Annotated in this window: 114 protein-coding genes, 1 tRNA gene and 1 pseudogene (1 of these 116 running past the window's edge); 53 read left to right on the top strand and 63 right to left on the bottom strand. The window is 44.2% G+C overall.

All coding sequences use genetic code 11. The annotated features are described in order from the left end of the window. Positions 1-157 precede the first annotated feature (157 nt). Complete coding sequence (locus F0P94_RS09690) at positions 158-844, top strand: HAD family hydrolase (RefSeq protein ID WP_150903683.1); 687 nt, start codon at positions 158-160, stop codon at positions 842-844. Positions 845-1,146: 302 nt separating this feature from the next. Here F0P94_RS09690 and F0P94_RS09685 read toward each other — a convergent pair. The 3 genes from F0P94_RS09685 to F0P94_RS09675 all read right to left on the bottom strand — a co-directional run bounded on the left by F0P94_RS09685 (position 1,147) and on the right by F0P94_RS09675 (position 3,551). Then, a protein-coding gene (locus F0P94_RS09685) for an IS5 family transposase (protein ID WP_225307177.1) occupies positions 1,147-1,924 on the bottom strand; the annotation gives its coding sequence in 2 pieces (ribosomal slippage) (positions 1,147-1,588 and positions 1,587-1,924; 780 coding nt in all). A gap of 274 nt (positions 1,925-2,198) precedes the next feature. Then, positions 2,199-3,233 carry a PRC and DUF2382 domain-containing protein gene (locus tag F0P94_RS09680; RefSeq protein WP_262714329.1) on the bottom strand — a complete coding sequence of 345 codons (1,035 nt, stop codon included), beginning with the start codon at positions 3,231-3,233 and terminating at the stop codon, positions 2,199-2,201. A gap of 129 nt (positions 3,234-3,362) precedes the next feature. Further along, on the bottom strand, positions 3,363-3,551 hold the full coding sequence (locus F0P94_RS09675; protein ID WP_150903681.1) for a hypothetical protein: 189 nt from the start codon (positions 3,549-3,551) through the stop codon (positions 3,363-3,365). Between the two features lie 180 nt (positions 3,552-3,731). On the opposite strand from F0P94_RS09675, the gene F0P94_RS09670 reads away from it, so the two are divergent. Together F0P94_RS09670 and F0P94_RS09665 are read left to right on the top strand one after the other, a co-directional pair. Beyond that, entirely contained in the window at positions 3,732-4,172 is a 441-nt protein-coding gene (locus tag F0P94_RS09670) for a YsnF/AvaK domain-containing protein (protein WP_150903680.1), read from the top strand. Positions 4,173-4,521: 349 nt separating this feature from the next. Then, positions 4,522-5,487 (top strand): YsnF/AvaK domain-containing protein, encoded by a 966-nt coding sequence (locus F0P94_RS09665; protein WP_225307176.1) that lies wholly within the window; start codon positions 4,522-4,524, stop codon positions 5,485-5,487. Between the two features lie 154 nt (positions 5,488-5,641). Here F0P94_RS09665 and F0P94_RS09660 read toward each other — a convergent pair whose 3' ends face one another. From F0P94_RS09660 to F0P94_RS09615, 10 genes are all read right to left on the bottom strand, one after another. Continuing rightward, on the bottom strand, positions 5,642-6,967 hold the full coding sequence (locus tag F0P94_RS09660; RefSeq protein ID WP_150903679.1) for an NAD(P)/FAD-dependent oxidoreductase: 1,326 nt from the start codon (positions 6,965-6,967) through the stop codon (positions 5,642-5,644). Positions 6,968-7,076: 109 nt separating this feature from the next. After that, positions 7,077-7,667 (bottom strand): TetR/AcrR family transcriptional regulator, encoded by a 591-nt coding sequence (locus F0P94_RS09655; protein WP_150903678.1) that lies wholly within the window; start codon positions 7,665-7,667, stop codon positions 7,077-7,079. A 261-nt stretch (positions 7,668-7,928) separates the two neighbouring features. After that, positions 7,929-11,102 (bottom strand): efflux RND transporter permease subunit, encoded by a 3,174-nt coding sequence (locus F0P94_RS09650; RefSeq protein ID WP_150903677.1) that lies wholly within the window; start codon positions 11,100-11,102, stop codon positions 7,929-7,931. Positions 11,103-11,255: 153 nt separating this feature from the next. Next, a complete protein-coding gene (locus F0P94_RS09645; protein WP_150903676.1) occupies positions 11,256-12,308 on the bottom strand; it encodes an efflux RND transporter periplasmic adaptor subunit in 1,053 nt (350 codons plus the stop codon). A 46-nt stretch (positions 12,309-12,354) separates the two neighbouring features. Further along, entirely contained in the window at positions 12,355-13,707 is a 1,353-nt protein-coding gene (locus F0P94_RS09640; RefSeq protein ID WP_225307175.1) for a TolC family protein, read from the bottom strand. Positions 13,708-13,803: 96 nt separating this feature from the next. Continuing rightward, positions 13,804-14,268: a GbsR/MarR family transcriptional regulator gene (locus F0P94_RS09635; protein WP_150903674.1), complete on the bottom strand. Its 465-nt coding sequence runs from the start codon at positions 14,266-14,268 to the stop codon at positions 13,804-13,806. Positions 14,269-14,405: 137 nt separating this feature from the next. Next, positions 14,406-14,654, bottom strand: a complete 249-nt coding sequence (locus F0P94_RS09630) for a phosphopantetheine-binding protein (RefSeq protein ID WP_150903673.1) — start codon at positions 14,652-14,654, stop codon at positions 14,406-14,408. A gap of 162 nt (positions 14,655-14,816) precedes the next feature. Then, complete coding sequence (locus tag F0P94_RS09625) at positions 14,817-15,209, bottom strand: hypothetical protein (RefSeq protein ID WP_150903672.1); 393 nt, start codon at positions 15,207-15,209, stop codon at positions 14,817-14,819. 391 nt (positions 15,210-15,600) lie between these two features. Then, positions 15,601-16,752 carry a DEAD/DEAH box helicase gene (locus F0P94_RS09620; RefSeq protein WP_150903671.1) on the bottom strand — a complete coding sequence of 384 codons (1,152 nt, stop codon included), beginning with the start codon at positions 16,750-16,752 and terminating at the stop codon, positions 15,601-15,603. Between the two features lie 94 nt (positions 16,753-16,846). After that, positions 16,847-17,182, bottom strand: a complete 336-nt coding sequence (locus F0P94_RS09615; protein WP_150903670.1) for a hypothetical protein — start codon at positions 17,180-17,182, stop codon at positions 16,847-16,849. 403 nt (positions 17,183-17,585) lie between these two features. Between F0P94_RS09615 and F0P94_RS09610 the strand changes: the two genes are divergently transcribed. Beyond that, positions 17,586-18,893 (top strand): O-antigen ligase family protein, encoded by a 1,308-nt coding sequence (locus tag F0P94_RS09610; RefSeq protein ID WP_191906992.1) that lies wholly within the window; start codon positions 17,586-17,588, stop codon positions 18,891-18,893. A 506-nt stretch (positions 18,894-19,399) separates the two neighbouring features. Here the strand turns inward: F0P94_RS09610 and F0P94_RS09605 are convergent. From F0P94_RS09605 to F0P94_RS09565, 9 genes are all read right to left on the bottom strand, one after another. Continuing rightward, positions 19,400-20,134 (bottom strand): ABC transporter ATP-binding protein, encoded by a 735-nt coding sequence (locus F0P94_RS09605; RefSeq protein ID WP_150903668.1) that lies wholly within the window; start codon positions 20,132-20,134, stop codon positions 19,400-19,402. A gap of 6 nt (positions 20,135-20,140) precedes the next feature. Then, a complete protein-coding gene (locus tag F0P94_RS09600) occupies positions 20,141-20,938 on the bottom strand; it encodes an ABC transporter permease (protein ID WP_150903667.1) in 798 nt (265 codons plus the stop codon). 6 nt (positions 20,939-20,944) lie between these two features. Continuing rightward, positions 20,945-23,110: a glycosyltransferase gene (locus tag F0P94_RS09595; RefSeq protein ID WP_150903666.1), complete on the bottom strand. Its 2,166-nt coding sequence runs from the start codon at positions 23,108-23,110 to the stop codon at positions 20,945-20,947. Positions 23,111-23,120: 10 nt separating this feature from the next. Beyond that, the gene (locus F0P94_RS09590; RefSeq protein WP_150903665.1) at positions 23,121-25,487 is read right to left on the bottom strand and encodes a glycosyltransferase; all 2,367 of its coding nucleotides are present in this window, start codon (positions 25,485-25,487) and stop codon (positions 23,121-23,123) included. 43 nt (positions 25,488-25,530) lie between these two features. Beyond that, the gene (locus F0P94_RS09585; RefSeq protein ID WP_150903664.1) at positions 25,531-26,472 is read right to left on the bottom strand and encodes a glycosyltransferase; all 942 of its coding nucleotides are present in this window, start codon (positions 26,470-26,472) and stop codon (positions 25,531-25,533) included. 6 nt (positions 26,473-26,478) lie between these two features. Further along, the gene (locus tag F0P94_RS09580; RefSeq protein WP_150903663.1) at positions 26,479-26,874 is read right to left on the bottom strand and encodes a hypothetical protein; all 396 of its coding nucleotides are present in this window, start codon (positions 26,872-26,874) and stop codon (positions 26,479-26,481) included. Between the two features lie 7 nt (positions 26,875-26,881). After that, positions 26,882-28,006: a glycosyltransferase gene (locus F0P94_RS09575; protein ID WP_150903662.1), complete on the bottom strand. Its 1,125-nt coding sequence runs from the start codon at positions 28,004-28,006 to the stop codon at positions 26,882-26,884. Between the two features lie 254 nt (positions 28,007-28,260). Further along, positions 28,261-29,106, bottom strand: coding sequence for a glycosyltransferase (locus tag F0P94_RS09570; RefSeq protein WP_150903661.1), 846 nt, complete (start codon positions 29,104-29,106; stop codon positions 28,261-28,263). Positions 29,107-29,567: 461 nt separating this feature from the next. Next, entirely contained in the window at positions 29,568-30,245 is a 678-nt protein-coding gene (locus F0P94_RS09565; RefSeq protein WP_150903660.1) for a YceI family protein, read from the bottom strand. Positions 30,246-30,626: 381 nt separating this feature from the next. Between F0P94_RS09565 and F0P94_RS09560 the strand changes: the two genes are divergently transcribed. After that, complete coding sequence (locus tag F0P94_RS09560; RefSeq protein WP_150903659.1) at positions 30,627-30,845, top strand: hypothetical protein; 219 nt, start codon at positions 30,627-30,629, stop codon at positions 30,843-30,845. 217 nt (positions 30,846-31,062) lie between these two features. Beyond that, entirely contained in the window at positions 31,063-33,201 is a 2,139-nt protein-coding gene (locus tag F0P94_RS09555; RefSeq protein ID WP_150903658.1) for a T9SS type A sorting domain-containing protein, read from the top strand. A gap of 276 nt (positions 33,202-33,477) precedes the next feature. Here the strand turns inward: F0P94_RS09555 and F0P94_RS09550 are convergent, their stop codons facing one another. Next, positions 33,478-35,886 (bottom strand): glycoside hydrolase family 65 protein, encoded by a 2,409-nt coding sequence (locus F0P94_RS09550; RefSeq protein WP_150903657.1) that lies wholly within the window; start codon positions 35,884-35,886, stop codon positions 33,478-33,480. A 46-nt stretch (positions 35,887-35,932) separates the two neighbouring features. Beyond that, a complete protein-coding gene (locus F0P94_RS09545; protein ID WP_191906991.1) occupies positions 35,933-36,697 on the bottom strand; it encodes a beta-phosphoglucomutase family hydrolase in 765 nt (254 codons plus the stop codon). Between the two features lie 181 nt (positions 36,698-36,878). Between F0P94_RS09545 and F0P94_RS09540 the strand changes: the two genes are divergently transcribed. After that, on the top strand, positions 36,879-37,463 hold the full coding sequence (locus F0P94_RS09540; protein ID WP_150903656.1) for an LOG family protein: 585 nt from the start codon (positions 36,879-36,881) through the stop codon (positions 37,461-37,463). 152 nt (positions 37,464-37,615) lie between these two features. Here the strand turns inward: F0P94_RS09540 and F0P94_RS09535 are convergent, their stop codons facing one another. The 6 genes from F0P94_RS09535 to F0P94_RS09510 all read right to left on the bottom strand — a co-directional run bounded on the left by F0P94_RS09535 (position 37,616) and on the right by F0P94_RS09510 (position 52,845). Further along, positions 37,616-40,846 (bottom strand): InlB B-repeat-containing protein, encoded by a 3,231-nt coding sequence (locus F0P94_RS09535; protein ID WP_150903655.1) that lies wholly within the window; start codon positions 40,844-40,846, stop codon positions 37,616-37,618. 883 nt (positions 40,847-41,729) lie between these two features. Next, on the bottom strand, positions 41,730-42,758 hold the full coding sequence (locus F0P94_RS09530) for a synaptic vesicle VAT-1 family membrane protein (RefSeq protein ID WP_150903654.1): 1,029 nt from the start codon (positions 42,756-42,758) through the stop codon (positions 41,730-41,732). Between the two features lie 404 nt (positions 42,759-43,162). Continuing rightward, on the bottom strand, positions 43,163-50,179 hold the full coding sequence (locus F0P94_RS09525) for a T9SS type A sorting domain-containing protein (RefSeq protein ID WP_191906990.1): 7,017 nt from the start codon (positions 50,177-50,179) through the stop codon (positions 43,163-43,165). Between the two features lie 322 nt (positions 50,180-50,501). Further along, positions 50,502-51,662, bottom strand: coding sequence for an ABC transporter substrate-binding protein (locus F0P94_RS09520; RefSeq protein ID WP_150903652.1), 1,161 nt, complete (start codon positions 51,660-51,662; stop codon positions 50,502-50,504). A gap of 59 nt (positions 51,663-51,721) precedes the next feature. After that, entirely contained in the window at positions 51,722-52,267 is a 546-nt protein-coding gene (locus tag F0P94_RS09515; protein ID WP_150903651.1) for a phage tail protein, read from the bottom strand. Positions 52,268-52,299: 32 nt separating this feature from the next. Next, positions 52,300-52,845 carry a phage tail protein gene (locus F0P94_RS09510; RefSeq protein WP_150903650.1) on the bottom strand — a complete coding sequence of 182 codons (546 nt, stop codon included), beginning with the start codon at positions 52,843-52,845 and terminating at the stop codon, positions 52,300-52,302. A 720-nt stretch (positions 52,846-53,565) separates the two neighbouring features. Here F0P94_RS09510 and F0P94_RS09505 point away from each other — a divergent pair. Beyond that, on the top strand, positions 53,566-54,297 hold the full coding sequence (locus F0P94_RS09505; protein WP_150903649.1) for an aspartyl/asparaginyl beta-hydroxylase domain-containing protein: 732 nt from the start codon (positions 53,566-53,568) through the stop codon (positions 54,295-54,297). A 52-nt stretch (positions 54,298-54,349) separates the two neighbouring features. Here F0P94_RS09505 and F0P94_RS09500 read toward each other — a convergent pair whose 3' ends face one another. The 3 genes from F0P94_RS09500 to F0P94_RS09490 all read right to left on the bottom strand — a co-directional run bounded on the left by F0P94_RS09500 (position 54,350) and on the right by F0P94_RS09490 (position 59,517). Further along, the gene (locus F0P94_RS09500) at positions 54,350-55,336 is read right to left on the bottom strand and encodes a sulfotransferase family protein (RefSeq protein WP_150903648.1); all 987 of its coding nucleotides are present in this window, start codon (positions 55,334-55,336) and stop codon (positions 54,350-54,352) included. 372 nt (positions 55,337-55,708) lie between these two features. Beyond that, positions 55,709-56,950, bottom strand: coding sequence for a DUF3999 domain-containing protein (locus tag F0P94_RS09495; RefSeq protein WP_150903647.1), 1,242 nt, complete (start codon positions 56,948-56,950; stop codon positions 55,709-55,711). Further along, positions 56,947-59,517: a DUF2339 domain-containing protein gene (locus F0P94_RS09490; protein WP_150903646.1), complete on the bottom strand. Its 2,571-nt coding sequence runs from the start codon at positions 59,515-59,517 to the stop codon at positions 56,947-56,949. Before F0P94_RS09490 ends, F0P94_RS09495 begins: the two co-directional genes overlap by 4 nt. An 894-nt stretch (positions 59,518-60,411) precedes the next feature. Here F0P94_RS09490 and F0P94_RS09485 point away from each other — a divergent pair. Both F0P94_RS09485 and rlmH read left to right on the top strand, forming a co-directional pair. After that, complete coding sequence (locus F0P94_RS09485; RefSeq protein ID WP_150903645.1) at positions 60,412-62,640, top strand: M3 family metallopeptidase; 2,229 nt, start codon at positions 60,412-60,414, stop codon at positions 62,638-62,640. A gap of 170 nt (positions 62,641-62,810) precedes the next feature. Next, the gene (rlmH, locus tag F0P94_RS09480) at positions 62,811-63,284 is read left to right on the top strand and encodes a 23S rRNA (pseudouridine(1915)-N(3))-methyltransferase RlmH (RefSeq protein ID WP_150903644.1); all 474 of its coding nucleotides are present in this window, start codon (positions 62,811-62,813) and stop codon (positions 63,282-63,284) included. 369 nt (positions 63,285-63,653) lie between these two features. Here rlmH and phoU read toward each other — a convergent pair whose 3' ends face one another. From phoU to F0P94_RS09450, 6 genes are all read right to left on the bottom strand, one after another. Then, entirely contained in the window at positions 63,654-64,373 is a 720-nt protein-coding gene (phoU, locus tag F0P94_RS09475; RefSeq protein WP_150903643.1) for a phosphate signaling complex protein PhoU, read from the bottom strand. Positions 64,374-64,568: 195 nt separating this feature from the next. Further along, the gene (pstB, locus tag F0P94_RS09470) at positions 64,569-65,321 is read right to left on the bottom strand and encodes a phosphate ABC transporter ATP-binding protein PstB (protein WP_150903642.1); all 753 of its coding nucleotides are present in this window, start codon (positions 65,319-65,321) and stop codon (positions 64,569-64,571) included. Positions 65,322-65,351: 30 nt separating this feature from the next. Then, entirely contained in the window at positions 65,352-66,236 is an 885-nt protein-coding gene (gene pstA, locus F0P94_RS09465) for a phosphate ABC transporter permease PstA (RefSeq protein ID WP_150903641.1), read from the bottom strand. A gap of 3 nt (positions 66,237-66,239) precedes the next feature. Next, positions 66,240-67,445 carry a phosphate ABC transporter permease subunit PstC gene (pstC, locus tag F0P94_RS09460; RefSeq protein WP_225307174.1) on the bottom strand — a complete coding sequence of 402 codons (1,206 nt, stop codon included), beginning with the start codon at positions 67,443-67,445 and terminating at the stop codon, positions 66,240-66,242. Positions 67,446-67,469: 24 nt separating this feature from the next. Next, positions 67,470-68,357, bottom strand: coding sequence for a phosphate ABC transporter substrate-binding protein (locus tag F0P94_RS09455; protein ID WP_150903640.1), 888 nt, complete (start codon positions 68,355-68,357; stop codon positions 67,470-67,472). A 60-nt stretch (positions 68,358-68,417) separates the two neighbouring features. Beyond that, on the bottom strand, positions 68,418-69,686 hold the full coding sequence (locus F0P94_RS09450; protein WP_150903639.1) for a porin: 1,269 nt from the start codon (positions 69,684-69,686) through the stop codon (positions 68,418-68,420). Between the two features lie 507 nt (positions 69,687-70,193). Here F0P94_RS09450 and F0P94_RS09445 point away from each other — a divergent pair. Then, complete coding sequence (locus F0P94_RS09445) at positions 70,194-70,796, top strand: NAD(P)-dependent oxidoreductase (RefSeq protein ID WP_150903638.1); 603 nt, start codon at positions 70,194-70,196, stop codon at positions 70,794-70,796. 286 nt (positions 70,797-71,082) lie between these two features. Here F0P94_RS09445 and F0P94_RS09440 read toward each other — a convergent pair whose 3' ends face one another. The 3 genes and pseudogenes from F0P94_RS09440 to F0P94_RS09430 all read right to left on the bottom strand — a co-directional run bounded on the left by F0P94_RS09440 (position 71,083) and on the right by F0P94_RS09430 (position 76,923). Beyond that, the gene (locus tag F0P94_RS09440) at positions 71,083-72,471 is read right to left on the bottom strand and encodes an efflux transporter outer membrane subunit (RefSeq protein WP_150903637.1); all 1,389 of its coding nucleotides are present in this window, start codon (positions 72,469-72,471) and stop codon (positions 71,083-71,085) included. Between the two features lie 42 nt (positions 72,472-72,513). Then, positions 72,514-75,687: pseudogene (locus F0P94_RS09435) on the bottom strand (efflux RND transporter permease subunit). Between the two features lie 69 nt (positions 75,688-75,756). Continuing rightward, positions 75,757-76,923: an efflux RND transporter periplasmic adaptor subunit gene (locus F0P94_RS09430; RefSeq protein ID WP_150903636.1), complete on the bottom strand. Its 1,167-nt coding sequence runs from the start codon at positions 76,921-76,923 to the stop codon at positions 75,757-75,759. 491 nt (positions 76,924-77,414) lie between these two features. Between F0P94_RS09430 and F0P94_RS09425 the strand changes: the two genes are divergently transcribed. The 10 genes from F0P94_RS09425 to F0P94_RS09380 all read left to right on the top strand — a co-directional run bounded on the left by F0P94_RS09425 (position 77,415) and on the right by F0P94_RS09380 (position 93,077). Beyond that, positions 77,415-78,758, top strand: coding sequence for a hypothetical protein (locus F0P94_RS09425; protein WP_150903635.1), 1,344 nt, complete (start codon positions 77,415-77,417; stop codon positions 78,756-78,758). Continuing rightward, positions 78,751-79,158, top strand: a complete 408-nt coding sequence (locus F0P94_RS09420; protein ID WP_150903634.1) for a hypothetical protein — start codon at positions 78,751-78,753, stop codon at positions 79,156-79,158. The genes F0P94_RS09425 and F0P94_RS09420 overlap by 8 nt, the downstream gene beginning before the upstream one ends. Before the next feature lie 4 nt (positions 79,159-79,162). Continuing rightward, positions 79,163-80,623, top strand: a complete 1,461-nt coding sequence (locus F0P94_RS09415; RefSeq protein ID WP_150903633.1) for a hypothetical protein — start codon at positions 79,163-79,165, stop codon at positions 80,621-80,623. Positions 80,624-81,029: 406 nt separating this feature from the next. Next, positions 81,030-84,482, top strand: coding sequence for an acetate and sugar kinases/Hsc70/actin family protein (locus F0P94_RS09410; RefSeq protein ID WP_150903632.1), 3,453 nt, complete (start codon positions 81,030-81,032; stop codon positions 84,480-84,482). A 455-nt stretch (positions 84,483-84,937) separates the two neighbouring features. Continuing rightward, positions 84,938-86,257: a hypothetical protein gene (locus F0P94_RS09405; protein ID WP_150903631.1), complete on the top strand. Its 1,320-nt coding sequence runs from the start codon at positions 84,938-84,940 to the stop codon at positions 86,255-86,257. Position 86,258: 1 nt separating this feature from the next. After that, positions 86,259-88,055: a hypothetical protein gene (locus F0P94_RS09400; protein WP_150903630.1), complete on the top strand. Its 1,797-nt coding sequence runs from the start codon at positions 86,259-86,261 to the stop codon at positions 88,053-88,055. Continuing rightward, complete coding sequence (locus F0P94_RS09395; RefSeq protein WP_150903629.1) at positions 88,039-88,794, top strand: hypothetical protein; 756 nt, start codon at positions 88,039-88,041, stop codon at positions 88,792-88,794. The genes F0P94_RS09400 and F0P94_RS09395 overlap by 17 nt, the downstream gene beginning before the upstream one ends. A gap of 321 nt (positions 88,795-89,115) precedes the next feature. Continuing rightward, the gene (locus tag F0P94_RS09390; RefSeq protein WP_150903628.1) at positions 89,116-90,771 is read left to right on the top strand and encodes a WG repeat-containing protein; all 1,656 of its coding nucleotides are present in this window, start codon (positions 89,116-89,118) and stop codon (positions 90,769-90,771) included. A gap of 145 nt (positions 90,772-90,916) precedes the next feature. Beyond that, positions 90,917-91,666 (top strand): energy transducer TonB, encoded by a 750-nt coding sequence (locus F0P94_RS09385; RefSeq protein ID WP_191906989.1) that lies wholly within the window; start codon positions 90,917-90,919, stop codon positions 91,664-91,666. A gap of 118 nt (positions 91,667-91,784) precedes the next feature. Further along, the gene (locus F0P94_RS09380; RefSeq protein ID WP_150903626.1) at positions 91,785-93,077 is read left to right on the top strand and encodes a WG repeat-containing protein; all 1,293 of its coding nucleotides are present in this window, start codon (positions 91,785-91,787) and stop codon (positions 93,075-93,077) included. 16 nt (positions 93,078-93,093) lie between these two features. Here F0P94_RS09380 and F0P94_RS09375 read toward each other — a convergent pair whose 3' ends face one another. Continuing rightward, positions 93,094-93,288 carry a hypothetical protein gene (locus F0P94_RS09375; RefSeq protein WP_150903625.1) on the bottom strand — a complete coding sequence of 65 codons (195 nt, stop codon included), beginning with the start codon at positions 93,286-93,288 and terminating at the stop codon, positions 93,094-93,096. A 203-nt stretch (positions 93,289-93,491) separates the two neighbouring features. On the opposite strand from F0P94_RS09375, the gene F0P94_RS09370 reads away from it, so the two are divergent. Beyond that, positions 93,492-95,846 carry a T9SS type A sorting domain-containing protein gene (locus F0P94_RS09370; protein WP_150903624.1) on the top strand — a complete coding sequence of 785 codons (2,355 nt, stop codon included), beginning with the start codon at positions 93,492-93,494 and terminating at the stop codon, positions 95,844-95,846. Between the two features lie 94 nt (positions 95,847-95,940). On the opposite strand, the gene F0P94_RS09365 is transcribed toward F0P94_RS09370, so the two are convergent. The 3 genes from F0P94_RS09365 to F0P94_RS09355 all read right to left on the bottom strand — a co-directional run bounded on the left by F0P94_RS09365 (position 95,941) and on the right by F0P94_RS09355 (position 98,000). Beyond that, a complete protein-coding gene (locus F0P94_RS09365; RefSeq protein WP_225307180.1) occupies positions 95,941-96,240 on the bottom strand; it encodes a type I restriction enzyme endonuclease domain-containing protein in 300 nt (99 codons plus the stop codon). Positions 96,241-96,661: 421 nt separating this feature from the next. Next, positions 96,662-97,381 (bottom strand): hypothetical protein, encoded by a 720-nt coding sequence (locus F0P94_RS09360; RefSeq protein WP_150903622.1) that lies wholly within the window; start codon positions 97,379-97,381, stop codon positions 96,662-96,664. Next, complete coding sequence (locus F0P94_RS09355) at positions 97,362-98,000, bottom strand: RNA polymerase sigma factor (protein WP_150903621.1); 639 nt, start codon at positions 97,998-98,000, stop codon at positions 97,362-97,364. The genes F0P94_RS09360 and F0P94_RS09355 overlap by 20 nt, the downstream gene beginning before the upstream one ends. Before the next feature lie 140 nt (positions 98,001-98,140). Here F0P94_RS09355 and F0P94_RS09350 point away from each other — a divergent pair, with 140 nt between their 5' ends. The 3 genes from F0P94_RS09350 to F0P94_RS09340 are packed head-to-tail and all read left to right on the top strand — an operon-like array spanning position 98,141 to position 101,104. Beyond that, positions 98,141-99,058: a putative metal-binding protein gene (locus F0P94_RS09350; protein ID WP_150903620.1), complete on the top strand. Its 918-nt coding sequence runs from the start codon at positions 98,141-98,143 to the stop codon at positions 99,056-99,058. A gap of 13 nt (positions 99,059-99,071) precedes the next feature. Continuing rightward, positions 99,072-99,566, top strand: coding sequence for a Mov34/MPN/PAD-1 family protein (locus F0P94_RS09345; protein ID WP_191906988.1), 495 nt, complete (start codon positions 99,072-99,074; stop codon positions 99,564-99,566). Further along, positions 99,566-101,104: an E2 ligase fold family C protein gene (locus F0P94_RS09340; protein ID WP_150903618.1), complete on the top strand. Its 1,539-nt coding sequence runs from the start codon at positions 99,566-99,568 to the stop codon at positions 101,102-101,104. The genes F0P94_RS09345 and F0P94_RS09340 overlap by 1 nt, the downstream gene beginning before the upstream one ends. 300 nt (positions 101,105-101,404) lie before the next feature. On the opposite strand, the gene F0P94_RS09335 is transcribed toward F0P94_RS09340, so the two are convergent. Then, positions 101,405-103,027: a T9SS type A sorting domain-containing protein gene (locus F0P94_RS09335; RefSeq protein ID WP_150903617.1), complete on the bottom strand. Its 1,623-nt coding sequence runs from the start codon at positions 103,025-103,027 to the stop codon at positions 101,405-101,407. A gap of 786 nt (positions 103,028-103,813) precedes the next feature. On the opposite strand from F0P94_RS09335, the gene F0P94_RS09330 reads away from it, so the two are divergent. From F0P94_RS09330 to F0P94_RS09320, 3 genes are read left to right on the top strand one after another with little or no spacing between them, the layout of a single operon-like run. Further along, on the top strand, positions 103,814-106,018 hold the full coding sequence (locus F0P94_RS09330) for a ferritin-like domain-containing protein (RefSeq protein WP_150903616.1): 2,205 nt from the start codon (positions 103,814-103,816) through the stop codon (positions 106,016-106,018). Positions 106,019-106,021: 3 nt separating this feature from the next. Then, on the top strand, positions 106,022-106,948 hold the full coding sequence (gene bufB, locus F0P94_RS09325) for an MNIO family bufferin maturase (RefSeq protein WP_150903615.1): 927 nt from the start codon (positions 106,022-106,024) through the stop codon (positions 106,946-106,948). Continuing rightward, positions 106,941-107,783 (top strand): HvfC/BufC N-terminal domain-containing protein, encoded by an 843-nt coding sequence (locus tag F0P94_RS09320; RefSeq protein ID WP_150903614.1) that lies wholly within the window; start codon positions 106,941-106,943, stop codon positions 107,781-107,783. The genes bufB and F0P94_RS09320 overlap by 8 nt, the downstream gene beginning before the upstream one ends. Before the next feature lie 160 nt (positions 107,784-107,943). Here the strand turns inward: F0P94_RS09320 and F0P94_RS09315 are convergent, their stop codons facing one another. The 3 genes from F0P94_RS09315 to F0P94_RS09305 form a co-directional block, all read right to left on the bottom strand. Beyond that, positions 107,944-109,911: a hypothetical protein gene (locus F0P94_RS09315; protein ID WP_150903613.1), complete on the bottom strand. Its 1,968-nt coding sequence runs from the start codon at positions 109,909-109,911 to the stop codon at positions 107,944-107,946. Between the two features lie 72 nt (positions 109,912-109,983). Further along, positions 109,984-117,705 (bottom strand): hypothetical protein, encoded by a 7,722-nt coding sequence (locus F0P94_RS09310; RefSeq protein WP_150903612.1) that lies wholly within the window; start codon positions 117,703-117,705, stop codon positions 109,984-109,986. A 116-nt stretch (positions 117,706-117,821) separates the two neighbouring features. Next, positions 117,822-120,920 (bottom strand): hypothetical protein, encoded by a 3,099-nt coding sequence (locus F0P94_RS09305; protein ID WP_150903611.1) that lies wholly within the window; start codon positions 120,918-120,920, stop codon positions 117,822-117,824. A gap of 487 nt (positions 120,921-121,407) precedes the next feature. Between F0P94_RS09305 and F0P94_RS09300 the strand changes: the two genes are divergently transcribed. Continuing rightward, positions 121,408-122,880, top strand: a complete 1,473-nt coding sequence (locus F0P94_RS09300; protein ID WP_150903610.1) for a T9SS type A sorting domain-containing protein — start codon at positions 121,408-121,410, stop codon at positions 122,878-122,880. 82 nt (positions 122,881-122,962) lie between these two features. Here F0P94_RS09300 and F0P94_RS09295 read toward each other — a convergent pair whose 3' ends face one another. Together F0P94_RS09295 and F0P94_RS09290 are read right to left on the bottom strand one after the other, a co-directional pair. Continuing rightward, the gene (locus F0P94_RS09295; protein ID WP_150903609.1) at positions 122,963-125,239 is read right to left on the bottom strand and encodes a DUF6603 domain-containing protein; all 2,277 of its coding nucleotides are present in this window, start codon (positions 125,237-125,239) and stop codon (positions 122,963-122,965) included. A gap of 1,359 nt (positions 125,240-126,598) precedes the next feature. Continuing rightward, complete coding sequence (locus F0P94_RS09290) at positions 126,599-129,061, bottom strand: metallophosphoesterase family protein (protein ID WP_150903608.1); 2,463 nt, start codon at positions 129,059-129,061, stop codon at positions 126,599-126,601. Positions 129,062-129,208: 147 nt separating this feature from the next. On the opposite strand from F0P94_RS09290, the gene F0P94_RS09285 reads away from it, so the two are divergent. After that, positions 129,209-131,068, top strand: coding sequence for a WG repeat-containing protein (locus F0P94_RS09285; protein ID WP_150903607.1), 1,860 nt, complete (start codon positions 129,209-129,211; stop codon positions 131,066-131,068). 167 nt (positions 131,069-131,235) lie between these two features. Here the strand turns inward: F0P94_RS09285 and F0P94_RS09280 are convergent, their stop codons facing one another. The 7 genes from F0P94_RS09280 to F0P94_RS09250 form a co-directional block, all read right to left on the bottom strand. Continuing rightward, positions 131,236-135,246: a DUF6603 domain-containing protein gene (locus F0P94_RS09280; RefSeq protein ID WP_150903606.1), complete on the bottom strand. Its 4,011-nt coding sequence runs from the start codon at positions 135,244-135,246 to the stop codon at positions 131,236-131,238. Between the two features lie 145 nt (positions 135,247-135,391). Further along, a complete protein-coding gene (locus F0P94_RS09275; RefSeq protein WP_150903605.1) occupies positions 135,392-135,952 on the bottom strand; it encodes a hypothetical protein in 561 nt (186 codons plus the stop codon). Position 135,953: 1 nt separating this feature from the next. Next, a complete protein-coding gene (locus F0P94_RS09270; RefSeq protein ID WP_150903604.1) occupies positions 135,954-139,385 on the bottom strand; it encodes a C15 family peptidase in 3,432 nt (1,143 codons plus the stop codon). A 1,035-nt stretch (positions 139,386-140,420) separates the two neighbouring features. Then, positions 140,421-141,572: an SIR2 family protein gene (locus F0P94_RS09265; protein WP_191906987.1), complete on the bottom strand. Its 1,152-nt coding sequence runs from the start codon at positions 141,570-141,572 to the stop codon at positions 140,421-140,423. 1 nt (position 141,573) lies between these two features. Then, entirely contained in the window at positions 141,574-141,951 is a 378-nt protein-coding gene (locus F0P94_RS09260; RefSeq protein ID WP_150903602.1) for a hypothetical protein, read from the bottom strand. A 4-nt stretch (positions 141,952-141,955) separates the two neighbouring features. Next, positions 141,956-143,281: an alpha/beta hydrolase family protein gene (locus tag F0P94_RS09255; protein ID WP_150903601.1), complete on the bottom strand. Its 1,326-nt coding sequence runs from the start codon at positions 143,279-143,281 to the stop codon at positions 141,956-141,958. 10 nt (positions 143,282-143,291) lie between these two features. After that, on the bottom strand, positions 143,292-144,950 hold the full coding sequence (locus F0P94_RS09250; RefSeq protein WP_150903600.1) for a S8 family peptidase: 1,659 nt from the start codon (positions 144,948-144,950) through the stop codon (positions 143,292-143,294). Between the two features lie 886 nt (positions 144,951-145,836). On the opposite strand from F0P94_RS09250, the gene F0P94_RS09245 reads away from it, so the two are divergent. From F0P94_RS09245 to F0P94_RS09150, 21 genes are all read left to right on the top strand, one after another. Beyond that, positions 145,837-146,331, top strand: a complete 495-nt coding sequence (locus F0P94_RS09245; protein WP_150903599.1) for a hypothetical protein — start codon at positions 145,837-145,839, stop codon at positions 146,329-146,331. 120 nt (positions 146,332-146,451) lie between these two features. Beyond that, complete coding sequence (locus tag F0P94_RS19665) at positions 146,452-147,105, top strand: hypothetical protein (protein ID WP_191906986.1); 654 nt, start codon at positions 146,452-146,454, stop codon at positions 147,103-147,105. Continuing rightward, positions 147,078-147,902 (top strand): sensor histidine kinase, encoded by an 825-nt coding sequence (locus F0P94_RS09240; protein ID WP_150903598.1) that lies wholly within the window; start codon positions 147,078-147,080, stop codon positions 147,900-147,902. The genes F0P94_RS19665 and F0P94_RS09240 overlap by 28 nt, the downstream gene beginning before the upstream one ends. Next, entirely contained in the window at positions 147,874-148,533 is a 660-nt protein-coding gene (locus F0P94_RS09235) for a response regulator transcription factor (protein ID WP_150903597.1), read from the top strand. Before F0P94_RS09240 ends, F0P94_RS09235 begins: the two co-directional genes overlap by 29 nt. 259 nt (positions 148,534-148,792) lie before the next feature. Continuing rightward, a complete protein-coding gene (locus tag F0P94_RS09230) occupies positions 148,793-149,131 on the top strand; it encodes a hypothetical protein (RefSeq protein WP_150903596.1) in 339 nt (112 codons plus the stop codon). An 80-nt stretch (positions 149,132-149,211) separates the two neighbouring features. After that, positions 149,212-149,634 carry a hypothetical protein gene (locus F0P94_RS09225; protein WP_150903595.1) on the top strand — a complete coding sequence of 141 codons (423 nt, stop codon included), beginning with the start codon at positions 149,212-149,214 and terminating at the stop codon, positions 149,632-149,634. Between the two features lie 36 nt (positions 149,635-149,670). Next, positions 149,671-150,903 (top strand): hypothetical protein, encoded by a 1,233-nt coding sequence (locus F0P94_RS09220; RefSeq protein WP_150903594.1) that lies wholly within the window; start codon positions 149,671-149,673, stop codon positions 150,901-150,903. 737 nt (positions 150,904-151,640) lie between these two features. Then, entirely contained in the window at positions 151,641-152,984 is a 1,344-nt protein-coding gene (locus tag F0P94_RS09215) for an SIR2 family protein (protein ID WP_150903593.1), read from the top strand. Continuing rightward, positions 152,962-155,067, top strand: coding sequence for an ATP-binding protein (locus F0P94_RS09210; protein WP_150903592.1), 2,106 nt, complete (start codon positions 152,962-152,964; stop codon positions 155,065-155,067). The genes F0P94_RS09215 and F0P94_RS09210 overlap by 23 nt, the downstream gene beginning before the upstream one ends. Positions 155,068-155,123: 56 nt before the next feature. Beyond that, positions 155,124-157,085, top strand: coding sequence for an AAA family ATPase (locus tag F0P94_RS09205; protein WP_150903591.1), 1,962 nt, complete (start codon positions 155,124-155,126; stop codon positions 157,083-157,085). After that, complete coding sequence (locus F0P94_RS09200) at positions 157,085-158,131, top strand: 5-methylcytosine restriction system specificity protein McrC (RefSeq protein WP_150903590.1); 1,047 nt, start codon at positions 157,085-157,087, stop codon at positions 158,129-158,131. Before F0P94_RS09205 ends, F0P94_RS09200 begins: the two co-directional genes overlap by 1 nt. A 1,577-nt stretch (positions 158,132-159,708) precedes the next feature. Then, positions 159,709-160,272, top strand: a complete 564-nt coding sequence (locus F0P94_RS09195; RefSeq protein WP_150903589.1) for a helix-turn-helix domain-containing protein — start codon at positions 159,709-159,711, stop codon at positions 160,270-160,272. 672 nt (positions 160,273-160,944) lie between these two features. Beyond that, the gene (locus F0P94_RS09190) at positions 160,945-161,892 is read left to right on the top strand and encodes a hypothetical protein (RefSeq protein WP_150903588.1); all 948 of its coding nucleotides are present in this window, start codon (positions 160,945-160,947) and stop codon (positions 161,890-161,892) included. Between the two features lie 352 nt (positions 161,893-162,244). After that, complete coding sequence (locus F0P94_RS09185) at positions 162,245-163,870, top strand: recombinase family protein (RefSeq protein WP_150903587.1); 1,626 nt, start codon at positions 162,245-162,247, stop codon at positions 163,868-163,870. A 101-nt stretch (positions 163,871-163,971) separates the two neighbouring features. Next, positions 163,972-165,186 (top strand): site-specific integrase, encoded by a 1,215-nt coding sequence (locus F0P94_RS09180; RefSeq protein ID WP_150903586.1) that lies wholly within the window; start codon positions 163,972-163,974, stop codon positions 165,184-165,186. Positions 165,187-165,358: 172 nt separating this feature from the next. After that, positions 165,359-166,825 (top strand): hypothetical protein, encoded by a 1,467-nt coding sequence (locus F0P94_RS09175; RefSeq protein ID WP_150903585.1) that lies wholly within the window; start codon positions 165,359-165,361, stop codon positions 166,823-166,825. A 608-nt stretch (positions 166,826-167,433) separates the two neighbouring features. After that, positions 167,434-168,075 (top strand): recombinase family protein, encoded by a 642-nt coding sequence (locus F0P94_RS09170; RefSeq protein ID WP_150903584.1) that lies wholly within the window; start codon positions 167,434-167,436, stop codon positions 168,073-168,075. 78 nt (positions 168,076-168,153) lie between these two features. Further along, positions 168,154-168,648, top strand: a complete 495-nt coding sequence (locus F0P94_RS09165) for a hypothetical protein (protein ID WP_150903583.1) — start codon at positions 168,154-168,156, stop codon at positions 168,646-168,648. 82 nt (positions 168,649-168,730) lie between these two features. After that, a complete protein-coding gene (locus F0P94_RS09160) occupies positions 168,731-169,048 on the top strand; it encodes a hypothetical protein (RefSeq protein ID WP_150903582.1) in 318 nt (105 codons plus the stop codon). A gap of 84 nt (positions 169,049-169,132) precedes the next feature. Continuing rightward, positions 169,133-169,339, top strand: a complete 207-nt coding sequence (locus tag F0P94_RS09155) for a hypothetical protein (protein ID WP_150903581.1) — start codon at positions 169,133-169,135, stop codon at positions 169,337-169,339. After that, positions 169,339-169,551 (top strand): hypothetical protein, encoded by a 213-nt coding sequence (locus F0P94_RS09150; protein ID WP_150903580.1) that lies wholly within the window; start codon positions 169,339-169,341, stop codon positions 169,549-169,551. The genes F0P94_RS09155 and F0P94_RS09150 overlap by 1 nt, the downstream gene beginning before the upstream one ends. A 427-nt stretch (positions 169,552-169,978) precedes the next feature. Here the strand turns inward: F0P94_RS09150 and F0P94_RS09145 are convergent, their stop codons facing one another. After that, positions 169,979-170,263, bottom strand: a complete 285-nt coding sequence (locus tag F0P94_RS09145) for a helix-turn-helix domain-containing protein (RefSeq protein ID WP_150903579.1) — start codon at positions 170,261-170,263, stop codon at positions 169,979-169,981. Positions 170,264-170,634: 371 nt separating this feature from the next. Next, positions 170,635-170,708 (bottom strand) — tRNA-Ile (locus F0P94_RS09140). An 88-nt stretch (positions 170,709-170,796) separates the two neighbouring features. On the opposite strand from F0P94_RS09140, the gene F0P94_RS09135 reads away from it, so the two are divergent. Continuing rightward, a complete protein-coding gene (locus F0P94_RS09135) occupies positions 170,797-171,426 on the top strand; it encodes an HAD family hydrolase (RefSeq protein WP_150903578.1) in 630 nt (209 codons plus the stop codon). Continuing rightward, positions 171,416-172,555 carry a site-2 protease family protein gene (locus F0P94_RS09130; protein WP_150903577.1) on the top strand — a complete coding sequence of 380 codons (1,140 nt, stop codon included), beginning with the start codon at positions 171,416-171,418 and terminating at the stop codon, positions 172,553-172,555. Before F0P94_RS09135 ends, F0P94_RS09130 begins: the two co-directional genes overlap by 11 nt. Before the next feature lie 647 nt (positions 172,556-173,202). On the opposite strand, the gene F0P94_RS09125 is transcribed toward F0P94_RS09130, so the two are convergent. Further along, positions 173,203-173,496, bottom strand: coding sequence for a rhodanese-like domain-containing protein (locus F0P94_RS09125; protein ID WP_150903576.1), 294 nt, complete (start codon positions 173,494-173,496; stop codon positions 173,203-173,205). Positions 173,497-173,499: 3 nt separating this feature from the next. Continuing rightward, positions 173,500-173,549: the end of a T9SS type A sorting domain-containing protein gene (locus F0P94_RS09120; protein WP_150903575.1), read on the bottom strand. It continues 1,693 nt past the right edge of the window; only the last 50 of its 1,743 coding nucleotides appear in the window; the start codon falls outside the window, past its right edge; its stop codon occupies positions 173,500-173,502.

Raw genomic sequence — 173,549 nt, 5'->3', positions numbered from 1 at the left:
TTCATGGCCGTCTGCTTTAGCTGACGGATCCGTCAGCTAAAGCAGACGGCCATGAATAAGATACTGGCGTTTCAGATTTACTAGCAGGAAATTCAACTTCTTTCTACATTTGGCCTCCTGAACCTGCTTCAAAACAAAGCAGTCTTAAACCACCCGCATGAACATAAAAGTTATTGCCTTCGATGCAGATGATACCCTTTGGGTAAATGAACCTTTCTTCCGGGAAACCGAGCTTGATTTTTGCCGGATGCTGGAAGCGTACCTGCCCGAACATGCCACTTTAAGGGAGTTGCTGAAAATAGAAATTGCCAACATGCCCCTTTATGGTTATGGAATAAAGGGCTTTATGCTTTCCATGATCGAAACCGCCCTGACCGTTACCGACAAAACCATTGACCTGACGGCGATAGAGAAGATAATTGCATTGGGTAAAGAAATGCTGGAAAAACCGGTGGAATTGCTGGAAGGCGTAGAAGAAGTGGTATCGGCCCTGAAAGGAAAGTACCGGCTGGTAATGGCAACCAAAGGCGACCTGCTCGACCAAGAACGGAAACTAAAAAAATCGGGTCTGGAGCAGCACTTTCACCACATCGAGATCATGTCCGATAAAAAAGAAAGCGACTACCTGAAACTGATCAGACATCTCGATATCCAACCGGAGGAATTCCTGATGATTGGCAATTCGCTGAAGTCGGATATTCTGCCGGTGCTTAATATTGGCGGCAAAGCCATTCATGTGCCGTTCCATACCACCTGGGTGCACGAAATGGTAGAAAGCAATATCGAACATCCGGATTTTAAGGAATGCGCCAGTTTGAAAGAGATTTTACCGGTGCTGCTTTAAGTAAAAAGACGTAGAAACTAAAATCGCAATAGTTGTATGTCGAAAAGCTGCTCCTTAAATGTATTTATCTACAGCCTTCATTGCCATGGAACCGTCAGCTAAAGCAGACGGCAATGAATAGGCACAATGAAGTTTCATTTATCAGCTAAGTTTTCATATTTAACTAATAATTAGCATGTAAAAGCAGAAGCAGTTATTCCAAAAGCAAACTAAAAAATACACCTGTCATCCTGAGCGACAGCGAAGGACCTCGTTGACTCTGAGCACCTAAGCCAGATTTAACGTTTTTACTAGAAGCTATCTCATAAATGGAAGAATGCTTTTAAAAGGATGATTATGGAAGCCAAAAGGACAAATGCCAGGAAGTTGTTTTCCTTGTATTCATACCTGACTACGGTTCTGCGATAGTTAAATAGCCAGGCAAAGAATCGTTCGATCTTCCATCTTCTTTTATATCTTCTGAGCTTTCTTCCATCCTGGGTTTTCTTGCTTTTGCGGTTGCTTCTATGCGGAGCAATCAACTCAATTCCTTTTTCTTTTAGTTTCTCATCCAGCGGGTCTGAATCATAGGCTTTGTCGCCAATGAGTTTCTCTGGCAGTTGTTCAACAAAGCGCTCATCCAGCACTTTCTCTACCAGCCCTACTTCGTGAGGCGAGGCGGAGTGGATTGAGACAGATAAAACAAGACCACTAGCGTCTGTGATTGCCATGATCTTGGTGCCTTTACCTTTCTTAGTCTTTCCAACAAGAGCCCCCTTTTTTAGCCATGCAGAAAGTGCCGTCTATAAAACATTCACTTAAGTCTACATCGCCTCTCTCGTGCAGGTCTTTGGCTAAACCGGCAATTATCTGCTGTAATACGCCTGCTTTCTGCCACTGCTGAAACCTGCGGTGACAGGTCTGGTAAGGTGGAAACCGTTCCGGCAAGTCCTTCCAGGGAGCGCCTGTTCTGAGTATCCACAAGATCCCTTCCAAAACAGGCCGGGTATCGCGCCAAGGGCGACCTTTTCCAACTGCTCTTACCTGCGGGATAGGTATCAAATCCTTTACCTTTTCCCACTGTTTATCTGTCAATTCCATACCTCTTTTACGAGGTAAATTCATTTATGAGATAGCTTCTAGTAGCCGACGGGTTGTTTCGCTATCGCTCAACATGACACCCATTTTGAGATAGCTTCTAACCATTCTACAGTTTCCAGTGACAAAGCTCTATTTGCCTTGCAGGCAAGGTCAGTTACAAACTTACCCAATGGTTTCCCACAAGTTACACTCCGCTAAACTTGCGCGATGAACCGATTTGTTCCCGTGATAAATGCATAAAAAAAGAGGCAGCTTTACGGAGCTGCCTCTTTTTTTATTTTATTTTCCGCAATGGATCATTTGGGTCTAAGCGGGGCTGATTGGGATCTTTGTTCGGGTCCTTATTGGGATCGATGTTCGGATTCTGGTTCGGGTTTGGCATCTGGCCCGGGTTCCGGTTTGGCGGCATATTCGGGTTGCGGGCGCCGGTTGGCGGTACGTTCGGATTCGTTCCGGTGGTAGGTGGCACATTCCGGTTCAGGTTGGGGTCCGGGTTCAGCTTGTCCACTTTTAATTCGGTACCTCGTACGGTGCCGTGGATCTTTTCTTCCCGTTCTTCCACTTCCTTGCTCATGCGGACCTCTTCTACTACGCGGGCTTCTTTACCCACTACCGGAATCTCAGCCCGTTCTCTGATGTCGACCTCCCCTTCCTTGAACGCATTTATGTCTGCTTCGGTAACGGGGCGGTCTACCGGGCGGCGTTCTACTTTTACGTGTTCCTGCCGGAGGGTAACGTCTTTTTCTACCGGTTTTTCTACGATGCGGGTTCTTAAACGCGCGCCACCGGTTTCCACTTCTTTCTTACCTACTTTCATCTGCTCCTCAATTATGGGAATAGATTTTCCAGTAGCAGGCCGGTTGCGGTAGGCTCTTTCTTCGTCGAAGCGTTCCTGGTCGTAAAAGCCGCTTCCGGAGCCGGTGGGCTTGTTGCCCATATCTTTAAAGGCTGCTACTACTTCGGATTCGGTAGTGCGGTCCAGGCGGTCTTTGTCGAAGCGCGGTAAGGCCCGTAAATGATCGGCGGTAACGCCCGGCAGAATTACGTCGTCATCTTTGGCGTCCAGCTCTACCAGCCCGATAGGTACCAGCACATTTCTTGGTTCCAGGTCCAGCACGTTGCCTTCCAGATCCATTACAATGTAGCGTACTTTGAAGGTTTCGGCGTCGAAGATTAAGTCATCTACTTCCCCGATCTTGCGGCCGTCCTGGTCTTTAATGGTCCAGCCTTTAATGTTGGGTTCGTTTTCGGCAATTTCAAAATTGCTGCCGCTCAAGGTTTGCAGGCGGTTTTCCTGATTTTCATTCATGATTGTTAAAAAAAAATGCGGTTTAGGGTTCGGCACGAAGCCGGCTAAAAATTCGATGGGCATTCAGGCAGATTCCTGAACTGATGGGTGAATTGCAGCAAAAACTTTAAAACAAATTCGGGTTCAGCTTTAACTGTAAAAACTTTCCGGAGCAGGAATGATGAAGGCGGTGGTGGCCCCGGTCGTGTTGTTCATATGTCTGTTATTTCCACTGTTGTCGCGGAGCAGAAAGTACAGGATCCCGATAACTACGAGAGCCAGTAAAAGCCAGATCCACCATGGTCTGCTGTGGCGGCGTTGTACGTTTAATTCGGCCATAATTGCTTGGTTTTTAAGGTGAAAAACAAATTTGTGGTTTGATTGTCTACGACCTCATTCGCCTTATGTTTTATATATAAATCATTTTTTATATAGCCAAATAATTATAAATCAAGACCTTACAACCATCCAAAAAGCAAGCCGTAGATATTCAAGTGTAACACAGGTCAATTAAATATCATGGAAAACAACAATCCGCCTTACAATGAACCGCCAAAGCAAGCTGCCTCCATTCCTGTGATAGAAGAACAGCTGAAAGTTGAAAAAGAGGTGGTAGAAACCGGCAAGCTCCGGCTCATAAAAAAAGTGCACGAAGAAGAGCAAGAGGTGGATATACCGCTGGTGCAGGAAAATATAACCGTAGAACACGTGGCCGTGGATCAATACGTAGACAACCCGCCACCCGTGCGCCAGGAAGGCGACACAACCATTTACCCGGTGCTGCAGGAAGTGCTGGTAAAAAAGCTGCTGCTGGTAGAAGAAGTACGCGTTACCCGGCACCGCACCGAAACGCCCGCCCCGCAACACGTAACCTTACGAAAAGAAGAAGTACAGGTATCGCGCGATAACGAGATCCGGATCGAGCCTTCCGAAGGCACGGAACCGGAAACAACAACATAGCCGGTAAGCATTTCTTTAAGTAACCTATCGCGTTCCAGGCAAATTCCTAGACGGAAACCGAATCAAAAGCCCAAACGAATGCTTTTCTCTTGATTGCCGGTATATAGTTGGCGAGGCCCTTTGATCCAGAATTTTAGCATTTCACTTGAGCAGCAACTAAAGTTGCCTTGCAGGCAAGATCGGTTAAAAACGGACCAAATCTTTACTCACAAGTTACGGCTTCGCCTAAGCTTACGCGATGACCAATGAAACCGGGTACAACCCCCAAGCCTTGGTTTAAGGCGCAAATATCCTATCAATTTTTCACCTACAATAAACCCAATTTTTCACTTTAACTTATTTCAGCAATATGACACACACAGTAATTGGTATCTTCGACAACAAAGCCAAAGCTCAGGAAGCAATGCAGGAGCTAATAAATCGTGGTTTTAACGAAGAAAATATCGACCTATCAACCAGCAACAACAACAATCAGAATTTTAAAAACAACAATGCAGGTGCAGGCGATTCGGTAAGTCGATTCTTCAGTTCCTTATTCGGCAAAGGCGAAGAAGCCACCAGATACACCAACGTAGCCCGCCGTTCTTCGGTGGTTACCGTTCATGCCAGTTCAGCCGTAGAAGCCCAGAACGCTGCCCGGATCATGGACCAGTTCGGCAGCGTGGACGTTGCAGCACGCGCCAGTCAGCTCCAGGGTGGCACGGCCGATAAAGGTGCGGCCACAGGCACTATTCCGGTAATAGAAGAACAAATGAATGTGGGCAAAAGAGTCGTAGAAACCGGCGGCGCCCGCCTGCGGAGCCGCATCATTGAAAAACCGGTGGAAGCCAGTATCCGGTTGCGCGAAGAGCACATCCGGGTAGAACGGAACCCGGTTAACCGGCCGGCCACCGAAGCTGATTTTGCCAATTTTAAAGAAGGCGATTTCGAAATGACCGAACGCGCCGAAGTACCGGTAGTAGGGAAAGAAAGCCGGGTGGTGGAAGAGATCCGGATGAGCAAAGAAGTGGAAGAAAGAGATGAAAAGATCCGCGGCACGGTTAAAAGCACCGAAGTAAAAGTAGACAAGCTGAACCGGAACCCCAATATGAACCGGAATGCATCCCCTACTTCCGGTACAAACCGGAATAACCCGAATAATCCGAATGTGCCGCCAACTGGTGGCCGGAACCCGAACATGCCGCCGAACCAGAATCCGAATCGGAATCCCAATCAGAACCCTAACCAAAACCCAAATCAGAACCCCAATATCGATCCGACGAAGGATCCGAACAGAGATCCGAATATGCCGCGTAACCCAGGCCGCAACCGCTGAAATAAAGGGTAGTGGTTTGAAATAAAAAAGGTGCCCCGGATTGGGCGCCTTTTGCTTGTATTTGCCGGCAGATTGCCGGTAGATTCTTAAGTAAACCTCTCCGGCCGGTTATTAAACCATGCAATCAAAAACCAGAGCTTTAGTAATATACTATTTACGAGGCCTTAAGCAGTTCTTCCAGGTGCAACACCTTTTCGGTTTTTTCCGGTTTCGGGATATCGATTTTCTCCGGCCGGATGATCATGCGCATGGCCTGGTCTTTGGTGAAATACGCGATCATCCAGTTATAGAGCGTTTTTACGCGGTTAGGAACCGTGATCAACGAAACCAGGTGCACGAAAAGCCACATAATCCAGGCAATGAACCCGTTAAAATGCAGTTTTGGTTTCGGCAGGTCCGCTACCGCTTTTTTACGGCCGATAATGGCCATCGAGCCTTTGTCGTGGTAAGCAAAGGGTTTCAGCGGTTTGTTTTGCTGTGCGGCTTGCAGGTTCTGCGCCAGCAGTTTCCCTTGCTGAATGGCAACCTGCGCCACTTGGGGGTGCCCGTTCGGGAAGTTCTGATCCGTAGTTTGCAAAGCAATATCGCCAATGGCAAAAATATTCGCGGTATTATTTACCTTATTTACTTCGTTTACCACCAGGCGTTTGCCGCGCCCGTAACTTTCCGTCGGGAAGCCTTCAATAGCTTTACCGGTTACGCCGGCCGCCCAGATCAGGATCTTGGTTTCGATCGTTTCGCCGTCGGCAAAGGTCACGATGTCATTCTGGTAGTCGGTTACCTGCTTGTTCAGTTTCACCTCTACGCCGAGTTCTACCAGGGAATCATAGGTGTATTTCTGGGAAGCTTGGCTCATGGGTGCCAGCACTGTCGGCGCGCCGTCTACCAGGTAAATCTTGCTGTCGATGCCGGTTAATTCGGGGTAATCTTTCTGACCGATATTCTTCCGCATTTCGGCCAGCATCCCGGCAACTTCCACCCCGGTAGGGCCGCCGCCGGCTACCACGATGGTAGTAAGCTTGCGCTTCTCAGCTTCGTTAGTAGCAAGGGTGGCTTCCTCGGTTTTTTGCAGCATGAAATTCCGAAGGTTAATCGCATCGTTCACCGTTTTCATCGGCTTCGCGTTTTTCCGGATATTCTCGATACCGAAGTAATTGGTCTCGGTTCCGGTTGCAATTATCAGGTAATCGTAAGGCAGTTCGCCGTTGCTTAAAACCACTTTATTTTCTTCCGGAACCACCTGCATTAACTCGCCTAAACGGAAGTTCAGGTTCGGCTTGCCCTGCAGCAATTTCCGGAACGGGTAACTGATATTCGAAACTTCCAGGAAACCGGTAGCTACCTGGTAAAGCAGCGGCGGGAAAAAATTATAGTTGTTTTTATCTACCAGCGTTACCTGAAAATCCGGCTGATCGGTTAAGTTTTTTGCCAGGTTTACGCCCGCAAAACCACCTCCAATAATTACGATCTTCTTCTTCATATTTTTCGCTTTAAAGCCTGCCATTTACGGGACACTTTTCCCGAAACGGCAGGCTATATTTTCATCCATTCCCTATCAAAAACTGCGCCTTAAATCTGCGTTTTCCGGGTCAGTTTTCTTCGGAAGCGCTTTGTAAAAAACGCTTACCTTCCGAAGTTACAATACCCCGCAAAAACAGTTTAAAAACCTGCATCCGCACTTCCTGCTGATTAAATTGACTGACAGGAAACACATCCTGATCAACTACTACCGAAAACGAAGCGATGCACAGGTTAGCAACAATTTCGGGGTCGATATCATTCCGGTACAGCCCTTTTTCAATGCCGTTTTGCAGGTTTTTAATGAAATAAGGCCGCAATTCTTCCGCCAAATACCGGTCAAGTTTCTGGTGGGCCTGAAAATGGTATTTTTTCAGGTCGTAAAAGAAAGCAACGTTTATTCCCACTACTTTTTCGTTGTGTAACCTTAACGTTTTAACCAAGGCTTCCACGCTGTTTTCCGGGGAGTTTTCCGACGAGGTGCGCACCTGCTGCAGAAACTCATTCAAGGCGGCTTCTACCAGCTTATCTTTATTTTCGAACCACTGGTAAATTGTTTTTTTCGAAGCTGCCAGTTCCTGTGCCACCGTGTCCATGGAAATGCTTTTTATGCCAAAACGGCGGTACAGGTCGAAGGCGGTTTGTAAGATCTTATTTTTCATTATTATTTTTTTCTCCCCTGCTTTTCCTTCAATTTATGACGACGAAATTTGGTAATGTGTAATCCGCAATATCGTGGGGACAGGTCAAGCCCTGTCCGTACACTTTGGAAATTGATTTGGAAATCACGCATGTGAATTCATTGATTGAAAATCATGGCAATCACAAAAATCACATGAATCATAGTTCAGACAAAAGTGGCAGATCTCTATCAGAAACCTGCCACTTTAGGGTCATTCATCATCAAAAAGCAAAGCTTATTCTTAGTGCACGTGGGCCAGGTTTTTCTCGCCCTGAACGGCTGTTTCGTGCTCCAGTTCTTCCAGAGATTTTTCTTCCAGCTCGATCTTCGTCTGCTTATCCAGGCCGAACTTGGCCAGGATACGGTCGAAGATGTAGTAAATGATTGGTACTACAATTAAGGTCAGGAACATAGAGGAAGTAAGACCACCGATAAGCGCCCAGGCCAGACCGTTCTTGGAAGCGGCCACGGCACCACCGGCCAATGCGATCGGCAACATACCGATCACCATCGCCAACGTCGTCATCAGGATCGGACGGAAACGGATGCGGATGGCTTCTACCAGCGCGTCTTTCACCGGCACACCTTCGGCTTTCAAACTGTTCGTGAAGTCCACCACCATAATTGCGTTCTTCGCAACCAGACCGATCATCATGATAATACCCAGGATCGAGAAGATACTCAGCGTTTCTGCAGCCAAAGCCAGCGCTAATAAGGCTCCGATAATGGCGAGAGGAATGGAGAACAGTACTACGAACGGATACACGTAAGAATCGTAAAGCGCCACCATGATCAGGTACATGAAAATGATGGAAGAAAGCAAGGCAATTCCCAACGTACCAAAACCTTCAGACTGGTTTTTCAGGTTACCTTCGTAGCTCACGGTTACGCCTTTCGGTACGTTTACTTTCGCCATGCGTTCCTGGATTTCGGCACCTACTGTACCAGTCGGACGGCCTACTACCTGCGAGTTCACGTTCACGGAAGTTACCCGGTTCGTACGCTCCAGTTTAGATGGTCCGGAAGACTGTTTGATGTCGGCAAACTGGCCTAAGCGCACCACCTGGCCCTGGTTATTCACGAAGGAAAGGTTGGCAATGTCGGTTACGTTCTTGCGGTCGAATTCATCGAGGCGGATGTTGATGTCGTAGTTGTTGTTGCCGTCGCGGTATTCGGCATCGGTGTTGCCGCTGAAGGCCACCTGCATGCCCGCTCCTACGCCTTCCAGGGTCAACCCTAAGCTGGCCATTTTGGTACGGTCTACTTTCACTTCAATTTCCGGGTTACCGCCTTCTACGGAAGTTTCCACGTCGGAAGCACCCTGCACCTGCACGACTTCGTGCATTACCTTTTGCGAGAAATTCAATAGCGTATCGAGGTTCGGACCGGAAAGCAGGATCTGGATCGGGGCTTGGGAGCTACCCACCATCCCTACCGGCACCGGGGTAATTTTCACGCCCGGGATCAGTTCTTCCACTTCGGCTTTCACCATACGGCTGAATTTATCAGTGCTGAAATCACGTTGGCGCACATCTACCAGTGCCACGAAAATTTCCGATTCATATGCGGCGCCCTGCCCCTGCTGCGAAGCAGAAGTTGCACCAACGGTGGTAAATACGCGGGTAATTTCCGGATATTTCTGAAGGTAGTTTTCTACTTTGGCAGTAGCCTGGTTGGTTTGTTCTACCGTAGCGTTTTTCGGCAGTTCCAGCTGGAAGTTAACTTCCCCTCTGTCGCCGGCGCCAATGAATTCGCTACCGATGAAACCGGCCGGCACCAAAGCAACAGCACCTACAAAAGCCGCAACAGTTAACCCCAGCACAATCAGTTTATGACCAAATGCCCAGCGCAACGCCGCCGTAAAACCATCGATGATATTGTCGAGCATCCGCTCAAAACCGAGGATAAAACGGCCAAAAATATTCTTGTCAGAAACATGCTCTAACTTCGAGAAACGGCTGGCTAATAGGGGAATCAGGGTAAAGGCCACGAACAGGGAAATCATGGTTGCCACTGCCACTACCACGGCAAACTGACGGAGAATATCCGAAACCAGACCGGTAGAAAGCGCAAGCGGTACGAATACTACTACAATTACCAGGGTAATGGAAGTTACCGTAGCCGAAATCTCGCGGATACCATCGTAAGCGGCCTGCGCCGGTTTCTTGCCCATTTCCATGTGGCGGTAAATATTCTCGATCACCACAATGGCGTCATCCACCAGAATACCTACCACGAGCGAGATCGCCATTAAGCTCATCAGGTTAAGCGAATACCCGAACAGGTACATGGCAATAAAGGTAGCTACCAGAGAGGCCGGGATGGAGATCATTACAATTACCGCGTTCCGGAGCGAGTGAAGGAACAACAGCATTACTACCGCAACAAGAATTACCGCAATCAATAAATCGTGCATTACCGAGTCGGCGGCTTCCAGGGTAAAGATGGAAGTATCGTTGGCAATGTTGAATTTCAGGCCGATATCGGCGTAGGTTTTTTCGAGTTGCGCCAGCGTGGCTTTGGTTTGCTCACTTACTTCCACGGCGTTCGCATCACTCTGTTTCTGGATGGTAATACCCACGGAAGGTTTGGAATTAATGCGGCTCAAAACGTCGGTATCTTTCTGCGAATCCTGTACTTCGGCCAGGTCGCCTAATCGTACGGTCCCTTTGGCATCGTCGCGAATTACCAGAGCTCTTAACTGATCCAGGGAAACGAATTTACCCGCTAAACGGATCTGGGTCTGGCCTTCGGCGTCCTTAATTTCACCGGTCGGGAAGTCTAAGTTGGAGCTGCGGATGGTCTGCATTACCTGCAGAATGGAAATGCCGTAAGCTTCCAGTTTGTTCGCATCGATGTTCACTTTCACTTCGCGTTCCTGGCCACCCAAAACCTTGATCTGGGCCACGCCTTGCGCGCGCGAAAGCTGCGGTTTAATTTGCTTGTCGATCAGGTCGTAAAATTCGGTAGCGGGCAGGTTGGCCGTTGCACCCATTTTCATGATCGGCAGGTCGTCGAAGTCAAATTTACCCAAGGAAGGTGCATCGGCATCGTCGGGTAAACGGGAAAGAATGGCGTTCACTTTCCGTTGTGCATCCTGTAAACTCAGGTCCACGTCGGTACCCTGGTTCAGCTCAATCACGATAATGGAAAAGCTTTCCTGGGAAGTACTTTTTATGTTTTTTACGTTCTCTAAAGAAGAGATCGCATCTTCAATTTCTTTGGTTACCGAGTTCTCCACTTCCGAAGGCGAAGCGCCCGGATACAGGGTGGAAATGGTTAGTACCGGCGGCGAGAACTTCGGCAGTAACTCGTAGTTGAGGCTGTTGTAACTTACAATCCCCAGCAAGGTGAGCACCGTAAATACCACCACTACAATGGTAGACCGTTGTATTGATATTTTGGTTATGTTCATTTCGTTTAAGTCTTATTTTTGACCTTCTTGTTTTTGTCTCTTCGGGAGGAGGCAGAGGAAGAAAGTGAGAGTTACCTGATCTTTATCCGGACCCGGTAAGGCCGATCTTCTCCTGCCCCTCCAAAGAGAACTTTTACTTTGGGAAACGCGGGCTTAAATGGCCTGTACTTTGGCGCCATTTACCAGGTTGATCTGGCCGCTGCGTACTACTTTCTCGCCGGCATTTACGCCTTCCACAATTTCTACCTGGTCCTGCGTTACCGTTCCGGCTTTCACTTTTTTCAGTTTGGCAATACCGTTTTCAACCACGTAAACCGAAGGGTCCTGAATACCGCCAACAATGGATTCGCGCGGTAATAATAAGGCGTCGCGCTGTTCTGCGATCTGGAAAGAAGCAGTACCGTACATACCGGCGCGCAAGCTGTTCTTTTCCGGATTCTTCACTTCAACTTCCACGTCGTATTTCAGGGCGTTTGTGGCCTGGGCAGCTATGGCAGTTACCGTACCTTCGTAGGTTTGTGCGGCATTTACGTCAGCTTTTACGTTTACTTTGTCGCCTTTATCGATCAATAGAACCTGGCTTTCATCTACCTGAATTTTCAGTTTCAGCTTGTCTACGTTCACAATGTCGTACAGCTTGGTTCCCATGCTCAGAAACGAACCTACTTCGATGTAGATCTCGTTGATCTCACCGCTGATCGGGGCCGTGATGCGGGTTTTATTTACGCGCTGACGGGCAGCTACCAATTGGGCTTCGGTTACTTTCACATTTAAGCGGGCTTCTTCCAGCTGGCGTTTGGTAATGGCTTCGCCGGCTGCCAGGTTCTCAAAACGACCTAAGTCACGTTTGGCTTTTTCGAAGTTGGCTTGCGCGGTGGCCAGGTCGGCAGACATGGTATTGGCTTCTACCTGCACCAGTACTTCGCCGGCGCGTACTTTATCGCCTTTTCGTTTCAAAACTTTCTGTACCTGACCTGAAGTTTCGGATAATAAAGTCAGAGAATTCATGGGAGCGAAATTGCCCTGGGCGGTAAAAGACTTGTCGATCTTGCCTACTTTCGGTTCGGTAAGCTGTACGGAAATAGCCTGGCTTTTAATCTGGGAAACAGCAGCCTTGGCAGCCAGTTTCTCTTTGTTGCTCGTTAGTTTATAAGCAGTAGCTCCGGCTATAAGAAGCGCAAGGAGAATATAAATCAGCTTTTTCATTTTAAGGTGTATGCGTTACTTTTTTTGCGTTTTTATTACCGTTTTATTATTGGATCAGGGATTTCAGTTCGCCTTTGGCCTGCAGGTAGGTTAACTGGGCCAACTGGTATTTCAGGCGTTCGTTATTCAGGTTGGTCTGGGCTTCGCGCAGGCTAACTTCGGTATCTAACAGGTCGGTAAGCGGCGAAAGGCCTTCTTTGTAAAGCTCGTTGGTGTTGCGGTACACTTCCTGGGCCAGGGTAACGTTTCGCTCCTGGGCCTGCACGGCATTTAAGCTGCTTTGCATCTGGGTGGCCGCATTCTTGAGAGACATGTTGGTAGCGTTGGTAACCTGGCGGATATCCTGCTCTGTTTTTTCCACTTCAATTTTGGCCTGTTTAATCTGGTGGCGGCGCTGGAAACCATCAAAGATCGGCACATTCAATTGCAGACCTATGGCTACCGTGTTGAACCAGGGCTGCTTGGTGTCCAGGAAGTTGAACTCGTTGCGTTGCGCGGAAGAACCCACGTTTCCGAAACCCGAAAGCGAAGGATAGTAACGCGCCTGAATATTCTTCACGTTCAGACTCTGTAACTGCCGTTGCTTGTTCAGTAACTGGTAATCGGAGCGGTTATAAAGTACGTTGCTGGCATCGTCCTGCGCCAGTACCGGTACATTCAGGTTTGGTGCGGTTTCCGAGATGGCAACTTCCTGATCTACCGGCATGCCCATAAAGAATTTCAGCGCATTCAGCTGCTGGTCGTAAGCGGCCTGCAGGGTCTGGCGGGTATTTTCCAGGTTGGTTTTGTTTACCGTTACCCGGTTCAGCTGCACTTTGGTGGCAATGTCGTTGCGGTACTGCAGGTTTACAATTTTTTCGAGCTGCTCGAGCCGCTTGAAGTTGGCATCTATGGTGTTGAACTGCTCTCTGGTTTGCAGCAATTGCATATAAGCCGAACTCACGTTGTAAATCACTTCTTCCTCGCTCATCTGGGTACGAAGGCGGTAAAGATCCTTGGTGGTTTTGGCTGCTTCCAGACCTACAAAAAACGATTTATTGAAAAGAAGCTGCTGGAGGGAAACGCCGGCCGAAGCTACGTACTTGGTACCGAACTGCACCGGGATCAGGGTACCAGGCTGTCCGGCTAATTCGCCGGGAAGAAGCTGAGTTGGCAGCGCCGGGTTCATGGTAAGCGTTCCCGTACCGTTTAGCTGCGGCAAACCTGAGCCTTTTACTTCTTTAACCTTATACTCGGCGCTTTTTTCGTCGAGGTAAGCTTTTTTTACCGCTTCGTTATTTTCCAGCGCGTACTTTACCGATTCCTGCAAGGTAAGCGGCGCGGGGGCATTCTGGCTTTGGGCAAAGGCCGGGCTAAACAGGGATAGCACTACACCCAAGGCTAAAAATCTCTTTTTCACAGATGTTATATTAATTGTTTATATCTAACTATTTTGTTTATATCACAGTACACAGTTCTGAAATAAAAGAACCAATCAGGCAAAAGGAAAGTGCAATCAGCTTTCTCTCGATTTTTTCCATTTTTCCATCAGCAGCGGCAATTCCTGGTTAATGAAAATTAAAAAGTCTTTCAGTTCGGCCAGGCTTTTGTTAAATTCCGGGGTTTCGCTGGTGCGAATGGCCAGGACTTCCATAATAAGCTGGCTGAAGTTGGTAAGGCTTTCCATTTCCTTGGTAAACCCGTCTTTCCAGTTCGAAATCTTCAGCCGGAAATAGCGCTTCCGGTCGCCGGAAACGGTGGTGTATTCCATGCGGTCGGTCTGCATAAGCAGGTTCAGGGCATTACTGGTTGCACTTTTACTGATGTGCAGGGCCTCCCCAATCTCTTCGAAAGTAAGTTCCGGTTTATCGGAAACGTACAGCAAGCCGATGATGCGGGCAGCTGCCGGCTGCATGCCATGCTTTTCGTTCGCGATCCCGATCTTCTGAATAAGTTGTTTTTGTTTTTCGGTCAATACCATTTCAATTCCTTTCTGGAGGCTTAACGCTGCAAATATAGCATTTAGTTTCTTTAGTTCTTAATTTAGAGAACTAAATTTTTCATATCCTTAAAAGGCTATACCGGGGCGTTCTAAAAGTAGGGAATTTATTATTGGAATTAACTTGCCTGCCGCAAGCCGGGAGAACTGATGAACTGCACGAAATCGCCGAGGTTGCGCAAAGGCAGTTCATCCGGGATCACGACGTTGAATTTGCGCTCTACCTCCAGAATGATATCTACCAGGTCGAGCTCGTCGAAGCCTAAATTACTAAAATCGGTGTGGTTCAGTTTACTTACTCTCACTCCTTTTTTAGCGCTTATCAGGAAGGCAAGTTCCCTTCTGATAGCAAGTGTGTTGGTTAACATTTAAAAAGTAATTTATTGTGTTTGCGTAAAAGCGCTGCAAAGCTAGCTAAGTTCTTTTAGTTCTGCAAAGAAAGAACCAATATTTTTACTTACCAGTCTTTATGCGATTGCCTTAACCATTCCGGCAGAAATACCGCATTTCCCCGGACGCACAATTTATACCTATAACCGGCGGAAGGTAACCTGCCCCATGGCATCCTTTTCGTAAGTTGCCACAACATTTTGCTGAAACTCAGTTGGAAAATTTTCATCTCCCGGAAAAACTTCCTTGGGGAAAGGTTTATTCTGCCGGAAGAAGTAAACTTTGGTATTCCCGTATTTGGTATGCGGCATGTAATTTCCGTAGGCTTCCATTTCTGCAATTTCCGCATCGGCTACAGTTACGGCATAAACCCGGATCACCGGCCCGGTATTGTTTTCGTTCCGGTAAAAAGCCGTTTCTTCAAAGCCGCCCTTCAGGTCGTCCACACCCGGTTGGCTGAAAGCATCCCAGACAAACCAGACCAGCAGGAAAGCCACGGCAACGGATAAGATTAATTTAACTTGTTTGGTCATAGGAAAAAACAGTAGGCTTGAAGAAATAAAAGACGGTTCGGGGTTAAAACGAAGACCAAGGGCTTTTATTCTAAGAAATGCCGTTAACTGAAGTCAACGGCAATGGAAACAGCATATCCAAGGCTTCAGCGTTAGACTTATGAGCTGCCCAACCCTTGGTATAGTTTGTAAGTACACCCAAAGTATTAATGGCCTCCGGTTAATTATTTGACCACTTGTAATATTAAAATGTAGGTTTAACCTACACTTAGATTCAGGGTTATTAGGTTAAGACTTCCTTGTAAATTCATTAGCTATCCATTGCCGTTGACTTCAGTCAACGGAACTTTTAAGGCATACTTTTCCGGCATTGGCTGACTTACCTAAGTTTATTACCTTGTACCAATTACCCTTAGCAGCCCTGCAAATTTACCTCGTCGCTTTCGCGGATCTCTACCGGCTTGCCCATTTTCTTTTGAATGATCTTGAAATGATGTTCGTCTTCGGGGGTGATCAGGGAAATGGCTTCGCCGGAAGCTCCTGCCCGACCCGTGCGGCCAATGCGGTGTACGTAATCTTTCGGGGAACGCGGCAGGTCGTAGTTGATTACAAAAGGCAGAAACTGCACATCTATGCCCCGCGAAGCCAGATCGGTGGCTACCAGTACGGGAACCTGGCCGGCTTTGAAGCGACGTAAGGCTTCTATCCGGGCGCCCTGGCTTTTATCGCTGTGCATGGCCATGGCTTCGATGCCGTTCTTTCGCAGTTTTACCACCAGGTTATCGGCATTGCGGGTACTCGATACGAATACCAGCACCTGCTGCATGTTTTCGTGTTTGATAAGGTAGCGAAGGAAAGGCCCTTTGCGTTCGGCGGTTACCCGGTAGGCCAGCTGGTTTATTTGCTCCAGGTTATCACTTTCTTCCTGCACTTCGCCGGCATTTATAACCACCGGTTCCCGAAGCACTTTTTCGCGGATCCCGTTAATATCGTCTGCCAGGGTGGCGGAAAATAGCAGGGTCTGTCGCCGGGTTGGAAGCAGGGCCAGAATGCGGTCCATTTCTTCTTCAAAACCCAGGTTCAGCATTTTATCGGCTTCGTCCAGCACCAATACATCCAAATCATCGAGTTTCAGCGCATTGTTGTCTACCAGATCCAGCAGACGGCCCGGCGTGGCAACCAGGATCTCCGTCCCGCTCATGTTCATCATTTGCGGGTTTATGCTTACGCCGCCAAATACGGCCAGCGTTTTTACCGGCCTGGTCAAATAGGTACTGAAGCTCCGGAAAACGTTGGCGATTTGCAGCGCAAGCTCGCGGGTAGGCACCAGCACCAGCGCTTTAATGTAGCGGTTCCGGGCCTGCTGTTTTAACTGAAATTGCTGCAGGATAGGCAACGCAAAACCGGCGGTTTTTCCGGAACCTGTGCGGGCAATACCCATTACATCTTTCCCGGCCAGAATTGCCGGAATAACCTGCTCCTGAATGGGGAAAGGCTGCTGGTAGCCTTGTTCTTTAATTGATTTCAGTAAAGGGGCGGCTAAACCAAGGGATGAAAAGGGCATCGGATTAAAACAGGTAAGGATTCGAAAGGTAATTTAAGGCGTAAAGATACACTTAATTTAACTTCACCGGCATTCCCATTCCGAGGGCCGGTTTTCAGGTATGCTTATCTACATTCTTGCCCAGATCTTCTACAAGGCGCATAAAGTTCTCGGTCCGGGAATCGTGGTACGTGCCGTACGCATCGGAAAGGGTTCCTTTTAAGCCGGTAGCCGTTTCAATTACGTACAGTATGGCCATATCATCCGGGTGGGTGTCGTGCTCGAAGCGGTAGAAATCCACGATCTTTACCTGGTCGGGGCTGAAGGAAGCGGTCCGGTCGAGGGTGCAAAGAACGCCTTCTTCCATTACCATAAAGTCTTCGGTATAACCCTCCTTCTTTACTTTTTCGATTATATTGACCATGGAGGTCATTCTTTCTCTTTCCTGCATTTTATCGGGTTTTTTTTCTTCTGAGGTTTTTACGCTGGATATTCTGAAAAGGCTTATCTCGACAAGAAAATCTTGAAAAGCTAAACCCAGCACAGGTAAAACCAGATTTCTTATTGGAAAAATTCTTCTGGCTTCTTTCTTGTAACCGGAAAGAATAAAAACGGCTCTCTGGTCCTGCCACTCCTAATTCCCTCCTACCGGATAGCTTCATTTGTTAGTTTTATAGTCTTTTACCTTACCATTTATTATTAACTCAGAAGGGTTTACTATCCGGACTGAAACGCTTTCCTTAGCTACCCCTGGACAAGTCTTAGAATTTGCAAACAACTTCTAAAATCAAACTGCTACCTTTGTAGAGGACAAACCAGGATTGTGCGGATTTCGGATGCCTGTAAAAAATGCTATGCCTGTAAAAGAAAAAATCCTTCTTGCTTTAATTTCCCTTTTCTTTCTGACCTTATTTTTCTCGGAGCTCACCACCATAAACGTGATTATTACCGGGGCGCTTACAGTATTCTGTTTTACCTGGAACACCTTCAGGGAAAAAGTGCAGCTGCTGAAAACCCGAAAATTCATTTCTGTCATGCTGCTTTTTTTCAGCTGGGAGGTAATAAGCGTGTTGCTCTCCGATAATACCGGCCGGGGTCTGCATTATTTAAAACTGCATTTACCGCTCCTGCTTTTGCCCCTAAGCGTTGGATCAATTGCGTTGAGGCCGTTACTAAAGGAAAGGATATTGCTCAGTTTTGCCGTAATTACGAGCATTGTTTGTCTGCTGTGCCTGCTTTTTAATATTTACGAATTCAGCATTCAGCCCCGCTCCGATATTTTTTACAACGACAACCTGGTGCAGTTACTGGGCCGCCAATCGATCTACATTGCCCTTACGGTAAATTTTGCCATCTTTATTTTTGCTTATTTTATCGTGTTCCGGAAGGTTTCTTACAAACCTATTATGGTGCTGGCCATTGCTTTTTTGTACCTGTTCAGCTATCTGCTTGCCAGCCGCATTAACCTGGCCGTTTTACTAACCGCCACCTTCGGCTTCAGTTTCTATTACATTTTCAGCCGGAAAAAACTGCTGGAAGGAATGGCCCTGGTAATGGGTTTGCTCATTGGCAGTTTCCTGATCGCAAAGTTCTTCCCCAACACTTTAAACCGTTACAAAGAGCTTGGTTACAGCCAGTTTCAGTTCGAAAATCAGGGGGCAGAAAGTCATTTTAACGTGCAGATCGATTCCACGCAATGGAACGGCGCCAATTTCCGGCTGGCCGCCTGGACCTGCGGCTGGGAAATTTTTACCGCAAACCCGCTTACCGGAGTGCACTTGGGCGACAAGGAAGCGCATCTGCTAAAGAAATACCAGGAAAAGAATTTTCATTTCGCCATTAAAACCGACAAGAATGTACACAGCACTTACCTGGATATCCTTTTCAGCTTAGGCTTAACAGGATTGTTACTTTTCGTTACCGGCTGGCTTCTGATGCCCCTGGCATTTGCCCTGAAACAGCAGGATTACTTAACTGCCCTTATGCTACTTTCTTTTGGTATCGCACTGGTTACCGAAGTGTACCTCAGCCGCACTTTCGGGGCTATGGCTTTGGGCTTTTTTGTACCGTTTCTATTATCCGGCTCTGGAAAGCACATTGGGCCACAAATGAGGCCAGACCGGGTTATTCAAAAGGAACCTGGCGTGGAACAAATTGCTTAGAAGTTTTCTTTTAAATAATAATGTCATGTTGAGCACAAGTGAGCACGGAAGTGCGAAACTGGCGAGCGTGGCTCTGAAACAAATCGTCGTGAAGAAGCAAAACTGTTATTTCTGGCTTTTCTGCTGATAGTCACCAAGGTCCTTCGCTGCCGCTCCCCGAGATGCCCCGGGACAGGCACCATGACAGGTGTATTTTAGGAGAAAGCTTAGTGCATTTCCAATTTAATTTTTAGAAGGTGGGATTACAAATCCCACAGCTCGGTTAAGACGGGATTACAAATCCCGTCAAGCAAATTCTAATAATTAATTTGGTCGAGCACTAGCATTTCAAATTGGCAAAGGATAGAATTTTATATTGGAAACCTATTTCTGATTTCCTGAGCACTTTATCCTTTCCCCGGTAAGGCAGCCTAAACACTGTGAAATTGTGTTGGCGGAACTCATAAAAAAAGGGGCTGCCTCGACTTTTGAGACAGCCCCTTTTTATGGGTCATTTTTTTTCCGGTTTACTGGTTATCGGCCAGGTACATATCAATTGCCGTGCCGGTGTCGCCGAAATATTTCAGTTCTCCTTTTTTCATGTAAGCGGCCCGGTGGCAATACTGCCGGATCGTTTCCATGGAGTGGCTTACCAGAATTACCGTGCGCCCTTCGATCCAGGAACTTTCAAAAACCTTTACCGCCTTTTCCTGAAACTTGGCATCCCCTACGGCAAAGATCTCGTCCAGGAACATGACGTCGGCGCCCGCATTTACGGCAATCGAAAAACCAAGGCGTGCCACCATGCCCGAAGAAAAGAATTTGATTTTGGTATCGATGAATTCTTCCAGTTCGGCGAACGAAACGATCTTATCGAACAGGGCATCTACTTCTTTTATCTTCAAACCTAAAACAGAACCGGAAACGTAAATATTTTCGCGTGCGGTAAGCTCGTGGCTCATGCCCACGCCCAGGTTCATGAGCATGGTAGAACCTTTAATGTTTACGTACCCGCTATCGGTGGGGTAAACACCGGCCAGCAGTTTCACCAGGGTCGATTTTCCGGAACCGTTCCGGCCCAGCAAACCAATGCACTCGCCCTTTTTAATTTCCAGCGAAAGGCTTTTCAGGGCCGGGACTTCGCGGCTGCGCGGCGGGTTAAACAAGTTGAATAAGCGGTGCTTTACCGTATTATGACTGTCTTCCGAAATATGAAACGTTTTGCTGATATTCCGGGCTTTAATTGCTATCTCCTTTTCCATCGTTAATTAAAGTTTTTCCGCAGCTTTCGCTCCTAATTTGTTCAACATAATAAGCCCTAAAAACAAAACAAAAAAGGCGTACCCAAAATCGAAGATGAAAAGCTCCATGTTTGGAAGCTGCTGGTACATGAGCACATTACGGGCGTTTATAATAATGCCGGCTACCGGGTTTATGTATTCGAAATTTGGCAGCGCTTCGGTGAATAAAGAAAATTTGTAAAAGATCGGAGATAAAAAGAATAAGCCTGAAGTGAATACCTGCCAGATCTGGGTAATATCTTTCGCAAAAATATAAATGCTTGAAAGGATAAACGATAAGCCCAGCGATAAGATAAACAGGTTTATAAAGATGGGAATGATCCAGAGATTTAAAGCGCTTAAGCCGTAAGAATCTGCCTCTACGAAGTTAAAGAACAGGATGAACATTACAAGGTTAAAAAAGAACCCGATGGAATTGCTCAGCAGCGTGGAGATGTAGATCTCCAGCTTGTTCATGTTGCTGTATTCGTACAGGTATTTTTTGGTCTGTAAGATCTGGATGGTTCCGGCAGTGCTTTCCAGAAAGAAATTCCATAAAATTAAACCAACAAAAAGGTAAGAGGCAAAAGCTTCGAGATCGGTTTTTAAGATCGTTTTGAACACGATGTAATAAATGGCCACATCCATGAGTGGCTTTAAGAGCGCCCACAGCAAGCCTAAGTTGTTTTCGTAATACCGAAGCTTAAATTCGATCTTTGCAAGCAGCCACAAGCGTTCGAGTTTGTTAGAATAAAAAGCTTTGGGTAAGGTAATCTGGTTAATCATGTATGCTTAATTAATTTTTTTATAGATTTTATAGGCAACGGACCGCAACAGCTTATTGCGCTTTATCCGGGAAACGATCCGCTCTTTCATGGCGTTTGGCAAAGCCGATAAGATCCCTGAAGGTGGCTCAATCGTTGGGTTGTCGAGGTCCAGCCCGCTGCCGTTGCTGTTATACAAGTGGGTAAGTTCTACCGCATACTGTTTGTAGAAATCTGCGTGCTTTTCGGTTATGTATTTGTGCAAATACAATTTTTTGACTTTCGTAAAAGCCCTGGCCATGGAGTTTTTCCGCACCCGGTAATTGTACAGCACCTCCGGCAACACCACCCCGCCTAAGCCATTCGCTACCATCCCAATTACGCTGTCCCAATCTTCCATGCCGTAAATCAATTCCGGATCGTTTTGGCCTTTGCTCAGGAACGAGGCAGTTTTATATACCAAAGCGCTACTGTTTACCATATTATGAAAAAGCAGATAAGGCGGCTCCGGAGTTAAAGCCGGCCAGATGGCATTTGCTCCTTCGAAGTAGTTAACCCAGCAACCTACAAAATGCACATTTTCATAACGGTTTAACACGTTAATGGCTTTGCTGTAATAGCTTGGTTCTACGGTATCGTCCGCATCGAGAAAAGCCATAAAACCGCCTTTGGCTCTGGAAGCGCCATAGTTGCGGGTTAGCGATAAGCCTTCATTCTTTTTCCTGAAAACCGTAACCGGATATTTTTCTTCTATTGCGGCAAGTTTATCGATGCTGCTTTGTTCCGTACTGCCATCGTCAACGATCAGCACTTCTTTCGGTTCGTATTCCGATGCCAGCACCGACCGTACACAATCCTCTATGTAAGCCCCCATATTGTAAAAGGGAATCACTACCGACAGCATTTCATTTTCCGCCTGAGCAACCGGCACAGAGAAAGGTTTTACTTTGATCGGTTCGACGAACGGGAAAATGGCCTTCTTTTTTTTATCAGCCAGAAACCCTTCAATGAGTTTCATCTTCTGCGGATAAATAGCTTCCGGGTGATAATTTTTGCGGATCGTCTGACTAGCCCGGGCACCGATTTGCTTTACTTCCTCCGAAGAAAGGTTAAGAATTTCGGATAGCTTCTTTTTAAAATCTCCGGGAATATTATGGTCGAACAGGAAGCCGTCCTCTCCGTTGGTGATCACTTCACTTTGACCGCCTTGTTTCGATGCCAGCACCACCTTTCCCAGGCTCATGGCTTCGAGCACCGTATATGGCAAATTATCTACCAGGCTCGGCACCAATACCACGTGCGCTTTTTTAAGAAAATCCTTAGCATTTGCGGGTGGCATTTCTCCGTGCAGTTTCAACAAACCTGCTTCCAGATACTTCTTATATTTTTGGGCTACCAGATCACCCATGGTTACTCCTTCCGGGTGAAACATAAGCTGGGTACCGCCTACAATATGCAAAGGATGCTTAAAACCTTCCTTCCATAATTCATCGAAATACTGAAGTAGTTTGAGTGTACCTTTAAGGGCTGCCAGTTTCCCGAAACAAACAATCCTAAATCCCTCAAATTCAGGAATTTTTTCTAATTGTAAGGCCGGCGACTCGATTGGGTTAGGCAGGTAAAATTCATTCACCCCTTCCCAATGCATCCGTTTGCTGGTTTCAGCCATAATGTACCGGCTCGGCGCTACCAGAATATCCGCTGCCCGGATGCTGAACTTCTCCATCTGGGCGATCCAGTAAACCGGAAATTTATAAACCGGCACGTGGTTATATTCCAGGTACAAAAATTCAGGGGCGTGGCAGGTGATCAGGATGGTAAGATCCTTGAATTCGGGGTAGCCCAGGAGTTTAAAATGCTGCAGGTAATAAGCAATTCCGGTATATTCCTGGGCTTCTATTACATCGGGCTGGCCCTCTTTTAATATGTACTGCTTTACGATTTCAGCAAATTCGTAGCTCAGGGCGGCATTGTACCCGAAGAATTCATTTGCTTTGGTTTGTCGCGGCAAAAACCGGATTACCCGCACGCCATTAACCAGCGTTTCCGCAACGTGCTGCACGGTATAATCCTGCACAAATACGGTAACCTCATGCCCCTGCTTTTGGAACATTTCAGCCGTGTATTTGCAGTAGGTACTTATACCGCCGCCATAGAACGGAGGAAATTCAGTTGTTAAAAGCCAGTACTTCATTCTAATTTGGTTACTTCTTAATCAGGGATTTGAATGAACGTTTGCCTTGAAATGCTTTAATTAAATGACCCACCCGTTTGTACCAGATCGGTAGAACTTCGTATTCCTTATGATACCAGGACTTTAGTTCATCATAATTCTTATTAAGGTTTGAAACCAGCTCTCTGGCGCTTAGCTCCTCCACTAATAAAACAGGTTCATTATTAACAGGCTCCGGTGCTCCCCCGTTTGTTTCGTAATTTTCCAGTAATTGTTCCTTGTATTTTAAGGTGCGGTCGTACCAGCCAATGGCAATCTCCAGATCCTCAATCCTTTTGCGGTATTCCTGAATATCGGTGGCTGGTTTTAAAGTCGGGTTGTCGTAAAGGTAAGATGGTCCGTTTGCCTGCAATAAGTTGTAGGTTTGGTAGGCAAACTTCTCCAGCAGTTTTTTATGCTTAGCCGATAGCGTTCTATAAGAATACAGGCGGTTGAACTTATTAAACCCTCTGGCCATGGAAGCCGCATGGATCCGGTAGTAATACAATGGTTCCGGAATTATCACGCCGCGGCAACCATGCTCCATTAAAGATAAATTAGCATCGTAGTCTTCCATGCCATACTCAAAGGCATGGTCATTCAGCCCAAAATTCAGATAATCCATTTTCCGGCAAAGGAAACCGGCGTTAACCATGTTGGCAAGGAGCAGATAAGGAGGTTCCGGATTCTGTGCCGGCCAAATGCCCTGGCTGCTGTCGAAATACTGCACCCAGCTCGAAACAAAACTTAAGTTCGCGTATTGCTTTAGTATTTTAATGCTCCTGGAATAGAATTCCGGATGTAATTTATCATCAGCATCCAAAAAGGCAATAAACTCGCCGGCCGCATTACGGACACCAGTATTCCGGGCCTCTGCCAGACCCATGTTTTTCTGATTTATAACCGTAAAACCATAGCGTTTTTGCAACTCATCTAAAACTGTAATACTTTCTTCATCGTCACTGCCATCATTTACTACAATAACCTCCTTGTTCAGATAAGCCGTTTCATAAATATTCTGAATGGTTTCGGCAATATAATCTCCGGTATTGTAATAAGGCACAACTATAGAAAGCTTACCTTGCTCTACCTTACCTTTCTGCCAGTATTCACTTTTGGGCAACTCGTACACAAATGGGAAATACGGGGTTTGTCGGGTTTCGGAATACGCTTTTAGAACGCTGTTTTTATGGGCATAAACTGCATCGTAATTACAAAGTGAGGCAATTCTCCGGTTTGCTTCCTGGCCCATTTCAAAGGAAGTTTCCTTCGTTAGCGCTGTAGCTTCCAGAAATTTCACTTTAAAGCTTTCGTAATTTCCACACTGGTAAACAAAGCCCGATTTTCCGTCTTCTACCATTTCCCGCTGGCCGCCGCCGTCGGAAATTAAAAGTACGTTTTTCGTAAGCATGCTCTCAACTACCGCATATGGGAAATTGTCTACAATGCTAGGCACAATAATAAGGGAAGCTTTGGCAAGGCGCAGATCCAGTTCTTCTAAGTTCAGTTTCCCTTCAAATGTAAATAAGCCTTTCTTATAATACTGCTGGAATTTCTTGATCAGAAACTCCTTCATCATGGTTTGCTTTGGCTCGAAATAGTGATCGTCGCCGATAAAACTGATTTTCTTTTCGCAGCCTTCGTCCCATAAATTCCGCATGAAAGAGAGCAACTGAAGTCCGCCTTTCTGGAAAGTTAGCTTACCAAAGAAAACAATATCTTCCCGGCCGAAAGTCTTGGCACCCGCCTTATCGATCAGGTTCTTGTACGGGTTGCGGACAACGTGATACTTTTTATGAATACCATTTAAATCGTCGGCTACATTATCTAACAAGTACTGGCTGGGCGATAATAAAATATCTGCGGCCTGCATCGTCCATTTTTCCATTTCGCCGGTCCAGTAATCCGGCAACATAAATACGGGCGCCTGGTTGCATTTCAGGTAGAAAAACGAAGGAGCATGCGCCGTTAAAACGATGGGGATTTGCTGCAGGCTTTCTTCACCAAGCTTCTTTTTTAAAATAAGGTAATACCCAATACCATGATAATCCTGGGTTTCAATATAATCCGGTTTGCCTGCTTTTTCTATTTCGCTCAGCACACAATCGGCAAACTGAAAACTTAGTGCCGCGGTATACCCCAGATAGTTAAAATATTCCTTATTGCCGGGCTTGAACCGAATTACATTTATTCCTTCGTAAGTTGTCTGTTGCAGCTCGTTCTCTATGCCGTTGTCAGGGACAAATACCGTTACCTGGTGCCCTTTTTCAACCAACATTAAACCGGTATGCAAATTATAAGTACTGATACCTCCTCCATGAAATGGCGGGAATTCAGTAGTTATGATCCAATATTTCATTCGTAATACTTTCTTAAAATTGCTTTTCCCTTAATATTCAGGCTTACCTGTTTGAACCATTTAGTTTAGAAGCTGCCTGATCGGTGACAAAAATTTTCTGGTTCAATTCGTTTAATTGGCGCTGATAAATACTTTCTTTTTCCTCCACCTTCTTTTTGAGATTCTTCAGTCTGGTTTTTAGCTTTTCATTCAGCGCTTCCTGCCGCTTAACTTTTTCCTGTTCCACCTGAAGGTTTCCTTTTAACCAGTTATTTTCTATTTTCAGGTCTTCTATGTATGTAACCAGATCCTGCGACCAGCTTTGCAACTCGTCAATAGCAGCCAGCATGGTTTCCCGGCTCAACCAGGTACGGGCCCACATATGCACACCAACGGTTTCCGGGGAACAATATTCCAGATATTTATTCCGGGCGTAGACCCGGGCAAAAGGCAAGGGAAAAAAAACAGTTGAATTATAAAGCCTTACCTCATTTAACATCTGGTCGCCGTATTTCTCTAAACCATAAAACTCCTGAAGTACTTTGGTTGCTAAATGGGGGGACGATAGGTGGGCTTCCTCGTCTCCGGTAAAGGTTTGTTCCAGCTCTTGTAAACATTTACCTACAAAAGCGCCCTCGGCAACGCTTCCGGAAACAGCATTGTTCACAAAAAAAGCAGGTTCTTTTTCTGAACCGGATTCAAAGCTTAAAAAGCAGGTATTATCCAGAAAAGAATCAAGCGGTTTAAGCAATTTCATATCGGTGTCTAAATAAATTCCGCCGTATTGCTGCAAAACCTTTAACCGCGCATAATTACTACAATTAGCCCAGTTACCTAATGCAATAGCATTTTGAAGATAAGCTGAATCTGCGGCGATGTTTTCTTCATCCCACCGCATAATTTCCCAACCGGGATGCAACTGTTTCCATTCAGCAATGTAACCGGCATATTCCTCGGGTATTTCCTTCCCGCCAAACCAACAATAATGAATAATTTTAGGGATCATGTTACCTTAATGGCCTTTTCCAAAAATTTTCTCTTTCAGCGTACCTAGTAAACTCCGGCTTTCATAAGTGCGTTTATACCACTCAATTTCCTGCTGCTTGCGGCTCAGGTCATCGAGCAGTTTGGTATTAAGCTGCCGGTGGCCTTCGTTATTATGTTTCAGGTTTTCTATTTCGGTGTGAAGCTCAGAGATCTGTAAGGCTTTCTGCCGGAAAGAAGCCTGCAGGCGCTTAATTTCCTTATCCTTTGCTTCAAGTTGCAATTGCTTATCGGTCAGTTCTTTTTCGAAGCGATAGGATAAGTGCTGCAACGATTCATTAATAGCGGCCAGGTAATGGGCAGAGGTTTGCTCATCCGGAATAGCCGCAGGGTTGCGGGTAACAGTAAGTTTGTTCAGAAGCATGGGGGAATTATTTTACTGATTTGCGCGGGGCATCTATTTCACCGGCCGGAATATTCCGGTACAATTGCTGGTAGCTCTTGAAGTTGCGGTGCATGTCGAACTCGGTGCTGCAGATATCCTGCCCGTGCTGCCCCATAACGTCGATCATTTCCCGGTTATTGTAGTAGGTCAGCAGTTTTACAATGGCATCGGCTTCGGAAGAAAAGATATCGCCGTTCATGCCGTTTTTTACCACATCGGCATTACCAACGCAGTTGCTGAGCAGTACAGGTTTCCGGAGCGATAATGCTTCCAACACCCCGAAGGAAAGTCCCTCATACATAGAGGTGGAAATATAAATATCGGCCTGGGCTACCAGATCGCTTACCTCCTGGGAATTTAACCAGCCGGTTACGCTAATATTTTCAGCAGTCAGTTTATCGCGCTGGTGGCCATCGCCGGCCCAGATAAACTCAAACTGGTTTAAGCCGGAAAAATAAGCTGCAATCTCGTTAAACAATGCCGGGTTTTTCTGCTCCTCTATCCGACCGCTGGTAATAATGCAGAATTTATCGTTTTTGGTTTTCGGCTTTTTTACAGACGCTAAGGCTTTCAGGGAAATGCCGTTATTGATAAAAGATGCCTGTATTCCTAACTTCTGGTATTCCTGTAATTCGGATGCGGAACAGCAAACCACTTTTCCGCCAATGCCATTCCCGAATTTTTCGATCTGCTTATAAAGAAAATTGAACAGGAAATTCTTACCGGAAAGAAAAGGCGCGCCGTTAGGGGTATAGATCACGTTTTTAATTCCTGCCAGCCGGCAGGCCATCCGACCCAAAAAACCGCTTTTGGAAGAATGCAGATGCACGGCATCTACCAGGTTCTTCCGCTTCAGGCGGCGTAAAACTTTGTGCAGTTCGCTTAATGCCAGGAGATCTTTGAAGGGATTAATGGAACGCTGAGCAGATTTCCAGCGTAAAAACCGGACATTTCCTTTGGGAAAAGTACGCTTCACTTCTTTAGCAGACATCACGTGTTCTCTCTCCCCGTGAATAATAATATGAAGGTCCTCCGGCATTGTTTCTGTAAGCGATTTTACAAAAAGTGCAACTCCGGCGGCAAAAGGCTCTACTACGTGTACTATTTTCATTTAAATAATTCTTGACCAAAACCCATTAGGCGAGAGAAATAATGGGCATTGGCTTTGCAAAGATAATAATGTTTTTAATATTGTTTAAATTATGTTCTGACAAGGCTTCTATTTTCTTAATAAAAATAATACCGTTAAATGTTAGTTATAAATCATTATTCATCCCCTAACATGCAGCATAATCGCCTTTATAAACGCTCTGCCATTAGCAGTATTTGACAATTCATTTTCCCTGCAGGATTATATTCTCCGGCTCAGGAAAGAGACCGTTTTTTATTCGGTTTCAATTTCAGCAATAACTTATAGGGCATTAACTTTAGCATAACCAATTTTAACTGCCCCGCTCCTTTCAGGAGCCGGTTTTCCCCAAAGTCCTCAATCACCTTACTTCTTCCGCTTAACTGCGCCTGGCGGTTCTTTATGGAAATGCCCTGCGGATTTATTTCACAGGTTACTAAAAAGTCCTCTAACACGGCCGTTTGGGTATGCCGGAGCATTTGCCAGAAGAACGCGTAATCTTCCACGTGCGGGTAAGCGGTTGGGTAATAGCCAACTATTTTCAGTAAGGCGCTACGGAACATGACCGTAGGATGAATGAAAACATTTCGAAAATACATTTCCTTTTTAATTTCCGGGTGCCCTGAAGGAGTAGTGTAGGAATACTGAAAACCGGTTTGCGGTTCCCTGAAAAAACACCAGCTACCAACCAAACCCGTTTCCGGATTTTTTTCCAGATAACTTACCTGTTTATAAAACCTGTCCGGTTGGGCCAGATCGCCGCAATCTAACCGGGCAATGTATTTTACCCTTAAATTATCCTCGATCCACTGCAAGCCCGTATTCAAAGCATAAGTAATTCCATAGTTCTTTTCCAACAGGACTGTAAAAACCGGGAAACCGTTGCCTGACCCTGAAAATAAATTTTCGACCTGTACCGGAACATCGCTGCCATCGTCCACCACCAGCACGCAAAACTGCCCGGCATGGTAGGTTATGCTTTGCAACGTTTGCACCAGGCCTGGTATATTGTTGTAGCAGGGAATCAATACACAAAAATCGAACGTGCTGCTTTCCGGGTTTTTCCTGCTTTCTGACTTCAATGCTTACTCTTTTGAACTAACCGTATTCTTGAACCCGCAAGTTACCATTATAAAATCGGGGTAACAAAGGTTTAAAATCACACGTGGTTTTAGTTTGCTTTTCCAAAAGAATTGTTAATAAGAGCTGCCAAGTAAAAGGACGTTGGTATCTGGATATTAGTATCAAGACCAAAAAACTTGTAAAGAACTACGATTCGGAAATTTACATAACCGGGCTCCTTTCAAACATGGCAGCAATTTTAATCCTGCTACTTAAGTTAAAATTTACAAAAAGCTTAAGTTTTCATTTCCGGGATCCAGCCCATTTTAAATACTGACGTTAGTTTAAAATATACCTACGTAAAAGCAAAAAGCCACCTGATTAGGTGGCTTTTTACATGGTGTCCATAAGCGCTTAAGGCAGTTTTTTAACCAAAACAATAGCGTTTTTGCAGGAAGAACTGTTATAGCTTAAGCACAGATCATTGTTTTTTGGCATGCAGGTCGAGCTCGATGTTCACGGTTTCGGAAATGAACTGATCGCCCAGCGTTTTATCGTTGCCGTAATTCATCTGCCATTGGCGGCGGTCAATATCAAAATCGGCTTTTGCTTTCATGGTATTGTCATCCAGTTCAATGCGGGCCGGGAAGGTAACATTCTTGGTTTCGTTTTTCAGGGTCAGGTTGCCGCTTACGTTAAAGTTGGCCCCTTCTACCAGCGAGGTATCTTTATCGTTAGGTTTATACGGTTCCACTTTGGTGATCTCGAACTTGGCGGTTGCAAATTTATCGGCATCAAAGAAATCGCCGCTCATTAAGTGCGGGTGCAGCTTTTTATCGAACATCTCCCCTTTATCTTCCAGGTTCATCGATTTAATATTGATCACAAAAGTGCCACCGGTAATATGATTATTCGCAACGGCTACGGTGCCCGAAGATAGCTTGAATTTGCCGGGGTGGTTCTTCCCGACGCCGTGCCCGATAAAACGCACCGTTGAGGCGGCGGTATCTACCACAAAGGTTTGCCCGGTAGCTTTTTCAGCTTCCTGCTTTTCGGTAATAGTTGCTTTATCGCCTTTGGGCGTCTGGTCGCAGGCAACCAGGGTACAGGCGGCGGCAAGGCCTAATAAAACAGATTTGAACGAGTAAGCATGTTTCATGATTCAGTTCTTTTTTTTAAGAGGCAAGCCTCGGTTCGATTTAAAAACTTAAACTATTCAGACTCAGACATAAAAAATAAATTCTGTCCGAATAAATGCGTAATACGCTATATTCTGATTTATGTTTATTGGGTATGCTTCCAATTCCAGTTTCGTAAAAAGCCTTTGGTTTCTGTCGAAAAGCGCCCTACCGGGATTCAGGCGGGCATTCTTTTAAATTTTATCTCCCGGGAGTTGCCTGCATCAGAACATGGATTTTGAGTAAGAGAAAGAAAATTCAGAGTTAAAAAAATTAAATTCACGCCTATTCGAACAACCTAATTTGCTAATTTATAGTATCTTACCATTCGGCATAATATTAACTTAAAAACAGGAAACCGAATGAAAACACAAAAAAGTTTTTATGATTTTAACCTGAACAGCGTGGAGGAGCGGCTGGAGCGAAGTCACCTCTTTCCGAAGCTGACCGGGTTTTACCTCGCTTTGCAGGAAGAATTAAGCGAAGCAGAATACCAGGCCTTCTATAATTCGGAAAAGGAAAGCCTGCGCCAGTTTACCATGCAACCCAAACTTAGTGAACCCACATGTGCAGAAGCCTAGCATTCAGAATACCAATATGAAAAGGTAAGCCCGCAACGGTTTACCTTTTTTTTGTGCCCGTCCTACCGTTTTGGGTTTAACCTGCTTTCCGGTTCAGGGTCTGAAATTTCCGCTTCAGCAGCAAGTTTTCCAGCCCGGTAACATTCTACTTTTTTACCCGACCGCAGTCTGGTAGCTTTCGTTCGAATTTGAACTTATTACAACAAAACCCAAACCTATGAGAAAAAACTATTTCGCTGTTAAAGCAATGGCGGCAGCCACCATGCTTGCAGCAACCTTCTTTCCCGGAGCCGCGAAAGCCCAGTGGCAGAAAACTTCCGGCCCCGGCGCCAACATGGTGGCCGATTTGGTACCGCACCGGAACGCTTTATTTCTGGGCACCCAGGGCGGCATTTACAAAAGCAACAACCAGGGTGCTGTCTGGGAGTTCGCCAGTCAGGGAATTCCGCACCGGGGCCTTTACTCGCTCCTTTCTACCTCTCAAGCCCTGGTAAGCGGGTCGTACAACGGTATTTTCCGGAGCACAGATGGCGGCCAGACCTGGGTACAGCCCATTACCGGCATGTCTACCATAAATGAGCTTACCCAGAACAGCACTACGCTTTTTGCCGCAACCGATATGGATGGCATAAAGCTGAGCAATGACCAGGGCGCCACCTGGACCCGGGTAGGCCATGGAGTGGTCGGCAACCTGATCACCACTATTGCTACCCACGGAAGTTATGTTTTTGCCGATGGCAACAATACCCTGCTCCGATCCGCCGACAATGGGCAAACCTGGACCGCGCACCTGCTCACCAGCCTTGGCCTGCCGAATCAATCGAACGTGAATTCCTTAAGCTCGGTAGGCAACCAGTTATTTGCCGGCATGAACAACCAGGGGCTATTTGTAAGCAACAATAATGGTAGTTCCTTTGTGGCTGCTAATTCCGGCCTGCCTGCTCCGGGCCTGTTCTCGGTAGAGCACGTGATCCAGCACGGTCAGGTATTACTGGCCGGGCTTATGGGCCACTCCCAACCGGTTTATGTAAGTACCAATGGCGGCCAGTCGTGGGCGGTTTCCAGCACCGGCATGCGGCACGGCGACGGCGTAAGGAAATTTTATTCCGATGGCACGGACCTGTATGCCTCTACGGCCCGCGGGCTTTATAAAAGTACGGACAGCGGCGCTACCTGGAACTTACAAAACCAAGGCATAACCAATGGTTTTGTAGACGCCCTGGTAGCCAACAGCGCCTTTATTTTTGCCGGCCTGGCAGACCGGGGCACCGGCGGCACGCAAAACCTGTACCGCAGCCCGGATAACGGCCAAACCTGGGAAGCCATTAACAACGGCGTGGCAACTATACAGGTAAAAGCCATACTGGCTACCGACCAGTTAGTACTGGTAGGTGGCAATAACCGCACCCTGTACCGCAGCACCAACAACGGCCAAAGCTGGGCCAACGTAAGCCTTACCAATTCCATAAATTCTGATGCGGCAGCTTTTACCCAGATCGGCAATAATTTGTTCCTGATCAGCGAAAACAATGCGATCTTTAAAAGCAGCGACCTGGGCCAAACCTGGGTACAGGCCTCTGGCTCATCGGTAAATCCTTTGGGGCGCGCCATTTATTCGGATGGGAACAATATTTATGCAGCAGCCGGCACCTATACTTACCAGAGCAGCGATCAGGGCAACACCTGGAGCAGCACCGGCAGCATTTCCGCCAGCACCCATGGCACAAGTTTCTACACCTTAGGCAATTATGTGTACTTAGGCACCCGGAACAACGGTATGTACCGGCGGTTAAAAACTGCCACCTCCTGGACCGCAATCAACAACGGCATTCCGCAACCCACCTGGATCACCAGCATCACCGGTTATGGCGACAGCCTGTTTGCCTCCACCGATTATTCCTCTTCCAGCTACCAGGCCACCATTTACTTAAGCACCGATAGCGGCGCAACCTGGAACCAGTTCAACCAGGGCCTGCCAACTAATATTGGTTTGCGCAGCTTACTGGTACGCAACAACCACCTTTTTGCCGGAACCGGCAGCCTTTACAACAACGACGGCCGCTCAGTATGGTACCGGGCTCTGAACAGCAATATTACGGGCCTGAATGAGGTTCTTCAGCAGGAAACCGCTTCCATTTATCCGAACCCTAACCATGGCAATTTCCGGATAAAAAACCTGAAGACCGGTAGCAGCATTTCCGTTACAGATGTTCAAGGCAAAACTGTTTACCAGACCCGTGAAATTTCCGGCGGAACAGAAACCCGGATAGACCTCCCACATCTTAAGTCCGGCTTATACTTTGTGATTATCCATTCTAAGGGCGGCATACAAAAGCAAAAGTTACTGATCCAGTAGTTTTTGAGAATCAGGATGTTTAATGATAGCTATTGAACGTCTTAAAAAAAAGAGGAACCTGCTATTAACTGGCAGGCTCCTCTTTTTTATGTAACCGTAGTGAAGTTATGCAACAGCAGTAAAGTTCCAGGGCAGTGCGAAAAAAGTAATAGGTCTCCCTTTTTCATTTGAATCCCTGGCGTTTTCCTTCTACACGCAGCATTACCCCAAATTTCATTTCCCTGCACCATGGTAACGGCCCTTTCCTCATCAGGCACCTACCCTATTCTCTACAATTCAGCTTTGCTTCAAAGGAAACTCATGCACCTCGCCGGCTTTGAAGCGGGTTACGGTTCCCCGGATATTGATCGCAATTTCATCGGTCCATTCCTTGTCGGCGGCAAGCACCAGCTTTTCCTGGGTAATGCGGAGCGAAAACCAGTGTTCCCGGTATTTGAGCCGGAGCTCCATGTAATAGATCTTATCGGGAAGTACCGGGTTCAGCAGCAGTTCATCGTTATAAATTACCAGGCCGGTAAAACAGCGCTGTACCAGATCTACCGAACCCGCCATGGCACCCAGGTGAATTCCTTCCGGCGTGGTGCCCCCCTGAATATCCTCTACATCGCTTAAAAGCGCGGTCTGGAAATCGCCCCAACTTCTTTTCCGGTCCGAACGGGCCAGTACCCAGGCATGTACAATAGTACTCAGGGTTGAACCATGACTCGTGCGGGGTTCGTAATAGGCAATGTTCTCGGCAATGCATTCCGGCGTGAACCGGTAGCCCAGCATGCTGAATAATTCGATCAGTTTTTCGGTGGAGAAAAGGTAGAACAGCATAAGCACATCGGCTTGCTTGCTGGCCTTGTACCGGTTCACATCGTCGCCTTCGCTTTCCAGGATCCGGTCCAGGCGCAACATGTCGTCTTCCGTTTTCCGGTATTTATTCCAGTCCAGCTCCTGCAGTTTTTCGTAGCCTTCGAACTGGCTGATTACGGGTCCAACGGGATCCAGGAACGGAATAAACATCAACTTGCAGATATCCCGCCAGCGCTGTACTTCGGGTTCGGAAATATGCAGCTTGGCGTACAATTCCTCTATGCGCTCGTAGTGGATCAGGTCGGGCAACTTCAGGGCAAATTGCAACACCCAAACGGCCATCAGGTTGGTATAGGCGTTATTGTTCAGCCCGGTGGAATCTGTGCCGGGGTATTGGGTATGATATTCGTCGGGGCCGACTACGCCTTTTATTTCGAAACGCTGTTTTTCTTCGCTCCAGGTGGTAAGGCTCGACCAGAAAAGGGCAATTTCAAAGACAATTTCAGCCCCGTACCAGCTCAGAAAAGTTACGTTGTTGGTGGTTTGGTAATATTGCCATACGTTATAAGCAACTGCCGCATTTATATGTCTTTGCCGGAACGTATTATCCGGGATCCACCGGCCTGATTTTGGGTTCATGTGAATGATCTGGCTTTCTTCCCGGCCGTTGCTGCCGCTTTGCCACGGGAACATGGCTCCCCGGTAGCCGGCTTCCCGGGCTGCCAGCCGGGCTTCAGGCAAACGGCGGTAGCGGTACATGAGCAGGTCGCGGGTTAATTCCGGGATCCGAAAGTTCAGAAAGGAAAAGATGAAAAGTTCGTCCCAGAAAATGTGGCCCCGGTACGCTTCCCCGTGCCAGCCTCGCGCCGGCAAACCCACATCCATCCCCGCTGAATGCACGGAAACCGTTTGCAGCAGGTGAAAAATATGCAGCCGCAAAACCTGCTGGGTGCGTTCAGTGCTCGAAACAATTACATCGCACCGCTTCCATAGCAGGCCCCATACCCGGCTGTGTTCTTCCAGCAGCTCCGAAAAACCGGCTGCCCGTTCCACGCTGTTTTTTGCTTCCAGCGCGGGTTCCGAAATAGCCAAATCGCGGGAGGTGTAAACCGCCACCACTTTCTCTACCCGGATCGATTGTTGCTTTTCGCAATTTACAATGGCATGCTGGGCAATAAAGCCTTTTCGTTTCTTATAGACATATTCCGAACAATCGGTAGGTAAGGAACCTGAGATCCGGGTGCGGGCAGCCATGGCCATGCGCACCCGCGACTGGTTTGTTTCCGCCACCAGGTAAATAAAATTATGGTTTTCGGCCTCGCCGGTTTCGGTAATATTTAAATGACAATTACTTAACTGCCGGTACCTTGCCACCCCCAGGTTGCAGATATTGCCATCCAGCGCAGAACGGATCTCGATGGGGCCGGACCAGTTTTCGGGGGTGAGTTCCCAAAGCATGGCAGCCAGGTGAGGCTGGTCCATGCTAACGAAGCGGCGGCTGGTTAAGGAGGTTTCCCGGTTGCTTTTATCGCGGAACCGGAGCTGGCGGGTGAGTACGCCGGTTTTCAAATCTACTTCCTGTTTAAAATACACCACGGTTACTTCCGAGAGGCCGAACCATTTTTCCTTCGGATGCCGGAACGTAAGGGGAAGCCAGTTGGGCCAGTTTACCAGGTCTTCGTTTTCGATGGTGCGGCCGGCAATATCCGATTTCAGACGGTTGTAGCCGCCAGCCAAATACGTGCCCGGGTAGTTTATGCCATCGGCAGAACTTTCTTCGGCGGCTCCGCGCGTAGCAAAGTAACCATTTCCCAGCGTGCAGAGCGTTTCCCGGAGGGCCTGTTCTTCCGGCACCCAATTTTCATAACTGAACTTCCAATCTTCCATTTGCTGAAAACCTGCTTAAAAACCGATTGTTTAACTTTAAATATTATCAGAAACCCGTTAGTACTAGATCTGCTCCATTCCGGAGTAAAGCTTCGGTTTCTGCTTCCTGTTTCCGGTTAACACCCACCACTAAACCAAAACCGCCGGCCCGGGCGGCTTTCACCCCTAAGCGGGCATCTTCGAAAACAGCTGTTTCTTCGGGCATTACCCCTAATTGCCGGGCTGCTTCCAGAAATACGTCGGGCGCGGGTTTGCCTGGCAGGTGCAGTTCTTCAGCAACTATCCCGTCTACCCGCACCCGGAACAGATCTTCGATTCCGGCTGCCTGCAATATTGTCTGGCAATTTTTACTGGCCGAAATAATGGCTATCTGGTAACCTGCTGCCCGCTTTTGCTTTATCCAGGTGAGGGTATCGGAAAACACTTCTACTTTCTGTTTTATCAACTCCTGGAAATACTGGTTTTTCCGGTTGCCCAAGCCCCATACTGTTTCGGTTTCCGGGCTGTCTTCGGGGCTTCCTTCCGGTAACGAAATACCCCGCGTTTTCAGGAAATTACGAATGCCGTCGAGGCGCGGAATGCCGTCGATGTATTGCGGGTAATCGGTTTCTATCCGGAAGGGCGCTGTACTTTTTCCGGTCTTTTCCCTACGGTTTTGCAGAAAATCGTCGAAGAGTTTTTTCCATGCTTGGGCGTGCAGGGTAGCCGTTTGCGTGACCACACCATCCATATCGAAGATCAAGGCCCGGATCTTCTTTTCCTTTAGGAGGGAATCAAGCGAATCGGCAGCATCCAGGATTTTCCGGAACATATTGGTTTACAGAAGGTTTCTTTCTTTTACTTTTATATAGCTTTCCGGTTTATCAAAACTTCTTAAAAATTGTTAATTACGGTAAGAATTCCGGTTAAATGTTTTTAGGTTTGAACCTTACAAATAAGGCTTCAAAGCAAGGCTGGAGCATTTAAAAACGATAGTAAATTCAATAAAAAATATGAGCAGGAATATCGGCGTTTTTTGCGGGGCCAGAACCGGTCTGGATCCGGTTTACACCCAGGCCGCCACCAGTTTAGGAAGCCTGATGGCCCGACAGGGAATTGGTTTGGTTTATGGTGGTGGAAATGTGGGCTTGATGGGGGTAATAGCTGACGCCGTTTTAGCCGGCAACGGTACGGCGGTTGGCGTAATTCCGCAAAGCCTCTTAGACCTCGAAGTGGGGCATTCGGGCTTAACGGAACTGCACATCGTACAAACCATGCACGAGCGCAAAGCATTGATGGCGACCCGCTCCGATGCCTTCGTGGCCATGCCCGGAGGCTTTGGAACGTTCGATGAAATCTGTGAGATTATTACCTGGAACCAGCTGGCAATTATCCGCAAGCCGGTGGCCTTTCTGAATGTGAACGGCTATTACGACAAGTTCATGGAAATGATCGACCATTGCGTTAGCGAAGGGTTCATTAGCAAAGATCACAGAAATAACCTGATCGTGGAATCTGAACCGGAAATAATGCTGAATAGGATTCTGAGCCGGCCCGATTTCAGCGCCAATTCCGAAGTGGACCTGGAAAGGATCTGAAGCTTCGGCATAAAGTTTCCTGCAGTAGGCGCCGGATAAAAGTTTTTAAAGCAAGAACCGGGATCGAGAAACTCAACCCCGGTTCTTTCAGCAAACAACCACAACAAACCAATTTCTTTTTGATATTTTTTTTTAAAGTGAACGGTGCGGCTTTATTCCCGCGTTACCCTGACTACTTGCTGCTGGCTTCCCTGTTGCAAGCGCAACAAATACACTCCGGAGGCAAGGTAATTGATTATTTCAGCCGGCAGGATATAGTTATCAACTGCAGGTTCCAGCCGGCGCTGATACAGCACTTTTCCGGCAATGTCCAGCATGGTTAAAACAGCGGGCTCAGAAATTTTACTGTTTATTTTCACCTTCAGTTCATTGCGGAACGGGTTGGGATAAGCGGCAACCAAGGGTTCGACCGACGCCTGTTCCGGCAACGTTTTTCCCTCTTCCGCCGAAGATATAATTGCCTGGTCGATCACCGAAAAGTTAATGGTTAAGGGAGCGCCTATATTTCCGGTTCCATTCCCAGCCGAATAAGGGGTTGCGGTTAAGGAATAGTTTCCCATAGAAGGCGTCCAGGCATAGTAATTCCCGTTCCGGTCGTCGCCGAATACGGCATAGGGTGCATAGGAATCGGTGAAGTTTTTGGTCTGGGTACCGCTTAACACCATTACCACACTGCCCGTTGTAGCCGGTACCGTTACTGCCTGAATATTCAGTTTACGGGTAGGCAATTTCGCCAGGTTCAGCACGGCCCCGGCGCTTAAGGGCTGAATTACCTGTTCGGTAGAAGCATTTATGAGGTTAAAACCAGTTACGGCCAGTACCGGAGTAAACGTTGCGGTTATGCTTTTGCTGCTGGTCATGGTAAGGGACAAGGGATTGGAGGTACTGGTGACTGAACCACTCCAGCCGCTGAATTTATACCCATTAACCGGGGTAGCCGTTAACGAAACCACCGTTCCACCTGTATACGTGTTCTGGCTTGGGCTTTTTATTACCGAACCGCTTCCGACTACAGTAATGAAAAGATCGTAAGAAACCAGCTTCGGATCGTCTACCACTTTAAATGTAATGGTTTGAGCTGTACCTGCCTGGCCGCCGGCATTACTGCCGGAATAAGGCGTGGCGGTTAAGGTGTAATTCCCGAGCGTTGGCGTCCAGGAATAATAATTTCCGCGTTTATCATCGCCGAATACCGAATAAGGTTTGTAGGAATCGGTGCTGGTTTTGGTTTGGGCGCCGCTTAAAACCATCTTCACGCTACCCACCGTAGTCGGACTGGTTTCCACCTGGATGTTCAGTTTCCGGCTGGGCAAAGTGGCCAGGTTCAACGTTTCCCCGGAGGTTATTTGCCGGATCACTTTTTCGGTGGTAGCGTCTATTAAATTAAATTTAGTAACCGTAGGAATTGGGGTAAAGGTAGCCGTTATGTTCTTGTTGCTGTTCATTACCAGGGTTAAGGGGTTTGTCGAGCCTGAAGCATCGCCGCTCCAGCCGCTGAAGCGGTAGCCAGTTGCACCAGTAGCAGTTAAAGTAACATTCGTACCGTTCAAGTAACTTACCTGGCTGGGCGAACGGGTTACCGAACCATTTCCTACAACCGTAATATTCAAATTATACTGGGTAGCATTAGGGGCCACTAAAACCGTTACCATAGCGGAAGTCGATACCGCATTCAGGTTATCGATCGCTTTGGCTGTAAGGTTATAGGTGCCGCTGGCAACTCCGGACCAGGCAAAAGTATAAGGTGCCGACAGGTCTTCACCCAGTTTGGTTGCTCCGTTGTAGAATTCCACTTTACTTATGGTACCGTCCGGGTCGGAAGCGGCGGCTTCCAGAGTAATGGTTGCGGGCGCTATAAAAGTGGCAGAAGAAACCGGTGAAGTAAGACTTACAACCGGCGCCTGGTTAGACAAGGAACCGGAAATGAAATAAGCGCCTAAGGACCCGTAATCGGAATTTGCTCCCATGGCTCCCAGCGCTCCATCGATGTAAAGGTAATAAGTACCGGCAGGAAAAGTACCGCTTAGCGTAGCTTCCATGGTAGAGGGATCAGCGGAAGCAACAACTGCGTTGGCTGCATTTCTTAAAGTGAGCGCCACGTCCAGGTTGGGATATAGCGGGTCCGGATTTACAGTAACAGAGATGGGGGCGCCGGTTAAATTAAAAGAAAAAACATCTACGTCGGTTTGAGTAGCGATAATGCCTTTATTGGCGGTGGCGCTGATCGTACCACTACTTCCCAAAATTAAGGGAGTGGCCGTACCGGCGGCATCGCCATGATCGTCGGGCCGGTAACTGAACCCGTTCATGGTGGTAAGCAGGTTGAGATCGTCTTCGGTCCGGTTGGCATTCAGGTATTCGCCTTTGCTCCATTGAACCAATGAGCGGTAATAACCTACCCCCATAATGGGTGCCCAGTCCGGGTGGCCGTAATAGTATTCTTCAGCCGGGGTGGTGGTACCGTCGTGCAGTAGATGCATGGTATGGCCAATTTCGTGAGTTCCGGCCTCGCCGGCAAATTTAGAGGTGGTATTGAATATCCAGCAGGGCGTTTCGCCGGAAGAAGTGTTGCCCCAGATAAAAGATCCTACGTAGGCTACCCCTCCGGCATTCGGGAAAAAGTAATTGGTAGGCGAAAAAATGGCCCTTACCCGTCGGTTAGCCGGGGCGTTGTTGAAAACCGCTTCGCTCGTGGTAACGTTCAGGTTAAAAGGCCGGAAGTCTTCGCTGATCATCTTCCAGACTTCCTGGATCTCGGTATTCGACAGGTTGGCCGGCGCAGCTACAATGGGATTTCCACTATTGAAATGATCGTTCCAAAGGGTGCCGGAAACGGTCTGGCCGTCGAAATCGAGGAGTACTACTGCACCGGCTCCCGGTAAACTTTCCAGCATCGGAACAGACGCAACAGGTTTGGTACCTAATTTAGAGGCTGATGTGCTCTTTTGAGCCGCTTCCTGGAAATTCACGCACAATTTCTTATCGATGTTTTCTTCTGCCAGGTAAACCAGGCCATTGATGGAAGAATAAGCGTAGTATTTCCGGGAATTGCGGAGAATAATGGATCCTGATACCTCATTGCCGGCAATTTCCAGGTAAAAACCACTGTTTGGCTCGCCCTCAACTTTTCCAAAGTATTTTTCCCGGCCGGCTTCTGTTTTTCCTGAAGTCAGGTTCAGGATCAGGGGTTTCCGGCCGTTAACCTGATGGCGGATCTGGAGATCGGCTACCCGGGAATTCATCTCCTTGTCCAGCATTTTCTCCCGGAAAGTAGCGGCTACTTCAGCAGCGCTGCCTACAAACGTGGAATGCTGCGCCTGAACCAGCCATGGAAAACTTAAAAAGGGAATAAATGCAAGTAAAAATCTGTAAACTAACTTCATAATGCAGCCAGGTTTAATTCTTAAAAAAATTAAAACACAGAACCTGCTTCCCTGAAATAACCCGGCAAAACAATCAGCCTGCCTGCAATTTAAATCCAATCAGAAGCACACAAATGACTTTAAAAAGCAAGCAACCAAGCGATAAATCCTAATTACAGGTATTCCTCCTTCTAAAGCGCCTGTTCATTTCATCTGGAAAATTCTTTGTTTTATTCAATTAATCTATTTAACCCGACAAATTTTTAGTAGTTGTATTTTTTTGGTTAATTAGATAATTTAAATGACAAAAGATTATAAACTATAAGGATAGCTCCGCCCTTAATAGAAGAATATGATGGGTATGAAACAGGTACTTACGTACAGGAAAGGAACTGCCGGACCACGGCTCTTCCTGAAGCCGGCAATCATAATTAAAGAACAATGAGGCAAAACACAACCAGCTGATTATCAGAAAAAAGACAGGCTTTTAAACTGCAGTTCGCAAGCAGAATTGCCTGAACTGTGAATTACAAAATAAAGTGCCAGGCAGAATTTTCAGCCCAAAAAGAATGAAATCAACTTACTATCCGAAAGGCGGCTGCTCCGGGACAGTAATCCAGGCCATTTTAGGAGCGTACCTGGGGTTTATGGTAAGCGCGTGTTTAAAATTCATCTTTTGCGCTGCAAATTTCCATTACCGGAACCTGAGTTCGTCTTTTTCTCGCACCGTAGCGCTGCTATGCTGCTCCAAAAAGCCTTCCTCAGAACCCGGTACTGAAAACTTCCGCTTGCAAAAATAAAATTTAAACATGCTCTAAGTCCGGGAGTAATGGTTACCCAGATTAGTAAATTATTTTATACAAGTTCAGGAAACAATAAGTAAAGGAAGAAGACCTTAAAATTCCTATTCACTTAGTTTTACCACCACTTTGCCTACTGTTTTACCCTGCTGAAACAAACGAATAGCCGGTTGCATTTCTTCAAAGGGGAATACGTGCCCAATGTGCGGGGACTTTAACGCAAGGGCCTGCAACTCAAGCAGAAAACGGAGCATCCTATCGGTTTCTTCGTAGAGGTAGATCAGGTTAAATCCCAGAAGCGACTTATTCTCGGTTGGTAACCGCAAGGGATCAATCTTTGGACGGTTCAGGTACTTCCAGATCAGCTTAAAGTAATTGGGCCGGGAACCATGACTCGTAAAACTGGCATTGCCGTACACCACCATCCGGCCGGTAGGCGCCAGTAATTTCCAACCTTCTGCTAAAACTTTGCCGCCTATGCATTCCAGGATCAGCTGCAAGGGCCGGTTCCCCAGCGCGGTTTTTAGTTTTTCCGGAAAGTCTTTGTCCCGTACGATCACCTTATCGTAGGCTTCTTCCTCCTGCAGAAATTTCACTTTATCTTCCCTGCCGACCGTACCAATGGTGTATGCCCCGAATTTCTTACAGATCCGGTTAGCCAGAATACCCACCCCACCAGCCGCGCTGTGAATAAGGACGGTCATGTCTTTGTGCAGATTTCCCAGCTCTTTCAGGGCATAGTAAGCCGTAAGGCCCTGCACCAGAAAACCAGCACCTTCTTCAAAGCTCCAGTTTTCCGGCAGCGGCACTACGTAACGTTCGTTTATATTGAGGTGAGAAACATAGCCGCCAAATCGGGTTACTCCCATCACTTTGTCTCCGGTTTTCCAGGTATGCACGTTCTCCCCTACTGCTATAATTTCACCGGAAAATTCCAGCCCCGGAATAAATGATCCTTTGGGAGTAGCGCTGTAAAGGCCCTGCATGGCAAAAATATCAGCAAAGTTGAGACCTACTGCTTTTACTTTCACACATACCTCATTTGCCTGGGGCTGGATCAGCATTTCCGTTACCAATTCCAAATTTCGGATGGAACCGGCTTTGGGCATCCGGTACATCTGGCGTTGCAGCATATTTTTTTTATTTCTTAAAATTGGTTGAGGGATTTTGTGTTGAAGGGTTTAAAATTAAAATTTCCGGAATCAAATCCCTGACTATAACCATTCTTACTTTTCAGGTGCCAAACTATAGCATTTTCCTGGCTTTGCCTAAGTTTTAAGCGACAAGCCTTCATCCGATAGGTTCAGATTTTTCTAAAGCATTTTACCTTACCACAATTGATATACTATTTACAAGGCGGCCAGTATATTTTTGAGGTTATCCGAAGCTTTTTATCGGGCAACGAACCTGATTGAAACCTGCCTCAGAATCTTAATTCTTTCACCTGGTTCCCTGGTCTGATCAGCACATCCTTTCTTCATAAAAAAAGCCGCCCCATTTATCCGGGGCGGCTTTTTTACGCTTAAACGATAACGTTTTATTCTACTACCACTTTCCGGGTAATCACCTGCTGATCGGCTTTGATCTGAAGCAGATAAATTCCTTTAGCGGCTTTCAGTTCTACTGCTTCTGAGATAGTACCATTGCTGGCTTTCACCTGTTTCTGCATTACCACCTTACCTGCAATATCAGTAATGGTCATTTCAGCGGAAGAAGCTTTCAGGCCGGAGAGCTGCAGCTGGAACTTGCCTTGGCTCGGGTTTGGATAGAGTTTCACTTCCATACCTTTTGTTGCATCGGCAACTCCGCTTACTCTTGCACCTACATGCAGTACAAACCTGGTAGCGGTGCTTCCGCCCGCATGCGAGAAAGAAACAACTGAAGTTGGGGTAAGTGTCTGCATGGTATTAAGCTGCTTGTCTTCTAATTGTACCTGGAACTGGTTCAACAGCTGTTCTACTTTGAGCTGGTACGTTCCGGCTGCTCCTTCTACAACTAATGGAATCTGTTGCGGAGCTGCTGAATAACCCAAACCATTGATAGAAAGCTGGGAAGCACCGGCTAAGGTATACACCCGTACCGCTCCCATCGGCAAAGAATAAGCATCAAAGCTATTGTCCATACCGGTAGTTGCCCCCTGCTCTAAGTACAAATATGCTTCATCCTGCTGCTGGCCTTTGCTGGCTGAAAGTTGCAGCAAAGGACGGGTTTCAGTACTTCTGTAGAAAGAAGGGTTCTGGTACGTAGTTAAGCGGGCAGCATTGCTGAAGCTGAAAGAAGAAACAGCTGCAGTAGTTCGTACAAAAAAGGCCTGCATGGCCGGAATTACTCCTCCGGTCAGTGATCCTACTCCGTTCACGTATGCAGCATAAGAGCCGTTGTAAGCCGAAGAGGAACGGAAGGCATATACGGCATCCATCATGCCTGAAGGAATAGTAATGTTGTCCCAGTCGATTGGAGCAGGATAAGGATTACCCAGTAAATGCCACCCTGATTCTGTTGTTGCTCCTCTGCCCAGACCTGTAACCGTTACCGTGCCGTTGCTGAGCGTACCGGTAAAGTCTACTGTCTGGGAAGCAGGAATGTTTACTGAGTAGCCTTTGCCTGGCGTTAAAGCTGAAGACAAAGCGGCCGGAGATTCCCAGCCGAAGCCGAAGTCCATGGTAGCAGCGCTGTCGTTGGTTAAGCGGCTCTGGTTATACTGGAACACGGTTGGGAAAGGACGAACCGTTCCTGGTTTAGCAGCTGTATTATAGGCCGGGTTCACTACCGGTGTAAAGCCTGCAGTAGCAAAGTCACTTACCGTAGTAGCAGTCACCGGAGAAGCAAAGTGGCGGTAACCTGCTGCTGCATTCAGGGCAGGGTTGATGTAACGCTGCACTTTAGCGGTGCCGTTTACTACGCCGCCAGCATTTACTACCATGGCTGTACCTGAAGCATTTGAAAGCAAAGTGAAAGTATTGCCATTCGTGTTCAGGTTACCATTCAGCGTAAGCACCCGCTGAACAGAAACAGGACCGGCTAAACTGGCACCGGCAGCACTGATGGTAAGGTCATGGAAAGCAGAAGGGTTCGCTCCTCCAATCACCTGCACGACTGAACCGGAGAAAATAGCGGAGCCGCCCGTAGCAGTGAAGCTGCCGTTGTTCGTGAAGTCTTCTTTTACCTCAAGCGTGCCGCCGTTAACCGTTAAGCTTGCTCCCGAAGCAATTGTCAGGTCTTTGGCCAGAGAAGTGCCGGAAGAGATAACCGGGTAGCGGGAAACTCCGGATGGAATTACCACATCGCTCGTTGAAGCAGGAACGCTGTTGCTGCTCCAGTTAGAAGCCGTGTTCCAATCGGTGGAAGTAGTACCTGTCCAGGAAATCGGGCCGGTAGGTGTCATTTGGGTAACATTTACCGTGTAGGTTTTGATACTTCCGTTCTGAGCAGTCACTTCCACGGTAATTAAATTACTGCCTGATGCTAAAGTTATGCTCCGTCCGCTTCCGCTGGTTGCTGCGGTATTATTTATTTTAAGCGTCGCAGCAGGGTCAGCAATAGTTGCAGTGAGTACAACGGAGGTAGTGGAACTGTTAACCGAAGCGGTATAAGAAGTCGTATTTGCTGCAAAAACCGGATTCAGGGTTCCTGAACTCAGCGTCAGGTTGGCCAGATTTGCGTTGGAAGAAGGTGCAGGCTGCGTGACAGTAGCCATTACCGTTCCGGTACAGCCATTATCGTCGGTAATAGTTACAGTATATGTTCCCGCAATTAATCCTGTTCTGTCCTGCGTTGTAATACCGCCACCCCAGTTATAGGTGTAAGGTGCAGTACCGCCGGAAGGCGTTAAATTAATAGCTCCGTTGCTGCCGCCGAAGCTGCTTACGTTCGTAACTACCGTAGTTCCGGAAACAGGTGCACTCGGCTGGTTAACCGAAGCCGTTACAGTACCGGTACAACCATTCGCATCGGTAATTACAACGGTATAAGTTCCGGCTGATAAACCCGTTCTGTCCTGCGTTGTAATACCGCCGCTCCAGTTGTAAGTATATGGCGCCGTACCGCCTGATGGCGTTAGATCAATGGTTCCATTGGAGCCACCAAAGCAGCTTACATGCGATACTACTGTACTTCCGCCTATTGCCGTGGCTGGTTGGCCAACAGCAGCAGAAATACTAGCGGTGCAACCGTTAAGATCAGTAATTACAACCGTATAAGTACCAGCGGCTAGACCGGTTCTGTCTTCGGTGGTAATGCCATTACCCCAGTTAAATGTATATGGAGCCGTGCCGCCGTTAGGGGTTAAATTAATCGCGCCATTAGTTCCGCCGTTACACGCCACGTTGGTTACAACCGTAGTACCGGAAACCGGCGAAGCTGGCTGGCCAACCGTAGTCGTTACGGTACTGGTGCAACTATTGGCATCCGTAATAGTTACCGAATAAGTACCGGCAACTAATCCAGTGCGGTCTTCAGTAGTTCTTCCATCGTTCCATAAAAATGTATATGAACCAGTACCACCGGTTGGAGTAAGATTGATGGCACCGGTATTACCGCCGTTACACGCTACATTGGTTATAACCGTGGTTCCGGATACCGGGGATGCTGGTTGTCCGACTGTAGCCGTTACCGTGCCGGTACATCCATTCGCATCTGTAATGGTTACGGAATAATTACCAGCCAAAAGGCCTGTGCGATCTTCGGTAGTAACGCCTCCGCCCCAATTAAAGGTGTAAGGCCCTGAACCGCCAGAAGGCGTTAGATTTATGGAACCATTGGAACCTCCAAAGCAGGAAACATTGGTAACAACTGTGGAGCCGGCAATTGCAGCAGGCTGACCGATCGTTAAACTCCTGGTTATAGTGCAGCCCCTGGCATCCGTAATGGTTACCGTATAGGTACCAGCCGTCAGTCCGGAAGCAGTTGCTGCCGTCCCTCCTGCAGGAGACCAGGAATAACTATAGGGTGCCGTACCGCCGTTTGCAGATACGGAAGCCGTACCGGTCGCACTGCCGTTGCAGGTAGCATTTGTACCGGTAACATTTGCGGCCAAAACAGAGGCAGGCTCCGTAATGGTAACCGTATTCGTGGAACGGCATCCTTTCGCATCGGTTGAGGTTACCGTATACGTTCCGGGAGCCAGATTGGAGATCGTAGCGGTGGTAGCACCATTGCTCCACAAATAAGTATACGGGGCAGTGCCGCCGGAAGCAGAAACAGTTGCCGTACCATTGGCAGCACCATGGCAGGTTACATTTGCAGCATTAATGGTAAGGGTTGCTGCCGGGTTAACCGTAACGGTTACCGGTTTACGCGGGCCTTCGCAAGTTGGCAACATATAAGAGAGAGAACCATTCCAGGTACGCGGAGAATATACGGTACTGAAAGGATACATATTTCCGGTACCGGTAGTGATGGTCAGGTTACCATCGGTAAAGGTATTATCCCCATTGGTATAGCTTATATTGGTTCCGTCTGTAGTAGTTATGTAAAAAGCGTATTGCTGACCTTGTTGTAAGGCCAGTTCGGGAACCGGCACAAAAATTTGTGATCCGGCGTTCACTACACTGGTAGTTGCATGCAGGGTCCAGGCGGAGGCATTATTCTGAAATCCACTGTAAGTGCCTGTTTTATAATAGAATCTTAAAGGAATGGTACTGCCCACACTTGTCGGGGTAATGGTAAAGCCATTAATAGTCAGGCTCTTGTGGGCAGCTACCTGAAACATTACCCCATTCTGATTATTACCACCGGTATTAATGGTACTCAGCGATTTCGTTTGTGTTTTTACTCCCTGTAAATAATAAGTGGTGGTGTTCGTTAAAACCGGCGTAGTAAAAGAAGCGCCGGTTTTCAATAAAGTGCCGCCTGAAGCCGCATTATACCAGTTATAGACATCTGCCCCGCTGGCTGTAAGTGTTGCGGTATCTCCGGCACAAATGGTTGCGCCGGCGGCAGTAGCAACTACTTCTGTTACCGTAGTACTAACGGTAGAAGAACAGCCTGCACCGCTAATGGTAACCGAATAAGTTCCGGGGGTTGTAACGTTAATACTTTGTGTGGTTGCACCGGTAGACCACAAATAAGTACTTCCGGTGGCCGGCGTGGCCGCAAGGTTTACCGGGCTTCCTCCGCAAATAGTGGTAAGGCCAGAAATGGTAGGTTTTACCCGGGCAAAAGTAATCTCTCCGTAAGAATTGCCGCCGCCTTCGGTAACCCTGAATTCAACCTGGCTCGTAGGCGACAAGTAACCCTGCCAAACGTTGGTGTGCGAATCGCAGCAGCCAATATGTTGCCAAACCATACTACCGTTAATTAACAATTCAGCATGGTCGTCGTGGGCCGGAATACTGATGATATAATAGCCACAGGTAAAACCGGTACGCTTCGCGCTCCAGGAATGATTATCTGCCGCTACGACACAGCCCTGGTATCCGGGCGCATCGGAAGGGGAAGTAAGAGTATTCCAAATTGGCACGGTATTCATGTTCAGGGTAGTATCGGTATAGAAACCAGCGTAATTCTGAGACCATGAAGCACCGGTATTGGCCCCCCCCCCGGCATTCCAGGCGTACACATTCCAGGTTCCGTTTCCAAATACAGCAGGATTACCGGGAGCAGCAGGTGCAGTTACCGTTGCCGTAGCTTGTTTTGTACAGTTATTCGCATCGATTACTGTAACGGTATAGGTACCGGGAGCTAAATTGCTGGCCGTTGCCCCGGTGCCTCCTGAAGGCGCCCAGCTATAGGTGTAAGGGCTTGTACCCCCGGATGCCGTTACGGTAGCCGAACCATTGGCAGCGCTGCTGCAGGTTGCATCCGTAGCCGTGGTAGTGGCAGTTATCCCACTAGGCTGATTTACGAAGTAACTTTGGGTGGATGTACAACCGTTAACATCGGTAATTACAACTGAATAATTTCCGGCAGTTAAGCCTGTTCTATCCTGGGTGGTTATTCCGCCCGCCCAGTAATAAGTATAGGGAGCAGTGCCGCCACTTGGTGTAAGATCTATAGTACCGTTAGATCCGCCATTACACGACACATTGGTTACAACTCCTACACCAGACACCGGAGAGGCTGGTTGGTTGACCGTAGCAGTAATCGTACCAGTACAGCTATTCGCATCTGTAATGGTTACGGTATAAGTGCCGGCAGTTAAGTTGGAGCGGTCTTCCGTAGTAATGCCACCACCCCAGTTATAAGTGTACGGTGATGTGCCACCGGTTGGCGTTAAGTTTATAGCGCCGGTGTTTCCGCCATTGCAGGAAACATTAGTAACTACGGTTGTTCCGGAAACGGGAGCAGCAGGTTGGGTGATATTGAAAGTGCGGGTAGCAGTACAGCCAATATCATCGGTTATGGTAACGGTATAGGTTCCGGCCGATAAACCAGTTGCAGTTGAGCTTGTTCCTCCCCTTGGCGACCAGGAATACGTATAGGGCGTTATACCTCCGGAAACCGAAACGGCGGCAGCGCCATTACTTCCCCCATTACAACTCACATTTACGTAGGCTGAAGACACAACAATATTAGAAACCGTTAACGTAGCCGTATTCGAAGTGGCTGCAGGTGCGGTGGCACCGGAAACTACCACCCGGTACTGGTATCCGTTCATAGCGCCGGTTACAGCAGTAATAGTAAGGGTTGAAGAGGTAGCACCGCTGTAAACGCCAGCATTTGCTACGTTTGTAAAGCCTGAGCCGGTATTTACCTGCCATTGATAAGAAGTGGCATTGGTGGCCGTTACCGAAAAGGTAGCATTCCCGCCCGCGCACCGAGTTCTGTTGCCAGGATGTCCCGTAATGGCCGGTGCAGGTGGGGCAGTCTGAAAATCAGGAACGGAAGAGCTATTAAGAGCTACGGAAGTGTTACTCACCGTCCAGTTGGCTGGATTATTTACCGCTGCTTTGTATTGGGAAATGGAAAGCCCGGAAGTTGACCCGGAATATCTCCCCCCCTGAACCGCGGCAGACCCGCCGGTAAATGCAATATTATAGCTAGTTAAATCAGATGGCAGGTAAGAAGTCTGGGAACCGGAAGATCCGGAAGTAAGCCAGCCGTTTGGCCAGGAAAGGGCATATAGTACCGTTCCGCTAAAAGTAGCCGGACTTGTGTTAGTTGGGGAAAAGCCCGTGGAGCTTAAGGTTTGATCGGCAGGATTAGCGGTTTGATAAGCAGTAAGCTGGTCTCCGATATTGGTAAGTGCCATAGAAGAGGTTGTGCCTCCCCCGTTATTGAATACCGAAACAGTACCCATGCTCGCATAATAGCCGCCGTTCAGGTAAACCGGTTCAATAATGATAACTGTGCCGGCAGCAATGGTGCTGCCCGAGGTATTTACCCACATGGCAACCTGCTCTAAATTCCGGCTATTACCTGCCTGGGTAGCAGATGCTCCGGAATTCCAGCCATTATCGGTGAAACGGATAACGGTATTGGGAGCCAGCGATACCCAGGGAACAAAGGCGATCTGATCGGTGGTGTTGGAGTTCCAGCCGACAATGGAAATATCGCCGGTTGCCAGGGTAGTCTGTGCCTTTACCTGGTAACCGAAACCGAGCAGCCAAAGCATTGCCACTACAAGCAAGCGCCTCCAACTCCTTTCTGATAATTTGGGTGAGTAGAGTTTCATCATATATTTTTTGGGTTTAAAGGATAAATGAATTTATTTTAAATCTTTAGTTTGGAGAAAGCCTGAACCTTATTCAATTAATTAAAACAAAACAAGCTACCAGGTACTTTCTTGGTTTTCAGGTTCTTCCCGCACCGTTATAGGCGTACTTTTGGCAAAGGTGATTTAAATATGAACTGCCCTGCTAAATCCGGAATGAGAAAACCAAAGAGTCCGAAGAAGCAAGCGCTAAATTAATAAATTGATGTTACAACATCACAAGTTACAAACATAAATAAGTATTGGTCCAGCGGGAGAAGGTAGACTCCGGCAGGTCTGCCAGAAATTCTTGCCATTCCTGCCCTATATTTTCCACTTCGCCCAGCACCTCCAGCTTACAGGTATTGGTTTGGCTGGCTGCAACCACCTTTGCCCGGTACATAGGGCTGATAAAATAATGCGATTCCGGATGCGGAGTTAGGGGGCCACGGGGCGAGTTAAAGGTTAACCGGCTTAATTTTTCTAAAGCTTCCGGCTGCCAGTTGCCGGCATCGCCGTTAATTTCTGTCACACGCGAACAGAACTGGCCGGCTTCCCAACCCAACAGGGAAAAGATATTGCCTTTCTTGCCGGCCTGCTGCATGGTTTCCAGAAACAGCTTGTTTTCGGGCAGGTCGAGTTCTTCTGACCAAACCGTGCAGCCTTCTATATTTTCGAACAAAAACGGTTGGGTAGCCAGCCAGCTTTCTTCGAGTAAAAAGGGCGAAACGAATAATCTGGTTTTCTGATGGGCTTCCAGGGCGGCAAATTCCTTCAGGAAAATACCGCCGGCCTCGGCGCTAAACTGAGCCAGAACGGAAAAAGGTTGCTGCTGCTCAATAGCCTGCCTGATTAGTTGGGGATTATAGTTTTCGAACCGGAAAGGAATAACGTCGTTGTAGCAAACCGACCCGCCACTTTTTTCCAGCCCCCGGACAAAGGCGTAGCAGCCCAGGTAACCGCCTTCATAAAAGGAAGTGGCAAAAATACTTTTCGGGTTATTATTGCCGGCTGCCATTTTTCCGCTGATGCGGCTGCCGAGCGCTGCCTGCAGGGAAAGCGTAAAACGATTGGCAGCAGCCTGGCTCTCTACCGGAACGTTGCCACCGGGGTCCAGTACGAGCAGCAGGCAACCTGAATTATTGACCAGCGAATCGAGCTTAACGGCGGCAAAATGGTCGAGAAATGCGATCAGCAGTTGTACTTCTTCCTGCAGCACCAGTTTTTCGGCTTTGGCATACACTTCATCTTCGACCCCGCCAAAACCTACATTTTCCATTATCACTTTTGCATTGCCCAAACCGAACTGTTTAAGCCCCGCTTTTATTCCGGTAAAAATATCGGCAGAAATGGTGGGGTAAAGGGTTGACCGGCAAAGCAATACGCCTATTTTTATTTCATGCATAGCTGTAAAAACAAAACAGGCTTACTTTAAAAAGTAAGCCTGTACACTTGTAAAAAAAATTAATTCCGGGAAGGATATACGCCCTCCGTACAAATTACATAGTTCATTCCCAAGTATGGGTTTCGGATCGGCAAAGGTTGGCTTCCCCCGGCCACGCCAATAGTAACCTTCGCCGGAAAAGCGCCGCCGACCTGACCGGAGCCGGGCGTATCGGTATAGATCTGGGAATTGGAGATAGCCATGAAGGTGCCTTCCGGGGTTTCGGTGTTGGCGCTATCGGCATTTACCGGCGGCTGAACCGAAACCTGAGCCGGGTGGGTATGCATTGGCATCTGAGAAGGCAGAATGGTTACGTATTCGGTACCAGCCATCTCGCCAAGTTGAATTAAATGCATGCCCGGCCCCTGCCCGGTGCCCACCGGAATGCGTCCCCGAAGGTCAGGCAAACCAAACGTATTTACCCCATCTCCGCCGTATACAGTACCCAGCAAAGAAAACAGCGCCATGTTGCTGTTTATACTAATGATTTGTCCCTGGCAAAAGGCAAATCCCCGGGGTGCGAAATTCCCGGCAAACATTTTAATTATTGCTAAATATTCATCCATGGTATTCTTATCTTATTTAATTCCGGGAAGTATTAATTGCGGGAAGGATAAAGCCCCATGGTGCAGATAATGTAGTTCATACCCAGGTAAGGGTTGCGGATCGGCAAAGGTTGGCTTCCCCCCGCTATTCCGATGGTAGCCTGTGCCGGAAATGAGCCTCCTACTTGTCCCTGACCAGGAGTATCGGTGTAGATCTGCGAATTGGAGATGGCCATGTAAGTGCCTTCCGGGGTTTCGGTGTTGGCGCTGTCGGCATTTACCGGTGGCGCTACCGATACCTGGGCCGGGTGGTTATGAGCCGGCATCTGGGCCTGGGTAATGGTTACGTATTCGGCGCCATTCACCTCGCCCAGGATAACGTTGTGAATTCCGGCTCCCTGTCCGGTGCCTACGGGTATGCGGCCGCGGAGATCGGGTAAACCGAAGGTGGTGGTGCCGTTGCCGCCGTAGACAGTGCCCAGTAAAGAATACAAGGCAGAATTGGAGGAAATGTTTAAAAGCTGCCCCTGGCATAACATATACCCGCGCGGGGCAAAATTGCCGGCAAAAATTTTGATCATGGCTAAGTACTCATCCATCGTTTTTTGATTTTTTAAAGGGTTTAAAACGGTTATTTAAGTTATAAAAGGTGACTCCGAACAGAAGGCTTAATTCAGAGCCGGAATATTCTAAATTGTTATCCCAACTCCTGAAATTTAATCCCGGAATAACACGCACAACGTACCTAACCCTTCAAAAACCTATAATACGCTTATATTTAAAGCGATAAACCCTCAGCATACAGGACGCATTTTCATACGAATGTGTTATTTGCAAGCAATATAGTAATGCATTTATATAGAAAACAAATAATTTTCTAAGTTTTATAATAAAATTACCACGTACCTAACCAGAAACCTTCCCTGGTTGCAGCAGAAGTCGTTTCTAATTTTTTATTCCAGTTCTTTGAATATTTTCGTAATCCATTGCGCTGTAATTCTTATTATTGATTCCGCAACAAGCCAGTTTTGCCAATTAAGCGGAGCGGAAAGAATCCGGTTTATTTTTAATTCAGAGCATGTTTAAATTTCATTTTTGCAAGCGAAAATTTTCAGTACCGGGTTCTGAAGAAGGCTTTTTGGAGCAGCATAGCAGGGCTATGGTGCTCCAAAAAGACGAACGCAGGTTCCGGTAATGGAAATTTGCAGCGCAAAGGATGAATTTTAAACTTGCTCCCAGAATGCCCGGACTTTTATCGCCTGAAAGCCTAATATTTTACCTGAAATTTATTCTGAAAGTAAATCTTAAACAGCACCCTTATGATCCGTTTTGCCCGACTGCCCCTAACTGCCAATATCCGGGAGATACAAAAAGAAGTGAATTTGCTTTTAAACAACCAGTGGCTACCGCATTACAACCGCCACGATTACGAAGGCAGCTGGGACGTATTAGTGCTCCGGGGGCTGAACGGAAACAGCCAGCAAGCCTTTGCCGACCAGGTACAACATGGGGATTTTGCCAATACGGAAATACTGGCCCAGTGCCCGGAGATAGAACGATTCCTGAACTCCCTGGCTTGCGAAAAAAGATCGGTCCGGTTGCTGAATCTGAAAAGTGGGGCGGTTATAAAAGAACATCGCGACCTGGAACTGGCTTTCGAGAATGGGGAAGCGCGGTTGCACATTCCGGTTTTTACCAACCCGAAGGTAGCGTTTTACCTCGACAACCATTTGCTGAAAATGCAGGAAGGCGAATGCTGGTACATAAATGCCAACCTCCCCCACCGGCTAAGCAATAAAGGCCAGACAGACCGGATTCACCTGGTAATAGATTGCGAAGTAAACGACTGGCTCCGGTCTGTTTTTCAGCATTCAGAAAGCGCGGCAAACATGGTTTCGGAAAAAGAACTTTGGGATCGGGAAAAAGAACTGAAACGGCAAACGATCCAGAACCTCCGCCTGCAAAATACTGAAGCTACTCTTACCCTGGCAGCTACTCTGGAACAGGAATTCCGGGAAAAAGAACTGGCATTTTCAGATCCTTTGGCATAAGCTCTTCGTTACCGGAAAACGATATGATTCAGGGGTAAAAAGTCCTTGAAACTTAAAGATTCGGCACATGCTCTTTCCGGACCAAGGCCGTTCTATCAGACAGCGATTCGTAAAGCAGATTGGCTTGAAGTAAATATGGCGGAAGGTTTTCCTCCGGTTGAACTTCCCCAAAAGGTTTATCGGGAAATTTAGAATGAAACGTGCTCCGGGCAATGGCTTGCTCCCGTATTTCCGGGGAAAGCTCCAAGTTCAGATAATTGCTTAACTCATGGAACATGGCGGAAGCACCGCTTGCATAATCCAGGAAAAGCCCGCTTTGCCCCGCTTCCGCTAACTGGTTCAGCACTTCGAAATAACGCTCCAGCACCCGCCCCGTGTAAACATCCAGATCGGTAAATACTTCATTTTCCGGAAAGCCAAAAAGCTGCGGCTCGATCACGCCCGGTGCAGCCTGCATGCCCCGATGTTTCCGGTGCGAGCGCAAAACTTCCAGCGGCCGGCGGTAAAGAAAAACTTTCGGCACTTCCGGATAAAGCTGCTGAATGAGATCGTAGAAAAACAGGTGCCAGCTATCGAGCTTGATAAAAAGCTTATGTTCGGTACCGGTCCGGCGCTGCCCCATCAGCCGGATGGCTGCCTGAAACGCTTCCGAAAGCAGTGCCGGGGCTATTTTCGTTTTATAAGGCAAACGTAGCAGATCGTCGAAAAAAGGCACTTCGGCCAGCACTATGTGCGAAGGTTCCTGGTCCAGCATTTGCGCCAGCAAGGTTGAGCCGCACCGTGACACGTGAAAAATGAAGGCAGATGGCTCTACCGCGTTTATCGTTTCTGCCGCTTCGATCATAAATTCCAGCGAGGTCTGCATTGTAAACCCTTTGGAATTATATTCCAGGCTCAGGCATTTGCTGATGGTTTCGTCGAAGAAAGGTTCGGAAAACCGTTTATCCCCTACGTAAAGCCAGTTTACCAGAACTTCCTGCTCCTGAAATTTGAGTTTATAGGGTATCCATTTGGTTAAAAAAGTTGACTGGTCAGTCATGGTTTATTTTCGTTTTAAGGCAGGCGTATTTAGCAATATTATTACTCCAAACTGCGGTTAAATTATAAATCCACACAAGGAAAGTCTGTATAAAAATTAATAAGTACCGTGACTGAATTCATTTAAACTACTACGATTGTCATTTTGTAAGGAATCATGCGTTCGAAGTTTAGAATCCACAAGATTCTTCCAGAATGACAGAAAAGAAATGGAAATAATAGGGTAACCTAAATTTGTCCACTTAACTTACTTAAATAAAAATTGAAATTACTTTTCGGCTTATTTTAAATGAAGACTCCCGATTAATACCCGATTCATAATTGAATTTCTGAAAAGATGTCACCTATAAGCTTAGTATTAATCCGGCGGTTTTCACTTCTCCTTAACTTCCTGCAACATCCGGAAAGTCATGTATCCTAAAAAACCGATCACCAGAATCAATGCTACCCAGATCAATCGCTTATCTCTGAAAAAAGCAGGGCTTTCTGTTTCCGCTTCTGCTGCGGCAGCCCCGGAAAAGAATTCCGGTTTTCGTACCTGCACAAGCGTTAGATTTTCAGGAATACCAGACCGGAAATATTGCAGGTCGTAGGAAGGCGCCGCTTGATAGGAACTGCCAAAACGCAGCTCATAGGCCCGCTTTTCTTTCAGTTCGGCTACCAGGTAAACATTCCGGACAAAGGCTTTCACTTCCCTGATCTTCAGGGGCGGATTATCGGCATTTTCAATTTTCAGGAACAGATCTCCGGCATGCAGATCCGGCCAATCGAGCACGTTTTTACTATCGGAGCGCAGCTGAAACGTTTTGATCGGAACCAGTTGCTCCTGTCTCCGGCCCCGGCGATCAACCGAATTTTGCTTTTCAAAAACAGTAGCATTCCGGAAGAAAAAAGCCGGGGAATCGATGGTAAAAGCCAGCCGGTTCAGCAGGATTTGGTTTGCAGCTGAGATCCGGATGTAAGTGCGTTTCACTTCGCTGCTGTCGCGGATCGTAATTTTCAGGTTTTCCAGTTCAGTGTAATTGCCTTCCGCCGATTCGAAATCGTAGTAACCGGCTGCCAGAATATTCAGCGGCGCGCTTAAAGAATCGTTTATCTGAAGGCGGTAAAATCCGTAATCGCTCAGCGGAAATTCCAGCGATTTTACCTCCGACGTTTGCTCCGTACCGCCTACCGATTGTAAAACAAAATTATCTTCCAGCGCATACCAGGTTTTTCCATCGTTGCTGCCGCTCAGGTCGGCTTGTTTCACCACGTTGGTGTTCTTTATAACCAGGCTGATGTTGCTGATGGCATTCTGGTCGGGGTTGCGCAAAACCAGCGTAGTTTTCTTCCCGGCAAACGATTTCTCAACCACCGGATATTCGCGAAAATAGCGGCGGGTCTGTACCGGTTCTTCGCGCTCCAGCAGATAAGGCACTTCCCGGTTTTTCCAATCGTAAATCCTTATGGCCTGCAGGTTGCCATTCATGCCGGCTAATACCTCCGCAGAAAGCTGCACCCGGTAAAACCCGGTTGCCGGCGCCGGTTCCAGTTTGGCTTTAAAATCGGTTCCCTGCGCAAGAGCAAACCGTAGGGAAAACAGCAAAAAAACTACGCCTGAAATTCGCTTCATGCAGCCCCCTCCGTTTCCCCGGTTTTATCGTCTTTCAGGATCAGGGTTTTTATCTTCTGGTACATAAAGGAAACCACCAGCAGCACCACGCCCAGGAAAATAAAGGCCGCAATTTTACCGCCTTCGGAAATCCCCCGGATATCGTACAGAAACAACTTTGCCAACGTAAAGGCAAACAGCGAAAGCGAGAAAATGCGCAGCTGCTGGTTTTTCCGGGCCAGGCCGATGAACATAAATACGAACGCACAGATCCCCCATAAGATCGGAAACCCTACTTTGCTTGTTTGCCGGACCAGGGAATGCCATCTTTCTGCCAGCTCGTTTGCTACAGTTGGAAGGTTTATCTGCCCTACTCCGGCCTCCGGCATCTTCAGCCACAGCACGTGAAAAAGCAATTCGGAACTGGCCATAAAAACCACCAGTACGCTAAAACTCCAGGCCAGGAATTTCGCCGAACTCGGCCAGACCGTTTCCAGCAGCGGCTTCTGGCGGTAACCCAAAATCATGATACCAATGGTGAGCAACAGGTTCAGATAATGGAAAGGGAAACCGGCAAAACCCGGCTCCTGGTACAGCAACCGCGCCCGGAGCAACTGGTAAACATAGGTATTGTAAACCGAAACGTACAGGATTATTCCCAACGCCCCGAAGGCCAGCGCCCAGGAAGTGAGCTTAAGAGCATTCTTCCATTCGGCATACACCAACAGCCCCAGCATGAAGGCCAGGTTGTACGTACCCAGAATCAGGCTCCGGCTAAAGCCAGAACTCACAAAAACTTTGAGTTGATACTGCAACTCCAGCAACAAAGAAATATAGGTTACCAGGGCCAGGGAAATGAAAAGAAAACGCTGGTAATACGTTAAATTAAATTCGTAACGGCCCAGCACTAACGGAGAGGTCTCGTGCCGGAGCAAGCGGGAAGTGACCCAGAGGCTGATGCCGGCAAGCAGGCTGGTAATAAAACCTTTGTTCAGCAAGATCCGGAGCGATGTGCCCGGCGCATAAGCCATGTAAACATTATTCCAGTCCATCAGCAGGCTGATGAGCATGAGGCCGGTTACCACAAACGAGCCGGTATAAATTATTTTCAGGCCGGAACGCTGCGCCAGCCACAGCAACAACACCGCCTCCAGCGCCCAGAACATGGTAATGTAATTTCCTTCGAGCTGCACCGGCACCGCCAGGCTTATGAACGTAATTACCAGCCCGATGAGCAGGTAGATCAGGTTGCGGTCGGTGTGGCCGCGGCGGAAAAAGTAAAAGGCAAATCCAAAATTAAAGAGCCCGATTGCCACGGTAAAAATTCCCTGGTAAAGCCCCTGCTGCACGTTGGCCAGCAGGCCCATGCCGGCGGCGTAATAGAAAAAGGTATTGCTGAGCAGAATGCTGAAATCTACCGGGGCAAAACGGGTACGTTCCTTCAGGTTATAAATGATATTCATCAGGAAAAAGACCAGGTAGAAAAGCGAGGCAAAAAGCAGGGCTCCCAGATAAGGCGCATGGGTTGCATTGAAAACCTTCGTAGAAAGCCAGCCGCCAAACAACAGTACGGTAAAAGCATAGGAAATCCAGTTCAGCAGTTTCCAGCCTTTCAGGTACGCCAGCGCCAGCATGCCCACATTCAGCACCAGGATATAGGTAAAGAGCACCTGGTAATTTCCTTCGCCGGTACTTACCATAAACGGCGTTACAAAGCCGCCCAGCAAAGCCAGCACCGCCAGTTCTATCCGGTTATAGGAAACAGAAAGCAGCACCGAAAACCCGGTAATCACCACCATCACCAGAAAGGCAGCCGTCTGGCTCAGTAAGTGGTATTCGTGGAAAGCAATGGCAATGGTAAAATACAGCACCGCAAGGCCGCCGCCTACCAGCACCGAACTGAAGGCCGTAAAAGTCTTCCGCAGGTAATGGGCAACCCCAATGAGCAAACCGCCCGCTAAAATTCCGATGCAAACCCGCCCGATCTCGTTGATCCAGTCTTTATCGATGGCAAATTTCACGAAGTACCCGATGCCCAGTACCAGAATGGCAATCCCGATTTTATTGATCAGGTTCTCGCCAATGAATTTCTCCAGGTCGGGATTGTTCTGCCGGAAGCGTTCCATAATGGTAAGTTCCGGCTCCTCCGGTGTAACGGGCTCAGCAGGCGGCCCAAAACTTCCGGCACCGGCCGGCGGCGAAAACGCCATTGCCGGGGCAGCAGGCACTCGTTCTTCCACCATTGGTTTTTCCGGCGCTAGAGGTACCGTTTTTTCAGGTTCCGGGGCTTTAAAGGCTGCTATCCGGCGCGCTTCTTCCAACGGACTTTCAGGCCGAACCGGCGCCGGCGGAATTGGGGCAGTCTGGTCTTTTGGAGCAGCTGCCGGCCGGACTTCCGGAGCAACAGGTGGCGGAGCCTGGGGTCTGGTTTTCAGATTTTCAGAAACCTTTTCCAGTTCCTCCCGGATGCGCTGCAGTTCCCGGTTTTGCGCATCGAAACGAAAATGGATTTCCTGGATCTTCCCCGAAAGTGCATTTACGATCATGTACGCCGCAACCACAATTGCTATAATAAATAGAAACGCCATTTAAACGGATTTGTGGGTAAAATTTAGGCGAAGGAATAAAGTTGGAATATAACAAAAAGATTTGAATAGAGCGCTTGGAAGCTGCGATGCAAACGTAAGGCCGGTTTGTTTTTTTCTGACGGATGCTTCCTTTGAGAAGAAGACCATTCTTTAAACTGCCCGCTTTTTCATTATTGCTAGTACTCGACCAAATTAATTATTAGAATTTGCTTGACGGGGAATTTGCTTGACGGGATTTGTAATCCCGTCTTAACCGAGCCGTGGGATTTGTAATCCCACTTTCTAAAAAGTAAATAGGTCATGCACTAGTTCAGATTTTCGAACCCGGACCGATTCATGCTCTGAAGCGTAAATTTGTTTGAACATAATTTTAGGAATTGAATGGATAGACAGGATTTTTATTTCCGAAAAGGATTACTTCGAATTAGGGAATGGAGCGAACCGTATTCAAATAAGAAAAAGATTGCGATTGCAGCCTTTTGAAAGTTTTCAAAACCTAACCTTCACTTATGGCAGCAACTATGGTTGCACTTCTAAATTCCTTTCTCACATTCCACAGTAGCACCGCAATTAGACCTTTAGCAAAACACCTTGCCCATCATAAAAATCACACAAATCTTATAAATCATAGTTCAGACAATCCGCCTTGCTTAACGGCAGTTACTAACTCCCGTGAGTCCCGGCATTAACATAAAGTTTTCGGAAGAATAATTTCAGCAGGAATTCACTTGGAATAGCTCCTACCCTTAAACTTCCAACAAAGCATTTAACATTTCTTATACCATTATTCAGCGGCTTTAAAAACCACACTTTGCAAGAATTCCCCGATTTAAGCGTTAACTTAGGCGGACAAAAACCTAAACTTTCATAACAAACAGTCCGAAGAAACAAACTATGCGAAAACCGTTTTCTTATTTTGGCGTGCTGCCTGCAGCTACTGCGTTTACCCTCTTAACGTTTACCAACTGCGTAAATACCACCAAAACCACCACCTCTTCTGCTACTTCTCAGCCAGCAAATACCAGTCAGCCGGCGGTTGCTCTTAACCCTTTGCTCGTTTCCTGGACCGGCCCTTACGGTGGAGTACCGCCTTTCGACAAAATAAAAATCGCTGATTTTAAACCGGCCATTGATGCGGCCATGGCCGATAACCTGGCTGAAATAGATAAAATTACCGCTAATCCGGCTGCTCCGGATTTTGAGAATACCATTGCTGCTTTAGAGCGTACCGGTCAGGCGCTGGAACGGGTGCTTACCATTTACGGCATCTGGAGCTCGAACATGAACAATCTTGAATTCCAGGCGGTGGAACGTGAAATGGCCCCGAAACTGGCTGCCTTTTCCGATCAGATAAACCAGAACGAGAAACTTTTCAAGCGCATTGAAACGGTATATAATTCGCCGGAAAAAGGCAAGCTTACCCCGGAACAGCAACGTCTGACCTGGAAACAATATACCGGTTTCGTACGCTCCGGCGCGAAACTGGACGCTACCGCAAAAAACCGGCTTTCGGCTATTAACCAGCAACTGGCAGGCCTTTATACCAATTTTGGACAGAACCTGCTGGCCGATGAGATGAACGAAATTCTTGTGCTGGAAAAAGAAAGCGAACTGACCGGCTTGCCGCAGTCCCTGAAGGATGCTGCTGCCAACGCGGCAGCGGCAAAGAAGATGCCCGGCAAATGGGTGATTACCAACACGCGTTCTTCGGTAGATCCGTTCCTGACTTATTCCGATAACCGCGCCCTCCGCGAGAAAGCCTGGCGCATGTTCGTGAACCGCGGCGACAACGGCGGCGAGCACGACAACAATGCCCTTATCACGGAAATTCTGCAGCTTCGGGCGGAACGCGCCAAACTTTTAGGCTACGAAACCCACGCCCATTGGCGCTTGGAAAATACCATGGCCAAAACTCCGCAACGCGCCGTGGAACTGATGGAAGCGGTTTGGAAACCAGCTACGGCCCGCGTAAAAGAAGAAGTAGCCGATATGCAGGCCCTGGCCAGAAAAGAAGGTCAGAAAATTACCATCGAGCCTTGGGATTACCGGTATTATGCCGAGAAAGTGCGCAAGGCTAAATACGACCTCGATCAGAACGAAGTAAAGCAATATCTCCAGCTCGATAAGCTCCGTGAAGGCATGTTCTGGGTAGCCGGCGAATTGTTCAACTTCAACTTTACCCCGATCAACAACGTGCCGGTATTCCACCCGGATGTGCAGGTGTGGGAAGTGAAAGATAAAACCAACGGCAAACACATTGGCCTGTGGTACTTCGATGCCTATGCCCGCGAAGGCAAACGTTCCGGTGCCTGGATGAACGCTTACCGCGACCAGCAGCGCATGAACGGCGAGATCACCACCATCGTATCGAACAACTCTAACTTCGTGAAGGGTAACCCCGGCGAGCCGGTACTCATTTCCTGGGACGATGCCTCTACCCTTTTTCACGAATTCGGGCACGCGCTACACGGGCTTGCTTCCAACGTAACCTATCCGTCGCTGGCCGGAACGTCAGTAGTGCGTGATTACGTAGAGTTTCCTTCGCAACTGCTGGAACACTGGCTTTCCACGCCTGAAGTCCTGAACCGCTTCGCGCTGCATTACCAGACTGGTCAGCCAATTCCGAAAACGCTGGTAGATCGTATTGAAAAGGCGAGCATCTTTAACGAAGGCTTTGAAACGACCGAATATCTGGCCAGCGCTCTGATCGATATGAAACTGCACCTGGCCGGCGATCAGAAAATCGATCCGGATAAATTCGAGCGCGAAACCCTGGCCGCCTTGGGCATGCCGAAAGAGATCGTGATGCGTCACCGCACCCCGCAATTCGCTCACGTGTTTTCCGGCGACGGCTACTCAGCCGGCTATTACAGTTACCTGTGGTCCGATGTGCTGACTGCCGATGCTTTCGGTGCCTTTACTGAGGGTACAGGACCATACGACAAAACCGTAGCTGCTAACCTGAACCGCCACATTTTCTCGGTAGGAAATACCGTAGATCCGGCCGAAGGTTACCGCGCTTTCCGTGGCCGCGACCCGAAAGTGGAAGCCCTGATGCAGAAGCGTGGCTTTGCCGGAAATGCTGCTAAACCGAAGACTAAAGCCCCGGCGAAAAAGAAGTAAGAACTAAAGACGGAGTACCTTTAAGGTTTCTTCTGAATTCAATTTAAAACAAAAGAGCCCCGTGAATGCGGGGCTTTTTTGTTGAATAGCAAACTTGAATAGAGCATTCTGACAGGCTAATTGATTTTGCTTATTTTTGCCCCTGAATTTGCGTAGTGTACCCAACCCTAATGAAAATAAAACTGATTGCAATTGGCAAGACCGATGAAAAGTACCTGGATGAAGGCATTGAAAAATACCTGAAACGGCTGAAGCATTACACTCCTTTCGAGCTGATCGTAATTCCGGATATAAAGCAGGGCGGGAAATTTACGCCTGAAAAACTAAAGGAAGAGGAAGGCAAACTTATTCTGCAGAAAGTGCAGGAAGGCGACCAACTGGTGCTGCTCGACGAAAAAGGAAAGAACTTTTCTTCTCAGGAATTTGCCGTTTTTTTGCAGAAGAAACTGAACACCGTAAACAGTAACCTGATCTTCGTAATCGGTGGGCCTTTCGGTTTTTCGCCGGCGGTTTATCAGCGTGCCAACGAGCAGATTTCCCTTTCCCGCCTTACGTTCTCGCACCAGATGGTACGGCTCTTTTTCACCGAACAGTTATACCGGGGCTTTACCATTCTCCGCGGTGAAAAATACCACCACGATTAAGCCGAACTTCCGTTGACTGAAGTCAACGGCAATGGATAAGCTGAATTGACAGGTAACCTTGACGTATTACCACGACATCTTATCATTTCCAAGTTGTTCCCAAACACGAAGCCTGCTTCCTGATTATCTTATACCAATTCGTGCGTACCGGATTCCATTAGATAAAAATTTTGGCGGATTATAGCGCAAACGTCCGCTTGTGCTTGCTTAATTACCTGGTCTGCTATAATTAAAGCACAAGTAGAGAGCACAAGCGGACGCTTGCGCTATTACAAATAATGGAAGTTGCTAAATAGAATCTTGTATTTTCTCTATTGCCGTTGACTTCTGTCAACGGATTTTCGGTTTTAAGCGGGCTTATGATCTCAATTAACTGCCAGCTTCCGGCTCATCCCCCTGCAGATTCGACTTACTACGCTTGACCTTCCAGGGTTTGGATTTATGTTTCAGCACTTTGGCATCTATATAGAAAACAATTTCTTCCGCAATATTAGTAACGTGGTCCCCGATGCGTTCCAGCTTCCGGATAATGCCGGCTACCTTTAAGCTCTGGTCAATATTGTCGCCGTGGCTTTGAATGTAGGAAATGATAATTTTATCGGTGTTGCGGTGAATTTTGTTCAGGGCTTTGTCGTGCCGCATTACCATTTTGGCCAGCTGGGTATCTTCCGTGAGGAACGCTTTTTTCACGTCCGCAAGCATCAGTAAAGCGCCATCGTACATTTCCAGTACCCGGCTCATATCCATCAGGTTTTCCTCGAATGGCATGTCCGATTCAATGATCAGGCTCGAGATGCCTTCGGCTGTATCGCCGATGCGTTCAAGGTTAGCGTTGATCTTCAGAATTGCCAGGATCAGGCGTAGATCTACGGCCAGCGGGTTGAATAAAGCCAGCATGTTTTCGCACATCTGGTCAATTTTCAAATCGTACTTATTTACTTTTTTGCCGCGTTTAATTACCGTTTCGGCCAGACCTTTATCGCCGTTTATCAAAGCCTCCCGGCCGCACCGTACCTGGTATTCCACCAGTTCCCACATTTCGGCAACTCTGGATTTGATCCGGGCTATCTCGTTATCTAAATGATTCATCTTTTCAATGCTTTTGCAATTATCTGTTCCTATTTTCAGCTTACTTTTTCACTACTAAAACCTACCTTTTTTTTCGGATGAAAGCAAGTTGAAGGAGGCCGGCAAAAAGATCGGCTTGTCAGAAACCCTGCCATCGTGCCTTCCTTCAGACCTATTTACATTACGAAGCGGTACGGTTTTAACCTGAAAAAGTGCTTACCCGAAACGGCCCGTTACGTAGTTCTGGGTGCGGGTATCTTTCGGGCTCGTAAAGATATTTTTAGTTTTGCCGTACTCCACCAGTTCGCCCATGTAAAAGAAAGCCGTATTGTCGCTCACGCGGCCGGCCTGCTGCATGTTGTGCGTTACAATAATGATGGTGTAATTTTCTTTCAGCTGGTAGATCAGTTCTTCGATCTTGGCCGTTGAGATCGGGTCGAGTGCGGAAGCGGGTTCGTCCATGAGCAACACGGAAGGTTCTATGGCCAAGGCGCGGGCAATGCAAAGGCGCTGTTGTTGTCCGCCGGAAAGTTCAAACGCCGATTTCTTCAGTTTGTCTTTTACTTCATCCCACAAGGCAGCCTGCTTCAGCGAGGTTTCCACCCGTTCGGCGATCAGGTTCTTGTCTTTGGTGCCGTTCACGCGCAAGCCGTAGGCTACGTTTTCAAAAATAGATTTCGGGAACGGATTCGGCTTCTGAAAAACCATCCCCACGTGCGTGCGAAGGTCGTCTACCAGAATGCTTTTCTGGTAAATATCCACGCCGTCTACCAGCACCTCGCCATCTATGCGCACGTTGTCGATCAGGTCGTTCATGCGGTTGAAGCAGCGGAGATACGTGGATTTTCCGCAACCGGATGGGCCGATAAAAGCGGTTACTTCGTTTTTCTTCATGCCCATGGTAATACCTTTCAGCGCATGAAAATCGCCGTAATATAAATGCAGGTCTTTCGATTCTAAACTATACATACTGAACGCTCAGTTCTAATAATAAGGGCATTAATTCATTTTTACTTTCCGGCCGAAATAGCGGCGTAGCCAGTTGGCCAGTAAGTTCACCAGCAGCACGATCAGGATCAGGATAAACGCCGTGCCGTAGGCCATGGCGCGCGATGCTTCGATGTTGGTACCGCTGGTGGAAATTACGTAAAGGTGGTACGGCAGAGCCATTACCTGGTCGAAAATACTGGTCGGCAGTTTCGGCAGAAAATAGGCAGCTACGGTAAACAGGATCGGCGCGGTTTCGCCGGAAACGCGGCCTACGGAAAGAATAATTCCGGTAATAATGTTGGGCAGGGCAATGGGCAAAATTACTTTCCAGATGGTTTGCCACTTGGAAGCGCCCAGGGCCAGGCTCCCGATCCGGAAACTGTCATCAATTGCTTTCAGGGCTTCTTCGGTGGTACGGATCACTACCGGCAAGGCCAGTAAACCCAGCGTTAAGGAACCCGCCAGAATGGAATCTCCGAAGCCGAATTTATTTACGAACAGGGCCATCCCGAACAAACCGAACACGATGGAAGGCACGCCCGCCAGGTTGTTGGTCATTAGTTTAATAAAGCGTTTCAGCCAGCCGTCTTTGGCATATTCGTTAATGTAAATTCCGGAAAGAATTCCGATCGGGCAGGCAAAAAGCAAGCTTCCCACCACCAGCCAGAGCGTACCCACAATGGCCGGAAAGATGCCGCCTTTGGTCATGCCTTCACGCGGCATTTCCGTCAGGAATTCCCAGCTGATAACCGAGATGCCGTTGATGATGATAAAGCCCAGGATCACGACCAGAATGGCAACCACCAGAAAGCTGAGCAACCGGAAACTATTAAAGGCGAAGGCCTGCCAGAACCGTTTGGATTTATTTAAATTCGGATTGCTGGTAAAACTCATAACTTAACGGTTTGCTTTCTTTTTGGCAGACACCATATCTACCGAAACGTTGATGATCAAAGTCATTAGGAACAGGATGCAGCCCAGGGCAAAAAGCGCCTGAAAATGGATACCGCCCTGGGGCGCTTCCCCTAGTTCGGCCGCAATGGTAGCCGGAATGGTACGCACCGGTTCCAGGAACGTGTGCGGAATAACCGAAGCATTACCCGTAACCATCAGCACCGCCATGGTTTCGCCAATAGCCCGGCCAATACCCAGAATCGCTGCCGTAGAAATACCCGAAATGGAATACGGAATAACCACTTTGTAAATGGTTTGCCACTTGGTAGCTCCTAAAGCCAGGCTGGCTTCTTTCATGGCGCGCGGCGTGGTGCGCATGGCATCGTCGGTAACCGAAATAATGGTTGGCAGGGCCATAATTCCCAGGATAATACTTCCGGCCAAAGCCGTTTCGCCCACCGGCAAACCAAAAACTTTCTGAATAAGCGGTACCAGTACTACCAGGCCAAAGAAACCATAAACCACCGAAGGAATACCGGCCAGCAACTCAATTACCGGCTTCAGGGTATTGCGCACTTTATTGTCGGCAATTTCGGCGGTGTAAATAGCAGCGGCAAGGCCCAAAGGCAAAGCAATTAAAATGGCCCCGAAGCTTACCCACAGGGTTCCCAGGATCAGGGGCAGCACGCCCATTTGCACCGCCGGCTGAATGGTTGGGTACCATTCTTTCCCGCCCAGGAAACTACCCAGCGTAATATTCTCCAGTTCAATTGGGTGGCCTTGGAAATTCTTGCTCAGATACTGTTCCGGAAAGTAAGCGATGATCTCCGGTTGTTTGCTTACCAGTTCGCTTAAGCGCTGAGGTAAATACTCAAAATTAGCGCCTAGTTGTTCTTCCGGATAATAATCGGTAATGTCTTCCAGGCGGAAAATTTTGATCGGTTGGTTCTTGCCGCCTACTTCTTTCCAGTTTGTAATATTCTGGTCGTAGATCTCTTTTATTTGCTTGGCAGAAAGCTCCTTTACCGGATTCTGGTTATTCACCACGATCACGCCGCCCTCGCTTACCGGATGCTGGGAGAAAAGTCCCAGACCTTCCTTGAACAGGAACACGACAATAAGCAACACCGTAAGGCTGGTAACTGCGCCGCTCAGGGCCAGGATACCTTCTATCAGGCGTTCACCGAAATTATGGAAGTAGCGTTTCAAAACGGTAGGTAAAAAGTTTGAAAGTTATTTTACGGGAACGTAACCGGTTTCCTGTACAATTTTCTGGCCTTCTTCCGACATAATATAGTCAATGAAAGGCTTCACTTTGCTTTCGGAAGTAGCATCGTAAAAGAAAAATAAAGGCCGGGAAATTGGATACGATTTGTCTTTGGCAGCCTCTACGCTTGGCGCTACATACGTCTTTCCCTGGTCATAAGACACTTTCAAAGGTTTTACTTCCGGGGTATCGTAAGCCAAACCTACGTAGCCGATAGCACCTTTGGTTTGCCCTACCGATTGCACGATAGATCCGGTGGCTGGCATCATCAGGATATTACCGGCATAGTTTTTCTTGTTAAGCACGTGCTCTTTGAAGAACTCATACGTTCCGGAGCTGGTTTCGCGGGAATAAGGCACGATCTTCTCATTGTCGCCGCCCACATCTTTCCAGTTCGTGATCTTGCCGGTGAAGATACCTTCCAGTTGCTCGCGGGTAAGCTGGCTTACTTTGTTGTTCGGGTTTACGATCACGGAAAGCGCATCGTAAGCGATCAGGGCTTCTTTAATGTCTTTTTTAGCTGCCTGGAATTTCAGTTTCTCTTCGGTTTTCAGGGTACGGGAAGCCATGGCCAGATCGGTAGTTCCTTCTTCCAGGGCGGAAAGGCCAACCCCGGTGCCGCCACCTACAATGGTAATGGCGGCATCCTTATGCTTCTGCATGTATTTTTCGGCTTCCTGCTGGGCCAGCGGTAAAACCGTGTCGCTGCCTTTGGCGGTAAGGGTTACGGAAGCTTCGGAAGTGGTGCCACCGGCTTCGGTATTTTCTTTCTTACCCTCGTTGCCGCCGCAAGCGCCCAGAAGGACAGTTGCCAGAAACAAACCAACTACCTGTACTTTTTTCAGATTTTTCATATCGTTTTATTCAGTTTTGGATACTGTTTTATATTCAGTTTTAGATTTTTGTATTCGTTTTTAGTAATTGAACTGGGCCTGGATCCGGAGGAAATTTCCTTCCTGGTGGTTATTCAGGTTCCGGCCGTCGCGGTTGGTGCGGTCGGAAATGGTATACTGCGTAGTAAGCTCGAAGGCAGGGATCGGCTGCCATTCCACCCCGAATTCGGCTTCCCGCACCTTGCTGGCCCGGGCGTCGAGTTCGGCTTTTTTGCCGCCTTCGTAATACTGCACCTTAACAAACGGAATAAGCAACTGTTTTTTAAAGCTCAGGTTGTACATGGCCATGGCATAACCGCCTTTCAGCGAATGCATTTCAATGGTTTTACTTTCCGGATCGAACTGCGGGCCTTTGCCCACGTTGTATTCGGCCTGAAAGCCAAATGGTTGCGGATATAAAATAAAGCTGGCGGCTGCCCTACGGTCTTCGAAGTTGCCTCCTTTAATGGCGGTGCTGCTTAACTGGTCGGAAGTAACGGTGTAAAGGCCGGTATACCCCTGAATGCCGGGCTCTATTATCTGGCCGTTCGGAAAAGCGATGGGGTAAGAAAGGCGGGCTACGGTATGTAAATTATCGTTGGCTTCGTTTTTATTCGTGGTCTGCCCGTTGTAAATTCCCAAACCGAAAACGCCATAATCGCCGCTGCCCTTAAGCGTCCGGTTCGCTAGTTCACTAAAGCGTTTGCGGATCTTTTCCGGCGCCCAGTAAAACAGAACGCCCAGGTCACGCTCGTTCGGTACACCGCTGTTCAGGGCCTCGTTGCGATCCAAGGTCAGGCGGTTCTGGCTCGACTGCAATGATTCGAAGCCGAAAGGTATTTTGCTCTGGCCAATCCGGAAACGGAATTCCTTCTGCTCATCCAGGGAAAGATCGAAGTACGCATCGCGAAGCTGGGCGAAATTAATGGTAGAACTACCGGCCGGGGTAGAAGCCAGATCCGGCTGAATATACATATACACCCGTTCGTGGACCTGTCCGCTGAAAACCAGCCTTGCCCGACGGATAATAAAACCGCCGTTATCGCCGATCGATTTATCGTTATCGGTTTTCAGGCTGGAATTGGTTTCGAGTAAGCGGTTGTATCTAACCTGGGTGTAGCCTCTGAGCGAGATCTTGTCGTACCAGTGCGATTTTGTTTCCGGAACCGGTTTGGCATTATCGGCGCTCGGTATTGCCTGCAGCGAATCTTTTGCCGCCGGGCTTATCTGCGCCAGGGCTGTTCCGGAAATAAGTAAACCGGCGCTGAGCACGGCAGTTCGCAAAGTGGTTAATAAGGCAGTCTTTTCCATAGTACATGCGGGTGAAACATGCGGTTTCTTTATTGCTTTGTTTTCAGTTAAACTGCTTTCGGTTAGTCAGGCCAAAAGCAGAAAGGAAGAATTCTCTTAATTAGGTTATATATAATCCTGGTTTTATTTCTAACCTAATTTCTATACACAAAGTACGGGCTAAAAAGAGAGAGGGCGATTACCGGTAAATTATCTTATTGTTAAGTTAATGTTAACAGACCTACAACTAACTAATTAACAAATAAATAGAAAGCAACAAGCCTAATAAGGCTGCTCTAAACCATTCAATTCTCCGCCAATTCCCTGTAAATTTCAGAATAAAACTGCCAACCATCATCCCATTTCACGAGGCCCTCTTCCAAAGGAAAAATATAAAATCGCCTGCCCATCCGGCAATTGAGGGGTTTAAGCCAACCCTCTGAAAATTATTTAGCATTTTAGGGCTATTTTGCCGCTTCGCCGTATAAAATTGAAGCCAGCTTACTTACAGGTTTAGATCCGTGTATCATGAAGTTAATTGTATTTGGGGCGTCGGGGCGAACCGGGCAGGAAATTGTGCAACAGGCGCTTGCCGGGCAGCATACCGTAACGGCCTTTGTCCGGAATACGGGTTCTTTTAATTTGAAGCACGAGCGATTAAACGTGGTACAGGGAGATATTACGGCTTATCAGGAAGTTGAAAATGCTATAGCCGGCCACGATGCGGTGCTATCTGCCTTAGGCCCCCGCACGTTGAAGACGCGCATTCCTGCCCTGGTAAGCGGAATTAAAAACATTGTAAGCGCTATGGAAAGCACGGGAGTACGCCGCCTGGTTTATGAATCAGCCCTGGGCGTGGGTGATAGCGAAGCAGATCAGAACCTGGTTTTCCGGTATTTTATTTTGCCCGTATTATTAGCCCGCGACTATTCCGACCATGCGGCCAACGAAAAAACCATCCGCTCGAGTAACCTCGACTGGGTAATTGTAAGGCCCGCCCGTCTGGTGGACGGTCCGCAGACGGGTAAATATGAAGTCGGTTTGAAGTTGTCTGCCACTTTCCCCTTCGGGAAAGTAACCCGGGCCGATGTAGCTGAATTCATGCTCCGCCAATTAACCGATAACGCCTGACTCAGGAAAACGCCGGGTATTCTTGGTTTCAGGAGCTTTTAATTTTTTCCCAGAAAAGGGCCCAGGTAAAAACTCCTGGACTGAAGAATGCCGGAGCATTAAATTTACATGAGAAGATCGGTTTAACTGGACCTAAGGCCCACGCGCTTAAAAGCCCGGTCTTGAATTGCCTGAATTAAGCAATTGCGTTATAGGTAAGTGAGAAAATTTACTTTAAACTAAATTTGTCCACTTATTTATTTTATCGAAGCTACAGTCCTTCCCAGTTAACTAAGGGTTAACAAACTTATTTCCAACCGCCACCTAAGGAACGATATAACTCCACAACTGACTGCAAACGCTGTAACCGATCGTTTACTCCCTGCAATTCAGCCTGAAGCAGGCTTTGGCGGGCGGTAATTAATTCATTATAGTTCGCAAAGCCATATTGCAGAAGTTCCTGGGTATATGCCACCGATTTTTGCAAGGCATCCATTTGAAAGGTGCGTACCTGTATTTTATCGAGCGCCGCTTGGTGTAAAGACAAAGCATCCGATACTTCCCTTCCTGCAATAAGCAACGCATTCCGGAAGTTCAGAAGAGCTTCCTGCTGCTGCGCCCGCGCTACTTCCAAACGGGTCCGGTTCAGGCGCTGGTTAAAAATTGGCTGGGTTAGCCCTGCCCCGATACTGGCCGCAATAAAACCCGGGTTAAACAATTCGCCAAATGCCAAGGTGCTCCACCCTGCCGAACCGGTAATGGTAAGGGCTGGATAAAAGCTGGCACGCGCAACGTTGGTCAGTTCAAATAAATAGCGGTAATTCAGTTCTGCCTGTTGCACATCGGGCCGGTTGGCCAGAAACTGCGCCGGAATTCCCGTTTGTAAAAGCTCAACTATTTGTTGCTCCTCTAAACTTCGGCGAACAATTGGTCCCGGGGACCGCGCCAGCAGAATACTCAGCGCATTTTCTGTTTCCCGGATCCTTTGTTTCAGATCCGGAATCGTTACTTCGGCCGCATAGCGCTGGGCTTCACTCTGCACCACGGCAGCTTCGGTTACCCGGGCAGCTTCTTTCAAAGCACGCATGGTTTGCACGGTGGTATCCCAGTTTACTACCGTTAGTTCGGTTATAATTAACTGCTGATCGAGGGCCGTAAGCAAGTAGTAATAATTGGCAATATTGGCCACTAAACCGGTTTGAACAGCTCGTGCACCGGCTTCTGTTTGTAATAAATTGGCCAGGTTTGCTCTCCGGTTGCTGCGCAAACGCCCCCATACATCTAGTTCCCAAGCGGAGGCCAAACCTATTTGATACTGGGTGATATTCCCGCGTTGACCAAAATCCAGTGCCTGGGATGGTCGGGACCTTGTAAGGCTGGTATTTGCATTTAAGGTAGGCAAGAACGCTGCCCGGCTTTGCCGGTAAGAAGCCTCGGCTTGCTGGATCCGGGTATATGCTACCTGCAGGTCCAGGTTCCTGCTTATTCCTTCTTCAATCAGGCTTTGTAAAACCGGATCGGTAAACAGTTCTCGCCACGGCAAGCTGGCCAGCGTGGTGGTATCAGTGGTAATTACATCGCGGTATAGGTTAGCGGCAGCCAGACCGGGGCTTTTATAGGGTTTGGCTATTTTACAGGCAGCGGCCATTCCGGCAAGGAAAACAAAAAGCAGGAACTGTATTATTTTTCTGTTCATATGCTCTCGATAAAAACGTGTAAGCGGCGCAACCATTCGTAATCAGGCAGGCTTTTCAGGAGCTGGGCCATTGTCCGGGTTTAAGTTCTCAGTCAGGGGCTGTTCCGGCTTACCACTTATGCGTTCCTGCAGGGCCTGAAAAATCACATACAAAACAGGTATTACAAACACCCCGATCAAGGTACCGATGAGCATGCCCCCTACGGCCCCTGTACCAATGGAGCGGTTTCCGGTGGCGCCTGCCCCAGTAGAGAGCATGAGGGGCACTAAACCCAGAATAAAGGCGAAGGAGGTCATTAAAATTGGCCGCAGGCGGGCTTCGGAACCTTCAATGGCTGCCTGTACCAGGGCCATGCCGTTCCGCCTTCGCTCCACGGCAAACTCCACGATCAGAATGGCGTTCTTGGCCAGCAACCCGATAAGCATGATGAGGGTGATCTGTAAATAAATATTATTGGTAACCCCGAAGAGGCTGGCAAAGATGAAGGCCCCCGCCAAACCGATTGGCAGAGAAAACAATACGGCGAAGGGCAACAGGTAACTTTCGTACTGCGCACTCAGCAGCAGGTAAACAAATACAATTACCAGCACGAAAATAAATAACGTTTGCGCACCGGCAGCGATCTCTTCCCGCGTCATGCCCGAAAATTCGTAACCATACCCCACCGGTAGAGCCTCTGCTGCCACGGCTTCTATGGCGGCTATGGCATCGCCGGAGCTGTAACCCGCATTTGGCGACCCGGTAACGCCTATGGAGGTAAATAGATTGAACCGGGAAATGGATTGCGGCCCGTAGACCCTGGTTAGCATAATAAATTCGTTGATTGGCGCCATAGCGCCATTAGCATTTCTTACAAAAATATTATTCAACCCTTCGGGATTGGCCCGGAAGGCGGGTTCTGCTTGGTACATTACCCGGTACTATTTGCCGAACTGGTTGAAGTTAGAAGCATATACTCCGCCGTAATAGCCCTGCAGCGTGCTCAGAATATCGTTCACCGACAAACCCGCTACTTTGGCCTTAGCCACATTTACTTCAACCTGGTATTGCGGGAAATTTACGTTAAAGGGCGTGGAAGCAAACTGGATTTCGGGGCGTTGATTTAAAGCAGCCAGAAAGTCGTTGCCTACTTTGGAAAAGATAGCAATATCGCGGCCGCTTTTATCCTGCAATTCAAACGAAAAGCCGCCGGAAGTACCAAACCCGGAAATAGTGGGCGGGGCAAAAAAGATAATCCTGGCATCGCGGATACCGGAGGTCCTGGCAAATAACTTCCCGATCAGCGATTCTACGTCCTGCCCTTTCCCGGTCCGCTGATCCCAAGGCTTCAGCCGCATAATCACCATGCCGTAATTACTGCCATTGCCGCTGATCATGCCCTGACCGGTAACTTTCAGAATATTCTCTATTTCGGGTATGGTACGGGCAATAGCTTCTACCTGGGCGGCAATTTTCTGGGTGCGTTCGGCAGAAGCGGCCGGCGGCAAGGCAATGTCGGCCATTATTGCTCCCATATCCTCGCTGGGCACAAAAGCCGAAGGAGTAGTTCGCAACAGTAAAAAGAATATGCCGGAGAATAGCGCCAATATAAGCCAGGCGATCCATCTCCGCCCGATCAGAAAAGCAACCGCATCCGTGTATTTACGGGTAGCCTTGCTGAAGTTCCGGTTGAACCAGCCGTAAAAGCGCTGCAACAGGTTCCTCTTTTTAGGTTCAGCTGTGTGAGTTTTCAGAAATAAAGCACACAAGGCCGGGCTCAGCGTTAAGGCATTTACGGCCGAAAGGATAATGGCAATAGCCAGCGTTAAGCCAAATTGCTTGTAAAAAACGCCCGCTGATCCCTGAATAAAACTTACCGGTACAAATACCGCCGCCATTACCAGGGTAATGGAAATAATGGCGCCGGTAATTTCGCCCATAGCATCTTTGGTGGCCTTTAAAGCGGAAGTATAGCCCTGGTCGAGCTTGGCATGCACGGCTTCTACCACCACAATGGCATCGTCTACTACAATGCCAATGGCCAGTACCAGGGCAAACAAGGTAAGCAGGTTAATGGTAAAGCCGAATAACAGGAGAAAGAAAAAGGTACCTACAATTGCTACCGGAACAGCAATGGCCGGGATGAGCGTAGAACGGAAATCCTGCAGAAAAATAAAAACGACCAGGAACACAAGTAAAAAAGCTTCGATCAGCGTATTGATCACCTTGCTGATAGAGGCATCCAGAAAATCGTTGGCATTTACCAGCGTAACGTATTTTATGCCCTTCGGAAACGATCTGGCGGCTTCATTCAGCACCTGCAAACTGCCTTCTATTACTTCTTTGGCGTTCGAGCCGGCTGTTTGGCTGATGGCCACGCCCACCGAAGGGTGCCCATTGGTAGTAGACGTGCTGGCATAACTCATGGCGCCGAGCTCAATACGGGCAATATCTTTCAGCCGCAACACCTGGCCTTCCGGCGTAGCCTTTATCACTACGTCTTCAAATTCGCTGGCATCTTTCAGGCGGCCGGTATATTTTATTACGTACTGGAACGATTGCCCGCCCTGTTCCCCGAATTGCCCCGGGGCGGCTTCGATATTCTGTTCGGCCAGGGCGGCACTGATATCTGAGGGAACCAGCCCATAGGTGGCCATTACGTCGGGGCGCAGCCAGATCCGCATCGAATAATCCATCCGGCCGAAGGCGGTGGCCTCGCCAACCCCGGTAACCCTCTTAATTTATGGCACCAGGTTTATTTCGGCATAATTCTGCAGGAAGGTCTGGTCGAAGGCCGGGTTATCGCTGTAAAGAGAGAAAATGATGAGATTACTGCTTTGGCTTTTGGCCGTGGTTACGCCCGAACGGATTACTTCCAGGGGTAGCAAGGCAGTTGCCCGGGCTACCCGGTTCTGAACGTTTACCGAAGCCAGATCCGGGTTAATGCCTAACGCAAAATTAATTACAATACGGGCAGTTCCGTCGTTGCGAGCTGAAGAGGTCATGTATGTCATGCCTTCCACCCCGTTTATCTGTTCTTCCAGCGGCACTACCACGCTGTTGAGCACTACATCGGCATTAGCCCCCTGATAAGAAGCCGTTACAACCACGGTTGGCGGGGCAATTTCAGGATATTGGGAAATGGGCAATGCCAGCAACCCCAGCACGCCCAGGATAACGATCAAAACAGAGATGACCGTAGATAGTACCGGTTGATCTATAAAGCGGTTGAACATAATTCCCAGTTAAAAGAAAGTACTATACAACTGTACTAACAACTTATTCTCAGGCTACCGGTTCTGAAATCACTTCAGAAGTTCGCGAAAAACGCTGTCGGCATTTGCTGCTTTGGGCTTAATAGCTGCGCCTTCGCGTAGGCTTGCCACCCCTTCCAGCACAACCCGGTCGCCTGGCGCCAGCCCTTTTTCCACCACAAAAAAATGCCCTTCGTCATTTTCCACCACGGTTACTTCCCTGCTATTTACGGTAGCATTATCTTCCAGCAGGTAAACAAATTTCTTACCCTGAATTTCGTAGGTTGATTTTTGCGGGATTACGATGGCCGAATCTACGGTAGTAGGAATCCGCACCACACCGCTTCCGCCGCTACGGATCAGGTTGCCAGGATTAGAAAAAATAGCCCTCACCCTTAACGAGCCGGTTTCGGAATTAATGGAGCCGCTGGTTGTTTCTATCTTTCCTTTTTCGGGGTAAACAACGCCATTGGCCAGAATTAAAGAAACGGGGGGCAAAGTTGCCAGCCTTTCCTGGGTGGTGGCGCCCCTGGTGTTCTTGGAAAAAGCCAGGGCCTGTTTTTCATTTACCGAAAAGTAAGCGAAAATATTACCGATATTAGACACCGTGGTTAATGGCTTTGTGGTATTACGGCCTACCAGACTTCCGATCTTATAAGGAATGCTGCCCACAATACCGTTTACCGGGCTGGTAACCGAAGTATAGCTCAGGTTGGTGCGGGCGTTGGCTAAGGTAGCGTTGGCCTGGGCCAGGGCCGCCTGTTTAGATTGCAGGGTAAATTCTGCGGCCTCTAACTCGTATTTGCTGATGATGTTCTTTTCTACCAGAGGCTGCACTTTATTAACTTCCATCCGGGCGGCGTTCACTTCGGCTTTGGCAATTTTGATATTTGCTTCCGCGGTCCGGACTTCCTGCTCGTATTGGGGAGCATTTATTTTAAAAAGCAACTGCCCCTTTTTTACGGAAGCGCCTTCATCTACGAGTATACCGCCCAGATACCCATCAATCATGGGCCTGATCTCGATGTCCTGTTGCCCTTCTATGGTGGCCGGAAAATCGCTGTTTAAGGTAACCGTACGCGGTGAAAGGGTGAGTACCAGGTAAGCTTTTACCGCGTCGGCAGACGGGGCATCCTTTTTTTTGTCTCCCTTACAAGACACCAGTAAAAGCAGCCCTACCAGTAAAAAAGCCGAAAAATCCTGAAATACCGTGCGCATGGTGAAAGAGCCAAATAAACAATTGTATATATTTAAGATTTTACTGCAATCATCCTGAAAGGTTATCTTACCGGTTTGCCTGCAATTAGTTGGCAATACAGTAATTACAATTGCAGAAGGCACTTAAAGGAATTTTAATTTAGTGAGGCGCTTGGGGGCTCAGCTTTTCTTTTTCCAATCCGTGAAATAACCGGAAGGGAAGTGTTAAATGCTACAGCAATGGTACTTCATAATTGGGTCTTTAAACGTCGCAGCACGTTCTGCTGCTTAAGCCTGAGCAATAAGTTGCCGGACTTTCCGGTTAAAGGCCGGTTAAAGGTTTATCCTTGCTTTTAAACCAGAAAAAGAAAATCAAATTTGATCCGAAATATCTTAAATCATCGGATTCCTTCGTTTACTACTTACAGCGTTTCAGAACCTTACATTTTAATGTAACTCTTAACCTCATTATTAAGTAGGAAGCCAATTACCTTATCACTCTCCGAACATACATGCGAAGAACTTCCCGATTGTTTTTCCCGCTCCTCCTCGTTTTTCTGATGCTGCAGGTTTCCTGCTTTTCCCGCAAAGACCGCCAGGCCGAAACTGATGCAACTGAACCAACCCAAACGGTATTTTCCGGCACCGAAAAAGGACCAGCTGCTAAACCCGCGCAACCAACCGAAAAGCAAATCACCAGCATCCCGAAAGTGAACCTATTCCTGGAAGTTTCGGGCGGCATGGTCGGTTTTATGCCGAAAGGCGGGGCGGGTTCCGATGCTACGAATTTTCAGAAAAAAGTAGCGGGCCTGCTCACGGAAGTGAATTATTCCAAAGCGATCCAAAGCAAAGATTTCTATTTCATAAGAGAAAAAAACGGTACCTCCCAGCTGCAGAAAAGCACTTATCCCGAAGTACTGAAAACGGTAAGCGCCGGCATCCAAAACCCGGCTTTGGGCACCGAACTACCGGAAATGCTGGAGCAGATCCTGAAAGAATCCGGTAAAAGCAAAGCCGTTTCCGTGATCATTTCCGACTTCGTTTACGGCCCCGCCGACAAAAGCAAATTCAACATTATTCCGCAATTAATTCGTGGCGCTTTAAACGAAGCGCAGGATAAAAACCTGGTAGTTTCCGTATTCGGTGATCAATCCAATTTCACCGGTTCTTTTCACCCGGCCGTAAAGCAACCGGTTGCCAAACGCCAGCTGACCAACGTAAAAATGCCATACTACGTGTGGGTGATCGGCCCGCAGGAAGAAGTGATTCTATTCAACCAGAAAGTATTTAAAAACCACCCGCAGCAGCAGGCGCACTTCGGTTTCAATTATTCTGAACCTGCTTATGTAGCCTTAACCAAATTGAAGCCTTCCGGAAACGTGTATTGCTCCGAACGAAAACCAACCGAAGGCTGCAAATCGGTAACCATTGGTCCTCAGAAAGATACGCCCGTTGAATTTGAAGTCGGCGTAAATCTGAACGCATTTCCCGAGCCCATACAAAATGCTGAATTTTTGAAAAAGAATTTGGAACTAAATGGTAAAGGATTTTCTGGCACAATTATTTCGGTAAAGAAAGCAGATGCAAAAGACCCGGCCCAGGAAAAATATTCGCACCTGATCCGCGTCCGCATCACCCAGGTTACGGCCAAATCCGGACAGCTCACTTTCACGCTCCCGGAAAAGCCCGCCGACTGGGTTAACCAATGGACCACGCAGAACGACAATAACCCTGCTGCCCAGCCGGGAAAAACGTTCAGGCTGAATGAGGTGCTGGCCGGTGTGCAAAGCCTTTATTCGGAGCAACGCAACGTATTCTCTTTCTCTCTCAACTTCATAAAAAACGCAAATGATTAAGTTCTTTTCCGGCCTCTACGAAGGATTGCTCGGCAGTCCGCAGCCCCCGCAGGAAACGCTGGTGTACCGCGACGTTATTTTCCCGAACGCCGGCATTTTCATGCTGCTTTGTTCCCTGATCATGGTGGTGGTTTACTACTACGTACTGAACCGCGCGCTGAATACCGGCTTCTACCGCACTTCCCACTGGGTAATCGTGCTGGTTTTAAATGCCGTAGTAGTTGGTTTAATGACCGCCTTTTACGCCAACCGCGAAGGCGTGGAAGCGCACTCTTACATTTCCTGGCTGGCCATGCTGAATGCGTTTTACAGCGTACTGGCTTACCTCATTTTCTCTTTACTGCTGAAAGGCAAATCAACATTCGCTTATACTACGCCGGTAAAATGGCCTAACAAATAACCTTATGGCAAAGCTGTTTATATTTGGAATCGGGGGCACCGGCTCCCGCGTAATTCGCGCCTTTACCATGCTCATGGCCGCGGGCGTAAAAATTCAGAATTGCGACAAGATCGTTCCCATCATCATCGACCCGGATTCACAGAACGGCGACATGAACCGAACCGTGGAATTGCTCAAAACCTACAAGCGCATTCACAACCATTTGGGCTCTCGTCCGGAAGGTTTTTTCCACCAGGATATTTCTACGTTAGCGAGTGTAGCCGGAAGAACAGACGGCAACATTCCGGATAGTTTCGTGTACAACTTCAGCGGCAAAAACAAAAGCTTCCGCGAGTTCATCAACTACACCCAACTGTCTGTTGACAGCAAAGCGTTGGTAGATCTTTTGTTCACCGATGAAAACCTGAGCAACAGTCTCGACGTGGGTTTCCGCGGCAGCCCGAACGTTGGTAGCGTAGTGCTGAACGACATCATGAACTCGGACCTTATCCGCTACTTTGCCACCAATTTCCAGCAAGGCGACCGCGTATTTTTCATCAGTTCAATTTTCGGCGGCACCGGCGCTGCCGGCTTCCCGCTGCTGCTTAAAAACTTCCGCGACCCGAATTCCGGTCTGCCAAATTCCGGTTACCTGAACCACGCCTTAATGGGCGCCATCACGGTACTGCCGTATTTTTCCCTGGAACAACCCGCCACCGACGGCAACCCGGAAGCGCAGGATTTCATCGATTCCAACACCTTCATTACCAAAACTAAAGCCGCGCTTTCGTACTACCAGAATAATTTACAGTCGCTGAATGCGCTCTATTATATTGGCGATACCCCGGAAAAGCCGCTGGAAAACCATCCCGGCCGGGCCGCGCAGCAAAACGAAGCACATTTAATCGAACTGCTCAGCGCCCTGGCCATTGTCGATTTCATGGATTACTCCCCGGACCAGCTGCAGGGCGAAATGCACTTCCATGAATACGGCCTGAAAGAAGATGCCAAAAACATCCACTTCAGCCATTTAGGAACTGAAAGCAAAGACAAGATTGCCAGAGACCTGATCCGTTTCAACTACTTCGACCAGTACTTCACCGAGCACGCGCCGCAGGATACTGATGCGCCTTATTTCAAAGCCACAAACCTGGGCAGCGCCATGCGCAACGAAGCGGTTTTCAAAGAACTGCAGCAGTTTTTACGCTCGCCGCAATACGGTTTCCACGCCTGGCTCAAAGAGCTGCGCCAGAACAAACGCACCTTCGAAGCCATCAACCCCGAAGAAAAAGATTTCAACCGCATGGTAGCCGACAAAACCATCGAAAGCAGCTTCTTCGATAGTGGCCTGAAACCGAAAACCATTTTAAAAGAAATCGGCAACCTGAACATCAAGGAAACAGAACCTGACACTTTCAAGCGGGTCATTAAGATCTTCGAAGGTGCCACCAAAAATATGGTAGAGGAAAAGCTCAAATACCAGTAACGGTTTGTAGATGAGTTGTTGGTGAAAACACCAACAACGGCAAGAACTATGGAACAAAAAAGCCGGTCATTCCGAGCGAAGCCGAGGAAACTTATACATACTTCTATGACAAGTAAGCGTAGCAAGATTTGTCTAACTGTTTAATTTTAAATTTCTGGCTTCATAAGTTCCCTCAACTTCGTTCGGGATGACGCAATAAATTGACTTTTGCTTCAGAGGATTTCAAAATCCAGAAAGAACAAAAAATGCTACCATTCTCAGCCGAAAAAGTCTGAAAAACCAATAAACAGAAAGCAGCCCTAAAAAACGGTATGCTTTTAATACAAAAAACTAAAAACCACCCACAAGTAACTCAAGTCCTCCCCTGAATTAGGGGAGGATTTAGGTGGGGTAAAAAAACAACGTTATGCCAAAAGTACTTCGTCTTCATCAGTTAGGGTTAAACGTGGAAGGCTGGCAGCAAACCAACCAGCTTACCAGCACCGAAATTAAAGATATTCCGGACGGCGCCGGCGCCAAAGCGACCAAGCTCAGCACCTCCATTCCCACGCCGTTTGCGCGCATGCACCTTTTCGAAACCGCTTTCGATTTTGTAGCGCGCGAAAAAGGTTTGCAGCCCAATACCGTGTACCATAAAATGGTATCGCAGTTCTGGGATCTGTGGGAATTGCTTTTCAACCACGACTTGTACATGCAGGCCGACCAGCGCATTCTGGTGCGCCGCTGGAACAAGGAAAAGGAAATTGCGCAGATGCAGGCGAACCAGGGAAGCAAACTTCTCGGCGATACGCTGCAACTTTTTGCCGCTTCCGATAACCGTTTCCGCGACTTCTCCGACCTGTACTTTTTCTACCTCGAAAACACCAACGCGCAGGGCGAAAAACAGCAGCAGCTCTTAGGCGGAACTTCACCGTTTACCCTGCTTTTTGTGTCGCCAAACGTACGGGCGCTGAACATTGAAAGGCTGCAAAGCAAAGGCAAATATTTCGATAATCAGTTCGTGCCGCTGGAAGAACGTGACACCGCTTTCCGCGATTTTGTGTACGAATTATTCACCGCGTTTTCCGATTTCCCGGTGCGTTACCCGGCCGTTTACCACGTGCTGGAGCAAAGCCGCCTGAACATGATTGCGATGAACGGCGGCAGCACCCGAGAAGCCGTGCTGAACAAATACGGCAGCCTGCGCGACCAGGAAGGAAACCCGGTTAGCGCCGGACATTTCCCTTTCCTGATCCAGGGAAAACAAACTTCCGACACCATCGACAGCGACCTGTTCATTCGTCCGAGCCGCCAGATCTCCGAGCGTTTGCCAATTGTGCTCAAACCGAAACTGAAGCTGGTTGGCCAAACCAAATACCTGAACAAATTCCTGTGGGAAGACAAAACCGGCGACGAAGTGCCGTATGCCGATGCGCGGGTGTTAGACGAAAGAACCCTGCCCGGAAAAAGCGTCCGTTACCCATACCTTACCATCAACGATTTTCTGGAAGAAACGCTTATTGAACTGCCCTACGAAGTTAACCAGGAACGATTCTTTTGCGGCAACGTAACCTACCAGCCCGGCGCGGAGAAAAACTTCTCGTATCTACTGCCGGTTACCAGCACCTATTTCCAGTATTTCACCGAAAAAGATCTGGCTGACCAACTGACGTTTTTCATCGACATCAACCACGTAAAAGTGAGTCTGAAAATTCCGGTTTCCAACGGCACGCTTATCGAGTTCGAACGGAAATATTACACTTCACCGCAGAACCCGAAAGATGCCAACGGGAAAGAAATTCCGGAAAAAGGCAAGATCGAAAAAGCGGAGATCGGCATCGGTATTTTCCCGTTCTACAAGCTCACCGACCAGCCGCAATACAACGATTTCTACAAAGTAATGCTGATCGACGAAGAGCTGCAGCCGGGTATGCTCACGAAGCAATATCACCTGAAATTCTTTGTAGATAACCAGGCGTTAACGGCGGAAGGCGGCAGCATGCGCGCTACCGTAACCGAGCGTTCCGTGAAAAGCGAGCAAAGTGTAGGTAGCAAATATTACGAAGTGGAAGGTACGCATTTCGATTTCGCGGAAGTTACCTGCCCGGGCAAATTCAACGGCAAAGGTTTGTTTGTACCCCGCTACCAGGAAATTCACCGTGGCACGAAAAGTTTCACGTTTGCCGTCGATTTTGGTACCACCAACACCTACATTGCCTACACCGATTCTCCGAACCAGGAACCGAAACCGTTCTCGATTTCGGCCAAAGACCTGCAACTCGTAATGCTGAACAAGCCAAGTTCCGAACCGGGCCTGACCGATTACCAGCGTTACGTACAAAAAGGTTTCGGCAAATTAACGTCCGCCGAAACCCTGACCAAACGCGAATTCCTGCCGGCCATTATGAACGACGGCGGCTCGCCTTACCAATTCCCGACCCGCACCGCCACCTGCGAATCGCCGGGATTCGTGAACCAGCCGACGTCCATTTTCGGCAACATCAACATCGGCTTCACCATGAACACCGATGCCGATGCCTACGAACATTACCACACCGATCTGAAGTGGTCGGAAACCTTGCACGCTGCCGGTCAAAGAAGAATTCACGCATACTTCCGCGAGTTGATGTTGCTTTTGAAAAACAAGGCGGCACTGAACGGCGGAGTTATTGAGAACACGAAAGTAGTTTGGTTTGCGCCGCTGAGTTTTAATTCCTTCTCCCGCAACCTGTTCCAGAACGAATGGGACGAAGCGTATCAGAAAGTTTTCAAAACCAACCGGGGTACCATTTGCATTACCGAATCGGTGGCGCCGTATTACTACCTCATGCAGAAAGGAACCGTGGTGCCAAGCCGCGAAGAAGGCCTGGTGAACATCGACATAGGCGGTGGTACCACCGACGTGCTGCTGTATGCCAACCAGCGGCCGGCCTACAGCTTCTCGTACCGCTTTGCCGGCGACGACCTCTGGGGCGACGGTTTTGCGATGGTGCGCGGCGGCAAAGACAACGGCCTGATGCAATACGGCCGCGACCAGATCATGAACATGCCGCTTTCCGGTAACCAGTACGAGTTTATGAAATACCTGCAAAGCGCCCTGAACAACAACAGTTTCGGCTCTTCGGATGTGGTAAGTTTGATGTTCAATTACGACGACGTGTTCAGCTACAGCAAAATGCTGCAGCAGGCCCGCCCGATGCGCTTAATGTTCTATTTACACTACGGCGCCATCATTTACCAGCTGGCGCAAACCATAAAAGCATCCGGCCTGAACGTGCCGCGCTACATTTGTTTCTCCGGCCGCGGAAGCTTGTACATCAAGATCCTGGCTGCCGGCGCAAACCTTTCCGGCATCGAAAAACTGACCAAAGCAATTCTGCAGAAAGTTACCGGACAGGAAGCGCCGGGCAATTTCAAAATTGTGCTGGTAGATCATCCGAAGCAAACTACGGCTAACGGCGGTGTGCTTTCCGTAAACGACGAAAGCTCCGCTAACCAACCGGACATTCCGATCATCACCCCGCTTGGCACAACAGATGACAGCGCCAACCTGAAGGGCATCAAAAAAGGCACGCTAACCTCAGAAATCAAGAACCATGTGCTGGAAAACGTGAAAGCCTGCATCGAACTGCTGCTGCTTGACGACGACATTGCTCCAATGATGAAAGACCTCGGCATCGAGTTCGACGCCGAAATGGTAATCCCGTTCCTGCGGGAGCAAATGGCCGACAGCTTATCCATTGGCCTCAACCATTTGGACAAGCAATTGCCGGATCAGGAAATGCTGCACGAAACGCTGTTCTTCCTGCCGTTCAAGCAGGCGCTGTACGCCCTCTCCAAAGAGCTCTATAGCCGCAAAGCAATAAGGGAAACGGCTTGACCCCACCCAACCCTCCCCTAAAAACAGGGGAGGGTTTTTTACTGCAGTGCTGTTCACAAGCTGTCATCCTGAGCGCGAGCGAAGGACCTCGTCGGCGAACAGCAGTAAAAAAAAGCAATGGTAGGAATTCAAGCTGAAAAAGTCGCTATCTGGAAGAAGCTATCTGGCGCAAGTGTTAAGCGAAAGCGTCACTTGGGACTTAAGAACAAAAGCAAGTCTCCAGATTTGCGTAACCGGAAAAGCTGATTTTCTTTAATTAGGCTCACGGAAGTCTCCAGATTTCCGAATGTAAAAGGGCCAAGTAACACTAACGCTGAACACTTGAACTAGTAAAAAACGGATCCTTTTCAGCCTAAAAACTCGGAAAGGCAACAAACAACGCTACAGTTTTCACCATAAATAACCACAAAAAAAGTCCTCCCCTGTTTTTAGGGGAGGATTTAGGTGGGGTCAATATGCGATACTTTTCAATACTCCTTTACATTTTTTGCTTCAGTTCTGCTACAGCCACAGCCCAGCAGAACACCTCTGCAAACCAGGTAAAAATTTGGTACCAGGCCCTGCAATGGATCTACGAAGACAACAACAAAACGCTACCGAAAGACAACCAAAAACCGGTACCCAAAGTCAGCCAAGAAAGTGTAGAACAGTTTGAAAAGAATTTGGCCGCAGCTTCCAAAGCCAGACAGGACGAATATAATTTCTACACACGCATGTACCAGCCGGTTCAGGAGAAACTCAGAAAAAACCAACCGGTTTCCGATGAAATGCTGATCGAAGCTATCATGGCGGAAGCTGCCAAAAAACCGGATCGAAAAGTGGAGAACTTAAGACTGGAATTAGAAAAAGCTGCCTCGAAAAACTTAGCAACAGTACCGCCAGATGATCAGCCTGAAAACCCGGAAGAAAACCTGACAACAGCAGCGAATGCGGCCACGCAGGAACCCGAAAATGTACCGGTGCCTTCCGCGCCAGCCAGCGAAGTAAAAACCGTTAAAGAAGAACCGAATATGCTTTTTAATGTGATCAGTATTGCCGCCTTGCTGTTAGCAACTTTAGCCTTCTATCGTTCCTCCCGTAAAAGCAGCCGTGCGATGCCTCCGGCCAGAACTTCCGAAGGCTATGCCAATGCAGTTGGAAAACCGGTGCAGAGTAACACGGGGAACCAGCACGTAAATGCTCTGAAAAAGGAAATTGAAAGCCTGAAAAAAGCCTACAACAACCTGAAAAGGGAAAACGAAAACTGGCGCGCGGAAATGCATAACGCTATCCAGGATCTGAAAAAAAAGGCTTATGCGGCTCCACAAGTAGCAGAAAGATACGACCTTGCTTCAAATAGTCCTGCTCCGCAAAACCAAGCTGCAGCCCAACCGGAATATCCGGCCGAAAACAATGCATCGCAGGAAAATTTCACCTTGGAAACCGATCATTTATTTGCCGAAGAAACACCGGTCCAGAACCAAGTGAAATATACCCGCGTGCCGGAAGACGGCCAGTTAAAAGAACGCGACCTGCACTACGACAACCGCGATACCTGGTCGTTTATTGAAGTTACCTTGCCGGAAAATGGCAGCAATACGGCCAGGTTCCGCATCAATCCGCACGTAAACCACGCGCTGGCCATCAACAATAGTTTAGACCGGCTCGAAAACGCCTTTGAATTTGCCCGTTCGGCTAACAAAGCCACCCAACTCGTAAACGTGGCCGACGGCGAATTAACCAAAACGGCGCAGGGCTGGCAAATTACCAAACGCGCCAAAATACACTTAGCCTAACATGGGTATTATTTCCATCATCGAGCTTCTCATTATTGCCGGTATTGTCGCGCTGCAGTTTGTGGTGTTCGGAAAAAGCCGCACCCGGATCAGCCGCCTTGCGGGGCTTTTTCCGAGTCCGGAAAACCTCAGCATCGTGCAGGTAGACGTAAATAAGCGCGGCCAGGTAGAACCCGAAAAAAAACATTTGGTAAGCTCTTACCGAAATGCCTACGATGCCATGGTCGCCGGGGAAGTTTTCACCAATTCGGCAATGCCCGGTACCACGCATAAGGTAGTGGAAGATAATGGCAGTTACCTGCTAGTGGAAGTAAGGGAAACCGACCCGGAAAAGCCGAAAAAGGAGTATCATGTTTCCGCCCAAAACCTGCAAAAGAAACTTGATGCCGGCGAAGTAAAGCTGGTAAACGAACTGGTTTTCAATACCGAAGAACAGCATTTTCAGCACACCATAAACCAAATCAATGCGGTGGTAGTGGATTTGGTAGAAGCCAGAAACGCATCTCCGGAGTTTGGCGAAATCGTAAGCGATACGAACGAATATTTGGAGAATAACAAAGGCGCCGCTGCAGATTTCAACATCCTCAAAGACATTTCCGAACGCTATTCCGAAACGCTTGACAACGAAGTGCAGGCCGGCATTGCCACGCCTTTGTACATCGGTCTGCTCGGTACATTTTTCGGTGTCAGCATTGGGTTGTTCAGCCTTTTGCTTCATGATGCACCGGATACTCCAGACACCGGAACCAGTTCGTTCATTACCGACGAAGGCATCCGCAATTTTCTTACCGGGGTAGTGATTGCCATGGTGGGAAGCTTTTGCGGATTGCTGCTCACGCTTCGCGGAAATGCGTTGCTGAAAGATGCCCGCAGCCGTCGCGACAAACTGAAGAACAGCTATTATACCTTCCTGCAAAAACGCCTGCTGCCGAAACTTAATTCCGATATGGCCGCCAGTCTCGGCAACCTGAAATCGGTGCTCGATTCCTTCAACCACGATTTCTTGGAAAAGGTAGCGAACTTCCGCCCCATTATTGCCAGCCTTACCGATAATATTTCCATACAGAAAGATTTTATTCACCGCCTCGATGAAATAAGTTTTACCAAAATGGCCATTGCCAGCATCACGGTTTTCGAAAAGGTAAAGGAAAGCGAAGAAATGTTCAACCGCTTTTTAGGTTATCAGCAGGCGCTGAACAACACGCTGCAAAACGGTACCGAAATGGCCGGAAAAGTAAAGGAAGTGCTTCAGCGCATGACCAAACTGGAAGAAGCTTTCAACATGGTACCCGGCTACCTGGCCAAGCACGACGAAGCCATCATGCGGCAGGTACAATTCTTCGATCGCCACAAACAGGAACTCGACAAAATTGGTAACCGCGTAGAACAGAATTTCGACGAAGATGCCAGCCGCCTGAAGCAGTTCATGGACATCCGGATGAACCAGTTGGAACGCGACGCGCAGAACGCTTACGAACGCTGGCAGGAACATTTCAATCAGCTGAACCAGGACAATATCTACCAGAAAATCCTGGATTACATGCAGCCTTTCGGCAAACTGAACGAGCAGCAAAAACAACTGAACGAACAGCACAATGCCTTGGCTAAAACAGTAGAAATCACGAACGAAAAACTGCTGCAGAAGCTCGACCAGGATGCCCAATTACAACGCACTTTAACTGAGCAATTGCAGATAACCAACCGCATCCTGGAAGAAGCCACCAAGCGCAACCGCATGCAGGCTATCATGGACAAAGTTTTCGGACTGGAACAGAACAAACATGGAAAAATCAAATAGAGATTTTTTCTGGCCCAGCTACGTGGACCTCATGACCGTGCTTTTCGTGGTGATGCTGGTCATGTTCGTGCTCAGTTACATCCGCTTCAAAAACAACGAAGAAAAACTGATCGCTACCATCCGGGAAAAGGAAAAGATCGAAGAACTGCAGTCGGCGGTAAGCACCATGATGAACGACAAAACGCTCTTCCGCTACGACCCGCAATTTAAACGCTACACCCTGGCCCAGGACGTAAAATTCAAAGGCAATAAATGGGATCTGTCGCGGCCGCAGGAAAGCCTGGAAGGCAACGTGCAGCAATCGCTCCGCTACATCAACAATACCGGCCGCAAACTCAAAACCATCGTCGATTCCCTGATGCTCCGCCGCCAGAATGACCCGGTGCTGAAAAACGTGTCGTACGTGCTCGTAATTACCGGAAGCGCCTCAGACTTAAGGGATGCCCGTCTGCAGGGCGGCTACGACAACTATTGCTACACCGACTACGAAACCTGGGGCTACATTCTAAGCTACCAGCGCGCCTTATCGCTTTACGACTACTGGAAAACGAACCGCATTGTAGATTTCGATAGCCGGAAATATCATGAAACCATCGAGCTGGTAATTGCCGGTACCGGCTACGGCGGCGTTGGGCGCTACAACCCAAATAAACGCAACCTATCGGTATCGAATGCCACCGAAAAACTAAATCAGCGTTTTCTAATTCAGATCATTCCGAAGGTTGGAGAAATTAAGTGACCGGATTCCTAAAATACACCCTTTAAATTCAAAACGGATATCCCGATTTTCCGGGCTTTTCATACCAGATCATATTTAGCAACTTCCATTATTTGAAATAGCGCAAGCGTCCGCTTGTGCTCCCTACTTGTGCTTTCTAATTATAGTAGACCATAATAATTAAGCAAGCACAAGCGGACGCTTGCGCTATAATCTGCCAAAATGCCGCGCTATTCCCTCAATTTTTCTGCTAAGAACGGATGCCTGCAAAATAACATTTCCACCAGGTGTTATTTTTAATTATCTTGCCTGAAATCTAGCGATCCGTTTGAAGTGAAAACCTTGGCCAGCTGCTTCCTGCTTTTCTTACCCCTGTTTTGTTCGGGACTGGAAGCAAGAGCCAATCCCCAGGCCTTTAACCAGGCCACCTCCTTAAAGCTTCCCTCCCACATCCCTTTTCGCGCAGGAACTTTATGGGGCTATGCCGACAGTACCGGGGCTATAAAAATAAAACCCAAATACAAGCAGGCAGAACCCTTCGAAGGCAGCGTAGCCCGGATCGCCGACTCACTTTCCTGGGGATTGATAGATGAAAAAGGAAAAGAAATTATAAAACCCCGCTACAAAACCATCAATGAATTTGAAAACGGGTTGGCGCTGGTTTCTACCTTCAACTATAATTCCGGCATCATCGATCAGAAAGGGCAGGAAATTGTTCCGGCCGTGTACCAGAAGGTAACGGTAGAAATGCTGAAAGACCTGCATGTTCCGGTAATTAAAGCCACCCAACCCAAAGACCTGACCTGGGAAGAACAAAAAAACCGGATAAAGAGAACGAATACTAAAACCGGGCTTTTCAGCCGCGAAGGCAAACCTATTTTACCAGTGATCTATGATGAGATCGTGTATTTAGGGGGCGGCCTTTTCAGCGTTTTCCAGGGTGCCGATGCCAGCGTTTTTAAAATAGATGGCACCGAAATACCCTCCTTAAAACACCATGTACCAAGTGCTTTTCATGATCCTCGGGCGCCTAAAGAACCTATAATGCTGGTGCACCAACGCAAACTGGGCTTTATCGACCGAACCGGCAAAGTGGTAATACCCATGGTCTATGAAAGCGGACAGGACTTTTCCGAGGGCTTGGCAGGCGTGTATCTGGACCAGAAATGGGGATACATCAATAAAGCAAACAAGCTGGAAATCCCGGCGACTTTCGAAGGCGTAACGCCTTTTCAGAAAGGGCTGGCAATTGTAAAGAAGGAAAGCCTTTGGGGCATTATCGACAGAACAGGCAAGGTAGTTACCGATTTTATTTACCGGGAGATCTCTTACAGCACGGTTGAAGATTGCTATATCCTGTACCTTGAAAATGAAAAATTCCAGGCCTTTTATAACCCGGCAACCGGCAAGGTGAACCCCACCAAAGGGTTTTACATGAGCAATACCCTGAAAGACGGCTTAAGGCTTGCGGTAAAACCTGTAGATGAGTTTCACAGGATCTATAAAAAGGGCTATGTGAACGAAGAAGGAAAGATCATGATACCCCTGGATTATTTCGATGCCACGTATTTCCATTTCGGCATGGCCGCCGTCCGGCAGGATAATCTGTGGGGTGTGATCGATACCAAAGGAAAAACCATTATCCCCTTTATGTTTGAACGGATCGAAATCCTGGCGCCGGATCTTATTAAAGTAGGTCAATTACCCGGTCGTACCGGACCTATGGTTTATGGCTTAATAAATAAGAGCGGCGAAGAAATTACCCCGATCGTTTACACCCACATTGGTCCGTTTACGAATGGCCTTGCAGTTGCCGGAAAACAAAACAACACGGCTATTATAAATACCAAAGGCCAGGAAGTAATTCCAATGGCGCAGATCCCGAAAGAGTACTTCGCTTGCCAGGGCTGGAAAAACGGCCTCATGAAGGTATGCAACTACCGGAAATCTCAAAGTGGCTACATAGACCGGTACGGAAAACAGTATTTCAAAGACTGAAAAAGTGCTTCAACTATCGAACCGATTCTCAGAAAACCTTTCCAATAAACCAATATTAAAAATGACCAGAAAACTTATTTGTATATCACTTTTTATCTGTGGCAGCATTTGCCAACCAGGCTGGGCCCAGCAAACTAAAACCAAAATGCAGTCTCAAACTCATTCTAAAACAAAAACCCAGGCCAAACCCCAAAGCAGCCCGGCTATGAAAGCCCAGGGCCAAGATAAAGTTTATGTGGTTGCCGATCAGATGCCCGCCTTTCCGGGTGGTGAAACGGCTCTGAAGGAATACTTTAAGAAGGCGCTTATTACGCAGAATTTCCCCTCTGCCGGCACCGTTACCTTAAACCTGATAATCGATAAAAACGGTCAGCCGAAGGACCTGCGTATCGTTACCGGCCTGAGCCCGGAAATTGATGCCAAAGTGCTGGAAACGGCCCGGAAAATGCCCCAATGGAGTCCAGGTAAAAAAGGCGGCCAGGCGGTAAACGTGCGCTTAAACCTGCCGGTAACGGTTACCGCCCAGGGCTCAGGTGAAATAGCGGAAGAAGAAGGCGAACTAACGGAGATCTATTCTTTTGTAGAGCAAAGCCCTGAATTTCCGGGGGGCACCTCCCGCATGTATGAATTCATGGTCAAAAACCTGCAATACCCGGCCGCGGCCCAGGAGAAGGGAATAGAAGGCAGAAGCATCGTGCAGTTTGTAGTAACCAAAACCGGTAAAATCAGAGACGTTTCCATCCTGAAAAGCCTGGGAAAAGAAATCGATGAAGAAGCCATGCGGTTGGTAAAAAGCATGCCGGTCTGGACGCCTGGAAAGCAAAACGGACGAGCTGTACACGTGCGGTACACCATGCCCATCATGTTCAGATTAGATAATGCCGAAAAGAAATAGGTCAGTTTTTCGCGGAAAATTAACCGGATTTTCTCCCATTAAACTTATTGCAAATAGCCCATCGTGCTTCCTAAACGCAATCTTTTTACTTTAAACCAACCAGCCGAGAAACTGCGAAATGGTAAATAAATTACTTTCCTGCTTCACCATCTTCCTGCTGGTAGCTTCGAACGCTTTTCCCCAGCGTTTACCAGACCTCATACCCTTTAAAAAGGATGGCAAGTGGGGTTATATGGATAAAAACCGCAGGGTCATCATTCAACCGAAATTCCAGCAGGCAGAACTTTTTACCGGCGATTATGCTTTTATCCGGCTCAACAAAAAACGCGGCACCATCGATAAGAAAGGGAATTACATCATCAGTCCGGATCATGAATTGGTGGATGAAATGCCCTTCTTAGAAGGTTTCATTCCGGCCAAAGATCCAAAGTCCGGTTTAACTGGTTATATGGATAAAAAAGGCCAATGGCAGATCAAACCCCAGTTCCACCGGGGCTTTCACTTCAGTAATGGCGCAGCTGCAGTTCTGATCGATGAAGGTAAAAACTGGGTGATCATAGATAAAGCAGGAAAGAGGTTAAATAAACCCAGGCCTTTTTGGAGGGGCTCAGATTTCAATTATGGTTTACATGTTTTTCAAGCCCCTTCCCCTAACTTTCCAATTGGTGGCCAAGGTCTTCTAAACCGGTATGGCCGGGAAATTATTCCTCCGAAATTTTTTCAGGTGCAAATCCTTAATTCCAATTTGATCCATGTCATTAGTCAAAAATCAGGGTTTGCAGATTCTACAGGCAGAGAAATTTTACCGGTTAAGTATGACTTAAAAAGCATTCAGGATGGCTATCTGGTAGTTTCGTTAAACAATAAAGCTGGTGTAATAGATAGTACCGGGAAATTTATTATTCCCTTAAAATACGAACGGCTCCTTTTATTAGGCGATGGCTTAGCCATGGTGGTTGACTCTGTTTCGAAAGCACTTCCAATGGAATTATATGCCCATTTTATAAATATGAAGGATGAAACAATACTTCCTACCCGTAAATTTTCAGGAGTACCGCAGAAATGTAAAGATGGTTTTTGTCTTGCTTCCGAATTTAAAAGTAGCAGTTCAGATCCTTCCACAATCACCATATTTCACTACCTGATGAATCTAAAAGGAGTAAAAATTACCGGAGAGAATTTCAATATGGTAGATATGTTCTATGAAGGTTTAGCTATGGTAAAGGATCAAAACGATAAAATCGGCTTTATTGATACCACCGGTAAAGAAGTGATCAAATGCCAGTATGATTCTGATGATATGGAAAGTTACAGCGACCGCCCCAGATTCCGGCAGGGCCTCTGCCTAGTTTCCAAAGGAGATTACACCTTCTATATCGATAAAAATGGCAAGGAATATTTAGTAAAATAAAGCCTTAGCTACCTGTTTATCTGTCTGGCGTTAATCCGGGATCCCGTAAAAAACTTCCGCTTCTTCCGTTAAACCCGATTGCTGCCGGCGCTGGATTAAGTCCTGCATTTTTGGCTACGGCGCGGAACTTTTGCAGGGCAATAAGGCTGCCGAAAGAATGGTTGTGGTGGTCGGAAATGAGGCGTTCTACTTTCTTCTTTCCGCTTGCCATAATTTACATTCAGGGGGTCTACAGTTACTTTATTGGGGTCGTTCAGCATCCGGGCATTGTACTAACCTACTTTGCTTTTCCGGGTTTTAAGGCTGGTAGCTCCATTTTAAATCTGGTAATCACCATTTCAATCTACCCCCTTTGTTAATTAATTATTTAACATTACCTTAGCCACTCATTTATATAATGTTTAAACTAAGCATATGAAAAACTATTTACCCAACCTTAACCTTGTTTCCAGGACGGTCGGTTTACTGGGCGCAGGTATTTTATTATTGTTTAATCCCGGAAAAGTTGCAGCGCAGCAATGCGACCGAGTGGTGGCGGTGAACGGACAAAAGGCCAGCGAGTATTTATATTCCGTGGATTTTACGGATCCGAACACCGGAATAACCGTAGGATCCGCTGGTGTGATCATGACCACTACCGACGGCGGAACGAACTGGACCAATCGGAACAGCGGAACCCGGGAAGCTTTGTACGACCTGCATATGCTTTCCGGCCAGCTGGCTTACGCGGTTGGAGGTAATGGCACGGTGGTAAAAACCGTGGATGGAGGTTTAAACTGGATCAAGCTTCCCGCTTTTACTTCCAATTTCCTACGCTCGGTTAGATTTACCCATCCGGATACCGGCGTGGTGGTCGGCACGAACGGTACCATTTTCCGGACAACCAACGGCGGCGCAAGCTGGGCAAGTGTAAGTAGCGGGGTAAGCAGTACGGCGTTTTTACAGGAAGTGGTTTTCCCTTCTTCCCGGATCGGTTATATTGTTGGCACCAATGGTTTGCTGCTGAAAACCACCAACGGCGGCCTTAACTGGGCTCCGGTGGGTCCTGCCACTACGTACCAGTATACCTCCATCGCTGCTTTAAGCACCACCCATATTGTAATGGGCCGCGACGATACCAATCTGTTAGCCAGCAGTATCGATGGCGGGAACACCCTGAACGCTGAATATCTGAACATTGTAGGGGCCCGGGTCAACAGAATGCATTTGTTAAGCAACAATATTGGTTATGCAGTTGGCAATAATGCCCGCATCTACAGAAGGGCCGGCGGTTCCTGGTCGGTATTGAACAACACCATTGGCTCCTTTTACGACATAAAATTCGTAAGCCCTACCGTTGGTTATGCGGTGGGCTATGGTATTATTTATAAAACCAGCAATGGAGGTTCCACCTGGGTTCACCAGAATGCGGTTCCGGATAACGCCTACCGTTCCTTGTTTTTCCTGAACCGCAGTACGGGTTATATGGCTGGCACGGCCGGCAAACTCCATAAAACCACCGATGGCGGCCAAACCATTACCACAACTACTCTTTCCACCACGGCCAACCTGGAAGCGGTTTGTTTTACCAGCCCGATAATAGGCTTTGTATCAACCAACAATACCATTTTCCAAACCATCAACGGTGGCACCACCTGGACCAGTTCTGCCATTCCCGGCGGCTTTTTATATACAGGAGGCAACTTTCAGTTTCCAACCGCCACTACCGGTTACCTGGGGGTAAGCGTGAACGTAAGTGGCCAGGGCACCCTTGCCAAAACTACCAATGGTGGAACTACCTGGACCTTGTTAGCGCAACGTTTCAGCGGCACTACGCAGGATGTCCGGTTTATTTCTGCCGATACGGGTTTTGTAGCAACGAGCGGTTCGAGCACCGGGTATATTTACCGAACCACCAATGGCGGCCAAAACTGGACCCAGGTTTTGGCAAGTACTACCAGCCCGGTAACCAGCCTGGCATTTGCCAATGCCACTACCGGGGTTGCCATTGCCGGATCTAATACCTCTACTTCAACCGCGTGGAGAACCACCGATGCCGGCGTTACCTGGCAACCCATAATCTTCCCGGCCAGCCAAGGCAATTTCGGGATGCGGCAAATAACCAAAACAGGCACCAATACCTTGCTTATTACCGGAACCTACGGCTCAATGCTCAAATCTACCGATGGCGGCGCTACCTGGACCCATTTGGAAAAAATCACGGAAGCATTCTTATCGCATGGTGTAAGGGCCGATGATTCCACTTCTTTTATTATCAGCAGTACCAGACCTTTGCTTTTAAAATATACTACCCGAAACGCCATTAACGCTCCATCCATTACCCGCAACGGTTCGGTGTTGAGTTCCTCGGCGGGTTACAACAACCAGTGGTTCCTGAATGGCACCCCTATCCCGGGCGCTACCGGCCAATCTTTCTGGGCTCAGCAGAACGGCACTTATACGGTTCAATTGAGTCAGGGTACCTGCACCAGCCCCATGTCTGCTCCCTTCATAATGACCATGGCAGGTTTCAAAGAGCAGGATGCTCCCCAGTTAGAACTTTCCCTTTACCCGAACCCGGCGAAAAATTACCTGATAATTACCTTCAACAAAACCGCAGGTTTCCAGGAAATAACGCTTTCCGATATCCAGGGTCGGGCAATTCGTAAAGTTAAAACGTTAAACAAAAATCAAATAGAGCTAGATCTGAAAGGGCTTCCGGCCGGTGTTTATGTGATTTCAGCCAGTTCGGGTACGGCAATAGCCCACCGGAAAGTTATCCTGAATTAATTCGGAACTTTAAAATGTGGCTTTACCTCCTATACTACCCATCATAGCTGTTATATCTTTTTAACAGCCATGATGGGTAGTTATTTATAAAAAGCTACGCTACCTCGTAATTCCACTCCTTATACCGTTCCTCTGCCTGCTCCATAATTTCATTCAGGATCTCCTGCAACTCCGCCCCTATCCCTTTGCGAGACAAAATCCGTTTCACCGATAGCATGATCTGCGCCTTGGTATCGGACTTTTTATACCAATCCGGCTGGGCAGCATTCTTTTTAATAATGGCCGTAACTTCTTTTACTACTTCCTTTATCACTTCAAAATCCTGCAGCGCGGTCTGGTGTATGGCCAAGATTTCATAGAAAGCTTCCTCCTCTTCGGTTAAACTGAAAGACAGAGAAGCGAAAGGAAGCAGAAAAAGGAATCAGGAACCCTTGTGGCGGCCTTTACTTGAAATTTTCCTTATTCGGCTTTAGCAAGAGTTCAGGCAGGATATAATATGAAGTTGACGCAGGGTAAGTTTGCAGGTTAACCAGATCGGTATCGACCTCCAGGCTTTTACTCAATCTTGAACAGACCTGTTCATTCAATGAACATTACAAGCTGGCTAAAAACAAAAAAACCAGCCCGAAGACTGGTTTTTCAAATTTGGTGGGCCTAAGCAGTGAAATATCGAACTTTTTAGACCAGGATTTGGCAAAATTAGCTAGGTTCTTCGATTAAAAATACCAGTCCTATTCCCAGTCAATCTGGATTGTAATCATTAATTTATTTGAATTTTCTTCCCTTAATGGGACTATGCTGAGATTTATATCTTTCTAGTAGTTATTTACAAGATGGTTATCTTTAGACCATTGCCAAATCTTTAAAACAGTATTTTGATCGAAACGTTTTTTTTGGTCAGACCAGTTATAAAACAAGGTTATTAATCTATCTTCTGAGAAAACTTCATTTTTTTCTTTTAGTTCCCAAAAGCAGGCTAATAGGGTTGCAGCTATTTCTGTAAAATCAGTTTTCTTGTTTCGGAATAGATCAATTAGGTATTTTATTTCGTCTTTTGAATGTTTAAAATATGATTCATAATACGGCTTATAATTACTAGCTTCTGGCAATAGGGTATAAATAGACTTAGTAAAGTTTGCTTCTTTCTTCTTTTCAACTTTGAACCAGTTTTGTTTTAAAAATTCGCCTTCAATACTATGCATAAACTTGTTGTCGAAAGGACCTGCGGCTTGTTTTCTATACCGGTTTTCTAAATTCATTTTAGCTGCATGTTCACATAGATAAACCAACTTTTGGAATTTTATCCTTCCAAAAGTTGGTTCTTTATGAAGTTCATAAACTATTTCTGCAGCCAGTACAACCCTTTTGAAATAAGTTTTACTTTGTTGTCCCTTTAATTGCTTTTCGTAGCTATCAAGCTTTTCCCGCTCCTCCAATTCTTCTATACTATTAGGGGAAATCAATCCCGCTAACATTAGCCCTTTCTCAAAATCTTCCATTGAGAAAGCATTACTTTCAAATTTGATTAATTTCATCAATGGCTTTCTTTATTTTATTAATAGCACGTTCCCTGATTTTCCGGATAGTATCTTTTTTCACCCCAAGCTCATCTGCTAACCGTTCATTTACATCATCAGGCAAATATTTTTGATGCTTTTTATAATCAAGATCAGTCAGAACAACTTTTTGCTCTTTTTTGTTTAATTGACTAAAAATTTTCAGGGTAGTGTCTCGAATTCTAAGTAATCTTTCAGGGGAGCTATCCCCATTCTGGGGACAAAATAGATCGTCAAAGTAGCTTTTATGAACAATTACTTGGCTTTCCTTTTTTTCTCGACTATGATGATCATTGAATAGATTAGTCGCGATTCGGAATAAATAAATCAAAATTCCTTTTCTAGAATCCGGTGTCTTTATCTCGTCCGATCTGAACGACTTATATTTCCGGGCTTTTTCAAAAGTATCATGGGCAATTTGCAATCCAAGATGCTCATCCAATTTACGTTTCTTACAGATTTGAAGGCATTCCTTTTTGAGTTCAGGTAAAAACCGTTTAACAAACTCCTCATAAATGGCATTATCGCTTTGTGCTGAACACAAAGTAATAAACAGATCAATATCCGACAGTAGTTTGAGTTGAACTAAGGTTTCCAAGCTTCAATAATTATACTTTAAAGCGTGACAAGAAGAATGTCACGCTTTAAAGTAATGTAGGGTGAGGCAAATTAGGTAATTCTTATTGAAGAACGAATAGTTTGTAACAAATTTTAACCATTAATTTAAAAATTAACATCATGAGTAAAGACAACGAAAAAAAAGATGAAAAGCCAAACGGAAACAATGGCAAAAAAAATCAATTAACTGTACAGGTTCGTTACCAAGCTGATACTGTAACAGTAGAAACAAATGTGAATGCATCGATAACATCCTTGTTAGAAAAAGCTTTGATTGAAACGCAAAATAACTCTGTTCCAAAAGAGAGATTCCAGTTGAAATTAGATGGTGCTGTACTAGATCCGCATAAGAAGGTAAATGATTATCCAATCGTAGATGGGTCATTGTTGGTACTAACGTTAATGGCTGGTGGCGGTGGAACTAAGGCAATCTGCTATAGTAATGAGATGGATGCGGTAAACATTCAATTTGTCGATTCGGAAGTGACGCAACAGAAATTTAGTGAAGAATTAGCTGTATTTGTACAGTTAAAAGAAGAATATAGGAAGAAAGGTATTCTACTTTTAGAGCAGCGTTATCCTGATCTTTTCTTTGCATTTGTTGCGCCTTCCTTATTTCCTATGCCTATTGCCTTTGCCGTCCGGATCAATTTCATAAACTACGATGTTCAACCACTTTCTGTGAAATTTGTCCATCCTCTTACGTTAGAGCCAGTAACAAACGACCAGATTCCATCCAGATTACGACGAAAGCTTGAGGGATCGACTCAATCACAGGATCTATTGCAAGCAGATTCTGACCAAATTCCTTTTTTTTGTATCCCAGGTGTTCGGGAGTATCACGAACATCCATACCATAATGGAGATTCCTGGTTTCTATATCGAAAAAAAGGAGGTGAGGGATCCTTATGCTTCATTTTGGATAATTTGCACTTGTATGGAACCAGCCATTTGACATCATATTTGGTCCAGTTTAATGTCCATATGCAAATGCCAGCGCTTGGACTTAGTAGTAATCCGCAAGATCTTCCTTTATAACTATGCTACTTACATGGAGCCAATTGGATTAATGCACATTAAAACAGTCTACATCCCCCAAGAGTTTATTGATGCTGTTTATTTAGAATTTAAGGATACCGGCTTAAAGGGCTTTGAACGATTAGCGCTATTTGCCGGGCAAAAGAAGGGAATAGAATTTTTCGTTAACTACTTACTTTATCCAAAGCAGCAATTAGTAAAGGGTCCTGATGGTCTTTCATTCCACGTGGATGGAGATGAATTGGAGAGGATCGGCGACTGGTTATATCAAAACAATTGCTGTTTAGTTGGGCAAATTCACAGCCACCCAACGGGAGCTTATCACTCCGAAGCCGATGATACTCTAGCTTTAATTACCACTTTTGGTGGTTTATCAATTGTGGTGCCCGATTTCGGAAATAGTGACCACAATTTAAAAGGCAGTGCCTTTTACCGTCTGCTTCCTGAAACCGGTTGGACAAAGCTTTATCCAAACCAAATTACATCATTAATTAAAATTACCGACTAATGGCACTTGCAAATTTCTTTGATAAAATAAGTTTGAGCGTTTCTCAGCGCATTAAAGGTTACGATAGGTCCTCCTTTGAAGAAAAATTGTTATCAAATTGCGTTGGTATAGTTTATGGGTCGAATTGCCTCAAAACCTCTGAAGGAAGGGCTGGATTAGATTTGGCTGTACGAATTTTTAGCAGGCTTTATCCCAAAATAACATTTTTAAACCTTGCAAAAAAGACTTACAGTTTAACTTATACCGAGCAATTAAAAAGCCTTGCTACTGAAATAAATCCAGAGATTGATTGCAGTGATAAACAGGCACCAACTATCTACTTAGTAGTTGGTAAAGTATCAAATTTTACAGCTGCACAGCCTTGTATTTATATTGGTTCAAATAATTGGAATGCCTATTTTTCTACAGCGGTAGCACAGACTTGTAAGGATACTAATAATCCCTTCGGGATTGGAAGTGCTATCTGTTTTGGGGCTGCCAATATATTTCGTTGTATTTTCAAAGAAGAATTGGGTAATACCCCGCTAGATAAAGATTTCTGCTTTTCTGTTTTTAGTCAAGGCCTTTGTCACAAAGCAAAAGTTGCCCCTGTTTTGCCTGCTTCAATCCCCATTTCATTTACTTTAGTGGGAGCCGGAGCAATAGGGAATGCCATGCTTTGGAGCATTTTACAGCTCCAAGAAGTAATAGGTAAGGTCACAATGGTAGACGATCAGACAGTGGCTCGTTCGAATCTACAGCGCTATGTCTTAATGTTACAGAATCATATCAATCATCCAAAACTTACAATTATTGAAAAATTATTTGAAAAGCATCCCGGTTTGTCTATTGAACCGTTACAAGCAAAATGGCAGAGTATTGCTAGCATTTTGACTAAAGACCAACTTCAATTACTAGTAACTGCAATAGATACAACCAAAGAAAGATTAGAAATTCAGAGCCTTCTTCCTAAAATAATTTTAAATGCGTGGACAAGCCCAGAAGGAATTGGAGTATCGAGACACTTGAATTTTATTGAGGGAGTTTGTTTGAGCTGTTTGTATTTACCGGAATATCAAGAAAAAAGTGCCTCGGTAAAAATTGCTGAAAGCTTAGGTAATGCTGCAGTAGAACCATTTATTAGACAGTATTTAGCAAACGATTTGCCGATTGATGACAATTTTGTAGCAGCCATTTCTCAAATCTGTGGTATAGATGAACAATTGCTAAATTCTTTTAAAGGAGACCAAGTTGAGATTTTTTACTCAGAAGCTATTTGTGGAGGAAGGGTAATTCAGAATATGACCAACGGACAGGTCTCGCAGGACTTAGAAGTGCCACTTGCTCATGAATCTGTCTTGGCTGGTTTACTTTTAGGCGCAGAAGTGATTATTCAATCACTACAGCTTAGAGAAACCCCAATTGAGCCCCTCACCAAAATAAATATGATGCAACCTATACATAATTACTTATTGGAAGCGGAAGGGAAACATCATTCAGGTTTGTGTATATGTCAAGACTCTATTTTTTTAAAAAGGTATACAGTAAAATGGGAATGAATTGGTAGGAAACACGATATCGTTTTACTACACAGGTGACAAATAAGCAAATAGTTATTGCTTTTACCTGAATTATTTACTCCGGTGACAGGCGATTTTTGCGACCAAACAAGCTAAAAAAAATGTATTACTTGCGAAAAAGCATTTAAGTCCTTTTGTAAACAAATGACAAAGGTCATATATTTATTTAATCCATAGAACTAGCAGTACTCGAATGCAGTATCACACTCTAGAAGCACTACCGTTAGTTAACAAAAAGCCTCCCGGTTTGGGAGGCTTTTCTGGTTTCAATCAACTTCTTTACTGAAGGATAAACTTGGTTAGCTTCGTAGTTTTACTCGAATTAAGTTTCACCAGGTAAACGCCAGCCGGCAGACTCAGGCTACCCTTTTCTTTATTAAATTCAAGCTTATAATTCCCTTCCTTAGCTCCCTTTAGATCTATGGTCCGGACTACCTTACCGGTAATGCTAACTACCTCCACAGAATAACCGGTTTCTTCCTTGCCAATCGAGAATTCAATACTAGCCTTTCCTGTTACCGGAACCGGATAAATTTTTAGCCCTTCATTTACTTTCGAAATAGCCGGCTCTGGTTTTTCAGGTCTGGCTATTCTTAGGTTGGTATTCGCGCAATCACTGGATTTATAGCGCATAAAGTTTACGTTGTAATCAAAGAAGCTATAAAAGGTATTGTCAGAAATATAATTGTGACGCCCGGAAACAGAACTGGCCATCTGATCTCCACTTAAATTAACGTTCACAAGAGAATAGTCAGGGTAAAGTGTGGCACCGTCTGGCATCATTAACCTCATAATTATTTCAGAATCTCCTGAAATGTAACATCCATCCTTATAGGTCCAGGTAGCAATGAGGTAATCGCCTTTATAGGTCACGGCTGGCCGGGAATTGTCTCCGCACATATAAATATTATGCTCAGTATTTAATTTGCGAGGATAAATGGTGCCTACTCCATAAGAACTGGCATGATGAGTAAAGCCTGCAATCAGAGCCATACTCGGATTTCCATGCCTCACTACAACATGCATATCTCTTGGGTGATTTAATGGATTCTGGATGGGAGCTGCTACTCTAGGGTAATCCAATACTTCGCTCATGGCAACGTTGTAAGGATAATATACAGCACTGCAAGAGGTATTTGGGTTAGAAATAATAAAATTCAGGTCCTCCTGCTGGATAACCAGCCTCTTCTGAACTCCATTATAAACGATATAGGTAAAGGTTACTGTGGTGTTTCCGGTATTCTGGTCGAAGTAGCAGGCAACATCAGGATGAAAACCCGGCATGCCGATGCAAGGTCCGCTAACCTCAAAAATATTCCCCAATAAGATAGGAGCAAAAATGTCCAGTACCCGGGCATAGATCCTTGAGCCCTGTTCATACGTAATTACTGCACGGCCTGGTCCGAAATCAAGGTCAATGTTAGGGTTATCGCATACTGTTCCGCTTCCATTATCCACCTGCATAGGAGGCATATACAGGTTAAACGTGCTGCCGTTAAACCTGTGAATTTCTACCCAAGTTTCATTACTACCACCCTGATTGAGTAAGTAGGTGATAGCAATTAAACCGCTGCCCTGCGGGTCGCCAACAATGTCAGGGTCCGATACAAACCCCAGATTCAACCCTTCAATTCTTAAAGATCCAACCGAAGCACCATAGTCAAAGTCCCATCCAAAAGAAGGATTCAGTCCGTCCCATGTCATTACTCGAAGTTCCCGGCCACTATAATCCACAACATCATTCCCCGTATTTCTTACGGAAAAAATATTGCCGCCAGTCGGGTCGATCATTACATCATCCGGCGTTACGGCCGGGAAGAACTGTGCCTGAGCAGTTAAACTGGTCATGAGCAAAAAGAGGCCTGTAAAAAGGCTGAGTAGATGTGTACTTGTTTTTTTCATAAAACATTGCTTAAGGGGTTAAAAAATAAAAGTTAAATAGTTGACTTACTAAAACTTGTATTAGGAACTTTACCCTAAGCACCTCAGCCAAGGGTACAAACTAACTTTTTAACATATAGATATGGACTCTGGGAAGTGTAATCACTATCCTCAAATATGATTTTAAAATACCGTAGATAAAAGGAAAGTATTGGCTATCAAATAACTGTGATTATTCAGGCGTAAAACTTTAATTTTTCAAGTCAGAAGGGTGTTAGCGCCTTAGAAAATGAGGAGAGGGTTTTCAATTCAGTAGAAAGCCGAAGAAAATGTAACATTGAAAATATTTAAGGTCTATTTTTGGTATAAACAAGACATCTCAATCGGCGAGCTTTTTAATTCAATATCTGCTCATCTCTTAACACTTCTATAAATTCAATCTCAAGTAATTTCATGGAGTTAACTCTTCAAAGGCTTATCAAATATTTCAGGTACATTAATTCTAAGATACTGGAGGAAGCTCTACGATGCAGAAACGAAAGTATCTCCCTTGTATTACCACATACATGCTTCCACCATCATAGATTCTAAGCTGTTTAAGCAAAAGAAGTATATACTTTTCAGACATTGGTTTAGATTAATGAAAGCCCTATTATCTAAGCATCAGGGCCTCGATAAAAACCATCGAATGGTATAACTAAAACTACATTTAGGAATAATCTATAAATTTTTACACAAATTTAATTTGCAATATTAAATATAGCCTATATATTTAACACATTATTCACTCTTAAACATATCTCCCTTATGGAAAAACCTACCAAAAAATCCGATCTGCTGGATCGGGATCCAAAACAACTTGAAGCTGATTTATACGATCAGGATACGGAACATTTTAATCCCGAGCTGTATGACCGGGATCCAAAACATTTTGAAACCGATAAAGCTGCGCTTAGGCTCCTACTGCAAGCTGCCGTAAATGTAGAGCTTTTCACCATTCCGCTTTACATGACCGCGCTCTACTCTTTACAAGGCCGGCACCAGATAACCGGAAACAATAATCTTTATGAAGGGCGTTTGTGGCCCGGACTCGCCCCGAGCTTTCAGCCCGGCAAAAGCGTTGGCAAAAACATAAAAGAAAACGAAGAAGCCTTCAACACCATTTTCAGTGTGTTCATTGAAGAAATGCTCCACCTGCAACTGGCTTCCAACTTGGCAAATGCGTTGGGCACCACCCCTAAATTCACCTACCTTTCGCCGGGCCCGGGCTACGCTTGGTTGTGCTACGGCGAAGAGAACACCATTATTCCGCACATCATAGATTTTAAAGATTGCGAATACCGCCGGCCTGAAAACTGGAACCCGGACCAGCCTGAAGTAAAAATAGATTACAGTAAAATAAGAGTTAAACTGGGTGAGCTCGATCAGCGCCAGAATGACCTTTTTCTGGCAATTGAAGCACCTGAAGATTATGCCAGAGCCCGTATTAAGCCGGAATATGAAAGCAAATACCTGCACACCGCTCCTTTAAAGAACTGGAGACCCGGCGTACAGCTCCCGATGTTCGGCAGCATCGGCATGCTTTACCAAATAATCTGGGACTATCTGGATATTACTTATAAAGATGAAGAAGGAAATATTACCACCCTCTTCGAAAAAATGTATTCTCCGGGGGCTGTGCAACGGGATATTTTCAATACTGCATCTCCCAGCCATCCTTACCGCGAATATCAGGGCATAGAAACAACGGTAGCTGGCTGGCTGCCCGAAAAAGCCAAAAATGAAATTATCTATAAACTTATCTGCGCTATTACCGACCAGGGCGAAGGTGCCGGTATCCGGAAGCGTATTCGCAAAGCGTCCTTCGGGCTACAAGCGGTAAAACCAGACTATCAGCCTTCCGAGGTAGCTCTAAAAGCTGATTACCCTTCTTATACGGATACAGGCAAGCCAGCACCTTCTTCGCACGCGGCGGCCCGCTTCGGCAACGGCGCGGAAGACCACTTCGAGCGTTTTACCAGGATCCGAGAAGACCTGGGTGATCCGGAAAATGGAATACCAAATAAAATTCTTACCTGGTCTGAATGGCATAAAACCAATACCTGGCAGGCAGCAGACTTTATGGTGGAAGGTGCGGCCTATAAACCGCCGCTGCCAAGGCCGGAAGAAATTGCCGCTGCCATGAACCGACTTAAGAACGATCCCCAAAAACGGGAAGAAAACTACCTGCAGTTCTGCGAAATTGCTACTGGCGCCATTGCCGGCATTACTACTGTGCTGGATAAATACTGGGCCGATAGCAGCGTTGGGTTTCCTTTCCCTTCTATGGGCGGATCGGGCGACCGGATTATGATGTGCTGGGCGGTTTTCGGGCAGCTGCCGGATCTTTCGGTGCCGGTAAAAGTGCGCGACACCAGCGGAAAAACCTTGTATCATGCCTGTCAGGGAATCTATTTGGGGCAGGATAAAGACCAGACAGATGTAACCTGCGCATCGCCGGAAATCTATCACAATTGCCGAGGTTCCAATTCCTGCAAAGCCGAAGGCGGCTGCGGCTTCGTGCAAAAAGTAGGCGAATCGAAGTCCTGCGGCCAGAGCGTTCATTTCCAGAAAGTTGCCCAACCGGTTTTATGTGGCGGCCCTACTCCGAAACCCCAAAAAGAAACCCTTTACAGTGCTCCCGGCGATAACATTTGTGCCAGTTATGGCGGTTGCGCCGTACCAATTTCGGCTTCACAGATCTACCCGGTTATTCAACAAGCTACTTCGCCGGATGAAAATGACGTAACTTCGGGCATCATGGAGCTTAACGATTATGCCATTGACTGGAGGACTGGAGAATACACGACTGTAAACCTGGACGGTGATACTATTCCTTTTGGAACGGGCGAACTGGTGTATAAAATTGCCTGGGATGCTTATGCTGCCGTAATGAAAAAGCGTGACCCGAATTGGTCGGAGAATCCTCCGGCAACCAGCGATGTGCGGATGGTATTCCCTCCTTCTACCTGATTTATGACAAATACTAGCAATGAAAAACGCCTGGGCCTGCCAAATTTGGGCCTGGGCGTTGGCTTGCGCAGCAAGCACTATCATCACTTATTGCATAACGACCCGGTGGTTGACTGGTTTGAGATCATCAGCGAAAATTACCTGAATAATTTTGGGTACAGCCGGCACGTGCTCGAGCAGATTGCCGCAAAAAGTCCGATTGTGATGCACGGCGTGTCGATGTCCGTAGGCAGCACCGATCCATTAAATTTGACCTACATGAAACAACTGAAAGAACTGGCCGAGTTTGTAAAACCGGTCTGGATTTCAGACCATTTGTGCTGGACCGGAGTAGCCCACATCAATACCCACGATCTGTTGCCATTGCCGCTAACCCTGGAAAGTTTGCAGCATGTAGCCGAGCGCGTAAACCGGATCCAGGATATATTGCAGCGGCCCTTAATCCTCGAAAACCCTTCCACGTACCTGCAGTTTCAGCACTCTACTTTGCAGGAATGGGAATTTTTAACGGAGCTTGTTGGAAAAACGGGTTGCGGATTGCTGCTGGACGTGAATAATGTCTTCGTATCGGGTTATAATCACAATTTCGATTCGGAGCTTTACATCCGCAACATTCCGCATAAAGCTGTTGTGCAAATTCACCTGGCCGGGCCTACCGATTGCGATGCTTATTATCTGGATACGCACGACCAGCCCGTGCCAACGCCGGTCTGGCAGCTTTATAAATTGGCACAGGAATTAACGGGAGGCGTTTCCACACTTCTGGAGTGGGACGCCAATATTCCGGAATACCCGGAGCTGGTAGCCGAAGTAACGAAAGCGAGGCAGGTGATGCAGGGAATTTTTCCGGAAGTTCCGGTATTTCGTTCGCCTTATGCCGATGCAATTTCCAACCCGGTAGAACATACTTTACAACCTGCCCATGCCTGAATTAAATACCCTCCAGAAGTGGCTGACTTCCATAATAATTCGCCCCGGTAAGTTGCAGGACAAGGTCCGCATGGCCGACCGGCATTATGCGCTTAACCACGCGGCGCTGGTTGATGCTTCACCCAATCTGAGTTCAGAAGATAAGATCGGTATCTATGCGCGGGGCTATGTATTGCGGTTAATGGAATGTCTGGAGGCCGAATTCCCGGCGCTGCAGCATCTATTAGGCAATGAGCTTTTTGAAAGTTTTGCCCGGGCATATCTGGTTCAATTGCCCCCGAATTCTACGGACCTTTATGATTTAGGCTATAAATTCTCGGCTTTTCTGCAGGCTTCCCAAAAGAAATTAAGTAAAGCTGAAGCTACTTTATATGCGCTTCCGGTAGAACTGGCCAAATATGAACGGGCGTTGGCAGAGGTATCCCGGTTGCCGGGTCTGGAAGGAAAATCTAAAGAAACAGGAAGCTTCGGTTTTTTAGGACTTTTGAATACCAATTTTCAGACAGCACCTTGTTTAAAATTGCTTCAACTACAGTTTCCGCTTATCGATTATGTAAACGAATTTCAGCTCGGCGTTAATATACCGGCACCGGAACCGAAGGAAAGTTTCGCACTTATTTGCCGGAAGAATTATGCCATAACCTTACAGTATCTGGAAGATTGGCAATGGCATTTTCTCCAATCGCTGCAAAACACAAACAATTATCAAGCTGCAATTCAGCATTGTTGCAATCAACTTAATATCGAAAAGGAAACATTGATGGCCGAATTGTTCCTCTGGCTGCCTATGGCGCAAGACATGGGATATGTATTTCAGGTTCAATCAGATCTTTAAGGTCTTAATGCAAGTTTAAGAAGTTAAGGGAATCAGCTTTTCAGAAACTTTCAGAGAGTTTTTTTAGGCTTTTAATATTCTTAATGTTCTCACTCAACCAACAAAATAGCCCCGAATTCGGGGCTATTTTGTTTTAAAGTTCAATGATTGATTATAGATATCATGAGGCTGGCGGTACAGGAATCAGCTGATCAAACAGTAATCCGCTGCTGCCTTCTCCCCTGCCTGCTTTCTTCTGTCTGCCCAGCCACACGTAAGTCTTACCATTAAACCACCGTGTTCGCTGGAAACTACGAGTGACGGTTGTCCCTTCCCGCGGCACTTCTTCCTCATAGATGTATGGGTTATCAGGGTTATCTAGTTCCATCAGGAGCTGGCTGCGAGAATTTACAATTGTATCGTTTACAGTTCTACCATCTACAATTCTATTATCCGGATCCAATTGCAAGCCCTCTACTACTCTTGGCATTGCCCCGAGCTGGTATTGAATATTCCGGTCACTATCAGGGACCTTGGTAGGAATAAATGGAATCCAGTTTTCTGGTACTGTATTGGCTAATTTATAGATAAAGTCAGAATTGGTTGTGGTCAACGGGGTATTTTGCCCTTTCCCATTAAAGTACTCAGTAAGAGCTACGGCGGCTTGTGAACCGCTCATTCCTCTGCCCAGACCATTTGGAATAACCTGTTCAACTCCCCAAACTAAATTCGCCATTTCATCCCGAAGGAAACTTACTTTTTCTATCGGCTCCCCTTCCATTGCACTTGCAACCGTAGGAGGCAGGAAGATGCTGCGGTCAGAGGTATCTGGCTTCCCTCTTTCGCTCATGGCATACATGCTCCATCGTCCCCAATCCAGTTCATTTGAATTTGTGTCAGAACCTTCACCAGCTGGTTTTATATCGTGCCTACGACCGAATACATCTGTTACCACAAGTTTTTTCACTTTACAAATGCTTCCGGTTTCCATGTTTACCGGAAAAGAAAACCAATCGCCGTTGTAAAGGAACATAAAGTCCAGAAAAAACATCCGGCCTAAATCAGCAGTATCTATACTGATCTTACCTACGTTTACTTTACTATCCTCAAACTCCCACCAACGGGCATTTGGCGCTCCCGGATACTCTAAATTGGTAGGAAAAAAGGTACGTTTATACGTTTGTATTTTAGTATTACCGCCATAATTTTCCTGTAGTTGATAAGTTACCTCCGTCGGCTCGATATCAAACCCATACCAGTCCAGCCTTCCGGAAGAATAATCATCTCCTACTAAGAACTTATCCCTTTGGTAGCCATCTTCAACCTGACTGGAAACAGCCTTAAATTTATACTCCAGGCTACTATTTTCCCAGGCTTTAATTTTAGGCCCATTAGGATTATTTTGATTAACCAAAGTTGGTTGGCTAAATAAACGGTTATACCAAAGCTCAAACTGAGGAAACACTTTGTTTCCCAGGGTTTCAATTACATAATCTGCTTTCGCCGTATCGTCTGGATATACTGTATTTGCCAGGTCCGCAAGCCAAGATAAATTATCTTTAATTCTACGGTAGAATTTTTCTCCATCAAAAGCCCGGCCTGCGGATAGGCTTAACATTTGCCTTTCGGCTGGATTTGATTGACTGAGACCATAGTCTAGGCTATATCCATTTAAAGAATCCTGAGGTAAAGGAATTGGAAAAGCAGTCCGAAGTTCCTGGAGCAGGGTTTTATACTCTTGCTTTGGAAGCTCTAAAAGACTCATTATTAACCGTATCCAGTACTGCCCCATTTGCAGCCGGCGGTTTAAGTCAACTGGCACCTCCTCCCGCTCTACTTGTACTTCAAGCGGAATAGAATCCGAATAAGCTTCTTGTGGATTTTGGCTATTTAACATATGCCCCGCTTTGTAATGAGTAAGCTTGGCAACATCGTACTCTATATAAGCGAAGGCAGGAGAAGCACGGTCCTCTGCGCGGAACTCGCCAATCTGCCATTGGCGGGCTAGCATCCAGGCTGCATCGCGTACTTCAACCCTGAGGGCGCGGTTAAACTGCCAATCAATCGGGCGTGGCTCTAACCGGTTCCAGCTGACAATGGAAGGCTTATTATTTACAGAGATTTGTGGCAATGGCGGTGTTACTGGCATATAAGTAATCTTTAACTTCAACTAATATTTGAGAATTTTAATCAAAATAAATGCTTCCACATGCATTCCAATTTACCTCGGCGTTGGTGCCAGTAAGGTTTCAGGATAATGGGTTTGGGTTGTGGAACGACGGTAGTCTAAAGAAATAGTAGTCGCAAACTGGGACACCGGGGCTACAATTGCTGGCAGGAATGGGCTCAGATGCGTAAATGATAAATGGTCAATGTCCACCAATCGCTTTTTAGCCATGTCCAGGCTTTCATTCACGGCTCCCAGTAGGTCTTCCCATTTCCAAGCTCCCCCATTTTCGCCTAATGTAGGTGAAACAGCCAGCAACAGGCTTTGTGGTGCTTCATTATTCGGTTGATCATAATGGAAAGCAACAGATGTTGTTTCTTCCCTGTTCGGAATTATTTCAGACCACTCATCGATTACCAATCCGCTATTTGGGTTATGAGCTTGGAAATTGTCTGGCGAAAGCATCACTAATGATAACTTATCACCTTCAGGAACATAACTATCGCCAAACTCTATTCCCACCCATTTATCCTGATAACTTCCGTTTACAATTCTAACAGGTAACTGAACTGGTGTAAGCTTCATTAATGCTTCCGGCCCAAATTCATCTTCTGAAATCCGCAGCATCGTATCCATCATCATCACTTTCTCCAGCGCATCCATTTTGTCTCTTACTACTGCCAGGCCTTGCAACCACTCTTCCATGACGGCTGTAGCCAGAAGATTGCTAGGTAACATTTGTGAGCTGTTTTCCAAACCTGAAATAAGTTGTTCATCATTCTCGGTCGTTCCTTCATAAAGCGGAACAACCTTAAAGCTGCCCCCCAGCATGGCCTTAAATGCCTCGTCAAAAGCTTCAAGGCTATTACCTTTATTTAAAGCTATAGTCGCATTGGCAATCCGCTTGGAAATAATGGTAAATACAACCTTGGCAATTGGAAGTATTTCCTCTAAGGTTTTAAAACTAGACGCAATTATGGCTTCCTGAATATTGTAAGAAGCTGCTTCTTTTAGCAAGCCAAATACTACTTCTACTCTAGGGGAAGCGGTCGAATTTAGTTCAGCCTCCAGGCGGGTAGTGAGTGAATTAAGACCAGTTTTAACTTGTTCAGCACGGGTGCTTAAATTACCAAAGATGTACCCTTCCGGGTTAGGGCCCGAAAGATTCTGGTTTTCATTGCGAACCAGATCCAATGCATTTACAGGGCGGCTACCATTTAGCAGGCTCCGAACCTTGCTGAATAAAGTAACCATTTCGGCTAGTGATTTACCATCTTCTGGCCTTATGCTGTAGTCATAACCAAGTGTCAAAATATCTCCTGGTAATAAGCTTGCATCCTTATAAATTTGTTTGTCCATTAACTCTGCTTCTACCGTAAGACGAACGAAATTATCAAAGGAAGAGCCTGGTTCAAGCGCCCGCTCATCCAGCAAATGCAGCAGGTTAAGCGGCTGTAATCCTAGTTCAACCAGCGTCCAGGAAAGAGTGCCGTGCATTTGAGGATTTTCCTCCCGGGTAGTCTCATAATTGATGTTTAGCTTAACAAGATCAGGCGGACCAATTAAGCCGGCAAGCCAACTATTTAGCGCCGGTTCTGCATTTGAAAGGGGCGTTGCATTTATATTAAAGCCTTGCCAAGGATCCGTTGTAGCAGAAGTGCTGCCAGGCTGTGGAAGCTGAACAATAACCTTGTGGGTTAGAGAGGTTCCTGTTCTGGGTGTATTGATAACTTCCGGCGAAACCGGGAATTTACCTTTTGCAATACTTTCCATGGAAGCATTTACAGCATCATAATTTCCTTGCACGCTCTGATAAATACTTTCAGCAGTCACCAGGTCACTGATGGCATCTACCGTATCAGCTAACTTTTCAATCTCTTTTATTATAGTAGGTCGATCACTGGTATCAATTCCTGTGAAATCTATTCCGTATGAGGCCTGTTTTTTCGATTTAAAGTATTTTTCAACCAACTGGAGCCCGTCTGTTACATCCCGGGCTGAGATCACTTCTTGTGCGAAAGCTTCTTCTTCTGGGGTAACATTCTGATCCGGTTCAACTAAAGAATTTTTATCATTGCTGAGAGGGAATTTACTTCTAAACCAGGCTATGTACTGGTCTAAAGATGATAAACTCACATTAGGTACATAGGCATCATGTAGTGCCCTTTCGAACTGGTAGCCCAATAAAGCACTTAACGACTGTCCAGCTTTGATGCCTTCCATTATTTTTAAAGCCTTGCGGGTTCGCTCAGAAGACAGGTTAACTGCCATCCGGTTTCCATAAGGCATAAAAGAGTAGAACTGGCGGGATTTATACGCGTGCCGCAACACTGCAGCAGCAGTAGCCTGAGTAATTGAAGGAGCATGGATAAAGCCCATATTATCCGGATCTTCCCATAGATTCTCCTCTGTATCAATCTGTGCTGAATTATCGCGATTGTCCCCGAATCGGGTAATATTCTCCAGCCAGGCAAAGGCTCCTAAATAAATTCCTTCAGCTTTTTCTTGCCGGTTCTCCTCCAGGCGCTGCTGTACTAAACCTGCCTGCCAGGCATCGAGCCTGTATGAACAAAGGTCCAAGTGTTCCGCAAATAGCCGCTCTAACCGGGCTGTTGGCAATTCACTTAATAACCCCATTTGTTCACGATAAGCTGCGAACCTGCTAATGTTTAGATCAGGATGTGAAGGCTGTTTAGCAGCTTCTTCTAATTCCTCATAAATCATTTGGCCTGATGCTCCTTTATCATAAAGCAAATCCCAGCGAGAAAGATCTGGCTTAGTTCCCATATTAAAGAACTCGATTTCTTGCATCCGCTTAGAACTGTCCATCTTGGTTGCTGTATCCCAGTATTGCAGCATCAAGCCCTGGCGTAGCATGTAGTACAGCAGCGCTTTTGGTTGCGTTTTTTCGTTAATCTCGCCGTTAAAAATCTCCCTGCGAATATTATCGAAGTTATTATGGATATCTGATAACCAATGAATGTAATTGGTATTATCGTATACTTTAGAAAGGGACAGCTTTTCAGACAGAGGAGCATCATCAATTAGGATACCCGTCGATAATTCTGCTAATGGGTCATCACTAAAGGATCGCATCAACTGATTATAGCCTTCCTGGAAAATAAAATCAAAAATTCGGGGAGTTAGACCAAGATCGGTTATGGTTTTTTCATCGAATAAGCCAGGTGAAAATTTCTCAAACTTCTCTAACCGCGGATTTACAATTAGTTTGCCATTAGAATCCTTAAAAATAGGATCGGTCATTAAAATATCCCCATAACGAATATTGTAATCCAATCCAGTATATTGGGTAATTAGGGGCCCAAGCTTCTTTAAGTAAACATAGTAGTCTGTCCCGATTATGTACCTATGCTCAAATAAGCCGGAAGTTGCCTCTTTGCCCATAATTGAAAGCAGGTTAGTTCCTTCCAGCCCGGCCGGATTGTGTTTTCCTTCCAGGTAGGCAAAGGCCGGATATCTTACCACCTGATTCAGTCGCTCCGTCCAGACGGTATTAAGCTTTTTAAAGGTAGCTAAAAGCCTTTCCTGAAAGGCATCCTCACGGTTTTTATTTTGCCAGGCAGAGTACCTTGTCGTTGGCATAATCCCGTACGGTAGGGAACCAACTCCAAAAGCCGGAACGAATCCCCTTCCTTGTACATACCGATTGAAGAATTCCCTGGTATTATCAATGGCGTCGGAAGAAAAAACAGGCCTCATCATTTCCTCCATGAAGTAACCAAGCGTTGCCGGCCAAAGGCTGGCATTCATCACCTTCGCTTCACTTATATCCTTTGAATTACTAAAGCGAGCGTGTTGAAAGAGAGAAGGGCTTAATCCCAGAACTTCACTTAAACGTTGGCCGTCAGATTTTAACAGTTCATTTTCTGCACGGGTAAATAAGGGTTCACCTAAAAATATCTTAAAAGTTTCTTCCGGATTCCGGTTATCAGAAACACTAAAACCGGAATCTAGGTTATCGGTATTATTGGTAGGAGTTCCCTGCGGAATAAGGCGCAATCCATCCGTATAAACATGGTTTTCCAGAAGGTTGTGCAAAGAAGCGGCCCCTTGCTCGGAGGTTTCTTTTGAACGAATGCCTAAAACTACCAGGCGGCTAAATTCAGCTCCCTCTTCCCATTCCGCAGGAGTTATGGGAACCTCAATGCCCATCCCGACTTCCATGGCCTCTTCAAAATCCGTCATCCATTTAAGGTTCGGATCCATAGTCAGTTTGCCCACCGGGCTTTCATGTTCATCCAGCACTTCCTCAAAGTCGCTTGCAGATTCTTCTGGATTAAGCATCCGTTGGGGATCCAAACCAACCTGTAGATCCGGTTTTACCGGACGCCCGATCACCTGTTTCGAAAGCTTTAGGAATTCCGTCGTAAGATTTTTTATATTATCCCTGAACTCAAGTTCTGCAGTTGGACCTGGTACATAGGGAGGAGCAGCTGGATTTTCAGCACTTTGCATGCTTTTTCCATCCAAATACATGCTAAATATATCTTTGGGTACCCCCGGTTCAGTAAGGGAATAGTCCTTTTTATAGAGCGAGACAACAAACTGTTCCGGAAGAGCGGAGGCAAGAGCAGCCTGAGTCCAGGCTCCGCTTTTTTGATTAACTTCTGAAAATTGTAATGTAGGCAGATCAATATCCTTGGGTGTACCGCTGCCGGAATATTCCTGGTTTGTTGAATAAATCCGGAACTCTTCTAAGTTAACCGGTTGGGTCATGCGTACAATCCAGGCGGCACGATTTGCTGTATACATAGACAATAGTCCGCGCCAGGCAGCCAAACGGTGGAAGTTACTGTCTGTACTTCTTTCTGCGAGGTAAATCGAGATAGAATCCTCCCAATACGCTTTACCGGCAAGAATCTCATTTTCCGTTAGGGCTTCTTCATGATTGTCTACTGAAATCTGGTCAGGGTAAATCCGAACGCGTAGTTTATACCGGTCTTCCCTATCCCGGTCATCCCCTAAATTCACAAACTTAGTTTCAATCCTTACGGGCATTAAGAGGACTGGTAACAGGTCTTTAAAGCTGCCTATTGTGTATTGCGGGAAGCTTTCCAGATCCTTATTTATTTCATTGATTTGGTTTTGATAAGAAGTGATTTGGTATTCCAAAGCGGCGATATCTGCCGTGAGGCTCATTACGAGTACTTCAAACTCAGATGATGGGGCATCCAAAAGGAGAGTAAAGTACTGAAAAAGCGAAATCCTACTACCTACTATTCCTGTAAAAAGGAAGGCTGGGGAGCGTTGATGCTCAGCATTTCTGATTTGCTGTTCGGTAAAGAAGCTATTCAGTTCTGCTTCTATTTGCTGCACCGTTTCAATATAAGAAGCTGGTACCCAAGGTTGACCATTTGAAAAATCAGCTTTTAGGCGCTCCAGGGTTTCTTTTAAAACAATCAGCTTATTTGTTAAAAAGTAATGCAATCTTAGCTGGGCTTGCTCTTCCAAGTCCATTCCATTTTCTTCAACCAGTGGCAGGAGGTTCTCAAACTGACTTATATAATGCTGCAGGATCAGTTCAAATGTCATGAAGCTGAACTGCCTGTATTCTTCAGCATTAGTAGGCGGAAAACTATCAGACCTGATAATTTCCAGGTATTTATTCAACCCTGAGAAAATTTCACCCAATTGCTTTAATGGCTCAGTAATCGGATCCTTCCCCCAATTTACTTCAATGGTTTTATTAATTATCTCTAATAATTGATTTACCCAGCCATGAAATTCCTCCTTTATTTCGTTAGAATCTCGATTCTCAGAAAATGCTTGTGCAATCCTTTCCTCGATGTCTGTCCTCTTCTTCTCTGAATCCGTTAAAAATGATAATAGATCATTAAATTCATGAGGATCAAAAGCATGCTCCTGCGAAATAATAAATGCTCTTAATTGCTTTAATATATCCTTTGAAGCGGCAACAGTGTAGAATACAGGAACAAAACTACAGTTCCGGCAGCCAGGGAGCGTGTAACTATCAGCCTGCACTACTCGGCAAGCATAATGGATTTTGGTAAAAAATCCAGCAAATTCTGGATCCCAACTAGGGCTGTACTTATCATAGAACTCATTAATCCACCCTATTATACCATTAAAGAGGCTTTTTAACCCTTCAGAAAATCTAAGAACCTGTTCACGGTCAAGCTCACTTAGCGAATTAACCTGGATGAAAAGCCGGTCAAGTTCAGGCTGGTAAGTTTGCCTGAACCCGTCATATTCATCATACTCCTGCTGACTTAGGGTCCCTTGAGAATAAAAGAGATTTATGCCTTGATTTAAATTGACCATCAAATCTAAGCCTTGTTCTATTAAGGAGCGGTAGCGGCTAAGATCTTGCCGGTTTTGCAATACAATTTGAGCCGGTTCCTGGTGTGATTCCTCGTTTAAAAGCACTTGCAGCTCTGCCATTGTTGCCCCAGAAGGGACATCCAGGAAAGTGGTAAAGTACTGAGAGAGTGAAGTCCAGACACCTTCTGCCCCTGCAAACATAAAGAGACGCAATTGCTGATTATTGGCACTGACAAGCTGCTGCTCAATAAAGAACTCATTAAACTCTGCCTCTATATGCTGAAATGTTTCGAAAAATGAGGCCGGTACCCGTAGTTGGTCGTGATAAAAATCTTTGCTCAACCGACTTAGGATTTCATTTAAAACAGGTAGCTTACTGGTTAAAAAGTACTGAACCCTAAGCCGTGCCTGATCTTCCAGTTCCATTTCATTGGCCTCGAGCTGCGACAATAAGTATTCGAACCTGCCGATATAACGTTGCAGGATTAATTCGAATGTCCGATGGCTGAACTCGAGGTACTCACCTGCCTGAATAGGCGGAAAGCCTTCAGTTCTGATGATTTGAAGGTAACTATCTAACCTGGAAAAAATACCGTGAAAATGATACAGAGGATTTGTAACAGCATCGTTACCTTGGTTTCTATCAATAGATCTTTGGATAAGCTCCGAAATTTGATTGATCCATCTATGTATTGGTTCTTTAAATTCATTGATAATATCAGGAGTCAATTCAGAAATAGAGCTTAACCGCTGGGCTATGCTATCTGTTTCATTTTCCAAATTATCAAGCTCCCTAAGCAGGTCATCATGCTCACTCGGGTCAAATAAACCTGCCTGTTGAATCAGAAAGCTTCTGAATTGAAGTAACAGGTCTTTAGATGATGAAACGGTATAGAAAACTGGTAAGAAACTACAGTTATTGTAACCAGGCAGCGTAATACTTTCTAAGCGAAGTACACTCCAAGCATATATAATTTTGCTAAAGTAGTCGTTTACCTCATCGCCCCAATTAGGTCCGAAGTTTTTATAATACATTTGAAGCCATTCTAAACTTTCGCTTAGTAAAGCTTGTAAATCACTTGTAAACCCATTTATGGAATCTACTCTTAGTTTATTCAGACCTTTTCTTTTGTCTAAAAGAACATTTAGCCTATCCTGAAAATGATCTTTAAACCTTGAGTATTCATCATACTCAGGTTGACCAAGTAATCCTTGAGAGTAAAAAAGGTTTATTCCCTGGTCCAGATTAAAAAAAAGATCTGCCACCAACTTATTAATGGAGCTGGCTTGCTGAATATTCCGATCGTTTTGAAGAATAAACAAGGCAGAATCGGATAATTTCAATTCTTCTTGCTTTTGGTTTATGCTATTCTGGGCAGCTACGATGGCAGCCTGAAGGGCTGTGCGGGTTTGCAGCTGGTTATTAATATGGTTGGTAATTTCCGTAGGATTGGAAAGAAGTGATGCTGGCATGAAATTACTTTTTAAGCTAGTTAAAATTCTTATCTATGCGCCTTTTTGGCAAGGCGCAGCCTTTAAGCGTTATTTACGCTTCCCATAATTGGTTAAACTTGGAAGATTTTCTGGTTTTAATGCGGAATCATTTGATCTGCATGAATGGCAACCATGGCCGGTTTCTGGAATACGGCATATGCCAGGTGGGCTCCATTTTCCACTACTGGCACGCTATCTGTTGGCGGCGCGGGAGGCGTTGGTTGGTTTATCAGTTGGAGATTAGGGTTTAGGTAATTTTCACTAAGCGGGCCTGTATTATGGCTCCAAGACAAATTGTCCCACTTATCCAAATTAAGAGATGAGGCAATATCTAACCCAAATGCCGGCTCTCCCGGGCGCTCTACCAGTAAGAAGAACCAACCCAAATTAGAAGTACTCGGATTGCTCTTTGCAGCCGCTGCCGACAAGCTGAAACGTAACATGGTTAAGCCATCTCCCAAATCGGCTCGCTGGGTTGGAAAACGCATTTCCCCTGTTTGGTCTGGTACCAGCTCATTAGTTGAGTTCTTTTTTGCCTTCTGGGCATAGATGGCAATGCTTGGATATTTTGTAAGCAAATCTCCTTTTATGAGCAGGATCAGATCCGGCTCTGTAGATGGTGGCGTAATGCTGCCTGCTACCGGTTTATGATTAGTACCCAACTTACTTGTAGGATCCCATTTATCGATCGGCTTTATATCCTTAAGGTCTTCTTCGGTTAAGCCGTTCGGCGTGAGCAGGTCTTTTTTATCCCAGAACTGGCGGAAATAACTGCCGCGCTGATCGGTAGGGTATTCCCTCCAGAGCAATTCAGAAGCCATTTCATGGTTCAGCCCTAACATAAAGGCTTCAATGAAACGATCATTAACCTGCATCAGGGTAATAATATTTTTAGGCAGGTCCTTTACGCCCGGGAGGAACAGGTCTTCGTTGTAGGATTGTAAAATCTTATACATGGCATCTTTGAAGACAGGGTATGCCATAACGGGTGCAATGCGCTGAAGGGAACGGGAGAGGCTAGCTTTGGCCTGCATGCCTCCACTCGTCCTGAAAGCAGCGCCACCGTCGTCCTTAATAGGAATTGGACCGGTATCTAACTTACCCTGCGGAACATCGCCTTCCGGGTAGTGAGGAATAAAACGAATAGCTTTATTAGCCCTGGCCAGAAACACCGGCTCCGGATTAGTTGCCTCTATGATCAGGGATTTAACGTCCTGAAGATCCACTGGTTGTAATTCGTCATCCTTATTTACAGGTTTATAAATATTCGGATTTATTTCGCCTAAGGCTTGTGCCAGTACTTCAGGATAGCCCTCCGGAGTTGGTACCCGTTCTGGTCTTTCCAAATCGTTAATTAAATTCTGCAGAGCCCCCTGGTTAAAAGCCATTACATGCAATGGAGAACTTTTAGGCGGTACAGGCCATAGTGTACCATCATTTAACAAGGATAACAAGGAATCTCGTTGGGCCAAACCTGTATTAGATTCCAGTAAGGTATTTGGGGTGGGGAAATTCGGATCGCCGGGTGCATTCGGCGAGGTGCGGTTTGGCAAACCGGCCTGGTTTACCTGGAATTTGCCGAAGGGCCGGTTTATTCTCCGGAAGGTGGGACTTAAGGCTGCTAATGGAAATTTTGCTTCCCGGAATTTTTGAAACAAGGTTTTGCCATCAGCCGCTTTTATTCTGGAAAGCACCGGATAAGCCAGCTGCACGCCATAATCATCTAAGGTTTCTACACCAGCAGAAGTTGCCGAGGCAGAACGATCTGAATCGGAAGACGCCATGCGTAAGTTAGTCGAGCCACTGGTGGAACCATTTGTGGTATAAACCGGTAGGTGCTGATCACGCAGGCTGGTTGTTGCCTGGAGGGCAGCCTGCATGTATTTTAAATTACGGTTTGCTTCCAGCACATCTTTAAGCTGCTCCCAAGCCCGCTGGGAATACTCATCCTGCCTTTGTTGAACAATTTTAGTTCCGACGGAAGCAATAGCCCGGTATCTTAAATCAAGATTTGTTTGATGAATCCATTTTGGATCAGAACTTTGAGTTATTGGAGGAAATTCAGTTAGATTCGCATGATACCTTCCATATGCTGGAGGTACAACAATAGGTTTTGAGTTAATAAAATTATTTAAAACATAACTAAAGCTTCTATTTAAGACGACGTTTAAAGGGTCCGCAGATAATCTTGTTTGATTTTTAAATACATAATTAGTGCCTGGAAGCTCAATGGCGGTTGGTAGTTTTATTACTGTTTCCGATGATTCTACCGTTAACTCATAACCCAAGTGACTCACATCAACAGTAATGTCAGCATCAGTAGGTGGAAGTGCAGTTGGTTTTAACTGTCTGGCTAGAAATTCAAAATCTTCGTTTTTACCTGTTTTAAAACTCCAGTTATAATAAACAGGGAAATCGATTTCAGTAGGACTGTTACTTGGAGGATTAGCTGGATCAGGCCAGGCTAAGTCAGCCAAATCAACTGTTGATGGAATTGGTACTTTTAACCCCGCATAACGCCCTGCTTCAAATGAAGGTACCAGAAACGCATGATATTGAGTGTATTCCTTCATTTTACGAGGACTAAAGATCCGGGAAAAGGCAATATCCCCATTACTTTTTAACTCTCCTTTGAGAAAGCTCTCAGTATTGTTTGAAGTACCAGTTCCTGAGGTACCTGCTATGTTTTTGTTTACTTGTACGTGCGCCCAAGCCCAAATATCGTTAGGATTTGGTAAGGCAGAAGTTTTTACCCGTACTACCCTAGCATTTGACTCATTTAAACTTTCGGTAAATTCACTAGCTTCCAACACCAGTAAACATAACCAAGGAGTAAGTCTTTCGGTAGTATTTTTAGCTGGATTGAACGGAGTATACCGCCAAGGAAAATCTTCTTCGTAAAACTCAATTGCAGCCAATAAGTAAGGCTCAAAGTTTTGTACTTCTGCTTTCGGCCTGGTATTAATTATAGCACTTGCGTTTATCCCTAAAACATCTCCTGGTCCGAGAATTTCAGCCGTAACTTCCGGCTTAGGCGTTACTGGATTCGGCTCATTTGAGTTCTGGGCCTCGAAGTTGATTTTAACGGGAACAACTGGCCTTGGTACCGAACTAGGCGCACTTGGGGAAGTTGAACTGCTGATATAGTTGGCAAGGCCCTTCCTTACCCAAGGCAGGAAGGTATAGTTTGACATGGCTGGCATATAGCTAATTCTTTAAGTTGTTTTCTTATAGTCAGGAGTTATTCGGCTTGGCTTTGAAGAATAGAGAAGGGCTCACCTATAGTTTAGCGATGTTAACCGTTACCTTTAGAAAGGACCTTTCTGACCTCAACCAGGATAGCAAAAAATTAAACTTACATAAATTGACAAAATCAGTATGGTTAGAAACCAGTATTATACACTTGCATCCGAGGCAAATCTATAATGGAATATGGGTGAGAGCGGATGTAAATAACAAAAAGAACCCTAAATAACAAAATTAAATTTTGTGTTTTTTTTCACGTTTGCTATCTCAGAATTAAGACCGATTTTTGTGAGTTTAAATTGTAGAGCTTATATATAGTTATTAACTATATATGTGTTTTAATTATTGTTGTAGCACTGGTAAAAATTTTAAAACACAGCAAATATTTTTAATTTTATAGCTTCCCTAATCAGTTCTCTATTAAATATTTGAATTATGAAAAATTATTTACTTTCCCTGCTTTTCTTCACCATTGTATTGCCGGCTTTCTCCCAGTTTGTACACCAAAGTACTTTGTTGGGAACTAGTTTTACCAATACTGCTGCTCAAGGAATGGCATGCGCCATTTCAGCAGATGGCAATGTAGCCGTAGTTGGTGGTGAAACGGATAGTTTAGGAAGAGGTGCGGCTTGGGTATACACCCGCAACGGAAACCAGTGGACACAAATGGGGAAAAAGCTAGTGCCAAATGACGCCGTTTCGACTTCAGCAAAACCATTGTATTTTGGATGTGCCACTGCGATCTCAGCTGATGGAAATACAATCGCTATTGGTGGCTATTATGAAAACAACAGAAGAGGTGCAACCTGGATCTTCGTGCGCAACGGAAATCGCTGGGAGCAACAAGGGCCTAAATTAGTAGGTACCCAAGGGTTTGGAGATAGTTTTCAAGGATCAGCAATTGCTTTATCTGCCGATGGTAATACTTTATTAATCGGAGGAAATGAAGATAATGGAAATCGCGGAGCGGTTTGGTTTTTTCAGAGGACCGGTACCACCTGGTCCCCACAGAGTGGAAAAATTATTGTAACTCCTAATAACGGTTGGTCATTTGGGTATTCTGTTGCTTTATCGGCAGATGGGAATACTGCCTTAATCGGAGCTCTATATGAAGGTACACCTACAAATAAGCAGGGTTATGGTTACTTCTACAAACGAACTGGATCTACCTGGAACTTTCTACAAAAAGTTACAGATTTAACCGTTACAAACAGCAGGTTAGGGGAAGGTGTTGCCCTTTCGGGGAATGGACAAGTTGCTATTATTGGAGGAGGTGAAGGCAATCAAACGCATGGAATAGTTTGTGTTTTTCGTTTTGATCAATCGACTCAACTTTGGGTAAAAGATCAAATTTTAACTTCGACAGGTACTTCTCCTGGATCTCGTTTAGGAAGAAAAATCTCAATATCTAAAGGCGGCGATACCCTTGCTGTATCGGGCTATCTTGATCAAGTCTTTACAGGAGCAGTCTGGACCTTTGTCAACAAGAATGGAACATGGAGCCAACTGGGTAATAAAATCACATCGCCAATTAGCGGGGGAGTTGAACCTGAATTCGGCCGCTCTCTAAGCCTTTCCGCGGATGGTAAGATTTTACTAATCGGCCGGCCAAATGGGAGTGCGCAGGGAGCAGCCTTCATTTACAGCGACTCTTCTTTTGTAATGAGCACAACAAAAGAGCTTCAGCCGGAACTTAGCCCTTACCCGAACCCGGTCAAAGATTTCCTGCACCTGCCTTTGGGTACTGCTTTCAGCCAGCTTACCCTATCAGATCTCAGCGGCAAAGTTCTGCTCCGGCAAACCTCCCCTACCCAGCGCCTGGACCTTAGCACTTTTTCTGCCGGAATCTATATCGTTTCCCTGCAGCAGAAAGATAAGGTGCTTCACGTAAGAATTGTGAAGGAGTAATTATTTGGATTATCTGTAAAACAAAGAAGCGGGATCCTCTATCTAGAGGTCCCGCTTCTTTGCATTTAATGGTCTTTCGTTTTTAAACTGTTTCGAGCTGGTAGGTTGGTATAACCTGCAGTTCATGCTCCATATGCGGCTCCAGGCTTAGCAGCTCCCGCAGGTAATCGTAAGCTTCAGCCTCGGTGTCAAACTCCTGCTCTTCCCCATAGTATTCAAGGTTTGTTTTCTTCACTACTGCATACCGGTCTTCATCCCAGTAAACCGCATCCGGAGCATGCCTCGAAGGGCTGATGCGCTCCTGGGAAAGATCAGACTTGGAAACGCTGCTGTTGCGGGCTAAACCATTGAACAGGTTCGGGCTCATGGTGTAAGGCTGCCGGATCGCTCCTGTAGTAGAAGAGGAAGTTGAAGTAGTAGAGGAAGAAGCCATGCGCATGACTTCTGCCCCGGGATCAGCCACTAAAGCTCCATCATCCTCCGCTTCCAGGATCACCAGCTCGTAGTCAAAGGCCTTGGCATGTCCAGGACCGCCCAGGTACTCTTCCGTGACCTTAAACCCTACCCCATTCCTGAAGCGCTGGAAAGATGGGCTGGTAAGCTTGCTCTGGTCACTCAGATCCTGGAACTGGCTGATGGAAAAGAAATCCTTCTTCTCGGTTAACTCTGCCGCCGTTAAGGTTAACTTGTTTGCTCCTTCTCCAAACTCGGCACCGGTAATATCGAAGTTGTTGCCATTTACCGGGCGGCTGTTGCCAAAACGCTGCAGGTGCAAACGCAAAGGCGCTACCTTCTGGCGCACCACCAGCTCCCCTGCCGGGTTAATGAACAACCTGCCTGGCGAAGGCTCGATCTCTTTGATGGTTACCAGGTCATAGCTCTTCGGACCAGTTATCACTTCCCAGTTAGCCATATCCCTGAGTGCTGCCACCATCTTATCCTTCACGTTCACATCGTCCAGGCGGCGCGTCTCTTCATAGTGGCCGAAGGTCTTGTCGATGTCAAAAGAGACTTTGATAAAGAGCACTTTGAACTTGCCCTCTCCGGTAATATGCCAAGGAGAAGGGCCTTTAACATGCAGGTTCAGGTGCAGGCTCAGCAGCGATTTAGAGCCTTTCTTGATGGCTACGCCGGCGCTGGTATCGAACTGCAGCTGGAAAGGATTGAACTGGAAGAGGGCATCGAAGGAGAAGAAACCCTCCAGCACGAACGGGCCAGGCAACTCAGCTCTCAGGTCCATGCGGCTGCCGAACTGCACGGTATTGGAAGTAACAGCGAAGTAGCTGGTAAGAATCAGCTTGAAGTTGTTGCTATTGGCAATAACTAAGGTAAGGCGGCGCAGGTTCGGCAGGTCGGCATTCGGCGGCGGGGTAAAGCCCGGGTGGAAGCCACCAGCCGTGATGAGGAACACCGGCTTCTCGCCCTGGTAGAGGCGGAAAGCCATGTCGCCGGTAAGCGCGTAGTTGAGGATCTTGGAATCAAAGAGGCTGGCGTCGAACTTGATCTGCTTTTTATCGAAGTCGATAACGCCTAAGAAGTTTACCTGCAGCTTGAGGATCGGCTTGTCTTTGTTTGGCAGCAATGCCCGGAGCACGCCCAGGATGGCCAGCTTCACCGGCGAAGGCACCTCGATTACAAGGCCTACATCCAGGGTAATGAGTTCCGGAGCTCCCCAGCCGATCTTGCCCATTAGACCAAAGGCATAGCGGCCATTGGCAACCGGGAAGGCCTGCCCGGCAGCAGCAATGATCTGGGCAGCATTATTTACCGGATATACCGGGAAAAGCAGGTGGTTCAAAGAGCCGTCCTGCACGCCCTGGCGCAGGCGCTGCTCGTTGATGCTGCGGTTCAGGCCGATCAAGCCTCCTACTCCCTGCAAAGTAAAACCTAAGCCCAACTGGATAGGTTTGAACTCGGCGGTGATAATGAGCAGCAAAGAGTAATCCGCTCCCGTTACAGGATCATTCTTGGTAGTAAGAATGCCAATGGCTTTTAAGTTGATCTTGTCTTTGACGTTCAGCTCGGCTACGCCGGCATACTGCCCTTTGGCAACATCAAAAAACAGGTAACCACCGCCTTTTACGGCTTCTGAATCGATCTTTAAACCTATACCTTTTGGTGGAGCAAATCCGATATCAGCATTGATCGGACCTAGGTTGCCGCCGTTAGAAGGGAATGTAAGATCAGCACCTAAACCTACCTGTTCTACAATGGCTGTGATTGGACCTAGTTTAACTTTACCTGAAGCAGTAGAGGCTATTTTTATTCCACTATTACTCGCCAGTAGAGATAATCTTATGGAATCTAAAGCTAATACTTTGTCGGAAGCTGCTGGTGGGAAGTTGTAAAGAATTTCCAATCCTCCACTCCCCTTGAAGAAAATTCCACGATCTTTTGCCCAACCTATTCCTAAGTCAAACTCCAGACGCTTTCCTCCTGGCGGCAATATCTTTTGCAGGAAACCATCGCCGTCACCTGAGTTAAGAATAAAGGCTGCTTTATTGAAATTAAGTAGGATACCGTAATTAGATGTTGACCCATTTTTAGATATCCAGCCATCAACACTAACGCCCCCTAGTTCTAACCTTGTACCGGTTGTACTCCCAATAGAGTAACCATTATTAGAGTTTTGCGAATCAATATATTTTAAAGTAAACGAAGTGTCTAATAAATTTAAAGATGAATTTAATATTTCAATTCTTGAATTCGTAATTTTTAAACTAGGTACTGGAACATTAGTTTTAAAAGAAAATAGCCAATTCCCAAATTCTTGGCTGAATTGAACTAAATCAAATGGTTCAAAATATATACCTGGTCCTCCTTCATCAAAAGGAACAATACTTGTGGCGAACCCTATTTCGGTAAAGATTCCATTAGGACTTAAAAACTCCTTGGAAAGAACGAAAGTACCTCTTAATCTTTCCTCATCAATAGTTGAGGGTGGAGCTAAAGTAGAACTTCTTCCAGAAAATGCAATTATCTGAGCCTCTTTTAGTAAGAAGCTTAATCTACTAAATAACTTTTCACCAATATCACTTGCAACTTGTAAAGAAGATTTTGCCGGTGTCCCTGATTGTGCAACTTGCGGTCCAAATCCATTCGCCCAATATTCTTCCTTTAAATGATTAACAGGATCTTTTAAAAATGAAATGATTTTATTAAGGTCAACAGTTGGAATAGATGAAATATTCTTAATAATAACTGGACCTTGTGGGTCGTTATTAAAAAAATAATTAGTATCATCAGAAACAACTCCTAAAAAAGCGAGAAATTGATAAGTAAAGGGACTTCTTTTTAAAAGATAAAGGACAAAAAGCTTATCCAGCAAATCTTTTGTGAACTTTTCAAAATTGAACCCTACTAAAAATGAAGAATTTGCTACAAGTAGATTAGCTAACCCTTTTAAACTTTTGACTAAATTATTTATTTCATTTAGCCAGGTTTGTAAATCATTTAAGGTTTCGGGTGGTGTTGGTAAATTATTATCAAAGACTTTTATAGAGTTCGTAATATTATCAAAGATATTAATAAAGCTTTGTTCATCGCCATTCGTAATTGTATATAGGTCCCACCCTAATAACTCAAAAAATTCAATGACACTTTCGTCAGTCTCTCCTGCAACGATTAAAGGTTCAAAGAAAAACTTAACTTCATTAATTAGACTCTCTTGAAAATTTGCCACCATAACAATGCACGATTAATAAATTAATTTGTTGAATCAATCAGGAAACCCATAATCAAAATTCTTCCATTGTTCCTCATTTGGACTTATTGGATCAATGTTTAATGGTGATGCAATTAAAACCCTATGCTTTGTAAAATTATTAAACTTGTTCGAGCTATTAGGTTCTTTTAAAGAACTATTATACCAAATGTTGTGAACAACTTCTTCTTTTTGAGGAGTAGAGAAATCAAAGGAAATTTGACCTAAATTATTCCTACCAACAGCAATTTTTTGCTCTGTAATAAGATCCCTTTTCCCTTTTCTAATACCTGAATTCGGTATTTCTGTTAATGCGATTGCTTCTACTCCTCTGTCTGAATCAACTCGTCCATCGTTAATAAATTGAATACGATAACGCCAATCGGGGGTATTCAATATCATTACCTTAGAGGGATTGATGATCTTTTTAATAGCTGGTACCTTATTTAACCTATTAGGTAAAAATATTCCGTTATTAGTATAATCAACTTTAATATGTTTACCTGCAGTAGACCAACCTGCGTAGGGCGTTTTTCTCAATAATTCATTTTCTGCTATCCGGCTTACTCTAATCGCATTAAAGATTGTTTTAGAATCTTCATTCTTTAAAGAACTAGATACAAGCTGAACAAATGAGGCCTTTTTGACAGGAAGGGTTCTACGGTCCCAATAATCAACTTTACATGAAAATGCATAATGAACATCTCCTGATAGTATTACTACCTTATCAAATTTAGAAAGTTGATACAAAAGGTTCTGAAATACCTTTCTGTTAAATACCCACCCTTCTCTATCGGTATTTTCAGATCCTGTTTCTGTTTTGGTATAAGAGCTGTTTTTAACGGTTCTTAAAAAATTAATTGCATCTATAGCCATGGTTAGGCCGGGTTGTACTATTTCTTCAATTACAGGATGACCAATAATAGGTGCAGGTGAAACAACTAAAGTAAATTTATTGCTTGCTTGTTTTTCAGATAATTTACTTACTAACTGTTGATTTAATGATTGTACACTTATCAATCCTGCAGGCTTTCCATTAGATTTTCCTTGTTTAACAGGTGGAAACTCTCTACGATTTCTGGTATCAAAAATAATAACTTGATAGAGAGGAAAATTTAATGAGAAAGCATATTCTAAACCACCAGTTAGATAGCTCCCAGTTGAGTTATGATTAATTGTCGGGACTATTATATTTCCTAGTAACTTCCAATTATCAAATGGACTAGTAGTTTGATCAATATTTTCCGCAGGATTGTCTCTTAGCTTCTCAAGTTGACTTAAAAACTGTCCTCCTTCTGTTTGAGGGTTTAAATTACTTACAGGCAAATCAAATCTATCAGGCGTATTAGCCCAAGCTTGGAATAGCGTAAATGCAGTCAAACCATTCTGAATTATACGCTTTCCTAATTTATTGTTTAAAGCTCTATTTGTCCAATCAAAATTTAGAAACCAATCATCGGTAATTTCATGATCATCGCACATCATGAAAGTAGGAATATTTGCAAGAGCCTTCCTTACATTAACAAGTGTATTCTTAAATTGAATTAATGTTTCAACTTCCTTTTTATAATCAGAAGCTTTAATACTACTAACTAATGAATTACTTGGAAAGTCATCATCTCCAGGCCATAATACATCTGACCAGACAAATAAATACATAGCATAAAATTCTCCAAGTGCCATTAAATGAGAGCCCCCAATACCTTCTGCCGATAAACCTCCTTTTTTAACTAATTCAGCTCTTTCACCAGGATTTGGATAATTCAACAAATCAGGAGATACCTCAGCAATATCTTTAGGAGGTATCTCCTGGTTCCCTAACAATGCATCATAGGCATCAATTAATAAAAACAATAACATGCTTGATACATCATCAGCATAAATTTGGTCACCAGTTAGAAATAATTGGTGTGGTCTTTCTAAAGGATTATTAATATTAGGCTCTATTAATTTCCCCAAGCATGCTAAAGCATCGAATCTACCTCCATGAGGCTTTCTGCAAGAACCATGAACAATATTTAGCTTTCCTAAATCAGATGAGGGAGGCAATGAAAAGGAAGGTAGCAGCTCAGCTCCGTAACATATCATCCCCATGCCGCCTGAAGGACTTAATATTCCTGGATCAGAAAGTGTTTTATTTATGTATGTAGAACTATTAAAGGTTACTTTATAATGATAAGTTTTAGCATCCTCTAGCACTAATGAACTACCTGTCAAAGCTTTAGCAGTAATTACAACTACATATAAATTATTCCCCAGCTTAAAAGGCTTGGTATTACCTGTAAAAACTACTTCATTGCTTAGGAATGTTTTATTTATAGAATCATAAATATCAAGATTAACGTCAGTTAAATCTTTTGATAGTGCTAGCCAAACAGTCACCGAATTTGAGTCTACTTTTCTTAAAATAGGTCCAGCAATAACTAAAGGCAAACTAGCAAATCGAGTTGATCCAGACTTTAAACTTTCCCAAGCCATAGTTTAATTTTTTTTAAATTTACGCTTCAATATAACAATATTAATTTAAAGTTCAAGATTGTTTTAACAAAGCTTCGAAAAATAATTAATGAAGTTTGATATCTCACCAATTATTGCTCGATTATTAAATAATTTTATTCCTTCTTCATGAAAAGACCAACTCATATTCTATATCTTTTAGTAATTTCAATTATTTTTACTCAATTACCACTATTATGTACTGCCCAAAAAAGCCAACAATATATTCCATATAGAATAGGTAATAAGTGGGGTATATCAGATACCTTAGGCAAAATGTTAATTCAACCAAAATTCGATGAAGCCTTGTTTATGAATGAAAAAGGTTACATCAAAGTCCGAAAAGGTAAGAACTGGGGAATTTTTGGTCCGGAAGGCAAATTTATAACTCGTATTAAATATGAGAAAATAGTTGATCAAATGGTTTTTGGGAATTTTTATATTTATAAAAAATACAATATTCATTCTAATTCTTATAGACAAGGCATAATCGATTCTTCTGGACATACCATAATACCAGCCCGATTTAGTTCTGCAACTTTTGCCTACCAAAACAATAAAGTTATAATCGTAAGTTATCCTAATCAGGGTAAAAAGAGGCAAATTGGATTTGTGGATACAACCGGCAAGTTTTTATTGCAACATCTCTATTCTAATGTGATTTTTAATAAAAACAGCTATATCAAACTACAGGATCCATCTACTGACTTATTTGGATTAATGAACCCAAACGGCAAAATGATTTTACCATTCAATTATGGTAAAATTTTTGATTTCCAGGAAGGTCTTATCTTAGTTAAGGATTACAATGCGCTTTACACAGGAGGATTTCATTTCATGGATCAGTATGGCAAGCCTGCTTTTAAAGGTAGATTTCATACTGTAATAGGAGGATTCAGCAATGGTTTAGTTGCAATTGGAAACGAAAAAGGAAAATTCGGCTATATTGATAGACAAGGAAATCAAATAATTGATTTAAATTACGATGAAGCAACTGAATTCAGAAATGGAGTGGCTATAGTTAAAAAAGGCGACTTTTACGGGGTAATTGATTTGCACGAAAAGATTGTTGAACCATTCGTTTACGAAGATTTAAAATGGGATCAACCTGTTTCTAAATCTGGTTCTATGAAAGAAATATCTAAAACAAATCATTACACTTCTTCTTTAATCATTGGTGTAATAAATGGCAAAAGGATTTATGGTCTACTTCATAAAGAATATAAACTTCCTATTAAATATAGGTACCTACATCCTAACTCTAACAACTTACAGGGGTTCAAAGGCTACATTTTTCAAGAGAATAACTGTTACGGAGTACTTGATAGTACTGGTAAAATAGTTTTACCTCCAGTTTTTGAAAGTATCATACCTGCAATTTCAGAAGGCAGATTTCCAGTACTTCAAACTAATTCTAATATTATAAAATATGGCGTAGGGATGTTAGTAAAAGAAAAAACGGGATTAGGGCTTGTAGATAGCGCAGGTAAATTTATTAAACCTTTTATTTTTTATCCTAGATTTAACGGATTTAAGGATGGCATAGCTTTAGTACAAGATACAGTTCGTACAAAATGGCGATACTCCATTATTAATAAAAAAGGAAATCCAATTTCAGATTTTACTTTTGAAGAAGTTCGCCAGGTTAAGAATGGTTTTATCATTTTTAAAAATGCTGAAAATGACAAAATAAAAATCACTGGTTTTGGACTAATAAACAGTGAAGGCAAGATTGTAACTCAGCAATCGTATAGAAGGGTTTCAAACTTCACTGATGAAGGCATTGCTTTAGTTGATAAAGAAGCTGGAACTGGTATTATAGATAAAAATGGCAATGAAATTATACCAGCAATTTATGATTTAAAACCACTAGGCAGTTCGGAAGAAGGTCCTATTCTGCATTGTGGATATTTGTTGGTTTACGACTTAAAAAACAATAGACCTGTAGGCTATATGTCCTTAAAACAAAAAAAGTTTTGGCAAGATTAAATTAATAAAAAGAAACTCATTTCAGTTCTTGAGGATTGTAAAAAAAACAGGAACAACTCATTCTATTAATTTATAGAGAATATTGTATTCATACACTTTATATAATAAAAAACAGGCTTACAAGTTTTTATAAGCCTGTTTTTTATTATTTAGTTTTTCAAGGAAGCCTAAATCATAACTGTTTCGAGCTGGTAAGTTGGTATTACCTGCAGTTCATGCTCCATATGCGGCTGCAGGCTTAGCAGCTCCCGCAGGTAATCATAAGCTTCTGCCTCGGTGTCAAACTCCTGCTCTTCCCCATAGTATTCAAGGTTTGTTTTCTTCACTACTGCATACCGGTCTTCATCCCAGTAAACCGCATCCGGAGCATGCCTCGAAGGGCTGATGCGCTCCTGGGAAAGATCAGACTTGGAAACGCTGCTGTTGCGGGCTAAACCATTGAACAGGTTCGGGCTCATGGTGTAAGGCTGCCGGATCGCTCCTGTAGTAGAAGAGGAAGTTGAAGTAGTAGAGGAAGAAGCCATGCGCATGACTTCTGCCCCGGGATCAGCCACTAAAGCTCCATCATCCTCCGCTTCCAGGATCACCAGCTCGTAGTCAAAGGCCTTGGCATGTCCAGGACCGCCCAGGTACTCTTCCGTGACCTTAAACCCTACCCCATTCCTGAAGCGCTGGAAAGATGGGCTGGTAAGCTTGCTCTGGTCACTCAGATCCTGGAACTGGCTGATGGAAAAGAAATCCTTCTTCTCGGTTAACTCTGCCGCCGTTAAGGTTAACTTGTTTGCTCCTTCTCCAAACTCGGCACCGGTAATATCGAAGTTGTTGCCATTTACCGGGCGGCTGTTGCCAAAACGCTGCAGGTGCAAACGCAAAGGCGCTACCTTCTGGCGCACCACCAGCTCCCCTGCCGGGTTAATGAACAACCTGCCTGGCGAAGGCTCGATCTCTTTGATGGTTACCAGGTCATAGCTCTTCGGACCAGTTATCACTTCCCAGTTAGCCATATCCCTGAGTGCTGCCACCATCTTATCCTTCACGTTCACATCGTCCAGGCGGCGCGTCTCTTCATAGTGGCCGAAGGTCTTGTCGATGTCAAAAGAGACTTTGATAAAGAGCACTTTGAACTTGCCCTCTCCGGTAATATGCCAAGGAGAAGGGCCTTTAACATGCAGGTTCAGGTGCAGGCTCAGCAGCGATTTAGAGCCTTTCTTGATGGCTACGCCGGCGCTGGTATCGAACTGCAGCTGGAAAGGATTGAACTGGAAGAGGGCATCGAAGGAGAAGAAACCCTCCAGCACGAACGGGCCAGGCAACTCAGCTCTCAGGTCCATGCGGCTGCCGAACTGCACGGTATTGGAAGTAACAGCGAAGTAGCTGGTAAGAATCAGCTTGAAGTTGTTGCTATTGGCAATAACTAAGGTAAGGCGGCGCAGGTTCGGCAGGTCGGCATTCGGCGGCGGGGTAAAGCCCGGGTGGAAGCCACCAGCCGTGATGAGGAACACCGGCTTCTCGCCCTGGTAGAGGCGGAAAGCCATGTCGCCGGTAAGCGCGTAGTTGAGGATCTTGGAATCAAAGAGGCTGGCGTCGAACTTGATCTGCTTTTTATCGAAGTCGATAACGCCTAAGAAGTTTACCTGCAGCTTGAGGATCGGCTTGTCTTTGTTTGGCAGCAATGCCCGGAGCACGCCCAGGATGGCCAGCTTCACCGGCGAAGGCACCTCGATTACAAGGCCTACATCCAGGGTAATGAGTTCCGGAGCTCCCCAGCCGATCTTGCCCATTAGACCAAAGGCATAGCGGCCATTGGCAACCGGGAAGGCCTGCCCGGCAGCAGCAATGATCTGGGCAGCATTATTTACCGGATATACCGGGAAAAGCAGGTGGTTCAAAGAGCCGTCCTGCACGCCCTGGCGCAGGCGCTGCTCGTTGATGCTGCGGTTCAGGCCGATCAAGCCTCCTACTCCTTTCAATGTAAAGCCTAAGCCCAATTGGATCGGTTTAAACTCGGCGGTAACTAACAGGAAAAGGGAGTAACCAGGATCGGTAGACGCACCTTTTTTGGTGGTTAAAATACCGATTGCTTTTAGATTGATATTGTTCTTAACGCTCAGTTCTGCTACCCCAGCGTATTCACCTTTGTACTCATCGAAAAATAAATATCCACCCCCAACAACATTATCGGTATTGATACTGATACTTATGCCGCTCGGCATTTTCACCCCTATTTCGAGTTGAGCTGGACCAAGGTTGCCACCGTTTTCTTTTGCTTCAAAACCTAACTTTAAGCCAAAGTCTTCAACGATTGCCAGGAAGCCTTTCGGTTTTTCATTAGAGCCAGAGTCCTTAAACTCAGACAATGATCCAAGCTTGATCTGAGTATTAGATGTAATCAGGGCATTGGTCAGATCGCCTTGCTGTTGAATGCGAAGTCTTACTAAATCTACTTTGAGGGTGTCTAAAATAACCTTATTCAGTACTCTGGTAATTTCTAAACCGCTATTTAAGTTACCACCTTCCTTTTTACCATCGGCCCATTCTACATCGGCCGCAAAGTGGTTTTTAGTGGAATCTTCACTTAACAGTAACCGGTCAAAAGTAACCTTTTTAGGAAGGATTTTACCGATGAATGGCAAGTCTTGTTCAACTTCGATAGAGGCACTCAGACCCATGTACCAATCGCCATGATATCTACCAATCTCCAGGCGTGTAATGCCTAGCTTTACATCACTTCCAAACCGTACTTCAACAGGTGCAGTATTTTCAAAAACAAGGCTAAAGCCGTTAGCGTTAAAGGTTAAATTGAAAAAGAAATCAACCGGAGCACCGGCTGCGTTTTTAAAGGCTGCAATAGAAAAGGCACCGGTAATATTAGAAGCTGTAACCTCGTCCTGCTGGAAAGTGGTTTCAAAGCTGAGGAACTTAATAGTAACTTCGTTGAACAGCTTAACAGTAAGTAATGGGTTATTTAAATCAGTTGCTGGTCCTATAACTTGCTGAGGATCAGTTTCATTATAACCTACTAAGCCTATAGTACCGGAAAAACCACCAGTACCGATAAGTAAATTGAAGGCATAAAACTTTGCTGATGTGCCCTGCATCTGCCATTCAGGTGGGAAAAATATCGCTGCCTTAGATATGTAAACGCCTTTGAAATCATTGGGCCGTAAGTCAGCCTCTGCTTCAGGAATATTATAAGTATCGCTTAGATCTAGCTTTATTTCTGCTTGATCTAAAGCTACAATAAAGCCAGTATTACCAATTTGGGCTCTTGGATGAGACGCAGGTAAATGGATGGAAGTATCTTTCGGATAGCCAAACCCGCCTTTCGTGTTAAATACAAATTCGCCGGCATCAAAGATAAATTTAGTCTTAATGTTTGCATCTGTTTCTACTTCTCCATTGGCTTTTATAGGAACTAAAATTGAACGTGGCACAGTCAGACCAGCTGCCAATTGTGTACTGGCGGAAATATGAGGAACGACTAAATCTAGTATGCTTTTAATTGCATCATTACCAAAATAAGAATAAAAAAGGCTATTTATATTTTCTAAACTATTCTCAATGCTATTAGGGTCGAGTATATATTCAGTGAAAATGTAGTCACTTATAGTTACTTGCGGAGAAGCATTTTGGAATGAAGTCAGAATATCATTGATTGCTATATCAGGGTTAGAGTTTAAAGGTAAAGTTATATTTACACCATAACTTTGATTATTATTTACATCTGCTGCAAACTGACTTAATGGATCTGAAGAATCAATTAATGAGCTTATTGCAAGTTGCAGCAATTCATTTTCTTCAATAGAGGCAATTTTAAAAATAAAATTATAGAATTCCTCAGGAGAGTTAGGTAAATTGTTTATATCAAAATTGGGTATATATTTTAAAACACCCCATCTCCAATTAACAGATAAGGGGATTACAGTTATCCCAGAGGCAGAATTCATTACATCAGGATTTAAAGAAAGCTCAAATCCAGAATTAGCGATATTTAAAGCAATTTCACGGATAAAAATAATATCTAAATAAACAAACCCTGAATCACCTTGAGGAGAACGATCTACATGAAGGTTTCGAAAATAAATATCATCTAAGGCTGATATTAATTGATTCAATTGCTCTGGAAATTTATCCTGCTCAATAATTAAAGAAACCGGTTGCATTAATAAGTCTGCCATAAGTATTTTTTTTGGGGATGCTAATTTTCAATTCAAATTCAAGAAAAGAATTATTTTAAGAATTCGTTTCTTTTATAAAAGGACAAAGAAAATACGTCTATTAATTAATTTAAAAATAAATTTAAACAAACTTACCTTTTATAGACTAATTAGAGTTTGATTTCCAAAACAAAGCAGTTAAATCAATTGCTTTAATTTTAGGAGGACGGTTACCATTTTCTTCATTATTTCTGCACTCCTTGCAATAAATTTCTACGATTTTTTTTTTCTTAACTTTTGATACATCTAAATAAAATGTACCAATAACAAACTCTGAAATGTAAATAAAATAAACGTTTCTTTTGCTATTTTTACTAATATAACCCGGTTTATAATTAATACCTGTAATAAAGAACCTCATATGAGGCACTTCTCTACTTTTGCTATAATTATCAGAAAAATCTTTAATAGACTTAAAAAACCCGAAGTCTATAAAACCCCTATCTTTATTTTGAATTATCTTGTTTTCAGGAATAATGAAACATTCAAATTCATTACTATTTAGTCTAGTAGGCATCCCACCAAATCGTGCTAAATCGACAAGGATTTCTTTATTGCTTTTAATAAAAAGCTGTACTCCTGGAGTATCCTTTTTACAATCATGCGTTGGTTGTGCTACACCAATTAATGAGAAAAACAAAAAAAACATAAGAAATTGAATTCTCATTCTAAAATAAATTATTTAAATTACTTGAACCAATTGCAATTCTCTCCGACACTGTTAACACCAACTTTGTAAGTTCATCATAAATATTACGACTTGATTCTAAATAATTTTCTGCTAAATCTCTTTTTGGTTGTTGTATAAATGCAACATGAAAATGTCCAGAAGGAAATTTAGGTAGAGATGGGTGCTTTTTATTCCATCTTTCTCGTGCAAGTGCAACTCTATAAAATATTTCATTTGATAAATAATTACTACCTGATCCTTCAATAATTCTCCTTTTCGAATTATTAGAATCAAGTAAATTATTCTGTCCATTTCTGTCAATTAATGTTTTCTTTGTATCAATTAATATTTCTCCTGGATTTCTAGGCTTGAAATTATCTAGGCCATAATCCCACCTCATTTCATAAAGAGATTCTGGTATAATGGAGGGAGGGTTTCCATCAACAGAATAATGTTGGGCATATACAACAAAATGTTTCCAATTGTCAGGCTGCTGATTTATACCTCCATTCATTACCATAGCTTTAGGAAGCGTGGTTTCAATCCAAATAAGGTCCTTTTCTTTTGGTAAATTTAAATAAACGGAATTTGAGTTTTCAGGTCTTGTAAACCCCATATTATCACTCCATCCTCCTCGATTAATTGTAGCAAACCTATCAATATTATAATTTCCATAACCACTCTGACTGATTGTTATGATTACATCTGCATGGTTAGGTCCTTTACCAATCAATGGAGCAATATAATCCTCAATTATTCCATTACCCACTCCAACTTTAGGATTATAATTACCATCAAAATCACGATACCTTACTGGAATAATCATTGATTGGACAAATCCTATCCCTAAAGTTTTCCCGTGTAATGCCATAGCACAAACTCCACTTGGATTACTCTGATTAATGTTATTTTCAAGTTGAAAAGGGTCAAAACCAGTTATAAGAATTTTTTTTAAGTTATTTTGATTAGCATATGTGAAATCAACATCAGAATAATTTCTTGATTTTTCTTCAAAAATTGAAAGTATTTTGTCCAAATCAGACCCTCTTGTGGGATTCAAAGAAGTGTCAAATTGCGTTGAGAAATAAGGGTGCTTTTTTAATGCTACTTGCATCTTATTTCTTGCCCAATATAGCGGTCTATCATCTGGTGTTGGATTTGAGGTTGTTAAACTTAATTGAATAGAATTTACTGATTCAATTAAAATGTCTTTAGCACTATCTTGGACTAAAGCTTTAATACTTGAATAAGCATTTAAATCATCATTTATAGTATTCAAAGTGGCAATAAAACTGTCAACCTCAACTTTCATATTTGGATTTTTATCAATATAAAAGTCTTCATTATTTTTACCAGGTGTTACTTTATTTCTTTCAAATCCAATTTTTTCCTCGGAATTTGGAATATAAGTTTTAATTGTGGCATGATTCTCGGCATCAGCAAAAGCTTTTGAAGTAAAAACAAAATCATTAGTAGAATATACATAGACATTTTGAGTTGAGGGAGGAGCAAGTATTATTCTTTGTCCATTATCATCCAATCCTTGTACTTTCAGTTTATATTTTTTATAAGGTTTTCCATCTTTATCAATTGCCGGAGAAGGTGATACATCTTCAAAAATGATAAGCTTAGGATGCTTCCCACTAAATTCTGATACACTGTTTAAACTGGCTACATTATTTAAAACTGAAAGCTCATCCTTATGAATACCTAATATAAATAGACCTTCAATTGAAGCAGGTGAACTGTTATAGGCAGAAACTTTTAATATAGTTACTTTTTGGTAACTAGGCGGGGTTAAAAGTTCCTGAATATGCACTTTAGAAATTTTAATATCTCTAGACAGGAAAGACATTTTATTGTAAACACCTTCTAAATTTAAGCCATTTAAATCTCCAGTATCAGGTATTTGTGAGTATACCTTTCCAGTAGTTTTATTTGGGAAAGACATTTTTGAATAAAACGCAACTCTATTATTGTCATAATAAGCCCCGCATTCCGCAACATAGCTAAATTTAACCGACTCAAATTGGCCAGAAATTAATTTATAATCCGGATTTATTACATGTGTAAAAGATTGACTTGCTTGTGTCAAAAGGCTTGAACTTAAAGGAATAAATAAATTATCAAACTCTTTTTCTTTCTTTAATGCTGTAATTGGGGTACCCTGAGTATCCTCTTGCTTGAAATAGTGAAGTTTAATATAATATGCTATATTATTTCTATTAGTGCCTAAACCAGCATTTGGGAAAAAGAAATTTAAATCATTAGTCCAGTCCGTACTATTAATAAGAAGAGTATGATCAATGAACTTAATATCCAAATCGTTCTCAATTAAAGCAGTTAACAAGCTAGAATCTTCAAAAAATAAAATAGGCTTGATATTGTCCTTAATTCGTAAATTAATTTTAATATTATTTTTTTCTGCATTAGTTAAGAGTGGTAAATCAAAAGCTATTATTGGCCAACCGCTCCATTCGTAATTTTGAGCTATAGGTGTAGTTATACTGTTACCAAACTTTATGTTACCCGATGTATCGCTATAATTTTGATAAAAATTGTAAGAGAATCCTGTTTCACTCCTAATATCAAGATATACTCTATTTTTCGTAGCGAATTTATTATTTAGGAGATCAGAATAAATTGCAATCTTTTCCTTCTTTGTTGTAGTCTTTGTCGTTCCAGTATATGAAGAAATATCTAAACCAGAATAATAATGAAGACCAAAAAATGCCGAGGGATCAATGAATGAGAGAATATTTTCCTTTTTAACTCGCCTATCAAAAGCAGTAATAGACGTTCCTGATACATCTATTTGATAATTTTCAGCACGGAGATAATCTAGATTGAAAGCAATTGGTTTTGAACAAATAGCTATTTCAAATCCAATTTTTTTTGAAGCACCAAAATTACCTATCCATTCGCCTTCTTTCACGTAAAAAGCTCTAATATTCTGTTGAGAATTATCAAAAATATTCTCGATTTCAAGTGATCCTGGCAAAGTATTATCAAATCCAAAATTTTGAGGAGTTGGATCAGGTAAATTTGGTTGATTCTTTTTTGTTTTATAGGCGTTCCAGTCTACCCAAAGGCGAGATATTAATTCTGAGCTAGAAGTTGAAGTAGGAGTTATAGCTGTTCCGTTAACGAAACTGTCTTTTAATAACCCGCGGTAGATAAAGTATTTAACTCTTTCAAAAGGAATTTTAAGACCTTCTATGGGTTTTAAGAGTACATTTACTAAAGTAGGGTCTGCAATAGATTGTTGAATAATCATTAAACTATCTTGACAAGCAAATGCTTTTGCAGCCCCAGTAAGTTGAAACCTCGTTGTTATATTAAATTTATTGTAAGGATCATTGCTTTCTGGTCCAAAGCTATCCGCTAAAGTTTGGTTTGGCAATTGGTTATGATCTATGAAAAAATGCATATTTTCTTAGTTTTATAAGTTTAAAATAATGACCATAAAAAATGCAACAACTAACATACTTGAGAACCTAGCTTTCCACGTCTGCACTTTCCATGTAGGTCCAGTAGTCGTTGATTGGGGCAATGATGCCATCGAATTCCGTTACATGGCACTTATTGCCCAAGCAAAATAGCTATTGACATCCAGAAGCTCTGCGATATGTAGCACTTGGCCAGACTAATCTCCTTAGTAGAACCCAATTTCAGCTAACATGCAAGGTTCAAACTCTGCACATTAGCCTTTGGCCTTGTATTAATTATGGCACTTGCGTTTATCCCTAAAACATCTCTTGGTCCGAGAATTTTAGCTGTAACTTCAGGCTTAGGCGTTACTGGATTCGGCTCATTTGAGTTCTGGGCCTCGAAGTTGATTTTAACGGGAATAACTGGCCTCGGTACCGAACCAAGCGCACTTGGGGAAGTTGAACTGCTGATATAGTTGGCAAGTCCCTTCCTTACCCAAGGCAGGAAGGTATAGTTTGACATGGCTGGCATAAAGCAAATTCTTTAAGTTGTTTTCTTTTAGTTAGGAGTTATTCAGCTTGAGTATGGAGAAAAGAGAAGGGCTCTCCTACAGTTTAGCGATGTTAACCGTTACCGTTTGGAAAGGCTTTTCTGAATTCAACCAGGATAGCAAAAATTAAACTTAAATAAATTAACTAAATCAGTATGGTTAAAATCCAGTATTATACACTTGCATCCGAGGCAAATCTATAATGGAATATGGGTGAGAGCGGATGTAAATAACAAAAAGGATTTTAAATAACAAAATTAAATTTCGTGTTTTTTTTCACGTTTGCTATCTCAGATTTAAGACCCATTTTTGTTAGTTTAGATTTTAGACCTTCTATATAGTAAACAACTATATAGAAGGTCTAATTATTGTTGTCGCACCGGTAAATATTTTAAAACACAGCAAATATTTCTGTTTCTAGCTTATAAACTTTTACTTGTGGTTTCCTTAACTAAGGAATGTTCCCTATAATAGAAAAAGTAATCAGCTTCCACTAATAATCTGTCTTAGTAAATGAGGTATTTCTTCATGGTTTTCATACCAAATTGGGGTAATCCTCAATTCCTTTAAAAGCTGTTCTGTATCTTGCTTTTCAATCCTGTTTATTTCGGTCATGATCATAGAAAGCTCCATGCCTATGAACTGACGGCTTTTAACCCCTGATCCGCTCCGGGAAAATCGAGCCATATACCGCCTCGACATTTGATCGATCTCAAAAACATCTTTATCTGTTAGCGTAATCTGCTTTGGTTTGCGAAGCATAATAAAGTTGCGGCATGGCATTGGGGAATGTCGAATCGTGTCCAGAAGCCTCCTGATGTTTCGATCAGCTAGTGAAAGCCCTATCATAAGCCCTACTGAAGTACCCAAATATTGCAGCTGCACCATATTGCCCCAAAAGAAGGCATCCTGGGCAGCCCGGTTGTAGTGTTCTTCCGAAAGAATTAGTTCATGCACAGCAGACCCTTCACCATTCGTGGGCACATAACCATGCACATGAAATATCGGCATAAGCCCGGTTTGCATTTGCTGCCGCGTATTCCAGATCGTTTGGAAACACTGGAATTGGTGCTGTTCCAGAGCAAGCTCAAGCAGGTTATCGTAGTTGTAGGTTATAATCGATTCTACCCCACTATCCCCGGGGATAGTTCTGGCACACAAATTCACGACAGCTTCCAGGGTAGGATTACCGGCTGTTAATTTACGGGGTCGGTGGATCCGCTTTCGCAAAAGAGAATCTGGTAAATCCTCTGTTTGTATAAACCCGGCATATAATGTTTCCTTCAGAAAGCGTAAAAACTCACTTTCGGTATAGCGGGATTTTATTTTCCTAATCATTATATCAAGCGGTTCCCGGTGTCGGGAAAGCACCCATTCGGATATGGCATACAAGTAATTAGGGTATGGCTCCAGGTTCTGCCGTATTGCCTCCGTCTGCATGTTCCGGAAGTACATGGATTGGATAAGCTTTTCCCAGGAAGGAAGCCCACTTGGCACCGATGCTCCGGCCCCTAAGTATAAGGTAAGCGCCCCATTTTTATAAGCCTGTTGCAAAATCTTAAATGCGTTTGCAACCTGATTATTTTCGCTGCCTTGAGTATACATATCCAACCCTCCTAATCTTACTTTTCCCATCTTAAACCTTAGCGTTTTCAGCAATCGTAATATTCGTAATCCAGCCAACTTTTGGCTCATTACCTTTCCCATGTGGCGTTACAAAAACATCCTGACAGACATCGTTTTTTTCAATTAATTCCTGGGCCTCTCTAAGGTTGGCAAGGATGTTCACGAAAATTACCGCATTCTGCAGAATCTTTTGAATGCGCGGATGCTTGCTTTCTGAGAAGTCCTGAAGCGTGAGGCGGGCCAATGGTGCTGGGGGATTAATTGGTTCTCCATTTAAGGCTTTATCCATAATAAAGCCATCCAATATGCTTTTATGGAACATGAGCCGGATCACCTTATTCTCATCCAAGACCGGCAAACGGGTTACGTTTCGATCATGCATCACCATAGGGTTAACCGTTTGAATCAATAGCAAACTTAACTACCCGCGCTACTTCTTCCTTACAAATATCCGAATGGTTGGAAATACAGGTATCACCATTGAGGTTGTAAATCTTGCCTGCGATAAAGTTATATTGATGGTCTTTTCTTAAAGGCAAATTATTATTTTCTGCCTCCGGGGTAGTTAGCGCTCCATTTGCACCAATCCCCCCGAATTTATCATTAGCGTCGCCCAGCCTTTCGCCTACTTGCCTTGCTATTCTTGAGGCTATAGCATAAGCAATTCCAACGGCAGTATCGTTATGCGTATGACTTATTAAAATAGGCCCATTAACTTTTTTAACTACCCTCCTAAAGAAACCGTCCTTCCCTTTTTCATAGTTCTGAGCGAAGCCATAATGCGAGAAGGCAGCCTGCAACAGTGTAAGCGAGTTTACCTCAACTGCTTCATTTACGGTTGATCCCGCAACTGCAGCAGTCACCAACCTCCCTCCAAAACTGTGACCAATCAAATGTAGTTTCACATTGCTATTCTTCTGCTTAATCTTCTTCAGCAGTGGGTTTAAACCTAACGAACCAACCTTTCCTGCCCGTTCTTTCATTTGATAATAGGTTACATAATTTATCAGGTTTCGCGCCCCATCATAAACGCTGCCGAAGAAGCTTCCTATACCGGCTGCACCTCCGTCTACTCCTGTGTTTATGGAACTTGCCCCACTTGTGTTCCTATCTACATCTTCAGAAGATAAATCTTGGACACTCTCAAACAGTAATTGCGGATTTTCTAAGTTCAATGGCACCAGCTCATCTTCCTTAGCTTGGTATTCTTCAAGGTTTACTGCCTGACAATACAGGCTATTCATTTTCCGGACGAATTCACCTTGTGATTCTTTATTTTTCAGATCCTTTACCAAGGATTTTGCTTCTTCTAATATTTTATCCCCGGTTTTACTTTCATCGAAAAAGCCTTTCAGGCTCTCCAAATACAGTAAAAGCTCACCTTCTTCATTAGAAGAATCAAGGCTTGCTGCACCGCCACCCGGAATCAGCTCTTTGTCAGCAAACTTCTTGGAAGGCCACAAAACCCCGGCAATAGCAATGTTTTTATTGAACCCTTTATGCTTGTCGATCTCGGCTTTTAGTTTAGAAATAAAGTTCCTGTATAATTCTCTGGCCTCATCCATGTCATTATTCCAGCCATGGGATATTACAATCAGGTCCAGGTTATCTTTATTTCCTACATAATTAAGAAGCTGATTTTCTTCATCTTCTGCATAAGCAAAGCCTTCTTTTGTAAATTGAATTTCGAAATAGGGGAAGCCAGATAAATTTTTCATGGTTTTAGTTTTATACCGATTGAATTGCACGCATTAAATCAATTAAACCCGCTCCCTGGAAGTAGCGATCCCGTTTCAGGTCAGTTGCGGTATTCATAAAAATTTCTTTCACTACTTCCGGCTTCCCGATATATTCGCGCCTTACGGAAAGAAAAGAAGCAATCACGCCAGAAACATGGGGAGCCGCCATACTTGTACCGCTGTCCTCTACATAATCGCAGCTATCGGTATTAGGTAAGTGCTTATTTGTTTCTGTTTTTTTGATGCCGGCAGCACAGGAAATTATTTTCTCCCCAGGGGCTACCAAATCAGGCTTTAATCTTCCATCGCCGGTGGGTCCTTTAGAAGAGAAATAAGACACTCCATAGGTATGAGGCATATCCCGGTGGGTGGAACCTACTGTAATAGCCAGAGCTGCATTGCCCGGATCATTAATACTTAACGGCAGCCCTGTAGCAACCACATTCCTGAAAGCGGATTTGGCATATCCATAACCTGTATTGCCGGCAGCGGCTACAACCACTACCCCTGTTTTCACCAGCCGGTCTACTTCCACACACAAAGGACTATGGCCACAGGCAAACCACTCCGGATCAAAGTCATAGCCTAAGCTCATGTTCACCCCATGAATTTTGATGTCCCGGCCGTAACCATTCAACTCCTGGATATATTCGATGGCAACGATCAGATTACTTGCCTTTCCCCTCCCGGCCTGATCCAGCGCTTTAAGGCTTACTAATTTGCATTTGGGGGCCATACCTGAAATATTTTCAAGCTTGGTTTCCTCGTATACAATTTCATTTTTATCGTTCCGGTGTCTGGTAATTGCTCGTATTAGTTTTTGCTTCGGGGTAATGGCAGTTTTATCCATTAGCTCTTCAGCAACTTCACCAGCCTTCATTTCTCCCGCAATGATACCTGCCACATGGGTTCCATGCCCGAACTCATCATTAAACGGGTTCTCCCCATCATTATCAAAAGCCGTAAAATCCCGATGGTAGCTCTCATGAATATTCTTGTGGAGCTTGAAGTGCGGGTGATCTTTATCGATTCCGGAATCAATTACAGCCCATACAATGCCGTCGCCCAAAGCTGAAAAGGAATGGCGGGCGGCATCTGCTTTCACGGTACTTACAGAGCGGGAAGTAAATGCCTTTACCTCGAAGTCTGGCCAGATCCGGTGTACAGCCCTTTGCTTTTGCTTACTGGCTTCAGGGTGGTCCTCTCGAACCAACTGTCGGATCATGTCTCCGGTAAGGCTGGCAAAAACGTACTGGTTACTGTATTTTGTTTTTATTTCGTTGATCTTGCCCTGGTAAATATGAGGACTATCCATAATACTCTTTACCATTTCAACCACCCTCTCCTGTGCCCCTTTCCGGCCATCCTCAAATCCAAGGTTTAAGTCAATTATTACATCATAAACCTTTCTTTTTGGGACATTTACAGTGCTCCCCCCTTTTGATCTTTTACTTTTATTCTGATCGATTAAGGTTCCCCTCAACTTATCTTCTTCCTGCATTTCTTTCAAAAGCGGTAAAGCAATAATTGTCTTATCTAAGACTTGAGGGGTAAAATTGTATTCATCAGGATTACTTCCTTCACCGGGCCTTTTTCCGTGGTAGTCAGAGGTATCTTCATTTTCAAAATTCGTGTTCTTGTCTGCCATATTTTCAAGTTATTCAGTTTGATGAAATTTAAGTGCACCAGTAATTTCCGCGGTAAATGAATCACTTAACATTCAGGATGCACACCCACCTTCTGAAGGTCTTTGTCAATCAATTTATTCCTGGAAGTTACCTCTAAAGCAATCTCACCTTTAAAGGGATAAGATCCTGATAATAAGCAAGCTTGCCAAGCTTCCACTTCTCTCCCTTTCCTTTATTGAGCTTTGTTAATTTTATAACTCAATGTAAATAAAAAATATTGTATACTATATATACTATTTTATAACAAAAAAATTTTTTTGAGATTCAGGCGTTTTATTTCGGGCATTTCTCTACCCAAAACTTTCATTTTTTTTACACCTAAACCTTTGACTTCCAAGCAAAAGCATTCTTATCAAGCCTCTCAGCTCTGAAACCAAAGGAATCAAAACCATTTTATTCTTCTCTACCGGATACCCGGACAATACTAGAAAGTACAGCTTCCAGCTTCCCATGATTCCGAAAGAATTGTAATAAATCCTTTTGTGTACTCACTTCATAGGGAATTTAATTCTAAAGGATGAAGGGGGGATATTGAAGTTTATCGCTACAGCATGCCCATAGCAGGCTTGCAAATAAGTTTTAAGCAATTAACTCTGTTGCAAAAATTGCTGATCGGAACAGTCCTTCACAAGGTGCTGACGCACTTTAAACCCACGTGATTTACTACATAGTCGATGGGAAAAATCCCATAAACAAGAAGCAATCAAATTGATAACACTTTGACTTAAAGTCAAATAATAAAAATCTGAGTTTTACAGGCCATTTCAGCGATTAGGGCAGAATCACCTAAGTTTTTACTTTTACCCCGAGCTCAAAAACTACTTATGCCAATCATTTACAATTTCTATGTCAGATTCTATTACCAACAATACAGTTACAAATTTTTCAGGGGGGCCAGGGCAACCAATTGAAAGAAGCACGGCGGAATTAATGATGTCTTTATACCAAGCCAGAATTAACGCTGCATCAAGTATATGCCCCAATTTGGGTATAAATACAAGCTTAGAGCCAAAGATCCTGTATTTTAATATCGAAAACCTAAATACCCTTATTGAGGCTGTGAAGGACTCTACTAAACATATCGCTGTATGTTTAGGCTTAACTGCAATGGACGAAAACGGAAATCCTTCTTTACCTGGTCAGGAGCAGTTAGAACAGATGCAGGAATTAGTAAGCCAGCACAAGGCAGGAAATTATGATGCGTATCAGGAAATGATTCAGAATATAAGCTTGGCGCAAACAGTATTAATTGCAGGGTGTGATGTGAGAGGCAACCTTGTAATTGATGAAGAAAGGGGCTACTCCTTTTACGATTTAGCCGGCCATTGCTGTCAGAGCTAACGCAATGGCCGCTAAATTGTAGCCTCCTTATTCAGCTCCAATTAGATTTTACATTTGGTACAGGGTTAGTAAATTTACAGATTACTAACCCTGTACTTTTTCGACCAGTACTGCGCTTTAATGAACCACCTGTTATTATTTTTCTCTATATACCTGTGCATTTTATTTGCAAGCTTTCTGGCCAGTTTGCTTAATCGCAAAAACCTTGAAGACTATGCTCATCTTTTTTCAACTTTAACCGGGGTTACTTTTCTGGTAGAGAGCATAGCATTTTACATGCTTTTTTTTGCTTATGAAAAAACGCACTTCTTATACCATTATTTTCTTCCTTTCAGCTATACCTTAATTGCCCTTATTTACAGGAAAGCAGTCACAAAAGCCTGGATCAAAAAAGCCCTTTCCGCTTCCGTTCCTTTGTTCCTGGGGGCGCACCTTCTCCTATCGGTTTTTGTGCAGAAAATAGATTCCGTAAATTCCTATGCCATCATGGGGGCTAGTTTCTTGATTATTCTAAGTTCTTTAAGCTATTTTTACGACCTGCTTACCAGACCAGAGATCGTAAAGCTTTCAGCCACGCCTTTGTTCTGGATAAGCACAGGTAATATATTTTTCTATAGCGGGGCATTTTTCTTAATGGGTTTTTTAAATTATTTAATGAGGGAAGAGTTGGGACTGGCAAGCAAGCTGATCGTGATCAACTACTCTTTGAATTATCTTTTATATTCGTTTTACACAATCGGATTATTATGCGCGGGCCGGCTCAGGAAATCCTGATTGTAATTGGGGCCGGAACGGTACTACTGTTCGCCCTCGCCGTTTTTATCTTTGTTTTCATGGTGCTGTATCAGAAGAAAAGGTTTACGCACCTGCTGGAAAAGTCCGCCATGGAAGAGGAGTTTAACCGGGAGATCCTGCACTCGAAACTCGAAGTACAGGAACAAACTTTCCTGATGATCTCCCAGGAAATTCATGACAATATTGGCCAGATCCTTTCCCTTGTCCGTTTAAACATCAGCACTTTGGATCTGAAGAATGAAAGGAAGGCAGAAACGAAAATCGCTACCAGCAAGGAATTAATTGATCAGGCCATTCAGGATTTGAGGGATCTTTCCAAGCAATTGAACAGTGAGTACCTAAATCATCAGAGTTTACCTGCATTGCTGCAGTTTCAACTGGACCTTGTTCAGAAATCAGGAATCCATCAGGTAAACTTACAAGTCAGGGGTCAGGAATATGCCATTCAACAGGATAAGAAGCTGGTAATTTTTAGAATTGCGCAAGAGGCATTAAACAATACTATTAAACATGCTGGTTCAGCAAACTTAGAAGTAATTCTGGACTATCTTCCTGAGAAACTCTTTCTTTGCATTAAAGACGACGGGATAGGCTTTAATCCACAGCTTGCAGAAAGTAGCCAAGGTACCGGCACCTTTAATCTCCAATACCGGGCAAAGCTAATTGGGGCCTCTTACTCCATAAAAAGTGAACCTTCTCAAGGAACACAGATAAATTTAGAGATTCCGAAGACTCAGATTACCATCTATGACAACACCCCAGCGCTCAAAAGTTAAAGTAGTAATTGTTGATGACCACAAACTCTTCCGTAAGGGGATTCTGGAATTAGTTAATGACTTTGAAGGATTTTCTGTAGCCTGGGAGGCGGAACATGGCAAAGACTTCATTAACAAACTCGAACAGGACAATTTACCGGAAATTATACTACTGGATATTAGTATGCCGGTAATGGACGGATATCAAACGGCAGAATGGCTAACCAAGCACTACCCGGATATAAAGGTACTGGCTCTTTCCATGCACAATGATGACAACTCAATTTTAAGAATGCTTAAGTGTGGCGTTAACGGTTACATTCTAAAGAATGCTGATCCTTCTGAACTAGAAAAAGCGCTGAGAACCCTTGAAACTCAGGGTACCTATTATTCCAGCAAAGTGGCTGAACTTGCAATTAAAAGTTTAAACAATAAGAAAAAGGAAGTACGTCCAGATCTTAGTGCACGGGAAATAGAATTCTTAAAATTAGTTTGCACTGAATTACCCTATAAGTCATTTGCGCCACTTTTAAATATTCACCCTCGGGTTGTGGAATCTACCAGGGAGACTCTTTTTAGAAAGCTTGAAGTTGAATCCAGAGTAGGATTAGTTATATATGCGATCAGGCATGGGATTTATAAGATAGAATAATTATTTCTAAGCCAACAAGTAAATCACTCTCCAATATTTATTATACAAAAGGCCAGCCTGAATTTTCTAAGCTGGCCTTTTGTATAATAAATATTGTGGTTTAAACACAATTAGATTAACGTGATTTTTCTCCTTTTTTTCACCTCTAAAAATCTTTCGACATTAAAACCATTTAAGTACCTTGGATTTTGGTTTAATTAAAAGGTTAAACAGTATACATTTTTATTTAAAACTATACATAGAATCGTTAAGGTACCTTATGGCAATCTATATTTACCCAAAAAAAATATCCCTACAAGACCTACTAAGTAGGATTTATGCAAGTATTAACTCGGATAAAACACTAACTTGGGAAATAAACAATGGTAGAATTATTCATACAGCGGATTCTGAGCAATGGAATGAAGGCGGCTATCTATATCAAGCTGAACAAAATAACCCCACATGTTTAGTTTTCTACTACCAAATTTTAGAAGGAAAATCACCAAGACCTGATACCTACGGAGTATATAACGGTAGATTTGTTCAGATGCTATTAAATAAATTGACTCAAGAAATAGAGCGATTCGAAGTGAAAGATTTAAGAAACAAATCTTAGGCTGCATATCTGTTAATAATCATATTTTGATTTCACAATTAATAATGAGTAATCGCTTGCTAGAAAAACAGAATAAATCCATGAAATTAAATTTTCAATTTATTTATATTTCAATCATACTAATTTTTGGGTTTTCTGCTTGCGATAGTGGCCATGCAGGTGCAGGCCAATCCTATGAGGAGGCTCAGTTAACAATTGAACAGACTGAGAAGGTTTACCCAAAGCAATTTATCCACTCCGATGGTAGCTTTCGAAAAAATCTTGTGGGTAAATGGGTTATAGAAGGGAGTATAAAAAGTAGTGCTACAGTAGCTACCTATAAAGATGTTGTACTAGACGTAACCTACTACAGCAAAACAAATTCTTTGATTGGTTCCGAGCAGCATACATTATATGAATATTTAACACCCAGACAAACAGTGAAATTTAAGTTTAAATCCTTTGGATATAAAGGAGCAGAAAGTATTGGGTTGGGAATTGCTGATGCATCACCAATTAACTAATCCATAATTTAAACTTAGGTATTATTCAAAACTTAAATGGAAGATAAATTTAGAAAAAAATCATTTACCGATAAAGATGTGCAAGCATCAGATAAAGGAGTGCCTGTTAAGTTCGTAATGAAACTTATTGAAAAAAGCCCATATTATGAAGATCTGTGCAATTTAATGGGCTTGGATGATATAAAGGACGAATTTATTGAGATTCCAGGTGCTTCAAAGTTGCTTCAAACTGTCAAGGCAATAAACAGTCAATTTGAAAAAATTGACTTAGATATGAGTTTCCCTGAACTTAGTTTTACTAAGACTGAAGATGACGGCAAATTTGCTCTAATTTTTCCTTCTATTGATATTGAAACCGGAGAGATGATAGAAGGTAATAAAATTATTGCAAAACCAATTTACTCTGCAAGAAGTGATTTTTTCTCAGGATTGTTTAAGATGGAAAGGTATGCTAATACTTTACTTGAAAAAGGGCATGACTCCATTGTAACAAGCAATCTTGAATATTTGAGAGAGGTGTATAGTAAAAGTAAAACGCATAAGAAGAAGTATAGGTTATTAAAAGATAATGACGGATATTACTTTAGAGCTATAACCTCCTGTAATAAATATTACGACTATAATAATAATATTACAGTCTTTATAGGCTTAATTGCTCTTCACATAGAAGCTAAAACATCCCCGGTGAAATTTTTAGTTAAACGTTGTGAGTTTAATGAATCGTTTATCAGAATCTATTTTGAAAAAGAAGAAAGTAGGCCAATTGAAAAAGTAGGTAGTGCTAAATATATTATTGAGGTGTCCAATGATGAAGTAAAAAGAGAAGCACTGAAATTTTCAGGTGTAATGGCATTGATTTTCGGAGATGATAAACCAGAAAAAGGAGAACTCTTTATCAAACCTAAAGATCTAAAAACTAGCTTTCTTTCTATAAATCACGGTGTACCCCCTAAATCTGCATTAAAAGCATTAGAAAAAATAGCTAAATACAAAGAAAGAGAGGAAGAGCAATTTCAAGATTTATCACAAATAAGTAAAATAAACAACCCTGATCAAATTAGGTTTCTTATTAAATCGAAGGTAGACAAATTAAAGTCAAGTGAATTATCAAAATATAAAAAAGAGATTCTAACAGAACTACTAACTCGCGTAGATTCTATTTATGACCTCTTGAAGTTAATGAATAAAATCGAATTAATTGTTGAAGACATTGATGCTAAAGAATATCTTAGATACTTTCTTCATGAGGTTTTGATTTTGAAGGAATAGGGAAGGATATACTGTGAGAGTTATTCTACTTGTTTATTTTATCTAAACTATTAGCAAATTAAGTAACCAATTCTAAAAAGCAGACACTATAGAAGGTATCTGCATCCATAAAAAGGTGCCAGCACTTTCCAAATAATTTCTTATAATTGAAAAATATTATATTCTGATTCGAATGGCGCAGCTTTATACACCTACCTTCTCCCCGAATACCTCAGTACCAAAGCTACGAATTTCAACTTGACTCAATTTCCCAATTAATTTTACTAACCGGGCTCAAACATAAGTGGTAGAACGGAATTTAAAGCGCAAAATTCTAAAACCGAAGGAAAAAGCACTTAAAACCACCTTCTTGAATACCTTTTCGGGAAACATTGGAGTATTTAGATAGCTCGATTCTCCAAAATGGAACATAACCAAGGAGAATAGATATCGCACTAATTGTACAGAGCTCTTGATTACTTCTGGGTGTTTGGCAAAAGTTGTAAATCTGATATGCGGTCGGCAATATAGCTTGAGAATGCAAGGGCAAGTTTGAACATACCTCAGTACAGGCTTAACGATAGCTGAAGCTCAATTGAGTCAGCTTCAGCCATGTACCAAAAAGTATGTGACAATTGCCCTTTAGTAATAATAAGCAAGTTATAAGAAGCTTAAATTGGCCATCCCCCTCACAATGAAATACTAATATTAGGCAACAACATATACCTTTTCTCTTAAAATTACTCTTGAATAAAACTATGGATTCTAATGAATTTGAAATTAACTGGTCTAAACCACATATTTTAAAAATTAACAATGATATTATTTGTAGTGATGAAATTTCAGATCAAAAAGGCCTTCGTAAAAAAATAGAGCCTTGGTTTAGTACAATCTTCCAAAGTGAACACTTTTCACTATTAATTGGATCGGGGCTAACCACTTCAGTAAGTTATCTTGCTGGTAATGCATCTCAAGGGATGGGGCGACTGAATCTAGAAGGAGAATATTCAACTAATATAAAGCTTCATTCTGAGAAGTCTGCTTCTGCAATGGAGCGTGGTGAAGCTAATTTAGAAGACGATTTCAGAGTAGCATTTGATCTCCAAAGAGGACTAGAGATTTTAGGCGATACTCTTTCAGGTAACTTAAAAGCCGAACTTGATATAAGGTTAAATGAATTTATAAAACAAATTCTATTAACCGAAAGAGCATTTATTGAGAAGAATGAAGCCGAGGATTCAAACGCCTTTATTGCATTTAATTATCTTAAATCCTTTCTCTTAAGCTTTGCGAGTAGGGCCGCTTCTAGAGAAAGACTAAATATCTTTACAACGAATTATGACCGTTTTATAGAGTTTGGATGTGACGAAGTTGGGGTTATACTTCTGGATAGATTTAAAGGAAAGCTGCAGCCAATCTTCAGAAATACTCGCTTAGAATTAGACTATCATTATAATCCTCCAGGTATTCGGGGAGAACCTCGCTACGTTGAGGGAGTTGCAAAAATAACGAAATTGCATGGGTCTATTGATTGGAAATTTTGCAAAAAAGGCAAGATTATTCGCTCTCTCCTCCCCTTTGGTGCACCAGACTCGCATCCTGATATCCCTAATAATGCTACAGAGCATAGCGTTATTTATCCTAATTCTGCAAAGGATATTGAAACGGCTTATTACCCTTATTCAGAACTTTTTAGAGACTTTTCTACAGCCATTTGCCGTCCTAATTCAGCAATTGTAACATTCGGTTACGGATTTGGTGATTCCCATATAAATAGGGTAATAGCCGATATGTTTACCATGCCTTCAACTCATTTAGTAATAATTGCTTACAGCGATCCTGGTGATAGGATTCAAAAGTTTCTACAGGACAAGAATAAAGCACAATATACTTTACTTCTTGGACCTCATTTTGGAGATTTAAAATCATTAGTAGATAATTATTTACCTAAGTCAGCTATTGACAAGCTTACAATTAAAATGAATGAACTTGTAAATAAGCGGGATGGGTCAAATTCAGAAAAAGAAGTTGTCCCAAGTGAAGAGGAATTAAAAGAGAATGTAAAAAAAGCACTTGAAAATGGTCAACCTGGATCAAATTAGGCATTTAGCAATCGGTACAGTAGAATTTGTTTCTCCTGTTGATATTAAGGTAATATTAGAGACCGACGCCCCTCAAAGCACCGCAATAAATACAGGTGTCCCTAGTTTATTCCCCCGGATAAACGGTTTTGTTTTAATTCCAAATGAAGTTGGAGCACTGGTGGGCATTATAAATTGGTTAGGTGTGGAAAATTCACAATACCCTAAAAGAAAAGGGTATAAAGATTTTGACCTAATAGATTTACCTTTTCCATTAAGGAAAATGTCAATTAATCCAGTAGGAACTCTTACTACTGATCATATCAATACTAAATCAACATACAAATTAGAGAGGGGGGTATATTCCTTTCCTTCCATCGGTGATTCAGTTGTACTTCCAACCTCCGAGCAGCTTAAAGCAATCGTTGAAAATGACGATGACCAAGCTTTTGTAAAAATTGGCGTAGCCCCTATTGCAGATAATGCATCTGTAAAAATTAATCCTGATAAGTTATTTGGTCGCCATGTTGCAGTTTTAGGTAATACCGGTAGTGGTAAGTCTTGCTCGGTTGCAGGCCTTATTAGATGGTCATTAGAAGAAGCTCAAAAAAGAAATCAAACAACTAATCCTTTAAATGCAAGATTTGTAGTACTTGACCCAAATGGAGAGTATTCTGATTCTTTTCAGAATCTTAATACTGAGGTTAAAGTTTTTAAAGTTGAACTGAAAGTAGGTGAAGCTGAGTATTTAAAACAATTAAAAGTGCCTGCTTGGCTTTGGAATAGCTATGAATGGAGTTCATTTGCGCAAGCAAGTGGGAAAACCCAGCGCCCTATTTTAGTAAAAACGCTTAGAGAGTTAAAATCAGGCGGAATTTCTGCAACAGAGAACAATTTTCAAAAAGCAAGAAGATTTATTAATAGCTGCCACACCTCTATTCTACATGATCTTGCTATTGGTTCTAGTTCTATTGCTGACAAACCAGGTAGAAATGATTTTGGGAAAAGATTACAAAGTTATTCCAACTCTATAAGGTCATTTGTAGATTCATGCGAATTGGAAATCAATTCCTGTTTAGAGTCTTTAGCTGACCATATAGAAAATATTGCGAAGTCTAAGTTTAAGACATACCAAAGCACAGAGTATTATGAATCTTTTAATGCTGCTGAGGCCCAAAGTTGTATTGATGCCCTAAAAGCTTTTTTAGATCAATTTGGTGGAATAGCTTCTTATGAGGGACCTAATGAGGATGCTCCAATTAATTTTGATTCAGAACAATTACCTAGCCATCTTGAATTAGTTGCCAACCAACAAGGTGTTTTGCCGTTTTTAGACTTTCTTATAATGAGGATTCGTACTATGCTTTCAGATGCACGAATGAATTCAATTATAGGGTCAGACGATTCCCTAACTCTTGAACAATGGCTTGAAAACCATCTAAAAGGAATTGTTGTAATTGATCTTTCCTTAGTTCCTGCAGATGTTGTTCACCTGGTAGTAGCTGTGGCATCAAGGGTTATTTTCGAAGCTCTTCAACGATATAGAAGACAAAATGCCCGTGTACTTCCAACAGTATTAGTACTCGAAGAAGCTCATAATTTTATTAAGCGAGGTTATGAAAAATCTGAAGAAATATCAGCGACTGAAATATGCAACCAGATTTATGAAAGGATTGCAAGGGAAGGACGAAAGTTTGGCCTTAGCTTAATGATATCATCTCAAAGACCATCTGAACTTTCAGCTACCATACTATCACAATGCAATACTTTCCTATTACATAGAATTGTAAATGATAGAGATCAAGAATTAATTAGCAGACTTGTACCTGATAATGTTGGTGGATTGCTTAAGGAATTACCTGTTTTACCTAGTAGAAAGGCAATCCTATTAGGCTGGGCATCTTCCATTCCTATATTAGTTGAAATTAATGAGCTTGAAAAGAAATATAGACCTAAATCTGATGATCCTGATTTTTGGAATGTTTGGACAGGAAATGAATCTCGAGACGTAGATTGGAATTCAATAGCAGCCGAATGGCAAGGAACTAAACAAGAAACTGCCCCTACTAATGGAGCTGAGGAAACTGCAGATATACCTGCATAGTTCGGGTTAAAGATTTTCCTAAGTTTAATACTTTTAGAAACATTTAATAATTAAGCATGGCTTACTTCGAGCTTCAAAAGCAAGTATTTGATTATTTATATACGCGTCATCAGAAAGACAATAATTTTACTTTTTCGGTAAGGAAGAAATTTAGCAAGGGTAAAGCTCGGAATCATTTTATTGGCACGGAAAAGTCAGGCTATTTTGGCTTCACTTTGTGGTTACTTCCTTGCTATTATAGAGGAGCTGCAATAGATGCAGCCACTTTTATAATCCGGAAAATTGACAAAGAATATTGTCAATTGATGTTTCAGTTCAACACCAGCCGAAAACCGGTTGATGAACAAAATGAGGCAACCCTAAATTTAGGTGAAGAGCTAATTCAAAGATTCAAGAATGCCTCAATACAGTACCATACAAATCCTAAAAACAATAAAATGTCCTGGATTGGGGTATATAAAGATCAGGTTCCGCATAGCGGTCTTGCTTTAGCTTTGGAGGAATTAATCAATACGATTAAAGTCCATGTCGATGAAGGCATTAAGACCTTACAAGCTAAATATCCTAACTGGCATGGCGGTTCAATTACACCTGCGGCATTCGACTTAAGTATTGCCAAATTAATATCTAAGCGAAGCGGAAAAGTTGATTTACCTCCTACTCTACCACCTATTATAGAACCTCTGCAGAATATTAGCCCCTCAGAGCCGGAATCAATAAATTACTGGTGGCTCAACTGCAATCCAAGGATTTGGCGCATGGAAGACTATGCCATTGGCCAAGAACAAACCTATTCTAACGTAAATGCAAAGGGCAATAAACGTAATGTTTACGAGAACTTTTCTAAAGTAAAGCCCGGCGATTTGCTAATTGGGTATGAATCTACACCAAGCAAAAGGGTTAAAGCCATTTTAGAAGTTACCCAAGAACTTCACCAGGATGATGAAGAAGGCGATATTTTCACTTTTAAGGTTAAGTCCTTCGTTCCTAACCAACTTACCTGGAACCAGCTCCAGGCTTTGCCTGAGTTAGCCAATTGCCGGGTAATGCGCAATAATCAGGGCAGCCTGTTTGAGCTAAGCCAAAATGAATATCAAGCTATACACAACCATTGTGTAGAAAATCTTGGAGTAGAAGCCGAAAAATATGATCTGGACGAAGCGGATAAAGAATTATTCATAGACCGTGCCACTATCCAGGAAATTAAATCCTCTCTTCAGCGTAAGAAAAACATCATCCTACAGGGTGCACCAGGCGTAGGCAAAACCTTTTTTGCCAAAAGGCTGGCTTATCTGCAAATGGGTAAAAAGGATGAAAGCCGGGTAGAAATGATCCAGTTCCACCAATCCTATGCTTATGAAGACTTCATTCGAGGTTTCCGGCCAAATGAGGAAGGGAAATTCACCTTAGCCAATGGTATCTTTTTCGAGTTCTGCCGCAAAGCTCAAAACAACCCTAAGCAAGAGTATTTCTTTATCATAGATGAAATAAATCGGGGCAATTTAAGCAAGATTTTCGGGGAATTATTGATGCTGATCGAGGCTGATAAGCGTGGCGAAGGTTTTGCTATTCCGTTAACTTATCGTAAAGAAAACGAGCCAAAGTTCTATGTACCCGAAAACATTTACATTATCGGCACCATGAATACTGCAGACCGTTCCTTGGCATTAGTAGATTACGCCTTACGCCGGAGGTTTGCCTTTTGGAACGTAGTCCCTAAATACGAAGAAAAATTCAAGAAATTCCTACAACAGAACAGCGCCATTGATGCAGCCATGGCAACTCAAATTGCTGAACGCTTAAGTAATTTAAACAAAAAAATCGAACAAGATAAGGACTTGGGAGTAGGTTTCATGGTAGGCCATAGTTATTTCTGCAGTATTCCAAAAGCTGATTTTGAAGCATTAGCCTGGTATACAGACATAATAGATCAGGAAATTAAACCTTTGCTGCAGGAGTACTGGTACGATAATGAAGCCAAAGCAAAGGAAGCAATTAAGATTTTGTCTCTGAACTAATGGCTATTCCAATCCAGAATATATACTACCTCCTAGCCTACGCTTGGGACCGTTTGGATGAAGCTGAGGCATTAAACCTGGATACAACTCAATTTACCAACCTTTTCGACTTGTTTGCAAAAGTGTTAGTAAACGGAACAACCCATTTATTAAAGAGGGGCTTGGATAGAAACTATCAGGAGGAAGAGTTGCTCACAAACCGACTCCGAGGTAAGATTCTTTTTCAGCCATCAATCAAGGAGAACACCATTGTAAAAGCGGCAGCATATTGTACTTATGATGAGCTAAGTTTCGACGTATTGCACAATCAGTTGCTGAAAGCAACACTTAAAACACTATCCCGGGAAGAAACCTTAAATCAGAAGATCCGGCAGGATATCCACTTGGTCCTGCAACGGTTTCCAACTGAAATTAATAACCTTAATGTAAAGAAGAGCCATTTAAAGAAAGTAAAGCTTCATCGAAACAATTCGAATTACAAACTTTTACTTTCGATTTGCAAACTGATATGGCAGGAGTTATTAAGTACGGAAAAGAGAGGTGAAGAGCCATTTAAGAATTTTATCCGTGATAAAAAAAGGATGGCTAAACTGTTCGAGCGGTTCTTGCTTAACTTTTACCGGAAACATTTAAATCCTGAAGATTGGCTGATTAAAGCAGAACAACTTTCATGGCAGCTTCACCCCCTTGCCAATCACTCTGACAAGGAATATATACCAGCCATGAAAACAGACATCAGTTTGATTTCAAAGGATCGGTATGTGATTATGGATGCTAAGTATTATCCTGAAGCACTGAAAAGTCAGTATGATAGGGATAAGATTATTTCCTCAAATCTGTACCAGGTTTTCTCTTATACTCAGAATTTAACCTCAGCCGGCAATCAGCAGGTTGAGGGAATTTTGATTTACCCTGAAGTATCTAATAGTCTTTCTCTCTCCTATCAATATAACTCAGGAAATAGACCTTTAATCAGAATCTGCACCATAAATCTCAACCAAAATTGGAAACAGATAGAAACTGACTTATTGAAGATCATTATTTAAAATTCGGTTAATTTTTATTAAATAAATAAAAACCCATCTCCTAACTTTAGGGCCATTTCCCATATGGTTTTGAAGTAATCTGATGGGAATACGAAAAAAGAATGCCAGATATTTTATAGTTGTATTTAGCAAATCAGAATAGGCCCTTTACAAGCTGCAGAAAGACTATTAGTATTTATACAGAAAATAGGTAACCTAGCCACTTGGTTCATCAACACTTCCTAGAGCATCTACAATATCGAAGATGCTTTGAAGGATGGTATAAAGCTAGTTAACAGTGGTGTTCTTTTTGAAATATGTAGTATGCATATCCGGGTATTGTTGCCTTACATTTATAGTTATTCAGGCTAGCGTTTTTACTGCTTAAAAGGAACGTATCTAGGTTGGTCTATGGGTCTTCTATCTATTATTACTTCCTTCGGGAATCTTAGCAGTTCGGCAGGTAAGTGTCGAAAATACTTTGTCAAAGCAAAAGCCTGTCATTAAAGAAAATTGTCCTACGTTTTCAACTGGTAAAAAACTGCTGATTTTGATAGATTTTGGATAGAACTGGAGACAGTCTAAGAATATAATTCCACTTAAAAATCTGAGGCTCGAAAAGCTTGGCTACTCCCCTGCTCAGGGCTTTAAAATACCTTAAAAATGGCTCTAAATTGATTGAAAATGGACCTCCTCTTTCCGGCATGAAAAACCTTCCAAAATTGTTCAGGATTTGGCCTAGTTTTCCGAGCTAAAAAGCGGACATTTTCTAGATGATAAACCATACCATTTTTACAGCGGTAATTTTGTATAATTTCAACCAACAAAGGCCTATCATTACACACTGGTTACCAACACTCTAACCTCATTTTTCCCACTTCATTTTCTAACAATTTTTAAGCTTCTTTTCTATCCTAAAAGTTTGGAAAAAGACCATGTGAAAACCTCTTGAAATTTCAACTAAAATCTTGAGATCATTTCCTAACCATTTTGAGGTAAATTTTTCATGCTTTTTGCCCTACTTCTTCACACATTCAACCCTCTATCGGATTTCAACTCTGTTTCGTCGCTAATACTACTTGTAACTTCTAGTAGTGGAAGCGCCACATATTTATTACTAGGATGAGCGATAAACTGGAATAAACTCCATTATTAAATTGCTCTAAAAATTGATGCAGCTTTAGCTAAATCTTACGCTTCGGCACTAGATTTTTTATAACATTCTTAAAAGAAGTTGGTGATTAATGAAGCAATCAAAAATAAGCTTAACGAACTTGCCATAAGAGGCAATTTAAAGTAAACTTAACGGCATTTTCACCTTTGTACAGGGGTATTCTTACTCATTTTTGCTGATTATTTACCGATCTGTACTTCGCCTCCAGCCGTCTCGATAAAACAACCTATAATTACTTAGCACCAGGCTATATTTCAGCTCTTTACATCATAATTTATCTCATCAAATTTCAACAGTTAATTACCTTAAAATTACATCATAAACTCTCAAAAAGGTTAGCTCAAGCCACAATAATAAACTTTAGTAAACAAATTATTTTTAAGTCTCCCATTGACAAATAATTTATTTTACATACGTTTGAGCCGTGAGAGAACTATATCAACAAATCAAAGCTATTCGCAGGGCGCGTGGCTTGAAGCAGGAAGAAATAGCATCTGTACTTGGCATCAAAAAAGCCAACCTTAGCCGGATTGAAAATGGTGGTATCACCCTTACCGATGATAAGCTTGAGAAACTAGCTGCATACTTTAAAATGAGCATCGAAGAAATTGCCTCGTTTGAAACAGCTCATGATAAGCTACTAAAAGAAAAACAAAAAGGTGCTTTAGAAAATCTAGTGGAGCAGCAGCAAAAACAGATCGAGCGCATGAAGCGCAATAACGAGAACTTTCTAATTGATCTCCATAACCACTTCAAGGATCAGTTAAATGCCGGTAAAACCAATTTATTGGGAGAAGATACTCAGCCAAAAGACGCTTTTGAAGCTTTGTGCAAGATTAAAGGCATCAAGCATCTTTTCAACGATGAAAACCTTCATTCCAACTTCCCTTTACTTGCCCCCTTTCAGGAGTACCAGGAAGATTACCCGGAACTTACCTTAAATCTGGCGCTTAAACAACTAGATATCGCTCTAGGCTTACTTGACTAACTGCAGCAACAAACCAATCTTAAAACCTTCCACCTTTCAATAAACTAACTACTATTACAAGTATCCAATGACCGGCTGCAACAGTAAAAAGATCGCAAAGGAGATGCATGAGTAGTTCCAGCAAATACTCCCTTCTTACCTGATAGATCCTCTCCTAGCCAGCCCTTTAAAGCAGCAGTTGGCGTATACCTTTAAGTAACACACCACCAGAAGGAGGAAGAAGAAAAAGACCTGCAGAAGAATCCCTAGGAGTTAAAGTAGAAGCTGGATCAGATTGAAAAAAGGTTTGTACCTGGAGAAATCGACAAGAAACTCTATGCTAAATTTAGCACCAAGTTCCCCAAGAGCTGGAAAAATCGAGATGTATAACCAAGTAGAGGCGTTTAAGATTTCGAACCTTGAAAAATGCCTATATAATAGCGATCTCTTTCATCAATCTTACAACTCTAAGCCAAAGCACAGGAGCTTTAAACTACAGCTTATTAAAATATTCAAAGATTTTAAAATATAAAACAGCCTTTATTCCATTCTTTTACCTTTACTCAGCAATTTTCGTTCAAAATTCAGCTTGGATTAGCTTCAACGGTTCAATCGCAATTTAAACCAAACACTACCTTAATGTTTTTATTTTAAATATTATTTTTACATTTGTGTAAATAAATAAAAAAATAAATGGATGCCCCTTTTTCCCTAAGTTTAGAACTCTCTGACCATGCATCTTATAATGAACTATATGACCGCATAGAAAAGCCGTTACTTTTCCTCAAAGATGCTAATGTAGCTTCTAAGAATTTTAATGATTGGCGCAAGGCAGGTCTATGGTTTGACGATGCCAGTGAAAAGCGCACCTGGACGAAACTAAATTTGGAACAATATATCTGGTTAAAGATGATTCAGCAGTTGCGGCAACTAGGATGCTCTACAGATCTGATTCAGAAAGTAAAGCAACAGCTTATTGTTCCGCTTGGAGTAGAAGAACTCTTTAATACCTACAAGGAAGAACTCTTAAAGAAGACCCGAAAAATGCCACTTAGGCCAGAAGAAAAAGCAGAGTTACTTAACTCCTTTGAAAACGAAGAGTTCATCCAATCGCTAAAAGAAACTGAGGAAGGACAAAGAGCAATTAAAAGTCTAACCAAAATCCGTAGCATCTTGCTTAATGCCTTGGTTCTACACCAGCACGTTGCAGTTCTTATCTTTCCAGATGGTACCGTTGTAGAGTGGCTGGATGAAATTCTCCAGATTGATCCAAATGCAGGGCAGCTCTTAAAGCGTACCCACCTTTATCTTTCCATAACGGAGCACCTGATGGAATTTCTTATTGATCCGGATAAAGAATCCTTTATTTCTCCTTTGCAGCTCCTTACTGAAGAAGAAAGGCAAGTACTAAGTGCTTTACGGGACAAAACATTAAAAGAAGTGTTAATCACCTATACTAAGGATCCGAAAACAAAGAAAGAAACCAAGCACTTAATCACCACTAAGGATGGGGAAATGCCTGCAGATGATGAGCAGAAAATATTAGATATTTTACTGAATAAAAAGTATCATGGCTTTGAGCTCAAAAGGAGAAATGGGAACAGGTTCTACTTTGAACGTCAAACTCATAGAGAATTATAAAATAAATCAAAAAGCTACTTACAGCTTTTCAAGTATTAATAGTACCAAGTTAGGCCTGCGCCTTGCCTGAAGAATGGTCCTGAAAGCTTCAGCACCAAACTATGAACCCTGCTGCACTCCTGAAAGCCTCAGCTGCAGCCCGAGTGTTCAACCAAAGTGTCAACTTTATTTAAAACTAGAAATCAAAAACAACAAGAAGAACAATCATTTTCCTTAATTGAAAAGCTAATACTAAAACTCTCAACCTTACCTAGTTACCAACATTTACCGAAGGAAGAGCTCTGCTCCATTGCAGAGTCTCTTCTAGTACTCAGCAACGCTTACTTTTCTATTTACAAAAATCAGCAGCAAAATGATGACCAGATATAATCTCGAACAGTTTTCTAAGTTTGTCAAAGTACATAAGAACAAACAAACTAAGCAAGGCAAGTATGCCGTAATTTATACCAGGGTTTCATCAAAAGAACAAGCCGATACCGGAAATAGCTTAGAGTCGCAGTTGAAGTACTGTGAGCAATTTGCAGAGCGGCATGGCTTTGAAGTGCTGGAATATTTTGGTGGTACTTACGAAAGTGCAAAAGGTGACGAGCGGAAGGAATTTAAGAAAATGCTTGAGTTCGTAAAGCGGCAAAAAGCTAAAGTGAGTACCATAATCGTTTACAGCTATGACAGATTCTCTCGCACTGGTGGTAATGCCATTTACCTAAACGATCAGTTAGAACAAATAGGCATTTCTGTTTCCTCCTGCATACAACCAACAGACACATCTACTTCTGCTGGTAAGTTCAACCGAAACATGCAGTATTTATTCAGCAAATATGATAACGATCAGAGACGCGAGAAATCGGTTACTGGCATGCTGGAGGCTTTGCGCCGGGGCCAGTGGGTAAGCAAACCACCTATTGGCTATGAAAGAGCTTTCGTAAATGGGCAACGATGCCTTGCTATAGATAAGAATGGAAAGTTGTTAAGACAAGCTTTCCTAATGAAATGCAAAGAAGGATTAAGCAACACTGCCATAATAGCAAAGTTGAATAGTATGGGATTGAGGCTAAGCAACCAGATGCTTACTCATATCTTTAGAAATCCATTTTATTGCGGCATTATTACCAACAAGCTTTTGGGTGAAGAGTTAATACGCGGCAAGCATGAACCTCTAATTTCTGAAGAAATTTTCTTCCAGGTAAATGACATTCAATCAGCAAATCCACAAGGTTATCAAGTTCAGTTAGAGGATGAAAACTTGCCACTAAAGCAGCATATCCGTTGCGCTAATAGCGGCGCTCCTTTCACCGGGTATGAAGTAAAGAAAAAGGGCCTTCATTATTACAAATGCAACAAGGTTGGTTGCAAATGCAATAAGAGCGCCAAAATCATACATGAAACCTACCTAGATTTATTAAAGCAATACCAGGTAAATAAAGAGCTCATTCCGGTTTTAAAGGAAGCACTATCAGGCGTATTTACTGAAAGACATGAAAACAGTAAGCAGCAAGCAAAACTAATCCAGCAGCAGGCAACAGAGCGCGATAAGAAATTAGAAGCTCTAGAAGAGCGCTTTGTTTTTGGGGAAGTTCCAAAAGAACTTTATGAAAAGTTTAGTCAAAAATTAAAGCAAGAACGAAGAGAAACGGAAGCTCACCTGGCAAGTTTGACTGGACCCTTATCGAACCATCAAAAGTTCATAGAAATGGGCTTAAAACTTAGCGTAACTCTCTGTGAATCATGGAGCATAGCAAATTTCAATGAAAAGCAAAGATTACAGTCCCTTATCTTTCCTGAAGGGGTGTATTATGATCGGAAAATACAGGGTTATCGAACCCCAAGAGTGAACGCAATTTTTAAGCTAAGTGCTTCATTCAATGAACATTACAAACTGGCTAAAAAAGAAAAAACCAGCCCGAAGACTGGTTTTTCAAATTTGGTGGGCCCACTTGGAATCGAACCTTTTTATTCTTACCTCTCAAAAATGCCTTAAATTAGCTTTTAAACGGGGTTTTTGAATTTAGTTTTTGTCGTTTCTGGTTAATTTCCGTTACTTCACTTACTAAATACTTACTAAACCTTAACCTCAAAGCCATGCTATCAAAAGTCATTTTACACAACAAAGACAAAAACGGCCTTTATTCGGTTTACGTCCAGTACATCAATAACGGTAAGATCAAACGGTTTCCAACAGGGGTTAAGGTTGCAAAAACTGGATGGAATGAGGAAAAAGAACAAGTAAAACTAAACGGAACGGAAGACCACAAAACAGATAATACCAACATTTGGGAAATAAAGAATAAGGTTGACCGCATCATTAAAGAGCATTATTCCGAACGTGGTATAGCTCCCACCGTGGATTACGTGCAAGCTGAATACAACGACCTCAACAACGTTAAAGGGCTTAAAAACACGTTTTTCGGCTATTTAGATGAGTTTATTGAGCTAAAACGACAGTCTGTTACACCTAACACTCTAAAGGGGTTTAAGGCCCTTAAAATCAATTTAACAGAGTTTCAGGAACAGAACAAGACCCTTTATATCACCTTTGAGGGAATCAATAACGTTTTTCTGGATAAGTACAAAAACTTCCTGATAAGTAAGAAATACCACAATACCACCGTATGGAAACGCATACGCATTTTTAAAGAATTTCTAAACTACTACCTCAAGGCAGAGGTCCACAACAACACAAAGTTCAAAGACTATAAATTTAAGGCTGCAAAAGGCAATAAAGAGCAAGTAATTACCTTATCTCTGGAAGAGTTACAAAAGGTAAAGGGTATTGACTTCCATTTTAGCAAACGTTTAGATTACGTTCGCGACCTGTTTTTAATCCAGAGCTTTACAGGTCTTCGTTTTAGCGATGTAATAAGGTTATCAAAAGCCAACATCAAAAACGGAATGATTACAACCAACATTGAGAAGACCAAAACCGCAACCCATACCCTACCCCTAAACAGCATTGTAAAAGAATTACTTGAAAAATACGATTACCAATTGCGAAAAATAAGTAACGTAAAATACAACCAGTACATCAAAGAGGTATGTTCGTTTGTTCCAGAATTGCGAAACGTTGAAACCATTATTCATTACAACGGAAACGAAACCATTAAAAACGAGATAGAACGTTACAAGCTCATTACCACCCACACGGCCCGAAGGAACTTTGTAACGGTCCTCTTTGAAAAGAATGTTAATCCAGCCTTGATAATGAAATGGACAGGCCACAAGTCCTTAAATGAGTTTATGAAGTACCTCAACACCCGACAGGGAGAGGCCGCAGAAATTGAAAAGCTAACCTTTTAACCATCGAACAAGGCCCTCAAAAACTGAGGGCTTTTTTATTTATTTCTGTTTTTCAGAGAAAAAACATACAATTGAGTTAAACATTTGTCATGACACGTATTTATACGTATACAACAACAGGATAACTTACGGCTTACGGTTTTGCCTCAATAAACTGGAACTACATGCTTACTTGGAAACTAACACACAATCTTTCGTACTGGATAACCCCCAGCTATTAAGGGGTACAACTCATACGAAAACTAACACCCTTACCATTCCAGATACCTTTATCTGTACTCTTACTTCAGCAGATGAAACAGTATTTGATTTCAACTATATTGATACTTACTATAAAAAGGAATCAGGTTATTACCTTATAAACGATTCTATAACCATTAAGAAGACCCAGAGATTAGAAAAGAATTATCTGGTTACTTTCGATGTGTTTATTGATGGTGAACATACGGCAGAGTTTGCCACCAATTGCAGGACCTCAAAAAATAGTCCTTACCTCAAATACAAGGCAATTAACGATACCTTTTGTTCTGGTTACTGGAGAGAGTATTACTTCCAATTTACTCAGGCTCTTGGATTAGAGCTATACGGTATTACTGATTTCCACATTGCCCACGATACTAATCAGAATACATTATCTGAATATAAAAACCTTTTCCTAAACTCAACTATAATTACCGAAGGGACCCAGTATGCGCCCGTTCAACCTGTTTGCGTTCACATGCTGGCAAATTGCGGTCAGTTTGTTATTAGTCCAGCCAGAAAAGCAACTCAAGCCACCAAAGCCCCTAAATCTGATATAAGGTTAACGATTTACGATAAAACCCAGGAACTTGAGATAAGCAACAAGCCGAACATAAATGCCCTACATAAACTCTCAGGACTGGAAATTAACAAACCTATATTCAGAAACGAATTACGAATAGGTAAAAAGCCGTTAAAGGGGGTAAGAATTGAGGACCTAAACCAGCAGGGTATTGAAAGCCTTTACCGTAAACATGCTCAAAACCTCTTGAGCTATTACGATCTAAAAACGCCAGTTATCCAGCCGAACGGCAAGGCTTACGATAAAAACAGAAACTACCAATACAAGCGTATTGATATACTGGATTTAACGACCTTTAATAATGCCGAACTGCAAGTAAGCAAGCCAGAAACGGAAAAGAAGAGCAATCCAACACAGAGTATTAAAACGGCCTTTAAGATCAATTTCAATAACTACATTATCGGGCAAACTGATATAGCCACATTGCAGGAATTCATTGCTTGTAAAAATAACTATTTAGTAAGTACCCCTACCCACTCAAATGATCTGGAAACGGAAAACAGGTTGCAATACCAACACCTGACAAAGAAATGCATTGATGGTTTTCTCTTGCCTCCTAATCCTGAAATTTTTGAGCGTTTAGGTACAATCCAGCAAGCTTTATTTAATAACGATATTCCACCCATGCAAAAACCAGAACCAGAATTTAACCTTAAACCACGCGCTTATTCAGGTGCAGGTCGTACCGTTCCGAAAGATTGGGACGGCGGCGAGTTCGTTACATCAACAGGTGGTTTCAATCAGGCCGAATACATGCAAATGCTAAAAATGATTGATAATAAGTACGCAAAGAATGACCTCAAATTAGTAGCCTAATAATATGAACACCAACCCTGAAAAGAAAAAATTTCAATTGAGAATAGAAACCGAGTTGCTCAATCAATTGAAAGCGAAAACAAAAAGCAATAAAACCGATGTAAGCAAAGTTTTACGATCACTTATCGCATCGTATATAGATTAAAGAATTTCCAATTAAGCATAAGTTAAGACAGACTACTTTGTGGTCTGTTTTTCTTTTTTGGTTGTTTCTCTCAAACCGTTAAAACCTACCAAAACAGGCACAGTAACACCCCTTTTTGCAAAATAGATAGTTTCAGTTTTAAAAACCTTGTTTCCAGTCCAGAAACAGCGATTTTGGGCAATACCCAAAAATCAAAAGTATAGGGGGTGTAAGCCAAAAACGGCCTTTTTTAGGCTCTCGGACCCTCAAAACGTTTTCGCCACGATATACCGCAAACATGGGGGTTATCGGAGCTAAAAACCAATACACTCAAAATTATGTGTTCAAAAAAGGTTGTTCAGAAAAAACCTTATTCTAACTCAATAAGGCCATTATTTTAACTCTTGTTTTTGTATTTAGAAAACCTATACCTTTTCTGAATACATTTCGTATCTTTGTTCACCAACCAGAAAACGGTCCAGCCATGCAAAAAAAGACAGCAATATTAGTTCGCGTTTCAACTCAAGATCAAAGCCATTCCAGACAATTAACGGAGCTTACAGAGTATGCAGAGGCCAGAGGCTTGCAGGTAGTGGAAACGATTACCGAAACGATTTCAGGCTCTAAAAGCAATAACGAACGTAAAGCAATCCAGCAACTTTTAAAACTGGCAAAGGCTAAAAAGATAAATAAGGTTTTAATTCACGAAGTAACCCGTTTAGGCCGTAATACTGCCGAATTACTGGCAACGTTGGAAGCTTTACACGCTCTTAAAGTTAGTATCGTGGTTAAGAATTATAATCTGGAAACGTTAAACCCAGATGGAAGCGTTAACTCAATAGCTCAATTCATGTTCACGTTATTAGCTGATGTAGGCCGTATGGAACGTGCGACGCTTATTGAGAGGGTCCGATCTGGTATGCAGGAAGCAAAGCGGAAAGGAAAACACGTTGGAAGGCCTCAAGGCACAACCAAAGCGAAAGAGGATTTACTAAAGCAATACAAAAGTATTGTTAAATGCTTAAATGAAGGTCAAACAGTGCGCAATACGGCAACGCTAACAGGTAAAGGTGTTAGTACGGTAATGAGGGTAAAGAAGCTCTTAAACGCTCCAGAACAAGCCTAAAAGCAATCGGTATTTATCAGGTAAGCAACTCAAAAAGGGTGGCTTTTTTTATTTGGTAACATTTGTTAATTTTCTGGCATGGATATTTATTCAATACTTGAAGTTGTCAAAAATCACTGGGATTCTGCCGTGGGTGTTATAGGTGGTGCATTTGGTTTTTGGAGTTATTATCAAACAAGAAAAGACAGAAAATTTAAACATGTTTTATTAGAGGATCATGAGAAGGTGAAAGATTTGCTGGATGTTAATTTTAATACCTTTAGAATTTTTCCATCGGTTTTTTTAGGAGAATCTTACCTAAAATTTTACGAACACCTCGAGGATCAAGCTATAACGTTTAAAATGGGTAGTTTACAAAAAGATTATGAGAAGGTCATTTCTGAGCTTCGGGCAATCATATCTGATTATAAAAAATTTCAACTTCAAATGGTTAATGGTTCGGCTCCATTTGTTGGAACCAATGAGTATAGTTTAATTGAGAGTAAATTTAAAGTACAGGGTCAAAATTTTATTAAGAACTGGGAAAAGTTTTTACGAGAAGCAAGGTATAAAACCGCAGCAAAAGAGGGGTAAAAAAATATTTTGCTTACTGATACTCAAAATTTAAACATACATACAATTGCCATTTTATACGGGTAAATAAACCAATATAATTATGGCAACACGCACCATTAACGGTACACAGTACCAAAACACACTCCAAACATTTAACGCTAATAAAGCAAAAGTAAACGCAATCCTGAGCAAGCTGGATAACGAAGTTAAAAATCTTATTGAGGGTTCGCAGTTATCAGAGTTTGGTGATCAATATTTTGTTTCGCTGGAATACACGCTAAAGAATAATAGGGTAAAGAACTTGCCAGCCTATTCCGATTTTACAGCAATTGGTGTTGATCTTACAGAACAGGTAAAATTACCCGAACCAATTATGACCTCAATTGCTACTCTCAAGACCTTTTATGCCGAAGTATAAAACGAGAAGTGGGCAGTACCACAGTTTTACGGCTGGTTAAAAGTCGTTAATGGTGTTGCCGTTCTTACCGATGCAGGGCAAACCATGCTGGACAATCTGAAAATCGTTTTAAACGATAACCAAAACGCGATCCTTACAAAGATTGAGCAAATAAGAGCTATTTTAATAGCTACACACAACGATAAGTTTTTGTTAGAAAAGCTATTTACTCCAGCCGTGGTTAACTCGTGGGGTGCTGAAAAAGACCTCCAAACAGAAAGTATTTGTGCGATTATTAAACAGGTCCAGTAATGAGATTATATAACCAACATGAACGCGTTAAAAAGCTCCTGAAACGATATAAAAAGAAGCGAAACGAACAGCAATTGGTAAAACGTCCTCAATTCTGGTTAAGCCAGGTTGAAGTTGACAAAGTAGCGGCGATGGCTGGAGCATACGGAATAACTCATTCCGATATTTTCAGAATAGCAGTAAACCATTTATCTCAATATTTAAGTAAGTAAAAGCCTTTGTTCTGGTTTCTTCGGTATTTTCATTCCCAGAGCAAAGCGAGGGGTAACGTTTGTAAGTAGCGTTACCCCTTTTATTGCTCTTACCTTAACTCCAGAGCTTCACAAGTCATCGTACTTTCGTTTGTTTTAAATTTAAAAAGGACAAACTTAAAGGGTTGATTTTTGAAATAATATAGTTCATGGAGAATGTTCTTTTCATCCCTGTTTTTTGCGACTAATTCAGCATTGATAAGGCAATAGGTTTTGCCGTTACTGGTTTCAATTGAATATTTCATTTTAATTTAATTTATGTTTAAAACTTATTGATTGTGTTGTCACGTTTCGGAAACCATATTTCGGTGGTGGCCTTACGACAGGAAAGGGCATAAAAAAACCCTCAATAGAGGGTGGCAGCGTGTTTAACATGAATAAGTGGGTGTTAGTATCGTTTTGATTTAATAAACGCCTCAAGGTCCTCTTTTGCGATCTTATAACGGCAGCGCATACCGTTACCCTTATTGAAGTTAATAGCCTTTATCTTTCCCAACTCAATATAATTGAGGACAGTTTTAGAACTAACCTTTAGCCTTTTCGCGGCCTCTTGAGTAGTTAAGAGTTCTGTTTCAGGTTTGGCCTTACTCTTTCCTGAATTCTGGTAAAGCTCAGTTACCATTTGCAGCAACTGGTTAAACTGGTTCTCTGGAACCATATAGAATTGATTCATAATTTTTTTAAGTTTTAGGTCTGATTTCTACATATCTAACAATTTCAGAGGCTTTTTTGTGACAGGGTGGTTAAAGCGTAAAATTCAACAGTCTCATTTTCAAAGAATTAGCAAATATTAACAACCAATAAAATATACCACTTTAAATATATTGTATCAAATGTTAAAAAGTAACACTTTTGTATTATTTCAGACCAAACCGAAAAAGAAATAAAAAGAAGCGAAGTAACCACCCTCAAAGGGCGGAAAAGAAATAAAAGGCAGGAACCAGAAAAGAGGGTTAAATCTGGCTAAAACTTACTAAATACTTACTAAAGGGCATAAAAAAACCGCTAACTTGTTGAAGATTAGCGGTTTAAAAGGGTTATTCGTGGGCCCACTTGGAATCGAACCAAGCACCTACTGATTATGAGTCAGTTGCTCTAACCGAATGAGCTATAGGCCCGTCAGAAAACAGGTTATTTCTGATTTGGAGTGCAATTCTACGGATTAAACCTTAATTTCGCAACAAAAATAACCTAAAAAATTTCTCTGTGGTTCCTGCTTCTATTCAAAACATCATCTTCGACCTTGGCGGCGTTATCATCAATATCGATTATCAGAAATCCATCGATACTTTTAAAAAGCTTTCCAAAGAAAACCAGACCATCGAATTCAACCAGAAAGCCCAATCCAAATTGTTCGATGACCTGGAAACCGGGCGAATCAGTGAGGAGGAGTTCCGGGATCAGGTGCGGGAATGCTACCAGGTAGAAGGAACCGATGAGCAGATAGATGCAGCCTGGAATGCCATGCTGCTCGATATTCCGGCGGAACGGATCGAGTTGCTTCGGAAACTTAAAAAGAAGTACAAACTTTTTCTGCTGAGCAACACCAACGCCATTCACCTAATCGGGTTTAATAAAATTGTGGAAGACAGTTTCGGGATCCCGAGCCTGGATTCGCTTTTCGATAAAACCTATTATTCGCACCTGGTGGGGCAGCGGAAGCCGGATGCCGTAATTTTTGAGCAGGTGCTGGCTGAAAACGGGTTAAAAAGAGAAGAAACTTTATTTATCGACGACAGTATTCAACATATAGAGAGTGCTGAAAAATGCGGTATCCAAACACTGCACCTGGCGCCTCCGCTTACGATAAATCAGGTCTTTAAGGATGTCGTTTAGAAAGTTTTGGCGCTATGGCCTGCATTTATTTTTGTTTCTGCTCACGCTGGTAACCACCACCCTGGCCGGCACCGAATGGATGCATGACAAACTATTCTTCTTCAGTAAAAGAGGTTTTAACATCCAAGGTTGGATGTCAAAGGAAGAGGTTTTTCAGGGCCTGGCCTTTTCGGTTTCCTTTCTGGGCGTGCTCACGGTGCATGAATTCGGGCATTATTTAACAGCCCGCTTTTACCGGATCCGGGTAACGCTGCCGTATTATATTCCCATGTTTTTCGGGATTACGAACAGCATTGGTACCATGGGGGCCTTCATTAAGATCAAGGAAAGGATCTTTTCCCGGAAGGAGTTCTTCGATGTCGGCATTGCCGGTCCGCTGGCCGGATTGGTAGTGGCCCTGCCCCTGCTTTTCTACGGCTACACCCATTTACCGCCGCCGGAACATATTTTCAGCATTCACCCGGAGTACCAGAAGTATGGCCTCGATTATGCCGCCTACGTGTACCAGAATACCGAAAACCAGCTTTATTTAGGCAAAAGCCTGCTAACGCTGTTCTTCGAAAAGTTTGTAGCCGACCCGGCGCTGCTGCCGCCCAAGTACGAGCTGATCCATTACCCGTTCATTCTGGCCGGGTACCTGTCGCTGTTTTTTACAGCGTTGAATTTGTTGCCAATCGGACAGCTCGACGGCGGCCACGTGCTTTACGGCTTACTGGGTTATAAACGGTTCAATCAGATTGCGCCGTTTATTTTTGTGCTCTTTATCGGGTATGCCGGATTGGGAATAATTACGCCTAAACTAAACCTGATTTCGGATTACTGGAAATGGATAACCTATGTGTTTTACCTATTGCTGGTTTTCCAGAAGATCGTACCGGAAAAACCCCAGGTTTTGCTTTTAACAGCCGGGGTAATCGGGTTTCAGCTGGCCTTCAGCTACGTTTTTCCGGGAATTGACGGTTATAACGGCTGGTTGGTTTTCGGGCTCATTCTCTCCCGAATGCTGGGGGTGCACCACCCTCCCTGTCCGGATGAAAGTCCGCTGTCTAAAGGCCGGAAGGTGCTGGGCTGGATCGCCATGCTGTTTTTCGTGCTTTGCTTCAGCCCGCAGCCTTTTGTTCTGGAGTAAGAGGTTCTCGTTAAAACCGAAAAATCAGTGGCGACTTTTTAAGCTAAAAGGATAGCGTTTTCAGTGTAAAAATGTAAACTATTCAGGAGTCTGAAAATACTGACAAGAAGTTATTTCATAAATCAAATTTCTCTGTAGCGTAGGGTTTAAACCCTACGCTACAGAGAAATTTATTAGCCGAAAGCAATTTCAAAAGCAGCTCTGGGTATTTGAAATGGCTTCAATCACTTCACAGGCTGAATGCGAACTGTTTCAAGTACAATAAAGAAAGCACTCCCCGGAAATTATCGCCTTATTCGCCTTTAATGCTTCATCCCGCCTGTCCCAAAGCAGTTCGGGGAGCGCTAGCCGAAGGAGCTTATGGAGCCGCATAACCAAAATGAAACAGTAAGACAAATCTTGCTACGCTCGCTTTGTCATAGAAGCATGTATAAGTTTCTTCGACAAGCTCAGAATGACGCAATAAAGTATCTTAAACTGACGGCCAATATGAAACATCAACATTAACAAGCTTGAAATGACGTGCTTTTAAACGCTAAAGAGCTTCCTGTTTAAACTCATCTGCCACAAACTTGGGATTTAGTCTTAAGAAATAAAAAAAGAGCAGCTTGCGGGCTGCTCTTTTGGTTTACTTTCAACAATTGCGGTTAACCGTTGTAAGCTAAAATTCCGCCTACTAAATTCCGGACGTTGGTAAAGCCTTGTTGCTGTAAAAATGCTTTGGCTGAGGCAGAACGGGCGCCGGAACGGCAATGCACAATTATTTCGTCGTTCTTGTGGTCTTCCAGTTCATCGAGCTTATCCGGAAGGCTTCCCAGTGGAATGTGCAGGCCGCCGATATTTTGTTCCTGGTATTCCCAGTCTTCGCGCACGTCAACAATCAGGGGCTTTTCGCCTTTGGCCAGGCGCTCTTTCAGTTCGGTAACAGTTATGTCGTTCATCAATTAATTAGGTTGAATAATGAGTTTCTGGGTTTGTACCTGGTCTTTTTTGC

The sequence above is a fragment of the Adhaeribacter soli genome (genome assembly GCF_008727925.1).
Lineage (GTDB): Bacteria > Bacteroidota > Bacteroidia > Cytophagales > Hymenobacteraceae > Adhaeribacter_A > Adhaeribacter_A soli.
The sequence above is the reverse complement of the archived record's forward strand: the minus strand, read 5'-3'. Positions and strand labels throughout refer to the sequence as shown.

What these genes read in the sequence shown, in the direction of transcription:
- F0P94_RS09690 (WP_150903683.1), top strand. Translation starts at nt 158, where the DNA reads ATGAACATAAAAGTTATTGCCTTCGATGCAGATGATACCCTTTGGGTA.
- F0P94_RS09680 (WP_262714329.1), bottom strand. Translation starts at nt 3,233, where the DNA reads ATGAATGAAAATCAGGAAAACCGCCTGCAAACCTTGAGCGGCAGCAAT.
- F0P94_RS09675 (WP_150903681.1), bottom strand. Translation starts at nt 3,551, where the DNA reads ATGGCCGAATTAAACGTACAACGCCGCCACAGCAGACCATGGTGGATC.
- F0P94_RS09670 (WP_150903680.1), top strand. Translation starts at nt 3,732, where the DNA reads ATGGAAAACAACAATCCGCCTTACAATGAACCGCCAAAGCAAGCTGCC.
- F0P94_RS09665 (WP_225307176.1), top strand. Translation starts at nt 4,522, where the DNA reads ATGACACACACAGTAATTGGTATCTTCGACAACAAAGCCAAAGCTCAG.
- F0P94_RS09660 (WP_150903679.1), bottom strand. Translation starts at nt 6,967, where the DNA reads ATGAAGAAGAAGATCGTAATTATTGGAGGTGGTTTTGCGGGCGTAAAC.
- F0P94_RS09655 (WP_150903678.1), bottom strand. Translation starts at nt 7,667, where the DNA reads ATGAAAAATAAGATCTTACAAACCGCCTTCGACCTGTACCGCCGTTTT.
- F0P94_RS09650 (WP_150903677.1), bottom strand. Translation starts at nt 11,102, where the DNA reads ATGAACATAACCAAAATATCAATACAACGGTCTACCATTGTAGTGGTG.
- F0P94_RS09645 (WP_150903676.1), bottom strand. Translation starts at nt 12,308, where the DNA reads ATGAAAAAGCTGATTTATATTCTCCTTGCGCTTCTTATAGCCGGAGCT.
- F0P94_RS09635 (WP_150903674.1), bottom strand. Translation starts at nt 14,268, where the DNA reads ATGGTATTGACCGAAAAACAAAAACAACTTATTCAGAAGATCGGGATC.
- F0P94_RS09630 (WP_150903673.1), bottom strand. Translation starts at nt 14,654, where the DNA reads ATGTTAACCAACACACTTGCTATCAGAAGGGAACTTGCCTTCCTGATA.
- F0P94_RS09625 (WP_150903672.1), bottom strand. Translation starts at nt 15,209, where the DNA reads ATGACCAAACAAGTTAAATTAATCTTATCCGTTGCCGTGGCTTTCCTG.
- F0P94_RS09620 (WP_150903671.1), bottom strand. Translation starts at nt 16,752, where the DNA reads ATGCCCTTTTCATCCCTTGGTTTAGCCGCCCCTTTACTGAAATCAATT.
- F0P94_RS09615 (WP_150903670.1), bottom strand. Translation starts at nt 17,182, where the DNA reads ATGCAGGAAAGAGAAAGAATGACCTCCATGGTCAATATAATCGAAAAA.
- F0P94_RS09610 (WP_191906992.1), top strand. Translation starts at nt 17,586, where the DNA reads ATGCCTGTAAAAGAAAAAATCCTTCTTGCTTTAATTTCCCTTTTCTTT.
- F0P94_RS09605 (WP_150903668.1), bottom strand. Translation starts at nt 20,134, where the DNA reads ATGGAAAAGGAGATAGCAATTAAAGCCCGGAATATCAGCAAAACGTTT.
- F0P94_RS09600 (WP_150903667.1), bottom strand. Translation starts at nt 20,938, where the DNA reads ATGATTAACCAGATTACCTTACCCAAAGCTTTTTATTCTAACAAACTC.
- F0P94_RS09595 (WP_150903666.1), bottom strand. Translation starts at nt 23,110, where the DNA reads ATGAAGTACTGGCTTTTAACAACTGAATTTCCTCCGTTCTATGGCGGC.
- F0P94_RS09590 (WP_150903665.1), bottom strand. Translation starts at nt 25,487, where the DNA reads ATGAAATATTGGATCATAACTACTGAATTCCCGCCATTTCATGGAGGA.
- F0P94_RS09585 (WP_150903664.1), bottom strand. Translation starts at nt 26,472, where the DNA reads ATGATCCCTAAAATTATTCATTATTGTTGGTTTGGCGGGAAGGAAATA.
- F0P94_RS09580 (WP_150903663.1), bottom strand. Translation starts at nt 26,874, where the DNA reads ATGCTTCTGAACAAACTTACTGTTACCCGCAACCCTGCGGCTATTCCG.
- F0P94_RS09575 (WP_150903662.1), bottom strand. Translation starts at nt 28,006, where the DNA reads ATGAAAATAGTACACGTAGTAGAGCCTTTTGCCGCCGGAGTTGCACTT.
- F0P94_RS09565 (WP_150903660.1), bottom strand. Translation starts at nt 30,245, where the DNA reads ATGAAACATGCTTACTCGTTCAAATCTGTTTTATTAGGCCTTGCCGCC.
- F0P94_RS09560 (WP_150903659.1), top strand. Translation starts at nt 30,627, where the DNA reads ATGAAAACACAAAAAAGTTTTTATGATTTTAACCTGAACAGCGTGGAG.
- F0P94_RS09555 (WP_150903658.1), top strand. Translation starts at nt 31,063, where the DNA reads ATGAGAAAAAACTATTTCGCTGTTAAAGCAATGGCGGCAGCCACCATG.
- F0P94_RS09550 (WP_150903657.1), bottom strand. Translation starts at nt 35,886, where the DNA reads ATGGAAGATTGGAAGTTCAGTTATGAAAATTGGGTGCCGGAAGAACAG.
- F0P94_RS09545 (WP_191906991.1), bottom strand. Translation starts at nt 36,697, where the DNA reads ATGTTCCGGAAAATCCTGGATGCTGCCGATTCGCTTGATTCCCTCCTA.
- F0P94_RS09540 (WP_150903656.1), top strand. Translation starts at nt 36,879, where the DNA reads ATGAGCAGGAATATCGGCGTTTTTTGCGGGGCCAGAACCGGTCTGGAT.
- F0P94_RS09535 (WP_150903655.1), bottom strand. Translation starts at nt 40,846, where the DNA reads ATGAAGTTAGTTTACAGATTTTTACTTGCATTTATTCCCTTTTTAAGT.
- F0P94_RS09530 (WP_150903654.1), bottom strand. Translation starts at nt 42,758, where the DNA reads ATGCTGCAACGCCAGATGTACCGGATGCCCAAAGCCGGTTCCATCCGA.
- F0P94_RS09525 (WP_191906990.1), bottom strand. Translation starts at nt 50,179, where the DNA reads ATGCTTTGGCTGCTCGGTTTCGGTTACCAGGTAAAGGCACAGACTACC.
- F0P94_RS09520 (WP_150903652.1), bottom strand. Translation starts at nt 51,662, where the DNA reads ATGCATGAAATAAAAATAGGCGTATTGCTTTGCCGGTCAACCCTTTAC.
- F0P94_RS09515 (WP_150903651.1), bottom strand. Translation starts at nt 52,267, where the DNA reads ATGGATGAATATTTAGCAATAATTAAAATGTTTGCCGGGAATTTCGCA.
- F0P94_RS09510 (WP_150903650.1), bottom strand. Translation starts at nt 52,845, where the DNA reads ATGGATGAGTACTTAGCCATGATCAAAATTTTTGCCGGCAATTTTGCC.
- F0P94_RS09505 (WP_150903649.1), top strand. Translation starts at nt 53,566, where the DNA reads ATGATCCGTTTTGCCCGACTGCCCCTAACTGCCAATATCCGGGAGATA.
- F0P94_RS09500 (WP_150903648.1), bottom strand. Translation starts at nt 55,336, where the DNA reads ATGACTGACCAGTCAACTTTTTTAACCAAATGGATACCCTATAAACTC.
- F0P94_RS09495 (WP_150903647.1), bottom strand. Translation starts at nt 56,950, where the DNA reads ATGAAGCGAATTTCAGGCGTAGTTTTTTTGCTGTTTTCCCTACGGTTT.
- F0P94_RS09490 (WP_150903646.1), bottom strand. Translation starts at nt 59,517, where the DNA reads ATGGCGTTTCTATTTATTATAGCAATTGTGGTTGCGGCGTACATGATC.
- F0P94_RS09485 (WP_150903645.1), top strand. Translation starts at nt 60,412, where the DNA reads ATGCGAAAACCGTTTTCTTATTTTGGCGTGCTGCCTGCAGCTACTGCG.
- rlmH (WP_150903644.1), top strand. Translation starts at nt 62,811, where the DNA reads ATGAAAATAAAACTGATTGCAATTGGCAAGACCGATGAAAAGTACCTG.
- phoU (WP_150903643.1), bottom strand. Translation starts at nt 64,373, where the DNA reads ATGAATCATTTAGATAACGAGATAGCCCGGATCAAATCCAGAGTTGCC.
- pstB (WP_150903642.1), bottom strand. Translation starts at nt 65,321, where the DNA reads ATGTATAGTTTAGAATCGAAAGACCTGCATTTATATTACGGCGATTTT.
- pstA (WP_150903641.1), bottom strand. Translation starts at nt 66,236, where the DNA reads ATGAGTTTTACCAGCAATCCGAATTTAAATAAATCCAAACGGTTCTGG.
- F0P94_RS09455 (WP_150903640.1), bottom strand. Translation starts at nt 68,357, where the DNA reads ATGAAAAATCTGAAAAAAGTACAGGTAGTTGGTTTGTTTCTGGCAACT.
- F0P94_RS09450 (WP_150903639.1), bottom strand. Translation starts at nt 69,686, where the DNA reads ATGGAAAAGACTGCCTTATTAACCACTTTGCGAACTGCCGTGCTCAGC.
- F0P94_RS09445 (WP_150903638.1), top strand. Translation starts at nt 70,194, where the DNA reads ATGAAGTTAATTGTATTTGGGGCGTCGGGGCGAACCGGGCAGGAAATT.
- F0P94_RS09440 (WP_150903637.1), bottom strand. Translation starts at nt 72,471, where the DNA reads ATGAACAGAAAAATAATACAGTTCCTGCTTTTTGTTTTCCTTGCCGGA.
- F0P94_RS09430 (WP_150903636.1), bottom strand. Translation starts at nt 76,923, where the DNA reads ATGCGCACGGTATTTCAGGATTTTTCGGCTTTTTTACTGGTAGGGCTG.
- F0P94_RS09425 (WP_150903635.1), top strand. Translation starts at nt 77,415, where the DNA reads ATGCGAAGAACTTCCCGATTGTTTTTCCCGCTCCTCCTCGTTTTTCTG.
- F0P94_RS09420 (WP_150903634.1), top strand. Translation starts at nt 78,751, where the DNA reads ATGATTAAGTTCTTTTCCGGCCTCTACGAAGGATTGCTCGGCAGTCCG.
- F0P94_RS09415 (WP_150903633.1), top strand. Translation starts at nt 79,163, where the DNA reads ATGGCAAAGCTGTTTATATTTGGAATCGGGGGCACCGGCTCCCGCGTA.
- F0P94_RS09410 (WP_150903632.1), top strand. Translation starts at nt 81,030, where the DNA reads ATGCCAAAAGTACTTCGTCTTCATCAGTTAGGGTTAAACGTGGAAGGC.
- F0P94_RS09405 (WP_150903631.1), top strand. Translation starts at nt 84,938, where the DNA reads ATGCGATACTTTTCAATACTCCTTTACATTTTTTGCTTCAGTTCTGCT.
- F0P94_RS09400 (WP_150903630.1), top strand. Translation starts at nt 86,259, where the DNA reads ATGGGTATTATTTCCATCATCGAGCTTCTCATTATTGCCGGTATTGTC.
- F0P94_RS09395 (WP_150903629.1), top strand. Translation starts at nt 88,039, where the DNA reads ATGGAAAAATCAAATAGAGATTTTTTCTGGCCCAGCTACGTGGACCTC.
- F0P94_RS09385 (WP_191906989.1), top strand. Translation starts at nt 90,917, where the DNA reads ATGCAGTCTCAAACTCATTCTAAAACAAAAACCCAGGCCAAACCCCAA.
- F0P94_RS09380 (WP_150903626.1), top strand. Translation starts at nt 91,785, where the DNA reads ATGGTAAATAAATTACTTTCCTGCTTCACCATCTTCCTGCTGGTAGCT.
- F0P94_RS09375 (WP_150903625.1), bottom strand. Translation starts at nt 93,288, where the DNA reads ATGGCAAGCGGAAAGAAGAAAGTAGAACGCCTCATTTCCGACCACCAC.
- F0P94_RS09370 (WP_150903624.1), top strand. Translation starts at nt 93,492, where the DNA reads ATGAAAAACTATTTACCCAACCTTAACCTTGTTTCCAGGACGGTCGGT.
- F0P94_RS09360 (WP_150903622.1), bottom strand. Translation starts at nt 97,381, where the DNA reads ATGAAATTAATCAAATTTGAAAGTAATGCTTTCTCAATGGAAGATTTT.
- F0P94_RS09350 (WP_150903620.1), top strand. Translation starts at nt 98,141, where the DNA reads ATGAGTAAAGACAACGAAAAAAAAGATGAAAAGCCAAACGGAAACAAT.
- F0P94_RS09345 (WP_191906988.1), top strand. Translation starts at nt 99,072, where the DNA reads ATGGAGCCAATTGGATTAATGCACATTAAAACAGTCTACATCCCCCAA.
- F0P94_RS09340 (WP_150903618.1), top strand. Translation starts at nt 99,566, where the DNA reads ATGGCACTTGCAAATTTCTTTGATAAAATAAGTTTGAGCGTTTCTCAG.
- F0P94_RS09335 (WP_150903617.1), bottom strand. Translation starts at nt 103,027, where the DNA reads ATGAAAAAAACAAGTACACATCTACTCAGCCTTTTTACAGGCCTCTTT.
- F0P94_RS09330 (WP_150903616.1), top strand. Translation starts at nt 103,814, where the DNA reads ATGGAAAAACCTACCAAAAAATCCGATCTGCTGGATCGGGATCCAAAA.
- bufB (WP_150903615.1), top strand. Translation starts at nt 106,022, where the DNA reads ATGACAAATACTAGCAATGAAAAACGCCTGGGCCTGCCAAATTTGGGC.
- F0P94_RS09320 (WP_150903614.1), top strand. Translation starts at nt 106,941, where the DNA reads ATGCCTGAATTAAATACCCTCCAGAAGTGGCTGACTTCCATAATAATT.
- F0P94_RS09315 (WP_150903613.1), bottom strand. Translation starts at nt 109,911, where the DNA reads ATGCCAGTAACACCGCCATTGCCACAAATCTCTGTAAATAATAAGCCT.
- F0P94_RS09310 (WP_150903612.1), bottom strand. Translation starts at nt 117,705, where the DNA reads ATGCCAGCATCACTTCTTTCCAATCCTACGGAAATTACCAACCATATT.
- F0P94_RS09305 (WP_150903611.1), bottom strand. Translation starts at nt 120,920, where the DNA reads ATGTCAAACTATACCTTCCTGCCTTGGGTAAGGAAGGGCCTTGCCAAC.
- F0P94_RS09300 (WP_150903610.1), top strand. Translation starts at nt 121,408, where the DNA reads ATGAAAAATTATTTACTTTCCCTGCTTTTCTTCACCATTGTATTGCCG.
- F0P94_RS09290 (WP_150903608.1), bottom strand. Translation starts at nt 129,061, where the DNA reads ATGGCTTGGGAAAGTTTAAAGTCTGGATCAACTCGATTTGCTAGTTTG.
- F0P94_RS09285 (WP_150903607.1), top strand. Translation starts at nt 129,209, where the DNA reads ATGAAAAGACCAACTCATATTCTATATCTTTTAGTAATTTCAATTATT.
- F0P94_RS09280 (WP_150903606.1), bottom strand. Translation starts at nt 135,246, where the DNA reads ATGGCAGACTTATTAATGCAACCGGTTTCTTTAATTATTGAGCAGGAT.
- F0P94_RS09275 (WP_150903605.1), bottom strand. Translation starts at nt 135,952, where the DNA reads ATGAGAATTCAATTTCTTATGTTTTTTTTGTTTTTCTCATTAATTGGT.
- F0P94_RS09270 (WP_150903604.1), bottom strand. Translation starts at nt 139,385, where the DNA reads ATGCATTTTTTCATAGATCATAACCAATTGCCAAACCAAACTTTAGCG.
- F0P94_RS09265 (WP_191906987.1), bottom strand. Translation starts at nt 141,572, where the DNA reads ATGGGAAAAGTAAGATTAGGAGGGTTGGATATGTATACTCAAGGCAGC.
- F0P94_RS09260 (WP_150903602.1), bottom strand. Translation starts at nt 141,951, where the DNA reads ATGGTGATGCATGATCGAAACGTAACCCGTTTGCCGGTCTTGGATGAG.
- F0P94_RS09255 (WP_150903601.1), bottom strand. Translation starts at nt 143,281, where the DNA reads ATGAAAAATTTATCTGGCTTCCCCTATTTCGAAATTCAATTTACAAAA.
- F0P94_RS09250 (WP_150903600.1), bottom strand. Translation starts at nt 144,950, where the DNA reads ATGGCAGACAAGAACACGAATTTTGAAAATGAAGATACCTCTGACTAC.
- F0P94_RS09245 (WP_150903599.1), top strand. Translation starts at nt 145,837, where the DNA reads ATGTCAGATTCTATTACCAACAATACAGTTACAAATTTTTCAGGGGGG.
- F0P94_RS19665 (WP_191906986.1), top strand. Translation starts at nt 146,452, where the DNA reads ATGAACCACCTGTTATTATTTTTCTCTATATACCTGTGCATTTTATTT.
- F0P94_RS09240 (WP_150903598.1), top strand. Translation starts at nt 147,078, where the DNA reads ATGCGCGGGCCGGCTCAGGAAATCCTGATTGTAATTGGGGCCGGAACG.
- F0P94_RS09235 (WP_150903597.1), top strand. Translation starts at nt 147,874, where the DNA reads ATGACAACACCCCAGCGCTCAAAAGTTAAAGTAGTAATTGTTGATGAC.
- F0P94_RS09230 (WP_150903596.1), top strand. Translation starts at nt 148,793, where the DNA reads ATGGCAATCTATATTTACCCAAAAAAAATATCCCTACAAGACCTACTA.
- F0P94_RS09225 (WP_150903595.1), top strand. Translation starts at nt 149,212, where the DNA reads ATGAAATTAAATTTTCAATTTATTTATATTTCAATCATACTAATTTTT.
- F0P94_RS09220 (WP_150903594.1), top strand. Translation starts at nt 149,671, where the DNA reads ATGGAAGATAAATTTAGAAAAAAATCATTTACCGATAAAGATGTGCAA.
- F0P94_RS09215 (WP_150903593.1), top strand. Translation starts at nt 151,641, where the DNA reads ATGGATTCTAATGAATTTGAAATTAACTGGTCTAAACCACATATTTTA.
- F0P94_RS09210 (WP_150903592.1), top strand. Translation starts at nt 152,962, where the DNA reads ATGGTCAACCTGGATCAAATTAGGCATTTAGCAATCGGTACAGTAGAA.
- F0P94_RS09205 (WP_150903591.1), top strand. Translation starts at nt 155,124, where the DNA reads ATGGCTTACTTCGAGCTTCAAAAGCAAGTATTTGATTATTTATATACG.
- F0P94_RS09200 (WP_150903590.1), top strand. Translation starts at nt 157,085, where the DNA reads ATGGCTATTCCAATCCAGAATATATACTACCTCCTAGCCTACGCTTGG.
- F0P94_RS09190 (WP_150903588.1), top strand. Translation starts at nt 160,945, where the DNA reads ATGGATGCCCCTTTTTCCCTAAGTTTAGAACTCTCTGACCATGCATCT.
- F0P94_RS09185 (WP_150903587.1), top strand. Translation starts at nt 162,245, where the DNA reads ATGATGACCAGATATAATCTCGAACAGTTTTCTAAGTTTGTCAAAGTA.
- F0P94_RS09180 (WP_150903586.1), top strand. Translation starts at nt 163,972, where the DNA reads ATGCTATCAAAAGTCATTTTACACAACAAAGACAAAAACGGCCTTTAT.
- F0P94_RS09170 (WP_150903584.1), top strand. Translation starts at nt 167,434, where the DNA reads ATGCAAAAAAAGACAGCAATATTAGTTCGCGTTTCAACTCAAGATCAA.
- F0P94_RS09165 (WP_150903583.1), top strand. Translation starts at nt 168,154, where the DNA reads ATGGATATTTATTCAATACTTGAAGTTGTCAAAAATCACTGGGATTCT.
- F0P94_RS09160 (WP_150903582.1), top strand. Translation starts at nt 168,731, where the DNA reads ATGGCAACACGCACCATTAACGGTACACAGTACCAAAACACACTCCAA.
- F0P94_RS09155 (WP_150903581.1), top strand. Translation starts at nt 169,133, where the DNA reads ATGCTGGACAATCTGAAAATCGTTTTAAACGATAACCAAAACGCGATC.
- F0P94_RS09150 (WP_150903580.1), top strand. Translation starts at nt 169,339, where the DNA reads ATGAGATTATATAACCAACATGAACGCGTTAAAAAGCTCCTGAAACGA.
- F0P94_RS09145 (WP_150903579.1), bottom strand. Translation starts at nt 170,263, where the DNA reads ATGAATCAATTCTATATGGTTCCAGAGAACCAGTTTAACCAGTTGCTG.
- F0P94_RS09130 (WP_150903577.1), top strand. Translation starts at nt 171,416, where the DNA reads ATGTCGTTTAGAAAGTTTTGGCGCTATGGCCTGCATTTATTTTTGTTT.
- F0P94_RS09125 (WP_150903576.1), bottom strand. Translation starts at nt 173,496, where the DNA reads ATGAACGACATAACTGTTACCGAACTGAAAGAGCGCCTGGCCAAAGGC.